The 230,686-nt window shown below is 46.1% G+C and carries 191 protein-coding genes and 2 pseudogenes (2 of these 193 only partly in view); 38 read left to right on the plus strand and 155 right to left on the minus strand.

The window, feature by feature from the left end; translation table 11 throughout:
- The 11 genes from AC1DE7_RS07750 to AC1DE7_RS07800 form a co-directional block, all read right to left on the minus strand.
- Positions 1-1,122, minus strand: partial view of a sensor histidine kinase gene (locus tag AC1DE7_RS07750; protein WP_477534078.1) — the 5' portion only. The gene continues 336 nt to the left of window position 1, outside the view; 1,122 of the gene's 1,458 nt are visible here — the first part of the coding sequence; its start codon is at positions 1,120-1,122; its stop codon lies off the left edge, out of view.
- The gene (locus AC1DE7_RS07755) at positions 1,100-1,807 is read right to left on the minus strand and encodes a response regulator transcription factor (RefSeq protein ID WP_477534079.1); all 708 of its coding nucleotides are present in this window, start codon (positions 1,805-1,807) and stop codon (positions 1,100-1,102) included. Before AC1DE7_RS07755 ends, AC1DE7_RS07750 begins: the two co-directional genes overlap by 23 nt.
- 234 nt (positions 1,808-2,041) lie before the next feature.
- On the minus strand, positions 2,042-3,487 hold the full coding sequence (locus AC1DE7_RS07760; RefSeq protein ID WP_477534080.1) for a 4-hydroxyphenylacetate 3-hydroxylase family protein: 1,446 nt from the start codon (positions 3,485-3,487) through the stop codon (positions 2,042-2,044).
- A 173-nt stretch (positions 3,488-3,660) separates the two neighbouring features.
- Positions 3,661-5,619, minus strand: coding sequence for an ABC transporter permease (locus AC1DE7_RS07765; RefSeq protein ID WP_047842722.1), 1,959 nt, complete (start codon positions 5,617-5,619; stop codon positions 3,661-3,663).
- A complete protein-coding gene (locus AC1DE7_RS07770) occupies positions 5,594-6,364 on the minus strand; it encodes an ABC transporter ATP-binding protein (protein ID WP_076318070.1) in 771 nt (256 codons plus the stop codon). Before AC1DE7_RS07770 ends, AC1DE7_RS07765 begins: the two co-directional genes overlap by 26 nt.
- Before the next feature lie 313 nt (positions 6,365-6,677).
- Positions 6,678-7,661, minus strand: coding sequence for a sensor histidine kinase (locus tag AC1DE7_RS07775; protein ID WP_127546982.1), 984 nt, complete (start codon positions 7,659-7,661; stop codon positions 6,678-6,680).
- Entirely contained in the window at positions 7,658-8,362 is a 705-nt protein-coding gene (locus AC1DE7_RS07780; RefSeq protein WP_047842720.1) for a response regulator transcription factor, read from the minus strand. The genes AC1DE7_RS07775 and AC1DE7_RS07780 overlap by 4 nt, the downstream gene beginning before the upstream one ends.
- A gap of 41 nt (positions 8,363-8,403) precedes the next feature.
- The gene (gene nagZ / locus AC1DE7_RS07785; RefSeq protein ID WP_339187823.1) at positions 8,404-9,744 is read right to left on the minus strand and encodes a beta-N-acetylhexosaminidase; all 1,341 of its coding nucleotides are present in this window, start codon (positions 9,742-9,744) and stop codon (positions 8,404-8,406) included.
- Positions 9,745-10,142: 398 nt separating this feature from the next.
- Positions 10,143-11,246, minus strand: coding sequence for an NADH:flavin oxidoreductase (locus AC1DE7_RS07790; RefSeq protein WP_339187825.1), 1,104 nt, complete (start codon positions 11,244-11,246; stop codon positions 10,143-10,145).
- 330 nt (positions 11,247-11,576) lie between these two features.
- Entirely contained in the window at positions 11,577-12,890 is a 1,314-nt protein-coding gene (locus AC1DE7_RS07795) for a hypothetical protein (protein ID WP_315373369.1), read from the minus strand.
- Between the two features lie 181 nt (positions 12,891-13,071).
- Positions 13,072-14,121 carry a 2,3-butanediol dehydrogenase gene (locus AC1DE7_RS07800; RefSeq protein ID WP_074094829.1) on the minus strand — a complete coding sequence of 350 codons (1,050 nt, stop codon included), beginning with the start codon at positions 14,119-14,121 and terminating at the stop codon, positions 13,072-13,074.
- Between the two features lie 386 nt (positions 14,122-14,507).
- On the opposite strand from AC1DE7_RS07800, the gene AC1DE7_RS07805 reads away from it, so the two are divergent.
- Positions 14,508-15,545, plus strand: a complete 1,038-nt coding sequence (locus AC1DE7_RS07805) for a LacI family DNA-binding transcriptional regulator (RefSeq protein WP_477534081.1) — start codon at positions 14,508-14,510, stop codon at positions 15,543-15,545.
- A gap of 177 nt (positions 15,546-15,722) precedes the next feature.
- Here the strand turns inward: AC1DE7_RS07805 and AC1DE7_RS07810 are convergent, their stop codons facing one another.
- Both AC1DE7_RS07810 and AC1DE7_RS07815 read right to left on the minus strand, forming a co-directional pair.
- Entirely contained in the window at positions 15,723-16,691 is a 969-nt protein-coding gene (locus AC1DE7_RS07810; RefSeq protein ID WP_405159187.1) for a D-2-hydroxyacid dehydrogenase family protein, read from the minus strand.
- Between the two features lie 80 nt (positions 16,692-16,771).
- Positions 16,772-17,353 carry a TetR/AcrR family transcriptional regulator gene (locus AC1DE7_RS07815; protein WP_477534082.1) on the minus strand — a complete coding sequence of 194 codons (582 nt, stop codon included), beginning with the start codon at positions 17,351-17,353 and terminating at the stop codon, positions 16,772-16,774.
- A gap of 239 nt (positions 17,354-17,592) precedes the next feature.
- On the opposite strand from AC1DE7_RS07815, the gene AC1DE7_RS07820 reads away from it, so the two are divergent.
- Positions 17,593-18,813 carry an MFS transporter gene (locus AC1DE7_RS07820; RefSeq protein ID WP_477534083.1) on the plus strand — a complete coding sequence of 407 codons (1,221 nt, stop codon included), beginning with the start codon at positions 17,593-17,595 and terminating at the stop codon, positions 18,811-18,813.
- A gap of 1 nt (position 18,814) precedes the next feature.
- Here the strand turns inward: AC1DE7_RS07820 and AC1DE7_RS07825 are convergent, their stop codons facing one another.
- The 13 genes from AC1DE7_RS07825 to AC1DE7_RS07885 form a co-directional block, all read right to left on the minus strand.
- Positions 18,815-18,976, minus strand: a complete 162-nt coding sequence (locus AC1DE7_RS07825; protein ID WP_157258459.1) for a hypothetical protein — start codon at positions 18,974-18,976, stop codon at positions 18,815-18,817.
- Positions 18,977-19,008: 32 nt separating this feature from the next.
- Positions 19,009-19,464: an SRPBCC family protein gene (locus AC1DE7_RS07830; RefSeq protein WP_477534084.1), complete on the minus strand. Its 456-nt coding sequence runs from the start codon at positions 19,462-19,464 to the stop codon at positions 19,009-19,011.
- A gap of 161 nt (positions 19,465-19,625) precedes the next feature.
- The gene (locus AC1DE7_RS07835) at positions 19,626-20,711 is read right to left on the minus strand and encodes an HD-GYP domain-containing protein (RefSeq protein ID WP_036608620.1); all 1,086 of its coding nucleotides are present in this window, start codon (positions 20,709-20,711) and stop codon (positions 19,626-19,628) included.
- A 283-nt stretch (positions 20,712-20,994) separates the two neighbouring features.
- Complete coding sequence (locus AC1DE7_RS07840; protein ID WP_477534085.1) at positions 20,995-22,830, minus strand: UbiD family decarboxylase; 1,836 nt, start codon at positions 22,828-22,830, stop codon at positions 20,995-20,997.
- Between the two features lie 215 nt (positions 22,831-23,045).
- Positions 23,046-24,383: a sensor histidine kinase gene (locus AC1DE7_RS07845; protein WP_477534086.1), complete on the minus strand. Its 1,338-nt coding sequence runs from the start codon at positions 24,381-24,383 to the stop codon at positions 23,046-23,048.
- Positions 24,380-25,048, minus strand: coding sequence for a response regulator transcription factor (locus AC1DE7_RS07850; protein ID WP_477534087.1), 669 nt, complete (start codon positions 25,046-25,048; stop codon positions 24,380-24,382). Before AC1DE7_RS07850 ends, AC1DE7_RS07845 begins: the two co-directional genes overlap by 4 nt.
- A gap of 29 nt (positions 25,049-25,077) precedes the next feature.
- The gene (locus tag AC1DE7_RS07855) at positions 25,078-27,018 is read right to left on the minus strand and encodes an ABC transporter ATP-binding protein/permease (protein ID WP_477534088.1); all 1,941 of its coding nucleotides are present in this window, start codon (positions 27,016-27,018) and stop codon (positions 25,078-25,080) included.
- Between the two features lie 219 nt (positions 27,019-27,237).
- A complete protein-coding gene (locus AC1DE7_RS07860; RefSeq protein WP_477534089.1) occupies positions 27,238-29,190 on the minus strand; it encodes an S-layer homology domain-containing protein in 1,953 nt (650 codons plus the stop codon).
- A 90-nt stretch (positions 29,191-29,280) separates the two neighbouring features.
- The gene (locus AC1DE7_RS07865; RefSeq protein WP_477534090.1) at positions 29,281-30,339 is read right to left on the minus strand and encodes a dockerin type I domain-containing protein; all 1,059 of its coding nucleotides are present in this window, start codon (positions 30,337-30,339) and stop codon (positions 29,281-29,283) included.
- Positions 30,340-30,531: 192 nt separating this feature from the next.
- Entirely contained in the window at positions 30,532-31,824 is a 1,293-nt protein-coding gene (locus AC1DE7_RS07870; RefSeq protein ID WP_477534091.1) for an amidohydrolase, read from the minus strand.
- A 78-nt stretch (positions 31,825-31,902) separates the two neighbouring features.
- Positions 31,903-32,196: a hypothetical protein gene (locus AC1DE7_RS07875; RefSeq protein WP_036608638.1), complete on the minus strand. Its 294-nt coding sequence runs from the start codon at positions 32,194-32,196 to the stop codon at positions 31,903-31,905.
- A gap of 74 nt (positions 32,197-32,270) precedes the next feature.
- Positions 32,271-33,368, minus strand: a complete 1,098-nt coding sequence (locus AC1DE7_RS07880) for a saccharopine dehydrogenase family protein (RefSeq protein ID WP_477534092.1) — start codon at positions 33,366-33,368, stop codon at positions 32,271-32,273.
- Positions 33,352-34,059 carry a class I SAM-dependent methyltransferase gene (locus AC1DE7_RS07885; RefSeq protein WP_036608640.1) on the minus strand — a complete coding sequence of 236 codons (708 nt, stop codon included), beginning with the start codon at positions 34,057-34,059 and terminating at the stop codon, positions 33,352-33,354. The genes AC1DE7_RS07880 and AC1DE7_RS07885 overlap by 17 nt, the downstream gene beginning before the upstream one ends.
- A 129-nt stretch (positions 34,060-34,188) precedes the next feature.
- Here AC1DE7_RS07885 and AC1DE7_RS07890 point away from each other — a divergent pair, with 129 nt between their 5' ends.
- A complete protein-coding gene (locus AC1DE7_RS07890; RefSeq protein ID WP_477534093.1) occupies positions 34,189-35,295 on the plus strand; it encodes a helix-turn-helix transcriptional regulator in 1,107 nt (368 codons plus the stop codon).
- A 238-nt stretch (positions 35,296-35,533) separates the two neighbouring features.
- Here AC1DE7_RS07890 and AC1DE7_RS07895 read toward each other — a convergent pair whose 3' ends face one another.
- From AC1DE7_RS07895 to AC1DE7_RS07920, 6 genes are all read right to left on the minus strand, one after another.
- The gene (locus AC1DE7_RS07895; protein WP_017688818.1) at positions 35,534-36,547 is read right to left on the minus strand and encodes a FecCD family ABC transporter permease; all 1,014 of its coding nucleotides are present in this window, start codon (positions 36,545-36,547) and stop codon (positions 35,534-35,536) included.
- A complete protein-coding gene (locus AC1DE7_RS07900; protein ID WP_051447083.1) occupies positions 36,544-37,569 on the minus strand; it encodes a FecCD family ABC transporter permease in 1,026 nt (341 codons plus the stop codon). The genes AC1DE7_RS07895 and AC1DE7_RS07900 overlap by 4 nt, the downstream gene beginning before the upstream one ends.
- A 117-nt stretch (positions 37,570-37,686) precedes the next feature.
- Complete coding sequence (locus AC1DE7_RS07905) at positions 37,687-39,654, minus strand: helix-turn-helix domain-containing protein (protein WP_477534094.1); 1,968 nt, start codon at positions 39,652-39,654, stop codon at positions 37,687-37,689.
- A gap of 287 nt (positions 39,655-39,941) precedes the next feature.
- A complete protein-coding gene (gene yidC / locus AC1DE7_RS07910; RefSeq protein WP_477534095.1) occupies positions 39,942-40,829 on the minus strand; it encodes a membrane protein insertase YidC in 888 nt (295 codons plus the stop codon).
- Positions 40,766-41,116: a hypothetical protein gene (locus AC1DE7_RS07915; RefSeq protein WP_477534096.1), complete on the minus strand. Its 351-nt coding sequence runs from the start codon at positions 41,114-41,116 to the stop codon at positions 40,766-40,768. The genes yidC and AC1DE7_RS07915 overlap by 64 nt, the downstream gene beginning before the upstream one ends.
- A gap of 92 nt (positions 41,117-41,208) precedes the next feature.
- Positions 41,209-42,828 carry a DUF4153 domain-containing protein gene (locus tag AC1DE7_RS07920; RefSeq protein WP_477534097.1) on the minus strand — a complete coding sequence of 540 codons (1,620 nt, stop codon included), beginning with the start codon at positions 42,826-42,828 and terminating at the stop codon, positions 41,209-41,211.
- Positions 42,829-42,962: 134 nt separating this feature from the next.
- Between AC1DE7_RS07920 and AC1DE7_RS07925 the strand changes: the two genes are divergently transcribed.
- A complete protein-coding gene (locus AC1DE7_RS07925) occupies positions 42,963-44,753 on the plus strand; it encodes an ABC transporter substrate-binding protein (RefSeq protein WP_477534098.1) in 1,791 nt (596 codons plus the stop codon).
- A 61-nt stretch (positions 44,754-44,814) separates the two neighbouring features.
- Here AC1DE7_RS07925 and AC1DE7_RS07930 read toward each other — a convergent pair whose 3' ends face one another.
- Positions 44,815-46,164, minus strand: a complete 1,350-nt coding sequence (locus AC1DE7_RS07930) for an FtsW/RodA/SpoVE family cell cycle protein (protein WP_477534099.1) — start codon at positions 46,162-46,164, stop codon at positions 44,815-44,817.
- Positions 46,161-46,496 carry a PadR family transcriptional regulator gene (locus AC1DE7_RS07935; RefSeq protein WP_017688825.1) on the minus strand — a complete coding sequence of 112 codons (336 nt, stop codon included), beginning with the start codon at positions 46,494-46,496 and terminating at the stop codon, positions 46,161-46,163. The genes AC1DE7_RS07930 and AC1DE7_RS07935 overlap by 4 nt, the downstream gene beginning before the upstream one ends.
- 278 nt (positions 46,497-46,774) lie before the next feature.
- Between AC1DE7_RS07935 and AC1DE7_RS07940 the strand changes: the two genes are divergently transcribed.
- From AC1DE7_RS07940 to AC1DE7_RS07955, 4 genes are all read left to right on the plus strand, one after another.
- Positions 46,775-47,359: a P-loop nucleotide/nucleoside kinase family protein gene (locus AC1DE7_RS07940; protein WP_477534100.1), complete on the plus strand. Its 585-nt coding sequence runs from the start codon at positions 46,775-46,777 to the stop codon at positions 47,357-47,359.
- A gap of 310 nt (positions 47,360-47,669) precedes the next feature.
- On the plus strand, positions 47,670-49,706 hold the full coding sequence (locus AC1DE7_RS07945; RefSeq protein WP_477534101.1) for a serine hydrolase: 2,037 nt from the start codon (positions 47,670-47,672) through the stop codon (positions 49,704-49,706).
- A 386-nt stretch (positions 49,707-50,092) separates the two neighbouring features.
- Complete coding sequence (locus AC1DE7_RS07950; RefSeq protein ID WP_477534102.1) at positions 50,093-52,174, plus strand: sensor histidine kinase; 2,082 nt, start codon at positions 50,093-50,095, stop codon at positions 52,172-52,174.
- Positions 52,171-52,806 (plus strand): response regulator transcription factor, encoded by a 636-nt coding sequence (locus tag AC1DE7_RS07955; RefSeq protein WP_100528869.1) that lies wholly within the window; start codon positions 52,171-52,173, stop codon positions 52,804-52,806. Before AC1DE7_RS07950 ends, AC1DE7_RS07955 begins: the two co-directional genes overlap by 4 nt.
- 149 nt (positions 52,807-52,955) lie before the next feature.
- Here AC1DE7_RS07955 and AC1DE7_RS07960 read toward each other — a convergent pair whose 3' ends face one another.
- From AC1DE7_RS07960 to AC1DE7_RS08010, 11 genes are all read right to left on the minus strand, one after another.
- Positions 52,956-53,921, minus strand: a complete 966-nt coding sequence (locus tag AC1DE7_RS07960; protein ID WP_477534103.1) for a sugar phosphate isomerase/epimerase family protein — start codon at positions 53,919-53,921, stop codon at positions 52,956-52,958.
- Positions 53,922-54,210: 289 nt separating this feature from the next.
- The gene (locus AC1DE7_RS07965; protein ID WP_477534104.1) at positions 54,211-55,929 is read right to left on the minus strand and encodes a hypothetical protein; all 1,719 of its coding nucleotides are present in this window, start codon (positions 55,927-55,929) and stop codon (positions 54,211-54,213) included.
- Positions 55,930-56,133: 204 nt separating this feature from the next.
- On the minus strand, positions 56,134-57,006 hold the full coding sequence (locus tag AC1DE7_RS07970; protein ID WP_076249554.1) for a carbohydrate ABC transporter permease: 873 nt from the start codon (positions 57,004-57,006) through the stop codon (positions 56,134-56,136).
- A gap of 38 nt (positions 57,007-57,044) precedes the next feature.
- Positions 57,045-57,947, minus strand: a complete 903-nt coding sequence (locus AC1DE7_RS07975) for an ABC transporter permease (RefSeq protein WP_017688833.1) — start codon at positions 57,945-57,947, stop codon at positions 57,045-57,047.
- 111 nt (positions 57,948-58,058) lie between these two features.
- Positions 58,059-59,660: an extracellular solute-binding protein gene (locus AC1DE7_RS07980; RefSeq protein ID WP_315939630.1), complete on the minus strand. Its 1,602-nt coding sequence runs from the start codon at positions 59,658-59,660 to the stop codon at positions 58,059-58,061.
- A 394-nt stretch (positions 59,661-60,054) separates the two neighbouring features.
- Positions 60,055-60,426 carry a hypothetical protein gene (locus AC1DE7_RS07985; RefSeq protein WP_477534105.1) on the minus strand — a complete coding sequence of 124 codons (372 nt, stop codon included), beginning with the start codon at positions 60,424-60,426 and terminating at the stop codon, positions 60,055-60,057.
- 240 nt (positions 60,427-60,666) lie between these two features.
- Positions 60,667-62,910 (minus strand): helix-turn-helix domain-containing protein, encoded by a 2,244-nt coding sequence (locus AC1DE7_RS07990; RefSeq protein ID WP_477534106.1) that lies wholly within the window; start codon positions 62,908-62,910, stop codon positions 60,667-60,669.
- Between the two features lie 21 nt (positions 62,911-62,931).
- Entirely contained in the window at positions 62,932-64,155 is a 1,224-nt protein-coding gene (locus AC1DE7_RS07995) for an MFS transporter (protein ID WP_477534107.1), read from the minus strand.
- 49 nt (positions 64,156-64,204) lie between these two features.
- Positions 64,205-65,257, minus strand: coding sequence for an ROK family protein (locus tag AC1DE7_RS08000; RefSeq protein WP_477534108.1), 1,053 nt, complete (start codon positions 65,255-65,257; stop codon positions 64,205-64,207).
- A 36-nt stretch (positions 65,258-65,293) separates the two neighbouring features.
- Complete coding sequence (locus AC1DE7_RS08005; protein WP_477534109.1) at positions 65,294-66,499, minus strand: ROK family transcriptional regulator; 1,206 nt, start codon at positions 66,497-66,499, stop codon at positions 65,294-65,296.
- Between the two features lie 670 nt (positions 66,500-67,169).
- Positions 67,170-68,009 carry a YitT family protein gene (locus AC1DE7_RS08010; RefSeq protein WP_017688839.1) on the minus strand — a complete coding sequence of 280 codons (840 nt, stop codon included), beginning with the start codon at positions 68,007-68,009 and terminating at the stop codon, positions 67,170-67,172.
- A 374-nt stretch (positions 68,010-68,383) separates the two neighbouring features.
- Between AC1DE7_RS08010 and desA the strand changes: the two genes are divergently transcribed.
- From desA to AC1DE7_RS08025, 3 genes are all read left to right on the plus strand, one after another.
- Positions 68,384-69,442 (plus strand): Delta(5) desaturase DesA, encoded by a 1,059-nt coding sequence (gene desA, locus AC1DE7_RS08015; RefSeq protein ID WP_036608678.1) that lies wholly within the window; start codon positions 68,384-68,386, stop codon positions 69,440-69,442.
- An 87-nt stretch (positions 69,443-69,529) separates the two neighbouring features.
- A complete protein-coding gene (locus tag AC1DE7_RS08020) occupies positions 69,530-70,678 on the plus strand; it encodes a sensor histidine kinase (RefSeq protein ID WP_036608689.1) in 1,149 nt (382 codons plus the stop codon).
- Positions 70,675-71,274, plus strand: coding sequence for a response regulator transcription factor (locus AC1DE7_RS08025; RefSeq protein WP_036608692.1), 600 nt, complete (start codon positions 70,675-70,677; stop codon positions 71,272-71,274). Before AC1DE7_RS08020 ends, AC1DE7_RS08025 begins: the two co-directional genes overlap by 4 nt.
- A gap of 181 nt (positions 71,275-71,455) precedes the next feature.
- On the opposite strand, the gene AC1DE7_RS08030 is transcribed toward AC1DE7_RS08025, so the two are convergent.
- From AC1DE7_RS08030 to AC1DE7_RS08060, 7 genes are all read right to left on the minus strand, one after another.
- Entirely contained in the window at positions 71,456-72,367 is a 912-nt protein-coding gene (locus AC1DE7_RS08030; protein ID WP_076327843.1) for a hypothetical protein, read from the minus strand.
- Between the two features lie 44 nt (positions 72,368-72,411).
- A complete protein-coding gene (locus tag AC1DE7_RS08035; RefSeq protein ID WP_127546921.1) occupies positions 72,412-73,152 on the minus strand; it encodes a polysaccharide deacetylase family protein in 741 nt (246 codons plus the stop codon).
- A 472-nt stretch (positions 73,153-73,624) separates the two neighbouring features.
- Positions 73,625-74,128: a ferritin gene (locus AC1DE7_RS08040; RefSeq protein ID WP_047842684.1), complete on the minus strand. Its 504-nt coding sequence runs from the start codon at positions 74,126-74,128 to the stop codon at positions 73,625-73,627.
- A 156-nt stretch (positions 74,129-74,284) separates the two neighbouring features.
- On the minus strand, positions 74,285-74,404 hold the full coding sequence (locus AC1DE7_RS08045; protein WP_017688846.1) for a hypothetical protein: 120 nt from the start codon (positions 74,402-74,404) through the stop codon (positions 74,285-74,287).
- Positions 74,405-74,503: 99 nt separating this feature from the next.
- On the minus strand, positions 74,504-74,761 hold the full coding sequence (locus AC1DE7_RS08050; protein WP_036608707.1) for a YolD-like family protein: 258 nt from the start codon (positions 74,759-74,761) through the stop codon (positions 74,504-74,506).
- 153 nt (positions 74,762-74,914) lie between these two features.
- Entirely contained in the window at positions 74,915-76,606 is a 1,692-nt protein-coding gene (locus tag AC1DE7_RS08055) for a hypothetical protein (RefSeq protein WP_477534110.1), read from the minus strand.
- Positions 76,603-83,304 (minus strand): DUF7507 domain-containing protein, encoded by a 6,702-nt coding sequence (locus AC1DE7_RS08060; RefSeq protein ID WP_477534176.1) that lies wholly within the window; start codon positions 83,302-83,304, stop codon positions 76,603-76,605. The genes AC1DE7_RS08055 and AC1DE7_RS08060 overlap by 4 nt, the downstream gene beginning before the upstream one ends.
- Before the next feature lie 241 nt (positions 83,305-83,545).
- On the opposite strand from AC1DE7_RS08060, the gene AC1DE7_RS08065 reads away from it, so the two are divergent.
- Complete coding sequence (locus tag AC1DE7_RS08065) at positions 83,546-84,685, plus strand: GGDEF domain-containing protein (protein ID WP_282321673.1); 1,140 nt, start codon at positions 83,546-83,548, stop codon at positions 84,683-84,685.
- Between the two features lie 103 nt (positions 84,686-84,788).
- Here AC1DE7_RS08065 and AC1DE7_RS08070 read toward each other — a convergent pair whose 3' ends face one another.
- Positions 84,789-85,310 carry a hypothetical protein gene (locus AC1DE7_RS08070; protein ID WP_036608711.1) on the minus strand — a complete coding sequence of 174 codons (522 nt, stop codon included), beginning with the start codon at positions 85,308-85,310 and terminating at the stop codon, positions 84,789-84,791.
- A 71-nt stretch (positions 85,311-85,381) separates the two neighbouring features.
- Entirely contained in the window at positions 85,382-87,022 is a 1,641-nt protein-coding gene (locus AC1DE7_RS08075) for a sensor domain-containing diguanylate cyclase (protein WP_477534111.1), read from the minus strand.
- A 461-nt stretch (positions 87,023-87,483) separates the two neighbouring features.
- Here AC1DE7_RS08075 and AC1DE7_RS08080 point away from each other — a divergent pair, with 461 nt between their 5' ends.
- From AC1DE7_RS08080 to mnhG, 6 genes are read left to right on the plus strand one after another with little or no spacing between them, the layout of a single operon-like run.
- Positions 87,484-90,438, plus strand: coding sequence for a Na+/H+ antiporter subunit A (locus AC1DE7_RS08080; RefSeq protein ID WP_477534112.1), 2,955 nt, complete (start codon positions 87,484-87,486; stop codon positions 90,436-90,438).
- 1 nt (position 90,439) lies between these two features.
- Positions 90,440-90,778, plus strand: coding sequence for a Na(+)/H(+) antiporter subunit C (locus AC1DE7_RS08085; RefSeq protein ID WP_036608715.1), 339 nt, complete (start codon positions 90,440-90,442; stop codon positions 90,776-90,778).
- On the plus strand, positions 90,771-92,249 hold the full coding sequence (locus AC1DE7_RS08090; protein WP_047842678.1) for a Na+/H+ antiporter subunit D: 1,479 nt from the start codon (positions 90,771-90,773) through the stop codon (positions 92,247-92,249). Before AC1DE7_RS08085 ends, AC1DE7_RS08090 begins: the two co-directional genes overlap by 8 nt.
- Before the next feature lie 6 nt (positions 92,250-92,255).
- Positions 92,256-92,732: a Na+/H+ antiporter subunit E gene (locus tag AC1DE7_RS08095; RefSeq protein WP_036608718.1), complete on the plus strand. Its 477-nt coding sequence runs from the start codon at positions 92,256-92,258 to the stop codon at positions 92,730-92,732.
- Positions 92,732-93,016: a Na(+)/H(+) antiporter subunit F1 gene (locus AC1DE7_RS08100; RefSeq protein WP_017688855.1), complete on the plus strand. Its 285-nt coding sequence runs from the start codon at positions 92,732-92,734 to the stop codon at positions 93,014-93,016. Before AC1DE7_RS08095 ends, AC1DE7_RS08100 begins: the two co-directional genes overlap by 1 nt.
- Positions 93,000-93,392, plus strand: coding sequence for a monovalent cation/H(+) antiporter subunit G (gene mnhG, locus AC1DE7_RS08105; RefSeq protein WP_017688856.1), 393 nt, complete (start codon positions 93,000-93,002; stop codon positions 93,390-93,392). Before AC1DE7_RS08100 ends, mnhG begins: the two co-directional genes overlap by 17 nt.
- Before the next feature lie 134 nt (positions 93,393-93,526).
- On the opposite strand, the gene AC1DE7_RS08110 is transcribed toward mnhG, so the two are convergent.
- The 6 genes from AC1DE7_RS08110 to AC1DE7_RS08135 all read right to left on the minus strand — a co-directional run bounded on the left by AC1DE7_RS08110 (position 93,527) and on the right by AC1DE7_RS08135 (position 101,499).
- On the minus strand, positions 93,527-94,699 hold the full coding sequence (locus AC1DE7_RS08110; protein ID WP_143781413.1) for a rhamnogalacturonan acetylesterase: 1,173 nt from the start codon (positions 94,697-94,699) through the stop codon (positions 93,527-93,529).
- A 51-nt stretch (positions 94,700-94,750) separates the two neighbouring features.
- Complete coding sequence (locus tag AC1DE7_RS08115) at positions 94,751-95,770, minus strand: dienelactone hydrolase family protein (RefSeq protein WP_076327838.1); 1,020 nt, start codon at positions 95,768-95,770, stop codon at positions 94,751-94,753.
- Between the two features lie 191 nt (positions 95,771-95,961).
- Positions 95,962-98,208 carry an MMPL family transporter gene (locus tag AC1DE7_RS08120; protein WP_477534113.1) on the minus strand — a complete coding sequence of 749 codons (2,247 nt, stop codon included), beginning with the start codon at positions 98,206-98,208 and terminating at the stop codon, positions 95,962-95,964.
- Between the two features lie 114 nt (positions 98,209-98,322).
- Positions 98,323-99,477 (minus strand): type III polyketide synthase, encoded by a 1,155-nt coding sequence (locus AC1DE7_RS08125; protein ID WP_477534114.1) that lies wholly within the window; start codon positions 99,475-99,477, stop codon positions 98,323-98,325.
- 233 nt (positions 99,478-99,710) lie between these two features.
- Positions 99,711-100,331, minus strand: a complete 621-nt coding sequence (locus tag AC1DE7_RS08130; RefSeq protein ID WP_076249572.1) for a flavin reductase family protein — start codon at positions 100,329-100,331, stop codon at positions 99,711-99,713.
- A gap of 235 nt (positions 100,332-100,566) precedes the next feature.
- Positions 100,567-101,499: an ABC transporter substrate-binding protein gene (locus AC1DE7_RS08135; protein ID WP_477534115.1), complete on the minus strand. Its 933-nt coding sequence runs from the start codon at positions 101,497-101,499 to the stop codon at positions 100,567-100,569.
- 422 nt (positions 101,500-101,921) lie between these two features.
- On the opposite strand from AC1DE7_RS08135, the gene AC1DE7_RS08140 reads away from it, so the two are divergent.
- On the plus strand, positions 101,922-102,572 hold the full coding sequence (locus tag AC1DE7_RS08140) for a hypothetical protein (RefSeq protein ID WP_253507890.1): 651 nt from the start codon (positions 101,922-101,924) through the stop codon (positions 102,570-102,572).
- A 137-nt stretch (positions 102,573-102,709) separates the two neighbouring features.
- On the opposite strand, the gene AC1DE7_RS08145 is transcribed toward AC1DE7_RS08140, so the two are convergent.
- Together AC1DE7_RS08145 and AC1DE7_RS08150 are read right to left on the minus strand one after the other, a co-directional pair.
- Positions 102,710-103,945, minus strand: a complete 1,236-nt coding sequence (locus AC1DE7_RS08145) for a multidrug effflux MFS transporter (RefSeq protein ID WP_477534116.1) — start codon at positions 103,943-103,945, stop codon at positions 102,710-102,712.
- Between the two features lie 6 nt (positions 103,946-103,951).
- On the minus strand, positions 103,952-104,695 hold the full coding sequence (locus AC1DE7_RS08150) for a GTP pyrophosphokinase (RefSeq protein WP_036608962.1): 744 nt from the start codon (positions 104,693-104,695) through the stop codon (positions 103,952-103,954).
- A gap of 245 nt (positions 104,696-104,940) precedes the next feature.
- Between AC1DE7_RS08150 and AC1DE7_RS08155 the strand changes: the two genes are divergently transcribed.
- Positions 104,941-105,825, plus strand: coding sequence for an alpha/beta hydrolase family protein (locus tag AC1DE7_RS08155; protein WP_339286551.1), 885 nt, complete (start codon positions 104,941-104,943; stop codon positions 105,823-105,825).
- 86 nt (positions 105,826-105,911) lie between these two features.
- On the plus strand, positions 105,912-106,628 hold the full coding sequence (locus AC1DE7_RS08160) for a YoaK family protein (RefSeq protein ID WP_477534117.1): 717 nt from the start codon (positions 105,912-105,914) through the stop codon (positions 106,626-106,628).
- Positions 106,629-106,755: 127 nt separating this feature from the next.
- Here AC1DE7_RS08160 and AC1DE7_RS08165 read toward each other — a convergent pair whose 3' ends face one another.
- Complete coding sequence (locus AC1DE7_RS08165; protein ID WP_036608744.1) at positions 106,756-107,652, minus strand: LysR family transcriptional regulator; 897 nt, start codon at positions 107,650-107,652, stop codon at positions 106,756-106,758.
- Between the two features lie 139 nt (positions 107,653-107,791).
- Here AC1DE7_RS08165 and AC1DE7_RS08170 point away from each other — a divergent pair, with 139 nt between their 5' ends.
- The 3 genes from AC1DE7_RS08170 to AC1DE7_RS08180 all read left to right on the plus strand — a co-directional run bounded on the left by AC1DE7_RS08170 (position 107,792) and on the right by AC1DE7_RS08180 (position 110,068).
- Positions 107,792-108,496 carry an O-methyltransferase gene (locus tag AC1DE7_RS08170; RefSeq protein WP_477534118.1) on the plus strand — a complete coding sequence of 235 codons (705 nt, stop codon included), beginning with the start codon at positions 107,792-107,794 and terminating at the stop codon, positions 108,494-108,496.
- Between the two features lie 77 nt (positions 108,497-108,573).
- Positions 108,574-109,884 carry an MFS transporter gene (locus AC1DE7_RS08175; RefSeq protein WP_477534119.1) on the plus strand — a complete coding sequence of 437 codons (1,311 nt, stop codon included), beginning with the start codon at positions 108,574-108,576 and terminating at the stop codon, positions 109,882-109,884.
- A 25-nt stretch (positions 109,885-109,909) separates the two neighbouring features.
- Positions 109,910-110,068 (plus strand): hypothetical protein, encoded by a 159-nt coding sequence (locus tag AC1DE7_RS08180; RefSeq protein ID WP_477534120.1) that lies wholly within the window; start codon positions 109,910-109,912, stop codon positions 110,066-110,068.
- Positions 110,069-110,196: 128 nt separating this feature from the next.
- Here the strand turns inward: AC1DE7_RS08180 and AC1DE7_RS08185 are convergent, their stop codons facing one another.
- From AC1DE7_RS08185 to AC1DE7_RS08255, 15 genes are all read right to left on the minus strand, one after another.
- Positions 110,197-110,400, minus strand: coding sequence for a hypothetical protein (locus AC1DE7_RS08185; protein ID WP_017688872.1), 204 nt, complete (start codon positions 110,398-110,400; stop codon positions 110,197-110,199).
- 77 nt (positions 110,401-110,477) lie between these two features.
- Positions 110,478-110,741 (minus strand): YkgJ family cysteine cluster protein, encoded by a 264-nt coding sequence (locus tag AC1DE7_RS08190; protein WP_017688873.1) that lies wholly within the window; start codon positions 110,739-110,741, stop codon positions 110,478-110,480.
- A gap of 162 nt (positions 110,742-110,903) precedes the next feature.
- Positions 110,904-111,752 (minus strand): chemotaxis protein, encoded by an 849-nt coding sequence (locus AC1DE7_RS08195; RefSeq protein ID WP_340982737.1) that lies wholly within the window; start codon positions 111,750-111,752, stop codon positions 110,904-110,906.
- 225 nt (positions 111,753-111,977) lie between these two features.
- Positions 111,978-113,996 carry a PTS system trehalose-specific EIIBC component gene (treP, locus tag AC1DE7_RS08200; RefSeq protein WP_477534121.1) on the minus strand — a complete coding sequence of 673 codons (2,019 nt, stop codon included), beginning with the start codon at positions 113,994-113,996 and terminating at the stop codon, positions 111,978-111,980.
- A 28-nt stretch (positions 113,997-114,024) separates the two neighbouring features.
- The gene (gene treC / locus AC1DE7_RS08205; protein ID WP_477534122.1) at positions 114,025-115,746 is read right to left on the minus strand and encodes an alpha,alpha-phosphotrehalase; all 1,722 of its coding nucleotides are present in this window, start codon (positions 115,744-115,746) and stop codon (positions 114,025-114,027) included.
- 296 nt (positions 115,747-116,042) lie between these two features.
- Positions 116,043-117,398 carry a C4-dicarboxylate transporter DctA gene (gene dctA / locus AC1DE7_RS08210; protein ID WP_477534123.1) on the minus strand — a complete coding sequence of 452 codons (1,356 nt, stop codon included), beginning with the start codon at positions 117,396-117,398 and terminating at the stop codon, positions 116,043-116,045.
- A 239-nt stretch (positions 117,399-117,637) separates the two neighbouring features.
- A complete protein-coding gene (locus AC1DE7_RS08215; RefSeq protein WP_017688878.1) occupies positions 117,638-118,330 on the minus strand; it encodes a metal-dependent hydrolase in 693 nt (230 codons plus the stop codon).
- 98 nt (positions 118,331-118,428) lie between these two features.
- Positions 118,429-120,159 (minus strand): glycoside hydrolase family 13 protein, encoded by a 1,731-nt coding sequence (locus tag AC1DE7_RS08220; protein ID WP_477534124.1) that lies wholly within the window; start codon positions 120,157-120,159, stop codon positions 118,429-118,431.
- Positions 120,160-120,260: 101 nt separating this feature from the next.
- Positions 120,261-120,719 carry a VanZ family protein gene (locus tag AC1DE7_RS08225; protein ID WP_477534125.1) on the minus strand — a complete coding sequence of 153 codons (459 nt, stop codon included), beginning with the start codon at positions 120,717-120,719 and terminating at the stop codon, positions 120,261-120,263.
- Between the two features lie 41 nt (positions 120,720-120,760).
- Positions 120,761-121,630: an AraC family transcriptional regulator gene (locus tag AC1DE7_RS08230; protein ID WP_282321691.1), complete on the minus strand. Its 870-nt coding sequence runs from the start codon at positions 121,628-121,630 to the stop codon at positions 120,761-120,763.
- Between the two features lie 264 nt (positions 121,631-121,894).
- Positions 121,895-124,327 carry a glycogen/starch/alpha-glucan phosphorylase gene (locus AC1DE7_RS08235; protein WP_477534126.1) on the minus strand — a complete coding sequence of 811 codons (2,433 nt, stop codon included), beginning with the start codon at positions 124,325-124,327 and terminating at the stop codon, positions 121,895-121,897.
- 337 nt (positions 124,328-124,664) lie between these two features.
- Positions 124,665-125,768, minus strand: coding sequence for a glucose-1-phosphate adenylyltransferase subunit GlgD (glgD, locus tag AC1DE7_RS08240; RefSeq protein ID WP_036608765.1), 1,104 nt, complete (start codon positions 125,766-125,768; stop codon positions 124,665-124,667).
- Between the two features lie 26 nt (positions 125,769-125,794).
- Positions 125,795-126,964, minus strand: a complete 1,170-nt coding sequence (locus AC1DE7_RS08245) for a glucose-1-phosphate adenylyltransferase (RefSeq protein WP_338708935.1) — start codon at positions 126,962-126,964, stop codon at positions 125,795-125,797.
- 519 nt (positions 126,965-127,483) lie between these two features.
- The gene (locus AC1DE7_RS08250; protein WP_036608771.1) at positions 127,484-128,635 is read right to left on the minus strand and encodes an iron-containing alcohol dehydrogenase; all 1,152 of its coding nucleotides are present in this window, start codon (positions 128,633-128,635) and stop codon (positions 127,484-127,486) included.
- 246 nt (positions 128,636-128,881) lie between these two features.
- Complete coding sequence (locus AC1DE7_RS08255) at positions 128,882-130,576, minus strand: M3 family oligoendopeptidase (protein ID WP_076318693.1); 1,695 nt, start codon at positions 130,574-130,576, stop codon at positions 128,882-128,884.
- Positions 130,577-131,236: 660 nt separating this feature from the next.
- Here AC1DE7_RS08255 and AC1DE7_RS08260 point away from each other — a divergent pair.
- Positions 131,237-131,938: a hypothetical protein gene (locus AC1DE7_RS08260; protein WP_477534127.1), complete on the plus strand. Its 702-nt coding sequence runs from the start codon at positions 131,237-131,239 to the stop codon at positions 131,936-131,938.
- Between the two features lie 117 nt (positions 131,939-132,055).
- Positions 132,056-132,268 (plus strand): cation:proton antiporter regulatory subunit, encoded by a 213-nt coding sequence (locus AC1DE7_RS08265; protein WP_017688899.1) that lies wholly within the window; start codon positions 132,056-132,058, stop codon positions 132,266-132,268.
- A 49-nt stretch (positions 132,269-132,317) separates the two neighbouring features.
- Here the strand turns inward: AC1DE7_RS08265 and AC1DE7_RS08270 are convergent, their stop codons facing one another.
- Positions 132,318-135,065 (minus strand): PAS domain-containing hybrid sensor histidine kinase/response regulator, encoded by a 2,748-nt coding sequence (locus tag AC1DE7_RS08270; protein WP_340982749.1) that lies wholly within the window; start codon positions 135,063-135,065, stop codon positions 132,318-132,320.
- A 210-nt stretch (positions 135,066-135,275) separates the two neighbouring features.
- On the opposite strand from AC1DE7_RS08270, the gene AC1DE7_RS08275 reads away from it, so the two are divergent.
- Positions 135,276-136,100, plus strand: coding sequence for a protein-glutamine gamma-glutamyltransferase (locus AC1DE7_RS08275; RefSeq protein WP_076327827.1), 825 nt, complete (start codon positions 135,276-135,278; stop codon positions 136,098-136,100).
- 188 nt (positions 136,101-136,288) lie between these two features.
- On the opposite strand, the gene infC is transcribed toward AC1DE7_RS08275, so the two are convergent.
- The 18 genes and pseudogenes from infC to AC1DE7_RS08365 all read right to left on the minus strand — a co-directional run bounded on the left by infC (position 136,289) and on the right by AC1DE7_RS08365 (position 156,046).
- Positions 136,289-136,780, minus strand: coding sequence for a translation initiation factor IF-3 (gene infC / locus AC1DE7_RS08280; RefSeq protein WP_076327826.1), 492 nt, complete (start codon positions 136,778-136,780; stop codon positions 136,289-136,291).
- 120 nt (positions 136,781-136,900) lie between these two features.
- On the minus strand, positions 136,901-137,833 hold the full coding sequence (locus tag AC1DE7_RS08285; protein ID WP_017688903.1) for a manganese-dependent inorganic pyrophosphatase: 933 nt from the start codon (positions 137,831-137,833) through the stop codon (positions 136,901-136,903).
- Positions 137,834-138,277: 444 nt separating this feature from the next.
- Positions 138,278-139,030: a metallophosphoesterase family protein gene (locus AC1DE7_RS08290; protein ID WP_340032774.1), complete on the minus strand. Its 753-nt coding sequence runs from the start codon at positions 139,028-139,030 to the stop codon at positions 138,278-138,280.
- A 99-nt stretch (positions 139,031-139,129) separates the two neighbouring features.
- Positions 139,130-140,137, minus strand: coding sequence for an LLM class flavin-dependent oxidoreductase (locus tag AC1DE7_RS08295; protein ID WP_036670607.1), 1,008 nt, complete (start codon positions 140,135-140,137; stop codon positions 139,130-139,132).
- A gap of 234 nt (positions 140,138-140,371) precedes the next feature.
- Positions 140,372-142,309, minus strand: coding sequence for an LTA synthase family protein (locus AC1DE7_RS08300; protein WP_340032773.1), 1,938 nt, complete (start codon positions 142,307-142,309; stop codon positions 140,372-140,374).
- Positions 142,310-142,424: 115 nt separating this feature from the next.
- Positions 142,425-144,800, minus strand: coding sequence for a putative PEP-binding protein (locus AC1DE7_RS08305; RefSeq protein WP_477534128.1), 2,376 nt, complete (start codon positions 144,798-144,800; stop codon positions 142,425-142,427).
- 261 nt (positions 144,801-145,061) lie between these two features.
- Positions 145,062-145,187: pseudogene (locus tag AC1DE7_RS08310) on the minus strand (galactose oxidase); the annotation flags it as partial.
- Positions 145,188-145,204: 17 nt separating this feature from the next.
- Positions 145,205-145,522, minus strand: a complete 318-nt coding sequence (locus AC1DE7_RS08315) for a hypothetical protein (RefSeq protein WP_477534129.1) — start codon at positions 145,520-145,522, stop codon at positions 145,205-145,207.
- Positions 145,523-146,168: 646 nt separating this feature from the next.
- Positions 146,169-147,839 carry a helix-turn-helix domain-containing protein gene (locus tag AC1DE7_RS08320; protein WP_477534130.1) on the minus strand — a complete coding sequence of 557 codons (1,671 nt, stop codon included), beginning with the start codon at positions 147,837-147,839 and terminating at the stop codon, positions 146,169-146,171.
- A gap of 99 nt (positions 147,840-147,938) precedes the next feature.
- Positions 147,939-148,937, minus strand: coding sequence for an ABC transporter substrate-binding protein (locus AC1DE7_RS08325; RefSeq protein WP_315370903.1), 999 nt, complete (start codon positions 148,935-148,937; stop codon positions 147,939-147,941).
- A 178-nt stretch (positions 148,938-149,115) separates the two neighbouring features.
- On the minus strand, positions 149,116-149,490 hold the full coding sequence (locus AC1DE7_RS08330; RefSeq protein WP_315370902.1) for a hypothetical protein: 375 nt from the start codon (positions 149,488-149,490) through the stop codon (positions 149,116-149,118).
- Positions 149,491-149,512: 22 nt separating this feature from the next.
- A complete protein-coding gene (locus AC1DE7_RS08335) occupies positions 149,513-150,175 on the minus strand; it encodes a 3'-5' exonuclease (protein ID WP_282321701.1) in 663 nt (220 codons plus the stop codon).
- A 60-nt stretch (positions 150,176-150,235) separates the two neighbouring features.
- The gene (locus AC1DE7_RS08340; protein WP_047844272.1) at positions 150,236-150,811 is read right to left on the minus strand and encodes a histidine phosphatase family protein; all 576 of its coding nucleotides are present in this window, start codon (positions 150,809-150,811) and stop codon (positions 150,236-150,238) included.
- Positions 150,811-153,033, minus strand: a complete 2,223-nt coding sequence (locus AC1DE7_RS08345; protein ID WP_477534131.1) for a class I SAM-dependent methyltransferase — start codon at positions 153,031-153,033, stop codon at positions 150,811-150,813. Before AC1DE7_RS08345 ends, AC1DE7_RS08340 begins: the two co-directional genes overlap by 1 nt.
- Before the next feature lie 242 nt (positions 153,034-153,275).
- Entirely contained in the window at positions 153,276-154,088 is an 813-nt protein-coding gene (locus tag AC1DE7_RS08350; protein ID WP_315370900.1) for an aminoglycoside phosphotransferase family protein, read from the minus strand.
- Between the two features lie 13 nt (positions 154,089-154,101).
- Positions 154,102-154,692 (minus strand): GNAT family N-acetyltransferase, encoded by a 591-nt coding sequence (locus AC1DE7_RS08355; protein WP_282321705.1) that lies wholly within the window; start codon positions 154,690-154,692, stop codon positions 154,102-154,104.
- A gap of 8 nt (positions 154,693-154,700) precedes the next feature.
- Positions 154,701-155,147 carry a RidA family protein gene (locus AC1DE7_RS08360; protein WP_315370899.1) on the minus strand — a complete coding sequence of 149 codons (447 nt, stop codon included), beginning with the start codon at positions 155,145-155,147 and terminating at the stop codon, positions 154,701-154,703.
- The gene (locus tag AC1DE7_RS08365; RefSeq protein ID WP_477534132.1) at positions 155,144-156,046 is read right to left on the minus strand and encodes an AraC family transcriptional regulator; all 903 of its coding nucleotides are present in this window, start codon (positions 156,044-156,046) and stop codon (positions 155,144-155,146) included. Before AC1DE7_RS08365 ends, AC1DE7_RS08360 begins: the two co-directional genes overlap by 4 nt.
- 127 nt (positions 156,047-156,173) lie before the next feature.
- On the opposite strand from AC1DE7_RS08365, the gene AC1DE7_RS08370 reads away from it, so the two are divergent.
- From AC1DE7_RS08370 to AC1DE7_RS08380, 3 genes and pseudogenes are all read left to right on the plus strand, one after another.
- Complete coding sequence (locus AC1DE7_RS08370) at positions 156,174-157,463, plus strand: Gfo/Idh/MocA family protein (RefSeq protein WP_477534133.1); 1,290 nt, start codon at positions 156,174-156,176, stop codon at positions 157,461-157,463.
- Between the two features lie 103 nt (positions 157,464-157,566).
- Positions 157,567-157,752, plus strand: a pseudogene (locus AC1DE7_RS08375) (ABC transporter substrate-binding protein); the annotation flags it as partial.
- 30 nt (positions 157,753-157,782) lie between these two features.
- Positions 157,783-159,438 (plus strand): MGH1-like glycoside hydrolase domain-containing protein, encoded by a 1,656-nt coding sequence (locus tag AC1DE7_RS08380; protein WP_477534134.1) that lies wholly within the window; start codon positions 157,783-157,785, stop codon positions 159,436-159,438.
- Between the two features lie 72 nt (positions 159,439-159,510).
- Here AC1DE7_RS08380 and AC1DE7_RS08385 read toward each other — a convergent pair whose 3' ends face one another.
- Entirely contained in the window at positions 159,511-159,855 is a 345-nt protein-coding gene (locus tag AC1DE7_RS08385; RefSeq protein ID WP_062833999.1) for a hypothetical protein, read from the minus strand.
- Positions 159,856-159,978: 123 nt separating this feature from the next.
- On the opposite strand from AC1DE7_RS08385, the gene AC1DE7_RS08390 reads away from it, so the two are divergent.
- Positions 159,979-160,401: a hypothetical protein gene (locus AC1DE7_RS08390; RefSeq protein WP_477534135.1), complete on the plus strand. Its 423-nt coding sequence runs from the start codon at positions 159,979-159,981 to the stop codon at positions 160,399-160,401.
- 199 nt (positions 160,402-160,600) lie between these two features.
- Here the strand turns inward: AC1DE7_RS08390 and AC1DE7_RS08395 are convergent, their stop codons facing one another.
- From AC1DE7_RS08395 to hxlA, 12 genes are all read right to left on the minus strand, one after another.
- Positions 160,601-163,774 carry a bifunctional cytochrome P450/NADPH--P450 reductase gene (locus AC1DE7_RS08395; protein WP_477534136.1) on the minus strand — a complete coding sequence of 1,058 codons (3,174 nt, stop codon included), beginning with the start codon at positions 163,772-163,774 and terminating at the stop codon, positions 160,601-160,603.
- 299 nt (positions 163,775-164,073) lie between these two features.
- Positions 164,074-164,628: a glutathione peroxidase gene (locus tag AC1DE7_RS08400; protein WP_101313900.1), complete on the minus strand. Its 555-nt coding sequence runs from the start codon at positions 164,626-164,628 to the stop codon at positions 164,074-164,076.
- Positions 164,629-164,843: 215 nt separating this feature from the next.
- The gene (locus AC1DE7_RS08405) at positions 164,844-165,569 is read right to left on the minus strand and encodes a LutC/YkgG family protein (protein WP_101313899.1); all 726 of its coding nucleotides are present in this window, start codon (positions 165,567-165,569) and stop codon (positions 164,844-164,846) included.
- Positions 165,559-167,076 carry a LutB/LldF family L-lactate oxidation iron-sulfur protein gene (locus tag AC1DE7_RS08410; RefSeq protein ID WP_101313898.1) on the minus strand — a complete coding sequence of 506 codons (1,518 nt, stop codon included), beginning with the start codon at positions 167,074-167,076 and terminating at the stop codon, positions 165,559-165,561. The genes AC1DE7_RS08405 and AC1DE7_RS08410 overlap by 11 nt, the downstream gene beginning before the upstream one ends.
- Positions 167,073-167,801 (minus strand): (Fe-S)-binding protein, encoded by a 729-nt coding sequence (locus tag AC1DE7_RS08415; RefSeq protein WP_017688927.1) that lies wholly within the window; start codon positions 167,799-167,801, stop codon positions 167,073-167,075. The genes AC1DE7_RS08410 and AC1DE7_RS08415 overlap by 4 nt, the downstream gene beginning before the upstream one ends.
- Positions 167,802-167,914: 113 nt before the next feature.
- Positions 167,915-168,676 (minus strand): DeoR/GlpR family DNA-binding transcription regulator, encoded by a 762-nt coding sequence (locus tag AC1DE7_RS08420; protein WP_340032755.1) that lies wholly within the window; start codon positions 168,674-168,676, stop codon positions 167,915-167,917.
- Between the two features lies 1 nt (position 168,677).
- Positions 168,678-170,171: a rhamnulokinase gene (locus tag AC1DE7_RS08425; RefSeq protein ID WP_477534137.1), complete on the minus strand. Its 1,494-nt coding sequence runs from the start codon at positions 170,169-170,171 to the stop codon at positions 168,678-168,680.
- A gap of 235 nt (positions 170,172-170,406) precedes the next feature.
- Positions 170,407-170,922: a DUF2500 domain-containing protein gene (locus tag AC1DE7_RS08430; protein ID WP_245838093.1), complete on the minus strand. Its 516-nt coding sequence runs from the start codon at positions 170,920-170,922 to the stop codon at positions 170,407-170,409.
- Positions 170,923-171,033: 111 nt separating this feature from the next.
- Entirely contained in the window at positions 171,034-172,836 is a 1,803-nt protein-coding gene (gene pepF, locus AC1DE7_RS08435; RefSeq protein ID WP_477534138.1) for an oligoendopeptidase F, read from the minus strand.
- Positions 172,837-173,323: 487 nt separating this feature from the next.
- A complete protein-coding gene (locus tag AC1DE7_RS08440; RefSeq protein ID WP_036608849.1) occupies positions 173,324-173,683 on the minus strand; it encodes a winged helix-turn-helix transcriptional regulator in 360 nt (119 codons plus the stop codon).
- A gap of 267 nt (positions 173,684-173,950) precedes the next feature.
- Positions 173,951-174,514: a 6-phospho-3-hexuloisomerase gene (hxlB, locus tag AC1DE7_RS08445; RefSeq protein WP_405159140.1), complete on the minus strand. Its 564-nt coding sequence runs from the start codon at positions 174,512-174,514 to the stop codon at positions 173,951-173,953.
- Positions 174,515-174,518: 4 nt separating this feature from the next.
- A complete protein-coding gene (gene hxlA, locus AC1DE7_RS08450; RefSeq protein ID WP_036670570.1) occupies positions 174,519-175,151 on the minus strand; it encodes a 3-hexulose-6-phosphate synthase in 633 nt (210 codons plus the stop codon).
- A 376-nt stretch (positions 175,152-175,527) separates the two neighbouring features.
- Between hxlA and AC1DE7_RS08455 the strand changes: the two genes are divergently transcribed.
- Positions 175,528-176,421 carry a hypothetical protein gene (locus AC1DE7_RS08455; protein ID WP_211081431.1) on the plus strand — a complete coding sequence of 298 codons (894 nt, stop codon included), beginning with the start codon at positions 175,528-175,530 and terminating at the stop codon, positions 176,419-176,421.
- A 252-nt stretch (positions 176,422-176,673) separates the two neighbouring features.
- On the opposite strand, the gene AC1DE7_RS08460 is transcribed toward AC1DE7_RS08455, so the two are convergent.
- Entirely contained in the window at positions 176,674-176,868 is a 195-nt protein-coding gene (locus tag AC1DE7_RS08460) for a DUF6199 family natural product biosynthesis protein (protein WP_397330459.1), read from the minus strand.
- 254 nt (positions 176,869-177,122) lie between these two features.
- Entirely contained in the window at positions 177,123-178,205 is a 1,083-nt protein-coding gene (locus AC1DE7_RS08465) for a lactonase family protein (RefSeq protein WP_477534139.1), read from the minus strand.
- A 214-nt stretch (positions 178,206-178,419) separates the two neighbouring features.
- Between AC1DE7_RS08465 and AC1DE7_RS08470 the strand changes: the two genes are divergently transcribed.
- Complete coding sequence (locus AC1DE7_RS08470; protein ID WP_036670567.1) at positions 178,420-179,349, plus strand: AEC family transporter; 930 nt, start codon at positions 178,420-178,422, stop codon at positions 179,347-179,349.
- Here the strand turns inward: AC1DE7_RS08470 and AC1DE7_RS08475 are convergent.
- The 5 genes from AC1DE7_RS08475 to AC1DE7_RS08495 all read right to left on the minus strand — a co-directional run bounded on the left by AC1DE7_RS08475 (position 179,327) and on the right by AC1DE7_RS08495 (position 183,355).
- Positions 179,327-179,917: a DUF2062 domain-containing protein gene (locus AC1DE7_RS08475; RefSeq protein WP_477534140.1), complete on the minus strand. Its 591-nt coding sequence runs from the start codon at positions 179,915-179,917 to the stop codon at positions 179,327-179,329. The genes AC1DE7_RS08470 and AC1DE7_RS08475 overlap by 23 nt on opposite strands.
- Positions 179,918-179,975: 58 nt before the next feature.
- A complete protein-coding gene (locus AC1DE7_RS08480; protein ID WP_036608858.1) occupies positions 179,976-180,434 on the minus strand; it encodes an OsmC family protein in 459 nt (152 codons plus the stop codon).
- 20 nt (positions 180,435-180,454) lie between these two features.
- The gene (locus AC1DE7_RS08485) at positions 180,455-181,222 is read right to left on the minus strand and encodes a DeoR/GlpR family DNA-binding transcription regulator (RefSeq protein WP_282321721.1); all 768 of its coding nucleotides are present in this window, start codon (positions 181,220-181,222) and stop codon (positions 180,455-180,457) included.
- A 137-nt stretch (positions 181,223-181,359) separates the two neighbouring features.
- A complete protein-coding gene (locus tag AC1DE7_RS08490) occupies positions 181,360-182,490 on the minus strand; it encodes an NADH-dependent flavin oxidoreductase (protein ID WP_282321722.1) in 1,131 nt (376 codons plus the stop codon).
- Between the two features lie 187 nt (positions 182,491-182,677).
- Positions 182,678-183,355, minus strand: coding sequence for an SOS response-associated peptidase (locus AC1DE7_RS08495; protein ID WP_036608866.1), 678 nt, complete (start codon positions 183,353-183,355; stop codon positions 182,678-182,680).
- A gap of 229 nt (positions 183,356-183,584) precedes the next feature.
- On the opposite strand from AC1DE7_RS08495, the gene AC1DE7_RS08500 reads away from it, so the two are divergent.
- Complete coding sequence (locus AC1DE7_RS08500; protein ID WP_282321723.1) at positions 183,585-184,106, plus strand: zinc metalloprotease; 522 nt, start codon at positions 183,585-183,587, stop codon at positions 184,104-184,106.
- Positions 184,107-184,150: 44 nt separating this feature from the next.
- On the plus strand, positions 184,151-184,822 hold the full coding sequence (locus tag AC1DE7_RS08505; RefSeq protein WP_127546188.1) for a hypothetical protein: 672 nt from the start codon (positions 184,151-184,153) through the stop codon (positions 184,820-184,822).
- Positions 184,823-184,957: 135 nt separating this feature from the next.
- Here the strand turns inward: AC1DE7_RS08505 and AC1DE7_RS08510 are convergent, their stop codons facing one another.
- The 10 genes from AC1DE7_RS08510 to AC1DE7_RS08555 form a co-directional block, all read right to left on the minus strand.
- Positions 184,958-186,868, minus strand: a complete 1,911-nt coding sequence (locus AC1DE7_RS08510) for an AraC family transcriptional regulator (RefSeq protein ID WP_282321724.1) — start codon at positions 186,866-186,868, stop codon at positions 184,958-184,960.
- A 236-nt stretch (positions 186,869-187,104) separates the two neighbouring features.
- Positions 187,105-188,193: a peptide-methionine (R)-S-oxide reductase MsrB gene (msrB, locus tag AC1DE7_RS08515; protein WP_405159134.1), complete on the minus strand. Its 1,089-nt coding sequence runs from the start codon at positions 188,191-188,193 to the stop codon at positions 187,105-187,107.
- Positions 188,194-188,209: 16 nt separating this feature from the next.
- On the minus strand, positions 188,210-188,791 hold the full coding sequence (locus AC1DE7_RS08520) for a redoxin family protein (RefSeq protein WP_405159133.1): 582 nt from the start codon (positions 188,789-188,791) through the stop codon (positions 188,210-188,212).
- 18 nt (positions 188,792-188,809) lie between these two features.
- Positions 188,810-189,535, minus strand: coding sequence for a cytochrome c biogenesis CcdA family protein (locus tag AC1DE7_RS08525; protein ID WP_405159132.1), 726 nt, complete (start codon positions 189,533-189,535; stop codon positions 188,810-188,812).
- A 34-nt stretch (positions 189,536-189,569) separates the two neighbouring features.
- Positions 189,570-190,610, minus strand: a complete 1,041-nt coding sequence (locus AC1DE7_RS08530; RefSeq protein ID WP_074094716.1) for a sensor histidine kinase — start codon at positions 190,608-190,610, stop codon at positions 189,570-189,572.
- On the minus strand, positions 190,607-191,311 hold the full coding sequence (locus AC1DE7_RS08535; protein ID WP_083677370.1) for a response regulator transcription factor: 705 nt from the start codon (positions 191,309-191,311) through the stop codon (positions 190,607-190,609). The genes AC1DE7_RS08530 and AC1DE7_RS08535 overlap by 4 nt, the downstream gene beginning before the upstream one ends.
- Before the next feature lie 77 nt (positions 191,312-191,388).
- Entirely contained in the window at positions 191,389-191,973 is a 585-nt protein-coding gene (locus AC1DE7_RS08540; protein ID WP_477534141.1) for a hypothetical protein, read from the minus strand.
- Positions 191,974-192,142: 169 nt separating this feature from the next.
- Positions 192,143-194,692, minus strand: a complete 2,550-nt coding sequence (locus AC1DE7_RS08545; protein WP_477534142.1) for a beta-mannosidase — start codon at positions 194,690-194,692, stop codon at positions 192,143-192,145.
- Positions 194,693-194,939: 247 nt separating this feature from the next.
- Positions 194,940-195,971 carry a LacI family DNA-binding transcriptional regulator gene (locus AC1DE7_RS08550; RefSeq protein WP_282321729.1) on the minus strand — a complete coding sequence of 344 codons (1,032 nt, stop codon included), beginning with the start codon at positions 195,969-195,971 and terminating at the stop codon, positions 194,940-194,942.
- Between the two features lie 189 nt (positions 195,972-196,160).
- Positions 196,161-197,108, minus strand: coding sequence for a DMT family transporter (locus tag AC1DE7_RS08555; RefSeq protein ID WP_282321730.1), 948 nt, complete (start codon positions 197,106-197,108; stop codon positions 196,161-196,163).
- Between the two features lie 165 nt (positions 197,109-197,273).
- Between AC1DE7_RS08555 and AC1DE7_RS08560 the strand changes: the two genes are divergently transcribed.
- Positions 197,274-198,149, plus strand: a complete 876-nt coding sequence (locus AC1DE7_RS08560; RefSeq protein ID WP_282321731.1) for a LysR family transcriptional regulator — start codon at positions 197,274-197,276, stop codon at positions 198,147-198,149.
- 40 nt (positions 198,150-198,189) lie between these two features.
- Here the strand turns inward: AC1DE7_RS08560 and AC1DE7_RS08565 are convergent, their stop codons facing one another.
- The 5 genes from AC1DE7_RS08565 to AC1DE7_RS08585 form a co-directional block, all read right to left on the minus strand.
- Positions 198,190-198,396 carry a hypothetical protein gene (locus AC1DE7_RS08565; RefSeq protein ID WP_282321732.1) on the minus strand — a complete coding sequence of 69 codons (207 nt, stop codon included), beginning with the start codon at positions 198,394-198,396 and terminating at the stop codon, positions 198,190-198,192.
- A gap of 32 nt (positions 198,397-198,428) precedes the next feature.
- Positions 198,429-198,911 (minus strand): tetratricopeptide repeat protein, encoded by a 483-nt coding sequence (locus AC1DE7_RS08570; protein ID WP_127546157.1) that lies wholly within the window; start codon positions 198,909-198,911, stop codon positions 198,429-198,431.
- Between the two features lie 387 nt (positions 198,912-199,298).
- On the minus strand, positions 199,299-200,156 hold the full coding sequence (cyoE, locus tag AC1DE7_RS08575) for a heme o synthase (RefSeq protein ID WP_282321733.1): 858 nt from the start codon (positions 200,154-200,156) through the stop codon (positions 199,299-199,301).
- Between the two features lie 156 nt (positions 200,157-200,312).
- Positions 200,313-200,879: a hypothetical protein gene (locus AC1DE7_RS08580; RefSeq protein WP_282321734.1), complete on the minus strand. Its 567-nt coding sequence runs from the start codon at positions 200,877-200,879 to the stop codon at positions 200,313-200,315.
- Between the two features lie 613 nt (positions 200,880-201,492).
- Positions 201,493-201,846 (minus strand): DUF3243 domain-containing protein, encoded by a 354-nt coding sequence (locus AC1DE7_RS08585; RefSeq protein WP_036609024.1) that lies wholly within the window; start codon positions 201,844-201,846, stop codon positions 201,493-201,495.
- A gap of 246 nt (positions 201,847-202,092) precedes the next feature.
- Here AC1DE7_RS08585 and AC1DE7_RS08590 point away from each other — a divergent pair, with 246 nt between their 5' ends.
- The gene (locus AC1DE7_RS08590; protein ID WP_282321735.1) at positions 202,093-202,302 is read left to right on the plus strand and encodes a hypothetical protein; all 210 of its coding nucleotides are present in this window, start codon (positions 202,093-202,095) and stop codon (positions 202,300-202,302) included.
- Positions 202,303-202,424: 122 nt separating this feature from the next.
- Here AC1DE7_RS08590 and AC1DE7_RS08595 read toward each other — a convergent pair whose 3' ends face one another.
- From AC1DE7_RS08595 to AC1DE7_RS08655, 13 genes are all read right to left on the minus strand, one after another.
- A complete protein-coding gene (locus AC1DE7_RS08595; RefSeq protein ID WP_282321736.1) occupies positions 202,425-203,342 on the minus strand; it encodes an NAD(P)/FAD-dependent oxidoreductase in 918 nt (305 codons plus the stop codon).
- A gap of 389 nt (positions 203,343-203,731) precedes the next feature.
- Positions 203,732-205,363 (minus strand): S-layer homology domain-containing protein, encoded by a 1,632-nt coding sequence (locus AC1DE7_RS08600; RefSeq protein WP_477534143.1) that lies wholly within the window; start codon positions 205,361-205,363, stop codon positions 203,732-203,734.
- 94 nt (positions 205,364-205,457) lie between these two features.
- Complete coding sequence (locus tag AC1DE7_RS08605; RefSeq protein ID WP_074094703.1) at positions 205,458-206,057, minus strand: nitroreductase family protein; 600 nt, start codon at positions 206,055-206,057, stop codon at positions 205,458-205,460.
- A gap of 148 nt (positions 206,058-206,205) precedes the next feature.
- The gene (locus AC1DE7_RS08610) at positions 206,206-206,460 is read right to left on the minus strand and encodes a hypothetical protein (RefSeq protein ID WP_036609033.1); all 255 of its coding nucleotides are present in this window, start codon (positions 206,458-206,460) and stop codon (positions 206,206-206,208) included.
- A 136-nt stretch (positions 206,461-206,596) separates the two neighbouring features.
- Positions 206,597-207,445: an AraC family transcriptional regulator gene (locus AC1DE7_RS08615; RefSeq protein ID WP_256719975.1), complete on the minus strand. Its 849-nt coding sequence runs from the start codon at positions 207,443-207,445 to the stop codon at positions 206,597-206,599.
- Positions 207,446-207,525: 80 nt separating this feature from the next.
- Positions 207,526-208,074 (minus strand): glutathione peroxidase, encoded by a 549-nt coding sequence (locus AC1DE7_RS08620; RefSeq protein ID WP_047842608.1) that lies wholly within the window; start codon positions 208,072-208,074, stop codon positions 207,526-207,528.
- A gap of 189 nt (positions 208,075-208,263) precedes the next feature.
- Positions 208,264-209,160 (minus strand): carbohydrate ABC transporter permease, encoded by an 897-nt coding sequence (locus tag AC1DE7_RS08625; RefSeq protein WP_373888064.1) that lies wholly within the window; start codon positions 209,158-209,160, stop codon positions 208,264-208,266.
- Positions 209,161-209,177: 17 nt separating this feature from the next.
- Positions 209,178-210,059 carry a carbohydrate ABC transporter permease gene (locus AC1DE7_RS08630; RefSeq protein WP_036670532.1) on the minus strand — a complete coding sequence of 294 codons (882 nt, stop codon included), beginning with the start codon at positions 210,057-210,059 and terminating at the stop codon, positions 209,178-209,180.
- Between the two features lie 208 nt (positions 210,060-210,267).
- Positions 210,268-211,584 carry an ABC transporter substrate-binding protein gene (locus AC1DE7_RS08635; protein WP_047842606.1) on the minus strand — a complete coding sequence of 439 codons (1,317 nt, stop codon included), beginning with the start codon at positions 211,582-211,584 and terminating at the stop codon, positions 210,268-210,270.
- Between the two features lie 168 nt (positions 211,585-211,752).
- Positions 211,753-212,604 carry a response regulator transcription factor gene (locus tag AC1DE7_RS08640; RefSeq protein WP_127546142.1) on the minus strand — a complete coding sequence of 284 codons (852 nt, stop codon included), beginning with the start codon at positions 212,602-212,604 and terminating at the stop codon, positions 211,753-211,755.
- Between the two features lie 23 nt (positions 212,605-212,627).
- On the minus strand, positions 212,628-214,448 hold the full coding sequence (locus AC1DE7_RS08645; protein ID WP_127546139.1) for a cache domain-containing sensor histidine kinase: 1,821 nt from the start codon (positions 214,446-214,448) through the stop codon (positions 212,628-212,630).
- A gap of 198 nt (positions 214,449-214,646) precedes the next feature.
- On the minus strand, positions 214,647-216,980 hold the full coding sequence (locus AC1DE7_RS08650; protein ID WP_255319737.1) for an endo-1,4-beta-xylanase: 2,334 nt from the start codon (positions 216,978-216,980) through the stop codon (positions 214,647-214,649).
- A 360-nt stretch (positions 216,981-217,340) separates the two neighbouring features.
- The gene (locus AC1DE7_RS08655) at positions 217,341-218,105 is read right to left on the minus strand and encodes a helix-turn-helix domain-containing protein (RefSeq protein ID WP_477534144.1); all 765 of its coding nucleotides are present in this window, start codon (positions 218,103-218,105) and stop codon (positions 217,341-217,343) included.
- Positions 218,106-218,251: 146 nt separating this feature from the next.
- Between AC1DE7_RS08655 and AC1DE7_RS08660 the strand changes: the two genes are divergently transcribed.
- Positions 218,252-220,501 (plus strand): FAD-dependent oxidoreductase, encoded by a 2,250-nt coding sequence (locus tag AC1DE7_RS08660; RefSeq protein WP_477534145.1) that lies wholly within the window; start codon positions 218,252-218,254, stop codon positions 220,499-220,501.
- A gap of 59 nt (positions 220,502-220,560) precedes the next feature.
- Here the strand turns inward: AC1DE7_RS08660 and bglB are convergent, their stop codons facing one another.
- From bglB to AC1DE7_RS08710, 10 genes are all read right to left on the minus strand, one after another.
- Positions 220,561-221,631 (minus strand): beta-galactosidase BglB, encoded by a 1,071-nt coding sequence (gene bglB / locus AC1DE7_RS08665; protein WP_477534146.1) that lies wholly within the window; start codon positions 221,629-221,631, stop codon positions 220,561-220,563.
- Positions 221,632-221,672: 41 nt separating this feature from the next.
- Positions 221,673-224,174, minus strand: coding sequence for a hypothetical protein (locus AC1DE7_RS08670; RefSeq protein WP_405159117.1), 2,502 nt, complete (start codon positions 224,172-224,174; stop codon positions 221,673-221,675).
- 53 nt (positions 224,175-224,227) lie between these two features.
- Positions 224,228-225,052: a carbohydrate ABC transporter permease gene (locus tag AC1DE7_RS08675; RefSeq protein ID WP_036609056.1), complete on the minus strand. Its 825-nt coding sequence runs from the start codon at positions 225,050-225,052 to the stop codon at positions 224,228-224,230.
- Positions 225,052-225,957 (minus strand): carbohydrate ABC transporter permease, encoded by a 906-nt coding sequence (locus AC1DE7_RS08680; protein ID WP_074094691.1) that lies wholly within the window; start codon positions 225,955-225,957, stop codon positions 225,052-225,054. The genes AC1DE7_RS08675 and AC1DE7_RS08680 overlap by 1 nt, the downstream gene beginning before the upstream one ends.
- A 91-nt stretch (positions 225,958-226,048) precedes the next feature.
- Positions 226,049-227,320: an ABC transporter substrate-binding protein gene (locus AC1DE7_RS08685; protein ID WP_076318593.1), complete on the minus strand. Its 1,272-nt coding sequence runs from the start codon at positions 227,318-227,320 to the stop codon at positions 226,049-226,051.
- Positions 227,321-227,342: 22 nt separating this feature from the next.
- Positions 227,343-228,224, minus strand: a complete 882-nt coding sequence (locus tag AC1DE7_RS08690) for an AraC family transcriptional regulator (protein ID WP_036609061.1) — start codon at positions 228,222-228,224, stop codon at positions 227,343-227,345.
- A gap of 237 nt (positions 228,225-228,461) precedes the next feature.
- Positions 228,462-229,262: a phosphotransferase gene (locus AC1DE7_RS08695; RefSeq protein ID WP_076249711.1), complete on the minus strand. Its 801-nt coding sequence runs from the start codon at positions 229,260-229,262 to the stop codon at positions 228,462-228,464.
- Positions 229,263-229,273: 11 nt separating this feature from the next.
- On the minus strand, positions 229,274-229,549 hold the full coding sequence (locus tag AC1DE7_RS08700) for a hypothetical protein (protein WP_076249712.1): 276 nt from the start codon (positions 229,547-229,549) through the stop codon (positions 229,274-229,276).
- 166 nt (positions 229,550-229,715) lie between these two features.
- On the minus strand, positions 229,716-230,255 hold the full coding sequence (locus AC1DE7_RS08705) for a GNAT family N-acetyltransferase (protein ID WP_076249713.1): 540 nt from the start codon (positions 230,253-230,255) through the stop codon (positions 229,716-229,718).
- Positions 230,256-230,459: 204 nt separating this feature from the next.
- Positions 230,460-230,686, minus strand: partial view of a glycoside hydrolase family 5 protein gene (locus tag AC1DE7_RS08710; protein WP_477534147.1) — the final stretch only. The gene runs 961 nt beyond the window's last position; 227 of the gene's 1,188 nt are visible here — the last part of the coding sequence; its start codon lies beyond the right edge, outside the window; it ends in the stop codon at positions 230,460-230,462.

A 230,686-nucleotide genomic window follows, 5' to 3' on the forward strand; every position in this document is an offset into this window, starting at 1 on the left:
CGCGTAGATCACCTCATCAGGAACAAGTACATGAAGGACAAACTGTTTCTGTTCAATCTCCCCATAGGTATCTGCCATAATCTCGCGCAGGAATTCTCCAATCTCTCTTCTCTGAATATGCATGCGAAAATCGGGCGAATCCACCTTGAGCAGCTCCAGCATATTCTGTATCATGCGTGCAACTTGAACAGACTTGTTATAGATGTATCCCAGATATCTTTGCTGTCTATCCTTGTCCTCCCCACGTCCTTCCACCAATGCCTGCGCATATCCCTGTATGGATGTTATCGGTGTCTTCAGATCATGTGATAAGTCTACAATCAGTCGCTGTTTGCTCTCTTCCGCGTAACGTTTCTCCGCAGAGGTGTTCTCAATGACATCCGCCATGTAGTTGAAAGTCTCACCTATCTGGACAAATTCCCTCTCGGCTGAGATCGACATCCGTGTACTATAATTTCCCTGTATCATCTGCGTAAGACCCGAGGAGAGGATACTGAGTGGTTTTTTGATTCTCCGTGCGACCCAATAGCTATAGACAAAGATCAACAATAAAACCAAACCGATGCCAATCATAATGTAAAAGGATAATGGATGTTTCAGATTAGTAATCAACTGATTATCATTAATTCGCACGCTGACCAGATCACGCGGGATTTTGAGCAATACATACGCTGCCGCTCCTTCTGTCGAGAGGGGAGTGATCGAATAATAGTATTCTTGGTCACTCCGATTTTCGAGTCCATCATACAGATCGGCTTCACTGTATTGCGTGAACGCATCTTGCTTGTCTCCCACATGATGAATGACATTGCGATTCGCATCCAGAATTTCAATCCAGCCGCCGCTATCCTTGAGACGTTGAATCTCTGTGTCTTTGCCTTTCGACACCGAACCTCCACCGGAATAAAATTCGTTCTCCAGCTCTGCTACATACACGTGGGCTTCAACATTCAGATCCGGATCAACCACCTGATCCGAAATGCGAAAATCCACGACATCAAGTGAAACCATAAGGTACACAATCAATACCAGTAACAGCAAAAAGAAGTTGAACAGTAAGAAGTCCAAAGTCAGGGATGTCTGCAACAGTCGCTTTTCTCTAGCTTTCCATGGGCGCTTCAATTTTGTATCCCAGTCCCCTTATCGTTTTGAGATATTCCGGTTGTCTGGAGTCACACTCGATCTTCTCCCGAATGTTGCTGATATGTACCATAATCGTGCTGTCCTCGTGCGCATAATAGTCGCCCCAGACCGCTTCGTATATTTTTTTACGGGTGAACACTCGACCAGGTTGATCAAGCAACAATTCCATAATTTTATACTCTGTAGAGGTCAATGTTACAGGACTTCCTGAACGAAAAAGGATACATTGGGATCGATCCAGCGTCAGATCACCTAATACCAGATTCTGTTCTTTCGCTTCGGGGATCTCCGCTGCATCAAATTGATTAACTCTTCTGAGCAACGCCTCTACTCTGGCGACAATCTCAAGCGGGTTGAACGGCTTCGCTATATAATCGTCTGCCCCAAGTCCAAGTCCAAGGATTTTATCGTGATCCTGACTTTTGGCGGATAGGAACAGTACAGGCATGTGATATGTGGCTCTGATCTGTTTGATCAACTGCAATCCATCCATTACAGGCATCATGATGTCCAGTATGACCAGATCGATCTGTGTTGAACGTATGCATTGTAATGCCTCGGCTCCATTCACCGCAGTTTTAATGGTATAGTCCTTCTCCAGATATAGTTGAAGCAGTTCAACAATCTCTGGTTCGTCATCTGCAATTAATACGGTGTATCTCATGTTATTCCTCTCATTTCCTATACTCTATGCCTATCTCTACATTATTACTATATACTACGTCTCTTAATTCAACCTAAATCATTTCTAAAGATAATCTAAATAAATAGAAATAGAGCCCTGGCTCAGGCCAAGGCATTAACTAAAATAGGGCTGTTTTCAGCCTACATTCAAGCTTTTCGTTCTTCATTCAGGCTTTTCAATCTTCATTCGGACCATTTGTATTAGATCATCAGATCAGTCCTTAAGCGAACGAAGCCACGGCTCAACTTTCCCCAATAAACGTTCCTTGTCATACTGCACATATTGGTTCGCCCGATTGCGCACGGGATCACCCGCGTAGAAACGTTCATATAGATCATGCCTTGCTCCGAGTGGACTTCCGGTCAGCTCCCATGCGAGTTGAAAGAGTCGAATCTTCTCCGGGGCTTGCATCGTTACTCCGCCAAGATATTTGCCAATCATGGAACCCATCATTTCATTCATCTCAAACGTACCTGAAGGAATCTGAATCAGACCACCCGCAGCAATCGTCTTCAAAATCTCCACCGCGCGGGGATAATAGTGATTTCCCAGATTACGTGCGGTTTCAATATATTTGAATTCCGGCAGCCAGTTGCCAAATGCGTCCGGCTTGGACTGTGCTTCAGCAGCAATAATCAGTCCCTCGATAGTCTGCATCTGACTGATCAGTTCTCCAACTTGTTCCTGCACATTCAGGAAAGAGTCTACCCCGATCTCCTTGGCAATGGATGAGGTCACGGCTGTAATGAACTCCAGTTTCGAGTGTAATCGAATGACACTCTGATGGTAGGCCAGACTGGCCGAAGCTGTATTGCAGCGAATCTGCCATACGGCTTCAGGGTTATTGTGCAGTAATACACGTTCCCAGGGCACAAATACATCATCAAAAAATAATACAGCATCCATCTCATCATACTGCGCACTGAGTGGATGTGATTTATCTGTATCTTTTGTGGCAAAAGATTCACGACACATCATGTGCAAGCCCGGACTGTCCGCGGGTACAATTACCATATGGGCCAGCTCTGGCAGGTGGCCTGGAATTCGTTGAACGGGATAAGCAATGATATCATCGGCATAAGGCGCTGCTGTTGCCACCATTTTGGCCCCGCGAATGACTACGCCCTCCGTATTACTTTTGATAATCCGTAGCATGGCATCCTCATCTTCACCAACAGGCAAGGAACGATTAATCTGCGGGTCCCGCTGGACAATCGTCAGGAATGCATCTTTTCGTTTGGCTTGTTCAAAATAAGCGGATATTTTGTCTGCAAATGCCGGGTCATGCGCTGTCATCTCTTGTCGTGTTGCATACCAACCTGTCAGCCGGGATCGGGCATAATCAGACAATCGGCTCATCACCCCGTACGTCCGATCGGCCCAGAGCCGAAAAGCATCCGCCCTGCTGTTTACGTCAGGAAGTGAACGAGGCACTAGAAAAGAGCGATGCACGTAACTTCCCGTCTGTTCGTCCCAATAGGCCACGGTTTCCCTTGTCTCCGGGTCATCCACCAGATTGAACAATCCTTCTATGGTTTGAAGTGTTCCCTGAAAGGCCTGATGCCCAGTTACCTGGATACGCTCTCCGTCCAGCCATACATTCCGCTCATCATTCAAACGTTGAATGTAAGCTTGTCCACGAGACATCGTGATACTCATGATATGTCCTCCCTCTCAGGCACCGGCCTGACATTTCTGTAACTCCATCCTTCTAACTGCTTGAGAAACTATGTAATGATACATTTTGTATCTAACAAAATAGTACTGTGCCAGGGATAGAAAAGTCAACAGACACCGAGCGAAGAGTCCGGTGTCTGTTGGGCCATGCTATTTTAGACTAATTTGGAATACATGTGACGCAGATACCGCCAGCGAACGAGTGCAAAATACAAAATCTGCATGGAAGCAAACACCAAGAAGATGCGCAGGCTGTATCCAAAGACCGAGAAATCAACCAGTTGCTGCAACGCCACAAAGGCAACCGAACTGTGGATGACCGCCACCAGAATCGGCAGGAAGAACATAAGCAATAGCTGCCTTGTTACGATCTTACGGAGTTCGGGACGACTCAGTCCCATTTTGCCAATCATGCGATACTGCGCTTCATCCCGTTCTAGATCTGCGTAAAGTCTGAAATACGTGAAACTTGCTGCAAAGGTGAAGAAAACAATGCCGATCAGGCCGCTCAAAATTAGAATGATGCCATTGGTCTGCTTGGAATTAAGCCAATCCACCACAAGCGCGCTGACCTCGTAATAACCTTTTTCGGAATGATCATCTTGAATGGATTTGATCAATTCAGGAGCAAAGCTGCGTGTACCCATCCAATCTTTCACGATAAATTGTATCGTTCGACTCGAATAGAAACCTTCAGGCATGCCAACTTCCTCGTTGTACGCAGGTCTCATCTTATTAAACAATTCGTCGGTTACGACGTAGAGATAAATTTCATATTGAAAAGGAATCACAATATCGGTACCAGGTGTCGATAGCTGGACAGGTATGTGCTGATTATCAACCTCCAGATTGATCTTTCCTCCCGAGGCTCCTTTTTCAACCTGTTCACGGTACTCCTTGCGCATCGCCAAATTGCTTGGTGTCATAAATGACTCATCGATTTGTTTCAACGTACGTTCTTCATACCCCAGTGCCTTCGCAAGACGGTTATAATCACTCAGTTTGATAATATTCCCATTATTATTTTCACCTATAGGAGCATAACTGCCCTTCACGTAGGGAACTTGATTATCAATCAACGTTTCTTCAATCTGCCGAATATGTCGCTCGGAGTTTGGAGTATACCAGTTATTCATATAACTGAATGCGTACGGATTCGACATGGACGACAACCCCGGGTCAGCAATAGCAAGCATGGTGCCAATTCCCGTAAATGAAGAAGCCGAGATGATACTTACCATGAAAAACATGATGGCGTTATCTTTCATTCTATAGGTAAGTTCAGATAGGAAGAGCAGATTGGTTTTACGGAAAAACAACCTTGGATTTCTTTTCAGTGCCCGAATGATGTATACACTGAGCTGCGTGAACAGAAAGTACGTACCTGCAATAACAACCACGACACTTGCGAGTAATAACGGAAAGGAGAAGCTTATCCATACAAAAGTGAATACTCCTGCATAACCCCCACCAATCAACAATACGGATAACAAGGCGAGTAGACGTGAGGCTTTGGGTTCCGGTTTCGGTTTTTCCTCTGATTTCACAAGGTCAATGAGAGTTCCTTTGCGAATGAGCAAGGACGAGGACATCGCGATCACAACAAACAGCAGCAGAAATGCACCTGCCGTCAGGGCAATGCTTTTTAGCGGAAAATAGAATCGAAGGCTGTTCTCAACAGCCAGCATGGAGCCACAGATCAGCAGGATCAATTTGCCGAAAATAATTCCGAGTCCAATCCCGGTAATAATGGAGGCTAATCCGATACACATGTTCTCCATAAACAGGAGCCGGTTCATCTGTTTACGTGTCATGCCTATGATCAAGAAAATACCAAATTCCTTCTTGCGCGTCTTCAGAAATGAACCAACGGAGTAGAGCAGGAACAGGAATGAAAAGATGAATATAATGATCTCTGCAATCACAAACCCCTGATTTGCAAGCAACGTAACCGTCCCACTTGATCCCTTTAAGCCCGCTTTCAAATCAGGATGGAACAGGAGCAATGCGTAAGTAAAAAAGATCATAACGGAAAATGTACTGCTCAGAAAATGAGCCAGATAAATTCGTTTGTTACGAACAACGTTATTAATGGCGAACTGGCGAAAATTCATGTCCTGAACCTCCCATTAGGGATAATACATTAATAATCTTCTGGTAAAAGGCTGCGCGATTATCGCCGTAGTGAATTTCATTATACAGTTTGCCATCCTTGATAAAGACAACCCGACTGCAATAACTTGCAGCTACTGCATCATGAGTGACCAGCAGCATCGTAGCCTGATCCTCCTGATTGCGAGTTTCGAGAATCTCCATGACATCTCTTGCCGCCTTCGAATCCAGGTTGCCTGTTGGCTCATCGGCCAGAATCAGCTTCGGGGAATGGATAAGCGCTCTGGCAATGGCCGTACGCTGTGCCTGTCCTCCTGATATCTCATATGTCCGTTTGTTCAGAATACCCTCGATCCCCAGCTTGCTTGCCAGATGTTCAACACGAGTGTTCATCTCTGCTAGCGAAACACCGTCAAGAGTCAGTGGCAGCACAATGTTTTCCTTGACTGTCAGGGTATTTAACAGATTGAACGATTGAAAAACAAATCCAAGCTCTTTGCGCCGGAACAGCGCGAGTTCGTCCTGATTCAATTCAAACGGATTCTTCCCTGCAATCCGCAGTTCGCCTGATGTTGGGTGATCAATGGTTGAGATCATGTTCAGCAGTGTTGTTTTGCCACTACCGGATGGTCCCATGATGCCAACAAACTCACCTTCCTGAATACTGAGGTCAATACCTGATAACGCTTCATAAGATACGATGCCTTTGTAGATTTTACTGATCTGTTTCACAGAACAAATCTCCATGGTTACAACTCCTTAGTGATATATTAATTCAAAATCAAGTTACTTTTCATGCTGTGTGCATGCGTATTGTGCGTGGCCTTTCCTGTACTCTTATGACTATAGTCTATCGAAGTTTCGGCCATTCTCCTATGGTTTAACCTTTCATCAACATGACAATGTTGTAAGGTTGCATCATAAAAATCAAAAAGACGCCTTCGCCCCGATCAGGCAATAGACGTCTATACTTACACTCACACTGTAATATATACTCCACTCACACTTATTCAACAAAAATACAGACCTCACGTCCCAATCTTATCTTCAACCTGTCACTTCAAGAGTTGAATGTAATTCGGACAGTCGTTCCTTCGCCGTACACAGATTCAAGATCAATCCTATGATTCATCCGTGTTAACACTTCTTTGGCAATATATAGCCCCATGCCTGTGGACTCTTTGAAATGCCGCCCGTTCTCCCCGGTGAAGAAAGGCTGGAATACCCGGTTTAGATCAGACTTCGGAATTCCGATGCCCTGATCCTGCACTTCCAGTATGATGGAGCGTTCGGCTTCATACGCACGTACATAGATCTTTTGCCCGCTGCCCGCGGAGTATTTGATTGCATTGGACAGTAACTGTACCAAGACAAAACGAATCCACTTGGCATCGGATTGCACAACCAGCGCAGAATCGATATGCATCTCTGGATAGACGTGATTGCGAATAAAGAATCGCTTGAGCTCATGGATCGCTTCTTCCCCAGCGGTCTTCAGTATCACAGGTTCGACACTGAAATCCTGTTCGAAGGTATCCAACCGGGCCACATACAGCACAGTCTCCAAGCCTCGCCTCATCTGGTCCGCTTCCTCCCGAATGCTTACGAGCCGAGGATCATCATCTTCCTGACCTTCCACGGTCAACTCAATAACGGATAACGGTGTCTTCATCTGATGGACCCACTGGTTCATGAATGTCAGATATTCTTGCTGCCGTTGTTCCAGCCGATGGAGATGAGCATGGTACTGTCCGTATTGTGAATCCAGCAGCTTTTCCAGCGCCAGTGATAAAGGACTTGTTTCGTTCAATGGTACAAATTCCTTCAGCGAATCCATCGACCGTGACATCCGGGTATAAAAGGAGCGATGTGAATAATAACGATACACCAAATATCCGATGTATAAAAATAATCCCAACGCTACGGCATAAGCAGCCGTGACCCAATCGTTGTAACCGTCATACCAGAACACTGCAACAACGGTGAACAAGATGGCAACAACCCAGCACGTTAAAGCGAGATGTTCTCGTATAAACAATCTCATGATGGTGAAGAGGCCTTCCAGGTATTGTTCAATCGGTAACCCGAACCTCTGACCGTTTCCAGTGCGTCCGTAATACCAAGTTCGGCTAATCGTTTACGCACCCGAGTAACGTTTACGCTGAGTGTATTGTCATCCACAAAAGAGTCATCCCACAGCTTCTCCAAGATTGTCTCTCTGCTCACCAGCTTGGGACTGCGGCGGAGTAACGTTTCCAGCAGAATCGTTTCCTTCTTCGTCAGCTGTACTTTGCGATCACCAAGCTGAATCTCCAGTCTTTCCAAGTACACGACCAAACCGTCCAGTTCCACCTTGCGTTCTTCATCACGAGCAGCATAGTCCCCATATACCCGGCGTAGCTGACTTCGAATTTTTGCTATAACAATCTCATGCTCAAATGGCTTCGTAATATAATCATCCGCCCCGTTCTCCAGTGCCATGACCTGATCCATCTTCCCACTCCGTGCGGAGATAAACAAAATGGGGCATGTAGACAGCGTACGAATCTGGCGGCACCAATAGAAACCATCGTAACTGGGCAAGTTGATATCCAGAAGTACCACATGTGGCTGTACCTGCTCAAACTGTTGCACAATCATCTCAAAATCCTCGACCAGTACGGCCCGGTCCCCGTAGCGTTCAATATGTGATTTTAATAATCCCGCAATCTTGGGATCGTCCTCTATTATCATAATGGTATACATTATTGGATCTCACCTCTGGCAAAATCATAACACAGGATTTATTATCTAGCATCGATTTGCTTACGCCAATCCACAATATCTGCATTCAATTGCTTCAGGTCTCCGGAAGCTTTCTGATCATCGGATAACTTGTATTGTTGCTTCAATGCCAGGATACGATATACACTTTCATCAATTCGGGACTCGGTGATTTTGCCTGACTTTACTGCACTTATTAGCGTATCAAAAATCGTCTTGGCACTCTCATAACTGTGAGCTACCAACAGAATGTCACTTCCTGCTTTAACAGTTGCTAGGGTTGCCTGGTCTAACTTGTAGTTCTTCGCGATTGCACCCATACTCAGGTCATCTGTGATGACGACACCATCATAATTGAACTTCCCGCGCAAATGTTCACCTATAATGACATCCGATAAGGAAGCCGGATGATCCGGGTCCAGCTTCGGGAACAAAATGTGTGCAACCATGACCGCCTCTACCTGCTCCTTCACTGCGGCCTGGAACGGAATCCATTCAAGCTCGGCCAGTTGTTTTTCCGTTTTATTCACGACAGGGAGATCGAGATGGGAGTCCACGGACGTATCACCATGACCCGGAAAATGTTTCACTACCGGAATAATGCCTTCATTACGTAGTCCCTTCATCTCTGCAATCCCCATACGTGACACCAGTTCTGCCGAGCTGCCGAATGAACGATCTCCAATCACCGGGTTCTTCGGGTTACTATTCACATCCAACACAGGAGCAAAGTCCACATTAAAACCCGCAAGCTGAACTTGTCTGGCCAGTAATTCGCCCATCGTTTCAGCAAGCGCGCTATCTTTCGTCTCCCCTACTTTTCTACTGGAAGGAATGGATTCCACCGTCTCCGGCATACGGCTCACTTTGCCGCCCTCCTGATCCACACTCATGAAGATCGGTACCGGGTTGGACTGATTCGCTTCCTTGATGGATTGTACAAAATTGGCTGTTCCCTCGAGTGTCGATACATTGTTGGCATAGAAAATAATGCCCCCTACCTTTTGATCGGTAATCATCTGTTTGGCTTGATCATCCAACGTTGTCCCTTGAACACCGGCCAGTATCATCTGTCCAATCTTCTCTTCTAACGTTAATGAACTAAGTTGCTCCTGCACCGGATCGACTTCTTCTTGCGGTTCCTCTGGTACTTCTTCCTGCGGTGGCGCGGTATTCTGCTCCGGCGATGAGGAAGATTGCCCTGAGTTTGAGCCAGCGTTCGATCCGGTATTCGAGTCCGTCGCGGAGGAAGGTTTCTGTGCTTGGCCGCATGCCGATAAAAGCAGAACGATCCCCAGCAGAAGACACATCATATGCAATGGTTTTCTCCATTTATTGTTCGAGTTGTACCTATAGTTGTGCAAGGATATTCATCCTCCTTATGTAATGTCATCTTGGCAACCCTTGGGTTCAGGCCTAACCTTATCATAAGGTGGTGGATTTTCAAAATGAGCGCTTCTGAGGATTGAATCGTTGTTCAGACACTTAAGCGGTAAAAAAAGTGGTTGCACTGGAACCTGAGATGTGGAACTTAATGGTGTTGTGACTAGGCGCGTGTGCGATGTATGTGGAGAATAAAAAGGAGTAACGGTGCAGAAAACGATTTTCTATTGTGAATTTTTCATATGTTGAAATTATTAGTATAGACAAATCGAAAAGCCGCCCAAAGGCGGCCTATTTGTTCGTTTTTGTTTTACTTTTCGTTGTAAATCGTTGCCGTTCAGTGTTAGTTCACCTTTCACCAAACGTTATTAGGCTTCTATTAATGGAGTGTTTGCAACACTTCCGTTGTAAATGGAATGATTTCGGATATGCGATCTTCACGAACTTTGGCAGGCCATTCGGGATCACTAAGCAGAACACGACCCAAGGCGATCAAGTCAAATTCATTGTTCTCCAACTTCTCATTTAATTGATCCAAATGGGCATCACCTGTTCCCTGGTTCTCGGTTGCTCTGTCTACGAATTCCGCTTCAAGACCTACCGATCCAACTGAAATAGCTGGTTTACCCGTTATTTTTTGCGTCCAACCCGCAAGATTCAGCTCAGATCCTTCGAATTCCGGTAACCAGAACCGGCGTGTAGAGCAATGGAATATATCCACGCCAGCAGCACTAAGCGGGGTCAAGAATTGCTCCAATTGTTCTGGCGTCTCCACCAGACGTGCCTCATAATTCCCCATCTTCCATTGGGAGAACCGGAGCACAATTGGGAAATCAGGACCAACCGCCGCACGACAAGCTTCAATCACTTCAACCGCAAATTGGGTTCGCCGTACCAAATCACCACCATAATTGTCGGTCCGTCGATTCGTCTGCTCCCAGAAGAATTGGTCAATCAGGTATCCATGGGCTCCGTGCAGTTCAATGCCGTCAAACCCGATTCGCTGTGCATCCGCTGCCGCTTGGGCAAATGCCTGTACAAGACCTTGAATCTCCTCTTCCATTAATGGTTCACGTGATGGTTCACCTGCCATGCTAACCCCTGACGGACTTACAGGCTCAGCTTCTGCGTTAGGCAAGTCACCGGAACGACGTGCTGTACCCACATGCCACAATTGTGGCATGATTTTGCCACCCGCTTCATGTACTGCTTTCACTACATTAGCCCATCCTTGCAATGAATCTTCACCATGGAATAATGGAATACTCGCTCCACTAACCGAAGATGGATGATTAATGCCTGTACCTTCCGTTATGATGAGCCCCACTCCACCTGCTGCTCTGCGACGATAGTATTCAGCAACTTCTGGTCCAGGTACGCCCTCTGGTGAGAATCCGCGAGTCATGGGTGCCATAACGATTCGATTAGACAATGTTAGCTTGTCCGAGGTGAAAGGTTTGAATAATGCTGAAGGTACGTTCATAGTACATTGCTCCTTTGCAATTGGAAGTGTGGAACTCCGCATCCACATGAAATGCGACATGCTTTTGTATATTGTAACACGTGTAATCCAGTTGACTGGTTTAGGATTATTTCTCTATCCATTTTATAGTTTCTTAATTTTATTTTCAAATTTTCGAAGTTGGGCGTTCAAACTACTCTTATAGAAAAAAAGAAAGCTACCTTACGGCAGCCTCTGTTTGAACACACTACCACAGCAATCCGTCCTGCGATCTACGATACAACAGGTATTTTCCCGGTCACCAATAATGTGGATGTAGCATAGTATATAATCCATAATCTTCCTTCCAATTTAATTAGCATTCACGGGGATATCACTGCGATTCACTCGAAGCAATTTCCCTGATGAAGTCGATAACACATCCGGATCCGTACCCAGACCAAAGTAGAAGTCACCCTCGTTCTCTTCGAAAGACTTGGCATAAGTGTCCTGATTAAAACGTAAAATCTCATTCCATGTGGTCAGATCCGTTGATTGGTAGACCCGATTGATATACAGATTGGCACTTTGGCGAGTATACGTAAGCACATATACCTTGCCTTCACGCAACAGCACATCGGTTGGGAGCGCCTTGGTATCCGGGAGATTAACTCGCCTTGCCTGATTGATGTCGGTCATGACATTCAAAGATTTGGGCAGCAGCTGCCCATCATTAAACACGCCACCTGCTATATAGAGCAACTTGTTATTGAAGTTAACATTTTTGCCTATTTTATTATAAGGAATCGTGCCCGTTTGATAGGTTATTCCAGGCAGCATTTTGTTACCATAGATGACAACATCCCGTTTCTCAAGATTTTCATTAATCTCCAAAATATTAGTTTTGTCATTCCATATTTTATTGGCAGGATACATCATGCCAGATGCATATAACTTGCCATTAAGATGGAACATGGTATAAGCCCGGAAACCAAACGTATTAATAGTCGCATATTTTTGCCAAGTTTCACCTTCATTATGAGAGATTAGAATGGTTGGTTTGGACTCTGTACCCAGCGCGGCAAACATCTTGCCCTGATAAGATGCCAAATCGTATACGTGTACACCCAGCGGCAGATTGCGATATTTGGTCCACACCTCTCCATCCAGACGATAGAAGTTGCCCAGTTCCCACTGTTCACTATCAGAATCATTGCCAGGAATATATAACTTGTCGTTTAGTACTCTGTAGATATCAATCTGTTCCTCATCCACATACATCTTCGTTGATGGCAAGATGCCCGGGTTGCTGTTCGTCACCGACTGGGTCTTGAATTTTGCATTCGCTGTATCATAATAAATGACTGGAATAGGGCCTGAATTAGGAGCTACGCCCAGATTGCTACTATTTCCGTGGCCCAAATATATCTTGCCGTTGTACAGTTGCATGTCCCAGACGTTATTAGCATATGGTGTTTTGGTAAAAGGTCTGCCTAGCAGTTCGATCTTCGATGTTACATCCGCTGAACTGATCGGTGCATTCGACACCTTGGCAAGCCCACGTTCCGTCGCAGGGGGTTGACTCGTTGAGGTGGTGTTTTTCGGCTTGGAGTTCCCCATAAGCATCCAGCTCATTCCTGCGACAATGGTCAAAATTACGGCTGTCCATTTTGTATGTCTCTGCATGTCCGCTTCCTCCTTCATTTTTTCATCATCATTACCTTCACACCAAGATGATACAATTTGTATCTTTTTATACTATGTAAAACCACCCGCACATGCAACAAATTTCGCCCTATTTATACAAAAAAAGTAGACAATCACATCTGTTGATGTGCTGTCTACTTGTTCTTAATGTCTGTGATTTCTATTCAGCTTTTACCAAAATCTTAACCTGATTTTTCTCTTTCAACAGTGCTTCAAATCCATGCTCTACCACTTCATCCAACGAAATTCGTTTGGTCACCAGCTTGTCAGCCGGGAAGAAACCTTTATCCATCAGACTGATAACAGCCGGGAACACATCGCGATAACCAATAATGCCATTAACTGTACGTTCTTTCATGACAATTGAGTTCGGGTGAATCGGCGCTTCCTGTTCAAAAATACTGACGATCATCAACTCTCCACCAATACGTGTCGAATCGATGGCTTGTTGCAGAACACGTGGAACACCGGTTACTTCATAAGCTACGTTAACGCCACCTTGTGTACGTTGATGGATCTCTTCCACGACATTAAACTGCGTTGGATCAATCACAATGGCACCGAGCTCTTCGGCTTTTGCTTTCCGTTCATCCGATAACTCCACTACATAAATATCCGATGCTCCCGAAGCTTTAAGCGCTTCGATGACCAGTAACCCGATTGGGCCTGCGCCAAACACGGCTGCCGTATCTCCCACTTTCAGCTTGCTTTGGCGCACAGCGTGAAGTGCTACAGCTGAAGGTTCAACCAACGCACCTTGCTCATACGAGATTGAATCCGGAATGGCATGTACCATGTTTTCTGCAGCAGTTACATACTCGGAGAATCCTCCTCCGCCTCCAGCGAGTCCAAGGAAACCCATCTGATCGCACAGATTGTATCTGCCCTGTTTACAAGCTTCGCAGTGTCCACATGCATAGATGGGTTCTACCACAACACGATCGCCCGCCTTGAAACGTGTAACACCTTCCCCTACTTCAACCACCTGTCCTGAGAATTCATGCCCCATAACTATAGGAGCTTGTTCCCCTGTTAACGGATGCGGTGCTTGAGCGGGAATGAAGATTGGACCTGCTGTGTACTCGTGCAAATCACTGCCGCAGATACCGCACCATTCCACTTTTATTTTGACCTTTCCTTCTTCAGGGTGAGGTTCATTAATATTTTCGAGACGTAAATCTTTGACTCCATGCCAACGTAATGCTTTCATTCATTTCATCTCCCAGATCATAATTTGTGATATAATCGGAAACGTTTCCGTAAATTAAATATGTCACATTTTAGATACGCTGTCAAACATATTTCTCCACTAATATGTCTATTTCGTGATCATATCGAGTTCACTTTAGAATGCTTATACTTTAATTCAAGTGATCTTAGCGGTATTACAAACGATGTAATCCTTGTTATTAACATATATTATGGCAAATATTATTGTTGATCCATTGAAATTTAATCAGGCCTGGCCATAAATCTGGCCCTTTCACGGGATAGTTCATTGTTCAAATGTTATAATCAAGTTATATAACTATCGTGAAGTTCATACATATTCCTAATAATTCGGAATCGTTTCCGATAAAGTGAGGTAACCGTACATTGAGGAAAGAACAGAAACTTACGATCAAGGACGTTGCAGAGCGTGCCGGCGTGGGCATCGCTACCGTATCCCGGGCCATTAACAATTCAGAAGGTATCAGCAGTAAAACACGAGATAAAGTGATGCTGGCCATTGAAGAACTGGGGTTTGTACCCAACACCTCGGCACAGAGTCTGAAAATCCGGCAAACGCACCAGATCGCGCTTGTTGTACCCGACATACGTAACGCCATCATTCCGGAAATCTCCTGGTCTGTAGAGCAAACGGCGAAGCAGCATGGGTACCATGTCGTGCAGATCAATACGGCAGGCAATGCCAGAACGGAGCTTGAAACCATTCGTAATGTAAAAAAATTGCATGTGGACGGACTAATCTTCATGCCTCTGGCGTACCCCAAAACGTTACCCGGACTGATTGATAAAGCGCCGCTCCCTATCTCCATGATTAATTACGGCAAAAAACTGGAACCGGGCATGAAAGCGGATATCGTCTCTCTCTCTCAACCTGAAGGAAAATTGGTAATGGAACATCTGTTCAAGATCGGTCGAACTCGAATTGCATATGCGGGAGCACCGAAGGACATTATTGAAGAACGCTTTCGTGCGTATGAGCAAGCCGTAGGCCATGTGGACATTTCTCTCGTCTACTTTGGTGAGGACTTTTCATTGAATACAGGTGCCAATGCTGCAGATTATTTTTACGGACTTACGCATATGCCAGATGCCGTCTATGCCATTAATGATATGGTTGCCATCGGATTGGTTAATCGGTTCAAGGAGTTAGGGGTTCGTGTACCTGAAGATGTGGCTGTTGTGGGTGTGGATAACAATCAATGGACAACCGTCACGTCTCCTCAGATTAGTTCCGTGTCCATTATGGGCGAAGAAGTCGCCAGACTTGCTACTGAGCTGTTGTTAAAACGAATTCGGGAGATGAATACGACCGATTACGAACACATCCAATTTGAACCGCGCTTAATCGTTCGTGAATCAAGCGTCGCCATGATTCATTCCTCCCAGCGAGGACAACACAGTTAAATTTGGTGAGGGGTATGGGCATTAGGATAGAATATATTTTACGGCTATCCCTTTATTTGTCCTGCTACACAGATATACTAAAAAGGTGTTGCTCAGGTCTAACTCTTTCCTGGCAGCACCTTATTTGTCGTTGATTCTATATAACTATAGCAGAGTCATACTCCGCATACGTTCATTCTAAGAAAGCAGTTGTCTGATCGGTGTTCCCTTCAGGAACATCGCTATATTCTCTACGGTATGATTATAATAGATCTCATAATTGCCACGAGTCACATAACCCAGATGCGGTGTGGCCAGAACGTTGGGCAATGTTCGCATCACATGGTTAACGGGTAGCGGTTCCTGCTCATATACATCCAGACCTGCACCAGCAATCACACCACGCTGCAATGCCTCCACCATAGCTTCCTGATCAACAATGCCCGCTCGCGACGTATTGATGAGTAGCGCACTCGATTTCATTAGTTGAAATTCGGCTTGTCCGATCAGATTCCGCGTACGATCACTCAATACCAGATGAATGGATACGATGTCGCTCTGTGCAAGCAATTGCTCCTTGGTCTCGGACCAGATGACACCATGTTTTTCGGCTTTCTCTTGTGTCAGATTCTCGCTCCAGGCCATCACATTCATGCCAAATGCTTGTGCGATCTCAGCCATGCGAGTACCTATCTTGCCCAAACCAAGCAATCCAAGTGTTCTCCCATGCAGATCCAATCCTACTGTGCTCTGCCAGTTTCGATTAGAGCGAAGTGCATTATTTTCTGTAACCAGTTGTCTGGACAGCCCCAGAATCAGTGCCCATGTAAGCTCCGTCGGCGGATTAGAGCTTCCCTCAGTTCCACACACAATGATCCCGTTCTGCTCTGCAGCCTTGAGATCTATCGACGCGTTGCGCATACCACTTGTAATCAGAAGTTTTAGCTTAGGGAGCTGCGAAATGACCTTCTCTGGAAACGGTGTACGTTCCCGCATCAGGACTACAATATCAAAATCCTGCAATTCCTGAATGACTTTTTCTTCCGAGCCCATATAGTTGTTGAATGTCTGAATCTCCACCTGATCCATCAACGGCCCCCAGTCCGCCGACGTCAGCGCAACGTTCTGATAATCATCCAAAACGGCACAACGCAACTTCGTATTCATTTCTGATCTCCTCCTATATCTGCTCAATTCTTGTATATATTGTAGCAACTCCGCATCACTTTAAACAGAATAAATCCCTATTACTGCAGCAAAGACAGCGTAACCTGGATGCTCTGCACTACAAATAAGCGGTCTGGTCCTGATTTCATCAGTACAGTCAGTCCAATCATGGATACTACCAGGGACTGTGCGACCGCACTCGCGTTCATGTCAGTAGACAACTCCCCGCTCTGTTGCCCTCGTTCTATCGTTTCTTTGAAAAGAACACCCAGGTACATCTGATGCTCCCGTGTAAGGATAGCGAATTTGGGATCATGTGGAGCCAGCTCAACCATCGTATTAATGCAAAAACAGCCGTGACTAGGCTCGGTCACAATCCCCTCTGCTCCAATATGTTCAAACAATCCACGAAAGGCTTCCCGCACGGAGGAGCCCTGTTGAAGTCTGGCTCTGACTTGAGCCGCGTGCTGAGTGGTATACCTGCGAAGTGCTGTTTCGAATAATTCCTTTTTATCGCCAAAAGCCGCGTACAGACTGGGACGTTGTATGCCCATTGCGGTCGTCAAGTCATTTAAAGATGCCGCTTCGAACCCTTTGTCCCAAAACGTATGCATCGCTGCATCAAGTGCTTTATCCGTATCGAATTCCCGTTGTCTAACCATACAATTCACCTCTTTATGTATCGATCAGTATGTTTATATATTTTAACCTCATAACAATGGATAAGTCAAAGATCACTCATTTAAAATTATTAAAATTAAGTAAACTCCTCCATAAAGCGTTTTTAACCAAATTGAAAATCTCAGCCATTTCTCTGTTGACAGAATTCACGCAAATAAAGTATGGTTATCCCGAAACATAACATACCAATCAGTACAGAATAGAAAGGTGACATCCATTTATGCAAACTTCTTCTCCAGATGCACAATTATCCAATAAGGATCGTCCTGCCATGTCACGGTTAGTTGCTCTTCTTTTTGCCGTGTGCAGCGGACTTGCGGTCGCCAATATCTATTATGCTCAGCCTTTGCTGGACTCCATTGCTCATGAGTTTGGCCTCTCTCCATCATCCATAGGGATTGTCATCACAGTGACTCAAATATGTTATGCCTTGGGGCTGTTCCTTCTTGTTCCCCTTGGTGACCTCTTAAATCGTCGCAAGCTGATCATCATTCAAATGCTCTTATCCGTGCTTGCACTGGTTCTCGTAGGAACCGCACAATCCAGCTCACTTTTATTCACGGGCATGGCTGTCGTAGGTCTACTCGCGGTCATTACGCAAACGCTCGTTGCCTTTGCTGCACACTTGGCAGCCCCTTCCGAACGTGGTCGCATTGTCGGGTTGGTAACCAGCGGGATCGTCATTGGCATTCTACTTGCACGAACGGTTGCAGGTACGCTGAACGATTGGTTCGGGTGGAGATCGGTATATCTCTTCTCCGCCAGCCTTACATTACTCGGAATTGTCGCCTTATTTTTTGTTCTCCCAAGGCAACAATCCCCACAAGTAAAACAAAGCTACTTCCAATTACTCGGTTCCGTCTTGCAACTGTACCGTGAGTTGCGTGTGTTAAGAGTACGAGGTGTGCTGGCCATGCTGATTTTTACAGCCTTCAGCATCTTATGGACTTCCATGGTTCTGCCACTAAGTAGCCCTCCACTGTCCCTGTCTCATACAGTCATAGGTGCATTCGGTCTCGCAGGAGCGGCGGGAGCATTGGCTGCTGCCCGTGCAGGTAAACTTGCCGACCGGGGCCTTGGGCAGAAAACAACCGGTGTCGCTCTTGTCATTCTGCTCTTGTCCTGGCTACCCATCGGTTATGTCCATCATTCTCTCTGGTTTCTGATCCTGGGTGTTATCCTGCTCGATCTCGCCGTGCAGGCCGTACATGTTACCAACCAGAGCCTGATCTACGAAGTTCGTCCCGAAGCGCAGAGCCGCCTGACGGCAGCTTATATGATCTTTTATTCCATCGGCAGTGCAACCGGCTCCATCGTTTCTACCCAAGTGTATGCATGGGCGGGCTGGACAGCCGTTTGCTGGTTAGGTGCTGGCGTTAGTGCAACAGCCCTTGTATTCTGGATGATCGATCGTTATATGCATCGGAATCTCGATCGTTGAATTAGTCCAGTTTATTCCACACCACAATAAAGAGGGTTGCCAACGGACCAAATAACAGGGAAATCAGAAACCAGTTCCGACCACTTCTGTTTTTTCCCTGAGCCAGTCCGGCATTAATCAAGGCAAGTGTGCCCCAACCTACAAAATATTCATTTTCCATCAAATGTCTTCTCTCCTCTATCCATTCAATTCTGGCTACTGCTCAAGCATATCTTTGAGCTTACGATTACGATCCTCTAGAAATGCCTGCATGTATCTCTTCAGCACAAGTCGCTCCGTTGCCCATCCCAGCAATCCAAGTGGAGCTTCGAATCGAAGTGTGTCTCTCATGCAAGTTATCTGATCCCCAATTACGCTGAAATGATGTTCATGTCGCATGCTCTTGAAAGCCCCTTTCTCCATCTGATCCACAAAGAGGAAAGGTCGTTCAAACTGCACAATTCGGGACTTCAACTTCTGCCTGACTCCAAAATGAGTAGCCCGAAATGTAACGGTATCCCCTGCTCCAATTCTTCCTGTGGTTACTCCTGCAACTGCTCGCTCTCTTGTATGTTGCCAGACGGTCTGAGTATGTACATCAATATCCCCGGCATAGTCAAAGCATCGTTCAATCGAGGCATGTATCGTAATCTCGGTTGTCACTTCAATCATAGCGATCGCTCCTTGGCAGGAAAATAAGGTCTTTGCAAAGTATACGCTTGCTTCCTTGGTCGAACAACACATCTAGGATGATATAACAAAAAAACGGGTCCCCTGTCTTCTTACAGGAGGCCCGTTCTCAATATAAGTAAGGAATACAGATCATATTTAGATTAAATAAGCAATTCATCAATGGCAAGCGTACGCTCTTTGGAGAGATCGCGATATTCTTCAGACTCCACTTTGATGAGTGGTTTGAAAATATCGGACGTATTGTTCATGACAATAACACCTTTTTCTCCATTGCTGAGCAGTACCTGTTTCCCGATGAAATTAGGAAGCAAATGTTGCATCAATGCCTGAACCGGTTTTTCATTCAGTTTACCAAATCCCATTCCATAGATATCTCTAAGGTTGTTGATCAGGTTTGGATTGCTTCCTCCGTGGTTCCCGGATCTCATGCCTATATAGATATCCGCTACAGATACAATCTGTGTATATGGATGAATTTCACTTTTCTCAAGTTGCATCGGATAACCCGACCCATCTTCCCGCTCGTGATGTTGCAGAGCAACCAGTGCTGTCGCTTCATCCGTCATCGAATTTTTGATAATTTCATGGCCATATATGGTGTGACGCCGCATTTCAAGCTGCTCATCCGCCGTCAATGGTTCTGTTTTGTTCCGAATCCGGTGGGAAACTTTGCACTTTCCAATGTCATGCAGATAACCACCGCGACTAATCTGATAACTCTCCTTCTGAGAATATCCAAGCCAATTCGCGAGGTAGAATGACAACAATCCTACCTGGATTGAATGTGTATAGTTATTGACGTCATCCCGCTCCAGCATCATCAGGAGATGAACGACATCTTTCTGCTCATCCAGTCCTTCAACCATCGGTTGCAGTGCATCATCCACCATGGTGGCGTTGAACTTGCCAACGGTCAGAGCTTCGAGAAAAGCATTTTGATAATTATGTACAGTCTGAATAAATTGGGACTTCAGCTCTTCTTCAGGCGGTTCTTCCTTCGTAGTTATCCCCGAAGCATGCTTTGCGGCTGCTGCAAAAAATTCTGCTTCAGTGATTTCCTCTTCGCGTGATTCAATATCTACATAATCTACACGGTGCTGCATAAGCAAGGTGATATCCTCACCTTTGATCACAGTTCCCTTCCCGAGAACGTGTAATCCTGCATCGCTGAATGTATCCGCAGTTAGACGGTCTCCGTCTTGCAGGTTCATAATATGGATTCTCAAATCGGTATTCCCCCTGAACAATTCATTATAGTAACAGCACCCAACGGAACGGGGCCACAAAAATACCTATACTTCTTTATATCGTTATAATTCTTCATTTCATACATAGTTCAAACGACCTTAATCACAATGGTAAATACGAACGCCTAAGACTTTATCCTCACTCCAACATCCAAATTAGTCCCGGTTTTAAACTTTTACACACTTTTGTGCCTCATTGCCGTATCAGAGTAAGCCAAAGAAGTTCAAACGCTCCGTTTGAACTTCTTCAAGACATCTCAAATTAGATTTTGATCGAACCCAGACTAGCACCTTTAACAAAAAATCGTTCAATGCTCTTCTCGACCGAAGCATCGGGAATCAGCGGTGGTGCCTGATGGGGTTTGGTACGCGCATCAATAATAACCTGATCACAGCCCCAATGCTTGTGATCATATCCGTTATTAACCCCATACATATCATGTGAAGGGTTGCTTCGAGTAAAGGTTGCCCATAAGAAGTTGCTGAGGTTAGCACTCAGGAACGAACTGTCGTCACATAGAATGATCATCGGACACGAGTCCAGACCTCCCTGTTCTTTCAATAGAGACGTGAATGCTTGCATCTCCTGTGCTGTATCCGCATAACTCGTAAAGGCCGATGTCTGGATCGAAACGATACCCGGCATGATGAGCTGTGGATTCTCATAACCACGAATGTTTTTCAAAGACTCTGGCACTTCCGAACACAGCTCCCGAATCTTGTCGCCATACGCTGCAAAAACGACCTTGCTTCCGCTGTTCAGTCCTGTACCCGAATAATCGAGTGTATCAATCGTTGTATGGGTATGGAAATGAATATCCCGCTGCATATCCATACGCTCCAAGATATAGGTCAGGAATTCAACTTCCTTGTGGGTATCCAGAGGTTGCTGATCCTCAGCAGTAATAAACAGGTACTTCGCAAGACTGAGCTGACCCGTACCCAAAATACGATTGGCAATCGTAAGCAACTCTGTCGGCTGCTTCACCGCCTGATACGGCGTGTAACGTTCACTGCCGATGGCAAACAGTAATGGATGGACCCCTGCCGCATCGACCGCATGCACTTCTTTGACACCTGGAATCTCCTGTTTGATCGCGTCTCCAGTAATCTCATGAATCAAATCACCAAACGCCGTATCCTCTTGCGGTGGACGACCAACAACCGTAAACGGCCAGATGGCATTAGGTTTGGCATAGACTTTATGCACACGCATTAACGGGAATTCATGTGTCAGACTGTAATAACCCAGATGATCACCAAACGGACCTTCGGGCTTTGTCTCGCCTGGATAGATATCACCTGTGATGACAAAATCGGCATCATTACTGATGCAATATCCGTCCTTGTAACTGTACCGGAAGCGACGTCCAGCGAGCAGGCCAGCAAATGTCATCTCACTAAGTCCTTCAGGCAAAGGCATAACCGCTGAAAGTGTATGTGCAGGTGGACCCCCAATGAAAATACTCACTTTCAGTGGTTCTCCCTTTTTGACAGCTTTGGCTTGATGTATACCAATTCCGCGATGAATCTGATAGTGTAACCCTATTTCCTTGTTCATTTCAAAATCATTGCCATCCAGTTGAACCCGGTACATCCCCAAGTTTGAATTCATGATTCCTGGTTTGTCCGGATCTTCCGAATAAACCTGTGGTAACGTCACAAATGCCCCACCGTCCATAGGCCAGTGTTTGATGAGTGGCAAGTCCGAGATTTGAATCTCTTGCGCGGACACCGGCAGGCTTATAGATTTCTGTTTTGGCAGCGCCTGCCACGCAGCAAGACCTGTACGGACATGCTGAAATGGCGTCTTAAGCGCCTTCATGGGATCGTCACGAACAGCCATGACCCGTTGTACGCCTTCCAGCGTACCGCGGAACATGAACTTGCTTCGTTCCACCGTGCCGAACAGATTGGATACGGCCTGGAACTTTGAGCCTTTTACATTTTCGAATAACAACGCCGGACCTTTAGCCTCGTGCACTTTCATGTGGATCGCTGCCATCTCAAGATGAGGATCAACCTCTTCTTTGACCCGAATCAAATGACCGTGCTGCTCCAGATCGTTAATACAATCTTCCATATTGCGATATTTCATTGGATGGCTCCATTCTCTGTATGATAAATTGATTAAGTTCATAGATTCACATAACGTCTCTTCTATTTTATCAAATGATCCACTGCTAAACAAAACTATATGTGAAATTTTGTCGCAAATACAGATATCAAAAAAAAAGCAATCTGGCAGCAATCTGAATCCTGAACGCACAGGGACCGATTGTTTCCATATTGCTCTCTCTGTTCTGGCTTGCCTTAAGGTGTAATGGTCGATCTGGGGATCGTGACAATAAACTGTGTGCCTTTACCCATTTCGCTCTCTACATCAATTGTACATTGATGCAATTTCAAGATTTTAATGACAATGGACAACCCTAATCCATTCCCTCGAAGCGAGCTGCTTCGCGCTTTGTCCACCATGTAGAATCGATCAAAGATATACGGGAGAGCTTCCTCAGGTATTCCTTGTCCAGAATCTCTAATCAATACCTTCACAAATGAAGATGACGTCTCAATTTCGACATGAATGATACCCTGTGGACCGGTGTATTTGATCGCATTGTTTATTAAATTTTGCCAGACCTGATCAAACAAATCTTTGTCCACTGTGATCTCGCAGGGCAACAAATCCAATTCGATCTGTATGTCCTTCTGAGCCCACTGCGGCTCTGCCAGTAAGATCGCCCTTCTTAATTGTTCATCTACCTGGAATGTGGTGAAATGAACCGGATGATGCTCTGAATCCAGCGAGGCTAGCCGAAGCAGATTATCACTGAGCCTCGATAAGCGCAGCGTTTCTTCATATATAATATCCAAATGCTCTTTCTGCTCTTCTAATGGAATAACACCATCTTGTAGTGCTCTGGTGAATCCTCTAATTGATGTGAGCGGAGATTGCATTTCATGAGAGACGTTGCTGACAAAGTCATCACGAACCGAATCGATTTTTTGCAACTCACTGGCCATATGATTAAAGCTCTCCATCAGTTCGCCAAACTCATCCTGATTATTATGTTTCAAGCGGACCGACAGGTCACCTGATGACATCTCCTTCGCCGCAACCGTTAATCTCTTAATCGGTTTCACAATATACCCGGACATGAACAGGATTAATAAGCTGCCAATGACCAGAACCGTTAACAGTGAGGTTAAGAGTGTGTTTCGCAGTGTATGAAAAAGAGAGGAGAAATCGCTTTGAATCAGAAATGTGCCGATCCCCTCGTTTGTTCCGGGAACACCTATGGTCGCGATTCCATCTTTACTGGACAGAAAAATGGCATCCGTTGTACCCGCCTCGAATAACGAATGCACTTTGTCCTCTGGCAAGGAAGATAACACTTCACTTTGTTCATTCACGGGAGTGATATTTAAGCCGTAGCGAGCAAAAATATCCAAGCTTGATTTCACTTTTTCCGGATCATCAATCAGGTTAATCAGTGTAGCGAGATCTTGAGCAAAAGTAACCATAAAACGATTCGGTGTCTTTTCCTGGGACCCGTTATTTATCATAAAGGAGAGAATTAAACTCACCAGAACAATCCCGATAAACGTAGCTACGATGCGAAGTCGCAGGCTTTTCCTAAACATTTTCATGCCCGCTCCAGCCGATAACCGAGTCCTCTTATCGTTGAGATCACTAACTCAGGAACATGTTCAAGACGTTCTCTTAACCGTTTGATATGTACATCAACTGTACGCTCATCTCCTTCGTAATCGATGCCCCATATGTCATCTATAAGCTGTGTGCGTGTGAATATTTTCCCTGGCGAACTCGCCAGAGAAAATAACAATTCACATTCCTTCTTTTTCAATTCGATAGATTGTCCATCCGCGATGACCATCAGGTTGCCCAAATCAATCGTAACACCGCTGATCTGAATCATGTTTGATGCACTTTTGTTATATCGTTTCAGTAACGATTTTACACGCAAGATTAACTCCACAGGATCAAATGGTTTAACCAGGTAATCGTCTGATCCTGCATTAAATCCTCTGACTTTGTCCTTGGATTCTCCCTTGGCAGTCACCATCAGGATGGGAATATCCAGATAAGACCGAATATCTTCCGTCAGTTCAATGCCGTCTATTCGCGGCATCATCACATCCACAATCGCCAGATCAACTTTTGTATGCGAGAAGATATCTAACGCTTCTTGACCGTCTGGTGCTTCCAGCACGGAAAATTGATTCTTTTCAAGATAGATTCGGATCAATTTGCGGATATGGGAATCATCGTCCACCACCAGAATTGTGTTCATGTAGCCATTATCCTTTCCAAAATTGATATTTATTCGTATCGTAAGGATTCCATCGGGTCCAGCTTCGCTGCTTTTGATGATGGCATCAAACCGGCAACGATACTAATCGTTGTACTTACCACGATCCCAAACAAGATATAATATCCCGAGAGATTAATGAGTTTAGCTCCAAACGCATTGTCCAAAAGAATGTTTAATACATAACTAATGATCACTGCAAAGATTACCGCAATAATACCACTAAATACGCCTAATAAGGCAGATTCGGAGAAGAATATTCGCTTGATATCTTTCTTTCTTGCTCCAATCGCTCGGAGAATTCCGATCTCCTTTGTCCGTTCCACGACACTAATATAGAGTACTACCAGTATCATAATACCGGATACGATCAACGAAATACCTGCAATACCCGCAAGTACAATGGAAGCCATACTTACATATGTGGTGATATTCTCCATGACCTTGGCCATTTGGGAGCCTGCGAAACCAGCGTCTACAGCAGCTTCATTGATATCATTTACATATTTCATATCGGTTGCATAGGCGTTAACTTGAATTGGCCCAATCGTTATTCCTTCGTCCGCATACATTTGCTCCAGCGTCTCTGATGAAATGTACCCCGGGGATTGTTGCATTGGAGATTGCGGATCTGCCGCTTCGTAGATCCCTGAGATTGTTACTTCTTTCTCCAAAGTCACTGGTTTATTATTACTATCCATCTCATTGATATATAAAAACACGGACTTGCCGATCATGGTTTCAGCTTGATCATCTCTGCTTAATTGTTTCGCTGTATCGAGAGGTAACAGCATCTGATTTTCTACCGGCAGAACACCAGTTGTCATCAGTGCTGGATCAAAAGCATCCGTTAACGTTGTTAACTGTGTGAGTCCTACACTTTGTTTTTCATTCACCATAGTCGATTGGCCTGTAATGGTCGTAATTGTCTCTACATGATCCACATTAGGAAAATTGCGAATCGTCTCAACATCAGCTTCGGTGAACGGTTCACCTGTTGCCATCAAGGCCTCGGGACCTTGCATATCCTTGGCTTCTTCACTCGGCTTTGTTATATCCACAAGCAAAGGGTCCATACTTGAATTGATTTCGTCATTCATATACGTCGTTATACCATTCCCCAAGGAGAGCATCAGCAGTACACTTAATATACCTATAGATCCACCCAAAGCGACCAGTACATTACGCTTGCCGTTGAGTTTCATATTTTTAAGTGCCATCTTGAATGAAGCAAGCAAGCTCAGGCTTCGGGAAGAATCCTGACCACTCTCGTAAACAGCCGTAGAAGGATCTTTCAGGTGAATATCGTCACTAATACGCCCCTCTTCAACCTTCACAATCCGTGTACCGGAGTCAGCGACTTTCTGCGAGTGAGTTACGGCAATCACCAGCATTCCCTTTTTGGCTATACTGTCGAGCAAAGCGAGGATTTGATCTCCGTTTTCCCTATCCAGAGCACCCGTCGGTTCATCTGCAAGAATAATATCCGGATTGTTGGATAACGCCCGTGCGATGGAAACGCGTTGCTTCTGACCGCCAGATAACTGGTTGGGACGTTTGTTCAGATGATCCTTCAGTCCCACCTCTGTCAATATATCAACAGCACGTTGGTTGCGATCCTTCTCATTGGTATCCGTCATTTGCATCGCAATCGTTACATTTTCGAGGACAGACAGATGCGGGATCAGATTGAAATTTTGAAAGACAAAGCCGATATTATTCTTCCGATAATCATCCATTTCCTTCTCTGTCATGGCACTTAAGTTCTTGCCACGAACAACGACGTCCCCTTCATAATCGGAGTCCATGCCACCAATGATATTCATCAGTGTCGACTTACCACAGCCAGATTCGCCGAGGATGGAGACAAATTCCCCTGTCTCAAAACTTAAGTTCAAACCGTGGAGTACCGGAACTCTTTCTTTTCCATATAAGGTGTATGATTTCTTCACATTTTTAACTTCTAGTATTTTCATATGGATCTCTTCCTCTCCTGATCATGCACGATATCTATCTATTTGATGTTCATATCGTAACAAATCAGTATGAACTGATAATGAACTGGACCATTGCACCTATAAGAGGTTGTTCGAAAGAACTATATACAAAAAAACACCTACAGCTTGCTTGAAACAAATCATTTCAAGTAGTGTAGGTGTCCAGAAATTTGATTAGATTAATCCCGCTTTTGCCAGCAGCCTTTTCACAATCGCTGCCGACTGCGCACGACTAATGTCTGCATCGGACATCAGTTTGCCATCAGTACCTTGTACCAGCTCTTGTTTAATCGCCGATGCAACTGGCTCTGTTGCCCAAGCCTGTACTTTAGCGCTATCGCTGTATGTGCTAAGCAGACTTGTTGTCTCTGACGCGTCGGCCTGTGCCAGACCGACCAGTTTCATCGCACGTGACACAATAGTCAGCGCTTCAGCACGAGAAATTTCGCTATTCGGACGGAAGCTGTCGTCAGCATAACCTGAGATTAGGCCGTAGGACACAGCCGTCTGAACCTCATCCTCATACCAGCTACCAGTCTTCACATCTGTGAACGACGCCGCTTCTGTACTGCGCGGGGAGTGCAGCCCCAAACCTCTTAACAGAACAGCCGTAAACTCTGCCCGTGTAATACTCCGGTCTGGCGCAAACACGTTCTCACCGGTACCTTGTACGATCAGACGAGATGCCAGATCCTGTACGTCATCCCGACTCCAGTGACTTGATACATCGCTGAAAGTTGCCGGATGATAGATCAGAGCGTAAGTGCTGTTCGTCAAGCTGTTAATAATAGCAGAATCTTGCACGTTACCTTTGATAACCTTTGTCGGTACATGCAGAAGGCTGCCATCTGGCTGAAGCACAACTCCTGTCGTGATCTTTGAACCATCGACACCTTCTGGCAAAGTAATGGAGCGCTCTACATAAGAGTTGAAACGATCTACATTAACTTGCTGTCCATTCCAGATCGCTTTTACTTCAAAATCAATCGGAGCTGCGATCACCGTTGTGTTCTCCAGCTTACCCGCTGCAGCCTGAATTGCTGTTTGTTTAGATGTGGCACTAGGCACAATAGCGATTTGGATTGTGATATCTTCCAATGGAACCGTGCTTCCGAATTGGTTCAGAATCTGATCCACCTGAATCTGGTTAGCTGGAAGTGTGTACGTACCGCTATCAGTCTGAATGACAACTTCGGCATTACTTCCTTCCATTGTTTTGACCAACTTGCCGTTCAGTTCACCAACGACCGCACCCTTGCCAGTACCTGTAATAGGCAGCAGAAGCGTTTTTAGTCCACTTCCAATCTGATTGATGACTTTGTCATTATCCACATGAACCGTGGTGGTAACCTGATTGTTTACCGTTGATGTGCTAGCCGTAGCAGACTGTTCCTGTTTCTGACCGTTCACATAGATGTCTACACCTTTAGTTACCGCCGGAGTCGATGGAACTGGGGTAACGACTGGTGAAGTTGGTGATACACTTCCTCCTCCTCCACCTGAAGAGTTACCAGGATTCGGTGTAGGTGTCGAACCAGAATTGTCGCCACCTGAATTTGCTGCTGTAATTGTGATTGTTCCACCAGACAACTGAGCACCACTATTGTGTTCTACATTTGTAAAATGCCAATGTTCTGAATCAGTTTGATCTACGGATAGCTGTTTCGTTCCAGGCGCCGCATTGCTTTTGGCTTTGATTTCCATATCAAATAATTGGGTTTCATCTACAATTGAGTGGTCACCCCCAGTAAAATCAACCCAGATGATCCGTACCCAGCCTTCCGCATTATTAATTTGGTACTGGAAGTCTGCTACACCATCTTCATTTGGGGATGTGCTGATGACGTTGACAGATTTAGGCGTGATCCGAACAATTTCCAGTGCAGACGTATCATAATCAATCTGCATATTATAAGCTTTCACCCCGAAATAGGACTTCTTCAATGCAACAGGAACATGAACCGTCTGCCCCGCCTGTACACTAACATTTGCAAACTGCACCTGTGATGGTTCTGCCGGTTCTGCTCCAGCTACATTTGGCAATATGAGTGAAGAGAGTAATGTCAGTGCGATCAGACCTGACATTGTTTTTCTGATTCTAGGACGTTTCTTTTTCGGTTGAAACATGTGATAGCCTCCATGTCTGTATCAATTGATAGATCGTATGGTAAAGATAGAAAATGTATTGTTATTCGTTATCTAAAATAAAAAATTGAATTAATCAAGGCGTTGTATTTTTTCTTTTCCAACAATGTATACTTTTCTAGGCTCCGTATTCGAGTCCCAAGTGGACTGAGTAATAACTTCGAGCACAAGATAATAACCTTCGTCCTCATCTTTAACGGTATACTTTGCTCCTGTTTCCCCCTCGATTGGCACCATATCTTCTCTCGAAGCTTCTGTTGCGCGGTACCACTGGTAAGAAGGAGTATTAATGTAATCATTGTAATCAATATCCATTATATAATGACTAAAGCCAATTTCATTTCCAATTAACATGGCATTCTTCAATTCACCATTTAGTACATACGGCGCATCATCTACTTGCTTAAAGGTCAACACATAGTCATTGTTTTTTCCACCAAGTGTTTTGCCTTTGTATCCTATTAACAAAGCATCCATGTCCCCCAGAGTGGGTTCCGTATTACGATCTACATCCATTCGGTTCATCTCTACATAAGAAAAGCTGCGGCGAGTCATCATGTTACGAATATAATTGAAAAGGTCTACGGCATCCAAAGAATTCACTTTTCCGTCTGCATTTACATCCCCTTTTTTACTAATGTAAAGTTCAATGTTATCCGTAACAGTCTCTGGTGCACCAGAGATCATATAATTCGCTTTCAATTCGATGTTGATTTTGCCGCTTTGGCGAGGAATAACCACCAATGTACTGACAGGCGTTATCATATTCTCATCCTGTCTCGTTTCTACATACGCCTCAGCGATGCTGTTATCACTTGAGCTGGCTGTAGGCGGGCTATACTCATCGGATCGAAATTGTGTACTTAGATTGATTCTGATGATATTATTGGTGGTTACCTCAATAGGCACTTCGGGTACAAAAGAAGGATTATCTTGTGCCGATGAATAACTTAACCAGTTAATTCCATCGTTAAGAACAGGTTGTGAAATCTTGATCTCTGGACCAATTGCTCCCGCATTGACCTGTGGAAGCGCTCCACCTATAGGCAACGCAATGCCCAGCCCGAGTGCAGTCAACATGCTTTTTTTCAATATCGGCTTAAGCCGTTTTTTGTTTTGTTTCCCCTTCAATTCATGTTCCTCCTCGTATACATTTCAAATTTGAACAACTACATGCTCAGTATAACGACCCATTCTGAACCGATTCTGAACAGGACCACAGAACTACTTCCAGTTGAAATTCGACAAAAAACGCCATGGAGTAAGCCTCCATAGCGTTTTGAACACAAATCATTTTCCAGTTTGGATCATATTCACCTAAAATTAAATTCCCTCAACAATCCTTTTGGCTCTAACCTTCACCTCACGGTAAAGTTCATCCTCATCAATCGTGAGCAGCTTTCTGCCTCTCATGAGGATCTGACCATTCACGATCGTGGTGTCCACGTCCGCCCCATTTACGCTGTAAGCCAGTAACGATTCTACCTCATGTACCGGTTGAAGATGTGGTTTCGCCAGATCGATCAGGATCAGATCAGCTTTGCACCCCACCTCAAGCATACCCACTTCATCCTGTAGACCAAGCAGACTAGCACTTCCACGTGTAGCCATGCTTAGTACGTCCTTGGCTGGCAAGCGAGTTGGGTCACCATAATCCAGCTTTTGCAGCCAGGTCGCGGCTTTGATCTCCTCGAACATATCCACGGTTGTGGCACTTCCCGCTCCATCCGTTCCGATTCCCACGTTAATTCCCTGGGCCAACATCTCGGTAATTGGAGCAATTCCACACCCCAGCTTCAGATTGCTGACTGGATTGTGTGCTACACCGCCGCGCATGCCCTTCAATCTGCCGATGTCCCTGCGATTGAGGTGCACACCATGTGCAAGCAACACATGTGCCTGTTCGAACATCCCCGCCTCTTCCAAATACTCTGTCGGTGTCATGCCATAGCGCTCACGAATCTTCACAACTTCTTCCTTTGTCTCAGCCAGATGAATATGTAGCGGAATATCCTCCGTGACTGCCAGAGCAATGACTTCACGTAGCGGCTCCATGGGACAAGTGTAGGGTGAGTGGGGCCCATACATGGTTGTAATCCGTCCATCGGCCGCTCCAGACCAGCGCTCTACAAGATCAATCGCCTCCTGCAACCTGCGTCCCCCATCCTCCTCCATGAATACCATCCCACGTGTAAGCGATGCCCGCATACCCGTTTGTTTAACCGCTTCTGCAATTTCGTTCATATGGATATACATATCCGCAAAAGCAGTGGTACCCGAACGGATCATCTCCGCGATGGATAACTTGGCACCCCAATAGATATCTTCCGGGTTCATCCGTGCTTCGGCGGGCAGCATTTTGCGTTCGAGCCAGTCCATCAGCTTCAGATCATCCGAAAATCCCCGGAGCAGACTCATTGGTGTATGTTGGTGGGCATTAATTAGTCCTGGCATGGCAACCTTATTACGTCCATCGATAATCTCATCTTGCGGGTGAGGCAGAATGTGATCAGCAATATGAGTAATGCGATCACCCTCAACACGAATATCCCCCGTAAAGGGGGCATCGGCATCTTTCATCGTTAGGATCGTAGCTTGCTGAATCAGTATACTCATTACATTCACGGCTCCTCTGAATTGGTTATGGTTCTTGCCATATCCGAGGGTAAGCCTTCACGTAACGGCAAGGTCAAGTCATTTTAATTTTTGGATCGTCATCTTTCTGAAATGTTGTATAAACGGTTTCGGGTCGATTTCGACCATATATGGATATACTCCTGTGCTTGTGTGCAAATAGAAAAATCCACCTTCATCACCCATACGGCGAAATGACATATCAAACACTTCCGTGATGTTGAACTCGCGGTATTTGGTCACAATTTTATCGGAATACAGAATCATGGAGCGGGCATTCATCTCAATCTCTTGGGCGAGACCCGTCACTTCTCTCTGTACTTTGTAATAAGGTAATACAGCAACACAGTTCATGATCTCCCTCCATTCATGCCTTGATTATTGTTCCATCATAGCAGATCGGAGGTTCTCAGCAAAAGAACATGAAACTAGGTGATCTTGGTCGTCACCTTTAGTGGCGTATGAAGTGCATCCTGAATGTCCTGCAAAGAGAGACACTGTTCAATATGAAACACACCATGTGGCAACTCTGTTTTATACACACGTTCTGCCACGGCTGCTGCCACGGCCGCTGTTGCATCTGCTTCCTTTGCGCCGACCAGTAGTTGTTCAACACGGATTTGCTCACCATTTTCCCATCCTACGGCATCGACCTTGACTGCATACATCGGCTCTCCTCCGGGAATAAGACCAAATGCCTTGACTGTTCCATTGCGAATAGACGGGATACGCAGCAACGAAAACAACCCTGCACGTTTGGAGATCGCCATGGATTTTGTGATCCACTGGGAGTCCAGACAGAGTCTGGTAGATACGGTTGGAATACGTAACGTTCGAGCAACTACATGCTGATCCGAAAAGTTAAATCGATAGGCCTTCCGGTTCCCTAGTTTTGCTCCAAAATCAATCCTTTTGCCATCTCCGAAACTTTGTACCTCAGCAGGTTTGCCCTTTTGCATCACTTGGTAGGTGGCATTCATCTGATCAACGGTCCACTCCACGGCAGCTTTTCCGTGCTTCTCACCAAGTCCCAGCATTACGGTAATGTCTGCTTCCTCCACCTGATCCATATGCATGGTCGCTTCGCGCACAAGCAAATTAGTCACTCCAGGTGATAATCCAACGCTGAGGATCGCGGTCGATTTGGAACGTTGCATTTTGGTGTGCAGTTGTTCCACCTGGGCGAGAAAATCATATTTTGCAGAAATATCAATATAGTCGGTTCCGGCTTGTGCGCAGGCTTCAACAAAACGGGTATCGCTCTGATCCACACACATGATGACCAGCTTCACAGGCCGTAACATGGATGGCTCCACAGGTTTTGTTACATCCAGTTGAAGCGGTAGCACAGCACCACCTGTAGACCTGCTGAACTCTTCCGCACGGTTCATGCGTGTACCCGCAGCCCATACTTTACCCGGGAACAATTTCCCCAGTTGAGTACATATCATCTGCCCCACTTGACCATAACCACCAACCACCCAGATCTGATCTTTCATAGGCTTCACGCTAGTTTCGAATTGCATAATACCCCTCCACCCAGAACGCCCCGAAGTAACGTGTAATATGTGAGAAACCGCATTCGGTCAGTAGCTGAGTCATCTCTTCAGAGGATATTGGATCGGATTCACGGCCCAGGGAAGCAGCAAAGCGCTCCCACTCTTCAGGAAGGACGCCCACACTCAACATGTGATCCTTCCAAGCTTGCATCATGATTGGATGTGCAGGTGAACGAAGATCGGCATTTACAGCCGCAATGATCAGTGGTGCACCCGGTTTAAGTCTAGCTGCGAGGCTGGTCAGAAACGTTCTCTTGGCCTCCATCCCCTGAAGGAAATGTAACATGAGCATGCTTGTCGCCCCATCATATACAATATCCTCCGGCAATTCTTCAACCGTGACAGGTTGCAGTTTCACTCTGGAACCGATGCCTGCTTCCGTGACTCGTTTCTCAGCAAGTTGCAGCATGGGCTGTGATGGATCTACTCCAGTCAATGTCCAACCGGCATGACGTGATCCGAGCAGAGCAATCTCTTTTCCCCCTCCCGCACCGGCAACAAGGATATGAATATCGTTGTTATTCGCGAAAGATGCTGACAGCAGCCGTTCCATTAGATCATGCATATGAGAATAACCCGGAATTTTCAGGGCTATCGATTGTTCGTAACGATGAACATCTGCTGTTTCCCAGCTCATCGGTGATAGATTGTGATTCATGGACACCGCACTCCTCTTGAATTGAAGTTAGACTTGACTCGTTGTTCGTCTAATTTCATTATAGAAGGATACGACGAGCCTACAATCCCAGAACATTGGGATATGCGCACAGAGAGAGGAGTAATCTTGTTGACATCACGTATTGATCGGAACCACAGACTTATCACTTCTCTTGAGAAAGGAACCTGGACCTCACATACCTATCGGGAAGCTGTTCTCAAGCAGATCCATACGGTTATACCTTACGATGCATACTGTTTCACTACCGTTGATCCTCTGACTCTTCTCTCCACAGGAGCCGTGACAGAAGATGGCATTGAGGCCATTCATGATGGGTTATTCATCAATGAATACATGGAAGAAGATATACATAAATACGCTGAATTAATTCGCAACGGTGAGCATACAGCTACACTTCATACGTCCAACTTACAGCTTGAACAAAGCCCTCGATATATCAACATTCTTCAGCCAGCGGGGTTCGGTGATGAACTACGTGCTGTATTGGTTAGTGGAGACGCTTGCTGGGGATATCTGACCCTATATCGTAAGACAGAAAGTGCTGTCTTTACAGAGGAGGAGCGGTGGATGATTCAGTCCTGGACCGCTTCTATTGCATCGATGCTGCGGTCCACGAGCTTGACACTGATCGATGAGATCACGAGTGAAAGTCCCGAGGAACCCGGAATTTTGATCACCTCAGACACGTTCCAGCTCTTATCCCTGAACGCCTCCGCTCAATATTGGCTGTCCCAATTGCGCATGCTGGAACATGTAGGGCCTGATGTTCTGCCCCGTCCGGTACGTGCAGTGAGTTCCCACCTGCAGCGCAAGAATCGGGCAGAACTGGTCGTGGATACTCAGATCGCTCCCGAATCACCCTCCAAAGTTTGCATCCAACTTCCGGATGGGCGTTACCTCATACTTCATGCTAGTCTCATGCAACAGCTTACAGGGCCGGATCAGATTGCTATCCGTTTGGAGCAGGCGATGCCACAGGATTTACTGCCCTTGCTCGCCGAAAGCCATGGATTATCCAGTCGAGAGCGGGAACTGCTCGGATATGTGCTCCGCAGCTATTCGTCCAAGGAAATTGCTGCTGCGATGCATATTTCCGTCTACACGGTTCAGGATCATTTAAAATCCATTTTCGCCAAGACCAAGGTATCCTCACGTCGCGAGCTCATCTGGTATTTCGTTTCCCGTTTCCAGCTGTCGGATGAACCTGCCATATAAATCTTGAATAATTCTCCAGTATCAAATTAACTATCAAATGAGAAAAAATAAAAAGATGCCAATACGATATCCTCGTAATGGCATCTTTTTCTATATGCTATTGATTAAGAAGCATAGCGGTAACACAGGGTAACTTCGATGTTTGAACTTTTGATATCGTGCATTCTGCTTTAAAATGCAGCGCACAGTCCTGCCAAGCCGTTTTCCACAAAAAATTCCGACTATATTATTGATTGTGTTATTTGGCTTTTGCTAGTAAATAAAGAAAATATGGAACACTAATAACTGTAATAACGATTCCTGTTGGCACATCTCCTACGAGGCTAACCGTGCGCGTAATCGTGTCAGCCAACACCACGACTAGTCCCCCAGCCAAGCTGGCAGCCGGAATGAGCAATTTGTGATCGGGACCGACCAGTTTTCTGGCCATATGCGGAGCGATCAATCCAACGAAAAAGAAGCTGCCTCCCACAGCTACACTGCCAGAGGATAAAGCAACAGCAGCGATTGACAACCCCAAGAACTGTCGCTTCACGGAAACACCAAGCCCCTGTGCTGTCTGATTGCCCAAATGGAGGGCATTCAGTATGCGAGCCTTGTAAAAAATATAGCCGAGTAAGATCAAGACCCATGGTGTCAGTATGGAAATATAACCCCAATCATCGCCCCATAGGCTTCCCGCCAGCCAATACAGCATGAAGTTCATCTGCGAATCATCCAGCTTGAGTGTCAAGAAGGTCGTCAGCGCCCCGTACCCGCTTCCTAACGCGACCCCGGTCAAGATCAAACCGATTGGCGAGATGTCTCGTCCGCGGCGATACGATAATAAGAAGATCAAACCCGCTGCCAATAGTCCGCCAACAAAAGCCAACAGAGGCAGAGCAATAAAGGAACTCTTGCCTGTGGATGCAATGAATACAACGAAGAACAGGACAAACAAACCCGATCCCGAACTAATTCCCAGTGTTCCCGGACTAGCCATGTCATTACGCAGCAAACTCTGCATCACGACCCCCGCCGCTCCCATTCCCAGACCTACCAAAATCGAAAGTACAATTCGTGGCAAACGAAAATCAAACACAATTAGATTTTGCTTATCGGTACCGTTTCCTATGAGAACGTTCAGCACTTCTAGCGGTGAAAGATTCATTTTGCCAGAATTCATGCTAATGATCGCAAACACAAGTATGAGCACCATAAGCACTACATTGATGATAATGCCTCGTTTCATCGTATAACGCCGCTTGATCATTCATATTCCCTCCTTTGTCTTCGAGCCAAGAAGAGAAAATACGGCACACCAATGATAGAAAATATAATGGCAATCGGCGTTTCGAACGGTTTATTGATCAAACGTCCAGCCAAATCAGCCGATACGGTCAGCAACGCACCATATAAAGCCGCTGCCGGAATAATGTATCGATAGTCGACACCTACCATATATCGCACAATATGCGGGGTGATCAGACCCACAAAACCAACAGGGCCAACGACAACAACAGCCAATCCAGTCAGCACAAGTACAATAATTGTCGACAAAATCTTGACCAGTCCGCTACGAATGCCGAGTCCACTTGCCACATCATCTCCCAAACTGAGCAATGTAACGGAAGGGGACAGCGCCAGTGCCAGCAGTATACCACCAACAAAGAGCGGTGAGATAATCAGCAATTCTCCCCATTTGACCCCCGCTGTGCTACCCGCCGTCCAGAATGTCAATGCTCGCCCCAAATCATAATTGATTGCCAAGTACTGACTGAGTGCGCCAAACAACATTGAAATAGACAGACCTGCCAGTACAAGCCGCTGAGGCGTCATTCCGCGATTGCCCAGTGACGCGGTAAAGTAAGTCATGCCGGTGGCGATCGCTGCTCCCAGACAAGCGAACAACATCATCTGCCAATACGAATAACCCGGCAGAAAGGCCAGGCATAGTGCAATTGCAAATGCTGCGCCAGAGCTAATCCCCATCAGCCCGGAGTCGGCCAGCGGATTACGCGTTGTCCCCTGCATGATAGCGCCACATACCGCAAGGCTGCACCCAACGATCAGATCAGCTACGGTACGCGGGAGACGCATGGTTTGAATAATTTGATGTTCAGTGAGCATTGGATCAAATCGGAAAATAGCCTCCCATACCGTTGCTAACCTCATATCAGCAGCACCAAACATAATGGATGCCGCCGACATGAGAACCGTTAATCCAAGCCCTATTACCATGTACATGGTGAAGTTCATCGCCCCACGGCGTTTTTGTTCAGGCTTGCTTTTCATCTCGTTTCCCTTTCATCACCTATTTACAATCCAAACGAATATGGATATTAACGTCCATAAATTCGACTGGTCATGTTTGAAAATTTGGAGTGCTCAATTAAAATTTCGTTCTAACTCTTATTTAGCTAATGCTAGCAATTGACTAACAATATAATCAATCAATGCACTGGAAGTCATTACGTCGGTGGACCAAGATAGCGAAGAATCTACCTTTACGATCCGATCATGTTGCACAGCAGGTATGGCATTCCACACTGCATTATCAGAAGCAACGTTTCCATCTCCTAAGAAGATCATATAATCCCCAGAGTAAGCGGGTAATACTTCCATGGAGACATCGCCCCAATATTTATTTGCATCGATAATATCCGTTTGGACTTTTGAAGGTGCCTGCAATTGAAGTTCATCGTAAACAAGCTCGCCAACGGCATGCTTGGCTCCAGCTATGTAGTTACTTTTATCACTGAATTCTCCAACCGTAATCGTCACATCGGATAGGCCCGCATTCTGAAAGGCTAGCTTTGCTTCTTCGATTTTTCCGGTATAAGCATTCAAAACATCCTTAGCCTCTTCCTGTTTGTTCAAAACATCGCTAATAAATTGTATCCGCTCTTCTGTAGTCATATCACCATAGGGAACATAAATGGTCGGGGCAATTTTGGATAAATCATCATACGACTCATCACTCCATGCCAAAATGATAAGATCCGGCTCAAGCGTCATGATATCTTCCGGCTCCATGGCTACTTTTATGGAGTCTGTAATCTGGTTAGCATAAACAGGCTCTGTCTCTCCCCGTGCAGCTCTAGCCACACCTAAAGGAGTTACACCTAGGGCTACCACATCACCAACCAAATAATCGACTACAACTCGCTGAGGGTTATCAGGTACCTCAACATCACCCTTAACTGTGGATATCGTTCTGGTCTGCGAGACTGCTTCTGAAGCTTTTGTCTCCGACCCTTCCTGTTGTGTCGTTTGCTGTGTCTGCGCAGGTGTTGTATTTGCCGTTCCCCCATTATTCGCTGGCGTCCCTGACGTACATGCCGTTAATAACAGCATCATGCTTATCGCCGCCGCCAAAATCATTTCTTTACTTCTTAATGTTCCAAACATCGTTGATTCCCCATCTCTATAAGACTTGACTAGACTCGCTAGTTCCCTCTCATCGTAAGGGAGATGAGAATCATTATCAATACCATCAACCTGCATGGATAGTGCGTTTATTTTCCGATAATCACTTGGTGTCATCTTGTAATGCTTCTTAAACATGCGGAACAGGTTTTTCTCATCTGTGAAACCAGCTCCTGTTGCGATTTCTTTAACTGTCGCTTCTGTATGTTTCAAGTCATGACAGGCAGCTTCAATCCTTCTCTGAATGAGATACTCCTGTAAGTTCATCCCTTCCCTTTTTTTGAACAAACGCGTCAATTGTCCACCACTGATCCCAAACATATCGGCAATTTGTTGAAACATAATCGGCTCCCTGTAATGTTTATCGAGATATACCTTGGCAGAACAGGCTGGATCTGGCTGGAGATACCGAATCTCACCACCCTCCAAATCCCTGTACACCTCATGAATCAATTGATATAAAAAACTTTTGGCCTGTAGCTGATCCATCGCCTTGCCACGTTTCCAGCCATTCATCATCCGTTGGAACCAATCGCGTAGCAAGATGGGATTACTTGGCGTATAACCAAACTGTTGAACAAATGGATTCACTTGCTCCAGTAATTGTTGCAGATGTTTCTTGAAAAAGAGAGGTGATTCTGCTCTATAAAACACCATAAAGGTCTTCACCATCTCCTCTTTAGGCGTAATACTGAGCAGGCTCCCCTTCCCGCCGTGAACTAAACCGAAGCGTTCCATTGCAAATGTGGTTTCATTCAGTTGGATTTGCGCTTCTCCCCCATATGCATAGATAAACATGCTACTAGGCATTTTATATTGCTCCAACGGGTATTGTGACGCTATATTCTGAAAGCGTACATCTATTAATGTAATGATCGAACGTGTCCAGATACTGGCCATCAGATCAATCATCTCCGGTGTAAATCCCTGTCTTGCTTCTTCCTCTTGCATCTACCCGCACTCCTCGTTTCACTTTTTCCAATGTATACATCACTCAATAATTGATATTGATTATCAATATCACATTTGATCAGGTAAGTATATATCATTAAGTGATATTGGGGAACAGGCAGTGGACGTTATGCTTTCCATCCGCTTTCGTAAAAAACTAAAAAGGAACACCTGATAGTACAAAAAAGAAGCCTGATCCATATGGATCAGGCTTCTTCATCATGTTTATTGTATTTAACAAGATTACGTAGTCACCATGTTTCTCTTGTCACCTGCGACCAAATTTATTAAGACTTTGCAGGTTTCCGAGAAGGTTTGGCGGAGCTGGATTTTTTATTCTTTTTCTTACTTACTTCCACAACCACAGGCTCCTGTGGGTGTTCCACCGGGTACATTTTACGGAACAATAATGTCTGTAGTACCAGGAACGAACCCCCAACCGTCCAGTAGAGCGGCATCGCTGCCGGAGCTGTAAGAGAAAAGAATGCCATCATCAATGGGGAGAGATATCCCATGATGGCGAACTGTTTTCGCTGCTCAGGCGCCATATTGGCTTGTGATACCTTGGCTTGAATCAGATATATGACCGCGACCACCACAGCGAGTACGTAGTCCGGCGCTCCCAGTTTGAACCACAGGAACGAGTGGGAGGACAACTCCGGTGTAAGTCGGATGGCTGTGTAAATACCTGAAAGTATAGGCAACTGAATGAGCATCGGCAAGCAACCAATGTTCAGCGGATTGAACTTATGTTTCTTGTATAGCTCCATCGTTTCCTGAGACAGCTTTTGCTTATCAGCAGGATCATTTTTGCCTTCATATTTTTTCTTGAGCGCATCCATCTCGGGTTTCATGGCGTTCATGATGACTCGTGTTCCCTGCTGGGACTTGGCTTGACGCATCATCAAGGGCAACAGTGCTAAACGAATGACCAGCGTAATCACGATAATCGCGACCCCGTAGCTTCCGTTAAATATGGTAGCAATATGCTGAATCAGATACGACAGTGGAAATACAATGTAGTGATTAAAAAATCCCGGTGTCGACGAAGTAATCTCCGACACGTTGTTGCTGCATCCGGCAAGCAGCATGACTGCAAACAAAATGGCAATCAGGCCATAGATCCGTCCCTTGCCCGATCTAAAAGTGAATCCCTTGTTGGTCTTGTTTTCCATATATATCCTCCTCGTTGAATTGTTGACCAATCGTTCAACGAGGAATGACAATCTGAATCATCTTCATCGGGCGCTTCTCTTCGTCTGATCATGCGGCTCCAGACTTCCTGTCTGTGTTGTCTGTCCAAACTCAAAGCGGGAAGTACTGGTTCAAGTCCACCACCGGCGCTACCTTCCATCCAATACTCGGTCATGCCACAGTGAAGATGGGCGATATAGGCATAACTGACTGTGAAGATGAGTCCAATCGAGAATAAATACGGTAATAGTTCCTGAAGTTCAAACAAGGGATTCACCCCCTTTATAGGTTAGTTTTTATATTATAACACTTACATATTGTTTTTGCATAAATCCGTACGTGAAAACAACTACTATTCAGCTATTCCGTTCTCAATTTGGACAACTCTTGCTCAGCTCGGTGTCTTGCCACGTTATAAGAAGGCCATGAACGATCTGATGCACCCTCATCCAGGTAGGCTTGACGTTCCAGCATTTCCCTCTTAAGATCCGGATACTCCTCCTGAGCAAACTCTCGAAGTAACGGAACTGCATCTGCCGACAGACTTGCCAGATAGGTTGCATCAATATTGCCAGTCTGATGATAACGTTCAATATTCAGCTCGGCAATCCGTTTATCCATGCCCACATAATTGACAGCAACATAAGCTGTGAGCGCCAGCACGATATACCAGCGGATCAGCGGTATTGATGTGTACCGTATACGAAGGCCAGCAATCAGCAACAGGAGTGCGAGGAAGATCATGAATGCGTGTACCAGGAAGCGGATGTACGTATATCCATATGCCTGCTCATACAGATTTAGGCGCATAAACGCGGAATACAACATAATTGCTGAACAACTGACCAGAATCAGGAGAAGTACCTGATGTACGATGGAACCCGTTTTGCCACTCGAACGGGTATACTGCAAAGCAACAATAAGAATAAAGAAGTTAATACCAGTGACGAGAATTAACTCTGCGAATCCACTTCTCGCATAATCTGCGTAAGACAGATCTACCGGAAGATGCCCCTCTCCTGCACCAAACAGATACGAAAACTGTACAAGTACAAACAAAACGTACACACAGTTAATGACAATCAGCATCGTCCCCACAATGATGGGGTCCAATCTGAATGGTTCCCGCTGAACCGGAGTGCGTTCGGGCTCGGGTGTAATCTTATTGGTAACCTTACCTTCAGTGGCCGGGTCCACAGGAGAGAATATATAGGTGTGATCACGCTTATCAACCGTGGATTCTGCTCCATTTTTCCAATGTGCGTTCGCTCTCTTCTCTGCCTCATATTGCATTGGCTGTACAAATCCCCATACATAACCGAACAGCAATACACCTGCGATGACAATCCAGATGATTCTCGGTATCCCTGGAGTAAAAGCCAATTGATTCAGCCACTCCGGAAAACCGGCTAAATACTGATCAAAGACCCCGTCAGCAGAGGACAGTAATGCAACGACTACAATGAGGATAGGCAAGGACGCCACAAGACCAATGAGTACTTTGAAAACAACTGTTTTCTGGGATTTGCCCATGCCACGCCCGCCTGCTCTCACAGCAATAGCAGCAACAGTCCCCCAATGACGTATGGCTTGAGGTAGCAAGTGGTCAATAGCCTTACCAATCAAGCCAATCTCCCACCACTGCTTCTGTTTTCTGCCCATCAGATACGTCATATGTAAGATAACTACGCCAGGTATGACCAGAAAATTAAGAACATACAGCAGTTCATTGTCGTATAACAGAAACGTTAGCGACAACAATAGCACTACAGCCGCTACAAAAGCATCAATGAACTTGAAAGACCTCATGCGATCCCTTGCAAACAGATACATGAACACATAAAAGAGAATTACAAAGATAGGATACGATACGCCAATCTCATTACCATAGAATAAATACTGGTGAATGATCGCCAGCATCCATGCAGACAGTAGCGTGATTAGAGCGCGTTGCGGTGAAGCCATTATTTTATCAATCATGGGAAAAACCTCCATTAACCTTTCTATGCTATATTCTAGATGATAAAATAGGAATATAAATAGAAATTAAAATTGACAAAACTTCTTATTTTAGAGGAATACGTCAGAGTTCACCTCCAGGAGGGAATCAACACTTGAAATTACATCAGCAATATCTGCTGTTGCATCGCCATTACGGTCACCATACAGAACATGAACTTACACTCGCCGATCTCGCTGAGTTGCTAAATTGTACACACCGCAATACGTTAACGATTGTCAAAAAGATGGTTGCCCATGATTGGATTCGTTGGGTTTCCCAGCGTGGCCGGGGTCGGCGTTCTTCACTGACCTTGCTTGTTCCGGCTGATCAAATCGCCGCAGAATATATGATGCAGGCCATGAATCGCCGGGAGTTACAGGAAGCTGCCGAGCAGGTGAGCGCATTCTCCAGTTCAACAATCATGCAGGATCATCTAAACCAGTGGTTGCTTGGATATTCAGGACATCATACGGAAGCCGGCACCAATAATGAGCAGATTGATACCCTTCGGTTGCCCCTGCGCCAACAGCTTCATGCCCTTGATCCGCTGTTCATTAATCTATTAGCTGAATCCTTTGTTACCAGCCATGTCTTTGACGGGTTGGTTCAGCGGGGTGAACAGGGAGAGATCCTCCCATGTCTCGCTCATACCTGGGATGTCAGTGCAGACCGAAAGACCTGGATCTTTTATTTGCGAAAAGGTATTACATTTCACGATGGTCAGTTGTTGACAGCCCATGATATTGTTCATACGTTTGAACGGTTGCAATCTACAGATCGCCGGACACTGTACCGTGATGTAAGTAAACAGATTCTATCTATTAAAGCGGTCGATTCCTTAACCGTGTGTTTCCAGCTTAAAGATCCTCATGAATTGTTTTTGTCCTTCCTGACAACAAGTCGTGCGGCGATTGTACCCTCACCAGGAACAAACGAACATAAGATGAAGCATTCCGGTGATGTGCATGGGATGCAAAAACCTGTTGGGACGGGACCTTTCAAGGTCACCGCCTGGGATGATCACTTGTGCAGACTTGAAGCCTTTTCATCATATTTTCAAGGTAGAGCACATATGGACCGGGTAGATATCCTGCAGATTCCGTGGAGTGCCTCGGCAAAAATGGACGATAGCCAAGATATCGAAACTCCGTTCTTTCATCTTGTTCATAATCCGTCTTCGTCTGAGGGTGCAGACTGGACACAGATTAGTGCAGGTGTGATGGTTCATAAATTACTCACGTGTAATACACAAAAAACCGGACCGTTAAACGATCCGGAAGTAAGAGCACACCTTCAGTCATGCCTTGCTGGAATGTATAGAGATGACGGACATGCAGATGACTCTGAAGTCGTGGAGACTGATTTTAGTGCGGTGAATACCAAGAAAGTCCAGGTCCACTCGGAGGGATTTAGCGATATATCGATAAGTTCCGTATCCTCCAGTCCCATCTCCTTGCACATTGCAACCATTCCACAATATCGCAGAGATGCCCAACATCTGGCGTCCATACTGGAGCAGTGCGGTTTCTCGTGTACCGTCCGTACTGCTACGATGGAGCAGTTCAAAGGAAACCTGCGGCTGGAATCTGATCTGATTCTCTTCTCTCTCATTCGGGACAGGGACGAAGAACTGCGAAGGTATGATCTCTACTCTACGTTATCTGAGCATCTGGAAGATTCTGCTCGTATAACGATCCATGAGATCTTACAAACCATCGTCGCCTCTCCCATCGCTGCGGATCGAACTTGTGAATTAGATCGAATTGAGCAATTTTTGGTTGGTCAGAATTTACTGTTCCATTTATCCGAAAAACCGGTAGAAACCGCTTATCTGCCTTCGGTACGTGGTCTATCTTTCAACAGCCAGGGCTGGGTGAACCTGCGTCATATCTGGTTTCCGTGAATGCTCGTTAAACGAGCAAAATAATACTTTCATTTCAAGATGCGGTAATGATTTTGGATGCCTATGAATTGGTCAGTAGGTCGGCGTCCACCTTCTGCCGTATTTTTTTATTTTTCTTCGAAATAGTATCCTTGCGGCGGTAAATACCGAGCAGTAAACCGAGCATGGCGTAATCAAACATAAGGTGATTTCCATACCCAATAAAAGGAAAAGAAATACTGATAATCGGCGCCTTGCCGGTAGTCATCGCCAATGAATAGATGATTTGCATTGCAAACATAGTTGTGATACTGACAATAATCATACGGCCAAAATCATCCCATATGCGAGGGAGCATCTTCACCATACTGGCAACAAACCAGATGATACCAACCAATAGCAGTATCCCTGCTGACCAGCCAAACACATCAATGAGCAGCACACCTGGGTAATTGAAATAACTCGTTTTAAACCTGTCGAACGTTGTATCAATCCCATTACCCCACCAGCCGGATGATCGAATAACTTCAATAATGGAATAGTTACTATAGGCACTCCCATAAGGATCATCCTGAAGATTCAAAACGACAGAGAGCCTCTTCAGGCGTCCGTATTGATCTGCAAAAAACAATAACAATAGAAAAATACTTCCTGTTATAACAGCACCTACGACTGTATAAAGCCATTTATGAGTAAGCCAGCCAAATAAAACAATGCACATTATGCCAAACAGAAACAAGCGAACCCAGTCCAAGGTTTGAAACAATAGTACCGCTGGCAACATTACCATCGCAATGTAGGTCAATATGGATTGCATATTACAATTGGAACGAAGCTTGTCCAGCATAATGGCACCTATAGCAAGTGGCAATATCCACACTGAAGCTGTGGTAAGGTCTAGTGTTACGCCAAATAAGCCCCAATACCTGCTATTACCATGAATATCTGTAGTTATCATTGGACTGATCCACAACATGACATTAAGCAGAATATAAATCCACCAAGCAGCTTTTTTCAACTTACGATAATCAAAGTAAATAAAGAACAACATCATCATTATACCTATAACGGTGTACAACACATGACCGCGATATAAGAACTGATACTTTTCATCTGCTACATTAATTGTAAAAATCCACATTAACAACAGGCTACTTATAGACAAACCAATTAATCCAACTAACAGACCCCAATGCATACGATGGCGATGCAATCGGTGCATACTCTTGCCTACGACAGTAGGATCGCCCATCTGTTCAATGGCATATGCAACTGCTTCTTCCTCTGTATAACCTTCTTGTTCTTTATCCAAAATCATCTCTTCCATGTGGTTTCCCAACTCATCACGCAGGTCGTTATGTACTTCGCGAGCTTTAACCTGAACACACATGTGATCAAGATAATGCTGAATTCGCTCATGTCGATTCGTCATGTCAGGCCTCCTTCCCCAAGCACCCGATCCACAGCTCTACGGAACAAATTCCACTCTGCTTTTTTACTTTGTAAGGCCTCCATGCCCTTGTCACGAATCGAATAATATTTCCGTTTACGACCTTCAACCTCCATCCAGTACGACTCTACCCAACCTTCAATCTCCATAGCATGCAAAATAGGATATAACGTGCCCTCTTTCAGATTAAACACACCCTCGGATTGACGATGTAATTCCTTAATTAATTCATATCCGTACAACGGTCGTTCCTGAAGCAGGGTCAGAATCAATGTTTCGGTACTGCCTTTAATCATTTGTTTGTTAACCTGCAACGCGCTCACTCCTTCCTTTTCAATTCATTTAGCAAGAGTTTTTAGATTTCGAAAAATACATTTTTAAATCTCTTCTTTTCACATACATCGGAAACCTATGCATAGAACAACTAGGTATGATATTACCTTATCCTTCCTTTTCTGTCTAGCCAACAAGCTTCTTTATTTATGTTAAAATAAACAAGTCCTTTCATTTTCTAATGATGAATCTATATATTTGTGTATTTTTCATTTACATATCCTATTTTTTGAATCTAATTAAAGGAGGCATTACATTCATGAGCAAACTAATTTTCTTTCTCGGCGGGGCCGGGAGTGGCAAGACCACACTAGCCAAAGCCCTTTCCCGTAAACATAAAGCGGCTTTCTTTGATATGGATATTCTGCTTCGTCCCGCGGCTGAGGCGATCATGACCCTTCAGGGACTTGATCCATCCGACCGAGATTCGCCTGAATACAAAAGGTTGTGCCGTGATCTTGGGTACCGCATTACGATGGACGCCGCTCTGGATAACGTTCAGTTGGGTATCGATACGATCGTTGTGGGGCCATTTACCAAGGAAATCGGTTCCCCGGATTGGATTGCTCAGGAACTTGCACGAATTGGACATACCCTGGATGATACGGATGTGCGTGTGGCCTATATTTATCTTGAGAATGAAGCGTTGTATCACAAACGAATCTCAGCAAGACAATCCCCACTAGATGAATGGAAGTTAGCCAACTGGGATGCCTTCACAGCTTCTCTCGTCCGTAAAGAAGTAGCTTGGCCCCTCCCTGCTTCATCCGTCGCTTATATTGATAATTCAAGTGATGATCCTGCGATTGCCTATGCTGAACTTGAACGACGGATGTACGAGTAGTTTTATAAAATCTACTTCCCAATTCCTTTGCACGATGTCGCTTTGCATGGAAAATAAAAAGACGAAACAAAAAGAGGTATTTGTCGAGACCCCCATTGGGTCCATCATGACAAATACCTCTTTTCATATATTTAAGATCATTCAAAACTTACTCTTCATCCTCAACAATTGCGGGATCACGCAAAAAGGTTTGCGGAAGTCCTGCCATAATAAGTGCGTACTACGGAATCGCCATTACATTCAAACTGATAGATTATAGATGTACTTGAATGTAAGAGAACGAACATATCTCAACTCAAAGGAGAATTTCATGAAATCTCACGTAGCAACATGTCCAACTCAACAACAACAGAGCTACAAATCAAATCCTAATTGGAAACGTGCCGTAGCCAACATCCTCCTGGTTGCATCTCTGAGTTTCACCACAATAACCAGTGTATCGGCAGAGAGCAGCCTCCCTCTTCCTCAGGTAAGCCCTCAGGAAACTGAATCGTTCATCAATCAATTCTTCGCCCAACCTGAAGTGAAGTCTGCTCTGAAAGGTGCGGTAGTCACCGTTGTTCACGATCAACAGATCGTTTTGAATAAAGGATATGGTTATGCCAATGTGGAAAAACAAATCCCCGTCGACGCCGACTCCACTCTATTCCGTGTAGCCTCCATCTCCAAAACGCTGACAGCAACCGCTATTATGCAATTGACCGAGCAAGGTAACGTAAAACTTAATCAGGATATCAGCGCATACACAGATGGTCTTAATCTGACCAACCATACCGGAACAGCGTTAACATTGGATCATCTGATGACCCACACCAGCGGGTTTGATTTCACAGATGTAGCAGCTATACCCAGGGAGTTGAATCATTCTTATCCGCTTGAGCAATTCATCCAGGACAACAAACCGTCCGTTGTTCGCAATCCAGGAGAAGTTTTCCGTTACGACAACTACGGTTATGCACTCTTGGGCTACATTGTTCAGAAACAGTCCAAACTTCCGTTTGAGACTTATGTACAACAGCATATATTCAACCCTCTTGATATGTCGGATAGCCATTTTACACTAAGCAAAGACACGCTGAGTAAACTCGCAACTCCTTATAGCGCTGAAGGACAGGAACTTCCGCAATATCCCAATGTACCGGACAGCTCCCCTGAGGGCGGATTAATTACGACTGGACGGGATATGGCTCACTTTATGCTTGCGCAGCTCAATCAAGGTTCGTACCAGGGTGCACGTATACTCGAACCGTCATCCGTCCAAGCAATGCAAACGCTGGATGTGTCCATACACCCGGATATACCTGGCACAGGTTACGGATTCGAATCCACCTATTCGCAGTATAATCATGGACGTAAAGTCGTGAGTAAAGCAGGTGATCTTGACGGATTCCACTCCAATCTGTGGCTGTTGCCTAACGAGAAGACTGGACTATTTATCGTCTCCAACAGTGATGGACCAGATGTGCGAGAAGCGCTTTTTCAAGCATTTATGGATCATTTTTATCCGAGTAATGAGGTCCAAGATGTCAATTATAGCGTACCCAGGTCTTCACTCCGTACCTATGAGGGACTATATCGGGATATCCGTTTGCCTGCATGGTTATATGATATTTCAGCAACAGAGAAAGGTCTTCAGGTTATAGATGCTTATGGCACTCACACTTTAACACCCATTAAGGACATGTTGTTCATGGATGAGGAAGGCAAGCTTGCTGGTTTCAAAAAAAATCAGTCAGGTGAACTCACGTATTTCTATTACAACAAATCAGATAGCTGGTCCGAGAAATTGCCAGAAGCCAGACCTTATGAAGATGTGCCAGAAGACCATCCCTATGCTCCGTACATCTATCGTTTAACACAGATTGGCCTGTATTCACAGGATCAATCCCTATTTGAACCAGAGAAGCCTGTAAGTCGTGGGGAGTTTGTAGCACAGGTTGTGGGTATAAGCGGAATGTCCATTTCAGCTCAATCACCAAAATTTAAAGATACCCAATCAAGTCCCTATGCCCCCTACATTCAAACAGCCCTTGAACTGGGTATTGTGCAAGGTAATACCCGTGGATTGTTCCATCCTGACCAAGCCATAACAAGGCAAGAGGCCGCGGTGATTATTTCGAGAACGGCACAACAACTCCTTGGTGCACCTGCGGTAGCTGCCGATCTCATCGGTTCACAGGATCGTTGGGCTGAAGAAGGTGTCCAGTTTGTGGTTGCTCTAGGTCTCTACGGTCCGGAAGTATCTGTATCCAGCACCGGTGCTGTGGATTATAGATCGAAGCAACCTATGCTCAGGCAGGAATCATCCGTTTTGATGTACAAAATGTTAGGCACTCTGCTACATTAACATAGAGTGATGCTCGGCAAGCCATGTCATTGCTACATGGCTTGTTTTTCCACTTCGTTTTACCAATGATACATTTTATAAGAACGGATGATTTTACCATGCGACTAGGACTCTCATTACATAGATTCATGAAAACTAAATTTAATATCGTGTGGTTTGTAACAATGTTGTGCTTTATAGTGACAGCCACGTATATCCATATCTCTTCATTTATGAATCCTTATATCGGACTTTCGTTAACGCCAAATGCCTCCAATTCTTGGGCAGTACATGATGTAGATCCGCAAGGTTTAGCTTATACATCCGGGATTAGATCAGGTGACACCGTTATCTCCTTGGAACCCGAAGGAGGAGTCCGCTTACTCCATCAAAAAGGTGTATTCTTAGTGACTAAAGCCTACATCATCGACGTTGAGAATTCTCACGGTCAGGCATCCGAACATACCATGAAGCCTGGACCACGTGAATGGTTCAACATCGGCTTCTCATCCATAGTAGAATTATTGCTATTGTTGACCGGAACCTATGCCTTGTTTAGCCAACCCGGTTCACGAGTGATGCGCCTGTTCTACCTGCTTAACCTGTCCATGGCCATATGTATACTGACGATATACACATCCCAGTTGCCTTTATCCAATTATATTCTGGCCTTTTGTGCGGCATGGTTACCTTACTGTCTAACTGCTTTTTATGTGTCTTTTGTGTTCCGTACCCACCTGCATCGTTTCCGGTGGTTACTATTCATCAGCAGAGGTATTGCAGTTGCCTACTCTACTGGCCTTGCCTTTCTGTACATCAAGCAGTGGATGATGACCGATGTTCAGTTCAATCAAGGCATTACTACCGTCAGTACTCCTGTTGCACCGTCTGGTCCAACCAATCTGCTTAACTTTATTCTTTGTGCAACCCTTCTGATCTTAATCTGGATGACATGGGTTTATCGTAAAAGCTACAATCGCAAGGAGCAGAACCAGCTATTGCTCATGTTAACAGGAATACTTGTTAGCCTGATTCCCTTCATCATCTGTTTTGCTATTCCAACCCTGCTTCAAGGTGAACCATTATTGCCTGTAGAGTACACATTAATTGGATTTCTGCCTTTATCATGGATGTTCACTTATGTACTTGTACAACGGAGTATGCTTGACCTCAAACTGGTTATGCCAAGATTGATGATTCATGGACTATATGCTTTAATCGTATTTTTACTGTTTCTGGCTGCTTCTCACCTGCATTCGTTAATTCATATCAGCTTGCTGTTTGTCTCGTTTTTGCTGATCACTTGGGTGTATCAGTACACACTCACACGCTCACGCAAGAAAAACAAACTTAACAAAGACTGGCTGGAACACCAGCAACTGCGGTTGACTGTGCGAATGGCTGAGCAGCAAAACATGCGGGACATGATTCACGTGTTTGCCGAGATGTTCCACAAGATGCTGGATATTGAAGGTGTAATTGTCATATGGATTGATGATAAGCACAGATATTCTCAGGAAGGTACAGGGGTTTTTGCTTCCATTCAGAATATAGATAACCAGGCGTTGGATATTAAAGTTTTACGACAAAAATATGATTTGGCACAGGTTTGGGAGCTGTCGGGTGAGCCCACTACGGAGACGATAGGATTTCTGGGCATTGGTCACAAAGAAAATCGCACCCTTTTTTCAGCAGAGGAACAGGATATCATTGATAAAGGCAGGCTGGAAGCAATTCGAATGCTCGTCAATGGCAGACTCTTATCCGATCTGCAGAAGCGATATGAACACCGTGTAGACCAGACAGTTTTTCATGAACACCAGATACGCCGTCATCAGCAGTTCAATGATATTATGATGGAAGCCCAACAGGCAGAGCGTATGAAAACCTCTTATTTCCTTCATGACCAACTGCTTCAAAACCTGATTTTCCTGTCTCGTGATTTGGAGGAATTACACGATACCGGAGAGACGCATAAGGATCAAACGGCTGTTTGGCTGGAGTGCCTGTATGCTTCCCAGAGAGATATACGTCAATTATGTGATGATCTCTACCCTCATATTATGGATCGAAGTGATCTTGAGGAAGCGTTGCAATGGCTCATCCGTACACTTCAAATACAAAGTGGCATCAGAATGGAACTAAACTACAACGCCCTCTCTGAAGAGTTGAAGCACGAACCTCTGAAGTCCACCGTCTTTCGGACGGTCCGCGAACTCATTATGAATGTGATGAAGCACGCACAGGCGTCGTTCTGCTCCATTCAAGTATATACAAGGGATACTGACTTGATTCTCCAAGTAGAGGATGACGGCTTGGGGTTTAATGTTCATACCACATTTGATACTGCAACAGGGCACTTCGGTTTGATATCCATACAGAGCAGCATTCAGCATCTCGGTGGAGAATTCACCATACATTCCAGCCTTGGCAAAGGAACCTCAATCAACATCCGTTTGCCTTTAACCAAAGGAGCAACTGAACAATGAGCGAACCCATTACAGTCGTACTGCTTGATGATCACCCCCTGGTCATGGAAGGTCTCAACAACCGCTTAAACCGCGAACCCGGCATAGATGTACTGAAAACATTCAGCGATCCATTGCTTTTTTTATCCGAAGTAGAGGCGTTGCGACCAGATGTCGTTGTGATGGATATCCGCATGCCCCAGCTTGACGGGTTCGAGGTTGTGAGAAGATTGAAAGATCAATACGGGTTATCCGTCAAAATTATATTGTTATCCGGATACAACTATCACGAATTCCAGTTAAAAGCTTATGATCTGGGCGTTCATGCCTACTTGTCGAAACAAGCAACGTATGGACAGATTATCAACGCCATTCACCAAAGTATGTTGGGACATGTTCTTATTCCAGAGACCATGTTATCCCCTAATCTGGAGGAATCACTCACAGCAACTGAACGGGAAGTGCTTAACCGCATTGCACTGGAGATGACCAATAAGGAGATCGCACAGGATCTGGCGATCAGTCAACGTACAGTGGAGTATCATATAACCTCTATTACGCAGAAATTTGGTGTGAAGTCCAGAATTGGTGCTGTAGTCAAAGGCTATCAGGCAGGGATTCTCGGTGACGTAACACTCCCTGAGAAACGGTAAAAACATGTACCCGTTTAAAAGAACAACAAAAGAGCAGTAGAACACCCTCTAACGCAACCTGAGGTTTGTTCTGAACCGCTCTATTTGTTGATTTACTTTACTATGAGGTTTTCCTATAAGGAGCATTCATGCTTGATACGTCTGCTCCTTTACCCGCGCTGACGTGCCGCTTGACGTTCAGCAATGCGAGACTTAATCATTCCGTGACTTTCATCAATCTCTTCCGGTGTGCACGCGGCTTTCAGCTCATATACTTTCACCGGAGAACGGTCGATAATATCCAAAAACGAATCAAAAAATGTCATGTCTTTGCTATGAATGTATGGACACCAATGATCTGCCAACCCTACGGTTTCATGAATATGCACGCCAACCACGTGATCAATCAACGTGTTAGCCTCACGTACATTATCGTACAGCCCCATTCGATCCATCATCATGCCGTGACCAATATCGTACCAAAGACCAAGCGGTGCGCCCTTCATTTGTCCAATAATCGTTCCCGCTTCGTTCAAAGTCGGCATCTGATAACAGCGTGAACGGGTCTCAATACCGAAATTCACCCCGTATCCCCGCTGCTCCGACAAGTTACATACCTCTTCCAGACTCTCCTGAATAAGGCTCAGGTAATGTGCGCTGCCATCTTCCCGTTTCTCCAGCATCTCTTGCCATAAAGATTGATATGCCGGTGAATCCGGCCCTTGATCGTGGTATATCTTCTTCAACGCTTCATCTATATTGTATTCAAACGGAACCTCACCGGGATGTACAACAACAGCCTTGGCCCCAAAACGATGTGCGTACTCGGCTGAGCGAAGTAAAAGCTCAATCGCCCGTTTGCGGCGCGGCTCATCATCGAATCCAAGCAGGACGGAATCCGTCCCGTAATCGGGATCAGCCACATGCGGGAATGTATTATGCACACTGGATACACCGATCTCGCCCCGTTCAATCATCGGTTCTATCGTCTGTTGCATCTCTTCCGTAACGTTATAATTTAGTTCAACTTGTTTGAATCCAAGAGACTTGATCTCCTCGATCATGCCTTGTCCGGTCGTATGACGTTTGATATTCCAACATGTTGAGAATGAATATTCCTGTTTGTCCGTATACATCATTGGTTCCTCCTGTCTCTAATTCTATCGCCCATTCATATTCCATTTATCTCTATCTATATAAGTTGAACCAATAAACTTTACACTAGATCACTCCAATTGCAGTACCATCTTCCGATCGCTGTTATCCCCTGATTTTTTGATCCCCTTCTCCAAAGGGAAAAATCCGGTGATAGCTTATGCTTCCGATGCAGCTTTCTTGCAGAAAGCTTTCAGGCGAACGCTCCGCTTCTTCAGATCGGTTCTGCATTCTTCGTTCTCGTGTAAATGTTCAGTTCATCTTATATACCTATTTATTCCTCAAACCGTTGTCTTCTCGGAGAGTCAATTCAAATCTCATCTTGTTTGCCGTCTTTCCAGGCACATAACGATAGATGATCTCCGCATGATTCACGTACATTAACACGGATGGTTCAGGCGCTTCAGCCTTCACGGTACACGTAAGTCCAGGGAACTGCCATAACGCTGGTGTAATATCCTGTTGACGAAGGGATGGCCCCCTGATTTCAAAATAAACATCGATCTCTTCCGCCGTATCCAGCTCCACATCAATGGTTAACGAATCTGGCGTGAGATCCGCATCGAACGTTACTCCGCGCAGATGGCTGTTCCAGCCCTCGCCTACCTCACGACGGATCAAGCGGAGATAATAACGCTCACCCGTCTCTGTCTGCCAGTGGATCGTAGCTGGATGCATCTGTCCATTCGTATTCACACTTCCCGACATGGCCCCGATCATCCGGTCCTCACCAATCCAGGCTTTGGCTGTACACAAATTTCGATTGGACGTTGGATCATTGCGCTCACACAGTTCCATAAATTGTTTCTGCACAAGCCGATCTTCTTGATGAGCCTTGAAATACGGCACGGCTTCAGCGGGCACATCCACCCCAAGGAGCGCAATCAATGGATCATGGCCTGACTCACAGTTGATTCCTGCCAGATATTCATACCCTTCTCCAAGCAAGAGATAGATAAATACACCGATCGAACTATGCTCTCGCATCTCCATGTCGTACGCCCGGGAGAACGGGCCGGAGAGATTCTCCAGGTTGGCATTGTAATATAGCGCAATGTTATTCCACAGCCCATGTTCAATCCGGTGTCCAATTTCGATCAAACGTTCCGTGAGTCCATACTTTCGATACATGCCAAGCACGGACAGATCCACCCCGTAATACGTTGTCGTGTTGAACTCGGCGAATGTGCCGTCGTATTGTTCGAACTCCTTCATCAATCCCTCCGCCTGTTCATCCGAATGCCGAATCCATTCTGTCCGGTTCAAGCGATGGCCGTAGTAGTGGGTGATGAAAATGTGCATCAACTCAATATTCGTGTTCATTGGGATTACGTCGGATAACCTGCGTTCTATTGACCCTTGTACAGCCAACTCCATTGCATGATCCATCCGTTTCATGAGTGTCTCCGGCAGTAGTTCGGCAAATTCGGCAGTTACGACCACACAGACACAAGCGATAAACTCACGCCAGTTGGGATCATAGCTGATCCAGACTGGTGGCAGAACCTGATTCACTGCCGAATAAAAAAGGTGTTTCAGTTGTTTGGGGTCTGCTGCCTCTGTTAGCAGAGAACCCTCTTCCTGTAGTTTATGGATAAACTGCGCAGACACCTTCTCAAAGGTGCGTTCCAGGAAATAGGCCGTGCCTGGCGCAAAAGATTTCCAAGCATAGTGACCCGCTGGTGGATGCACATCAGTTGGTCGGGTCGCGAAGGTTCCGTGATAGATCTCATCCGGAGCGTCATATTGAACATCGAGCACCTTGTGGAACACTCGTATCGCGCGTTCCACATCACCAGGCTCATTTCGAATTAACAATCCGAGCGCATAATGTGCACTGGCTCGTGTACTGTGCTGCGATGAATCCTCTTCTTCGAAACTCCGAATCAGATCCACTTTCTCGTCATAAAAGCTATCCATCATCAACATGGACTGATTTACAAGATACTGTTGCTCTTTCGACATCTTCTCTACCCTTCGTTGTGTCATGTCATGGACCTCCCGAGACTATAGGTGTGTGTTCAAAAAGATCAGTTTTCAGTACCAAGAAGATGGAATTAAGCTAGAAATGGAGTAGCGGAGCGTAGGACAACTACGTGAGCAACGGACATTTCGGCTAAATTTCATATTCGATGCTGATGATGCCACTAGGCATCATTCGTAATCAAAAGTGAACTTTTTGAACAACCTCTATTAACCTTTTACAGCACCTACCATTACGCCACTGATAAAGTACCGCTGCAACCACGGATACACAAGCAGGATCGGTAACGTTGAGAATATAACGCTGGCTGCTTTCAGACTCTCAGGCAGGACTTGAACAGCACCAATACCTTCGTTCTGCATCAGTTCTGTAATCTGGTTTTGCTGAATCATCTGATACAACTTCAATTGCAAAGGATACAGTTCAGGTTTCGTAATATACATCAGTGCATCCTGAAAACCATTCCACCGTCCTACCGCGTAGAATAGGCTCAGTGTTGCCATAACCGGAAGGGATAGTGGCAAGATAATGCGCATAAGTGTTCCAAAGTGGCTGCTTCCATCAATGCCTGCTGCTTCTTCCAGACTTTCGGGAATCCCTCGGAAGAAGGTAATGAGGATAATCATATAAAACGGACTAATCAATCCAGGCAGAATAAGTCCCCATGTGCTATCGAGTAAATGTAGATTTTTGATCAGAATGTACTCGGGGATAATGCCGCCACTGAAGAACATCGTCACCACAATCACAAGCATGAACCACTTACGCCCTTTCAGATTACTCTTCGCCAGTGGATATGCAGCTGCAATGGTCATCACCATGCTTAGCACCGTACTCAGGACGGTCAGCCAAATCGTATAGATGAGGGAACGAATCATTGATCCATCTGCAAATACTTTGGTATACGCCTCAAAGGACAACTCTTTGGGGAAAAAGGAAACTTCTCCTGAACCGATCGCCCGGTTTGAGCTGAGCGAGATCGCAATAATATGAATGAATGGTGCAAGACACAGCACCATCGTAATGATAATAAGAATGACGTTTACCGTGTTGAATATTCGATTCGCCGTGTTTTCAGACATCCCACTCACTCCTTACAGATCATATGTGATTCAATCCACTACATAATGCTCTCATCGGTTAATTTCTTGGACGTATAGTTCGCTCCGAGTATGAAGACAAGTCCAACTAAAGCCTGGAACAAACCTACAGCTGTTGCGAGCGTAACCTGACCAGATTGTAAACCGACACGATAGACAAATGTGCTGAGCACATCCGAGTATTCACGTACAGCCACGTTACCGATTATAAACGGTCGGTCGAAGCCGATAGAGATCATGTTGCCGACATTGATGATCAATAAGGTAACAATCGTTGTTTTGATGCCTGGCAAGGAGATGTGCCAGATTCTGCGCAGCCGACTTGCTCCATCCACTTCTGCGGCTTCGTAGAGTTCCCGGTTAATGCCCGTGAGAGATGCCAGATACAGAATCGTACCCCAGCCTGCACTCTGCCACACGCCTACCGCAAGATACGTAAAGAGCCAATAGTTTTTGTCTGAAAGGAAAGGTAATGGATCAAATCCCATGCTCATCAAGATATTGTTAATAAAACCGGATTGTGTACCGAATACCTGAAGTACGATCCCTCCAATAATGACCCACGAAATAAAGTGAGGAATGTACAGTAAAGTCTGTGCCAACTTTTTGAACCAGGCCTTCTTCAGCTCGAACAATAAGATGGCTAATATAAGTGGTGCCGGGAAGGAGACCAGTAGATCCAGCATGTTAAGCACTAACGTGTTGCGTAATGCCGTGTAGAATCCCTGATTTTGAAACACTTCTCTGAATGCATCCAAGCCAATCCACTCACTACCGGCGATCCCTTGAAAGAAGTTAAAGTCCTTGAACGCAATCTGCACGCCATACATTGGCCCATACTTGAAAATAATGAAGTAGATCATGGGCAGTAGGAGCAACGCATATAGTTGCCAGTTTCTGCGGAAATAGATGCTTGTTTTCATATACCTTCCCCCCATGTCATTCAGGATTCTTCATCAAGGCGATGTTGCCATCGCCCTAATGAAATCCCTGTTCTTTGTTGTCATACACATTAGATGTGATCTCTACTCTACTTATTTCATCGCTTTGTAAGCTTCTGTACGTTCATCCAGGATTGCTTGACCACCGCTCGCCATGTAGTCCTTCATCATGCTGTCATACGTAGCTTCAAAATCAGCGGGTTTGGAAATGGTTGTTTTCACGAAAAACTCCATAAACTTGTCTTTCAAGCCGTTACCGTAACGTGCTTCTGCGTCAATCGGTTTGGAGAAACGTACCGGTTGAATGGTGTCCGTGTTAGAGATCGCTACCGACTTGCGCATATCATCCCGATACTTCGACTCTACCTGTACGACATAAGCCTCTTCATTTTTCTTGTCATCTCCAACGTATTTACCATTGACGATAATGGCAATGTCACCGGAATTATAGATACGACCTGCGATTTCAGGAGAAGCATCATCTTTGATCAGTGGAACTCCATCCACGAGCTCATAGTTCTCATTTTCAACACCGAATTGCAGATCGAACAGGTTGTTGCCCGAAGCCATCCAATCCAGATACTTCATCGCGGCTTCCGCATTTTTGCTCGATTTCGGGATCATGACATACATCGCATTGGGTGCATATGCCGGTTTGGCGAATTTGCCCTCGGAGTTTTTGAATGCATCAATCGGTGTCATCACTGCACCAGGTTGATTGGTTTGCAGGTTTTTGTACGTACCGGAGATATAAATCTCCCCTGCATCCTCGGTGTAGAATCCAACTTTGCCGTTAGATACATCTTCCCACAGCTTTTTCTTGTCTTTGTCGAGTCCAAAATCCTTGCTCATTAATCCTTCATTATATAGTGTGTTCATATATTTCAGAGCGTCCTTGAAACCAGGCAACAACGTTGGATAGTCATTGGAACCCAGTTGTTGCGTTAATGTATATTTCTGTTCTTCCGTCAGCGGTTCAATGAATGACCAGATCAGTGGTTCATATTGAGCCGAGGCAATGGACATCCCCATCGGAATAAGTCCTGTGCCAACCTTACCCGGATCTTTTTCCTTAAAGGCTTTCAGTGTTGTATGCAGCTCCTCAGCTGTCTCAGGGGAAGGCAATCCGAGTGCATCCAGCCAGTCCTGACGAACATAGGATGCGTACTTGCCAAGTACAAGACGTTTACCTGGAACCGCGAACTGTTGTCCATCGTATTGACCGTAGGCCAGCGTTTCATCTCCCAGGAACTTCTTCAGGTTAGGACCACTTTGATTGATCAGATCCGTAAGTTCGGTCAGACCTCCTTGCTCTGCATACCGGTTGAATGTTCCCGAATCGTAGGTAAAGACGATATCAGGTACTTCAGAGCCACTCGCCATCAGAACGTTAAGTTTCTGTACTTCCTCCGAGCGTGGTACTGGAACAAACTGAACATCGATGTTGTTTGGATCACCAAACTTCTCTTGAATGAAGCGAGTCAGATAACTGTCCGAAATGGTGTAGCCCGCCGGAGTGTTTCCCCGATCGAAGATTTCTACTTTCAAAGTTGTTTTTTCCCCCGAACCCGACTCTCCAGATGAAGATGTTGATTCGCTTCCCGACGAACATGCAGATAATAATAGAGTGAATGCTGTTACCACTGCGAGGATTGAACTTGCCTTGCCTGCCTTACGTCTTTGAAATAATCTCATTTGACCTTTCCCCTTTCGCACACTCTCTGAATGGATTCACATGATTGCCACTCCACTTTGTTCATCCCATTTTGTTGCACCTGTGAATGTCACTAATCATTACATGAGATCTGATATTTAGACAATAAACTATTTTCAAAATGTGAAATTCACGTTTTTTAAGTTAAATACCGCGATATATAAACATATTTCCTGACAATATACAATTTTCACACCTTTAATGTTAACTATAATAACATATTGTGTTGCATTCATTTTGATTTCTCATAGACAATCTGGCATCACCCATCTTGCAATAATCTTTTTTCCATTAAATCTCTCTTCAAAAAATGAAAAAGAGACCACATCTTATGTGATCTCCTTGTTTAGCAACACGTGTAGAACGATTCCACGACTAATTCCTCGGCGGAAGATTAAACTTCATTTGACCAAACAACGTATCGAGGGCATTTCCCGCAAATTGATCGATGACATGTTCGTTGGTCGTGTCCGTATGTTCCAAAATCAACACATTATACTTCTCATCATAATGCATTCCGCCCAAAATAAATCGTACTGGAATGTTCTGAGCTGCCCCTGCCTTCGAAATGGCCTGAATAAGTTCGGATTCATGCCTTTGTTGACTTGTCGTGTAGGTACCAACAGGTATAGTTATCGTATATGACGAGTCATCTACATGAAATGCGAATGTGTTGTTGTTTGCTGTAATGGTAACCCTTTTACTGATATCTACTGATCCCCATACTTGCTGTCCATATTTGTACACCATCTTCACTCCTGCCCTATTAATCTATGAATTGTCATACTGCTAGTATAGGACATTCGTAAAATTCCTTAACAACATACCGGCTACACTGGCCTAAGATCGTGGTTGAACAGCCAAAAAATCTCCTGCAAAGAACGATAAGGGACGAAACCTTATTGCCTCATACAGGAGATTTCATTGATATCTCTAAGATTATTGGATTTCACCCGATACTCGGATGTTCTAACAGGTGCAATTCCGTTATTGATCCCCTTGTTTTCCACCCTGCTTGCGGTAGTCTCCTGGTGTCACGCCCATAATCCGTTTAAATACTCTGCCGAAGGAAATTGCATTGGCGTATCCCACTTGAAGAGCAATATCCTGAACAGCCATATCGGATGCAGACAACAGACGACAGGCCTTTTCGACCCTCAGTTTCACCAGAAAATCAACAAACTTCATCTCAAACTCTTCCTTGAACAAATAACTCGCATATTTGCCCGAGATTTGGAACCGATCACTCAGATGTTTCAGCGACAGATCCGGATCATCAAAATGCTCTTCAATATATATCCGCAGCTCGTTGATCATCGCGCGATGACTTTTCGTTTCATTCACAGATACATAATTGCGATAAACCTCTTTAAGCCACTCCTGCAAAATCTCTTGAATCCCCTCCAGTGTCTCCACCTGCTGGATATCACTGCGAAGACGAGTCAGGATTTCCTCGGCAAATTGGCTTTGCAACCGCTCAGACAGCTCCCCGAATTCACGGGACAACATCTGGATTAACGCCTGCAGCAACATGCGAATATCGTTATCTGTAATCTGATCTTCATTAAACGCAACAAACATCTGATCCAGCTGCGTTCGCCAACCATCGCCGGTTAGTCTGAATTCACGGACAAAGTCTGCGAGCATCTGCAAATACTTGTACGATTGCAGCTCAATACGATCCGGCAGTTGCTCACTGAGAACGATCGCATCTTTACCAAGGGTAAGTCTATGCTGCAAACCCCCATCTGCACTCGCATAGGAACGAGTAATCTCCTCCCAGCCCGGTACGGTTCGTCCAATCCCGAACGTAAACCGTAGGCGGAAGTTTTCCGCAATCCACATATGCATCTGCTTAGCCAGATCCATAAGTAATTCACGGTCCAGTCCTTCCTGCTCATCCGATGCAATCACCACAATAAGCCTGCGGTTCCCAAACCATTCAGCCCAACCGCCGAACTGGGTCTCATTCTGCACAAGTTCTTCCACTACGTTCATAAGCGCAATCTTCAGAATATTCTGATTGGTCGAGAGATCGTCACCATTCATCTCCGCAATGAGGACAGCAACACTCTTCGGTTCCATGAATCGTTCCTCTAGCGGTTGCAGATGGCGAAGTCGCTGACGGAACGAATCCATCCGCTCTCCTTCCATCAGATCAACAAGCAACTGTCTGCGATGAATCAACAGGTTTTCATGATGTTGTTTCTCATAGTCAACCGTTTGAGCAATCAGATGTTCCAGCGCACGGTCGATGAGTGCCAGTTCATCTTTGACGGATGGAGTTGCTTCATTCTCCTCGGCACGTGGCTGTAACGCCTGAATTCGATTCATGATCAGCTCGATGGGGCGTGTATTTCTGCGAGTAATGTAGATTAGTCCCGCCACCGCACCAACAATCGTTAATAAACCAATACCGATCCACACATAAGAAACAAGGGATACCCATGAATACAGCTGTCCGGATTGAATACCACTCTCGAAGACCAGACCAAGCTTGTCCGCAGTCACACGATTAAGGATTTCACCTGCTGAAGGGTCCATTTGATGCGCGGTATAGATCAGATTGTCGCTTTTATCCCGAACCTGAAGAACAGATAACTTTTCATTGGTCATGTTATCAATCTGCCGTTCCACTGCATACATGCGGATGGTAATGACGAGCAGTCCTTCCCCGCCCCACGGTAACGGAAGCCACTTATTCATGCTAATCACCTGTGAAGGTACGTCGAAGGAACGTTCCTTATAATCACGTGGCAGATTCCAACCGAGGTTATCCCGATCTTTCAAGGCTTGCTCAATATAGGCACGATCTTCGAAATCTTCCAAACGCATCATGCCTCTGGGCGTAAGAATCTGGGAATCGGACATACGATAGAGATAAATGGATTGAATCATATCCTGCTGATCCAGCATACGTCCCAGCCCACTTGCCGCATCATAGATGAACTGACTCGATAATTGTCCCTGGCCAGCTTCCAGAAAGCGACTATATGTTTTGTTTGCACCAATGTCTTCAAGCAACCGAAGTTCAATGTCACTTAGCGAGCGCTCCAGTGTATCCACGATATAGCGGGTGGAGATCATGTCGGCTTTTTGTGTTTCGTTACGTGAGAGTTCGTTGACAATCAGGAAGGAGAGAAAGATCAGAATGGAAATCGTAAGCAGAAAAATAGGAAAATAGGAATACATCAACTTGGTGTGCCAATTCCGCTTCAGATTTACTTTCATAGGCTCCAACTCCTTCCATTTCTATTCCAATGAGTATACTCTTCTCTGTTCTTTGGCCTGCCTGCTGACGATATACAGAATCACCGATCCTAGTGCCGCACTGATCGTGCAAGCCAGATACATCAGTGATGGACCGCCGGAATCGAGTAAATATCCGTTAAGCATATTACCAACAATTCCGCCCAGGCCAGCAAACACCATGTTAAATAAACTTTGTCCTGTGGCCTGCATTTCCCGTCCCGTAACCGATGCCACATATTCCACTGCTGCGATATAAAAGAATCCGAAGGATAACCCATGCAGCACCTGAACGCCAATCATGACCTCAGGCGTCGGCCATAGCCATTGTATCCCCCAACGTAACATATACGCCCCCGCTGCAAGCAGCATCGTGCGTTCATGCCCCCATTTTCGGAGTATGAATGCCGCTGCCAACATGGATGGAACATTGGTAATCGACGCAAGCAACAACGCCGTACCTGTCATGGTCACAGAACCGCCAGCCATCTGAAATGAAATAACAAAAAAGGAGTTAAACGCAGTGAGCGTTTGGTTAACCAGGAAACAACCTGTTAGAAATAGAAGGAATGTCCGGTTTCGGAGCAATCTTGCCAAACCTACGGAGAAGGTTACCGAGGACGAGGATATACTCGTCTGCCGGGGAAGTGTACTTGCCAGTATAGCGCTCAGAATGTTAAACAGGAGAAATGGTAGCCATAACATGTGAATGGAAAACTGGGAGAGATACATCCCTGCGGCAAATCCCCCAACTCCCGTTCCTATGCTGCCGAAGAGTCGGATCATGCCATATGAGGTGTTCGCGGCTCTCGCAGCTGTAACCGCATAGGAGTCAGCAACGGGTATTTGAGTCACTTGGAATATAGTGCATAAAGTATAAATCAATATTAATATAAAGTACACTTGAATATTGTAGAAATACGCTAACGATGCAGGAACAAGCAGGCTTATCACCAGTACGAACCGTGTCTTTTTAAACTTATCTACCAGAATTCCCCATATAGGTTGAAGAATAATGGATACAAGTGTGCCAAACGCCATAATAAATCCGGTTTCTTTACTGGAAAACCCTTGTGCTACCAATATGGGATTAATGTACGGGTTAAACATCCCACCAGCTAGCCCCATAAACAGATATAGGCCCTGCAATTGGAGTAAAACATGTTTTGCATCCTTGGAATCGGCTTTTATTTTCTCTGTGTAAGCCTTCATATGTCTACTTCTCATCCGGATCTCCATCCTTTATTTCTGTAGTTGCTTCGCCTATTCTCTATTTTTATGTGCGTGTCAGACTCGACTTGATTGCAGCCAATGCACCGATTGCTCCTGCTTTGTTCCCCAGTTCAGCTACAGCTAGAAGTGTAGGCAGAACAGTGTAACGTTGGAGGCGTGTGCGCACTTCATTTAGATAATAAGATGGGTTGGATGCAGCCACGCCACCACCGATCACTATAATGGAAGGATTGAGTAAAGCCGTAATATTCGCCAGACCTCTCGCCATATAACGCATGGGTAGTTCCAGAATCTCCAGGGCAGCAAGATCACCCGACTCCGCTGCTTTGAATACATGCCTGGCTTCAATCTGTTCCGCTTCCCCTCCTGCCAGACTCATGATCAGGGATAAGGAACTCCCCTTTCCAGCAGCAAAATAACGCCTCGCCTGTTCGGTAATTCCCGTACCTGAGGTCACTTGCTCAAATACGCCAAAGGAATCCGCATCCGCAACGTAACCGGTATAAAGCCCTTCGTCTCCTGCAATGAAATGCCCAATCTCACCTGCTGCTCCATTCTGGCCGCTATAGAGCTGTCCATTCAGGATAAGAGCAGATCCAATGCCTGTTCCAACCGTGACCATTACACAGTGTTGATGTCCCTGTGCTGCCCCTTGATCATATTCTCCCATTGCCGCCATATTCACATCATTATCCAACATGATATTCCCGCTGTAGTACTTCGCAATAACAGGGCGAATATCTAGCTCAGGCCACTGAAAAGCAGGAGCATTTCGCAGTATCCCCTCCTCTTGCAGAATCACACCAGGGAATCCCAAGCCTGCACCTTTAAGTTGATCCAGATTGCATCCAACTTCGCGGCAGAATATTTCCAATTCAGTGAATAACCATCGGAAGAACTCATCCGGCTGATCACTGGCAAGCGTAGGCAAGATACGTTCATGAACTTCATTTCCAGCCTGTTGTGATGACAAGAGCATTAATGTTTTGGTGCCTCCAATGTCAATACCTGCAATCCAGCCGGATAGATCACTTTTAGCCGTACCATTCTGATTGGTCTGATAATTATTACTTACGTTTTTCACGGATTCTGTCATGCCTTTTCCCTCCTCACATGTTGTATATCCAATCTCTTATTCCATGGCTTCCTGCTGAAGGTTCAGCATCGTTTGTTGTATGGCCACCTGTACCGCGCCAGTGACAACAGCTTGCTCACCAAGCTTGGAACAGATTAACTGTGGTTGCACAGGGAATTGCTCAGAGATGATCTGCCTCAGTAAAGGCAATAACACATCACCGTTCCCTCCTACACCTCCGCCAAGCACAATGAGATCTGGAGCAAGCACAACGCTAATCTGACGCAGAGCGGAAGCAATCTTCTGGCTGTATTGTTGTAGAATGTCTAACGCCTCTACTTCTCCACTGCGCGCAGCTTCAAATAACTTCTCGGGAGTCAGGTGTCTGTGAAGATCATCTGCACCCGAATCAGCAGCCTCCAATAATAGTTCATCATGCTGATCTAGATAATCTTTCGCCAGTTGCATCAGACCATCAGCGGACAGCACTTCCTCCAGACGTCGGCCATCGTCCACCAGCATCTCCGCGATCTCTCCAGTTAAGCCACCTAAACCTCGAAGCAGTTGGCCATGTACCATGATGCCAGCGCCCGTCCCTGTACCGATGGAGAAAAAAACAAACAAGGGATATCCTGCTGCTACACCACTCCGATACTCCCCAAGCGCTGCAAGATTCACATCATTTTCCAGAATTACTTCACAGGGAAAAGCTCCTGACAACGACTCTAGAGAGAAAGCTTCTTCCAGACCCGCTAACGGGTCCACAATACGATTGATACGCCCTGATTCAGGTAGCACTACGCCTGGTATACCGAACCCGATGCACTGAATCTGATCCCAGTTCAGATGATTCTCATCAAGCAGTTCGTTCATATGGCTTCGAAGAAGCTCCAACATCGTCGCTTCTCCTCGCTCATAAGCTCCTTGAACAACCATGGGATATGTTCGATAGGCAATGATCTCTCCATTCAGATCGGATAATGCAATCCGAATACGAGTTGCGCCGATATCTATCCCACAGACATAATAAGCCGTTTCGTTGAAACGAATGAGGGTTGCTTTTCGACCCTGAGCGTTGTCAGCTGGCCCCATTTCCCTCACCAGATTACGGTCAATCAGATGTTCGACTGCCAAAGATACTGTTGGTTTACTGAGTCCGGTCTGACGGCTGATATCCGCTCTCGACATGGTTCCCTGAGTTATGAGGGCATCCATGATGAGATTTTCATTCAGATTGCGGATATACTGCGGTGTGCCAGCCATGTTATCGCCTCCTCTTATAGTTAGCATTTTTCATAATTCGATTAAAGTCGCTCTCGGGTACAAAATATAGACGAATAACACCGTTTCGATCTATATCTTGCTGATTGTAAAACGCTCCTGGAAATTATGCTAAATGCTTAGTTAGTTAGGTTTATTAACAAATTGATTAAATTCAATATATCATCGTGTTTGGTAGGTGTACAGCTTTTTGTCATTGCACTCTTTTAGTAGAAAGTTTTACTAGAAAGAACTAACCTTCACCTGTAACACAGAAGCCTAATAAAGGAATTATTATACAATAATAGACGTTTATACATTTCCGAAACAGTGACACGCTCATAGAATACCTTATCACGATCAGGGAGGTTTTAATATGTATAGAAAACATCATAAATGTCATCATCCAAGACCAAAGTGTTTTTACAAAAAAATTACGAAAACTTGTGTTACCAAAGTTAAATATGTCCCTACAAAGTGTAAAAAACACTGTCATGTCACTGTTGAATATTGTGGAGTCAAAAAAAGAAGACATTACTAATACTCTTTTGCCCTTCTCTTCGGAGAAGGGTTCTTTCTTATTGAACTAGATTAATACCGGATACCATTAACCTATCAAAAAAGTTGCGGTGATATTTCACCGCAACTCCTTTCTTCCTTATATACATATTCATCAAGTTTTGGAGAGTTCAATAAATCCTTCACCGAAAACATCACGCACGTCATGAATGGTGATAAAAGCAATCTCATCTTCTGCTCGTACAATCTTCTTCAACATAGAAACTTCCTGCTTGCTAATCACAATGTATAGAATTTCTTTCTTATTTTTTGTGTAATAGCCATGACCGGACAGGACGGTTACTCCGCGATCCATCTTCTCAATGACTTGCTTCGCGATTTCATCCTGTTTGGAAGAGATAATCATGACTGCTTTTTTCGGATTGAGCCCTTCAATAATGAACTCCATTGTTTTGGTTCCAACAAACAGCAAGACAATTGTACACATTAATCCTTGCGGTCCAATGATGAAGTATGAGGAGAAAGCCACAATCAGATCGAAGAACAGAAGTCCGTAACTGATATTCCAATCCAGATATTTGTTGGCAAGTCGGGCCAGGATCACTGTTCCCGCCGTTGTGCCTCCTACTCTAACAATCAAGCCAATACCAAGACCGGCAAATAATCCAGCAAAAATGGTATTGATCCAGAGTTCATCCGATGCAATCGTCCAACTCTCCGTCAGATGCAGGAACAACGAATTGAATACCACTGCAATAATCGTATATACCGTAGTCGTTTTATCAAGAAACCGATATCCCACAATTAACAAAATACCGTTCAGGATCAAGTTCATAAGTCCAGGGGACCATTCAAACAGGTAATACAAAATAATCGTGATACCCGTGACGCCGCCTTCAGCCAAATCGTTCGGGATGACAAACAGGTTCACCGCCAGTGCAAACAGAAATGCACCTGCCATAATAAATAGGATATCCGTAATTCGTTTCTTCATTATGCATTCCATCCAATCCATCAGAAATCAACCTAATCGACCCGTCTCATAAGTTGTCATATTCACTCAAGGATAGATTTTACCATGCTCACAACAAAATTTGTATACATAATACAAATTGTTGCGTAATTTGTGCAAAGGAATTAGTAAAACCTGCTCTTCTGTCTTCTGCAGAGCTATTGAGTATCATACACCCATGACAAATGTCATGGTCCATCATTGATATTCATCATTACAGAAGGCTGACGTTTATGACTTACTGTCATGTTCGGATTGTTTTACAATGATAAAAACGCTTCCTACAGGAAAGTCTAGCGGGAAACGCCAAGTTGTAGCTGATTACAGTTATAACGATTGAAGGAGGACACAATTTTATGAACAGATCAAAAGAAATGGCCTTAAAAAAAGAAGTTACCCCTTACGAAAAAAATGATCTCAGACTAAGTATCCGCCAGTTAATCAATACATTGCTCCCGCTCTTCTTGTTATGGGCTGCAGCTTACTTTAGCTTATCGGTTTCCTACTGGCTGACCTTCCCGATTGCCTTGGTGGCATCCGGATTTGTACTTCGGACCTTTATTATTTTCCATGACTGCTGTCATGGTTCATTCTTCAAGAGCAAACGCGCCAATGATATTCTCGGTACCATTACTGGTGTATTAACAGTGACACCCTATCAGCAGTGGAAAAACGAGCATTCTATCCATCACGCAACAAGCAGTAATCTTGACAAACGTGGTGTAGGTGATATCTGGGTTATGACGGTTGACGAATACAAAGAAGCTTCTCCTTGGGGTCGTCTCTTCTATCGGATTTATCGTAACCCGTTTGTATTGTTTTGTATCGGACCCATTTACGTGTTTCTGTTGGCTTACCGTTTTAACCGCAAAGGTGCAAGACGCAAAGAACGTATCAATACACACCTGACTACCGTATTGATCGTAGTGCTTTATGCATTCATGTCCTGGTTAGTCGGATGGCAGGCTTTTGTAATGGTGCAGGCACCTATCTTCTTCTTCTCCGGTTTCTTTGGTATCTGGTTGTTCTACGTCCAACATCAGTTCGAAGAGACGTATTTTGAACATGAAGATGAGTGGAGTTATGTAAAAGCAGCTGTTGAAGGCAGTTCTTATTACAAATTGCCAAAATTATTGCAATGGATCAGTGGTAATATCGGGTTTCACCATGTGCATCACTTGAGCCCACGTGTACCTAACTATTTCTTGGAAGAAGCACATAACGCAACACCACCTTTGCAAAAAGCAACGACTATTACATTACGTTCCAGTCTGGTTGCCCTGCGCTTCCGTCTGTGGGATGAAGATTCTAAACAGTTTATTAGCTTCAGACAGCTCAAAAAGCTATCCCGCAAGCCGTATGTTCAACCGCCTATCCGAGTAACCAATCCAGCGGGTCTGACAGAGAAGCCTTAACTCTGTCGGATTCGTTTTCTTGTGTTCAAGCCATAGTCATGCTACAGTCATGCTAAAGTTGAGTACAAGTTTGAGGAGGAGAATTCCATTCAAAAGTGGATGCAAAATTTTTATAAAAAAACAGGGTTGAACCTTTATGTATGGCTCGCCTTTTTCATCCTGCCATTCTATTTTATATCGCAATATTCTAAATTATGGACGATGGTAACCGGCATCATCATTATCCTCGTCTTCTTCGTCTGTTACCTGCTCGCCTTCATCACCAAGGGCTGGCAGGTGTACATGTGGATTGGAATGCTTATTGCCATATCCATTACGATGACGATCGCCTATGATTATGCCTACTTCTCATTGTTTCTTGCTTTCTTTATTGGGAATATTAAAAATAAAGCTGGTTTCTTCACCCTCTACTCGGTGAACCTGGGAGCCAGTTTCGTAACCATTAATTACGGTTTCATTAATCAGAGTTCTCTGTTGGTGAGCCAACTCCCGTTTGTATTCATCAGCTTAATGGCCTCCATCCTGCTCCCAATCAGTACGTATAACAAAAACAAAACTGAACATTTGGAAGGCCAATTGGAGAATGCGAACAAGCGACTTGATGATCTCGTAAAAATGGAAGAACGCCAGCGTATTGCTCGTGACCTGCACGATACACTTGGACAGAAGCTCTCTCTGATCGGTCTGAAAACCGATCTGGCGAGACGGCTGCTCCGCAATAATCCCGATCAGGCCGAGATTGAATTGAACGACCTCAGACAAACGGCAAGTACAGCTCTGAAGGAAGTCCGGGAAATGGTCACCACTATGCGTGGTACACAATTGGTTGATGAACTGTTCCGGGCGGAGCAGATTCTGAAGGCCGCTTCGATTGAATTTGTGCTGGAAGGTAATCCGAAGTTACAGGATACGTCACAATTGAATGAAAATGTGCTCGGTATGTGCTTGAAAGAAGCTGTCACGAATGTCGTCAAACATAGTCAGGCAACAACCTGTACTATCATCATTAAGGAAACACTAGCGGATAATGTAGTAACCGTTCAAGATAACGGTGTTGGAATAGAACGAACTCGCAAACAGGATCGGCGTGGAACAGGAATTTTGGGCATGAAGGAACGACTTGAATTTGTGAACGGATGTCTGGATATTCGCTCTGCGACAGACATCCCGGGTACAGCGATCATTATTCATGTTCCGAAACTCGTTCGCAAACCGATAAAGGAGGCAGAATCATGATTAGAATTGTAATCGCGGAAGATCAGCGCATGATGCTCGGCGCCTTGTCCTCCCTCCTCAATCTGGAGGAAGATATGGAAGTCGTCGGACGTGCCAGCAACGGCCAGGAAGCCCTTGCCCTTGTCCAAGAGCTTGCACCAGACATCTGTCTGATGGATATAGAAATGCCCGTGAAAAGCGGCCTTGAAGCTGCAGAAGAACTCAAAGGAATGAGCTGTAAGGTCATTATCCTGACCACTTTTGCCCGGACCGGATATTTCGAACGTGCCCTAAAGGGCGGTGTCCGTGGTTACTTGCTCAAAGATAGTCCAATTGAAGAACTGGCCGAATCGATCCGCCAAGTTATGAATGGCAGACGCATCTTCGCTCCCGACTTGGTAGATGAAGCTTATGTAGAAGAAAACCCCCTGACAGAACGGGAAAATGCCGTACTAGGCCTCATGGCAGATGGGAAAAACACCAAGGAAATCGCTGGGCATCTGTTCATCACAACGGGCACGGTGCGTAACTACATCTCCATTATTCTCAACAAGTTAAATGCCAGTAACCGCATTGAGGCCATCACTCGCTCCAAGGAAAAAGGGTGGTTCAAATGAAAGCACCGCTTTAACCTATTGAAACAAAAATAAGCATGTACCCCGGGCTACATAAGCTGCGATAACATGCTCAAAATAAAAAGCTTGGCCCAGCAATTTCTTCCTGGGCCAAGCTTTTTTTAGGTGTATCGTAACAATCCCACACTCATTTCTTCTACATTGCAGGATAACCGTAGAATACTTAAGATTTCACAGATACAACCATGCCAAGAGCTTCTAATGGCACTTGATCGGTCTTAAGCTGATGAATTTGGTTACCGTCCTGCCATGAGACCGTTACATGAACAGACTGTCCACCACTTGGATATTCAACCTTGATATACCCTTTATCTTTAGGTACAGGCAAGGTATGTAACTCCAGGTACTCCACCATTTTTTTCGCTATGCCCGGATTATTCATTTCATCTTCGGATACCGAACGAATTTCCAGCGTCCATCTACCTTCTTGCCAAGTCAGATATTGACTGCCTGCGGCACCTTCACTCATACCTTTGATGCCATGTCCCAGATCCACAGCCATATCTGCTGGAATATCTTTCAGGTCCGTCTCAGGGAATATTTCTGGCTGATCCGGGTCCTTATAGGTCTTCACTTCATAGGAAGCCAGTACAGGTATCTTACTGTCGGATGCAGTTAAAGATTGATCATTAATGGCAACAGACTGAGTGGTAGCGTAGAAGTTTACCTTAAATGCATCAGCAGTATTGGACAGTATTGCCGCCCCCAAAGATGTACCCTTGTCCAATGAAAATGAAGTGGGTAACGCTGCATCCTTCATCTTCAACTGGTTGCGAACTTGTTTGATCACATCATTCACACCTGAATGACCAGTGGCAACTTGGTTGTCATTTGCCTTCGATCCTGATGTGTCTTCATTATCTGTTGTGCCCGTATTCTCTTTGGTTCCTGTTTCATTTTCATTAGAGAAATCAGCACCACCGCTGCCGGTCTCGGTCTGCTCCCCCACTGTTGTCGTTGGTGAAGAACTATTCTCTGATGATGCTGTATTTGAATCCGGTCCGCCACATCCTGCCAAAGCAAGCAAAACCGCTGTCGTTACTGGAATCGTGATCCATAATGGCTGTTTCTTCATGATGTGTACCTCCTTGGTTGTAGCCAATCTAAAAATTCAAAAGATTAACGCTTGTCGTTCCAGAAGTTAACCGGCTGCACTTTTTTGCTTAATACTTCAAAACGATACCCCTCTGACTTCAATGTTTTTAATACTTGCGGTAATACTTTCAGTGTTGCTTCCTGGTCGTGCATAAGCACAACAGGCGTTGTTCCGCTCTTTTGCACATTGTGGATCTGCTTCATTACACTGTTATAGACTTTCTGGTGATCTTTCTTGTATTTCCAGTCTTCCGAGTCGACATTCCAATCCCATAGATGGAATCCACCCTGGCCCAGCAGTACATTACGGAATGCCGGTTTGAGATAAGGTTTACTACCATATGGCGTCCGAACGAGACTTGTTTTAACTCCGGCAACCTTGTTCAGACTTGCATTGGCCTGTTGCATCTCTTTCAATCCGCTATATGCAGATTTATAGAATTTGCCTGGAACGTGAGTCACACCATGCAGACCCAATCCATGTCCGTCAGCTACGATACGTTTGGTAGCCTTCTGAAATTGCTCCATCTGAGGTCCCAGCATGAAAAACGTTGCCTTCGCATGATATTGATCCAGAATATCCAGTAACTGACCCGTATGAGCGGTTGGCCCATCATCAAACGTCAGGTATATGATTTTGGAATTTGCTTTGCTTGCACCATCCTTGGATGCAGCTGATTTGGCAGATACCGACTGCGGCAATAATAGTGGAATGATTAATAAAATAGCAAGTGTGACCATGATAGATTTACGAATATGTAGCATAATTAAAAGTCTCCCTTATGTGTTATATTTCCCCGGGTGTCCATGTTTTTCTACCTTCATCCCTTGGCGATTAATCCTAATACTATCAAAGATAGTGGCTCCTGTTCTCGCTCCAAAGGCTACGGTAGAGTTACACTTTTGTCAGATAAACCTAAAATTTAATACGAATTTGATAGATTTGCGCAAAATAAGATCCCGGCAGGATAGATCAATTGTGACATATCCTCTATTACCCACATTCAGAATTTTGATAGACCTTTACTCCAATTCAAGTAAATCAATACAATCTATAAATATCGTTGCATGCAAAAAAACCTGCACAAGTGCAGGCTTCTTTGTCTTCAATCAGCATATGGCATCAAACCATCATCCCTTGCAAGGGGATTGCCCCCATTGCTTTCAGGATCATTACCTCATGCTGTATGTAAATGGTGTTTTGACGCTGGAATCTTCTCGACTCCCTACGTGCAATTTATTCAGTTGGAGCAGTGAACGAACGTTTGCCAAACTCGGCATCCAGCATGTAGAAGGCATTGCTGTCTTTTTCAATGCGGCGCAGCTTCTGAATAATATTGTCAAACAAAGCTTCCTCTTCAACCTGCTCATCAATGAACCATTTCAGGAAATACATCGTTGCATGTTCACGTTCATTCAGAGCGATGTCAGCCAGATTGTAGAATTTTTTCGTGTTTTGCTGTTCATGAGCATAACCATGCTCAAACACATCCAGCATCGAAGCATATTCATTCTTCGGTTCTGGCAAAGCCTCAAGTGTCGCACGTTGCCCACGATCATTCAGGAATTTGTATATTTTCATGCCATGGAATCGCTCTTCTTCCGCTTGCACGATGAAGAAGTTCGCAAATCCATCCAGACTTTTGCTGGAACAATAGGCTGCCATAGCCAGATATACATGAGCGGAATAAAACTCAAAGTTCATCTGTTCATTTAAAGATTCTGTTAACGTTTGGCTCATAATCAAAACACCTCTTTCTTTCTCTAGGGATGGTTATATTCTAACATAACGTAAGCAGGACTTACACCGATTTTCTACAAAATTCGCCAAGGACTGAACGAACAAAAAAGCTCTGCCGCGATGGCAGAGCTTCTTTCATTCTTTAGAGATATGCAATTATACCAAGAACGCTTTGGAGATGATAACCAACAGGATGAACAGAACCAGAATGGCACCTACAGAAGTGAAACCTCCGTATCCGTAGCCTCTTGTTTCTCCACCTAATACTTCGCTCATTGACCGTACCTCCTCTGCAACAGGTATGGGTTATCTTATGCAGGAAGAACGACTTTGACAGGGCGGATGCCCTAATTATTCAGATTGCTGTATTTTTGTTCAGTACCGGGGAGATTGCACACGCATGATATCCAGAAAAGGTACCTTCGCTGTGAACTCTTCTTCGGTATACTCTACATGCACGAGTCGTGTACGGGAGTCCATTTTGACGATGACTCCTTGCACCTGATCTTCTTTGCCCCATACCGTCAACAGTACTTCCGAACGTTCCCGAAAAGCTTCAACCAGCTGGTTTCCCAACTCTTCGAGTTCAAACTCATCCCGTGTAGGTCTTTTTGCTACTTTTGCTTTTGCCAATGTGGCTGCCTCCTCTACTCCGACGTCCCGATTCCACGGGTTGATTGCCGAGTTCATATTCAATTAGTATACCATTCATTTACGTTCGTGTAATCTCATGGCAACCAGAATGAGCAAATTCCTCAGGCAAGTTACCGTTAACCCTGATACCTCCTATTCTTCTCTATACTCCACAATGATGCTGTACTCATTCGATCGGGTTTCGCCAGCCCGTTTTTGTCCATTCCATTCATACGTGTACCTGGCAATCAAGTCTCCTTGCAGCGTCCCCGCCTTCTCAGAAGCTAACTTCGCTACATACGAGATGTTTTTTTCCGTTCCAGGCTCAATCACGCCCACATGCAGAACCCGTGGTGTGGAATACTCTGATATGCTCAATTGGAGCTCACCCGTAGCTTGCCCAAGCCATCTGGCACCCTCAGGTAAAATGCTCCCAAGTTGTACACGTGCCGGCAAATTACCCGTATTCCCCACACGTACCTGAAAAGTGACGGTACCTCCCTGCTCGACTAATGTGGGTGTCACTTGAACGTAAGCCTGAATTATCGGCGCTTTCAATTCGACCACAGCCTCATTAGATGTAATCATCCGCTGCACTGACCGTGAATCCGGCAATCGAAATGTATACATCAGGCTAGCATGATTCACATACCTGTAGTCATCAGGCATCGATTCATCTCGATCTGGAAGTTTCGCTTCGAACTGAATATTCAGAACCGACCGGGCTGTCAACGTCCCCAGATTAAGACCTTTAGCCAGGTTGGTTCCGGGACGTTTAACCCCATTCCAGCGCAGACTGCCTTCGACAAATGTCATACCTGTTGGCAGTACATCCAGGAGAGTTCCATCCACCGCATAACTGCTTGCATTGGAGACGGTAATATTATATTGGACGGCATCACCCAATGTGGCCGTTACCGGGAGCACACTTTTCACCACAGAGACCTGGGGCTTTATCACTTCCAGAGTAACCTGATTGGAGTAGACCATCTCCTGCTGTCCTGCCGAGATATACGCCAGTACAGCTACACTTGATATTCCCTTTGCATCGCTTCCCCCCATAACCTGAACCCGATATTGTATTCTAATTGAGCTTCCGGGTAAAATCTCTCCAAGTTGTATGCCCGTATCAGGCGTTACTTGTGGCGCAAACATTTCATCTACGATGACACTCGCAGGTATAAAAACAATACCTTGTGGCAAAGAAATCGTTACTTGGGCATTGGTGGCTGCAATAAAACCCGGATTGCTCACGATGACGGTGTACATGACAATATCCCCTGAGAAGGTATAGATGTGATCCGCCTGAAAGGAGATCTCCAGCCGGGATGAGACCAGATTGACCTCCACGATATTGGATTGTTCCATACCTGTAACCGTTCTGCCTTCCGGTGTCAAAAACTCATAGTTAACCTGTGCCTGATTCAATAGCTTCAGTGTCTCAGGTAAACGCAAGATTACAACTTGGAAGTGGTATCGCAACGTGGCTCCGGGCGCGATTTCAGCTGGAGGCAATCCTCTCTCCGGTGATGCTCCCGGTAACGGAATACCATCACGCAGTACACTGTTGGGAAGCAGTGCCGTCTCTGCAGATAGCTGATCCAATAGGTACACTAGGGCCGTAAGATTTCCGGTGTTAACAATTTCAACACGGTAGATAAGAGACTGCCCCAAGGCAGCCTCCGTGACATTGCAGACTTTTCTGACTTCAAGCCTGGGGCCGATCCACGGTGTTACAACCGTATTCGAATAGGATACCTGTTCCAGTTCAGTCGCACCCGAGCTGAATCGAACCAGGGACTGATTCTTTAGCCAGTGGGACAACGGACCGGAAGATTGGCTCATATCACCACAACCTCTACTCTGAATGTAACCGTAACGGAAGCACCCGCAGCAATCGAACCAAGCGTGATGCCTGTATTCGGATTCCCTGTTGGTCTTGGCACACCATCCACCGTAACACTTCCTGGCACAAATACTGTACCGACAGGTACCGGGTCAACCATGACCACATTATTAACCACTTCAATGCCGCTATTGGTTACTACAACCGTATAGGTGATTACATCACCAACAACAGCATCAATGGCACTTGTACTTTTGGCAACAACAACATTTGGTGCAGATACCGGGATAACCAGAACATTCGAAGATACGGTCCCCGTCAACAGACGGCCATCGGGTGGACTAAATGTATAGTTGGCCACCGCCTGGTTAACCAGTTGCTGATCCTGTGGCAACGTATCTACAGTCACTTCGAGGGTAACCGTTACAATAACCGTACCTCCGGACGGTATGGTACCCACAACGATACCCGTCTCTGGATTGGCACCTGGCTGTGGAACACCATCAATCAGAACACTGTTGGGAAGCAGTACGGCTCCATTCGGTATATTGTCCGTTAATGTCAAACTTGCATCAAGATTCCCGCTATTGTTAATTGCAAAAGAATAGGTGATGGTGTCACCAATCGTTGCATTGGAGGTGCTCCCTGTTTTGGTTACGGCAATAATCGGCTGATAGATTGGTGTTACAACCGTATTGGAATACGCTGCTCCCGAGAAAACACCCGATGTGAAACTTACGGAAGACTGACTGCTCACTTGTGGTGGTGTTGGAAGCGTATTGACCCGTACTGCATACGATACCGCTATCGATGCTCCAGGCGCTAAACTACCAAGGGCTATGCCCAGCGCCGGGTTTGCCGAGGCCCGTGGAACGCCATCTACCAGGACGCTGCCAGCAACAAATGTTACGGCCGGACTGATGGGATCGGTTAACACAATATTGTTTACAGGGTCAATTCCTTCATTGGTCACAACCATTTCATACACAATCGTGTCGCCTACCACGGCATCAACTACCGAAGCCGTCTTAACTACACTGACGTTCGGAGCAGATACTTGAATGTTGAGTGCGTTGGACGTAATCGTGCCTCCAAGTGTTCTTCCATCAGGTAATGTATACGAAAATGTCGCAGAAGCCTGATTGGTAATGGACTGGCTCAAAGGTAACGTCACAATCACAACGGAGAAGGTAACTAGAGTTGTTGTGGAAACGACACCAAGCGGAATACCCGAAGCTGGATCTGCACCTGGTGCAGAAGCCCCGTTAATAATAACGCTATTTGGAACAAACTCTGTTCCTGCCGGAATGGTATCCGTTAACGTGACAGATGCCCCATAGTTCCCGGTATTGGAAATGGCGATGCTGTACACAACGGTATCCCCTACCGTTGCTATCGTCTGATCTCCCGTTTTCACTGCAGCCAGAATAGGTTGAAAGACCGGAGTTGTAACCGTATTGGAGAATGTGGTCGCTGAGAAAGCCCCTGATGTAAAGCTGACCGTGGACTGATTGTTTAACACTGCACTTGCCGGGAGCGCCGTAACCTGCACACTAAATACAACGGTTACCGTAACGCCAGGTGCGATGGAACCAAGCGTTATTCCCGTAGAAGGATTGGCACCAGGGCGCAGAACACCATCGACAAACACGCCGGTTGGCGCAAGAACGGTACTTGTCGGCACTGCATCCGTGAAAACCACATTGTTGACCGTTGCAATTCCGTTATTGGTTACAGCGATGCTATACGTTACGATATCACCAACTGATACCGCCGTTGAAGTTGTGGATTTGACCACATCGACATCTGGTGCCGATACGGTAATGGTCAACACATTGGATAGAACAGACTCCGTGATGTTCCGCCCATCCGGCAATGTATATGATAGAGCTACCGAAGCCTGATTCACCAGTTGTTGCGGACTTGGCAGCGTATCAACAACTACTGAAAAGGTAATGGTGGTCGTAGCTCCGGGAGCCACATTACCTGCGGGGATGCCCGTTGCTGGATTTCCTGCTGGCAGCGGTTGACCGTTCACAATAACGCTATTTGGAACAAGGATGGTTCCGGCTGGAAGGTTATCTGTCAGGTTAATCTGGGCTCCATAGTTTCCCTGATTGCTCACGGTTATCGTGTAGCTGACCGTATCCCCAACGGTAGCATTTTGTGTACTGGCTGTTTTTTGTGCTGAAAGAATAGGCTGGTACACCGGAGTGACCACGGTATTTGAAAAGGTTGTGCTTGAGAATGTACCTGAGGTAAAACTGACCGTAGAGCGATTGCTCAACTGATCACTTGGCGGGATCGCGTCGATACGGATACTGAATGTGACCGTCGCGGACGTTCCGGGCCCCAATGTACCAAGGGGTACCCCACCTGCCGGATTGGCTCCGGGTTGCGCAACCCCATTCACTGTGACACTCCCTGTAACAAAAGAGGCTCCAGCTGGAATCGGGTCTGAAAACTGAATATTGTTCACCGGTGCAATTCCGCTGTTGGTCACCAGAATGGAATAGGTCACCGTATCGCCTACCGTAGCCGCAGTGGAAGCTGTGCTTTTGACAACAGCGACGTTTGGTGACGAGACCGGGAACGTGAGTGTATTCGAAGTGGCTGAGCCAGTCAACGTCCGCCCATCTGGAGGTGTAAATGTAAAGGATGATGTAGCAAAATTGCTAAGCTGCTGTGGGGATGGAAGTGAATCCACAACAACGGCAAACGTGACAACAGCCGTCGCCCCTGCTGCTACAATGCCTACCGGAATACCTGTTCCTGGTGTTACTCCCGGCTCTGGCACACCGGATACAACCACACTGTTGGGTACAAAAGTAGTCGCAGAAGGAATGTTGTCTGTGAGAGTAACATTTGCTTCCAGATTGCCAGCATTGCTGACCGTCACCGTGTATACAACCGTATCACCTACAGTTGCATTTACGGTATTTGCTGTTTTGACAAGTGAAATCTGCGGTTGTATGACCGGAGTCTGAGTGGTATTGGACGATGATGACCCTGAAAATGAACCGGATGTGAAGCTGACCGTCGACTGATTGTTAATCTGCGAAGGAATCGGCATGGTAATCGTCACCTCAAAAGTTACGGTAACCTCGGCTCCTGGAGCCAACGTACCGATTGGAATGCCGGCGGTCGGATTGGAGAGCGGGAACGAAGTCCCGTTCACAATGACACTTCCGGGTACAAATGGGGTATTCGAAGGAAGAGGATTGACATATACCACATTATTAACGGCTACTGTGCCGTTATTACGAATAACAGATGTGTATCGAATGACATCTCCGACTACGCCGTACTCTACATTGTCACTGTTGACAATCGTAACATTGGGCAGAGACACTGGAATAGTGATGGTGTTTGATGACGAGAGACCGGCAATCGTTCTCCCACTTGGGAGTGTGTAGGCAAATGAAGCAACCGCCTGATTAATTAACTGCCTTGCATCTGGCAAACTGGTAACCGTCGCAACAAAGGTGACCGTTGCACCTGAGCCCGCAGCAATCTCTCCTAGACTGATACCCGACTCCGGGCTGACTCCAGGTGTAGGTACACCATTAATAATGACACTATTTGTGCTGAATACTGCTCCTGCTGGAATGGGATCTGTCAAGGTAACCGTTGCAGCTATGTTACCTGTATTGTTAATTTGGATGGTGTAATTAAACGTATCGCCTACAGTCAAACTTGTTGTACTTGCTGACTTCACCACTTGGATCACTGGCAGAAATATGGGGGTATTTACTGATATAGAAGAAGAAACACCGTTAAAACTGCCTGATGTAAATGCTGCATTGGCCTGGTTACTAACCAAACCCGTAGATGGAACGGAATTCACTCGGGTCTGATAGGTCACAGTTACACTGCTTGAGCTATTCAATGAACCCACTGCGATTCCCGCAACGGGGCTTGCACTGGGAACAGCAGATCCATTAATCGCGACACTACCCGGGACAAATTCAGAGCCGGATGGTGCATCCGAAATCACCAGATTTTGTACTGCACTAATTCCTGCGTTTGTTGCAACAACGGTATACGTAAGCACATCTCCAACTGTAGCATCTGGTGTGTTTACTGTTTTACTAAGAGAAATATTGGGAGCCGATGCAGATATACGAACGATATTGGATAAGCTACTGCCTGAGAGATTCCTTCCACTTGGAAGCTGGTACGTATAACTTGCTGTCCCTTGATTCTCCAGTGTCGGGGGATTCGGAAGTGTGGTGAGTGTAGCGCGAAACACCACCGTAGCCGCAACTCCCGGCAGGAGGCTGCCCAGTGTTATTCCGGTTAATGGGCTTGTTCCAGGACGTGCAGTACCATTCACAGTTACCGAATTCGGGACAAACGTCAGCCCCGCTGGAATCGTATCCGTCACATTCACTTGAGTCGCTATATTCCCACTGTTCGTGACCACAAGTGTGTATGCAATCTGATCCCCCAGTGTCGCATTGGTTTGGCTTGCTGACTTGTTGATACCAACAACAGCTTGGTATACAGGGGTTGTAATGGAATTGGAGTTGGAAATGCCCGTGAACGAACCAGAGCTATAGGACACTACCGCTCGATTGACTAACGAACCTGAAGCAGGCAGAGACTGCACATTCAACTGAAACGTCACCGTCGCAGAACTTCCGGCCGCCAATGTCCCAATAGAGATACCACTGCTCGGATTCGCAGACGGTACGACAGTTCCCCTTACGATTGCACTGCCGGGAACAAAAGTTATTCCAGCAGGGAGCGCATCTGTAAGTACCACATTGTTAATCACCTGAATACCGCTGTTGGTAGTAACTACGGTGTACGTGAAGGTCTCCCCGACAGCAACATCGGTAACGGATGCTGATTTTACCGTGGTCACATTGGGCAATGTTACCGGGATCGTTAAGGTATTCGAGGCGATGTTTCCCGTGATCGTCCGACCATCAGGTGAATTGAAGGAATAAGAAGCTGTCGCCTGATCCACAAGAGTCGGCGGTGTCGGCAAGCTTGTTACAAGTACCTGAAAAGTCACGGTATTGGCACTTCCTGCCGCGAGGCTCCCCAGATTAACGCCGGTAACCGGATTGGCGCCAGCAATCACATTTCCATTCAGACGAAAGCTGCCTGCTACATATGAGCTACCACTTGGAATGTTATCCCTCAATGTAACGTTGGCAGCAACATTCCCTCCGTTGTTCACTTGCAGTGTATAGGTTACCAGGTCACCCACCGTGGCATTGGTGGTACTCGCCGATTTCACAATGGACAGGTTTGGCGAATAAACCGTAAGGGTGGAGTTATTGGACGGAATAACTCCGGTAATGACCGGCCCCCCTGCTACACTTTGAAATGTAAAGGCTGCATTGGCCGAATTCACCAGTTGCAGGATGCTTGCATCCTGACCGATGAGTGCTCGATAGGTTACAACAACACTGCTGGATAAAGTTAACGAACCCAGCGGAATGCCTGCCGTCACATCAAGTGTTGGACGGGATACACCTGCAACCGTGACACTGCCTGGAATAAAGGTAAGACCTGCAGGAAGTGAATCTGATAAAACAACACTGGCCGCACTCGCAGTGCCTGCATTGGTAACGGTGACCGAATATAGAATACTATCCCCGGCAACTGCACCGGCGGCGACCGTTGCCTTAGCCAATGTGATTTTGGGTGCATTAATATCAACTTGAATTGCATTGGCGTTGACAATGTAGGCATCCCCCGAGGTCGTTAATGTCAACACCGCAGATGACTGGTTATTGATCAGTCTTGCTGAAACATCCACATTGGTAATATCCCAGCCTTGACGTCCACCGATAATATTTGTACCTGGAGCTCCGTTGATCTGATTTCGTGTCCCAAACGTTCCTGTTGTATTAAGCGCTCCGGTATCTCCGTTAATCTGAGAAGCAAAAAAGTTCGCAGCTAGATTATTGGGCCCGGACAAAGCAACCGATGTAGCTGAGGTTGGCCCGAATAATGCCTGGTCACCGGTCCGGTTTGCGTCGCCCTCCTGCGCACTGAACAGTATTCTTCCTCCCAATACACCGGAAAGGGGCGTTGCAAATCCAGTCAGTGTGGTAACAACAGGTGGTGAAGTGGATTGAACGAGTACGCCGCCTGCACGCAAAGACATGTTGCGAAAAGGCAGATTGGGATTCTGATAAATGACTCCAAGTGTCCACCCCGCATGATTGGCCGTGGAATCATTTGTAATAACTATAGTCCCTACCACTGCACCGGTGATATATGTACCTGCTCCCCCATTTTGTACAAGTGTGGTTACGTTGGCGGAACGTACATAGCCAGCAGCACCGCCCCCCAGATCGAATTGATTGTAGGTAAGTGGATCAGGGGTAACACTGGAAGTCCCTGCGGGTGTAATAAACGTAACCGGATTGTTAATGGCAGCACTCAGATTGACTGTACCATTGATGTAACTGCCGCCCCAGATCAATTCTGCATACAGAACGGTACTTCCAGCAGGTAGTGTAAGAATGGCTGCTGAACTGTTGCTCTGATACAGGCTTGTCGTTCCCAGTGGATAGGTGCCGTACTGGAGGCTGGTGTTGGTTGTGATAAAACCTCCAATACTGTCCTGTGTTCCGGGTACTCCCGCTGTTTCCGAACGACTCAGTCCAAGCGTATTTCCTGTAAATGTAATTGCTCCCGTAGCATTAACGGTTGAACGAACGACAAGAGGAATGAAGATCACCTCCCCTTCATCAATGATTTCCTACATATGGAACGGAGCCATGTATATAGTCTATGAGTGTATTGTTGAGTTTTGTTTGTCCTCCATAAAAAGTTTGTGACAACTCGAAACTTATGTGAGTCTTGTTCTCACATAACAGTTAAATACATTTGCGTTTTGTTCATTGTGATTTATAATTATCATATACGAGAGTAATTCTGTCGTACCATTATGATGCAGTCAGCGGTGATATATGAAAGGTTTCCATACGCACAATAGTCACATTCCAACAGAGTACGAGTTCAAACATTCCAAATGGATTAAAAAAATGCTTCATGCCTACTGGGTTGTTACGATTGCACATTTCGCCATTCAGATTGGCTGTTTCCTGTTTCTGGAGTACGATCGCACACCTACAGATTTCTTGATGAATGTCCTCTTCTGGCCTACGGCCGTCAGCAGTTCATGCATTTTGTTCGCAAGTTGGGTTGATCGGCGCTTCAGTTCATATTCCTTTTACACCATGTCTATAGCCAGCACGGTTATCGCCTGGACGATTATTCATGTCAATTATGACATTCGGATTATATTAGCAATCTGTCTGTTGCCCATCTTTGCTTCGGTGCTGTTCTTCAGTAAAAAAAGAGTCTGGATTGTCTTTCTGATGCAGATGACTGGTTACTTTCTGGTTTTGTTCGATCCAGCCTACCGGTTGTACTTGTCTTCATTTGACATGGTATCCATTCCTGCTTTTCTAATCCTAGGTACATATGTAGCACAGGTTATCGTAACCAGCGGCGTTGAGGTGCTCGATGATCTTCAGGCCAGCATGCTTGCCAAGCAGGACCTTATTGTGCGAAATGCCATTATGACCAAACAGTCCAAAACAGACGGTTTAACCAACCTTTATAATCAAAGCTCATTCAAGGATTATTATGAAAAAGCATTTGAATATGCCAACAGTGGCATGAGTCTGCATCTAGCCCTGATCGATATTGATGACTTCAAATCCATTAATGATACGTATGGTCATCGGGTTGGAGACATTATTCTAGAGAAAGTGTCCCTGATCATTCAGGAAACCATTACCTCAAGTGATATTGCAGCACGGTACGGGGGCGAAGAATTCGCCTTATTGATGTTTGAGCAATCTTTCAAGCAGGCTTATGCCTTGGTGGAACAGATTCGCCAAAAGATTGCCCTGATGGGCCATCTGGAACTTGAAGGAGCTTCCATCACGGTGAGTATCGGTCTCAAAAGCTACAGCCCTAATCTAACCAAAGACAAATTGTTCGAGGAAGTGGATGCCTGTCTGTATGCCGCCAAACGAACAGGTAAAAATAAAACCGTAACATCACTTGATCTGACTTCGTCCTTGGCAGAGAAAATATAACTAAAAAAGTTGTGCTGTACACCCGAATTCCGGTTTGTACAACACAACTTTTTTTGGGTCTGAATACGATCAGCACGCCAATCTTCTTCATACATCTATGTTTTCATTCCGCCCATTCCCAGCGATGGCGATTTTGCTCCAGCATCGGATGCAGGTATTCGGACGATCCATCAATGATGAGACGCAGCTCTTTGATCCAATCCTTGAAGGAATCAAATGAAGCAAACATATTTGCCATCTCTATCGTCAAATACAGAAAGTGAGGGGCTGGATATTCCGCAGTGATATGGCGCAGCGCGCTATCCACAGGTGTATATTTCTTTCTCTTGCCCTCAAGCCCCTCCACACGTATCCGTGAAGTTGGATGTTCTCTCCGCCAATCATGCAGGCGGTCTTCTCTTTTGTAATATGCCTGTATCGAATCCTTGCTCATTCGTTTAAACGTGCTCTCGTGTAAAGGATACAACACAAGCTGTATGAATGAACGGGTATCTACCGTTGCAGCGGCGCGCTCGAGTTGCTCATCAGTCACATGTTCAAACGAGTCATAAAAAGTCAATGTGCCTTTGCGGCTGGCCGCAGGTGGCTCATAACCATAAGGTACAGATGTATATTTTCCAGACATTTCACCCCTCCTTGTTTATACGCACATTCGCACAAAGGTGATTGGGATAACCCAGCTCATGTTATTATACGCTAACGATCCTGCTTCAACTCGGAATAAAATGTCATTCTGTTCTTGCCTGCACGTTTGGACTCATACAAAGCTTCGTCCGCCATCCGAATAATCTCACTTGGGTTGTCGCTGTTGGTAGGATATTCGGCTCCTCCAATGCTACATCCAATTCGAATTCGCTCGTAATCGATAATAAACGGCTTGTTCAAGCTTTGAATGATGGCTTCTGCATAAGCCATGGCTTCTTCCCTCGGATGACTTCCAACAGACTGAAGTACAATCAGGAATTCATCTCCGCCCAATCGGACTGTTATCCCCTTCACCTGACCAAGAGCAGACAGTCGCTGGGCCACTTTCTGTAACAGCACATCTCCAGTCTGATGTCCAAGTGTATCGTTGACCCGTTTGAATCCATCGAGATCCAGATAGAGAAAAGTCAGCGTGTGATTTTCACTTTCGGTCTCCAGAGACTCCTCCAGATACACTTCAAGGGCAGTGCGATTTGGCAGTCTAGTCAACTGATCAAAATGCGCCAGATTCTGCATCACGACCAGCTCTGAGTTTTTATTCATAAGAGAGGTCAGCATATCCCGAAGCGAACGGGACAACACTTCAATCTCCTTAATCCCCTTAATCGCAGGAATCTCAAGCTCTTCCCCTGCACGCAGTCGATTGGCTACTCTGGTAAGACGCACAAGTGGGGCAGAGATCAGACGTGAGACAACCCAGCCAATCAGTGCAAACAGTACGGTAACGGCGAGTCCAGACCACACATTAAACCACATCAGGTCAAACACAGACGCAAAAGCAGATGACTTGACTTGACGAATGACTACGGTCCAGCCTAATCCGGGATAATCCAGATGACCCTGGCTGTAGGCAAACCCTGTCACATATTCATTACCATCAGGCCACTTTTCAATGGACCAACTGCTTTTGTTGAGCTGGGCCTCTTCGATGCCAGGCAATACCAACGGTTTACCGACCCATTCCTTCGGCCCCAGCAACACTGTATGTTCCTTTTTGCTTACGATAAAAAACTCAATGTCTTTTTCTTCCCTTTTCAATGGGGCAAGTACGGATTCCTCAACTTCCTTCGCCCATTCCCAGCTTAAATGTGCAGCGAGCACACCTTGAATCATTCCTTTGCTATCCTTCAGCGGGAAACTGATATCGACAAATTGCAACGGCTCTCCCGTTGGATTCGGAAGCAGCTTGGCAAGAAGTACTGCATTATGCACATCTCCAATGAATTTACCCTTGACTCCCTCCTGATACACAGGTCGCTCTGATAAATTTTCCCCAAGCAAGATACCATCCGTAGCAGCTAACACTTTTCCCTTCGGGTCCATGAATCCAACCCATGAGAATGAGGGAAAGCTATCTTGTAACTGATCCAGCAGCATCTGAATCTCATCAGGTTGGAATTCATCTTCCAACGAAGCCATTCGGCCCAGCAGGTCCAGTTCACCTGCGCGAGCCGACATGAATCGATCCAGCTTGTCCGAAGCCTGTGAGGCCGTGCCTGTAAGAGAGTGACCAATCTCAGTCTCTACAGCAACAAATGACTTTTGGCTAAAAATAGACCCAATCGTCAGGGTAACCAGCAAGGATAACACAGCAAAGATGACTGTAAGCACAGTTCTAATTTTGAATGACATTACTTCCTCCATTACACGGTGAAACCATCTTGCTTCTCAACATAACTATGCTGTAAAGAGTACACGGAATGTCACCTCGGACGTGTCTCAAAACTCGCTGAAGTGCATCTTTTACCGCCTTTTCGCCCCCTGCTGCGTCACTTTCCCTTGACGTGCCCCGGCACGCCTGCGGAAAACTTCCTGGCTTGGAACGAAAATTCGGCAAAATCTGCTTCTTCGGAGTTTCAGACACGCCCTAATCGTTTTCATATTTATCGGAACTTGTGTGTTTTTTTATTATACATGCCCATACAATATTATACTGAAATCTTCACCGTGTTTCTTCCATTCAAAGAATAGACACGATTCTGTATATACATACTTGGGTTATGAATATAGAGAGCAAGCATATCCTTCAAAGGATCATGCGCCTGTATGTCACAGAGAGAGTAATCGAAATACTAAACATTGGGGGTGTTATGTTGAGCCTGCTTCATGTTGCTGTTATTCTGCCTTTTGCCGCTGGCATTCTTCTTGCCATGCTGCATCGTTTCTTCCGTAAATTACATTTGGGATGGCCGGTTCTCCTTGTCCCGGCACTATTATTTGTATACTTTGCGAGTCTCATACCCGCTGTGTCACAGCGCAATACCGTATCCGGAAATATCCCATGGATTCCTTCACTGGACATTGGATTTAATCTGTATCTGGACGGTCTGAGCCTCATGTTGACACTGCTAATCACCGGAATCGGTGTCCTCGTTGTTCTCTACTCCATCTTCTACATGGATATGAAAGAAGCGCTGAACCGTTTCTACCTGTATCTGTTGATGTTCATGGGAGCCATGTTGGGCGTGGTGCTGTCTGATAATATGATCGTGCTCTACGGATTCTGGGAATTGACCAGTATTACGTCATTCCTGTTGATTGCATTCCATTACAAACGTAAAGCCTCGACTTCAGGAGCACAAAAATCATTCCTGATTACGGTATTTGGCGGTTTCGCCATGCTTACCGGATTCATGATGATGTATCTCATTACCGGAACATTCAGTATTCGTGCAACCATTACAGGATTGGGTCAGTTTCAGGAAAGTGCACTATTTCTACCCGCACTTATCTTGATCCTGATTGGAGCTTTCACCAAGTCAGCTCAGTTCCCGTTCCATATCTGGTTGCCGGATGCCATGGAAGCTCCGACACCTGTGAGTGCCTATCTTCACTCAGCCACCATGGTCAAGGCCGGACTGTACGTTGTAGCACGGTTTACACCAATCTTCGGTGGACAGGGACTCTGGTTCTGGCTCGTTACCGGCGTTGGTCTTCTGACTTTGTGTTATGGATCATTCCTGGCGGTGAAAAAAAACGATCTCAAAGCGATTCTTGCCTATTCGACCATCTCTCAACTTGGTCTGATCATGTCCCTCTTAGGGGTTGGATCTGCTGCTCTCTACTTCGGATATGGCGAATCCTCTGCGATGTATACTGTTGCAATAACCGCTGCGCTGCTTCACCTGTTTAATCATGCAACCTTCAAGGCCGCTCTGTTCATGGTCGTAGGGATTGTTGATCATGAAACGGGTACACGTGACATACGGAAGCTCGGTGGACTTGCTTCATTCATGCCAATCACATTCACCGTGGCATTGATCGGCTCACTTGCCATGGCGGGTATCCCGCCCTTCAACGGATTCCTGAGCAAGGAGTTATTCTTCCAAGCGATGGTGGAAGTCACGCATCTACGAATCTTTGGACTTGGGTCCTGGAGTGTTCTATTGCCGGTATTCGCTTGGCTTGCAAGTGTGTTTACCCTGATCTATGCGCTTATTATCGTGTTCAAAACATTCCTCGGTCGTAGCCAAAGCGAGATCCCTGCCGAGAAGCTGCACGAAGCGCCCGCTGGCATGCTCATTCCGCCTGTTGTTCTAGGTGTTCTTGTCGTTGTATTCGGACTCTTCCCGAATCTGCTGGCCGGATCACTGATTGAACCGGCAATGGCCGCTGTGCTTCCATCCCTCTTGAATGGGAATGAGCGCTTCGATGTACATTTCTCCCTGTGGCATGGATGGACTCCGGAACTAATCATGACAATCGGAGTTGTAATTCTCGGAATCACTCTCTACAAGCTATTGCCACGATGGAGGAATATTTATGAGCATTATCCACAAGGATTAACAATTAACAATATGTACCATGTTGTGCTGGATAATCTTCAGCATTATGCACGCAAATGGACGGAAGCCTATATGAATGGCTCGGTTCGTAATTATCTCGTTTACATTTTCTCATTCACGGTCGCGTTGCTGGTCTATGCCTTCTTCCGTTCAGGAGAAAATATTAGCTGGAATCTGCAGGGCAATGCACCTTTCTCATTTTATGAGGTGGTACTGCTAGTCACGCTCATCGGTGCTGCAGTTTCGATTCCTTTTGCCAAGAACAGACTGTCAGCAGTCATTATGACCGGAGCGGTTGGTTACCTCGTAACCCTACTGTTTGTACTCTTCCGGGCGCCAGATCTGGCGTTGACACAGATGATTGTTGAGACGGTATCTGTTGCACTGTTCCTGCTCTGCTTCTACCATCTGCCTGAGCTTCAACGTGGCAAATCAAGCCGCAGTTATCTCACGGTAAATATGATCGTAGCGATTGCAGTCGGGATCGTGATGACTTTTGTTGCATTGGCCGCAAGCGGAACAGCCTCACTGGACAGCATTTCTACTTTCTTCCTTCAGGAAGCCTATGACTCAGCTGGTGGTAAAAATGTCGTGAACGTGTTGCTGGTAGATTTCCGTGGCTTCGATACATTATTGGAGATTATGGTGCTTGGCGTTGCTTCGTTATCTATCTACTCCATGATTAATCTGAACCTCGAAGCAAAAGATCTTGGAGCCCGCTTGAAGTTCCGTAAGAAGGACGAGAGTCAGGATTCCGAACCTACTCTAGATGATGAAGCGGACAATACGAAAAAGTATGGTAACCGGGAACGCAGCTCATCCTCGTGGGATACTGTCCCTTTGCAGAGTAATGATGTATTGCTGCAAACGACCACCAAGGTTGTTGTGTTCATCATACTGACGTTTGCCATGCACCTCTTCTTTGCAGGTCACCACAATCCGGGCGGAGGTTTCATCGGCGGCTTGGTCACAGCGGCAGCGCTCGTATTGATTGCCCTGGCATTCAGTACAGATACGATACGCAAAGCGTTACCGGTTGACTTCCGTATGCTAACAGGAATCGGATTGGGTATAGCTTTACTCACGGGTGCGGGTTCATTTATATTCGGAGTCCCGTTCCTAAGTCAAACCTTCGGCTATTTCGAACTTCCTTTGCTGGGAGAGACAGAACTCGCTACAGCCATGCTGTTTGATCTTGGCGTGTATCTCGCTGTCCTGGGTGTCACCATGACCATCATTCTACAGATCGGGGAGGATCGCTGATATGGAAATATTGATGTGTGTAGCCGTTGGCATTCTGTTTGCGGTTGCCGTCTTTTTAATCTTGTCGCGGAGCCTGCTCCGCATCGTACTTGGCATGTCCATACTAACCCATGGTGTGCATCTGCTCTTGATCACCATGTCACGTCTCAAAACTGGGGCACCACCGCTGCTTGGGGAGATGGCTGAACGTTATGTCGATCCTCTTCCTCAGGCTTTGATACTAACTTCGATTGTTATTAATTTCGGACTCACTGCGTTCTTCTTTGTTCTCTCCTATCGTTCTTATCTGAAGCTGAGAACAGACGATATGGAAGAAGTAAGGGGGCGCCCATATGAATAATCTCGTCGTTCTGCCCATTCTCTTGCCTTTGATTACAGGTGTTCTGGCTCTGCTATTTTTCCGAAAAATAAATATCCAGCGGATCATTAGTGTCATTGGACTTTTGTTTACAGCAGCGGTCTCAACGATACTCATTACGCGGGTAGCTCAGACTGGAGTTCTAACGCTTAATATGGGTGGATGGGCACCTCCCTATGGTATTGTGCTTGTTGCGGACATGGTATCGGCGCTACTTGTCGTTGCCGCTTCTATCATTGCACTGGCGTGTCTGCTGTATGCGTTCCGCAGTGTGAACAAGGAGCGAGAAGAGCACCACTTCTATCCGTTCTTTCATTTTCTGATCGCGGGCGTTAACGGTTCATTCCTAACCGGAGATTTGTTCAATTTGTTTGTCAGCTTTGAACTGATGCTCATCTCTTCCTATGCACTGATCGTATTGGGAGGTACGGAAAGACAACTTCGGGAAACGATCAAATATGTCTTGATTAACATTGTTTCTTCAGCTCTTTTTGTCGCTTCCATCGGCTTCCTCTACTCCATAACTGGCACACTGAACATGGCAGATTTGTCCGTCAAAATTGCTGAAGTGGGACAGAGCGGAGTCATTACCTTAATTGCTGTTCTCTTTCTGATCGTATTTAGCATCAAGGCCGGGCTGTTCCTGTTCTTCTGGCTGTCGGGCTCTTATGCGGCACCACCTGCTGTTGTCACTGCATTGTTCGCAGGATTGCTTACCAAGGTTGGCTTGTACGCGATTGTGCGAACATTCACACTGATCTTCTATCATGATCCTGATTTCTTCCATGCACTAATCGGATGGATGGCTGGAGCAACGATGGTCCTGGGTGTCATCGGTGCGATCTCATACCGCGATGTAAACAAGATTCTCATCTACAACGTGGTCGCAGGTGTAGGGTTTGTCGCTTTTGGTATGGCCGCGGCCAGTCGCCCTGCACTGGAAGGTCTGCTCTTCTATATGCTGCATGATATGTTGATCAAAACATTGCTCTTCCTGCTCGGCGGTGCCTTGATCGCTGTTGCCGGAACATCCAAACTTGATAACATGGGCGGGTTAATCCATCGCTATCCGCTGCTCGGCTGGATGTTCTTCATTAGTGCACTTGCCTTGGCAGGTTTGCCGCCATTTAGTGGATTTCCGGGGAAGTTGCTTCTCTTTGAAGGAGGCTTGCAGGCAGGCTTGTATGGTCTTACCGGCATTGCGGTGCTTTCGAGTTTGTTGATGTTATATTCGGTACTTCGTATCTTCATACAAGCGTTCTGGGGCGAACCGCCTGCCGGGGTTACAAGACGCCCTTACGCGGTGAACGGCCTTCTGATTCCTGCCGGAATTCTGTTTGTATTCATCATCGTAATGGGTGTGGGGGCTGAAGGCATGTTCCAATTGACCTCCCGCGCAGGCGATATTCTACTGCATCCCAATATTTATATTGATGCCGTATTGAAGGAGTAGATGTCTATGGCCTTTCAGATTGTACTGAATCTTATCATTGCTTTTGTATGGATGTTTCTGAACAACGCCTGGAATGGTGTTGGTTTTCTCATAGGTTACCTGCTCGGACTGCTTCTCATCGGGGGGATGCGCAGATTCTTCCCCCAGCGCTTCTATATTGTGCGAGTCTGGGCCATCTTCAAACTGATTACTCTGCTATTCAAGGAACTGGTGCGAGCCAGCATTGAGGTTATACGCCAGATTATCAAGCCCAAGTTAGATATAAGGCCCGGTATTTTTACGTATAAAACTCAATTGTCCTCGGATTGGGAAGTTACTCTGCTCTGCTTACTCATCTCATTGACACCAGGTTCTCTGCCGCTTGAGATCTCAGGTAATCAACGCAAACTGTTTATTCACGCACTGGATATCAAAGATGAACAGAAAATGAGAGATGATATCCAAAATACATTCGAAAAAGCAATTATGGAGGTGACGCGTTAATGTTATCCTCACTGTTGTTCATCTCATTGCTCATTCTCTCCTTAGCCATTCTGGGTTGCTTGTACAGGGTGCTTCGGGGACCATCCATGGCTGACCGGATCACGGCACTGGATACCATCGGTATCAATGTGATTGCCATCGTTGCCGTTCTGTCGATGATGCTGCAAACCCAAGCCTATCTGGATATTATTTTGCTGATTGGCATTTTGGCTTTTCTAAGTACAGTGGCATTTGCACGTTATATTGAACGGGGGGCGGTATTCAAAAATGATGGAGATCGTTAAAGTAGCCGCTGAAACCGCTATAGGTCTACTCGTACTGCTCGGTGCACTACTAAGTGCACTCAGTGCATTCGGACTTATTCGTCTGCCTGATGTATATCTACGTGCCCATGCCGCAACCAAAAGTATGACACTTGGAGTGTTCTGTGTATTAAGCGCTACATTTTTCTACTTCTGGTATTTCGATAACTATATCAGTGCCCGCTTGTTGTTAGGTATCCTGTTTGTATTCATCACGGCTCCGGTCGCCGGACATCTGAACGGACGGGCCGCCTATCGCACAGATGTACCACTGTGGGAGCAGAGCGTGCAAGATGAACTGGAACCCTTGTTAAAAGGAAAAAAAGTGAACCATGAAGCCAAGGATATGATGGAGTAATCCCCAGTCTAGGCATAACAAATACCCCCGAGGATCAGCCGCCCGTTTCGCGGCATGTTCCCGGGGGTATTTGTTTATTTTGCATACACGGATCATATCAAGCACTGATTATGCAGACTGATTAAGTAGTAAAGTCAGAATCCATTCAGTCCCTGTCTTCTCAGGTCCGCAGCCACAATACGTGCAAGCTCCGCAGCCCCTTGACGATTCGGATGCAGACTATCCCCTGTCATATACAGAGCAAGTGTTGCTGCTGGACCAATGGACGTGAAATAAGCAGAACTTAACTTATTCAGTTCAACCAGGGTGACTCCCTCTTCCTGAGCGAGTGCACGGGTTGATTGATTGTACCAGCGGTTCTCCGCTTGATGCACATTGGCTGTATTAAAATCTGTTGCCCGGCCCTGAGGCGTGGAGAGGATAACCGTTGCTCCTTTGTTCTTCGCCTTACGTACCATATCCCGCATAATCTCCTTGAACTGTGCCTCCGTTGTATTATTCTTGGCATTGGTATCGTTAATTCCGAATTGCAAAATAAAATAATCTCCCGGCTTGATATACTTCAGAATCGCTTCCATCTGACCATCATCGCGGAAACCTCTCGCAAATTGACCACTTGCCGCCATATTTCGAACCTGGAAGGTGGCATTGTTCACATAGGACGGAAACAACTGTCCCCAACCTCCTTGTACACTGCTACCTAGCGGATAGTAATTGCAAACTGTTGAGTCACCACCAATGTAGATCGTGCGGTTGGTAACGGTTTGATTGGATAACTTCCGGATTTCAAGTGCACTAAGTGTGAAGGCGGTGCCTGTCTTTCCTTCTGTAACCAGCAGGTTTAATTGCCCGTCAGTCACCGGAATTTGAAACTGGTCCGTTGCCCCGTTGCCTGTCATATTAATGATCTGGTAGACACCTTCTGCAGCCACACTCGCTCTGGCAGTATTGCCCAGGACCACTTTAACTTCATATAGGCCATTGGACAGATTCACATTGAAGGTATTGGTGCTCTTGGTGCCGTAAGTCAGAAACTGCACAGCGTCACTCTTAACCCCGCTTCCTGAGGCAGACACATTCCTCATCTGTGCAGGTGTGTTGAAGCCATAACCTTTCGTAGGCGTATAAGCATCTCCTGCGGACACGCCTGTGTAACCGCTCTCAACACCACCCGAACCAAAATCAAATCTGTAATTGTCCGTTGCCGCTTCGGCGACTTGCCCTCCACTGCTTCCCAAACCGATGCCCGTTGTACTTGCAAACAGAACAAAACAGAGCAGAAGCTTTACCGATATTGACCATTTCATCACTGAATTCTCCTCTCGAATCAGAATTATATTAGTTGAAGATCCACAGCTTCACAGAACTTGATCAAGCCAGTCATAAGCCTTCGCTCCGCTAATCTCATGTCCACCGGTAAAGAAATCCGCATCCAGTGATTCTGCTGCTCCCGCCTGCTCATATATGTGTGTCAAACGGGCATACGCCTCTCTCGCTGCATGGATTGGGAACACCTGATCATCACTTCCAGCTTCAATAAAAAGTGGCCTAGGCACAATCAGGCCGATGAGATCCGGCAACTCCGCTTCACGCAGGATACCTGGCACATAGTTGTCGAGACAATGGTTCCGATCCAATATGCTACCCTGGAATGTATTTGCATAACCGCTTACCACAGTTGCACTGAACCGTTCATCCAACGCGGCTGTAAATGCGGTCACCAGCCCACCGCCCGAGATACCCATGCTTCCAATTCGCTCCAAATCCACTTCTGGCCGAGTCGATACATAATCCAATACACGTGTTGTTTCATACACCCTATGACCGGCGAGGGTCTTCCCCACCATGAGCAGATGCGCAGCAATCTTCGTACAGGAGCTTACCCCTGGTGGCGCATCGCGGTCCTCTTCCAGTCTTCGATCACCAAATCCGAGCAACTCTGGAGCCGCAACCACATAACCACGCTTCACAAGAGCTACTGCAAAGTCCTTGTGTAATCCGGGCTCGCCTGTCCGTAGTGACCCATCCGGTTCCATACCCGATATCTCTCGGCTACCGTAGCCATGCCCATGACAAGCAACGATAGCAGGTCTCTTGTTTTCGGTAATGCTTCCATCACCCGGAATTAATAAATACACTGGCATGCGAAGTCCTGCATAGGTCGTGATTTCAATCCGATCCCGAATATATCCGTCACATGTAATGCGCTCCAGTAAGACAGGATTCAGTGCGGCCGCCATCGTGGGAAAACCTCCCAGCCGTTCTTTCACACGTGTACGTAACTGACTGCGCCATAACTCCAGGGGTTGATCTGCATGATACGCGGAACGACCACGAAGATTCGTTTGTTGTTGTAGATAGGCTTCAATATCAGACATGGGCCTGTGTCCCTCCTGTTTTTAGTAGGATAACGTAGATAAAAGACTGTTATATGGAATTAATCCCATCCATTATAGAACATCCATGTCACCCATGAATTGAACATGTTTGCCTGTTTTGAATAGAATCACACGCTTTCTAGCCAAAAAAAGGATATCTCCAACCTGAAGACAGGTTACGGAAATACCCTTCATTTCATCTGACCTGGCAGCCACCAGTTCCACCTGCCCATTAATTTCATCAATGCAGGTACCAGTATTAGACGGATTAATGTAACGTCAATCAACACCGCTGCCGTGATTCCGATCCCTAACTGCCTCACACCTGCGACTTCAGCAAAAGCAAACGGCACAGTCACCGCAAGCAGAATGGCCGCTGCGGAGGTGACCAGACGACCTGTAGAAGCCAATCCCTGTTGGACAGCCACATCACTGTCTCCGGTTCGTCTATACACTTCCTGAATACGGCTCAGCATAAACACACCATAATCCATGGATATGCCAAACACCAATCCTGCAATGAATACAGGAATCATAATGGCAATGGCTGACGGCTCCATACCTAGATGTCCTTCATTGAACACCCACACCAATATGCCAAATGAAGCGGCTAAGCTGAGCAGATTCATCAGAATTGCCTTAATTGGAATGAGCATCGATCGGAATGCCGCCAGTAACACAAGATAATTGGTGACCACTACAAATACCAGCACTTTGGGCAGTTGACTTGTGACTTCCTGCATTATTTCATACTGCTTGGCAGCTTCCCCACCATAACGTAGTTTTACGTTGTTGGAACCTGGTGTATGATCGCTATTCCTCATTCGTTCCAGCCAGTCTGCGACCTGCTCCGACCCGGGCTCCCCGTACACGTTGGCTATTAAGCGTATGGAATGATCAGAGACCGTTGAACGTAGCCTTGCCGTCCTTATTGACTCCTTGCCTTCTATGGAAGGAGTCAATAAGGACGGTGGAATTTGAAAAAGGCTCTGCGAGCCATTTTGATTCGGCTGTAATAGGCCCCATGGTGAAACAATGCTCAATACGCCCGAGTCCTGCAGTAATTGACGGGCTTTGTTGTGGGCCAAATGCCAGTGAGAGGCAGTCAACAGTTCCTGCTGTCCGCCAATCACGATCTCGATGGCGGAGGTATTCTTTCGCCCCAAATCATGTTGCAACTGCTCTGCTGCCTGGCGGGACTCCATTCTCTCTGGCAGTGAAGAGGCATCCGGGACGGACAGTTCCAGCCGTGTCACTGGATAAACACACAGGAGCAGCACAACCGTACCTCCAATGGCCATACTGACTGGGCGTTTCATGACCATTGCAGACCATCTATGCCAGACCGAGCTTCTGGGTAACGAATGGACTAACTTTCGCCTGAAGACCCGACCCGCAGACAGTGACAGCAGAGCTGGCAGCAGCGTAACATTTAACAGTAGCGATAGGAGCAGAACAATAATGGCCCCCAAGGAGACACTCAGAAACATCGGCAGTCTGATCCAGAGCAGACCCAGTAGCCCAAGGAGCACGCAAGCTGCCGAGAACAACACCGCTCTGCCTGCTGTACGTAATGTTCGCTGAAGAATCTCGCTCCGAAGAACCTCGCTCTGCATATCCAGACTGCTTCCTGTAAAGTTAACTTCGCCTTCATCTTCATAGGCCCGCTGAACTTCTTCCCTGTACCTGCTCAGGATGATCAGGGCAAAGTCTATACTCAGTGCCATGCCCACCATGGGAATCACATTAATGATAAAGTTGGACAATTCCAGATTATAACCAAGGAGTGACGTGACTCCCATCGCAGTAATCACAGCACTGATCCCCATCATGACAGCAATCAACGCGGCATATAGCCCCCTGAATGCAAAACACAAAACGATCAGGGCAATCGGTAGGCCCACCATCTCTGCCCGTTCCAGATCACGAAAGCTCAGATGATTGACATCCTGCTGCACGACTGCCTTCCCCGTCAATTGCACCGTACCTGGACCGTCTGTTGCCAGCACGGCGCGCAACTGCTCCAGTAGGGGACCCATCTGATGCGCGGGCACATCCATTTTCACAAGGGCATATGCCCTTTGGTCTTGCAGCGTCACTCTTTCGCTAACATCCAGAGGGGATGTGATAGAGGTTACCGCAGGCAACACTTGAACCTGTGTCAAACGATCCTTGATCCACTGCCGGAACTGTAACGGCGAGGTATTTTCCTTTTTCTCAAACACCAGAATAACCGGATCAGCAGGAGATCCAAATTCGTCCTCCAGAACAGCTTCAACTGCTTGCGCATCCCCGTGAACCCGTTTTAATCCGTGATCCTGAACAATGTTAGGTAACTTCCATGCCCAGACCGCTGACATCCCGATGATAAATACCCAGCAGAGAATAATGAACCGCGGATATCGGCTGATGAAGGCAGCAAGTCTGCGATAACCCATACCTAAGCTCCTCTGCGATCAGATTAGTCATTCGATTACATTCATCGGTAAGGGTAAGATCATAAGCACATTCATACACTTGCGGTGTATATCTCCTTCACTCGGGTTCGTGAACTATTGAATGCCATGATTCACAGGTGTTCTGTTCGCTATGGGGGCAGGGATGTATGTAAAAGGAAGTAACTCTGCTGTCAGTCCCGGGCCAAAGGCCAGCGCTATCCCACTGGAATGCTCTTCCTTCTGTCTGTAATCCTCGCGGATGGCTTGAAGAACAAAAAGAATCGTCACGGACGACAGGTTACCATAATCCCGCAGGATGTTTCGGCTGTAGGAGACCTGCTCATCTGTCAACTGATACAGCTTCTGAACGGCATCCACGATGCCTCTGCCTCCCGGATGGATCGCCCATATTTCCGGTAAACCGCTCCCCTCCAGCAACCGTTCTACCTCTGGGCCGAGATGCAAACCAAGCAGCTTCGGAATCTGTGGTGACAGGTAGAGATCAAAGCCTGTATTGCCCACTTCCCAGATCATTTCTTCTGCACAATCCGGGAGCAGCGTTGAGTGCCCTCGGCCTAGTCGAAAACATTCATTGCGGTCTGTACCGGACGCACCAATAATACAGGCAGAGGCACCGTCTCCGAAGAAAGATGCAGCATACAGGTCGTCCCGTTTGGCAGATGGCTGAAAGTGAAGTGTACATAGTTCCACACACACGATGAGAACCGTAGCCTTCTGATCTGTCGTTACAATGGAATTCGCCAGTTGGATCGCCTTCAGACCGGCTGCACATCCTTGAAACACCAGTGGAATCCGGTTGATCTGCGGTGACAGTTCAAGCTGTTGGATCAGCCGAACATCAAGTCCGGGCAGGAATTGCCCCGTGCAACTCACCGTAATGAGATGTGTAATTTCCGAGGAGGTTACGTCTGCATCCTGAATGGCCTGTCCGGCCGCCTCGAGACCAAGTGGAACAGCAGCAGCTTTGTATTTGCCCATACGCTCGGATGTAGTCGGAACCTCGTCCGCATTGGTAAAGGGTAAATATCGGCAAGAATCAACAGGCTCAAGCAGATTTGGTTCACACGTATACCGAGTCTCCACACCGCACTGATTAAAGATTCGTTTGGCCCACCTTCTCGCATCCGGCTCATGTTCCAGCGCTTGCGCGAGACGGGCAGACACATCCTTTTGCTCAATACGGTGGGCAGGCCACGCCGTTCCTATTCCCATAATACTTGCCCCAGTATTTGCCTCAAGCTGGTTCATCGGCTTAACCCCCTTATAGTACGTGTTCAAAAGTAGGCTTTTTAAACAACCTATATATAAAATAGGTTCATATGACATGTGTGCAGGATATAGTACAAGTCTATTCACTACCTGTCCTGTTTATGTTCATATTAACAAGCAAAGGCGGACAACTTATGCGAGTTTCGCACGTGCTGTCCGCCTTTGATACCGGATTAAACCCGTTCCTATATTACATATTCGATCTGTCAGAACTATTCAGGCCGAATTATCGTGAATCTCTCCCCAAGCTTGGCATAATCATTACCCGCCAGTCGGCTGACTGGTTTCAAATGATCCATCAGGATATAGCCCTTGTCCGGATTGTAGACTTGTTCGCTGAAATGATACTGTACAATGCGTACCAGCAGCAGGTCACTCACTGGTTTGCCCTCATCATTCGTGATCGGAATGTGTTGATACAGCTCACACTCCATCCGAATGAGTGCTTCCTGAATTCCTGGCACAGCAACCTTGGTACTTTGCACTGTAGTCAGTTTTGTCCGCTCAAGCTCACTTTCGTGGGGTTCCAGTATGGCTGCTGTCTCATTCACTTCTGTTATGATTGCTTCATCACAGATATGCACGACCAGTTCTTGATGAGCAATCACATTACGTGCAGTATCTTTCATGATACCGTCTTTACGTGCAATAGATATGGATAACAGCGGCGGGTCCGAACTAACCACATTAAAGAAACTAAAAGGCGCTGCATTAATTACACCATTCTTATCTGAAAGTGTCGTCACAAAAGCAATTGGACGTGGCACCACCGAACCACTCATCAGTTTATAGTTGTCTCTCCCCGTTATTTCACGTGGATCCAATGTGTACATATGTAAATATCCCCTTCCATGCTCGTGAAGCAAATGACAACTCTACTTCATGATACGACAATGTTTCTACTTCTTTATTATATATCGTAAAATGCTAAATTAACAAAAAAACTCCCTGGTGCCCACTGCACCAAGGAGTTTGAACATGCCATTTCGTATTGGCTATTTCTTATTTAACGATGCTGTTCTGAATGTCTTCCATAATTTGAAGGTTCGCTTGAACTCCACTATACAGCTAGCTGCTAGAACGGGTAAATTCAAAGACATTACCTGTCTTTACAGCAGGAATGCTCTGCCATACGGCATCTTTCAGCGCTTCTGAGCCTGCTCCCTTGTCACTGTTCACCAGGAATAGATAGTCTGTGTCCATTTCCGCGATCTTCTCCAATGAAATCTCAGACCAGTTACCCGTTGCTTTCGCGGATGCTTCCTTCACAACATTAGGCTCTGCAAGTCCAAGTTCGTTGTACATCACTTCACCACTGGAAACATTGTTGCTTACAACATAAAACTTGTTATTGAATAACCACAACGCTGCAGCGGATTTTGTTCCTCCAGTAACAGCAGTTACTTTTTCTTTGATTTCCTTTGCCTTGGCATCATAATCATCAAGCGCCTTCTGCGCTACATCCGATTTGTTCAAAAGCTCGCCGATCTTGAGCAGAGCCTGACGCGAGTCCTTGTTGACCTCATCTCCGAGTACATAAGTAGGGGCAATTTTGTTGTACTGTTCGTATTTCTCCCCTTCCACTGTACTTTCAGAACCCATAATAATCAGGTCTGGTGAGAAACTGGCCATGGCTTCAAAAGGTAGATCACTTGCAATACCAGGTATGCCATTCAGATCATTTTGCAGATAATCCTGCAAACCATTGCCGTTGTTGATGGACCACTGTGCCGCTGGCTTAACACCGAGTGTAACGAGATGGTCTTCCAGATAAGACGCGATGACACGTTCAGGGTTAGCCGGGATGGTTACTTCGTGTCCCATTGCATCTGTTAATGTGCGCTCTGTAGCGGCTTCTGTTTGTGTCTCAGTCTCCGTTTTTGTATCGTTCTCTCCTGCTGCTCCATTCTCTGCAGGCTTCGCTCCACACGCGGCCAACCAGATGGACATAACCATCACCGTCATTAGAAGCATGATCATCTTTTTATTTCTCTTAAACACTTGATATATCCCCTTTCAATTCATTATAGAAACCTTATTCGGCGCTATTGTGACAGATTTCAATGTTCAAAAATATTGAAACTATTATTGATACATATAATATCCGCATGTACGTTTGTCCGATTCCATTGACAATGATAATTGTTATCAGTTCAGTTGTCAATTCGATTATATTCTGCGCTATACAGTTGAACTAAAATTTATTTACACTGACACTACGATGATAGAACAACCTTCCAATCGCTGTTATCCCCAGATTTTTTCAATTCCTCTTTCTCTAAGGGAAAATCCGGTGATAAATGCGAGCGCTTCGCTTTTTCAGGTTTTTTCTATCTTCTCCGTTTGGTGTAAATGATTAGTTCAACTATATAGATCATTTAAAATCTTCTTGACGGCATTCACCTATAGGCGGATGCCGCCATATGCTGAATGCAGAATACGACGACAGGAAGGATGTTCTGTACATGTATTACGAATATAACCCTTATCTAAGTTATGGAGAAGACCGTTCCTTTCAATTGCCTCCCCTGTTCCCAGGAGGTGGCGGTGGCGGCACACCGGGTGGTCCAACGTTTCCTGGTATCCCTGGCGGTCAAGGCGCCTATCCTCCATACATTCCAGGCGGAGGACCCGGTCCATATATCCCCGGAGGCATTCCAGGTACAATCCCGGGTACAGCACCAGGCGTACCTGCGCAACTGACTCAAGGCAACCTGCCCACCCTACTTAGTGCCTATCCTCGTCCGGTAGGTCAGCCTCCGGCAGAAATGCTTTTTCTGTATAACCTGATCAAAAGCAGCCCGGGTCTGCTCCCGCTCTTCCTCCAGCAACAGCCGCAAAGTCTCACTCAAGCTGTGCAATTTGCACAGACTGGTGCAGCGGCACCACGAGATAACGAAGAACGTGCGCTGCCCAACTTTTGCTATAACCGGTGGTCCCTTGTCTTCACATACAATGATGTCTACCTGATGTGGCCTGCAATTAATCTGTTTGGTTTTGTGGTGGGGTACTTCTATCCATTCCTCACGCCAGGTATACTGTCCAATACACAGATTTTGTTTGCGCTCTGCTAAACCTCTCCTTACCTACAGCAAGAGCCCCACTTGGAAGCATAATTCCTTCCAAGTGAGGCTCTTTTTCGTCCTTTTATCCAGATGTACCTTTACATTACTAAGACTCCATAAACGCAAGGTGTACAGAATCAGTACCTTTAACTCAACACTTGATCGTTCTGGCGCTTCCCGCCTCTACTGACCATTAGGAAGTAAATCACCAAGGCACCGAGATCAGCACACGCGATAACGATTCCCATTGGCACGGCTGTTCCTTCTCCCCCGAGACCTACGAGGGGAGCGACAATACCACCGAACAGGAACGTCATCACACCAATTAGCGCAGACGCACTGCCTGCCGATTTCTCCTGATTGGCCATCGCCAAAGCGAAGGACGCGGTATTGACCAACCCAACACTGGATACCACCAAAAATAGCGGAATCAGTACAGAGATTAGATTACCTCCAGCCAGAATGGCGATGAGCAATGAAGTTCCTCCGAGCGCCGCGGTTAGCAGCCCCGCGATTAACAGGCGATTCTCTGATACCTTTCCTGCAAGTCTACCGGCAATCTGACTGGCCAGAATAATGCCTAACCCGTTAATGGCGAAGCATACACTGAACATTTGCGGGGATACCCCGTATATTTTCTGAAGCACAAACGGTGAACCTGATATGTACGCAAACATGCCAGCAGCTACAAATCCTTGGGTTAACGCATAACCCATAAACTGACGATCCCCCGCGATTTGGCGAAACGTAAGCAATGTCTGCTTCAATCCTCCGCTTGATCTGCGATTGGAAGGTAATGTCTCTCCAAGACCGAAAATGACAGCCAACAGCGTCAGTATACCGATAAGGCTGAGCAAAATAAATACGCCGGGCCACGATGTATACGTCAACAATTGTCCACCAATGATTGGTGCAGCAATCGGGGCTACGCCGTTTATCAGCATTAACAGAGAGAAGAACCGTGTCAGTTCCGGGCCCGAATATACGTCTCTTACGATTGCGCGCGAGATGACAATCCCTGCCGCTCCAGCTACACCTTGAATGAACCGTAGCACAACAAAAGAGCCCATCGTCGGGCTGACCAGGCAAAGTATGGAGGCAATCGTATAGAGCACAAGCCCTGCAATGAGCGGTGTTCGCCGACCACGTACATCACTTAGAGGTCCGGCAAGCAACTGTCCAACCGCAAGTCCAATCATACACGCCGTCAGACTGAGTTGAGCATACGAAGTAGATGAACCAAACTCATCAGCCAGCGTGGGCAATGCGGGTAAATACATATCCAGGGACAACGGCCCGAAGGCCGACAGTGTCCCCAGAATTAAAGCCATCCGTACACGAGATGTGGAGTTTGTGTTCAATGAAACTGTTGTACTTTTCATCAAATACTACTCCCCGCTACCCAGCAGCTTGAGCAAGTTGGATGGCAATGTGAACTGTTGATTGTTAATAATAATACGGCGCAATTCTTCTTCATCCCGCTCATTGTCGGCGTCCTTAATCTCCTGAATTTCCCGGTGAAGTCGCTCCATCTGTTGATCCAGCGCATTTGCCGAATCTGCCGCACTCTTTAACTCTCTCGTCAAATGCTCGGGAACATCCTTATTGTATTTATAAAAAATCTTATGCTCCAGACTCGCCCAGAAATCCATCGCGATTGTACGGATCTGGATCTCCACACATGCTCGTTCCTCACCATTGGACATGTACACAGGCACTTCCACCAGAAGGTGAAGGCTTTGGTAGCCGTTTGGCTTTGGATTCTCGATGTAGTCTTTGACCTCCAGTACACGCAGATCACTCTGGTTGCACAGCATATCCTTAATGCGATAGATATCCGAGATAAAGGAACATGTAATCCGTACCCCGGCGATATCCTTGATATTTTGCTTAATGCTCTCAAACGTTAACTCATGATTTTTGCGGAACATCTTGTTCATAATGCTCTCAGGAGATTTCAGTCTGGACTTTGTATGCTCAATTGGACTGTAATCATGCAAAGACTGGAATTCTTCCTTCAGGACTTCAATCTTGGTCTCCATTTGATCCAGAGCAAATTTATAGATCATCATAAATCTGGTAATTTCATATTTGAATTTCTTGAATTGATCAATTGGATGTGGAGCGTTCATCATGGCTTTCTCCCTTTCTTTCTGCACACTAAAATTAGTTTTATGAATATGAGAACAAGCGGTCAATCCACATGTCTCCTGAACCATTATAAATCATATGGAGCCAATAAACGAATTTCTCACATTTGGGCTGGCGATTCAGCCTGGAAGGTATGGGAACTTATTTTACGCGCATCCTATAGAAGCATCCCTTTCATTTGGCCCGCAATTATTAATAAAAGAGGTGGATTTTCCTGCTCTATCAAGTGACGTATTCATCCGATACACTTCGGGTTAAAGCTTATTTATACCTGCCACAAGGTTGTTCATTACCTGATATCACGACATATGAAACTTCTCATCCCGGCTCTGTCTCCTCTGCCTTTCCGGAATTCGCTTCCATACATAAGCCTCTACATCTTCATCTGCAACCGCTCGCCAGCCATTACCCTGCTGCAACAATACATGATACGGATAACTTACCGGAACAGTGGCCGGTTCTGATCTATTGCCGCGGCGGACTTGGCAGCTATGGCGGGGTAAATACCGTTTGGCTTGAGCAATTTGTACATAAAGGTTATATCGTGTTCGCCCCATCCTATCGTGGCAACGAAGGAGGTGAGGGCCGTGACGAGTATGGCGGGAAAGATGCCGAAGATGTGCATGCCGCTTACCGGTTGATACAGCGTTTACCCTTTGTCGATCCGACTCGGATATCGTTAATGGGGTTCTCCCGTGGGGCCATTAATGCTGTACATACCGCAACGACCTATAATGAAGGACCGGACAGAGTACATAAGTTAGTTCTTTGGAGCGGTGTCGCCGATGTGGAACGCACTTACCATGAGCGAACCGACCTGAGGCGCACATTGAAACGGGTCCTGGGTGGTTCCCCACGCACGGTTCCAGAAGCTTATCTCGCCCGTTCTCCCTTGTCGAAAGCGAACAAACTATCTTGTCCCGTGCTGATCATGCATGGTACATCAGATACACAAGTGAATTATAGTCACGGAACCCGAATGTATCACTGGCTTAAGCGGCAAGGTGCAGAGGTCACATTTCACGCTTATGGCGGGCAGGATCATCATTTTCACGAGAAAATACATCAGTCAGCAGTGAACAATATGTTTGATTGGCTCGCTGCACCTTAAATCTTGCGCGATGAATTTCATTTTGAAGATGCATGGGTTATGGCTGTATACTGGAGGAGCTACGTTTTTTTGAAAGGACGGATAGGATGAATCAAAGCACCCTCCAAAAATACGCCATGTTGCTACTCTGCATGTCTGCCGGAATGGTGGACCTGATCGGATATCTGGGACTGGGGCATGTGCTCACAGCCAATATGACGGGAAATATTGTTTTGTTGGGTATTGCCATTGCCCGTGCTCAGGAATTTGTCGTGCTGCGGTCATTGCTTGCTCTCATCGGTTTTATTGCCGGCAATGCCATTGCAGCACATATGGTTGGACCTGTGCAGACCAAAAATGGCTGGTCTTCTAAGGTCACAGCTGTATTTACTGTTGAAAGCATATTGCTCCTGCTGTTCGCGATCGCCATGATTAGTCCATTTTCAGAACAACTGTCCTATCTGTTAATTGTCATCCTAGCCGTTGCAATGGGGATGCAAACAACTGCGGCACGCCGCATTGGCATTGCTGGCATCTCAACAACCGTGCTCACCAATAATTTGGCCGCTGTGGTCGAGGATACCGTAAACATCCTCAAAAAGCTGCGACATGCCAATATCCGATCGTTAACCAAAGCCTTGTCCACAGACTCCTACCTTCGTGCAGGTGCTGTTGTCATCTATTTGATCGGCGTCATTGCAGCCGCATTGTTATTCCACCGTGTGCCCATGATTGCAGTCTGGATTCCTATCCTGATCATTGGCGGCGTAACCCTATACGCCCGATTACATGCATGGGGAACTTCACAACAAAGCGAAAGTTAATAAAAGTTAATAATAGAAGAAGTACCCTGTCCATGTTCAAGTGGCTGTTCAAAAGTCCGCTTTAGGATACTGAAAACCGGTCTTTTTGAACACGTACTTTAAATTGTTTTAAGTACAATCACGCTATTTATTTCATCAAAGCAGCTTCTTGGCGGATAAGCTTGACCAGATGCTGTGCAGCAGGTGATAATACCTCCCCGGCTCGTGTACATACGGCAACCGTATTTCTCAGCTGTACACCTCGAACAAATACACGTGCCAGCCTGCCTTGCTGCACATCTTCGTTCACAACCAAAGAAGATATAAAGTTGGCCCCATAACCTGCCTTCACCGCACTAATCGTTTCGTTCAGCCCGTTGAACTGAAGCGCAATGCGGGGAGCGGCCAGGTTATTTGTTGTGCAAAGGGAAACGAGTCGCTCACGCGTGGCACTGCCTTCTTCGCGCATAATGAACGGTTCTGCCATCATCTCATGCAGCTCGATTTCTTTGCCCGCATACGGATGGTCAGGGTGCACAACAAACCACATCTCATCGTCAAACAATTCATCCCATTGGACACCTGCATGTGTAATGCCACTTCCACCATACACTGCAATCTCTGCCTCATAACGAAGTAATTGGTCAAAAGCCATCCGGGTGTTGGTTGTGCTAACAACAATCTCCACATCCTCGTGCATTTGCTTAAACCGCGCAATCCAGCCCGGCAACAGAAAATTTGAAGGCAAGTAGGTTGCCGTAAGACGGATCAGTCCTTTCTTGCCCTCCCGAAAATCCTGCACAAAATTCTCGACATCCTGCTCCAGCATGAACAGACGTTCCGCATAACCTGTCAACTGTATCCCCGCATCCGTAAGCACCAGTCTTCTTCCCTCCGAAACAAAAAGCTGGATTCCCAATTCACGTTCAAACTTCTTCACCTGAGAAGATACCGCAGGTTGACTAATATTTAGTTCCTCTGCGGCACGAGTGACCCCGCCATATCTCACGATGGCATGAAATAATCGTAATCCATGCAGATTCATGTTTACACCTCTTCCACGTCAAATTACATAATCTAAAGTTATATTATCATACATAATATATATTTTATTTATATATCTGCTCCATTTATAGTTGAAATATGAAATCCAATACAAGGAACAAGGAAAGGAACATGTGAACATGAAAAATATAAATACGACGAACCTACAGCATACCTGGACTCAAGTCGACGACTACATGAATGATCTGCTGATTCCATCAGATTCCCTGCTGGAACATACACTGCAAAGCAATGCCGAAGCTGGACTCCCTGCTCATGACGTAACACCAAATCAAGGAAAGTTACTTCAGCTCCTGCTGCAAATCCAAGGCGCATCCCGTGTACTTGAAATAGGCACATTGGGTGGATACAGTACCATCTGGATGGCAAGAGCGCTGCCTGAACACGGACGCATCGTCTCACTGGAATCGGAATCACATCATGCAGACTTGGCCCGAGCCAATCTCACACGAGCAGGACTGATGCACAAGGTTGACCTGAGAGTTGGTCCTGCCCTAACCACCCTTCCCGATGTTCAGGAAGAATACAGGGAACCGTTTGATATGATCTTCATCGATGCTGACAAACCAAGTAATCCCGATTATCTGAGATGGGCCCTGCGACTGACTCGGACGGGGAGTCTTATTATTGGTGATAATATCGTCAGGGACGGTGAAGTGATCCGCACAGACAGAACAGACCCCAGAGTTCAGGGCGTTCGATCATTCCTGCAGTTGATCGCGGATCACCCTCGACTTGAAGCTACAGCACTGCAAACGGTCGGTAGCAAAGGTTACGATGGATTCGTCATTGCTCGTGTGATTGATGCCCCTGAACCAAAATAAACAGTGGTCAATTCTTCCGCAAATTCCCCTTTCCTGTTAAACTGGAATCACTGCACAGGCAGACTGGGGGGAACCACTTGAGAGTTTTACAACATATTAATGATGAAATTCGCGGCTGGTCCCGCAATATTCAACTGTTTTTCCTGGCTAGCATTCTGTATCAGATCGGAAATGGCATGTTCTCTGTCTTGTACAATCTGTACATTCAGGGTCTGGGCTATAATGATACAATGAACGGCCAGATTGTAAGTATTCAATCACTCGCAACAGCCATTATGTTTGTTCCTATCGGTCTATGCGGTGATCTGTTCAGCCGCAAGCGATTACTCATTACCGGGGCGTTATTCAGCGGAATCTTTCTGATCGGACGCTCCTTCGATTATTCGGCTACAGGACTGATCTGGTTCGCGGTATTCTCTGGCCTTTTCGCTGGAGTATTCCAAGTACTGGCCATTCCTTATCTGGCGGAAAACGTCAAGAAAAGCCAGCGGCTGAAGATGTTCAGTTATTATTCATCTCTTGTGCTCGCTTCCCAGGTGCTTGGTAGCCTGGGTGGCGGTGTATTCGCAGATTTGTTACATACGGTAGGACTCGCCAAGGTGACCGGATTGCAGACGGTTTTATTTGTCGGTGGTGCAGCAACACTGGCTGCGTTTATTCCACTGTTATTTGTAACCGAAGGCAAGGCTGCTCCGCAGACCACGATTCCGGCGCAACCCGTTCTTCAACCCAATGCGGAGCTAAAAGAAAGTTCAACAAATACCCCAAGCACGGACGATTCGATCACGAAGAAAAAAGATTCCCGACTGATTGGTCAGTTTATAGTGACTCAGTTGTTAATTGGATTAGGTTCCGGACTGGTTGTACCGTATCTGAATCTGTATTTCACCAATCGATTCTCGGTTTCTCTGAGCGGCATGAGCTTACTAATTGCACTTGGTCAGATTATGACGATTGTATCCATGCTGATTGGTCCTACCTTGGCGGCAAAGGTCGGAAGCGTAAGAGCCGTTGTCATTTTCCAGGTCATGTCGCTGCCCTTCCTTCTATTAACAGGCTTCACCAATCTGTTGTTCATCGCTTCGCTCAGTTTCTTATTCAGACAAGCATTGATGAACGCAGCCAATCCCATTCATTCAGCGATACTGGTGGATCGGATCTCGGACAAACGCCGCGGCATTGCCAATTCACTGATGCAGACCTCGTTCATGATTGGATGGGCGACCATGGGACCCGTTCAATCCTATCTGGTCACCACGTACGGAACGTATTGGGGTTACGCGATCACTTTCAGCATCACAGGCTGTCTATATGTTATTTCATCACTGATGTACTTTGTAATGTTCAGAGAACCCAAACCTTCCGCTACGGCTCTCGCAGGATCTTAACCGGTAGGCTACACGGATGGATCAGATGAGTATCATGGCACATGAAGTGAATGCCGATCTTTCGGTTGTATCCGGGTATCAATTGTTCCGCATCCTGTTTATCTTTTTCATCGTCTCTTCCGTACTGAAGATGATTCTTGTACATATGTTAAAAGAAAAGAAAGCAGAGCCCTCACTTCAATGATCATATTTTGTCTGATCCCATGCCAAAGAGAGTATCCATTTGTTGCCACATCCTGCGGATACTCTCTTTTATTTGTACAGACTTAACTTCAGCATTTGGCTTCATTCAATTTTAAGCATAATGACTACTTATGAATAAATTCGGTTGTACATCCAGCCTACAATGCCCACCGTAACCACTGTTGCCCCAATAATAAATGCATAATAGCCAATCTTACTTTTGGACTCCGAAGTCTGATGGTCATAATAATCCGAGTTACGTCGGTAAAACCCCATCCATAACTCTCCGATCATATTCACTACAACCAATACAAAACGTTTAACAAGCCCCATTGTATTCGCGTCTCCTCTCTCTGATCAACCTTCTTCCCTATTAAGTATAATTATCCCAATTCATTAAAACAACCTACTTATATTACTTTCGGTGCAGTTTCTTGCTCCAACCAGGTTAGAATATCAAATGCTTCCTGATCGGTGCTACCACACATCTCTTCCTCAGCTTGCAATCCACTGCATACCGCAGGACGATCTTTTTGGCCAAAAATTCCGCAGCGATTATCATCGGTAAGCTGCACACAACGTACACCTGCCGGCTTGCCATGAGCCATGCCCGGTATCGGTGATGATATGGAAATCGCGATACAACATGCGGCACAGCCTGTCCTGCATTCCATACGTATTCCCTCCTCATTTCAATAACTATAGTACATACAATACATGTTCAAAAAGACCGGTTTTCAATACCAAGAAGATGGGCTGAATTCCATATTCGATGCTGATGATGCCATTAGGCATCCTTCGTAATCAAAAGCGGACTTTTTGAACTACCTCTTATATTATGAGCGATTTACCCAGGTCCAGGTTCGAGCCAGCCCCTGAGCAATTCTCCGATTCATACTTCGATTGGAAAAATACCCCCCATGACTTAGCGGATTCCAACTCATAGCCACGCCGCCAGAGTTCACTTCAATGTCTTCTTTGACCGCTTTCTCATAAGCGGGATCAATGGGGCGTAATGGATAACCCAGAATATCATCCCGATCGTAGAAGTTCACCCACTCCCCTTCCAGCCCTGCATAATACTGATTCACATGGGAAGAAGGCACCTGAATTGGGCAACTAAAGTCATGGTAACGCAAGCTCCATAAGGGCAAGGTTGTACCAAACGAGTAAAAATGGGTCAGCGTATCCCCTCGCTCCAGAGCCGAGTTCACATCCACAACCTCAGGCACACGACTGGAGGGATATTGCAGATCGTAGAAGAAGTTACTGGCGATTACGGCACCCAAACTATGGGCAACCACACAGAGCGGAGCTTCCGGTCCATTGCGCTGTGCAAGGGTATGCATCGCCTGATTCAACGTTCGATGTACGGCATCGTAGTTATGGCCTTGATTTTCCACCGGTTGATAAGCAACCGCATCAGCCAGGTAGTGGATGACAAATCGGCGCAACGCCTGAAAGTTCAATCCCGGAGAGCTGACGAGCTGTTGAAAGAGCGCCTCTTCCCGCTCCTCAAATACATCCGCCCAATATACAGGTTCGATATCGAGCATCTGTTTGGAGGCTCCAGGCAAGACCATCACCTTGTCCAATTCCTTATGCAAACAAGCAATCAGCTTGTCCGCGTACCCATCCTTCCGCATACCCAGCCCATGAATGACCATCACCGCAATACGTGTCATGGCTCTCCTCCTCATCGATCTAGGAACTCTTTCTCCACCATATGAACGCCACGACTCGAACATGCCTGAAGCTTGCTTTGTCAGAAGAACCTTTCCAACCACCATTATTTTAAAAATGTGATTCTTCCATTTTATATACAGTTTACCATGATCGTCATGAAAATAACGACCATACAGCAAAAAGGAGCTGCGCATCATGCAGCCCCTTCTTGTTGTTGTATTCAATTAACCTTTCAGATGAACCTTCAACACACCATTTTGATTAGATGTAACAACACCTGTCGTGACTTCCACCCGTTCAACCATATCTTGACCATCTGGAATGATAATCGGTGTAATCAGTGGGTATCCCGCATCTTCAATCACCTTACGATCAAACTCCAACAGCTTTTGTCCAGCTTTTACATGTTCGCCAGCTTCGACATGCATGTTGAAGCCTTCACCCTTGAGGGATACTGTATTAATCCCGACATGGATCAGAACTTGTAATCCACTCGCGTGTTCAAGAATCACCGCATGTTTACTTTTGATCACATGAGCTACCTGAGCATCAAACGGGGCAACAACAACGTTGCCGGAAGGTTCAATTGCTACACCCTCACCCATCTGTTTCTCAGCAAAAGCCGGATCTGGTACTTGCTCCAGTGACACGGCCTGGCCTGTTAAAGGCGCCATGATTTCCAGTGTATTCACGGCTTCGTCTCCTACTTGAGCTGCACTGCGTGTGCGCTGGTTTGGATCTGTTTTTGCAGTTGAAGAGGTAACACCCGAAGCAGACTGCGATGTAGCCGCTTTAGGCTCAGCAACGGTTTCATTGCTTGCACTACGATCTTCTTTTCTCAGTTTGGCTCTGCCAAAAAGGACGGTCAGTACAAACGGTACAACCAAGACAATCGCCATGCCGATGAAGAAAACGCCCCATTTGTCAGGGAAAATCGACAGGAATCCAGGTACACCACCTACACCAATGGAGGTTGCCTGAACATTATTCATCGTCAGCAGCACACCACCAATCGCGGAACCGATCATACCAAAGATAAACGGATAACGGTAACGGATATTCACTCCGAAGATCGCCGGCTCAGTTACCCCGAGGAAGGCCGATACCGAAGACGTTGCCGCAAGTCCTCTCATTTTCTTTTCACGCAGGACAAGCATCATCGCAAGTGCCGCCGAGCCTTGTGCGATATTGGACAATGCCAGCATTGGCCACAGGAACGTACCGCCTTGACTACCAATGAGCTGAACATCCACCGCGAGGAACGTGTGATGCATACCGGTGATAACAAGCAAAGCGTACAGACCACCGTAGATCAGACCACCCAGCGCCGCGTATGAATCGTATACATAGATCAAGCCGGAAGTAATTGCATTCGCAATGGCAAATGTAACTGGTCCAATGATCGTGAAGGCCAGGAATCCGGTAATCAGCAACGTAACTGGTGCAACGACCAGCAGTTTGATCGAATCATGTACCCTTTTATTCAGGAAAATCTCCATCTTCGCAAGTAGATACGCCGATACCAGTACCGGTAGAACCTGCCCTTGATAACCGATCTTCTCAATCTCCCAACCGAACAGATTCCATGTTGGCACCGTGCCATTATTCACGGCATCAGCGTAACCATATGCACTCAGCAGATCGGGATGTACCAGAATGAGACCAAGCACGATCCCGAGCAGCGGACTGCCGCCGAACCTTTTTACAGCTGCCCAACCAATTAGAGCCGGCAGGAACGTGAAGGCTGTACTTGCAATCGTATTAATAATGGACGCAAGATCCTTCCAGGCTGGATAAACATCCACCAGTGATTTTCCATCAAAGAAAATGCCTGGACCTGTCAGAATATTGTTAATCCCGAGCAAAAGACCTGCCGTAATGATTGCAGGCAAGATTGGAATGAAAATATCCGAGAGTGTTTTGATCGCTCGCTGGATTGGATTTTGCTTTTTACCAGCAACCGCCTTCACATCATCCTTGGAAGAACGATCTCCCCCGGTAATCTGAATCATCTCATCATAGACTTTATCCACCAGACCAGGCCCAATAACGACCTGGAATTGTCCTTGGGAAGAGAACTGTCCTTTAACCAGATCATTCTGATCCAGACTTTCAGTATCCACTTTACTCTCATCGTACAAGGCAAACCGGAGTCGTGTAACACAGTGTGTAGCAGCTTCAATATTCTCTTTGCCACCGACAGCCCGGACGATCTCCTCAACCTGTTTTTTATCGATTGCCATAGTGTCACTTCCTATTTATAAAATGTGATTAGTCCTGTTGTGGCACAAGCCACATATAGGATGCATACGGACTGAGAGAGATTTCCTGCGTCAGCACAGGGGCTGCCTCCGTATTTCCTATGAGTAACTCTGCTGATTTGCTTGCAATGTGATCATTCCAGACCGCTTCCGGAAGCGAGAACGTGACGTCTCGTTTACTGAAGTTGGATACAACAATCAGAGTTTCACTTCCATTGGTCCGTGCGTACGCGAATACATTCGGGTGTGCATCGTCCAATCGTTCATACAGACCGTCAATCAGCACGTTAACCTGTTTACGCAGGGCAATCAATTTGCGGTAGTGATAGTAGATCGAATCTGGATCAGCCAGCTGCTGTTCCACGTGAATGGAAGGATACCGCTCATCCACCTTAAGCCAAGGTGTTCCGCTAGTAAATCCGGCGTTCTTACTTCCATTCCATTGCATCGGTGTCCGAGAGTTGTCCCGGGAACGCTCTTTTACAATGTTGAATGCTTCGTCAGCGGATTTGCCTCGTTCTTCCTGAAGCAAACGGTACATATTCGTTGATTCGATATCGCGGAACTCGCTAACGTCATTCCAGACCGGATTCGGCATGCCGATCTCTTCTCCCTGGTAGACATAAGGCGTACCTTGCATGCCGTGTATCGTTGTTGCAAGCATCTTCGCACTCTCGGCACGATAGTCACCATCATTGGCGAATCTGGACAGTGCCCGAGGCTGATCATGGTTATTAAGGAACAGCGCGTTCCAACCTCCACCGGCCTGCATGCCAGTTTGCCACTCACTGAAGAGCTGCTTCATCGCTTCGAAATCATACGGCATCAGTTCCCACTTCTGACCATTCGGATAATCCACTTTCAGGTGATGGAAGTTAAACGTCATCGAAAACTCCCGGGAAGCCGGGTTCGAATATTGGATACAATGTTCCAGTGTTGTGGAGGACATTTCCCCTACGGTCACCATGTTGTAAGGCCCGAATACTTCATCGTACATCTCGGTGATGTACTCATGCACACGCGGTCCATCCGTGTAGTATTTGCGTCCATCACCCGGTGACACGCTACCATCATCATCAGGGAACCGCTGGTCTTTGGAGATCAGGTTGATCACGTCCATACGGAAACCATCCACACCTTTTTCGGCCCAGAACTTGATCATATCCCGTACAGCTTTGCGTACTTCTTCATTCTCCCAATTGAGATCTGCCTGCGTTTTATCAAATAAAGTCAGGAAATATTGTCCCGTCTGTTCATCGAACTGCCAAGCAGGCCCACCGAACTTGGATTGCCAGTTGTTTGGCACACCGCCATCCGGAGCAGGATCTTTCCAAATATAATAATCCCGATACGGATTATCCTTGGAAGAACGGGATTGCTGGAACCACTCATGATCGGTCGAGGAGTGATTCACCACGATATCAATCATCAGTTTCATATCACGAGCCTTCAGACCTTTCAGCAGTTCGTCAAAATCCTCCATCGTTCCATAATCCGGATTAATCCGATAATAGTCCGCTACGTCATACCCATTATCATGCTGCGGAGATACATATACCGGCTGCAACCACACAATATCGATACCCAGATGCTGCAAATAATCAAGCTTCTCGGTTAATCCACGAATATCTCCAGTACCCGATCCGGTTGTATCATTAAAACTCTTCGGATATACCTGATACACCGTTGATGTCTTCCACCAAGATGACGGAGTTGTGTTATTAGAACTCATGTTAACGCCTCCAATAAATTGTAATGCTCTTATGTGATGTTCTCGGCTAACTTCATATCTATATTACATAAGTAAACATGTATATACAAGTTGAAACTATAATATGTATATTCTCCGCCTCTTCTACACATTCCCCATAAATCTTTCCTCTGTAACATTTATTTTGGAACCTGCGTTCGTGAACCCAATGATATCTGTATTGGGACAACAAGAAACCGTCTGTTCTTCCCACCATTGGTGCGGGCAACAGACGGTCTAATTGGGTTGAACTTGGTTGAATTTTTCAAAAACGCTTCTTACGACATCTCCGGTGAAACAACGGCTTTCCCTTGTTTTTCCTGCATATTCAACTTCAATAAAGATAGTGCAGCTTGCTCTTCTCTTTCCAGTTCAGCAGCACTGATCTCACCAGAGAGTACGGCACGCATTCGCTTTTGATCCAGCAGACCTTCCCATTTTGCCACCACAAATGCTGCAACACAGTTGCCCATCAGGTTGGTGAAGACACGCATCGTATCCATGAATCGATCTGCACCAAGCAGCAGAGCAACCGCTGCTACCGGAAAAGCATTGACAGCCACTGCCGTTGCGGACAGGGCCAAGAATGCGGAGCCAGGTACTCCTACCATGCCTTCGGAACTTAACATCAACACCAGTAAAATCGTAATTTGCTGCATCAATGTCAGTTCAATCCCTACGGCCTGAGCAACAAAAACCGTGGCCAAGGATAAATAGATCGAAGCGCCATCCAGATTAAACGAGTACCCCGTCGGCACCACAAGACCCACAACCGCACGATCACAACCCGCCTTGGTTAGTTTGTCCATCATACGTGGCATCACCACTTCTGATGATCCGGTTCCAATCGCCAGCATCACTTCAGAACGGGTATACTTCACAAATTGCAGGAAATTTAGCCCGGTAATCCACCAGGCAGCCAATGCCAACATGACCAAAAACAGCAGTGCTGCGCCGTAACAGGCCAGAATCAGTAGACCAAAGGACGACAATGTGGAAGCCCCATAAGCACCTACCGTGTAGGCCATGGCTCCAAATGCACCAATCGGCGCGAGTTTCATGATATAACCGATGATACGAAACACAATGCCGAGCAAGTTCTCAATCAGCGTCAGTACATTCTCTTTTGCCTTACTCTCTGTTGCTGCCAGGGCAACCCCGAACAGGCAGGCCACGAGCAATACTTGCAGAAGTGCATTTTGTGCAAAGGCATCTACAACACTTGTCGGAATAATATTCATGATAAAGTCTACCGTATGCGGTAACTCGGAACCATTCGTTTTTGCTTCAATGCCGCTTGCATCTATGGTTGAAGGGTCCACGTTCATTCCGGCACCGGGGCGAAGCAGATTGGCTGTTCCCAATCCAAGTACCAGCGCCACTGTAGTTGCAATCTCGAACCACACGATGGCTTTCAGTCCGATGCGACCTACCGACTTCAGATCACCGATCTTGGCAATACCTGTCACAATCACCATGAAAATCAGTGGTGCGATGATCATCTTGATCAATTTGATGAAACCTGTTCCGAGCGGTTGCAGCAGGCTACCCAGATCCGGCCACAGAATGCCTACGCCAATCCCGATGATTACCGCTACAATAATCTGAAAGAATAATGATTTCACAAATGACATAAACGCTCCCCCTGTTTTGCGGTCAATTCGGATTTCCGGTTGGTTTCCGTGTAACTTTTTATATCATTCCGAAACGGAGTTCAACAATGGAATTTCAATCTTTTTGTCATTTGTACCAACTCTATTGGTGAAAATTGAACCTGAAACCGAAAAAAGACGAATATCGCATCAGTTATCTTGACGCGATATTCGTCTTTATCCATAAATCCATTTATTATTGAACAGAGGTTAAATGTGTATCACAGGGTAATAGATTCTCCCGGGGCCAGCACACGGCCTTCCAACCCTTTTGCAGCCAGCTGCTGCACGAAGTGTTCCGCATCCTGACGAATTACCGGGAACGTATCATAATGAACTGGAATCGTCAGTTTGGCATTAAACCATTCGGCCGCTTGCAGCGCATCCTCAGGTCCCATGGTGAAATGTCCACCAATCGGCAAGAAAGCTACATCGATATCATGACGATCACCGATCATTTTCATATCCCCGAAGAGACTTGTGTCTCCGGCATGCAAAATCGTTTTACCACCAATATTAATGATATATCCAGCAGGCAAACCTGCATACATGATCCGTTGTTCTTCTTCGAGCACAATCCCGGAAGTATGGAACGCCTGAATCATTTTGGCTTGAGCAAAATCAAGATCTACCGTTCCGCCCATGTTCATGCCGAGTGTATCCAGACCCTTCCAAGACATATATGTAGCCAATTCCACAATAGCCACAACTTTGGCGTTATTTGCTTTGGCAATAGGCTCAGCATCGAGGATATGATCCATATGTGCATGTGTCAGCAACACAACATCTGTCTTAATATCTTCAGGCTTCGTGACGGCAAGCTCGTTGCCACGCAGGAAGGGATCAATGATCAGAGACTTTTCTTCTGTGCCCAGCTGTACACTGGAGTGACCGTGGAACGTAATATTCAACAACTTGGATTCCTCCCGACATATGTTTTGATTATTTTGAAAACCACTATATATTATAAATCATACCTCTTCACCAACGCAAAATCACGCTAGCCTCCGTGTCACCGCTGCTTACGATATACTCTTGCTTCATACGGCTGAAGCTGAATCGCACCTTCATCGGTAGAATAACGTCTGCTCACATTGCTGATGATCAGCTTGGCATGCTCGGAAGTCCAACCTTCCGGCCAGTGCATCTCAGGTTCATGCCCACGGAAATTCAGAATGACCAGCATCTGCTCATCTTCCAGCGTTCGGGTATAGGCATAGATATCCGGATCATCCGGTAGCAGCAGTTCATACGCACCATAGATAAGTACTTTATGTTGTTTGCGAAGGGCAATTAACTTACGGTAATAATGCAAAATGGATTGCGGATCACTTTCGGCATCAGCCACATTAATCTCAGGATAATTATCATTCACCTGAATCCACGGCTGACCCTGGGTAAAACCTGCATGTTCCGTCTCATCCCATTGCATCGGCGTGCGGGCATTATCGCGACTCTTCAGCCAGATCGCCTGCATAACTTCATGCTTTGATTTACCTTGACCAATGTAATGATTGAAATAATTTTTGGTCTCGATGTCCCGGTATTGTTCGATATTCGGGAAAGCGACATTGGTCATGCCGATCTCTTCTCCTTGATAGATGTAGGGGGTCCCTTCGAGTGTAAGCATCCATGTCGCCAGCATCTGAGCAGAACGCACCCGATATTTACCGTCACCACCAAAACGGGAAACCGGACGTGGCTGATCATGGTTGCCCATATAATTGGCGTTCCAGCCTCTACCATGCAAAACCGTTTGCCACCGGCTCATGATTTCTTTGAGATCGGTCAATTTCCATTCCTTATAGTTCCATTTACCAATTCCGGAGGATTTAGCATCGATAAACATATGCTCAAACTGGAATACCATATTAAGCTCGTCACGATCCGTGCCCACATAAGCCAAGGCCTGCTCAGGTCCAAGTCCTGAAGTCTCGCCAACTGTCATGGGTCCGTAGGGTTTCAGGATCATGTTATTCAGTTTCTTCAGGATGGAGTGTACCTGTTCCAGGTTGGAAAAGAGCTGATACGCTGGAACCACCGGCAGATTATGAGGGTTGTGGGCACTTGGCAGACCCTCTGCCTTGGCGATATGCGCCACTGCATCGAAACGGAATCCGTCGACCCCTTTTTCCAGCCACCAATGCACCATCTCATACATCTCTTCTGCCATCTGTGCATTGTTCCAGTTGAGATCCGGTTGCTGTTCGGAATACAGATGCAGATAATATTCATTTGTCTCGGGATCATGCTTCCACACCGAACCCCCAAAATAGGACTCCCAATTATTCGGCACCTGCCCATTTTTTCCTGAACGCCAAATATAATAGTCCCGCTTCGGATTCATCTTTGATGAACGCGATTCAGCAAACCAAGCATGTTCATCTGACGTATGATTCAGCACCAGGTCCATCATGATCTTGAGACCACGCTTGTGGGCCTCTGCCAATAATCGATCAAAATCCTCCATCGTGCCATACTTGCGTAAAATGCCGTAGTAATCTCGGATATCATATCCGTTATCATGTCCTGGTGAATCGTAAATGGGACAAAGCCAGATCACATCTACGCCCAAATTCTCCAAATAATCGAGCTTCTCATAAATCCCCTGCAAGTCGCCATATCCATCTCCGTCCGAATCTTTAAAGCTGCTCGGGTAAATCTGGTATACCACACTCTCTTTCCACCAAACGATATCGCCCACCTCGCTCTCATCATTATCCACTATATAATCTCTGCTCACTGTATTAAGCCGTTAATATGTTTTATCCGAAATGATTCCCTTGTAAACATTTGAAAGGTATCTTATGCAAAAAGACCCGGTCATGGACCGCGATCTGCGGTTCAATTCCGAGTCCTTTTTTGTGAACATAAGACTAACTTAAATCCGGTGTAACCTATCCAGGCACCGATCGTGTTCAGAATGATATCATCCACATCAAACGAACCTACACGTGTAATCAATTGTGTGACCTCAACACCCAGCAGAAGCAAAACAACTGTAGATGTAAAGGTCAGGAACGTACGGCACCTTCGAAACAACCATGGGATCCAGATGCCTAGTAGAATGAACAATACGATATTGCCAAACAGGTTTTTGACCCAGGTATCTGTATTGTACCTCTCCCTCTCCATAAGAAGTGGACGAATCGTCTCGAAGGGTACGAGATTATATTGATAATACATGCTAGGTGTTCGTCCACTGACAAACAGTAAAATGCCCATAATCAGTATATAGAGCGCTGCCATGCAAGCAACAATGGTCAGCATCCACTTGGAGTGGAGCCACGACTTTTCGCTCATCCATCCGTCCTCCGACCTTGAATTCCGCGAAGCGGTAAGGTCTATTTTAACGGGATATAGATCTTCATGTCCAGTTGTTCAGGGGTCGATTTCCAGACATCCGTCACTTCAAAGTCAGGCCCTTCCCTCCGCTCATAGTTCGACTGCGGCAGCCAGCTGCCATAGATCATTTTCCGAATATCCTGCCCTGAGCCTTCCACGGTGAATTCTGCATACAAGCCACCTGGAATTTCAATCGAAGCAAAACCGGGTTCAAGTACCTGTGATGCTCCACTGCTTTCTTCACCCACAATAAAAGAAAATGCTCCATCCTCTTCAAAATGACAGGCCACACCATAAGCCATATCAGGGCGTGTCCTCTCCGGGATCGCCATGAATTTCTGTTCCATGCCAAAATCGTGATAAAATCCGGGTATTTCAGCATAATGCTGATTGTCATTCAGGTTGGTCTTATATTCATAGCCGACAATCCAGTTCGGTTCCCGTGTGACCAGACGGGGTGTGTTCATGTGGAAAGTTCCATCAAGCCGAGTTCGATAATCGTTAAAATCAATGCTCTGTTGCATCTTCAGAAGAGACAACTGATCCACTTCCAGCTTACGCAGCTTCGCCGGTGTCATTCCAAAGTAGGCTGAAAATGCACGGGTAAATGCCTCTTGAGATTGATAGCCAAAGCTCATCGCAATGTCCAGTATGCCTTCCGATGTGCCCCGCAGCATCCCTACAGCTTCCGTTAATCTGCGTCTGCGCACGTACTCCAGTACCGTGAATCCCGTGATCGCCTGAAATAAACGCTGAAAATGAAACGCCGAAAAGCTCGCAGCAGCGGACGTCTCTCTGATATTAAAATCATCTTGCAAATGCTGCTCCAAATACTCAATAGCAAGCTGAATTCGTGTGTAATGATCCATAGTGACGGCTCCCCTATCTAATTCAAAATATCAAACGATTTCTTATGTAGTATGACTGAGATCCAGATCTTTTTTTTGATTTTGTGTGCGAACTTGTATGACGAAAGATACGCGAGTTCCGATTCTCTTCAAGTTGAATGACACTATGATACACTGTATGCCAAAAACCCCTTGTTCTACAAGGAGATGCTCTCTACGCTGGTTGATTTACCAACAGAGATAGCTCTTGTGAACAAGGGGACTTGTTTGTTTAACAATCTGTTCTTAACCTTTCCAGTTCCCGGACACGGGATGAATACCCCAGATATCTGTCGCATACTCACTAATGGTACGATCACTGGAGAATATGCCGGAATGTGCCGTGTTTAATATCGCTTTCCGAGTCCAGCCCGGAATATCCCGATACGCCTGGTCAATCGCTGCATGCGCGTCTGCATAAGCAGCAAAATCACGCAATACAAAGTATTCGTCACCATGGGCCAGCAAGGAGTCATAAATATCCCAGAACTCCCCGTCACGATAACAGAATGCACCTGGATGCACCAGTTGCTCCACGACCTCGCGAATGCGTTCATCGTGCTGCACAATCTCATTCGGACGATAGCTGCCGGAACGATAATACTCAAGTACTTCGTCAGCACGCAGACCATAGATAAACATATTTTCTTCCCCAACCTGCTCCGCCATCTCCACGTTGGCTCCATCCATCGTGCCAATCGTTAAAGCCCCGTTCATCATAAATTTCATGTTGCCCGTACCGGAAGCTTCCTTACCTGCGGTTGAGATCTGTTCACTAACATCCGCAGCGGGAATGATCTTCTCTGCAAGAGAGACGGAATAATTTTCGAGGAAAAATACCTTCAAGCGGTCATTCACGGCCGCATCCCGATTCACCGTGTCAGCCACGTTGTTGATCAGCTTGATAATTTTCTTGGCAAAATAATAACTCGGCGCTGCCTTGGCACCAAAGATGAACGTACGTGGTACCATATCAAACGAAGCATCATTCTTAAGCCGGTTATACAGATGCATAACATGCAGAATGTTCAACAGTTGACGTTTGTACCCGTGTAGTCTCTTCACCTGTACATCAAAGATGGAATCCGGATTCACTGCTGTCCCGGTATGATCCAGAATATACGTAGCAAGCCGCTCTTTGTTATCCCGCTTAATTGAACGGAACTGCTCCTGGAATGATGTATTATCCGCAAAACCAGCCAACTGGTCCAGCTTGCCCGGCTCTGTTATCCATTCGTTACCGATTGTATCCGTGATGAGATCCGACAGTTTCGGATTGGCATGCATCAACCAGCGGCGATGGGTGATACCATTGGTTTTGTTATTGAAACGCTCTGGATACAGTTCATAGAACGGAGCCATCTCGCGCTCTTTCAAAATCTCGGTGTGCAGAGCAGCAACACCATTCACGCTATGACTACCTACAATCGCCAGATGTGCCATCCGTACCTGATCGTTTGCAACAATCGCCAAATGCCCTATGCGATCCTGATCTCCCGGATACCGGTCCAGCAGCATGCCACAGAAGCGTTTGTTGATCTCTTCAATGATCATGTAGATTCGTGGCAGCAGCCTGCTGATCATGGATACAGGCCATTTCTCAAGAGCCTCACTAAGCGTTGTATGATTGGTATACGATACAGTACGGGTTGTGATATCCCATGCTTCATCCCAGCCGTAACCCTTCACATCAATCAGGATGCGCATCAGTTCTGGAATAACCAAGGTTGGATGCGTGTCATTAATGTGGAAGGCCACTTTATCAGGCAAACGATCATACGGTAGCTCCAGCTTGTTGAACGTACGCAAGGCGCTCTGTACACCTGCTGAGCACATGAAGTATTGTTGCTTCAATCGCAGCAACTTTCCTTCGTACTGGGAATCATCGGGATACAGGAATTCCGAGATTGATTCAACCGATCGGCTATAATCCAGATAACCGTAGTAGTTCGAAGGGGTGTCGAGTGAAGTCTCGCGCTTTGGCTCGGCACTCCATAGACGCAATGTATTCACATGGGTTTGACCATAACCGATGACAGGCACGTCATAGGGTATGGCGACAACCGATTCGGCATCTTTTGTAACAAACTGATATTCTCCATCCTGCTCATGAGCTTCTACTCGGCCCCAGAACTGTACTTCCACCTTTTTGTCTGGACGGCGGACTTCCCATTCATTGCCCTTATCCAGCCAATTGTCGGGTAACTCTACCTGATTACCATTGATGATTTTTTGCTCAAACAACCCGTATTTATATCGAATCCCGCAACCATGTCCTGCATATCGTAGTGATGCAAGTGAATCCAGGAAACAGGCAGCGAGTCGTCCCAGACCTCCGTTACCGAGTCCTGCATCCGCCTCCTGTTCTTCTATCTCTTCCAAGGAGAAGCCCAGCTCAGCTAAACTGTCACGCACCAATTCCAATTCATTCACATTCAACAGATTGTTGCCGAGCAGACGTCCAATCAGGAATTCCAGCGAGAAGTAATAGACCTGTTTATCCTGGCGCTGCTTGAACCCCTGATTCGACGCTGCCCAATCCTGGCCTGCATATTCACGAATCATGCTTCCCAGTACATGGTACACGTCTTCCTGTGTTGCTTCTTCAATCGGTTTGCCCAATTTGCTGACCAGATTCCGTGTAAATATACTCTTGAACGTTTCCTTGTTGTCAAACAAAAGTAGGTTCCTCCCGGGGAAATCCTGCAGGATGGTGGCGGTTCATATACTCAATTGCTCAACATTGTGCAAAGTGGCCGTTACGGTTACGAATCGTTCTTATGATCGCTGTTACCCCTGTATTTTCTTGAATTTATTACTTTAGATGTGAAAATACAGTGATAAAGGCGAGCGCTTCGCTTCTTCAGAATCGATTTCGTCCCCTCCACTACGTTTGCACGTATGAAGGAGCTCTAACAGTGGCACCCGATGCTTAGTAAGTGTATGAACCTTAAATCCATCCTACAGGATTTTTATTTTATATATATTTATAGAAGATATCGGTTACGTGGGGGCATTAGATAATAGTACTTTTCGCTAAAATGTATGGATTCGACGGGTCGCCGATCAGCGTCTGTCCTCCGGTCAGCTTCACGTCTTTATCGAGAATGACGTTCTCAAGTACCGTCCCCTCACCAATGTAACATTTCTGCATGATGATGGAACCTTTTATTTTGGCACCCTTGGCCACCTGTACCCCACGGAACAGAATGCTGTCCTCCACCTCTCCACCTACTATGCAGCCATTCGCGAGAAGTGAATGTTTAACATCGGCGGTATCCAGATATTTGGCAGGCGCTTCGTATTTAATTTTGGTCTGGATCGGATCTTCCTTGAACAGTTGTTCATATTGCCCTGTGTTCAGCAGATCCATACTGTTGCGATAATAACTGTCAATGGAATTGATGACTGCGTGATAGCCATCATATGCATACGCAGCGATATTCAATCCATCCGGATTTTTTTGAATCACATCCCGGAAGAAATGGCTCTCGCCATGATCAATGCAACGTTGCACCTGGCGCAGGAACAATTCTTTTTCCATGATGAAAATTTCTGTATATATATTCGGGTGATTAGCGCTTTGGTGAATGTCCACTACGTTACCGTCCCCGTCATGTTCAACTTTGACACAGGCATCATGCTCCGGCAGCAGCTGATCTACTTTTTTGCAGACCAGTGTAACGTCCGCTCCTTTACTGATGTGATACCTGTAGACATCCTGGAGGTCTGCTTTGGTCACATGGCGACTGCCCGCATGCACAACATATTGTCCTGCTCCTCTGTGGAAAAAGTCCAGATTGTTGTGGAAATGCTGCAAGTCCCCTTGTGATGTATCTGTTGGATCGTTCCAGTCTGGTGGCAAAATAAACATACCCCCATGCTTGCGATCCAAATCCCAAGGTTTACCGTCACCAAGATGGTCCATCAACGAGCGATATTTTCGCCGTACAAATACACCAATACTCTCAATGCCTGCATTCATCATATTGGATAGAACAAAATCGATCAGACGGTAACGCCCGGCATAAGGCACCGCGGCTCCGCAGCGAAAATACGTCAATTCCTTCAATTCTTCAAGTTCATGGTCAAGGTTAATAACTCCGATCAATTGTTTCATCGCATGCACCGTCCTTTTGACTTCAATTAGGCCTTGCTAGTTATTCCTTGGCGAAGCTGACGTTCCAGTTCTTCCTGATCCACGAGCAATATATCACTCTCATCTTCCGGTGCAGGCGAAATCTGTGTTCCATCCGGAATAACCAATCCTTCTGCGATAATAGCTCGGTAAATGCGCACATTTTGCCCGATTTTCACTCTTGGCATGATCACCGAATCAATGACCGCACTGTTCTCACCAACTTCAATTCCATAGAACAGAACAGAATGATTTACCTCACCATGCACTACAGTACCTTCACTAATAATACAATTCCGCACCTTGCCCGAAGGTGAGATGTATTGTGCAGGTTGGTTTGGATTACGTGTGAAAATACGCCAGTCCGGATCATTCAGATTAAACGGTGTGTCTTCGTCCAAAAGGTCCATATTGGATTCCCACAGACTGCGAATGGTACCAACGTCTTTCCAATAACCTTCAAATGGATACGCATATAAGGATTTTTCATTTTGAAGCAATAAAGGAATAATATCTTTACCAAAATCATAGGAGGTGGATGCCTGTTGTTCATCCTGGATCAGGAAACGTTTCAGTACATCCCACTTGAAGAGATAGATACCCATGGAAGCCAGTGTGCTCTTGGGCTCAGGAGGTTTTTCTTCAAATTCATAGATGCTATAGTCATCGTTGGTGTTCAGCACTCCGAACCGGCTGGCTTCTTCCAATGAGACATCAATGACCGATATGGTGCAATCCGCATCTTTTTCTTTGTGATACTGGAGCATTTTTTCGTAGTCCATCTTATAGATATGATCCCCTGACAGAATGAGCACATGCTCAGGATCGAATTGTTCAATAAAGTTCAGGTTCCGGAAGATCGCATCCGCTGTACCCCGGTACCAGTTGCTACCGTCTTCACGTTCATGTGGAGGAAGTACATATACCCCGCCGTTTTTCCGATCCAGATCCCAGTCACTGCCAATGCCAATATAGGAATGTAAGACAAGTGGTTCATATTGGGTCAATACACCCACTGTATCAATACCAGAATTAGAGCAGTTACTCAGCGGAAAATCAATGATTCGGTACGTGCCGCCAAAATATACAGCCGGCTTAGCCAGTGATTTGGTCAATCCTTTTAACCTCTTACCTTGCCCTCCGGCAAGTAGCATCGCTACAACTTCTTTTTTCGCCATCATTACAGCCTCCTCCACGTGCATTCGTTCTGATTCATTTCAGAGCCCATAATCGATATTCTGTTGTGTGGACACTGTTGTCTTGATTAGGAGCTTGCTGTACAGATGTGTAACCGGTGAATCTTTGTTGCAGTTGAACTTCTTGGATTGTAAAGCCTGAAATAGAGATGATGCTGGTGTAGAATTGCTTGACTGTCTTACAGAGGTGAATGTTAGATGCAGAACTTAAGGTGTAGCTCGTGAACAATGAAATAGTCTACTCCTATTTAACATTAAACACGAAACGGACTGGGGAATCTTACTGGAAAACATCGACATCAAGTTGCGGGTAAGATTACCCTTTCTCTTGCCGCTGTTATTCATATTGTATTCGATAATAGAGAAGCAAAATCCTTTAGTTTTTGTGCAAACATTAAGTGGAAAAATAAGTAAAAAGAATGAGTTCACATGACAAAAAAGCCGACTTTCGATCCCGGCTCATTTTGTCTGTTATTTTGGTGTATCCGTTCCTGAAACAGTCTATATAATTTTGCGAAACAGCTCCATCACCTCATCCTTGGACGGTTGATAGGGATTGCCTGGTGCACAGGCATCTTTCATCGCGTTATCGGCAAGCAGTTCCACATCGGGATCTTTTACACCCAGTTCAGACAGTTTCTCAGGAATGCCGACTTCCTTCGATAGCTGACGTATGGCCTCAATGACGTAATCGGAACACTCCTCATCACTTCTACCCTTCACATCCATACCAATTGCCTTAGCAATATGACGGAATTTGCCGGGTACATGCTTGGCGTTCAACTCTTCCACATAGGGGAGTAACATTGCGTTACATACACCATGCGGCAGATCATATACGCCACCCAGTTGATGCGCCATCGCATGGACATAACCCAGGCCCGCATTATTAAAAGCAATCCCGCCAAGGAAACACGCATACGTCATATGTTCCCGCGCTTCCAGATCACTGCCGTCTCTCACAGCTCTTGGCAAGTATTCAAAGATCAGTTCAACAGCTGCTGCAGCTGTCGCACTTGTCACTGTAAATCCACCCGGTGTAACCATCGCTTCTACGGCATGTGTCAACGCATCCATTCCTGTGGCCGCTGTGAGACTTGCAGGTTTGCTGAGCATCAGCTCCGGATCATTAACCGACAGGGAGACCAGACTGTTGCGGTCCACCATCACCATCTTTACTTTACGTTCCTCATCTGTAATCACGTAGTTAATTGTCACCTCGCTCGATGTGCCAGCCGTTGTGTTAACAGCCACAAGTGGCACGGACTTGTGTTTCGATTGATGAAATCCTTCATATTCGCGGATATGCCCACCGTTCGTAGCTACAATACCAATGCCTTTGGCAGCATCCTGCGGTGAACCTCCGCCTATCGATATAATGGCGTCACAGCCATGATCCTGGAATACTTGAAGTCCATCATGTACATTCTGACATGTTGGATTAGGCTGAACCTCATCATATACTACATAATCTAACCCTGATTTTCTTAATATAGACAGTACCTGCTCTGCAACGCCTGAAGTAATCAATTGACGATCACTTACAACCAGCGCTTTGCGGATACCCATCTGTTCAATCATCTGACCTGCTTCCTGTAAACAGCCTCTACCCATCAAGTTCACGGGCGGAACATAATATGCATGTGTTGCCATTTGAACCAGCCTCCTGTAACCCCTGATTTACTATCTTCATTGTAACTGAATCCGTTTTCAGATATAGTGAAATAAATCACAATGAATCCGATAAATGTTACACTTGCGGTTGATTTTTCTCCGTAATGAAAAAGACGACCCAGACACCCGAAGGTCTCCAAGCCGTCTTACTTATCTATCTTAAAGCTTTATCCACTACTTATACCTTACCGAAGGTACTTACACTAAAAGCATCCTGACGAAGGCTTACAGCGCCTTATCGTTCACGCCGTCAAGCCATGCCTCAATCTCACCAATTACGGAGGATACACAGCCATCCTCGAATGGAGAGTTCAATCCAGCCAGTTCAACCAATCCAGTGAAGGACAGGCTTCCTCCCGCTTTGCACAATGTCAGATAGTCGGCCCATGCGGACTTCATGTCCTCATTGCTGCGTTTCCAGAACTGGAATGCACAGATTTGTGCTAACGTATAGTCAATGTAATAGAATGGCGATGAGAAAATGTGACCCTGTTTATGCCAGAAACCACCTTGCTCCAAATACGCATTATCTTTGTAATTGATGTGTGGCAGATAGGTCTTCTCAATGTTGCGCCAAGCCTGCTTGCGCTCCGTTGGAGTTGCATCCGGGTTCGCATACACAAAATGCTGGAATTCATCCACAGCTACACCATACGGAATGAACAACAGACCGGAAGACAGGTGATCAAACTTGTACTTGTCCGTATCTTCCTTGAAGAACAACTGCATCCACGGCCATGTGAAGAACTCCATACTCATGGAATGGATCTCAGCCGATTCATATGTTGGCCAGTTGTATTCAGGCACTGCAAAATCACGGCTCTCATACACCTGGAAAGCATGACCTGCTTCATGTGTCAATACATCAATATCACCAGAGGTACCGTTGAAGTTGGAGAAGATAAACGGCACTTTGTAATCGTTCAGGAACGTACAATATCCGCCGCCCTGTTTACCTTTTTTGCTTACCAGATCCATAAGCTCGTTTTCGGTCATCATCTGGAAAAATGCATCCGTCTCTGGTGATAATTCAGCGTACATTTTTTTACCATTATCGATAATCCAGTCCGCGTCACCCTTAGGTGTCGGGTTACCCGTCTTGAAGCTGAAGCCCTGATCGTAATAATAAAGCGTATCCACATCAATCCGATTCCGCTGGCGCTCTCTGAGCTTGGTCGCCACAGGTACAATGTAATCACGAACTTGCGCCCGGAAGTTGGCAACCATCTCGGCGTTGTAATCCGTGCGGTTCATGCGATCATAGCCGAGTTCGACATAGCTTGGATAACCCAGTTTCTTCGCGATCTGTGTACGTACTTTAACCAGTTCATCGTAAATGCGATCGAATTCAGCTTCATGTTCAGCCATGAACGTGTATCTGGCTTCCGAAGCACGCTCCCGCATGGAGCGATCCGTGGACAGTTCAAATGGATGAAGCTGTGGCAACGTGCGCTCTTCACCTTCGAACGGAATTTTGGCCGATGCGATCAACTGATTGTATTCTGTGGAAAGTTTGTTCTCCTTCTGGAGCTCTTCAATAATTTCCGGGCTGAATGTTTTCAGTGAAAGATCCGCCAGTTGGAACAGCTGTGAACCCCATTTTTGTTCCAACTCGTTGCGGAATTTGGAGTTAACCAATGCACGGTAAAAATCCGTAATATATTCCTGCACAATTGGTGCATTCTCATCCAGAAATTCGTTCTCCGCCTTATAAAACTCATCATTGGTATCAATGGAATGACGGATGTAGACCAATTGGGCTTGTGTCTCAAAATCACTGCGCAGCGCGTTAATCTGATCCATGAACCCACTCTGTTCTTCAACCGTTGCCGCAGCTTCAAAACCGCTCAACAGCTCACGGAAAGATGTCTTGATGTGTTCCAGATTCGGACGTGTATACGTATACTCACTAAATTTCATTTATGTACACCCTTTCCTGTTTGGCAGAATTTCGGGAGTATCCCGAGTTAAACTACCCCCTATTATACAAAAGAGCAGCTAAAAAATCCCATAATTACGAAAAATATTTGTCCATCGGTCAAATTGTGCAACATGAATGGTTACAAATATTACGTACTTATGTAAGGTCAGTGCCTCAAAATTTTTCCCCACACAAATAAGCCCGCCTCGCGTTAGCGAAGCCAGCTTATAGGTTGTCTCTCTTCTTTTCACATTTAAACAATACTAGCTTTGGTCTTTATCCATAATCTGATAGAACCAGCCCATTCCGACCATGCCCACGACCATAATAACGGCCATAATAATGATATATGTCATGAATGTAACCTCCCTGCTTCCGTATATTCATCACACTACTACTAGTGTACACGGTGAAGCGCCGTTTGAATTGACCGAACATTGACAAAAATACGAAATCTTTAATTTTAATAAATGGATTATTTCCCCGATCACACTAAATCATACGTACCTCGCTACGCGGTGCAAAGTTTCATCCGCCATGCTTACGGTGTATACTATACTTCTATGAAATGGAATTTGGATTTTTACGCAGAAAGGTTGAAAGACATGTCAACTCGCATTCCCTTACGTCAGCTATTTCTTACTGTTTTATTAGCCCTTATGTTATCTGTTTTGACCTCCTGTGCTGATGGAGAAGCCCATCTAACGGTAAATATGGATGGATCAACGGATCTGGATCTCAATCTCAACGTAAAGAACTCCGCTCTTGGAAAAATTGGACAAGACAATCTCATGCCTCTGATCGCAGATGCATTGAATCGAAATAACTTCCAGGCAGAGGTTTCGGAACAGGGGGATCAGAAGCAGCTCACAGCGACCACCCATTATGAAAAAAGCAATAAAACCAGCTTTGATACGTCCAAGTTACCACAAGGGATCAAGGTTGAACAATCAACTTCACCCGGCTTCTTCACTTCCAAGATGCACATTACAGCAGAAGCCGACCTCATGGAGTCCATGCCCGATGGTGAGATCAAAAATCAAATTAACAAGGTGCCTAGCTTTCTTAAAAACCTCTTGTTAAAAGATGTTAACTTTGACTTCAAGTTGTCTTTGCCCATCAAGGCAGCCGATTCCAATGCCGATCAGGTGGAGGATGGCGGAAAAACGCTCATTTGGCACGTTTCACCCCTCCAGATGAATAAACTGGATCTGACTGTACAGGTCCCAAATATCCGGAATATCATCATAATTGCAGTCATTGGCCTATTATGTATCGCTGCTCTGCTCATTTGGTTTTTTGTTCGTCGCAGACGGGCCAGACAGCGCCATAGTGCAAGATCACATCGGGGAAAAAATTAATTCTTCACACCAATTTTATTTGTGACTTGCCAAACGGTGTTATGGATAGTAGAATACATCCGTACTGTGTGAACGGTTAATTTTTTATTAAGCAAAGCTAAAGAGGTGACAGGTTTCATGAATATCCGCGAATGCCCACTACCTGGTATCGGAGTTAAGTACCAGTTTGATACAAAGGGCGGCCATCAGTTAGTCATTATTGTGCATGAGGACGGACGCCGTGAATTATTCTCCGTTGATCCACAAGACAACGAAGAACTCACTCTGATTGCAGATTTGGAAGATGACGAATGCGTAACCCTCTCCGGTTTAATCGGAGGCTGGTCGTAAATGACAGAATAACCTGTACCTTGAATTCAAGGTACAGGTTATTTTTCTGTTACGTCACCCTTTGAGAGCGAATATATGGAACCCATGTATTCAGTACGCGGCTAATCTCCGTGGAATGAAACGGTTTGCTGATAAAGTCCTGCATCCCGCATTTCAGACACTCCTCACGGTCACCGGCGCCTGCAAAAGCTGTAATCGCTGCAATAACCGGTATTTCTGGGTGGCTCTGTCTGATGTGGCAGGTCGCTTCAATCCCATCCATAACTGGCATTTGAATATCCATAAACACCAGGTCATATTGAACCTTGTTCAATATGTCGACGGCCTGTGCACCATTCTCAACGATATCACAGACTCCGCCAAACTTGCGCAGCATCTCCTCCAACAGATGACTGTTGACCGCTTGATCCTCAGCAATCAAAATTTTGATGTCATGGGCAAGACTCGCTCGATCCAATTGCAGTTCATCATTCGTGGTGACTTCAATCGGGTCATTACTTTCCTCCAACCACCGCTCCACTACGAGGGTGAACTGGAATTCTGCCCCCTCACCGATCTCACTCTGTACGCCAATCGCTCCGCCCATTAACTCCACCAGTTTTTTGCTGATCGCAAGCCCCAGACCTGTCCCGCCAAACTTACGATTGATGGCCGGATCAAGCTGTGAGAAGGATTGGAACAACTGATGCTGCTTTTCTATTGGAATGCCAATGCCCGTATCTCTTACCTTAAAGGTCAACATCAGGTTATCCTGACCATGCTCATCTGAGAAATCAGCACCTACGCTCACCATAATACGGCCCTGCTCTGTGAATTTAACGGCATTACCCACCAGATTAATCAAAATCTGCCGGATTCGTGTCTCATCCCCTCGAATGCGTTCAGGAATATGGTCCGACACTTCACAATAGAGTTCAATATTTTTTTCTGATGCCTTCAGTGCAAACAGCTCGATCACCCCACCCAGCATCGCCTTAATATCAACAGGTGCGCGCTCAAGATCCATTTTGCCTGCTTCGATTTTGCTGAAATCCAAAATTTCGTTCAAAATGTACAAAAGGGATTCGCCGCTATCAATCATGATTTCCGCAAAACCTTTCTGTTCATCATCCAGCTCGGTTTCCATTAACAGATGGGCCATGCCCATGATGCCGTTTAATGGCGTACGAAGCTCATGACTCATGATGGCGAGAAACTCGGACTTGGCCCGGTCTGCATGCTCTGCTGCTTCCTTGGCACGTATGATGTCCTTAACAGATGTCATATCACGGAAAACCAACACTGCTCCGCGGGTTCTACCCTGATCCATAATCGGCTTCAATTGGAACTCCGCCAGGAAACTGGACCCATCCTGTCTCCAGAATACGGATTCGGTACGTGGCAGACCTCGTCCCTCACGAACAGCCTGTAGAATTGGTGTATCCTTGGATGGGTAGGGGATGCCTTCGCTCTGCATTTGGATCATCATCTGCTCTAATGGTCTGCCATTCAATTCACTTGGACAGAAGTTCATGATCTCCGCAGCGGCCGGATTGGCAAAATTCAGATTCCCTTCCAGGTCCAGTCCAATAACACCTTCAGACATGCCATTCAAAATCAATGCCCGTTCATAACTAAGATTCTCGATTTCCTCGACGTAACGTTTGGACTCAGTAATGTCACTCGTAATCCCGTAGATCCCAACAACTTTGTCCTCAAGTATAATAGGAACATTAATCACATTTGTTTCAATCCGCTGCCCATTTTTGTGAATTAAACCTATCTCGTAGCTCTGTGCATTGCCTTTCACCGTTTCCTCAAAATGATATCGAGTCTTCTCCAGATCCACAGGATCAATGAGGTGATCAAAAGGCCGACTCAGCAGCTCCTCCTTGGTGTGTCCTGTCAACTGTTCCTGACCCATATTGGCTTTCAGCAGATTGCCTTCCAGATCAAGAGAAGCCACACCTAGGGGATTACAGTCAAATAACGATCTGTACTCCTGCATGCTTAACTGTTGTTGCTGGCTGGCTGTGATATCGCGGGTTACGGCGACCATCTCCATTAATTCACCTGAATCGTCATATACATAGTGCGTAATCGTATCTGCCCATACCGTAGATCCATCCTTATGTAACAGGCGATAATTGAGCCGTTTGGGAGCCAGACCCTTTCTCTGCTCTTCTACGTACGCTTCAACCAAAGGCACATCCTCCGGATAGATCACAAATGTTCCCGGCTTACCTATAACTTCTTCCAACTCATAGCCCAACATGGTTTTACATGCATTCGATACATATTTAAATGTACGACTTGAATCGGCATCATGTATTGCAATCAGGTCTAGTGAAGACTCCGCCAGCAGGCGAGAGATGCGACTGCTCTCTTCCAATTGCTTACGTTGCACAATGAGGATTTCCTCTGCATCTTTTTGTTTCGTAATGTCAGCAGCCTGTACCAACAGATACAATGGCTCACCATTTGTTTCATCCCTAACAATGCAAGCTCTAATGGTTGCCCATAATAACGAACCGTCCTTTCGTTTCAGACGAACCTCCGTCTCGTACATCGGACTTGTTTCATGAGTCATTTCCCAGAACTTGCTGCGGAATTCCTCCATATGCAGATCTTCTTCGTAGATCATATGTATGACCGAAGTATCGATCAGTTCATCTTCACTGTATGCAAGCATCTCGCAAAATGCAGGATTAAGCTGCAACCACCGTCCATTTACATGCGATGCGACAGCAATGCCGATTGGTGCGTGCGTATACAATTGTTCGAACAGAGATCGGCTCTCTGTAATGGATTTCGACATTACATGTCCTCCTTTATGAGAATCTGAATGTATTCCGTATGAATAGATAGACCTGAACATAACTTCATCTATAGAGTACTACCCCAAATGCCATGATTGATAAACGAGATCGGGCAAAATCCCTGCATGAATCGACATATACTACACAATACCCGTGCTCTCCCGATTATACAATGTTGAATATTCGAATAGGAACGGAGGTTATGGATCATGATCATTGTTGCTAATCAACCCGTCCAGCTGAACCGCTCGGAATGGTCTGATTTTGAATGGTATTGGTTACAGCAACTCCAGAATCGTCCAACGAGGTATGTGTACCAATCCATGGATCATCTTCGATTTGAATGGGACTTGAGGGGCTCTCTCGTGGAGGCCGCGGAAGGACTGGATCGAAGCGGTGTGAGTTTTGCATCCTTTGAAAAATCCAGATGTAATCCTGCCTACTGGAATCGTAATGCGGAAGGTGGGTTTGAGCTAAGATCAAACGTGACCCCCGCCGACGGCATCCGGGATATCTGGAGGAATGGACACTTATATGCTTTTGAATGTGCAACAGCTACCGTTATTGTGCTGTATGGTGGAGTGCTGGGAAGCATTCGCGAAGACGCCTTTAATTCCCTGTTTCGCAATCTGTTACTCTTTGACTGGCATTATGACAGTGACCTGCGATTAACCGAAAAAAACGGTAGCGAAACCGCCCTGCCAGGAGATGTGCTGTATTTCAAAAATCCGGATGTTTCTCCGGAAACCCCCGAGTGGCAGGGAGAGAATACGTTCATGCTGCGCGAGAACTTGTATTATGGTCATGGCATTGGTATTGCAAGTGGCGAAGAGATTATACGTACCCTGAATCAGTTCCGCGTTCCAGGTAGCCGAGTCTCCGCCTACTTAATGGATATGGTGATCTATCCGGACTTCTTTTATTTATCCCGATTCGCCAAAAACAGCCAGAATAATATTGCCGCTGGTTCTACGCCCGTATTACCCGGACAGTTATATGTACGACTTGGTGGCAGCCGTTATTTACGCAGCTGAACTACTGAAACGGAAACGGATTTTGCATTAAATTGCGAACAATACCTCAATCCAAGTGATGACAAACAAGCCCAATACAGTAGCAGTTAACCTGCCACCTCATTGGGCTTTTTTACATCCAAAAAAAAATCATTACTATATCGACATTCGCTTTACCTTTGTGCTACATCGAGGATCGCTCTGGCAGTTTACGCATTCGGGTCCAGTTGCACAACAACCTGTTTACCACTTACCTGAACACCTGTCGTTTTGCTACCGAATTCAGCCAGCGATTTGCTCAGTTGCTCAGCCCACTCCTTGCCTGCAACTCCTTCTTTGGCTCCATGCACCTGGATGACGAGTTTTACCGAATCACCCTTCTTCAGAATGCGCTCCGCCTGAGACTGCTTCGTCTCCCGGTCATGATCTTCCATCGCAAGGTTCAAGCGAATTTCCTTGACTTTACGTTTATCGGGAGATTTACTCGCTTTTTTCTTCGCCTGTTGCGCTTCTGCTTTGGCTGCTCCAGCTCCAATCAGCTTGCATGGTGGTGGACTCGTCATCAAGGACAAGCACACCAGATCCACTTTATGCTGCTTTGCAAGTAGAAGTGCTTCCTGCGTGGACATCACACCCAGATCTTCACCATTCAGGCCGGTCAGTTGCACTTCGGTTGCTTTGATCTTTTCATTTTTGATCATGATTCTACCTCCTCTACATCAAAAGCCTGTCCTGACCATTTACGGATCAGAGCAGGCTAGGATGGTGTTGCTACTTATTTGTAATACATATCAGCGTATGAATATGCCAATCGGTTTGATTTACAGCGTGTTGAATGCTTCCGTCAGAACCGGTACAATTTGTGATTTGCGTGATACTACGCCTTTCAAGATAGCTCTGCTATCAGACAGCGTCACATTGTAGGCTTTCTCCACTGCTTTAGTGGATGTACCGTATGCCAAAGCTACGGAATCGTTGTTCAGAATGTCTGTTACGACAAATACAAACAGGTCGAGACCTTTGCTGGAAATGATCGCATCAATAGCTGCTTCAAGCTCAGGTTGCTTCACGAGAACATCATTCACGTCAACAGCATTAACCTGTGCAATTTCCACTTTGGATTGACCCATTACGAATTCTTTGGCATCCAGGGAAATCAGTTCAGCAATTGTTTTTTGGCTCAGATCCGCACCGGCTTTCAGCATGTCCAGACCATAGCTGTCTGCATCTACACCAGCAATGGCAGCCAGTTCACGCGCAGCGGCTACGTCCTGCTCTGTGCAAGTCGGGGATTTGAACAACAGGGAATCGGAGATAATGGCAGACAACATCAGGCCAGCAATCGGTGCACTCACTTCGATGCCATTTTCTTTGTACATTTTATTCAAAATGGTTGCTGTACAACCTACAGGCTCTGCACGGAAATACAGAGGTCCGCTTGTCTCAAAGTTAGCAATACGGTGATGGTCGATAACTTCAACAACAGTCACTTCCTCAATATCGCTTACACTTTGCTGACGCTCGTTGTGGTCAACCAGAATAACTTTGTTTACTTCATTTGCAGCGGTTTTAATCAGACGCGGTGCTGCAATTTTGAATTGATCCAGTGCAAACTGGGTTTCACCATTGACTTCGCCGAGACGAACTGCTTCAACGTCCTGACCCAATTTTGTTTTGAGATCCGCATAGGCGATTGCCGAACAGATCGTATCCGTGTCGGGATTTTTGTGACCGAAGATTAACGCTTTTTCCATATTCATAGCCCTCCGTCAATTCTGATTTATATAAGTTCAACCAAAGAATGTTTACACTTGCCACTCCGATGACAGAATAACCTTCCGATCGCTGTTATCCCCAGATTTTTTGATTCCCTTTTAAAGGGAAAATCCGGTGATAAAGGCGAACGCTCCGCTTCTCCAGCTTTTTTCTGTCCTCTCCGTTCTCGTGTAAAAAGTTTAGTTGAACTTATATAGAAAATATATGTCATATTTCAATCATACCCTACTGATTATAGCGCTAATAAGGCTAAATTCCAATCCCTTTACAGCGAATTAATTGCAAATCATTCTCAGGCAAGTCATTTTGGAAAATAGCCAAACTTGGTTCATTCCCCTCAAGTCGATATGGTATGTATCCTATTTATTCCATCGTACAACCTTATAAATTAGCATACGAAACTCTGATACGCAACGAAAACATTAAATCTCAGGCTCTTCCGCGCTCTGCCCTTGCCGTACAAAAAAGGTCTGTAGACTGCCGTCCTCGCTAATCTCCAGCAGGTTCAGTTGTGCTCCGTAGGCACAACCACCATCAATGCCAATTTTGTCTCCGCTCGGGTCAAACCAAATGCCTGTCTCATCATGCAAATGCTTCACGGGGGTGTGTCCAAATACGACCGTCTCTCTAATCGTTGTTGGTCTGGAATAGAATGATTCACGAATCCAAATGAAGTCCCGCTCGGACTGGCTTCTCCAATCCTCGATATCCGGGTTGATCCCGGCATGCACAAAAATATAACCCGGAATCTCGTACACCAGCGGAAGCTGTTCCAGAAAACGAAGATGGTGTTCATAGTGCGTACGTATCCACTTTTTGGCTTCAGCATAAGCTTCCCAATCTATCTGTTGCTCATCATAAGTAAGTTCCAGATCCAGATAACTTGCCATCGTCTGTAATCCGCCATTACGAATCCAGTGTTGATCATATTGCTCAACATCCTGGGTTAACGCCTTGACCATCATGGCATCGTGATTGCCTTTAATCACCATAATATCGTGCTGTTGCTGAAGCTGCATAATCTGTTCGATGACCTGTTTGCTGCTTGGACCGCGATCCACATAATCACCGAGTAAAATCAATTCATCCTGCTGCGGATTATAATCTGCAAGCTTAAGCAGTGCATTAAATTCATCGTAACAGCCATGAATATCACTAATGACACATCTGCGCATGTGAATCTCTCCTCTCCCTGATCACGCAAGAGTATAACCGGAACCTTGCATGAGCAAGATTCCAGTCTGTTCAGAGTAGTTATTCCCGCTTGCTTACCATTAGTCCTGCTTGAGTCCAAAGGCTTCTGCAATCAAGCCGAATGAGCGCAGACGTGCTTCAAACGAATGGACCGCTGATGCAATAATGACTTCATCTGCTTCATGGCGTTCAGCCATTGCGGTAATTTTATCTTTCACCTGATCCGGTGTTCCCACGATGGAAAAAGAACGACGTTGACGAATCTGTTCCATCTCCATCGCTGTGTATGGATAGTTGTTCACCGTCTCCAGAGATGGGAATGAACTTTGTTCAAGACCTCGTCCAAGGCGTAAGAAGAAAAGCTCATTGCTGCGTGCAAGTTCAGCAGCTTCTTCCTCTGTCTCCGCGCAGAATGCCGAGACAGCAATCATTGAATGTGGTTTGTCATTCAGGATGGACGGCTTGAAATGTCTGCGGTAATGTTTCATCGCTTCTTCGCCGCCTGGTGTTCCGAAGAATTGGGCAAACGCATACGATGTCCCTTGTGCCGCAGCAATTCTTGCACCTTCGGAGCTGGAACCCAGCAACCACACTTCTGGTACCGTGGGAACCGATGGTCCGGCTACCAGGGATGCAAACCGATGATCCTCGGGCAACTGCTCGTGGAAGTATCCGCCCAGATCCGCGATCTGTTGCGGGAAGAATTGTACATTCGATGATTTCCCCTCATTCAGAGCTCTGCTGGCAATCGGCATGCCACCTGGTGCTCTGCCAATCCCCAGGTCAATCCGCCCCGGATGCAAAGCTTCCAGCAGACGGAAATTCTCTGCAACCTTATAGGCACTATAATGAGGTAACATAACGCCACCGGAACCTACACGAATACGATCAGTATGTGCAGCCACATGTGCAATCATAACTTCAGGACTGGAGAATGACAGCGCACCACTACCGTGATGCTCCGACATCCAGAACCGGGAGTACCCCAATTGATCCGCATGTTGTGCGAGTTTCACCGTTTCCTGCAACGTATCCTGTACACTTCGTCCTTCATTGATATGTCCATGTTCGAGTACACTCAGTTTCATATATATTCAATCCTCTCGTCTGTTAGGTTCATAAGTACTGTGAATATGAGATCAGCGAATATTATGCGCTTTTGCTCACTTCATTCTTGCTCATTCCATTGTAATATTAATTATTACAGTTTCAAACTTTAGTTATTCTCTTTATTACCACACTTGTGCAAGAAACATGCAAAAAAACGCCACCAGCTTTTGAACTGGTGACGTTTTTGATCTGACCTATTGCAGAAAATTGATTTATGGTGCACGTTTCGGTAGCAACTTCACATACTCGTCAGACAGTTTCATCAGGCTGAGCACATGTTCATAATCGGCACGATACGGTTCCAAATCCGTTACCGGTTCGTATGTCTTCAGCGAATAGGCTGTTCCATCGTCAAAGCCTGCACCCGGAATAAACATGATGTCATTGTTGACAAATGAACCCGTCGGCAGGTAATACCGGATACCAAAGGCATTGTGGTCCATGTTGAGCAGATCATGTCCGAAGGCAGTGAATTTCTCATCCTGGAGCGAAACTCCCATCAGATTCATGATCGTTGGCAGCATATCCAGCTGACCGCCAGGCTGCTCGATCAATTGTCCTTTGGTCTGTTTCGGCGTGTGGATCATGAACGGGATGTTGAATCGACTTACTTTACCGTCATAAGGGACGCCCAGATTGGCCTGAATCTGCTGTGTAATCTCTTCGTCAGCAGGCAGACCAAAGTGGTCTCCGTAGAGCACTAACGTTGTGTTATCCCATAATCCGTTCGCCTTCAACTCATTAATGAGTTGACCGATGGCATAGTCCGTATAATTGATCGCTTGCAGATAATCGTGAAGCAGTTTGTTCGTAATAGTCGCAGGAATCGTGATGCGTGCACGATCAGCGGGAACCGTAAACGGCGAGTGGCTCGATGCCGTAATGAACTGAGCATAGAACGGCTGAGTCGCAGCCTGATGCGCAGTCATTTTTTCCACACCTACACGGTACAACTCTTCATCCGATGGTCCAAAGTCATTGAATCTGTCATTCTCGAAGCTGGGCTTGTCGAAGTAACGAGTGAATCCGAGTGCCGGATACATCTTGTTCCGGTTCCAGAAGGTGACGTCATTGACGTGGTACGTCTCGGACTCATATCCCTCTTTTCCTAATAACTTAGGAAGACTTGGAAGTTCGCGGTCACTATAACCTGCTGACATGGGCACAACTCCGGTTGGATAGATAGACGTGTTCGACATGAACTCCGCATCTGATGTGTTTCCCTGTCCGATCTGTTGGAAAAAATGAGAGAAATAATAGCTTTCTTTGGCCAGATCATTCAGTACCGGTGTTAACTCCTGACCGTCTAATGAAGCATTAATCGGAAAATTCTGAAAGGACTCCAGTTGCAGTACGATCAGATTGCTGCCTTTGGCCTGACCAAAATATTTGGCTTTCACGGCTGTACCGTCACTTGGTTTATCCTGATACGGATACTGGCTAACCAGCTCATTGATCTTGGCAATCGTTTCGTTAATGTTGCCATTCGCAATGGCCTCATTTTCTTTGCTCGTCAGAATGGCAGACGATACCTGGTAGTTCAGGAAACCGAGATTCTCGGCTCGCACCAACTCGTTATCAATCGTTTCACCTTTGACAATAAAACTGCCAGACAGCACGATGCAGAATGCAGCCGTAAGCGCAACGCCGAGCTTGCCCCAGTAACGTCTACGAATTCTGCCAAAAGTCAAACCGCTATCGCGGTAACTGCTGCGGTTACGCCCGCCAGCACGTTTGCGCATAATCAACCATATTGGCAATGCCAGTACGATGTCTGCAAAAAACAGAAAGTGCTCCGGTCGTACCAGTGGTCCGATACTTCCCCGTACTTGGGCAACTTGCCCCAACTCACTTAGCGCGGTATATGTGGGTACCGAACTGAAATGAACGTTATACAGCGTAGCCGCGAACAACACCAGAGAAAACAGAATATTGAATCCTCCGTATACTGCTCGCTTCCAGCCTTTGGGCACGATCAGATCCAGCAGGCATACCACGGTTAGTGCGCCTAATGCGTCAGTTAACAGACCGATGCCGGACAGACCCTGGAAAAAGAAATACCGCAACAGTGACAGCTTCAGCAGCATAAGAATGAATAACACGGCAAATAAGGTCCGTGATGAAGTTCGTTCATTTTTGGAATTATACATGGTCGCTTTCAACCCTTACCCTGAAATTTTACGTTCATTTTACAAAACGCATATTTCAGTATAACAGTTTTCTGGTTGCTATTCCATGGAAGTTCCGTGTAGGGCAGGGTGATCGTTACGCAATTGTAGAGATATCCGTGTTCTGCGTGTCCGCTCCCTCTCTCTGTCCCTTAATGGCTGCTTGTGCAGAAGCAATTCGTGCATAAGGGATCTGTTCAGGCAAACAGCTTACGTAATCCAGACCAATGCGGTGGCAGAACGTAACTGACTCCAGATCCACAACATTTTCTCCGCAGATCCCTGTCTTCAGATGAGGTTTTCGAATTCGACCTTGGACTACCGCCATCTCAATCAGTTGTCCGACTCCCTCAATGTCCAGCACATGAAATGGATTATTCGTTACCGCACGAGAGTCCGTATCACGTTGAAGGAGAAGGAGCCGCTTCTCAGCTTCATGACGGCTATATCCAAATGTCATCTCTGTCAGCTCATCCGTGCCAAACGAGAAAAAGTCAGCCTGGCGTGCAATATGAGTCGCCGTCAGCGCCGCTCTCGGAGCTTCGATCATCGCCCCTACTCTATAGAGACAATGCCGCTTCTCCTCACCAAGCACTTGGTCAGCCACATGATCCACCAGATCTCTCATCACCTGAAGTTCATGCACATGACCGATCTGCGGGATCATAATCTCGGGACGTACCCACCAGCCTTGCCGGATGCCTTTCACCGCTGCGCGGAATATCGCTTCCAGCTGCATATCAACGATCTCCGGGAACACCGTACTCAGCCGACAAGCCTGTTGCCCCAATGTCGGATTATGTTCATGCAATTCACAGACTCTGCGAATGACACGCTCCAGTTCCTCCAGTTCATTCTGATGGTCTTTTTGCTCCTGCCACTCCTCTGCTTGTAACCACTCACGTCGTTTCTCCAACACTCCCAGATCCGGTAACAGTTCATGCAACGGCGAATCGAGCAAACGTATCGTTACCGGGTATCCATCCATCGCTTCGAATATCTGTTCAAAATCAGACTGCTGCATCGGCAACAGACGCTCCAAACCACGCCTGCGTTCGGATTCACTGTCTGCCAGGATCATTTTTTGTACAAATGGTAACCGCGCAGGTGATAACAGCATGTTCTCCGTCCGGCATAGACCTATTCCCTCGGCCCCTTGTAGCCGTGCTGTCATGGCATCCTGTGGATGATCTACATTGGCCAGTACCTTCAGCTCTTTCACTTCATCAGCCCACTTAAACAGTAGTTGCAGATCTGCTGATAAAAGTGAATCTGAGTTGTTATAAGCTGGACATTCATCATTAGTTACTGGCTGGATCTGTATGGGCAGATGTCCATTGCTCGCTTCGCTGATAGAAGTAGGATTGGTGTAAAGCTTCTGCACTTCCGTGATATGCGCAGGTTGGATGCGAAGAAGTGCATCCTCCTTGGTGAGGAGTCCTTCATGGACAAAATCCACAGTACTCCTCAGTGTGGCTGTTGAAGATAATCGTGCGGGCTGGGTCTGCACAACATACAACGCGCCGGATTCAATCACAAAGGTGATTTCCTGCACTTCTCCCTTATGCGTCTCCAGCTGGCTACCTATCTCCAGCAAACTTGTGTACAGCTCAGGTTCGTCATTCGGTAAACGCTCCAGGCTGTGATCAGTGTGGCTCGCGTTCCCGGTTGGGACATATTGTCCTGTAATTCCCTTTTCTCCTGTAAGTGGGTTACACGTATATATTGTTCCGATCCCGCTTGATTCTCCACATTTTCCATGCATCATCGTCTGTATAAGAACAGGAGCGCTTTGCTCCGAAGAGATGTAATATGATTTACGCATGATCTCGTCCTGAGATCTGGATGCTTTTATACGCTGTGAATGATATACCGCACGTACTGCTTCTTTGAATTGAATTTGAACATCTTGAGGAAAAGGGTTACGCCCCTCCCCTTCGATTAAATATTTAAACTCGGTAATGGTTAATTCAAGTTCCGTTTCATCCCGACCCTTGACGTGACTCGATATTTCTGTGAAAGATTCAGACGGAATTGCATATACCAGCTGTCCATATTCCTCTAAGTAATCTAGATAACATTGGAGTGCATACAACCGATCACCAGTTTGACGTGCGAGTCCTTCCACAGTAACATCATTCAGACCAACATTGAGCAGTGATTGTGTCGCAGTTGCTGAGGTTCGATCCTGGTCCGTACGTACCGCGAGTAGTAGCGGGTTCACCGAATGTCCGAAGAACTTCCCGGTTTGCTGTTCCAGATGCCGGATCGCGTTAATAATCTCTTCCTCTCCTTCACCGGAAAGATGTCCAAGACGGGTACAGAACTCGCGACAGCATTCCGTTGTGACCACAAATCCGGCTGGGACAGACCACCCTGCATGGATAAGTTCTGCAAGATCAGCCCCTTTACTGCCCATTAGCCCTTTCATCTCTGCCGTACCTTCTTCCAACAGAATTACCCGTTTTGTCATTACAGCTCTCCCATCCGCCATTCATGGCTATGCTTGAAGGCTTCAATCCCTGCGTTACAGATCAGCCTTCACTCTAATGGTATGTCACAATCGTTCAGTCAAGGACATCCGCTTTTGCATTTTGTGCTCGTTATCCTGTTTTTTTGTAAACGTTACACTAAAATAAGATGAAACAAGCCTTTCGAGCAGTTGCATTGGCTCATTCATCACAGTGAAGCAAAAAGAAGCCCCTTCAACTAAGCTGAAGGAACTTCACATTTTTTAGTATTCACTTACCTCAAATGTCAGCACCCGATCAAACAGGATATAATCCTTTCGACTCTTAAATGGCCCTTTGTTGTTGTCGTGTTTATTGATCGCATACGATGCTTTTCCGCTTCCAGATTGTAAATCTAATGAATTAGCTATTCCCATTCACCTTTTTTGATGTAAGTTGCATCATAAGCAACAATTACATTCGTTTTATCTGTTACCTTTTGTATATCATCGAACACAACTTCTTCTTCGCCGTAATCTACTAAACTCGAATCCACTTTCTCGAAGACCCCACAATCCTTCACATAAATTATATCTGGATGGTTAGAATCATATCGTAAGCTTTCAGGAAGATCTTCACTCAAAATTTCATGCGATTCGGCAACCGTAGTCGTCGATATTGCTGTAACAGGAATCATTCCAATAACAGCTATTACTAAAAGCGAGGCCCAGATTTTTTTATTCATAGGATGTCTATTCTCCAATTCATTTTTCCTATATTATACATTAAAATGGATTGTTGTAATATTTTCCTTTTCTCCGATGTTGAATCCAGCGTGTTTGTTATTTTGTAGTTTGTCGCTCATTGTAATTCCTCCACTGTTTTAATTTTTAAAAACGAAAAAGACCGCCAGATATATGACGGTCAGGCTTCTGATTATTGATATAGATATTTAAAAAATAAAACTGTACCAAGAACACCTATTACCAAAAACATAATTGCTGAGTTCCGATATTTCTTCCACATCCGAATGGCATTAGCAATATTTAGTATGCCTAGTGCAAGCATGTTAATACGAGAATCTACTTGAAACAAGTTATATACTAACATAATGGCAACTACTATCGAGATACACCAGAACCATAATGGAATTTTATCCTTTATCATTGATCTGCTCCTTTAGTTTATATCCTATCTGTTATAATATATTCCTCAATCTAATTAAAATTCCTTTATTTAGTCTATTAAACAAACAGATTATAGATTAACGAAAAGGATAATACCAGTAGATTCATAGAGTGCCCGTGAGTTACATCACAAAATTTTGATAGTTTTGAAAGTTATATGGTTTTCTTGATTTTTTCGAAAAACATCTCACAGACCATTCATTATCAAGCCATAAACCGCAATACATCCTCAATCTTCTTCCCATGAGAGATCACACCGTAGTTCATCCAAGACATAAAATCCACTTCATACACATTACCGCTCTTCACCGCAGGCAGACGTTTCCATTCATCCCTATCGAGCAGTTCGCGCTCCTCTCCAGGTTTAGCAGAATTTCCAGTGTCAAATGTAATCAACAAGTGATCCGCATGAAGCTGACTTAACTGGTCCAATCCAATGAAAATCCTCCGCTCGTGTCTTGTCCATTGCTGCACACGGGAGTGGGGAGTCAGTCCAAGATCCTGATAAATTACAGGTCCGACATAGCCCTGCTGAACCCCATAGAGAGTAATATCCGAAGCAGATATACGCAAAAAAGCTACTGTTTGACCACGCATATAACGTGCTAACCGACTCTTAGCTTCCATTGCCTTGTCCTCATACGCACCAATTACATCTTGAACCCGATTCACCTTCCCTAACACATCGGCTGTCGATCTTAAAATGGAGCGCCAGTCCTCTCCCAAATGATCTACGTAAAATGTAGGTGCTACCTGCTTGAAGCGGTCCAGATTCCATCGATCATATCCCTTATCCAGCATGATAAAGTCCGGTACATTACCCAGATTAAACTGCGCATCCATCTGGCTCACATCAAATTCAGGTACGTCATCCAACCCCAAATATTGCTGCCTGCCCCAAGAATGATGCGAACATTGCAGTACAGGTTTTACGCCAAGAGCCAACACAAAGTCCTCCAGATAAGGAGCAAAGACACGAACCTCTTGACGGTGATGACGGCGGTATAACCCAGGTGAAATACCAGCATATTGCTTAAATCGGCGGCCAAAATAATACTCGCTGCTAAATCCCACATTCTGTGCAATTTCATGGATGCGATCATCCGTGAGCTGCAATAGTTGCTTCGAGCGCTCCAGCCGAACCGCATTTACATATTCAAGCGGGAGCTTGCCCGTAATTTTTTTGAATTGCCGAGTGTAGCTGGCTCTTGTTAGACCAATATCTGCTGCGAGCTCATCCACGGTTATGGTCTGATCATAGTGGTCGCCAATATAACGAATTGAACTTTGAAGACGGGCACGGTCATCGGGTACTTCTGTTTCGAGGGCACTATGGCGAAGCAAGGCACGAAACCACTCCTGGAAACGAAGCTGTACCTCCCATTGCTCCAGCCAATCGCCAGTGACCTGTTGACGCAGTATTTGTTCCAAGGCTTCCAGACAGGAACTCCACGGACTGTAACTGAGTTGCATAAGCGGTAATAATGTCGGAGAATCTGGACTTTGGGAAAGTTCCTGCTGCTTCTCCGTGTTTCTTCTAGACAAAGCGTTCGAAGTCTCTTCGCTTAACTCAGCCACCATCAGATCAAGCTTATAGTATTGCAATTCACTTCCTGTCCCAAGAGAACCTTCTATTTTAACGGATGTTCCAGCCGGAACAAACATAATCATTCCTTTTTCCAAATGAGATTCCCGATCTGAGCAAACTATTGAACCCTTCCCAGACGTTACAACAAAAATAGCGTGTGAAGACGACGTTCTGTATAACAAACGTTTATCGATATGAGATTGATGGTGATCTACGTATTCCATATGCTGAAGTGAGCATAGCCAGGGCTTGGGGATCAGTTGTATTATCGTAGGGCACATGTTCATCGTCCTTAACTGAGAATTATTATCATTTAAAATAGTGTATACGAAAAAAGAAAGCTCTTCAACCCTGGCTGAAGAACTTTCTTTAAGTAATCGATTCAATTATGGAGTCAATTTTTCCAAGAGATCATCAATTTTCATGGAATTTGCTGTAATCGCACCTGATTGCCAATGTGATCTTTCCATAATATATACCTGATTGTTCTTAACGGCCGGAAGAGATTTCCACAATTTGCTGTCAAGTACCTTCAAGGCTTCCTTGTTCTCAGGAGAAGACCATTCACCATTGGAAGGGAACACAATAAGATGATCTGCATCAAGTTGCGGCACGGCCTCTTCAGACAGAATTTCCTGGTATTCTTCCATCTTGTTAACCAGAGGATGAGGTGTTAGGCCAAGCTCCGAATAAATAAATCCGGTGAACCGATTTTTCACACCGAACAGTGCCAGTGTATCATCGTTAACATTCAGTCGGACAACTGCGACAGTCTCGTCTCCAACCGCTTCCTGCAACTTCGCCTTAGCATCTGCAATCTTGGCCTTAAATGCCGCAGCAACTTCTTCACCCTTGTCCGGTTTCCCTACAACATCGGCAATGGTTTTCAAAATTTGATTCGAATCCTGCAGTACGCTCTCAGGCAGACGATATGTCGGTGCCACCTTGGAGTACATCTCATATTTCTCCATATCTACCCCACCATCTACAATGATGAGATCCGGATCATATTCCAACAAAGCTTCAATACTCCCCGTAGTATCAAATTGAGGAACATCCAGTCCTAAATAATCCTGTACACCCCACATCGGGTTATACCACTGCACTACAGGTGTAATATCAAGCGCCTTCAAATAATCTTCCACATATATTCCAGCAATCCGCTGTGGTTGAACCGGAATTGTCACATCTCCAAATTCATCCTGTACAACTCGTGTCGCAGGCTCTGTCTCGGTTCCAGAAGTATTTTCTCCAGAAGCCGCACTTTCAGTTGCAGGAGTCTGTTCCGCATTCGTAGCGGTATTTGTACTACATCCTGAAATAACCAGACCCATGAGCAGTAATGTAATCGTCCACCCTTTGAAACCTTTAACTAAACCTACCATGTTACCCTTCACCCCTATGTGATCTGTTGATGTAACCGTGAGAATATCTCACATATAATGATTATCATTCTCATCGATTGCTTAGGTGAATTGTACCTTATGCCTCAGCCGACCCACAATGTACATTTGATGCTGTTTTTTTATACAAACGAAAACAACCCTGTTGGTCCTCCCCCGCTTATCGCAGGGGCAACCTGCCTTGACGATAACTTTCCAACAACTGATCCACAAAGAAATCGTTCGCCGTACCCTGTAACAATGCAGCACCAATTAAACCCATATCATCACTCACATACCCCGCTAACTCAGGTTCGCCGGTGAGAGCCAAGGTTTGTTTAAACGCCTGTTCCCTGCATGCGCGCAGCACCTCTTCTTCAGCTACCGCGGTATCTTGAGCCCATCGTACAAAAGCTTGCATCCACTCGTCAGCAAATGCAGAAGCATCCCTTTCATCCAAGTAAATTTCCACATCCAATCCTTCGAATGTCTGCTGGGTCAGAATCTGTCCCTCGTTAAGATCCAACAGTAGCTTCTCCACATCCGTTTTGCTCATTGATCTCTCCTCCAGTTCCTCGTCAAGTCAGATACATCTCTGGTATAACGAAACGTTTCATCATCTGCTTTGGATCGGCTGTAAAATGATCCAATTGAAGTTCCTCATATTCGCTAAGGATACTTTCAAAGATACCAGCGATCACACCACAATCTGCCAAAGCATTGTGCCTGTGAATTCCATCTGTATTCAGATCGTAATACCGAATCAGAAAATCTGTAGAAACGACCTCGTTAATCTCAGGATGAATGTAGGTGAACATCGCTTTTGTATCGAGCACCGGGTTGGTCAACATCGGAAGCCCATACTCATCACAATGCCGCTTCAAGATGGGTAGGTCATACTCATATCCAGCTTGTGTCACAAGAACGTTATCACCAATAAATTTCTGAAATTCCTGAAATGCTTCTACGAACGACGGAGCCTCCAACATTTCCTCATTCGAAATTCCTGTTAATTTCGCCACAGGTTCTGGTATTGGTTTGTTCGCGCGTGTAAGTGAAGAAAATGTTGTCTTGCATTGTTGACCTCTTTGGTAATGCATCGCACCAAATTGAGTCACACTCTCCACCACAGGATTAATGCCTGTACCTTCGAGATCAAATATGCAGTACATTCTATCCTGTAATGGAGATACGCTTAGATTTTCAATAAAGTATGTATCAGGCAAAAGCGTAATTTTCATCCGCCAACTCACTCCTCCCCACTATCATTCTGGCAAATGCATTTCTCATATATAACTCTGTCACTCCCACAATCGGGTGACCTGGACCAACTTGCGCGTTCCATCAAACTGCAATTTAAAAATATCCGGCATCGTAGTACTCTCCCAAAAGTCATACCCGTAGGAAGAATCATAGTGTTGTAAAATAAGTGTCATTACATCTCCATGGGTTCCGATGACTACCTTGTGACCCACATGTTTATCCAAAATTTTCTCAATTACCGCTACTGCCCTTGAGCGAGCCTGTTCACCAGACTCCCCACCTGAATACGCATACGTAGGATCACGGTACAACTGCTGCTTGGCTTCACGAAAATTAGCATGCTTCACATCTGAACTCGACAACTGGCGTTCACGCAAATCTTCCTCTGTCACCACAATTCCATCTGACCAATCTGCCAGAATCTGAATCGTATCTACCGCTCGCCTGTAGGGGCTAGAATAAAACAGTTGAATCTGCTCCCCATGGAGCAGACTGGCAACCGTTCCCGCATCTTGATGACCTTGCTCTGTCAGTCCACGCTCGCGTTCCTGTCCTTCAACATATCGAGACTCCGCATGTCTGACAAAATATAAAAACGTACTGGCCTCACTCATCATCCATCCGCCACCCCTTTTTTCTTCTCAATGACAATCAGGCAGGTACTGTCTGGCAAAGGCGCAGGCTCACCATTTTCCTTCATGAAGATCATTCGTTCTCCAAGTGCTTCCGTGTACCCCTCCTGGAGAAAATGTCGGAACGTAATCATCTCGGCTTGTTCACCCAGCGCTTCTCGAATACAGTTCTCATAGGCTGTCGGCGTGAATATACCGAACTGTTCCTGAATTTCATGCACGTATGCCTCTTCGCCCCACGTATAGGTGTAGAGAAACTCCATTGCATCGTTGATCGGCAATACGACCTCATTGTCTGAGACCCGCTCATATTGAATTGCACGTCCCTGAAAATCCTCTGCATACCGCTCCAGCCAGCGCATCCCATCCGGTTCCAGGAAACGAATCCGGCGCTTCTGCGCCTCCGGCTCACTCATGATCCCATCCCGAATCAGAATTCTTCCTCCAGGTGACAGCACACGGAATGAACTTCTCAGCGCTGCTACAACCGTATCGGAATTAAATCTTCGACCGTCCAGTTCAATATATGAATATAATTCATGCAGAATGGATGAAAAAATAACCGTATCCACTGTGCCCGGCTGCACATATTGCTCCAGTTGTAGGGCATCGCCCTTCATCACTTGCCAGCGATGTCCCTCACGTTGTTTTTTGCGTTCCAGCGCTTCAATGACATTGGCTGAGATATCGATACCAATCGGCTCCACTTCCGGTTTTTCCTGCTCAATCAGATCCAGCAGAATTCCTCCACCTGGACCAATATCCAGTACTCGTTTACCAACGATATAGTCGAGCAGTACTTTTTTGTAATCACCGGAGCTGTTCATATCGGACAAATACGTCTCTTCGTTGTGGAAACGATCATACGCATCCCGGCGTAATCCGAACAGGTCAAATAACAGCAGTACAGCCTTCTCGTATAACGGCGACTTCTCCGCTTCAATACAGAATGCAATCAGCTTCTCGGCAGCCGGAGAAAATTCGAAGGTCACGAATAATGTATCCGGCAGATCCGTATGACGTTCAATGCGATGGGTTAGATGGGGATAGACGATCTGCTCCCCTGCCACAATCTGTTCCCACGAATACTGTTCCAAATATTTTTCAATCATTCGTTTCTTGTAAATATTGAGCTTCTTGACGCCCTTATAGTCGTAATACATCGTATTCATCAATGGTTCAAAGCTGATATGGCGAACGATTTCAGATCGACTCTCCATGGATGTTGGATGCATTCTCTCGCTGCGAAGTGTCAACAGGAACACTTTCACCATCTCCTGCAACGAAAAATCCTGCATGGCCGACTCCACATACCATAATGTGCGATGAGCCAGCGGAGCCAGCGCCTGTTCTACATCCAGTTCCGTTTGGAGCCTGGCATAAGCCGTATCCATAGCTTCTCCTTGCCGAATGGATGAACTTCTTAAGCGGGATAACCGTTCCTTCACGCTCCAGTCCTCATGATTCGGTCCGGTGATAATCCAGCCTACAATTCGCTGTACCTCAGCCTGAACCTGATTCCATAACGCTCGATCAACGCCTGCAATAATGCACTCATTTAATGCCATCAGTATGGTGTGCAATTCATCTGTAGTAAGCCATCCTTTGACGATCAAGCCGTGAAGCGGAGCATTTTCGGCAAATGGAATCTCACCCCGTATGTATTGACCAATAAGTCCATGTGTAGCAATTAGAGTACGTATAATCTCATGCCTTGGAGTGTGTGTATTCAGCGCATCATGCTCGCTTATATCCGCATTGTTACTTAGAGCACCACTCGGAGAACCAAGTTGATATATACTCGTCTCCTTGGTCTTATCGATGTCATTATCCAGGTGCTCTGCCACTGCGTATAAGTCATATAACTGAGCGGACCCCACATTGTGTACAAACAAGTTAACGCCCTGCTTTTGCCATACCCGCCGTTGCTCCCGTGATCCGGCCTTCGCCGTCTCTGACCAGATTAATACGTCTTCCAGAATTTCTCGCACCCAAAAAGAAACCTGAAGCTCCTCCAACACATGCAGTGTACGCTCAGTGTAGTCCAGTACCGGATTTGTTCCCTCAAGTTCGGCAATGGAATGAATGCGTTCGAGGTTAATATGGGGTTTCTCCGCTGCTGCCAGCAGTTGCAGCCATAGCTGCTGGGCTTCCGGCGTATTACCTGACTTGTATGATTGTATGGCCTTTAATGAATGCAGCATAAATATGTCCCCTCTCTTTCTCTACCCTTATATATAAAAATCATTAGATTCGTCTATAGAAGTTGAACTAATTATTAACACTATAACGAAGAGGTCAGAAAAAACCTGAAAAAGTGAAGCGCTCGCCTTTATCCCCGGATTTTCCCCTTCGGAAAAGGGAATCAAAAAAATCTGGGGATAACAGCGATTGAAAGGTTATTCTGTCATCGTAGTGTCAGTGTAAATAATATGTAATTCAACTTTTATAACAGACGAATTCGTTCCTGAACAAACTTGAGCAGCTGTTCCACCTCTTGAGCGGGCAGATCCTCGTCAAGACGCGCGGCAGCAACTGGCAGCATCCAGGACTCTATTGCTTCACGTGTAATCCCGGAAAGTTGCATATAATGATGGATGTAATATTCGACCAGTGATTCACGAGCCGTTTCAAACCCCATTCGTATAGCAGGATCTGTATCTTCCGGCAATGTGGCACTCATTAATATTACCCAGCTTCGAGCCACATCACCCGCAGGATCACCCGACATACCAGTCATCCAATCAATGACCCAGTATTGATCGCCAGCCTCACTGAGCATAACATTATCAGGGTGAAAATCGCCATGACAGATCTGTTGTTGATCAGGCAATGTTGTTAAGTAAGAAAGGACTCGCGCTTGATCGTCCTCCGACAATAATCGAACATTGCGAATCGCTCCCGATAAAATCTGCTTCTGTAAGGGGAGTGTTCCTTCATCATCTCGCTCGCAATGAAGTCTGTAATGGCAGTCAGCCATTTTAAACGCCAGCTGCTCTAGTAACTCCGGTTGCTGAATGATAAGTGATAACAGGGTAATCCCCTGGATTCGCTCAAAAACAATGCCAGCACGCGACGTAGTATGTTCTATCAAGGATACTGCCTGTGGTACGGGGAGTCCTTTTTTGTATGCCAACTCACTTATTCTAAATTCATTCTGGACGGCTTCGTGAGGAAAATCCATTCGATATAACTTCATAATGTGCTCGTTCGAATACGCATAGATTTCCGCAGTTCTTCCTTGACCGATTCGCTCCATATCTACCCTCCCTTTACTCGAACTCACTGCCTCTGATTTTGGAGAAAACCATACAATCAACCAGCGTACCTGTGCTGTCACGTCTCATCTTGCGCAGTACACCTTCCAGTGTATAACCCGCTCGTTCGGCTACTTTGGCACTTCGCACATTGCGGGCATCACAGCGGATCTCCAGCCGGTTCGCCTCCAGATGAGTAATGGCAAATTGCTCAATGCCTTTCACCGCTTCTGTCATCAAACCCTCACCAGCTCGCGATGTTCGAATCCAGTAACCAATCTCAAAACAGCGTGCATTCCAGTCAATACGATGTAACCCGCTGCTGCCTACGAATTCATCCGTATGTCTATCACGCAAATGTAACATCATGTCGGTACGTTCCAGATATTGCAGCCTTGCTTTGCGAACAGTCACTTCAGACTCTTCCAACGAAGGGATTTTCTCGGCAAAAGGTAACCACAACCGCAGCTGCTCCGCACTCTCACGGACCGCTTCATTAACGGCTACGCCATCCCCCCACTGCGGTGCTCGAATTGTGAGGCGTTCCGTGTGGAAGCTCTCGGGAATCGTTAGCATAATTGGATTAAATGAAGACGATTCTGTCATCGTTATACCTACTCCTCCACTTGAAAAATAGAATCAATGATCAGCGGCAAATTATCCCTTACGGACACTGCACCGAATACTGAACGAGCGTGTACTCCCTGATCCCCAAATACCTCCATCATCAGATCCGAGAATCCATTTAGCACTTTATGATGCTCCTGATACGAAGCGGACGCATTAATGAATCCCTGCACTTTAACCACTCTCTTCACCCGATCCACTGAACCCAACACATCTCGAACGACAGCAAGCACCTCCAGTCCAGCATTCCGGGCAAAATCATACCCCTGCTCTGTTGTGAAGTCTGATCCCAGTTTGCCGCGTTCGGAGGTATCCGGTCCTTTCCCGGATACATACATAATTCCATTCACAATAACGGCATTGGCGTATTTCGCTGCGGGGGCACTGGCCTGTGGCAAAATGATCCCCAGTTCATTTAATCTCGCTTCAATCATCGTATATTCTCTCCCTCTTTTAGGGTCCTCACGGAACCCGATTCCTTGTATTCCTGTCTATAAACTCTTGGTGATACCTGAACGGTACGTTTGAACATCTTGCCAAAATGAGAGAAGTTACTGAATCCCGCAAGCCAGGCGATGTCCGTAATGGATTCTTCACTTTCTCGCAGTAAACGCTGTGCTTCCTTCACCCGTAACAGATTCAGATAATCACTGAAGGTAAATCCCGTCGTTTGTTTGAACAATCGACTCAGATAATGCGGACTAATGCGAAACATGCCCGCCACCTCCGGTAATGTCAGTGGTTTCTGATAGTTCTCATTCAGGTGACGTACAACTGCCTGTGTCTTGGGATGAAGAACCGGCTCACGATCATCGGAGCTTAACCTGCCCAAATGTTGATTACGATAGGCATGGAGCAACAATTCAACAGCCCGGTGACGGAGCATCAGGTTGCTTCCAGGTTGAGGACGAAGCATTTCATCCACCATTTCGCTAACCATCCGTTCTAGAACCTCAGTGACTTGAGATGGAAACCTTACAATAGGAATCTCCCAACAGAAGGGTTCCTTCAAACCTTCAACTAACTCCGTGGAAATAGCTATGGTTGCAAAAAGCTCAGGCTTCAAATACAGCACCATCCGTTCATGGTCAGGCATACCGCTCTCCAATGTTTTATGAACCGTATTTCGGTCAACAAACACCAGATCACCAGCCTTTACCCGGTAAGTCCGGTCCTTGATGAAATAGATACGCTCACCAGACAACAAGTAATATAACTCATAATGATCATGCAGATGGTCATCCGTCATCGAGAAATATCCAATGCGACGATCATATTCGATGTGCAGTAAATCCGAGGGATCATGAAAATCTGCACTGAAAGGTTCTGTCATGTCGCCCTCTCTCCTTTCCATAAATTATAGCAAAATATGCGGCATTTGAAAGCGGTTACGCATAAAATGCGGCGAAAGAAGTACTCCCTTGTTATAGTCTAGAGCTATATTCAAGGAGGCGATAGACATGAGTAACAAGAAACGTTATGTATTAGTCGGAACTGGCGGCCGCGCCGAATTTTTTTATGGTGCTTTGACCCGGGATTATAGGGATACATCCGAGCTTGTCGGCTTTTGTGATATAAATCAAGTCCGCATGAACTACGCGAATCAACTATTGAAGGAAAAGTACGAGTATCCTGAGGTACCCACTTATCCTGCAGATCAGTTTGATCAGATGATTGAGAACGAGAAGCCTGACTATGTCATCGTAACGAGTGTTGACCGCACCCATCACAAGTACATCATTCGTGCGATGGAACTGGGTTGTGACGTTGTCACCGAAAAACCGATGACCATCGATGAGGAGAAATGTCAGGAGATTCTGGATGCTGTCAAGCGGACTGGCCAGAACGTAAGAGTCACCTTTAACTACCGTTATGCACCGCACCATACTAAGATTCGAGAACTTATTCTGAATGATACCATCGGGAAAGTCACTTCCGTTCACTTTGAATGGCTGCTGAATACCCGCCACGGGGCAGATTATTTCCGCCGTTGGCATCGGGACAAGCGTAATAGCGGCGGATTACTCGTGCACAAATCCACCCATCACTTCGATTTGGTGAATTTCTGGATTGGCTCGCAACCGGATACCGTGTTTGCATTTGGTGATCTGATGTATTACGGCAGAGAAAACGCAGAAGAACGCGGTGTAACGCAATTCTACAACCGGGCAACCGGCAACCCGATCGCAAAGGATGACCCTTTTGCACTGCATTTGGATTCAGACGCACATATGAAGTCCATGTATCTGGATGCCGAATCGGAAGATGGTTACCATCGCGATCAGAGTGTATTTGGGGATGGCATCAACATTGAGGATACGATGGGTGTTCTTGTGAAGTATCGGAACAAAGCGATTCTGACGTATTCCCTCGTCGCCTACCAGCCATGGGAAGGTTACCGCATTGCCATTAATGGCACCAAAGGCCGGATTGAAATGAACATTGTGGAGCAATCCTATGTCAATTCATTGGGTGACAAAAGTAAAGAAGGTGCTTTAATCGGTAAAACGTTGCGGGTTCTTCCAATGTTTGATGCGCCATATGAGGTTGAAGTGGAAGAGAAAGCAGGTGGACATGGCGGAGGTGACCCGGTTCTGCTGAATGATCTGTTTGGAGAGCCTGTTGAAGATCCGTTCCATCGCGCTGCTAACCACGTGGACGGTGCCAGATCCATTCTGACGGGTATTGCTGCCAATCGCGCCATCGCGACGGGTTTGCCTGTCAACGTCAATAATCTGGTTCGTTTCTAAGTCCCCCAGGTCTGCACTACATTATTAATTTCATTTAAAGGCTGCGCATATCACGCAGTCTTTTTTATATTATTGTGCCTAATCTGCAAGTCGACTCGGTAAAAACCTTGTCTCTGAAGCTACGAAAACTGAACCTTTTGACGTGAGTTACAATCCACCTGGATTTGCAGAGTTCTCCAAGTTAGCTCAGACGACGAATCAGGAGATTGGATTTGGACGAAAAAGTGTGGAGCAAGCTGTCTCCGACTTCTATAACGGGACCGTTCGTATTTTTGAATCGAATCAATAACCAGAAACCAGATACTGTGAGGAGGAACATATGACAGAAGAGATACTGAATCGGCTGCGCAACATTTCGATTATGGATCAAGTTCAGCCAGTTAAACCGGAAGATCAGCAGTTATTACAAGAATGGCATGCGTCGGGTATCCGGTTTGCGGCATCAGGCGGACAACTGGAAGCTACGTATTATGCAGCAGTGGGGAATTTGCTTGCTTGTATCCTGCCCATGGGAGACAACGACCCTATTTTACAAGAAGGTGGCATCTATCTGGGATGTTGGTTAGAGAGCACAGGTACCATCAATGCGCAGCTGCTGTCTCGCCTGCTGCCTTCCGTGTCCGAAACAACGTACCTCGCATTTGCCAAGCAGCAAAGAGCAGATGGATTGCTCCCGTATAAACTCACGGCAAACGGACCCTCTTTCCGGCAAATCCAGTTGGTCACTCCGCTGGCACGCAGTGTATGGAACCACTATCAGCTTCATGGCAATCATGGGAAGCAGTCGCCTTTCCTGAACACGATGTATAAGGCTATGGTTCGTTACGATGAGTGGATTGCACGCAACCGTAATACCCGAGGAACTGGCTGTGTAGAGGCCTTCAGTACGTTTGACACCGGACATGACTTATCCCCGCGATTCTGGCATGTTCCGGATACACCTTATATGAATGATGCTTCTGCCTATCATCCGGATTCTCCGATTCTGCCTTTTCTGGCACCGGATCTGACCGCCAATATCTATTGTCAGCGCATGTATCTGTCCCGTATGGCTGAAGAACTGGGAGAATCGGGAACGGATTGGAAAGCAAAAGCCGAGTCTAGCCTGGAAAGTCTCTTCCGTTATTGTTACGACGAACAGGATATGTTCTTCTATGATCGGGATCGCAATGACGAATTGGTCAGAGTCCAATCTGATGTGTTGCTCCGCGTAATGGCCTGCGAGGTGGGCGACCGTGAATTATTCGATAACCTACTGCGTCGGTACCTGTTGAATACAAGCAAGTTTTTCGCTAAATACCCGTTTACATCGATTTCAATGGATGATCCCAGATTTGATCCCTTTTCCTCCTATAACAGCTGGGGAGGGGCATCCAATTTCCTGAGTCTGATTCGGGCGCCACACGCATTCGAGTATCATCATCGATATGTGGAGCTAACCTGGGTAATGCAGCCTATCTTGTCCGCTCTATCCAAAGATAAGCGATTTGGTCAGGTACTAAGCCCCTGGACCGGAGAACAAGGTTTTACCGAGACGTACTCACCCTCCATCCTCTGTCTCCTCGATTATGTGGAGCGACTATGCGGAATTATCCCTGTTGGATCGAATCAGCTCTGGTTTACCGGACTGCTCCCCATCGACATGGATCATGGCGAGATCGTATCTGGCAACACAGCTTATAGCCGAAAAGTCAACGGAGTAGGATATGAATTGGTCAACACGCCTGATCGCATGACGGTATATCTGGAAGGCAAGGTTCATCTGGATGGCCCGTCAGGGATTCGACTGGTGACGGATCATAGTGGGCATCTGGAGGCAGTCATCGGAATGAGCGTTCGCACCGTCGAGGGGGAGCTTTACTATCAAGGAGAGCGCATTCCGATTCGGGTCAAAGGAAATGAAATGCAGCGTTACGCTGATGGAAGTTTGAGCACCGAGCGCGATATTGGCATCATCCATCCTACGTATCGTTAATTGTTTGTATGCAAAAAGCGCAAGTTGCCGAGGTATACTTCCCTGCACTTGCGCTTTTACATTTCTTTATTTCTACACCTTCCGTTGCCACGCCGGATGACGATAAAATTCAATCGTATCAATATAATTTACCGTGAACTGCTGTTCCACATCCGACAAGTTCAACAGTTTTCGGTCGATTTGCTTCATCCCCATGACCACATCGTGCCTTAGCAGGTCCATCGCAATTTTGCCTACAAACCCGCCTTCCATCTCTTTATGCTTGGTACGAAACTCTTCATTGTAGATCAGTTCAGGTGTGAATGCCGCTTCGACGAAAGCATTAACGAGCGTAAGCTCATTGCCCTCGATCTGCACTGCTAGATAATAATTGCCACGCTCATCCTTAATGAGGTCTTTATACATCTCTACGATCATGTGAATCACTCCTCTATTATAAAAGAAACCCCATTAGCCGTAACGAACATGGGCTATCAAACGTACACCTTCCTACCCCGTTCCTTCATATACTAGGTACAAATGGCGAACGGAGGAATACTTATGAGCTGGCAGCATCTCCATACTGGAAAAACACTTCAGCAGCGTCTGGCAGAACTCCAGGGGCACCTTGCAGAACTGAATACTCCACTCTCCGGGTTGGAACCGGGACGTATTCGTCGTGTCTATCCAAGGCAGTTTATCAAAGTAAACCGGCAGTTATTCATTCCACTTAGTCTGAATTCCATTCGGGTATTCGATATTCCTCGAACACGGCGAGGCGTCAGAGTGGGAATCCGTACGACTTTCCCTTCCAGGAATGCATTTAACAATATCAGACTTGTGGACGTGGGACTGGATTATCTTGAACTCCAGGGAAAAGGCAGAGTCCCTTCCCGTATATTATTTCCTCTTTCCAGCGTCGAGTCGATCTATCGGCCAACCGCCGGAAGAAAAAAACTGAAACGGCCGTGTACCCGGAAGTAAAGCTGGTTCTTTTCGCAAGCCATACAATGGTTCCCAAATGTCTGCATACGGGTGCTCCCTTCCAATATATAATTATAACCCATGCAACCACTTATCTGCTGAAGAATCATTTTATGTCAAAAAGCGGTGAGAACAGAACTGCTTCTGTATCTCACCGCTCAGCCAGTTACGGATCAAGCTTACCCTTCACATGTGTACATCAGATGCCTGTCCATACATCCTTGGCATAACGACCTTCCTGCTGAAGCTGATTAAGCCAATCTTCTGCTTGCTTCGCGGATTTGCCATGTATATCAGCGTATGCCTGCTGGAGTGTGGCTTCCACATCAGGTGCCATCTTGCTGCCATCACCGCAGATATACAGATGCGCTCCCTCTTCAAACAAAGGAATCAGATGACGGGCATCGTCTCTCATCAGATGCTGTACATAACATTTCTCCTCCCCGTCTACACGGGAGAAGGCCGTATGAAGCTTCACAAGCCCTTCTTGCTGGGCTGCTTCCAATTCATTTTTGTACAGATAATCATGCTCGGGATTCCGGCATCCAAAGTACAGGTGGGCTTCGCCAACCTCACGACCTTGTTCCTTCAATACGTGCCTTGCCTGCAAGAAACCTCGGAATGGAGCAACACCTGTACCCGGACCTACCATGATAACGGGAACCTGTGCATCCTCCGGCAGTTGGAAGCCGGATTCCGGTGTCCGCGTAAACATGACGATCTCGTCACCCGGTTTCAGGTTTGCCAGATAGTTGGACGCAATGCCTTTGTATTCTCCCTGTCCACTCCATGCTGGGGCGCGCACAACACTGACCGTAATACTCGCTTGATCGGGCTGAACACGCGGTGAACTGGAGATCGAATAATATCTGGCTTTTAGTGAAGGCAATAATTCAAGGAAACGCTCAAACGGCAGTTCACATGCCTCATATTTCACCAGATAATCCAGCATGGAGATCCGTTTATTCCGCACTTCATCCATATACACAGATTCATCAAGCAGCGCTTCAAGTTCTTTCTTATGCGGTGGACATACGGTGTATGCTGCCATTTCTCTCAACTGCGCACGAGTTGCCGCCTCCTGAAGCTCAACGCTATGACTGAGCAGATCATAGAGGTTCACTGGTTGTTGCAGCGGCAGATGCGCGGCACTCCGACCGGATGCATCCAGAACAAGATGCTCCGTTCCGGTGAATCCATAACGACGCAATACACGTTCCACAAGTTCCGGTGGATTCTGTGGCAGAATGCCCAGATGATCCCCTTCCTTGTAGGTTATGCCTTCAGGCAATTTAATCTCCAGGTGACGTGTGCTTCGTTCACTGCCCGCGTCGTGAAGCTCTCTGTTCTCAAGTACTTCTGCCACATGGGCATCATACGTATCCGCAAGCGGTGTTACGGCGAGCCCACTGACAAACTGTACAGATAGGGAACTGCGTTCGCTATTGGAGCTTGTGTTCAGTTTCAGTCCCATCGTTCGTGCGAGATCTGGCCATAATTGCTCTGTCCAATCCCCCACCTGTTTCTCGAAATCTCCACTGGCATCGGACTCACCCAGCGGTGATAACCGCTCTGCTCCTCTGGAAGATAACTGTTCATCTATTAAACGCGGAATACGCTGATAGGTGCTGGCCCAGTTGTGGTCACCGCATCCAAGAACGGCGAAACGCACACCCTTGAATTCATTCGCAGCTGCATGTTCGATCCACTCGACAAACATCTTGGCATTACTTGGCGGCTGACCATTATAGGATGCACTGACAATAATGACGGCACCCTCCTTTGGCAGTTTGCCAACACGATCATCCAGCGTAGCAACCTCACTCCGGAAACCCTGATATCTGGCGGTATCTGCAATTTCACGTGCAATGCCTTCAGCGGTACCCAGATTGGAACCGTACAGAACAAGCATCGGTGTGTGGTGGGCATTGGCTGCATCCGGCTCCGTTCTTTTGGCAACTGGCTTTGGTTCTTCAACCGCTACACCCGGAACGGCCATGACTGGCTGCCCGCCACGCGCACGTACACGAATTGTGAAGTTATCCGGTTTGAGCGTCAGCGTTTCTTTCACTTTTAACTGATAATCAGAATGATCTATGAAGTCAAAATGCTTCAACACCATGCCCAGTACCAGCGTTGCTTCCTGAAGTGCAAACTGCTGACCAATACAGGCCCGTTGACCGTTACCAAAAGGTTTATAGGCATCATGCGGCACTTTGCTCGGATCTTCGAACCGTTCCGGGCGGAATTCCTCTACGTCGTCTCCCCAGGCTTCGCGGTCACGATGCAGCTTGGGAATAAGTACACTGACACTGTCTCCTTTTTGCAAAGGATATTGACCCGCAAGTACCGTGTCCTCTTTTGCATACAGGGAAAATGCCGGGGCCGTAGGCCATAACCGCAGTGCTTCATTCAAAACCATGCGAACATACTTCAGATTGCGAACCTGGTTGTACGTGGGAACCGGATCTTTCAGAATCTGATCCACCTCAGCTTGTGCTTTAGCCAGCGTATCCGGATTCTTCATCAGATAATAAACGGCGAAGGATAACAGTCCACTTGTGGTCTCATGTCCAGCAATCAGGAATGTAATAATCTGATAACGGATGTTCTCATCATCCAGCGTTTCTCCTGTTTCCGGGTCCTTGCCGCTGAGCATGTGGGACAACAGATCATCTGCGCCTTCCTGCGGTTTCTCTTTGCGCTCGGCAATAATGTGATCCACCAAAGAGAACATGGAACGGATATCCTGTTCAAACTGTTTCTTTTTGGTGATCATCAGCTTGTCTTGCAGACGCAGTCGTTGCAATGAACTCATGGATTCATCCAACGCACGAACCATACTCGTAATGAATGGATGTGGTTCTTCCCGATAGAAGCTGTTAAACCGATAGTTGAACCCACACAGGCCAATCGTGTCGAGCGTAAGACGTGTCATATCATCCGGAACGTTAACCGTCTCATCCGGGTTCAATCGTGACCATTTCTGAACCAGCTGCACAGCCAGATCAATCATTTTGTTGTGATATCCCTGCATCGCACGTTGACTGAAACTTGGCAGCAGTACGTTATGGGCTTTTTTCCAATTCGGCTCCTCGGTCCAACTCGTAAATAGCCCATCTCCTGCAAAAGCACGAACCTTCGCAAGGGGTGCCCACACCCGTTTGTCGAATTTGGATTCATCTGTTACCTCGGCGACCAGTTCGTGACCGGAAATATACAATTCACTTCGTCCGGGGTACTCCATACGAAAGATCGGTCCGTATTCTTCAGCCAGTTTCACCAGGGATTGCACCGGTTCTTCAAAGTTCAATTGCGGCAAATTGCCCAGTGGGCCAAATGTTTTTGGTTGAGGCACTGAAATTGGTGGCATGACACTCACTCCTTCTTTCCAAGTTAAGAGTTCTACAACTAAAAAATAATGACTTGATTTACAGACTCGATTACACTTACTCTTCAGATCGACAGATTCAAGTTATTTTTTGCACATTTTCATATTTCATCCAGATAACGATAAAACCACAATAGAACTAACTGACCAAAATGGTATATTGGTCATTTTTGATTAAAAAAAATGGAGCCCTTCGTTATCTTCTTTTACCCTAACATTTCCAGTTCTAATCTTCAACAGTCCCAAAGTCATAGGACCTCAGGACAGGGATTAAGGTATAATTATGAATTCTTTAACAGAACCTGAATAACAGACTCCATCTCTAATGGAGCAACTGTCGTTTCATAACGGCCATGGATGTCCCCATTACGGTCAATCAGGAATTTGGTGAAATTCCATTTGATGCCGTCACCTTGATACAATTCTGGATGCTTCTCTTTCACAAAGGTGTCCATCCACTCTCCTTCCTTCGTGTCCAGATCATAACCTTGAAATGGCGCTTCTGTAGTCAGATAACGAAACACAGGATGCATCGATTGCCCAACGACCTCAACCTTCTCCAAAATCGGAAAGGATATCTGAAACTGACTTCTGCAATACTCAGCTACCTCAGCGCTACTACCAGGTTCTTTGTCGTTAAACTGGTTGCACGGGAACGCCAGAATCTCCAGCCCCTGATCACCATATTTCTCATACATCTGCTGAAGTTCACTGAATTGCCGGGAGTAGCTGCACCGACTTGCTGTATTCACAATAAGTAGCACCTTCCCTTTAAAAGCAGAAAAATCACCCTTGTGTCTATCCATAAACGGAACTTGGTAAGAAAATATACTCATCTGTATTCATCCTCCTCTTTCTCTTTTGTATCTCATATGAACTCTCTCTTGAGATGGATTATACACCTCCATTATTAATAGGTGAAATATATAATAAATATAATTTTAATAGCTTTTAACTATAGTAGACGAAATAAAAAACTGCCCTTAGCAGTCACACACTGCATCTCGGACAGTTATCAAAATCATGATGTTAAATCACGCTAAACACATCGTTAACCCATAATTAAACCATATACAATGCCTGGTCCGTGTACCCCAATGGTTAAATCATTTTCAATATCGGAAGAGCGGCTTGGCCCGGAAATAAAGTGGATGCCTGCTGGAAGATTCTCTCTCCCCGCTTCGTCAAATCGATCCAGCGTCTCACCCAGTCTGGTGTGCAGTCGATCTACTGGAATAATGATGATGAGTACCGTAGGCAAGAGACTGACTGAACGACCTTTTTCCGGTGAAGAAAGTACAGTAACCGAGCCTGTGTATGCTGTTGCATAATCCGCCATAACCACACCGATATCAGCCTCAGCTGCCCGAGCCTTCCAGTTCTCATCAGCCTGACTATTCCAGACTGAGATCTGTACATCCGGAAGCTGCTCTTCCAATCCGAGATCCTGTAACGCCTGTTCATTCTGACGAATGATATACCTGGCACTCAGTTCATGAGACTTGTTGGCAATAAATTGAGATACTTCTTCCATGTTCTGAACCCGGGCAATGTGTGCGCCTACACTCACAAAGTTATCTGTAAATGCTTGAATACGCTTCTCTTCATCCCATTCCAGTTCAGTCCAAAAGTCGGGTGCTCCCCGAAAGGGTTGGGTCGGCGCATGGCGTTGCCTTGGTCTCCTCAATTTCGAAGCAATATCATTCATGAACTGCTCCTGTTTCTCCATGGACTTCTTCTCCAATTGTGCGAGCCATTGCTGATGTTCAGTGACCATGCTTATCCTCCCCTTCTTCTCGTTCACGAATAATCTGCTCCATACGACTGCGAACGGAAGAATCCATGGCCGGTTGCTCTTGGTTCAGTTCCTGATCCAGCTTGTTCCATTGTTGCCGGAAGGATTTCTTGGCGAGACTTGGGGCAACCCGATACTTGTTCCAGCCTTTGAGAGGACCCAACTTGAGAGAAATGCCGTTGTTGCGTACAACTGCCTTCTGCCCGATCTGTCCCAGGCGTATGGCCGCACTGAAACGTTTGGAATTGGATACAACAGCGGCAAATCCCTTCATGCCCATGCTTTCCATTTTGTTTCCATGGCCGTCTTCCACTTTACGCCTGCGTAAATAAACGAGCATATCATGCAATGGAATTTTAACTGGACATGCTTCATAACAGGCTCCGCACAGACTCGAAGCACCCGCAATATCGTTCCATTCATCAATGTTGCCATTAAGTGCAGGTGTCAGTACTGCGCCAATTGGACCACTGTACGTCCCACCGTAGGCATGACCTCCAATATGACGATATACTGGGCAAGCATTCAGACAAGCACCACAGCGAATACAATTCAGCAACTCCTGGAATTCAGGATCACCGAGCTGTAAAGATCGACCGTTGTCCACGATAATAATATGCATTTCATCCGGCCCATCAGCATCCGCTGTGCGGCGAGGACCTGTGATGCCTGACATGTACATCGTTAGTTTCTGACCTGTTGCGGAGCGTGGCAACAAGGTTGCCATGACTTCCAGATCCGTCCACGAAGGGATGATCCGCTCCATGCCCATCAGTGTAATCTGCGTTTTCGGAACAGTGGATACCATACGGGCATTGCCTTCATTTTCGAACAAAACCATGGAACCCGTCTCTGCAATTGCAAAATTGCAGCCGGTCATGCCGATATCTGCTTCGAGGAATTTCTCGCGCAGCTTTTTGCGAACAAATCCGGCAAGTACCGTTGTGTCCGGCTCCAGAATTTCACCCGCTTCCTTGGATAACAACTCTGCGATCTGATAGCGGTTCTTATGGATGGCTGGAATGACAATATGAGATGGCGCCTCGCCTGCCAGCTGAATGATGTATTCACCCAGGTCGGTCTCGATAGCTTCAATGCCCGCCGACTCCAACACATGATTGAGATGTACTTCTTCCGACACCATCGATTTGGATTTCACCACCGTAGAAGCTTGCTTATGCGCCGCAATATCCAGCGCAATTGCCGCTGCTTCCACCGATGTATCTGCAAAATGAATATGAACCCCGTTCGCACGGGCGTTGTTCACAAATTCATTCAGATAATAATCCAGATACGCAATTGTATGCAAACGAATCTGACGGCCACGCTCCCGCCATTCATCCCAATTTCCATGTTCTTCTGAGGCAGATTTCTTCCCGTTACGCAAACGTTCTGTCGTGAATTTGACTGCTTTTCGCAGAAAATCATCATTCAAGGCCAGTCCGGCACGTTCTTTGACCGTAGTATCCATGACTCCCGGTTGGCTCATCCTGTTCGCACCCCCTCATACAGTAGTTCCGCCAGATGCATTACACGCACCGGTTCATTCCGATAACGCAGATTACCTGCGATATTCATCAGACAGGCCATGTCCAGCCCCACCAATACTTCGGCTTGTGTCTCTTTGACATGATCGACCTTCTCCGTCACCATCGCTCCTGAAATATCGGACATTTTGATGGCAAACGTGCCCCCGAACCCGCAGCAATCCTCAGCAAATGGGAGCGGAACCAATTCCAGACCTTTTACTTGAGAGAGTAGCGCCATCGGCTCATCCTTCACACCAAGCAGACGGCTGCCATGACAGGATGGATGATAGGTTACTTTGTGCGGAAAATGTGCGCCCAGATCGGTTATCCCGAGCACCTGAACGAGGAATTGAGTAAACTCATAAGCTTTGGCTTCCAATCGTTTTGCCTTCTCCAACCATACTGGTTCATCCGCGAACAGCTCGGGATAATGATGAATCATATACGTACACGATCCCGAAGGACATACCACAAAATCACTGTCGTCAAACGCTTCAAGAATCGTTTTGGCCGCTACCCGAGTCTCATCCCAGTACCCGCTATTGTAGGAAGGCTGACCGCAGCAGGTCTGCACCGGCGGAAAATCCAGCCGAACGCCATGAGCGGCGAGCAATCTGACCATGGCCTCCCCCACTCGGGGATAGATGGCATCGCTGAGGCAGGTAATGAATAAGGAGACCTTCATAATTACACGCTCCTATTAACTGATTAGTAGATAAATTTACTATGAATATTTACACTGGACACTCCGTTTCGTGTAAATGTTTAGTTCATTTTATATAGATAAAATCTGAAAGATTAAACCGTGATGATACCAATATCGTATCCGCTCAAATGTTCTGTCTGTTCAGCCTCCAATGGCTGATCGGTAACGATCATATGGACTGCATTTAACCCGGATACTCGGGCAAAAGCACGTACACCAAATTTACTGGCATCTGCAAGTAAGATGACTTGATCTGATATGCCAACCATCTTCTGCTTCAGCCTTGCCTGGAGTTCATTGGATTCACTGATTCCGCCACCTTCGAGATGTACACCTTTGCACGACATAAACATTTTATCCACGTGATACGTTTCCAAAGAACGCTCCGCCAGCGGCCCAACAAAAGATAACGAGCGCGATGCCAGCTGGCCCCCTGTTGAGATGACCTCAACCTTGTCACGGTTGCTGAGTTCAGTTGCGATTTGGATCGAGTTGGTTAAGACCGTCAGCGGAAAATCCGGCATGTTCGCTGCCATATAACCTGCCGTTGTGCTCGCATCCAACAGAATGCGATCACCCGGATTAATCATCGTCAGAGCCGCTTGTGCAATCCGCTTTTTCTCTTCCGCATGGGTTGTCTCCCTGATCCGGTAAGGGATCTCCGGTTGATCTTCCTTCACACTCACTGCACCACCGTGAGATCGGCGTAGTCGTCCTGCGTGTTCCAGCCGATCCAGGTCACGCCGGATGGTTTCCTCCGTCACCCGGCAGCGCTCACTAAGCTCGGATACACGCATACTGCCCTTTACATTCACCATCTCCACAATCCGGTCATACCGCTCGGCTGCCAGCATGTTACACCTCACTCCCCGCTTGTGAATTAGATGAAGCCGTCACACGCAGAAATCTGCCGTAAGCATCTTCCCAGATTGATCCGTCCTGCGGCTCATACACAGTTACCGGAAATGAATCACGAATGGCCTTACGAGCTTCCCAGATATCTCTAAAAGCTCCGCTCGCCATCCATTGCACAGCCATATTCCCGATGGCACTTCCCTCTGCTGGACCTGCCCATACCGGCTTACCAATGGAATTTGCAGTCCACTGACATAACAGGCGGTTCTGGATGCCTCCACCGACCATATGCAATCCGTTGAACGCCTGACCCGACAATTGCTCCGTCCATTCCAGAACTCTTCTATACTTCAATGCAAGACTCTCCAGAATTGCCCGGGCAATAGCCCCCTGATCCTCTGGTACCACTTGCCCTGTATCACGGCAATACTGACGTATACGTGTCGTCATATCTCCTGCGGGCATGAACAGTTCATCATCCGGATCAAACAAACTGGCAAATGGAGGTGCTTGTTCCGCCTGCGCCAATAACGCATCATAGCTAATTCCCTGCCCCTGGCGCTCCCACTCCCGCATGCTTTCCTGCAAAATCCATAGTCCCATAATGTTCTTCAGCAGACGGAATGTTCCGCCCGCCCCGCCTTCATTCGTGAAGTTCAAGGCCAGACTCTCGGTACTAATTGCAGGATGATCTATCTCCGTACCCATCAGGGACCAGGTTCCACAGCTCAGATAAGCAAATGAACGTTCCGTTGCAGGAACAGCCACAACGGCTGAACCCGTATCATGCTCCGCAACAGCGATCACGGGAATCGGGGACAATCCCAGATCGTTACAGATACTGCTTCGCAATTGTCCAACACGGGTACCTGGCAGCACGGCTTTACCAAACAGTTTCTCCGAAATACGAATATGCGCCAGCAACTCACTATCCCACTGCCCCGCTGATGGATTGTATAATTGTGTTGTGGTTGCATTGGTGAACTCATTCACCGCTTCCCCTGTCAGGAAATAACGTAGCAAATCCGGAATCATGAGAAAACGCTCTGCTTCATGAAGCAACGGGGAACCGCTGCGTTGAAGCGTTGCCAATTGATACAGGGTATTAAAGCTAAGAAACTGTATCCCTGTACGTTCGAAGATTCGCTGAGAGCTCAGCTCTTGGCGTACCTGATCCATCATGCCGTTAAACTGTGTATCACGGTAATGATACGGGTTACCAAGCAACTCACCATTACTGCCAAGCAAACCAAAATCAACGCCCCAGGAATCGATCCCCAGGCTCTCCGGCTGTTCTCCCTGCTGTTTCACAAGGGTAAGCCCCTGCAACAATTCATGATGCAATCGCAGAATATCCCAGTGCATCCGCTCGCCAATCTTCACTGGTTCATTCTTGAACCGATGAATTTCGCTTGTTTCGATCCCTCGATCATTCAGATGTCCCAGTAGCGCTCTCCCGCTCCCAGCGCCCAAATCATAAGCCAGCACACTCACCGCGCTTCACCAACCTTTCGAACCCATCCTATTTTCCAAACGGTATCCCTTAATTCAGACCGTAACTCTGTACTTTATTCTGTATTTATTGTTTGTTTGTTTTTGTTTAATACTGTTTTACTTTATTTTACGAGTATATCACCAATGTAAGCGTTTGAATACCCTTCGGTTTTTCTTTCTTTTGGGTATACCAAAAACGACTCTCTCCCACCTGGGAGGAGCCGCATTTCTTTTTTCACGTATAAAATTGACCTTTGCTTACCCCCGACTGGGGTTGTACATCTCTCTCAAAATGCTTGAAACGTGTCCCCTGATACGTCAGCATCCCTCGATCATTTTCCACCATCATGCCATAATGGTTTCCGCCAACAATCAGTTCAGTGCGCTCCCCATTGTCGAATTCAAATGTAACATAATACCGGGTAGTCGCACTGCTATCGCCGCTTCCACCTGAGACTTCCGTTCGTTTAGCCACCACCGTTGAGTGCAGGGTTAACAAGGCTGCCGCGTTATTTGACATCCCTGAGCGTATGCCTGAAATAATAACAAAAACAATGACTCCCGCAATGATGAGAAATATGGCGCCAATGAAAATCGAAGCAAATGCATTCATTGTAGCAAACTCATTAAATCCCGAAAAAAAACCACCCTGATTGCCTTCAAAACCTGGTACTCCATTCATGTCGTCAAACACACCAAAGCCGTCTACGCTTAATCGGCCCATCGATGAGGACACGCTCGTTAACGCCATTCATCATCGTTCCTTTCCCCTTGCAAAAATAAGATGCACCGCCCCCCACGCAAGGAAGGCGGTGCATGCAGACAACCCGTTCTGCCTTGTCCATATACTATATGAACCAGATCAGGAATACAGACGTTCAAGTTCGTCGACCAGACTGCCGACATAAGCAACCGCAGAGCGAATCGGCTCAGGTCCGGACATATCCACACCCGCAAGCTTCATTAACTCCTGTGGCGTGAGACTTCCACCAGCTTTGAGTGCATCAAGCCAGCGATCTACCGCAGGCTGTCCTTCTTCCCGAATCTGCTGTGCAGCCGCTGTGGAAGCCGTCAAGCCTGCCGCATAGGTATACGGATATAGTCCCATATAATAATGAGGCTGTCTCATCCACGTGAGCTTGGCCCCTTCATCAATTACCAGATCAGGTCCCCAGAATTCGGAAAGGATGTCTCCCTTGAGTTGACTTAACGTCTTCGCCGTAATGGGCTCATCATTGGTTGCGCGTGCGTACACCCTGCGCTGTAATTCACCTTCCAGCAGATGTGTAACGAAGTTATGGTAATACGTGTTCAACAATTGCAAAATGACCCAGCGACGCATTCTCGGATTATCGGAACGCTTCAATAGATGATCGGCCAGAAGCATTTCATTCATGGTCGACGGCGTCTCAATGAAATAAAGAGATGGCCGTGTATTCGTGAGCCGTTGGTAACGTCCCGCAAGCATGAAGTGGCCTGCGTGCCCCACTTCATGGGCAAGTGTAAATGCTCCGCGCATATTGTTCGCCCATGAAATTAAGATATAAGAGTGTGAACCATATATAGAGGAGCAAAATGCCCCTGTGGATTTGCCTGCGTTATCTGCGTAATCCACCCAGCGATCACGGAATGCGCGCTCTACGATCTCGCCGTACTCCGGCCCAAGCACATCAAGTGCTTCTCGAATGAGTATGCACGCCTCATCATATGTAATGGCAGGGCTAAATTCAGGATCAAGCGGCGCCTTCAGATCACAAAACATCAGTTTGTCCAGACCCAGCTCACGTTTCTTGAGAGCCGCCAGTCTGCGCATATGAGGTGCGAGTTCCTGCTGGATAATATCCAGAATATTATTGTACATCTCTTTGCTCACTTGCTGTGGGCTGAGAAGCATATCTGTAACATCGTCGTAACCACGCAGCCTGGATAATACAACCTGTTTCTTCACTTCGGTTGCATAACCTTCTGCGAACGTATTTTTGTAATCATTTAATGTCGAGCTGAATGCAACATAAGCAGAACGGCGCAGCTTTGTATCAGACGACATCTCATAATTATTTTCATAGAATGACCAGGACAGTGGACGATTATTGTCCTCTCCATCAAGAGCATCGTCAAACGTCATGTCTGCCAGTTTACCGCGCAGATAGATACGGTATGGCGAATCCAGTACCTCTCCTAATGAAGCGAGTACCTTCTCGGTCTCAGGCGTAAGCCGATGTGCTTTTTCTCGAATCAAACGCTCCAAACTGCGCGCATACGGCTCCAATTCCGGAAGCTCTTCAAGATAACGCTCAACTGTTCCCTCCGGCAGATCAACGATCTCCGAATTGACAAAAGACAAGGACGACGACAGATTTGATAGGATATCTCCTGACTTGGCTGAATTCTCAATATTCACCGGATTCGTGCTGTCCTCTGACTGCTTCAAGCGGGCATAAGAAGCCGTCTTGCTGATCCGCTCCTGCAAAGCTTCACGCGCATCCAGACAAGCCAGTAATTGTTCAGCCCCTTCGCCCAGACGTCCTTTGAACGTTTCGATCTGGGCAGCAGCCAGAGGAAGTGATCGAAGCTCCTGCTCCCACTCTACATCGGTTACAAACAAGTCTTTCAGATCCCAAGTCGTTTCTGGGTTTACTTCAGCACGTGTACGTATTTTTTCCATCTTTAGTTGTCATCCTCCTTGCATTTCCAATATCTCTCATCGTATCATATTCCAGTTCAAGGGAGTATAGATTGGACTAAAGATTATTCACACTTACCACTTCGATGACAGAACAACCTTCCGATCGCTGTTATCCCCAGATTTTTTGATTCCCCTTTTTCAAAGGTGAAAATCCGGGGATAAAGGCGAACGCTCCGCTTCTTCAGGTTCTTTCTGTCCTCTACGTTCTCGTGTGAATGTTTAGTTCCATCTATATAAAAGGGGTATTTAGGATAAAGGCCAGTATATGCTTGCGATGTAGCTTTCTTTCAGAAAGCTTTTAGCTACGCTTCTTCAAACTATTTCTGTCCTCTACGTTTCGTATAAACTTTTGCTCATGTGACCATGGTCTGAAAGTAACTAAAAAAACCGCCGGGTAATGGAAGAATCCATTTACCCGGCGGTTCATTATAGAACTTACTTATTTAGCTTCTTAGAACTTACTTATTTAGCTTTCTTTCCAAATTACATTTTCACCATAGTTTTTACCCCAATTATACATCGCGTGCAGGACGGGCATCAGGCTTTGACCGTGATCGGTCAACGTATACTCCACCCGAGGAGGTACTTCTGCATACACTTTACGCTCAATCAACTTGTCTTCCTCCAGCTCACGTAACTGGTTGGTCAGCATCTTCTGGGTAATATGAGGGATTAGGCGTTTCAGCTCACTGAAACGTTTGGTGCCTTCCAGGCCCAAGTGCCACAAAATAATCAGTTTCCACTTGCCACCGATCACCGCAAGGGTCAATTCCTTCTCACAGTTGATTTCTTTCAGATTAATCCGTTCCTTCACTTCGGACGCCATGGCTCCGAGCCCCCTCATCTTCAATCTTATATCGCGTATATTACACATATCACGGGGACACTTCACACGAGGTAAGTTTTCCGCTCCATGCATGATGTAATAAGTACATTCATTCGATACAGCTATCTATTAATTCTACTACAGCCTGGTCGGGATGCAAAGTTTAACTGAAAATCACGGATAAAACCTATACAGATGAATGACTATGTATCGCAGAAAAGACCAGAACCCTTCATGATCAAAGGATTCCGGTCTTTCATCTATTCACTATTCCAGGTTCGCGTGGCGGCCAAACATATCCGCTCCGGTCATACCCTTCATTTCCATCATCGTAAGAATGAGAGCATCCATGCCGATTAACAGTCCTTGTTCGAACAACGAACCCATCGGCTGAATGGTTAGTGCCGCTCCGGAAGTTGCTGTGTCCTCTTTGGCTGAAGCCGGAAGGCGCACTACCGTAGTTGCCAATTTCCCAATCGTGGACTCTGGCTTAATCGTAATGAGACCTACAGGCGCACCAGCTTGACTAGCCTTTTCAGCCATGGCTACCAGACTGCCTGTCTCTCCTGAGCCAGAGCACAGCAAGAGGAAATCCTTAGAGCTGATCCCAGGTGTTACGGTCTCGCCCACCACATATACACGAAGCCCCATCTGCATCAGTCTCATGGCAAAAGCCTTTCCCATAAGTCCTGACCGGCCTGCTCCTGCTACAAAAATCTGTTCCGCAGCTAGAATGTGTTCAGCCATCGCTTGCATCTCAGCATCGTCGATCTGGCTTAGCGTACGTTCCAGCTCCTTCAAGATGTCAGCTGCGTACTGTGTTTTGCTCATCTGCTTACCCTTGTTTAACGAGACGTTGCATTTCAGCTGCAACTGCCGCTTTGTCTGCTTGTCCTGTGATACCGCCGCCTACAATAACCAGATCCGGTTGTGCTTTGATTACTTCTGGCAATGTTTCCAGCTTGATTCCACCAGCAACAGCCGTTTTAGCATTTTTCACAGCAGCTTTGATCGTTTGCAGATCTTCGAACGGGCTTTGTCCTTCAGCTTGTAGGTCATAACCTGTGTGTACACAGATGTAATCTACGCCAAGCGCATCAATTTCACGAGCACGTTGTTCCAGGTTAGGCACGTTGATCATGTCTACAAGAACTTGTTTGTTTTGTTTCTTCGCTTCTGCTACTGCACCTTTGATCGTACTGTCATTGGTTGCCCCAAGCACAGTGATCAGATCCGCACCAGCTTCAGCTGCTTTCATGATTTCATAACCACCAGCGTCCATGATTTTAAGGTCTGCAAGAACTTGCAGATTAGGGAATGCTTCTTTCATCGCTTTTACCGCGTGCAAACCTTCATTAATAACGATTGGAGTACCAATCTCAACGATATCAATATATTGTTCAACCTCTTTAACCAATGCGATACCTTCAGGGATATTTACCAAGTCAAGCGCCAATTGCAATTTCATCATTTATTTCTCCTTTGTTGTTCAAGTATGATTCGTTCCTGTAAAAATAATAATCAGATATTTAGCCTGCACCAATTGGTCTGTTCAGATGCATGCAGTGTTTGTTTTGGCTACTCACTCATTGTAGACCCTGACTATCCATTCAGGAAGTACGCACTTTGAAGTGGGGTAGTTACTTGGGGGATACTATTGATAATTATTCGTTGTTAGGTGAATATGCAATCTAGATCTATCCCCTCTTGAATTTACTCATTTTATAATTAAGCCAATAAAAACGGTTGTAATTATTTGACAAAAAATATCATATGTGTTTCACTATATATGAATATGGAAAATTATTCTAAATAAAACAACCAAATTTGAAGGAGGAATCATTATGAAATTCAAGTCCTTAGTTTCCGGTTTTTTGGTGGCGGCTCTATTATCTATTGGGCCAAATGTTTTTGCAGATGCATCTAAACCACAAGCTTTTGAGGGGATTGCTTATAACAAGGCCGATTTGAATGAGTTTGCAAGCTTAGAGAACATTAAGTTCTCCCAAGATGAAGGAAATCTAGAAGTCAGTTTTGAACTTAATGGGAAGATTATTGAAATTGAGGCCGTTAACTTCGGCAAAGATGAAAACGGAAATAAATATGCGACAAAGGAACGTGAAGACGGTATTTCGTTCAATCTACTTGAATCCAATGGTAATATTACGGGTGTAGCAGTAAACACCAAGGTTTCTCCTATAAATCAAACCATTGAGGATGCCTTTGGATTTGTTATCTCTAAAAGTGCGGATCAAACTGCACTGAAGCAAACACTAAATCAAGTACAATCTGAACATAGCATAACTCTAAAAAAATCTATACAAAATATCAATTCCCTGCCTCACCAAGAATTGTCTCTAACTGATGTTCGCCCCATGGCTGCTGATTTGCATGTACTGGCAAGTGGACTAAGTGTTCCATTTTTAATCAGCGGTGGTTTCTCAGAAGGCTGGGTATATTCTAGTTATCAAACTCAACAATTTTTCAAACTTACTAATTTAAGATACAGTATCGCTTATAACTGGCCTTCTGATGGCGTATCATTATGGTATGATTACTTAAACAGTAATCAGGCATATCACTCACCGGCTTGGCCGTCTGCTGGACAACAGAATGTAGGAGGAGAATGGATTATTGATGCTACTAAAGGTAAATTCGCAGCAGAAACTACAGTTAGTGCTATTGTAAAACTCGTTCCTCTGATGTGGACAATCTATGATACAGCTAATATTCGATAAAGTATAAGACTATTAAACGGCTACAAAATGTTCAGTGATACCCAAGTCATATTACTGCCTTGGGTTTTTTTATGTGTTCAAGTATATGTACATCGGGGAAACGATCGGTTACCTATCCTCTGTATTCATATTAAGCCTTGAATTGCAATCCATGCTCTGTTACGTAAATATTCACGCAATTTTCAGACAACAGAGACATTAAAAAGCTGTCAAGGACTTTCTCGACAGCCTGAATCGTTCCAGAAAGTTATTTCATATCTCTCTAAAAAGTAATGAGATACCCACGATCAAGAAAACAACTCCACCGATCCGGTAAAATAGGAGAGAAACGCTACTCGGTTCTGCGTCACCCTCAAAACGCCACCAGTTGGATAAAAACCAAGAAGTTCGGGGACTAAAAACAGAAATGAGTCCCATTAAGTTAAAAACAATAATAAAAATCCACATTGAATGTTACCCCCCAAGAGATATATTCACGAAACGTTCTTATCACACATTATATAGTAAGCGTATACATTTTAGAATAATAAAGTAAATAATTGTATACAATTAATATTCAAACATGATCTTCCTTTAACTAACTCATGATTAAAAAGAGACCACTTATCCTCTTGAAAGAGAAAGAAAGTGGTCTCTTTTATAAAGACTCTGCCATTCAGGAGGGTCTTACAAAATTCGTGCTTTACCGTGTGATGTAAGTCTTACAGATATACAGGTTTCACGCATACCGGCTTGGATACACCTGTGCTGTGACCAGTGTATTTCAGACGTCCGCTTTCCTGATCTACCGCGAATGTCACGAGGTTGTTGGTATCGCGGTTAGCTGCGATCAGCAATTTGCCGTTAGGTGTCAGCGCAAAGTGACGCGGGTGCTCACCTTCTGCAGATACATGCTCAACCAGTGTCAGGTGACCTTTGTCTGCATCTACTGCAAATACAACGATGCTGTCATGTCCACGGTTAGAACCATATACATAACGTCCATCATTGGAAACCGTGATTTCGGCTGTTGTATTCTCTTTGCCATCATATCCATCAGGCAGTGTGGATACAGTAGACAATTCAGTCAACGTGCCCGCTGCTGCATCATATTTGAACGAAGTAATGGAAGAATCCACTTCATTGATGACATATGCGAACTGACCATTCGGGTGGAACGCCAAGTGACGTGGGCCTGCTCCCGGATGTGTTTTGGTTTCACTGTGCAGCACAAGTTCATTTTTGTCTGCATCAATAGAATAGATCGCGATGTTATCTGCGCCCAGATCCTGTACCATCATGTATTTACCATCTGGGCTGAAAAATGCGGAGTGAACATGTGGCTTGTCCTGACGTTCAGGATGCGCACCTTGTCCTTCATGTTTCTTCTCGTCCAGAAGCGCTCCAACTTCACCGTTATCCGTCAAGGCTTGCAGACCTACCAGACCACCGTGGTAGCTGGAGAGGATCAAGTATTTGCCGGAAGGATCACGCTGGATATGACATGGTGGAGCTGAAATGGAGTCATTCCGGTTCAGCAACGTTAATTTTCCTGTAGAAGGATCAATGCTCAGAGCTACAGCTTCAGACATTTTGTTGCCTTCAGCTGACGCTGTTTCACCAATCGCATACAGTTTGTTTCCTTCAGCATCCACGTTGACAAACGTTGGGTTTTTCACGCCCGCGATGCCGTCAAGCTTGGACAAGCTGCCTGTATCCTCATTCAATTCATATGCATAAATGCCCTCATTTTCCGCTTCGGCGTAAGAGCCAGCAAGTACGAGCAAGCGTTTTGATTCACTCATTACAGTTTCCTCCTCTATGTGTATGTAATCTTGTTGCACCTCTTCTATAATAAATCTGCCATATCAAAATAGCAATCCGCTGTCGCTGCCCATCAGGGAAATCCTTAGTTAAGCAAGGCGATTACTACACATCATCATACTGAAATCCATTCATATGAGATGCATCTTCTGCTATGATAAGATAGGTTTTTCATCCAGAAGGGACTGAATTGCATTGCTTCACTCATTTTTACTCACCTTATACCATGTGTTCTTGCCGATATCACTTCCCGTGATCGGAGGTATTCTGTTAAAACGCTTTAAAAATTGGGATACCCGGTCGCTCTCGACCTTTTCCCTTTATATTTTGAGCCCTGCGCTCATCTTCAATACATTGCTGCATGCAGAGATTACCTGGACGGACGTCACCAGCACGTTCTGGTTCTCTATTATTAATCTGATTGCTCTGTGGGCCCTCGCCGAGCTGTTGAGCCGGGTGTTCCGTCTGGGTGCAAGCGAAAAAGCGGGTCTCACCCTCGTCTCCACGTTTACGAACTGCGTGAATTACGGGCTCCCGCTTGTACTGCTTGCCTTTGGTCAGCTTGGACTGGACAAGGCTTCGGTCTACGTCATTGGACAGATGATCATTGTTAATACGGTAGGTATCTTTTTTGCCGCGAGATCCGAATTCACGGTGAAAGATGCGATCCTTTCCGTTTTCCGCATGCCATCTATCTATGCTGCTGGCATCGCCATTGCGCTGCGTGCATCCAATCTGAGCCTGCCTGAAGCGCTGGATGGAGGGATCTCCATGCTGGCTGCGGGTTACTCTCCTGTCGTTCTCGCTATTCTGGGAGCACAGATGCTCAGACCAAAAGGTGCAACGGTGCCTTGGTTGCCCAATGTACGCCGAGCTTTCTGGACCGGGCTTGTGGTCCGTCTCGCAGCTGCGCCAATTCTGTCCTGGCTGATACTGACCGCTCTTCAGGTCGAAGGTACGTTGTTCAGTGTGCTACTGATCCTCGCATCGATGCCGACCGCAGTGAACGCCGTTATTTTGGCTGAACAGTTCAATGCTTCTCCGCAGTTTGTATCCCGCTGCATTCTGTGGACCACCGCTGCATCCATGTTGATGCTACCCATTATGATTGTGATGGCTTCCTGATTAATACCGGAGGTGATACCGAAGCGATATCCGCTTGGCGGCGTTTCTCCAGCCGGCGTTCATAACGCCGGTTGAGCGCTCTGACGTAGAAGAATTTTACGACAAAGTACGAAATCACACCCAGAATGACACCAAACACGGACATGCCTGCCAGAATATCCAGTCCACCAAGCAACAATTCACTCACGGCCGACCAGTTCCCGCGAAACAGCTCCATGAATGCACTCTCATGTACCGGTCCCTGTCCCATGCTGTGCGCAGGCAATATCCATGAGCCAATTTGTTTCGCGAGCGGCATCAGGATAATAGGTAAAAACGTAAGTTTCCCGATCACATTACCAACAATGGCTGCTGGCACCGAACCCCCAGACAGTCGCACAATCGGATAAAATACGAGATATATCAGAGAAGCCGTCGAGATCACGATCAGTTCCAGTCCGAACCCTATGGCAAATCCGGTAGATACTTTATGAGCACCTCCGGGAGCACGTAACAATTTGAGGAAATTCAGCTTCATAGCACGTGTTAAACGTACCCAGAGGTTAGTCTTGCGCTTCTGTGTGTTCATACCGAATTACTCCTTATTTTACACAAATGACAACTTGAATCGTCTATTCTTCAGTATATCACACCGCGTTAGCTCCAGTGATAACAATGACTGGCTGTGTCTCCATCTGGACATTACCTGCCACCGCTCGGGAGATCATACAGGAGGATTCAGCCTTATGCGCCAAGCGCTCAGCCTTTGTCAGATCCGCCTCAGAGGCATCTGCGCTGAGCACAATCCGAGGTCTATGTACGATCCGTTCGTACGTAAATACGTTATTCGTAACATCTACCGTTGCTTCCGATTCAAGCGTTAATTCATCCGGCGTAATATCCGAACGCTCCAGCATCGCTGCCAGCGTGATCAGGTAACAGGTGGAGGCTGCACCCAGCAGCATCTCGTCCGGGTTAGTTCCCGTACCGGGTCCGCCCATCTCCTGCGGAATCGATATGACCGTTTTTAATCCACCTGCATCGATTGTTCCCTCACTGTTACGCCCACCATTCCATACCGCTTTCAGATGAAAAGGATGTTTCATGACATTCATTCCTTTCTTGTTTACACACGTATACACGTAATATTCTGCTCAATCAATGCGCTAACGTGCTCTTCATCTACACCCTGATCTGTAATCACTTTGCCCACACTGTTCATCTCAGCAACTCTGGTAAACGCCTGTATGTTAAATTTGCTGGAATCTGCAAGTAGAATGACCTCATCCGCAATATGGATCATTTTCTGCTTCACCAAGGCCTGTAATTCATTGGATTCACTGATGCCTTTGGTCAGATGCACTCCTTTGCAAGACAGGAATACTTTATCCACATGATAGGCATCAAGCGAACGTTCCGCCAGCGGTCCTACAAAAGACAGTGACTTCGAAGCCAATTGCCCACCTGTGGCAATCACACGAATCTGCTCCTTGTTACTCAGCTCTGCGGCGACCTTAATCGAGTTGGTTAATACCGTCAGTGGAATGTTCGGCAATCCTGCCGCCATATACCACGCCGTTGTACTTGCATCCAGGGCGATCCGGTCGCCGGATTCCACCATTTTCACCGCTTCGCTTGCAATTCTGCGTTTCTCTTCTGCATAGGCTACAGCCCGTTCCGGATATGGAATCTCCGACTGTAACTCATCCTTGTATTTTACGCTGACCGCCCCGCCATGGGACCGTCTGAGCCTGCCCGCCTGTTCGAGCTTGTCCAGATCACGACGAATCGTCTCTTCCGTCACCCCGCAGCGCTCACTAAGTTCGGTCACACGCATGCTACCTTGCGTATCCACCCATTCCACTATTTTCTCATACCGTTCAGCTACGAGCATATTCCTTCACTCCAAACCGTTGATTATCCAGTTGATCCTGTTTATCCATCATACCACAGAGCGATGACAAGGAGAATTTGGACCATGTGCAAAAAGAGGGAGCTTTCGCCCCCTCCATTCCAGTTCTGAAGTGTATCTTATTTATCTTCTGCCATAGGGAACCAGCCCGGTGTGTGGATGATTGCATTCCACAATCCGTCAGGGATAACCAGACGTTCCTGATCGGATTTGGTCAGAATCGTCTCGATATCTTCTTCACGTCCGCTCTCGATTTTCTCGACCCAATCCGGTTCGATAATCAGTTCACGTCCAATGGCTAGCAGAGGTACTCCCGTTTGGAGCGCCTCAGCGGCCTGATCAGCAGTATGAATTGAACCTACGCCGATTACAGGCAATTTGCCATTCACACGATCCAGGATGAATTCCATTCTCGAACGCGTGTCTGCTTCGCCACGTCTTGGCTTGGACCAGAATTCGTTCACAGAGACATGAAGGTAATCCAGATTTTTATCTTTCAGCGCATCCACCAGTGCATACGTATCTTCCATTGTGAGTCCCGGTGTTTCCGGTTCTTCCGGGGAGAAACGGTAACCAATGATGAACGGCAGTTTGGTATGTTCGGCAACCACTTTCTGAATCTCATCCACTACAGCAAGTGGGAATGTCAGACGTTTCTCGACACTACCACCCCAACGGTCTTCACGTCGGTTGGAATGCGGGGAGAAGAATTGTTGGATCAAGTAACCATTAGCACCGTGAATCTCAACACCATCAAAGCCGGCTTTGATGGCACGACGTGTCGCTTCACCAAAGTCTTTGATAATCGAAGTAATCTCGGCATCCGTCAATTCTCTTGGTTCAGGAGATCCTGGACGCTCACTTGCAACCGCACTAGGAGCAACCACTTGACCCGCAGGTACAGCTTGTTCAGGCGTCAGACGGCCCGCATGGAAAATTTGCAATACGGCTACGGAGCCCTGTTGTTTCATGGTATCAGCCAGTTTTTTCAGACCAGGAATGAAGCGGTCGTCATATACGCCAAATTGAGCCGGGAAACCAATGCCTGTCTCTGTTACATGCCCTACAGCCGTAATTGACATGCCCGCACCACCGGTGCGACGTGCATAATAAGCAAGTTCAGCGTCGGATATTGTACCATCTGCATTCGAGGACATATGAGTCATGGGAGCGAGCACGATACGGTTTTTCAGTGTAATGCCAGTCGGTAGTGAAACTTGTTCAAACATCTGGTTAAACTTTGGATTCATTCGTGGTTCCCTCCTGATTATAAATATCTCTTTTAATAGATATATGAATATATGCGTTCACTTACTGTAATGATTATAGTTACGTTTCACTGCAATTGCAACTTTTCATTTTCAGAAAGGAAAAAAAGAGCAGAGTGTCTCCAGACTCTCAGCCCTCTTCATTTTCTTCACATCATCCAAAAGATACTCAGAAACTCCGAACGTAAGCCAGCTTCTGATCCATCTCTTCTACGCATTCGTAACAATCGTGTTCATCGTTGGCGACCATTGGGGTTACTGGATACAGATTCATCTCTGTACTGTTATACGATTTCAATAGCGGTAATAACTGAGTCACCCTTGTATTTGCCGGGTCAAGCCAGGTGTTGATCTCTTCTTCGGAAAGGATCGCTGGCATTTTACTGCCAAACTCGCGTGTAACCATATTTGCGCCTGTCATAAGCATCGTGCAGGTCCGAAGCGGCTCTTTCCGTGTATCTCTCCACACCTCATATAACCCAGCAATACCGAACAAGCCACGATCCGGCATAACAACACGAACCGCATAACTTTTTTTGCCCTCTTGCCGCCAGTAATATAATCCGTTGCAAGGAATGACGCAGCGTTTGGTCTCTACCAGTTTGTAATAGGAAGGATTCTCATGTACTGTCATAAGATTTGCGTTAACGGCATCACGCCCCCAGAATGGAATGAACCCCCACCGGAACTCATCGAGTACACGCTCACCATCCTGATGCAAAATAATCGGCGTATGCTGGGTTGGGCTGATATTGTATCGGTTTTTGTAATAATACATCACTCGCTGAATCTTGAAATGATCTCTAACATCGTCCAAATCGGCTGCCAATGAAAAACGGTTGCACATGTTCAAGCACTACCTTTCCCTATGAGAAGTTGAACGTATTGTTTGTAATTTTAGGGAAATTATTCATGAACATTGAACAGGAAATGACTTATTTTGACACCATTAGGGTCGGATCAAGATATACTTCATGTTTTTCACGACAAAAACAACGACCTCGGACTCATTTCAACTCCAATATTACTTGTTACTATATATAGAGAATAAAATACATTTATTGGAGGTTTTAAGTATGAAAAGGAAGTTTTTGATGAGCATCATGTTGTTCTCAGCGATTGCGATGTTTGGCAGTACCATCTATGCGGCAACCTTTCTGACCTACGGTTATCCCAGCACCACCATCCCCATTCGTACGTATAATTACGCCGCCGCATGGCAGACTCCCATGGACACTTCCCTTACCAACTGGAACAATGCAGGTGCCAAAGTTAAATTCACCAAAACAAGTAACTCCCCAAACATCATCACCGCAGGAAACTTCAATAATACAGCATATGGTGTCAACTACGCCTCCGTATCCGGCAGTCAAGTCGTAAGCTTCCGCATCGAACTCAATGCATCCACAATCACCCCTGACGCGACCAACTTATCCAACTTCATTCAAAGCGTATTTGTCCACGAACTCGGACACTCCATCTGGCTCGGTGACAACCCGACAACAAGTAGTCCTTCCATTATGTCTTACTCCCGTAACCGCAATTCCATGACCCAACCCCAAACTTTTGATATCAATAACGTAAAATCCAAGTACTAATCCGCTACGAACTTATCCCAATAATCCAAGGAGGATTCCTGTCCATGAACAAAAATCGAGTATTAACGCTGCTTCTCTCTTCCATTTTCATTTTATCTGCTGTTGGATGTTCTTCTGTTACACCTACCGCGTCCCCATCCGATGCACCCATGACCATTATTGCTTCTGAAGATCACCCGAGTTATGGCAGCATTGGCGACCTGTCCGAGAGAGCAAATACCATTGTGAAAGGCAGTGTTGTTGAGACTCGTGTGGAAGCTTTAAACGATATCGTACAAGTTACTGATGCTGCCAATGAAAACGAGTTAAACCCTGCGTCCGATCCGGGCGGAGAGCCAGCTTCTTTTGACAAAATCTATACGATCCACACGATTCAGGTCGCTGAATCCTATAAAGGCGGTTACACTGCCGGGGAAAAACTTGAAGTGAAGCAACTTGGGGGACAACTTGGTAACACCGAGATTATTAATGATGACAACCTCAAGCTGATTCCTACCAAAGACTATGTACTCTTCCTGGAAACGTATGAAGACACCCCTGCCAGCCTGCTCAACTCCGTTCAAAGTCTCTACGTGATTAAACCTGCCGCCAAGTCGAATCAGCCTGGTCAGCAACAATCACAGTCAGAAGTCATTGTGAGCGCAAACCCCGAGAATGACCTCACACTGCAACTGGAGGATCTGCAAGAAATTCAGAACGAACAAAAGAGCGAATAAACTCTTATACGGTAATCACACCACACTATTATTTCATCTCCGTACAGGCCCTAATCCCCTCTACTGTTCAGTCCTACATAAGAAATGAAAACCGTGCTGCTCAGCAAACTGGGCGGCACGGTTTTTTGAAGTTCCTTATTTAGACGGTGTATTAAGTCCAATAATCCATTCAGCCAGATCCTGTGTCTGTTTCAACAAGGCAATAGGGTCACGGAACCAGGATTGTTCTTCCGTCCATATGTACACTTTTCCATTTTTGATAGCAGGCAATGAACCCCAGATCGGATCTGCCTGAAGGTCTTTCAACTGAGACTTGCTGGTCAGCACAATGTAATCTCCAGCGTATTTGGAGAGCAGTTCTATGGAGAATTCATGATAGGCGCCCTGCATCAACTCGGATGGAATGTTCTTTGGTGCTTGCAAACCAAGCAATTCGTAGATGTTACGCCCTCCCCGGCCCGACTGATTGCCAAAAATGAAGACTTGGCGATCATATTCCTGCATAACGGAGAATGTAGCATCAGCTGGAACAACACTCTGCACCTCCTGCTTGATTTTGGCAATCTCCTCATCAAAATCAGCCAGCCACTTCTCTGCTTCCGCTTCTTTGCCAAGGACTTTACCGAAATAGTTCACTTCGTCCTTCAGTGTCGGAAAAGTGATGGATGCGATCGAAACGGTCGGAGCAATCTTGCTATATTTCTCATAAGCCGCCTTGTCCGGATTCAATGTAATAATGAGATCAGGTTCCAGCTCCATCAATTGTTCAACGGAATCCCCTATCGTTTCAAGACCATCCATGTGACCTTCCAGATAAGGACTGTTCATTAGAAATTGGCCTCCACCAATCGGTTTGACACCAAGAGCAAGTACCGTTCCCAGATAATCTATGGCAGCAACTCGCTCCGGATGTGCAGGAATCTCTACCTCACCAAAGGTCGTATTTACCATTTGGGTCTCCACGACTGCCGGTTGTTCGGGTTCAGCCGCAACTTCGGATGTTTCTGCCCCCTGCTGAGTTGTTCCACAAGCACTCAATGTGAGTACAAGCGCAAGCGACATAATCGCTGATTTAAAATGGTTAAACATGTTGATTTCCTCATCTCCCTTATATTGATAATGATTATCATCATCAATTAAAGGATAACGTTCATCCCCTCCTGTTACAATGGATTCATTTGTTGCATTTAATGTACTTTTTGAAACTGATTTCGAGTTTTCCTGCTGCTTCAACCGATATTGCCCCGGTGTGATACCGATCTCTTTTTTGAATATACGATTGAAATAAAACGGGTCCATATAACCCACATACGCAGCAATCTCCTGTAATGAAGCTTCTGTGGACGCAAGCAGACTCCTTGCCTCACCCATTCGTAACCGAATTACATATTCTGTCGGTGTACATCCCGTCTGTTCCTTGAATTTGCGTGATAAATATTGCGGACTGTAACTCAAGGACTGGGCAAGCAAATCAAGTGAGATGGATTCCCGGTAATGAGCTTTGATATATCGCAAAACCTGATCGGTAAGCGAAGGCTGTTGAAATTCGTTAGACATGCGACTCCGCTGTAACAAGACAAGCTGTACCAGTTGAAAAAAATACACTTTGACCTGAATTTTGCTCACTCGCACCTGCCCTGACCAGCATTCATGTATATTCCGCACAAGCTCACGCAGCTCAAGTGTATGATCCGGCACTGTCGCCCAGGACTCTTCAAACGGATTACGCTGGTTCAACATCATTCGGTACTCCACAAGCACGTTGGAGGGCAAGGTTGATTTGTACAAAATCAGATGTACCTCCATTACCCCTGTCGCTTCAAGTGTTAGACGTCTTCCTTTTCCCCCATGCAGCAACAAGAACTGGTTTGTAGTCCATACCTCTTCATCAAGCCAGACCTGCCCCCTGCCTTGAACATACACAAATGCACTCGTCGGTAACACATAATTGCGTATGAACTCGTGTGTTGCGAGTGATATAAGACGCACATCAAGCACGCGAACCTGGACCTGATCCCACAGCTTGATGTCATTCTGAATTCCCATATAAACTCCCTCTCCTAAACGATCAAACACACACAATACCTTAGCATTGTGACTAAAAATCCACCTATAATTGATAATGATTATCAATTATAACAATGATGCAACCATCTTTGAAGCCTACCTTCGTTTTTGTTAGATGCTGCAAAATAAAAAACGGTCGAAATCCCTCATAGAGAGATCTCAACCGTTCTAAGATTATGGCCTTATTATGTTTTGATAAAGTCAGCTGCCCTTCTCTACTCGACAATAGACAATAAATATCCGTATCGTTCTTCCTCCATCTTGTCTAGCGGAATAAAGCGGATCGATGCACTGTTAATGCAGTAACGTTTGCCACCACGATCTTCGGGACCATCATCGAACACATGCCCGAGGTGGATGTCACCTGCCCGGCTTCGTACCTCCGTGCGGTCCATACCAAAGCTCGTATCCGTTGTATAGGTAACAACCTCAGGTACAATCGGTTTTGTAAAACTCGGCCACCCGCAACCGGAATCATACTTATCTCGACTGGTGAATAACGGCTCTCCCGTTGCAATATCCACATACAGACCGGGCTCCTCATTATCCCAGTATTCGTTACTGAACGCATGCTCCGTATCATTGTTTACCGTGACCGCATACTGTTCGTCTGTTAAACGTTCCTTTAATTGTTCATCTGTTGGACGTGGATATTGAGCGGGATCAATTCCAATCTCCAGGTCATCCAAAACAGTCATATCAATGTGACAATATCCGTTCGGATTTTTTTCCAAATAATCCTGATGGTACTCCTCCGCCAAATAATAATTCTGCAGAGGCATTACTTCCGTTACAATGGGTTGGTCATATTTTTCTTGCTCTGCCTCTACAGCCTGCTCGATAATTTTGGCATCTTCAGGCAACGTATAATATATGCCAGTCCGATACTGAACTCCACGATCATTGCCCTGCTTATTCAAGCTGGTAGGATCAATAACTCGAAAATAAGATTCAAGCAATTTCTGTAAAGATACTTGCTGCGGATCATATTTTACATGAACAGTCTCCGCAAACCCCTGGTCCCCGCGAATAACATCCTCATAGGTTGGATTCTTTCCTTCACCGTTGGCATAACCGGAAGTCACATCCTGAACCCCCGGAATACGAGCCATATATGCCTCCACACCCCAGAAACAGCCTCCTGCCAAGTACAGGTTACTCAGGTTTTCCTCGGAGACACTCGATGCCTTGACAGGTTGAGTGGATATCGAAGATGGAGCTGAATGGCTCTCAGCCCTGTTTCCACAAGCAGACACAACTATCGCTATAACAAGGAGGCACAGGCCCAGCAACGTCCTTTTCATGACACTTCCTCCTTTCTCACAAAATCTCTTGTAATGACTCCATGATCTGTTCATTGGATGCATGCCCTGGCTGCGATTTCGTTAAAATACCATCAGAGCCAATATAAAAGGAACTAGGATATGCTCTTACGCCAAATTTCTTGGCCCATACACCTTTCTCATCCAAAAGAACAGTTATGTTATCATATGGCTGTTGGTCAAACCATTCGGTAAACTCTTGGGAGGATTTCTCTCCTTTGTAGTCCGGCGTCACAATCGTAATGACTTGAAAATCATTGTTTTGACCAGCCAGATTGTTCAGGTCTTCCAAACCCGCAAGGCAGATGGAACACCAGGAAGCCCAGTATTTCACATACACTTTCTTGCCTTGAACATCAGAAAGTCCAACCGTGTTTCCTTTCAAATCACGCAATGAAAATTCAGGAGCCGTCTCGCCCTTGTTCATCATGGTTGACGAACTCATATCGGATGTTGATGCTGGGGCTGATGATGACCCCGTTTGTTTTGATTCAGTTTGCTGTGATCCACATGCGCTCAAGATCAACAGGGTTCCAGCAAATACGATTACAGATACCATCCATTTCCGTGCCGTCTTCATACCAAATTCCTCCAATGATTATTGAAACCAGGTCACTAAGCTGTTTAGTCGGTCTGTCATTAACAATAGTCCCATGACAATAAGAATACAGCCGGAAGTTATTTTGATGACGCCCATGTACTTGTATAAACGACGTATCCGCTTCATAACATATTCCGAAAAAACGGACAGAATCAGGAAAGGAATCGCCAATCCAAGGGTATACAGGAACATGAGAAACCCGCCATACAGTGGAGAGCCTTCTCCTGCAGCGATACCAAGAATGGCCGCCAGCACAGGCCCGATACAAGGCGTCCAGCCAAAACTAAACGTTAGACCCAACAGAAACGCTCCGACATACCCTCCCCGTTTGGCTTGATCGTTTGACAGCTTTCTCTCCCGTTCCAGCCAGGATAGCCGAATCAACCCGGTTTGATAAATCCCAAAAAGCACCACGATGCCTCCGCAAATCGCAATAAACACAGGACTTGAGATCAAATTACCAACCATGCCGGAACCAAAACCGAGTAAAACAAATACCAGGGACAGCCCAAGAACAAATAAAAATGTCCGCAAAACAAGTGTGGACCGCAACCGAACCGAATTGGTGTCAGGCTGCTGCTGATTCGTACCGTTGACCATGCTTCCGGATAGATAAGACACGTATACCGGGATCAGCGGCAGAATACATGGCGCAAAAAACGATAACAATCCTGCACCAAAAACCCCGAAAAGAAAAACCAAATCACTGGTCAAGTCATTCACCACCTGAATAAATACTACGTTTGATTAACCAAGGTTAACGACTGACGTAGATCGGAAGCGTGAACCAGAAGCAGCTTCCTTCTCCTTTTGTACTCTGAACCCCGATCTCGCCACCATGGAGTTCCACAATTGATTGAGCGATGGCAAGCCCAAGCCCGGCCCCCCCATTACTCTTGCTGCGTGATTTGTCAATTCGATAAAAACGTTCAAATATACGCGAAGTCTCCTCCGCTTCAATGCCTTCCCCTTCATCCGTAACTGAAATTCGTATAAACGGCCCCTTTTCGTCGGCAGCCAGAATGATTTTTCCTTCAACAGGAGAGTATTGAATGGCATTTTGCAGCAAATTGGAAAGGACCCGCTTCATTTGTGCAGGCATCATGACCGCGGCTGGTAATTTATCGGGCAAATCGATTTCAACGTTCAGCGTTTTCTCGGCGAGGTGAAACGAAAAACTCTCCAATGTACTGAGCAGCAACTCATCGACGTGACAAGGCTGAGGGTCAAATACCTCCCCTTGCGCTTCCAGGCTGGATAATTCAAACAAGTCTTGAATAAGCCCTCCCAAACGCTTCGTCTCAAGTCGTATCGTGTTCAGGTAACGTTGAAAGGTTTCTTTATCCTTAATGACATCATCCTCCAACGCTTCGACGAATGACTGAATGGATGCCAAGGGAGTTCGTAAATCATGGGATACATTGGCGATCAACTCTCGTCTCGCGGTTTCTGAGTGATGCAGATGATCAAAGCTTTCCTTCAGCTTGGAACTCATTTCATTAAATTGCTGTGCCAGGAGCTTAAATTCCTGCGTACCGATGAGAGGGACTTCCGTATGGAAATCCCCTTCGGCAATTCGTATTGTCTGCTGTGTAATTCGCGCAATTGATTTCTCCAATGGCTTAGTCAGCAAATATTGAAGAATAAACGAAAGTAAGCCTACCCCTGCCGTTATAGCCGATAACCAATACAATTGTTCGATCGTAAGCAGCATTTTGGAATAACTGATGAACAAACAAATTAATAATACGCCAATTCCCGTGAGACTGGACAACACCAAGTATGTGCGAAGTTTCATGAACTACCACCCGCAAACTTGTATCCTATGCCCCAAACTGTTTTAATATATTTTGGATCAGAAGGATTCTGTTCGATCTTCTCTCGTAATCTCCGAACATGTACAGTCACCGTTGTTGTATCTCCCTCATAGCTAAAATCCCAAATCTTGCTTAACATCTGGTTACGGGAGAACACCTGACCCGGGTGACTTGCCAGCAAATACAACATCTCAAACTCTGTAACGGTCAATTCAATTACCTGCCCGCTGATATGCACTTCACGCTTGGTAAAATCAATGGTAAGCCCTTCATAATTGATCGTATATTCAGATGTTGTAACAGGTGATGCCTGCGCAATTCGCATTCTCCGCAGGATTGCCTTCACACGCAAAACAAGTTCTCTCGGACTGAATGGTTTGGTCAGATAATCATCCGCCCCCATCGTCAGTCCCATCAGACGGTCCTGCTCCTCCCCCCGGGCCGTCAGCATTACAATGGGCACATCCTCAGTTTGCCGAATCTCGTTGCAAACTTCCCAACCATTCTTATGTGGCATCATCAGGTCGAGCACAATCAAGCTTGGCGTTTGGCTGTGCCACAGCTCAATAGCCTCCAAACCGTCCTTGGCCGTCACGACAAGATAACCTTCCCGTTCCAAATACCTGCGACAAACGTCCGTAATATTTGTATCATCATCAGCAACCAGTACACATTCATTCAAACGAACCCACCCCATATTCCAGAAAATACATTTGAGCCAATCATATCATATGGTGATGGCGATGCTTAGCCCTTAAATTACTTCATTCCCATGGCTGGCATCATGTATTGTTTAATTACAGACTCAGCCGCATACGAATTCCCTTCATGGATGACAGGCATCGATTTCAAGTTAACTTGCATACCGTCTACCATAATTTTTTTCGATCCAATCCACAATTTAATCGTTTTTCCGGCAGGCATCATCGTTTCTTCCATCATCATGTCGTCTTTCATCATCTTATCGTCTTTCATCATCATGTCATCTTCCATCATTTTGTCGTCTTTCATCATCTTGTCGTCTTTCATCTTCATGTCGTCTTCCATCATGTTGTCGTCTTCCATCATGTTGTCGTCTTTCATCTTCATGTCGTCTTCCATCATGTTGTCGTCTTTCATCTTCATGTCGTCCATTTTGCCCATATACATCAAAGTTACAGATCTGTCCTTGCTGTCCCACATAATGCTGTAATCATACATTTTCGCCGCCTGTCTCAATTGAACAAGCTCCATGCCATCCTTTTTAATCGTTTTCATATCTGCAGCACTTGCCAATCCAGAAAAGGCCATAGACATCACCAATACCGCTGCTACCATCACTTTTTTGCTCTTATTTGTTTTCATAATTCTTATCACTCTCCATTCGTTTATTACTTACATGGATTACAATAAGCAAGACAGCTTACGATTCTCTAAGCGAAGTATTACGAAACCATTACGATATATAAATGAGGTCAGTTTTCAATAAAAAAACGGTTGAAATCTCTCTTATGAGAGACTCCAACCGTGTCTTCTAGGTCAAACGACTAAAATCAATCATGGATCGAACCTCGATCGGTCCCGGATTTGATATCACATCATTAGACTGCAATCCCTCTCTGGAAGTGAACTGCACCTTCACCGGAATGCCAGGAATCAAGTCGAAGAAGTTATCTGAGAAGACACCCTCCACATCCGAAGATAGCCATACCTGTTTAGCAAGCACGTCACTTTCCAGTACCAGATGAACGCCGTTTTCATCCGCTCCTCCGCTTACATTGATGTTTGCAGGCTGCAAAGCAAGGTCTTTGGACGGTACAAAATAGTGTTCCTGTACGATATTCGCAGCACCTTCCTGTTTCAGATCCAGGCGTAGCAGCGTGTTAGCTGTATCATGACCTTCAAGCCATTCCACGTTACGTAATGACAGCACTCGATCACCTGTATTAGGTGCCAAGGTCACGTCATGTGTTTCATCACGATGCACCGTTCCATCGAACCCGAGCAAACGAATCTGTAACTGCCCTTTAACAGGTTGTAATTGATCCGAGATGATATATATATCTGTTGTATCTTCTTTTGTTCCATCTACCGATACCAACACATCGCTGAAGCTGCGTTTCGCATAATATTGCAATGCTTTCCAACGACCAAGGTAGTCCATACCTGCCCATGAAGCCACTGGCCAGCAGTCATTCATTTGCCAGTAAAGTGTGCCCATGCAGAATGGTTTGCGGCGACGGTGCGCTTCAATGGCTGTCTTCATCGCTTCCGCTTGAAGCACCTGACTCATATACAGGAACGATGGGAAGTCCTTCGATTCATGCATGTACATATCCATGTACTGTTTGATCAGACGATTACCTGCCCCATTCTTTTGATGAGCCAGCATGACTTCCGACTCCAGAGCCAGATCCTCTTCTTCTGCGTAAGTGCGTACTGACTTGTACTCCGGGAAAGACTGGAATCCGTATTCACTCATGAAACGACCCACATGCACGTTGTAGTTCTCGAACGGTTCTACATTGTGCCACACGCCCCAGTAGTGGATATCCCCTTCAGCTGTGGATGGGTGCGCATGCTGCGTCTCATCCCCTGTCAGTGATACCAGTGGTGAGGAAGGCCAGTAATCCACACCTGGCGCATACGCTTCAACGACTTCTGGCAGCAAATCATGGAAGATGGCTTCGTAATCGGCCCAGATGCTTTCACGCTGCTCGGCAGTAAATTCCTTTTTCCAACCCCAGCCACCATTCTCAACATAGTGAGCCCAAGCCGAATCAATCTCGTTATTCCCACACCAGAGTGCAATACTTGGATGGTTGCGCAGACGTTTCACATTATCAATCGCCTCATGTCTCACACTGTTCAGGAACGCTTCATCTCCTGGATACATGCTGCATGCAAACATGAAGTCTTGCCATACCAGGATTCCGTATTCATCACACAGTTCGTAGAACACATCCTGCTCATAGATTCCGCCACCCCACACGCGTAGCATATTCATATTAGACTCGGCTGCGGATACGATCTCATGACGATAACGTTCATGAGTAATTTCAGTGATAAAGCTATCATTTGGAATGTGATTGGCCCCTTTGGCAAAGACCGCAACACCATTTAGTTCAAAGTAAAAGGATGCTCCTGCTTCATCTTTGTCACGTACCAGCCGAATGGAACGAAGCCCAGTCTTCACTGTAGATTCAGCCACAGCTCGCTCACCTTGAAGCACTTCGGTAAGGAAGGTGTACATATGCGGATCACCAAGCCCACGGCTCCACCACAGTTTCGGTTCATCAATAGAGATTGGAATCTCCACCGTCTGAGTTCCGGGTTGTAGCGATACGGATCTTTCCCATCTCTGTCCATCTGCGCCGATACGAATAGTCGTATCTACCGCTTGTGATGTCTCGACTTCCACAACAGCAGTTAATGAAGCTGAGGTAGCGCTTACTTCATTTTGCTGGATATACACATCATTGATTCGTACCTGTGTCCAACCTTCAAGACGTGCTTCACGCCAGATCCCACTGGTTACAAAACGCGGACCCCAGTCCCAACCATAGTGATACGGGGCTTTACGTGCAAAAATACTTACTCTCTTGTCGCCAAGTCCACCAACATCGGACTGATCATTCGATGCAGGTAATGCATATCCGAGCTTCTCCAGCTTAGGCAGATCTTCCTGAATTGGTGACCGAAAACGTATTCGAAGAATGTTGCCGTTCCCCTTCAATACAGACTTTACATCTGCCTTCCATACCCGGAACATATTATCTGCTGATAACACATGCACATTATTCACATACACATCCGCATATGTATCCAGACCATCAAACACAAGTTCCAGATTTTCCTGGGAGAACAACCCTTCGGCAACGTCAAATTCCGTCTGATATTCCCAATCTATCTTATCAATCCATTGTACTTCCTTCTCGTTTGTTCCATAAAAAGGATCTGGAATCTTGCCCAGCTTCAGCAAATCTGTATGCACACAGCCGGGCACCTGAGCCGGCATCCACTCTTGATCTTCGCAAGCCTTGAACGTCCAATTCTGAAAAACATGTGATTGTATTGTGCTCATGACAGCCTCCATTGTTGTTAGAGTTGGTAAATATTATTTTGTTAGGTTTTGTTATTATAAAAACAAATAACTTACAAAACAAAATTAACACGATATGCTTCTTATAGTCAATCTGTTTTGTGATTTAATTTGTTAAACAATCTCTGCATAACAAAAAGACATGAAGCTCTAACCTCTCCATGTCTTTCACCTGATTTCATTTACCCGTATGATCATTGTTAAAATGAGCCCGTAAATTCATATCCCATTACAGTATACTGGCGTTATATTCATCACGAATAATTAATTCCGAATAGATCAGCTTGCGTTCATAAGGTTCATCCAGGTGTTTGATCCGCCACAATAGCTGGTCTACTGATCTCGTTCCCAGATTCTCTTTGTTAATATGTACCGAAGCAAGAATGGGTTCATCCGTCTGCGTATTGTCAAATCCGGTTACGGCACAACGTTCGGGCACCTGAATGCCTCGACTTTGGAGTGCCTGAATGACAATAACAGCTGTATGGTCATTTGCACACACGATAACTTCAGGGATATCCTCCAGCTCCATTTCAGCAATGGATCTCCGGATCTGATCATACTCTGGTCCCAGCAAGCCGTCTTGCTGTTCCCCCTCCAACTGTTTCTCTTCCAGCACCATACGATATCCAAGCCAGCGTTCTCTAAAACTTGCTGCATCGGGCAGTTGCCCGGCAAACTGGAACCTTCTATACCCTTTACCAACGAGCATGAGAACCAGTTCTTTCATACATTTCATATTGTCCGTAAAAACCGAGTCTGCGTATATGGCAGGGTCTTCATGATCCACCATGACAAGCGGAATACGCAGTCTGTAAATCTCCAGCAATACCGATGTCGAGATGGTGCCCACGGTAATGACTCCGCTGATTGCTTCGGGATTAAGGACCGAGAACATCCGATCTGAAGAGGGTTCTGTCAGCGTTAAAATATCCATCCCCTTCTCATTCAACCTCTCAGAAATGCCATCAAACACAGGCCCCCAGTATAAGGAAGCTCGATTCTGAGAACGAATGTTGGGGAACAAAATCAATATGGTGCCTTGTCGCTCCGCTTCTGGCTTCATCTCCGTTGATATCTGTGTCTCCCCCGGATAACGCTTAGGCTCAGTTCTGAAATACCCGAGCTGCCCCGCTGTTCTGACAATCATCTCGCGTGTATGCTCACTCACACCAGGCTTGCCCGTCAGCGCACGGGAGACTGCGAATTTGGATACCCCCGCAGCATCCGCAATTTGCTGCATCGTTACTCTTTTGGCCATCCTACTCACCCGTTTTTCCTAATTTTCCATTCAGTGTAGCATAAAAAACAAAAATCAACAAAACAAGGTTATGTTATTCTGTTTTTGTTAGGTAGTAGTTTATCTGTTTCACAAGGTGTGCGACATAACCAAAAAAGGCCCTCTCCCCACCTTCCATAGAAGATGACGAAAGGACCCTTTGTCCGCCAATTATACGCCTGGTGCTCCCTGATCGCCGAGTTCCGACTGTAAAACCGGGCGTTTTCTGCGCCAGAAGATAGGCTGTGGAAGTTTGATCTCTGTGATCAGAACACCAACCAACATCAAAGCTGCTCCCGCATACCCTTGCAACGTTAGCGATTCCCCTTGAAAGGTAAATGCAAAGGCTGCTGCAAACAGTGGTTCGAGTGAAAAAATCAGACTTGTTCTTGTGGGAGAGGCATGGCGCTGCGCGAGTGTCTGCAGAATGTACCCCAAGCCGCTACACAAAACACCTAAGCCAAGAATGGCTGCCCAGGATTCAGCCGTATCGGGCATACGTGGCGTTTCCAGCATAAATGTAGCTGCAATTCCCCACATCGCTGCAACACCCAATTGAACTGTCCCCAATGTTAACGGATCGTGCTTCGGTGTGAACTTGCCAGCAATCATTATATAGATGGCATACACAAGTGCTGCTAGTATGCAGAGAATATCTCCCGTGTGCAGACTAAGCTGATGCTGAAGCGTCAGCAAGCCAAGCCCGGTAACGGCAACCAGGATACTGAGTGTCAATCGTTTATCCGGCATACGACGATGCTGGATCGTCGTCAGGATCGGTACAAAAATAACGGCCAAACTTATTAGGAATCCCGCTTGGGATGTCGTGGTTCGTTGCACACCATAGGTGATGAATACAAATGCAGCGAATAAAGCTGTCCCCATAATAGCGCCTGCCACAAGTGTTCTGCGATCCATGTTAAACAACCGCCGATGAAAAAGAATCCCTGCCGCAATAAAGGCAATTCCAAAACGAAATGCGACCAGATTCAATTCTTGCATGGACTCCAGACCCGATTTCATAAACAGATAGGAAGATCCCCATATAACCGTTGCGAGCAGCATCTGTATGTCCGCTCTTCTTGTTGTCTGACCTTGACTAACCTGTACACCATTCATCTTGCTTCAACCTTCATTCTATGTATTCTGATCTGTGTGATCGTGCGTCAAACTAACTCGCCTTGGCAAGTATAAACCATCTCTTTGCATTATTAAAATGAATATTTATAATGGATTATATGAAATAAACTCATGCATTAAAAATGGGAAGGAACGGAACCATTCATGTCACTGATCAAATACGAAATTTTGAATACCGTTGTGGAATATGGCAGTCTCACCAAAGCGGCAGAAGCGTTAAACATCACCCAATCCGCAGTCAGCCATGCCATCGCCAGTCTGGAGACAGAATGTGGTTTTTCCCTGCTCCATCGCAGCCGCTCAGGTGTACGGGTTACCGCTGAAGGGGAACGCATTCTGGGATACACACGTGAGATTCTGCGCTGGACGGAACTCATGAACCAGGAAATCTCCCTCATTCGCGGCGCTGAGATTGGTACGGTGCGTATTGGTACCTTCGCAAGTGTCTCCACACAATGGTTGCCGGGCATCCTGAAACAATTTCGCCTGCGTCATCCCGGAATTGAGATTAAGCTGTGGGAAGGCGATTATGCTGAGATTGAGGGCTGGCTAGCTGGAGGTGCCATCGATCTCGGATTTCTATCCCTCGGCGATTCATCACCTTTTGAGACGATCCCATTACAAAAAGACAGGATGATGTGCATCCTGCCTCTGGATCATCCTCTCGCCTCAGAGGAGTCTGTTTCGTTTGATGTTTTACTGGAACAACCCTTTATTCTGCCCAAGTGGGGCGGAGATAACGAGATTGAACGACTGATCCGGCAGCATGCGGCCAAGCTCAATGTCGTCTATGAAGTAGCCGAGGATCAAGCCATTATGGCGATGGTCCGTAATGGCCTCGGTATCAGCCTGCTTCCGGAAATGGTTCTTCAAAATCATACCGATTCACTCGCGCTCGTGCCACTCTCTGGAGATCCTTATCGTACAATTGGCATGGCCTGCCCATCTTTGGGCAATCTATCGCCAGCTACGCGGCGTTTCATTGAAGAGGTACAACAGTGGCTCGGCCAGGTAATGTAAATTTGGAGAACTCACTACCTGTCGTCATGATCGACTTTTTCTATCCATTACTCACATTACTCACAAATTGGATAACACCAAGAGTCAGCAACAGTACAGATATAATCGCAATCGTGATGCCAAAACCAATCAGGAAGCGCACGCCAGGTGAGCGTTTGCCCTGTTGGCTCTCTCCCAATCTATCCAGCTTCTGCTCAATTTGATCCAACCTTTCATTTACCTGTTTCAGATCTTGATTGGAGTTCATTCATCCATCTCTCCCTTTTCTGTGTATTCGATCTATTCCCACACCCGATCGAGCTGATCTGCGTAGTAACGGATTGCTCTGTTATAGTCATTGATTCTCTTGTCACTTGATGTGTCCGCAAGTTGCACGAGCAGTCTTTGCATCGCTTCTGCATGTTCACCCAGATTATAGAGCACCATGGCATAGAAAACTTCAAATTCCCGGTACGCCGGGAATTCTTTCATCCCTTTTTCAAACCAAACCTTTGCCTGCTCATACTGTCCAAGCGTTCGATATGTGCTGCCCAGCCCGAGTATTGCCCCTGCTCTGTCCTCACCAGAAAGACCAAGACTTAGTGCCTTCTCATAATGCGGGACAGCTTCCCGCTCCAATCCAAGCGAATCATGTGCCCAAGCCAGCTGATACCAGACATTTGCATTTTCGGGTTCCTGGACTGTAATCTCTTGCAGTAGTTCAATCGCTTCCTGCACCTTGCCTTCTTGTCTCCATTGCACGGCCTGTTCCAAATTGCTCATGCTGTCACTTCCCATCTTGCATTATAAATTCCACTTATATGATTCAATTGTTTTATTATACCAAAAAAGCACCCCAGAGAATATGTTGTAACAACTCAAGGTTGTCCAAACGCTATTCCATCGTGTGCTTTTTCATTCTTTGCAGCTTGTTATAAAAAATGGACTAAAGCATATTTCCACTGGACACTTCGATGACAGAACAACCTTCCGATCGCTGTTATCCCCGGATTTTTCGAATCATTTTAACAAAGGTGAAAACCCGGGGATAAAGGCGAACGCTTTCGCTTCTTCAGCTTCTTTCTGTCCTCTCCGTTTTGTGTAAATGTTTAGTTCAATTTATATAGCTTAAGCTAAAATCTCTCTGAAAATGATCTGTTCATCGTCTAATTAAGACCATACCGTATTCGCTACCATAACAATAAATACGAGCATGAGATAATTAACCGAGATCAGAAAGTTCACTTTTGCCCATTTCTCATCATCCTGTGTCTTCAGTCCGCTAAGTGTATGCACAAACCAGATCAGTCCACCGACCAAAGATACAATCAGAAATACCAGACCTACGTAGTCGTAATAATACAACAGAAATACAGCAGGAAGCAGCAGAAAAACATAAGGAATCATCTGAAACTTGGTGCGTTTCACCCCTTTAACCACTGGCAACAACGGGAAGCCCGCAGCGCGATACTCCTCTACCCGGCGAATACCCAATGACCAGAAGTGTGGTGGTTGCCACAAGAATAATAGTGCAAACAGCAACCAGGCACCTGCATCAATCTCATTGGTTACAGCCGTATAACCGATGACAGGCGGCATCGCTCCGGCAATTCCACCGAGCGACGTGCTCCACGTTGAACTGCGTTTCAACCACATCGTGTAAATCACGATGTAAGCGAACCATCCAAGCAGTGCCATCCACCCTGATAACGGATTCACCAGGAGATACAGTACTGCTACTCCCACAACACCTAGGATAATGCCATAGCCAAGCACAAACCCTGGCTTCAGATGGTTAATGTAATCCATCCTTTTTTTGGTGCGCTCCATCTTTTGGTCCAATTCACGATCCCAATAATTGTTGATTACACAAGCTGAAGCAATAACCAAAGTTGATCCAATCACGACCATGAGCAGAGATAACCAGTTGATATCCCATTTTGAAGCTACCCAGAATCCTACCGCCACCGCAAACACATTTAACCTTAGAAGTCCGGGCTTAGTTAATGCAATCATGTCTTTAAGCATGAGGCTCCTCCTGAACTATGTAAAAACGCCATTCCAATAATGATACATGTACCTACCATTAATTACAATCGCTTTCATGAATTTGTCATAACCAAAAAGCATCCCTCACCGTTCCAATGAACAGGAGGAATGCTTGATGATGAATTTCATCTTATTTTATGGGATGTATTGTTGCACAATTTTAGTAACTTTTCCGTTCTGCACCGTCAGATGATACGGGAATACGGATAGATCAAGAATACGGGTATTCTCATACAACGATTCGAACTTGGATAATGCCACAGGTTCATTCCACTGAATGTCTGCGCCCTGCATCGTACCATCCCGATCATACAACTGCATCAATACTTCAGCATTGGCACTAACCTCAACTTGTTCCTGCTCTTTGCTATCGTTGACAATATAGTAACCATCTGGAGCACCGTCTATACCTGCTTCCGGATTGCGCTGTGCAAAAATCGCATCGGCCTCTTCACCCTGATACCAGCCAATCTTGTCCACTGTCATAAACAATTTGCCGTCTTCTATATGCATACCTTCAACATAGGCTGTAAACATCTCGGAGTTTGCAACTTGAGCTTCTTTCGCAGAAGTTTGTTGAGCGTCCGTACTACCTTGAGCATTCGCAGGGGTAAGTAAATATGTAGTCAGCACAATCATACCAAGTAAAGCAACAACTGCACCGATCATTCCTAGTTTCCATTGTTTTGTCGCGTTCTTCATAGGTAACATCTCTCCTTAATATGAACGTTACTATTCCTTAACCGGAAGTCTTGCTTCTCAAACGCTCATGTGAACTATCGATTCCAACGTTCTTTCTTTTCCTATCATACTTCGAACAGGGATTATAAAAGTATCAGCCAGATTAAAAATAGTTACAATGTGCGTCATCACTCCTGTCTGTATTCTCCGTAAACGGCAATAACCCCTGAAGGCATCGCCATTCAGAGGTTATTTACTAGGGTGTGTTTTTTAAACTCAGGCAAGTGATACGTTGAAGGATGTCTGTGTCCAGATAACTAAGGAATCGAGGACATCTTATTTGGTCTTCTGGCGGTCCTTTTATTTTGTAAGGAACATGAGACACGTTATTTGCCAAAATTCCCTGAAAACACGCTATTAACGGCTGTTTATACCAATATAACGTGTGTCAGATTCCTTAGATTGCTACGGGACTTTCAAACCCTTGAATAAGACGTCACAGGTTCGTTAGCGCTCCCCGCTCTATGCCCTGCTCCAGATACGTTCAAGAGTTACGCTCCGGTTTTTGGCAGGTTTTTGGCAGGTTTGAAGACCTGGTCAAAGTATTTCTTATGCTTACGCATAGACGCTAATCTTAATGATTGGGTGTGGAGCTTTGCGCCAAACGAACGAGCATATGAGCCAACATGTGGCGTTCGTCTTCCTTGCCAACATTCCACAACTCCTGAAGCAGTTTTTCTTCACGATTACGGGGTTCCTCCCGAGCTGCCAGATAATCCGCTACTTTCTCGGCAATTTTGGCCATCTGCTCCTCACTTAGTCCAATCGATTCTCCCATGGCAATTCGCTTACCCAGGTATTCTTTGAATGCATCAAAGTTCTGTAAAATCTGTTCTCTTTCTTCCGGCGCAATCTTCTCAATTGCATTGTCCACCTTGTCAGTTGATACTTGGCCATCTTTATGGATTACATGATTTTCTTCATTCATTTGAATAACCTCCTGCATAATAGTTATTTATTGGTTTCAAGCTTTAAACTTAATACTCATTGGTTATCTATAATATAAACGTATTGCAGAAGTTTAATCAGTACGTTCAATTCTGTATATATCTTCTATATATGAGCAAGTACACGTTTCAAAAGAACTACAGTGGTTAATCGTTTACATATACGTAACGGTGTTTGGATATGTTAATGAACACCTTATACAATATCGAATCAGGAGGGATTCCCCATGCGTGATAAAACCAAACATGAGAAGACAAATGATGAACTTGAACCAGGAGTGAATACCGTTATCCATCCAGACAAAAATAATCCCGGACCAACCGATATGATCGAAGGCGTGGTTGGTGATATCGTGGACAACATTCGCAAAGACTTCTCCCATGACTCGAAGGACAAGACGTCTTCTTCCAAGTCAAAGGATTCATCAGACAAATAAGCGTAATCCTTTTCTCCCTAGCAAAAGATAGCTCAAAAAGTCCTCCTGCCACATGCATGGCTTGGGAGGACTTTTTTGGTAATGAGCAATGGAATAATCAACCTCATAGTTGGAGGTGAAATTCATCGTGAATCCTTGGTCATCTGCTGTAACGCCTTATGAATCCAGATCGCGGCAATGGAACCTTCACCCATCGCAACGGTTGCTTGTTCTGCGTGCAGGCCCAGATCCCCGGCAATCCACACATTAGTCGCTGCCTGCAAGCTGCGCGGATCGGCTTCCACATGTTTATTATCTGCGATTACAGCTCCCAGCTGCTCCGCCAGTTCATAGTGTACCCGGTTGCCTCCAAATGCGATAAATCCACGCTCCGACTCAAAAATCTGCCCATCTTCGGTCAGAACACCGGTGATATGGCCATCCTCAATCTGTTGTACTTCCTGAACAGCCGCTTCCAGATAACGAACTCCCGCCTCTTTCATGCTCCGATGCAGCTCTGCAGATATGGGAGCCTGCTCATGATTGATATATAACAGATCATTCGTACGCTGAATTAAAATCATCGCCATATTGGCACCTGGTTCGCCAGATCCCAATAGTACCGTACGTTGATCCTGAATCTCATAACCATCGCAATCAGGGCAGACATACACCGTTCGGCCCAGCGTAGGGGTTAGTCCCGGAATGTCCGGAACTCTATCCGTGAGCCCCGTTGCCAATAACACGGTTTTGCTCCTATATTCAGTTCCTGAAGTACCGAACAATTGGATCATCTCTCCATGACGTCCTGCTTTAACAATACGGTCTTTCTCAAAAGATACACCGGTCCGCTCTGCCTGCATCCTGCCTCGTTCTCTAAGCTCTTCACCGGATACCCCATCGGGGAAACCGAGGATATTATGATAAGTCCGGCATAACGTCGATCTGCCTTCTCCCGCGTCGATTACCAACACCTGATGAGCTGAATAACGTCCAAGCTGAATGGCTGCCTGAAGCCCTGCGAGCCCTCCACCTACAATTATGCAATCAACCTCTCGCATGCTCCTTCTCCTCCTGAACTATATACATTGAACTAAAGAATATTTACACTGGGTCACTCCGATGACAGAACAACCTTCCGATCGCTGTTATCCCCAGATTTTTTTAATACCTTTTACAAAGGGTAAATCCGGGGATAAGCGTATGCTTTCGATGCAGCTTTCTTTCAGAAAGCTTTTAGGCGCACGCTTCGCTTCTTCAGGCTCTTTCTGTCCTCTCCGTTATTGTGTAAATGTTTAGCTCAATATATATATATTTTGTCCTTATATACATTAAACCGTTCAGCCAAGCTTAAACGATTCCTCATATTCCTTATCTTATACCAAAATAAACAGGCCCAAACCATCCGTAGGAATCACGGTGAGTTTGGGCCTATAAGATTTATGATTACTTAGAAGTTATAAGATTCAAATCGCGATGCATTCGAGATGGCGTTCCATACATCCGCTGTTTCGCCGCCCATATACCAGTAAGCCAGTCCAGCAATTTGCCGTTGCTCACTCATTAACACTTTGGCTGATAACGAACGACTGTCCTCTGCCCATATATATCTTGGCTTACCATTACTGTTGTACCCGATAATATATTGAACCAGACTTGCATCCCATCGTCTTACAGATCCCGTAGCATGCGCACGCATTCCCTGGTCTGCCAGTGTAATGTCCCAAGAACTGGTTGCCGGATTCACGGAAGACCAGTCTCGTGTATATAACGGAAGGGCCAAAATTGTTTTGGCACGTACCACCTCGGAGAGCATGGTATCCAAAGCCTTTTCTACCCATGGAAGAGACGCCACTGATCCTGCTTTCGGATCACCGTTCCAGTGTTCCTCGTATCCCATCAGCACCATATAATCTGATACAGCGCCCAGTTTGGCATAATCAAATGCATCCGTCCAATCAGTACCCAGGTCGGGTGAAACGTCCACGGACACCACAGCACCGAGGGCGTGCAACGTAGCCGTCAAAGAGGTCACAAATGCCGTCAGCCCTTCACGATCCGCAGGATCAACATTCTCGAAGTCCACATTAATGCCGTCCAATTTATAGGTTTTGACATAAGCGGCTACCTGTGAAATCACTGCCGCTCGGTTGGCTGAGCTGGATAACATCTGATGGGTAAGTGCCGAATCGGAACGATTCCCAAGTAATGGCCATAGCTGCCTGTCGGTGGCTGATGCCCAGGAGATCAATGCAGGGTCCGCGTGATCTGTTACTTTCATACTGCTGTTCAGGAAAAACCAGCGTGGGACAAGTGTGTTGACCTCAGACTTTTCCACTTGTTTCTTGAATTCAGTTGTAGTGGAGTTATATTGCCAGCCCAGCTGAACGCCAAGTTCATCCCCACGTTGTAACTGCTCAGACCATGTTTTCTTTTGTAAAATGGCATCGAGCATTACGGCTGCTTCTTCTCGCGTTACCTGGTCATGTGGTCGAAACACGCCTCCGCTTCCCCGCATTAGTCCAAGTTGATATACCGTCTGAACATAAGGACGTGCCCAGTCCGAGATATCCGCTGCGTCAAAATACGTTGAAGATAAGAGTGATGTCTCTACGGGTTGTTGTTTTAACATTCGAACAAGAAGGGCAGCCGCTTCTTCGCGCGTAATAGAAGCATTAGGCTGGAACGTTCCCTGACCCTTACCCTCCAGAATAAAAAGATTCGTCATGGCGGCAACATTGCCGTAATACCAAGCATTCATGCTTATATCCTGATAGGGATTAATATTATTTTTAACGGGCTTCAAACCTAGTAATCTCACAGCAAACGTCGCAAATTCTGCACGAGTAACGGCTTTCTTCGGTTCAAACGTAGTCTCTGACGTACCGGCAGCAATGCCTTTTGCCACCAGATGTGTAATGGCATCCTTGGCGTAACTGGTGTGCGTATCCTGAAACTGTTGCTGCACGGTTGCAGCCTGAACAGTAGAGCTGTATCCAGCCACCGATCCAAGTGTTAATAACCCGCATAAAACCATTTTCCATATCCGTTGGTTCGTTATGTCTTTTAATCTATTATTCACATCAAAAAGCCTCGCTTCATTGGATTACGATCAACTATCATCGTATCAAATTGAAGCGAGGCCGTATGTGGTTAAATGTTGGGAAATGCGAAGCTTACTTGTGTACTTTTACGCGCTCTTCAATTGGTTGGAATTCTTTCTCACCCGGTGCTGCCGTTGGTTTACCAAATGGCATTTGAGCGATCAATCTCCAGTTCTCAGGAATGCTCCATTCTTGCTTCACTTTCTCGTCAATCAACGGGTTGTAGTGCTGCAAAGATGCACCCAGACCTTCTTGTTCCAGAGCAGTCCAGATTACCAGTTGCAACATACCGTTGGATTGGTTAGCCCAGATTGGGAAGTTATCTGCATAAGCTGCAAAATTTTGTTGAAGCTGTGCGATCGCATTGTTATCTTCGAAGAAGAGAACCGTACCATATCCGCTGCGGAATCCAGTCATTTTTTCTGCTGTGGATTTGAAGGCTTCTTCATTACCTACCACTTCACGCAAAATTTCTTCTGTGTGATTCCACAATTTATCATGTTGTTCACCGAGCAATACAACGGCACGGGATGTTTGTGAGTTAAAGGAAGTTGGTGTATATTTCACCGCTTCTTCTACGATTTCCTGGATTTTAGCATCCGAAATTGTAGATTCCTTGCTGATTCCATAATAAGATCTTCTGTTTTTCAACGCATCAAAAAAAGTTGTCATTCTTATTCGCCTCCCAAAATTTTTTTTCAATTGCCAACATAGTAACTATAATATAGTAACATACATTAGTCAACAAACTAATTTATTTTCACTAAATATACATTCACCGAAAACATTTCCACAAGTTTGCCCAACACAGCAATTGAAATTATCCTTCGCCCGTCTTTTTACGATAATCCGCCCGGTATTTCTCTTCCGTAGACGAGTTACTTTTTGTCTGATCTTTATTCTTCTCTTCCTGAGCTTCCATATTCAGATCTTCCATCGGAATTGGATCTACAGTCTGTTCTTCTTCATGTCGGTCAAGCAGACTTTCGTGCTCTGTCTTATATTGTTCAGGATTGTCACGGGATTGTTCCTGTTGGGTATCGTTGTTATTCTGATCCGGTGTGCGCTGTTTCATTCATATTCGCCTCCTCTGGGTTCATTACCTTTCTTTACCTGTTCTGCGTGTCCTCTAAACACAGTGGGATGCATTCCTCAAACAAAAACCAACAAAAAAAGCCAACCAGACAAGTTGGTCAGCTCAAAGACGACTTCTATGATTGGCGATGCAATTGGGTACGGTACAGATCAGGCGAACATCCCACACTTTGTTTGAACATCCGACTAAAATGAGAAAGGCGTTTGAAACCGGACAATCGACTTGCTTCTGTCACGGTGATCTCAGGCTGAAACTGAAACAAAAGCTTCGCCTGATTGATGCGACGGTCATACAGGTATTTAAATATCGTCAAACCTGTCATTTCCTTAAACATGCCTGCCAGATATGGCTTGGACAGATGTAATTCCAGTGCCAGATCATCCAGACCAATGTCCTTCATATAATGGGTATCCACATAACGAATAATGTGTTGGACATGCCGCTCCCTCTCCGATGAGGGAAGTTGTTCCTGGACATCACCCTGGCAGATCTCTGCTACAAAATACAACAGATCACACAGTCTGACATTCATTCGCTCTTGCCTGAAATTGCTCTGACTTTGAGACAGACGATGAAGATCATGCAATAGAGCTTCGAATTCAGAGCGGTTATCTCCCTTCAGATTGACCCGGCAATTTCTGAGTTCTTCAAATGGTCTCAGGACCTCAGCCATACGGTCCGGATGCAGGCTGCTGCGAATGGCAGACGGATCAAAATGCAGTGTGCTTCGCTCATAAGCACTGCCTGGCTTCGGATGTGGTCGATGAAGAGTCAAGCCATGCATTAACACCAGATCACCCGGCTCCAGGTTATATACCCGGTCTCCTATGATGTAGGTACATTCTCCATCATGAAAATAATAAATCTCATAATGTGGATGTGAGTGGAATCCATCTGACTTGCCTGGGTTAAATATGCTGGTGGATCGGTAACTATACTCCAGTGAAGCACTAAATTGCATCATGCTCGGCACATTCATGCACCTCCTGTTCGGAAGAGGGAAACGATTTGTGTCATGCCCCTGTAGGATATATGAAAGTGAAATTATAGAATCTGTTTAATACTTTCTTGAATCTCGTCGATGGAGTCGATAGGTTCGAAGCGTTTGACCACACGACCCTCTGCATCAATCAGGAATTTCGTGAAATTCCATTTGATTGCATCGCCGTGTAACCATTCCGGTGCCTTCTCAGCCACCATTAATTTCAATAATTTGGCCTGTATATCTGTTTCATCAAAGCCAGCAAAAGGCCCTGATCTTTTCAAAAAGTCGTAGAGCGGGTGCGCCGCTTCTCCATTCACATCCAGTTTGGAGAACATCGGAAATTTCACACCATAGTTAATCTGGCAAAAGGACTCCGCTTCCGAACTGCTTCCAGGCTCTTGCTCTGCAAACTGGTTACACGGGAAACCAATAATCTGAAGTCCTTGATCCTTGTACTGGTCATACAGCTTCTGCATGTCATCAAACTGGTGCGTATATTTACATTTACTTGCCGTGTTTACGATGAGCACAGGTTTTCCTTCATATTGATAGAGTGGGAAACGCTCTCCACTGGTTCTGGTTACGGTAAAGTCGTAGATGGTTGGCATAAGTCTAGTGCACCTCGCGATAGTTATGTAGTCATACAGCATCATATGTCATTGTTAATTATATACGAAGTTTGAACTATTGTATCGCGCAAGATAAGTTACTCTCCCTTTCAACAGAAAACCCTTCTGCCGCGAAAATCTCTTCGTTCAGCAAAAGGGTTATTATATGGGATCACAGTGACAGCAGCTTCAGCCCTTCACGGCACTTCCGGCCACGCCCTGAATGATATAATGCTGACCCACGAGGAAAACGATGATCATCGGAATAATGCCTGCCGTGGCAGCGGCCATCATGCCGTTGTAATCCACATTATTCTCCAGAATAAAGTTCTGCAGTCCGAGCGGAACGGTGTACAAGTCTTTGTCGATCAGGAACACAAGCGCATTCTCATAGTCATTCCAGTGCCAGGAGAAATCAATAATGGCCAGTGTAGCCAGCGCTGGCTTCGCCAAGGGCAGAATCAGCCTGAAGAATATGCGCAGGTGACCGGCACCGTCGATGAACGCCGCTTCCGAGATCTCTGAAGGCACGGACAGGAAGAATTGCCGCAGCATAAACACCCCAAAGATCGTGAACATTCCGGGCAGGATCAATGCCCAATGCGTATTATATATGCCGACCCATTCAAACATCAGGAACTTCGGTACAAAGAGTACCTGCGGAGGCACCATCATCATCGAGAGATAGATCAGAAACAGTGTCTCCCGGCCTTTGAATTGAATACGTGCGAAGCCATAGGCTGCAAAAGCCGAGAGAAATACAGCTCCGACCGTACTAATTAGCGATATTTTCAACGAGTTCAGATAATACGTCGCAAAGGTATCCGCTCCGCTCCAGACCTTAATGTGATGCTCCCAGTTCAGGCTGGAGGGTATCCACTGGATGGGATAGGTGAATACGTCCGCAGGAGATTTGAACGACGTGCTGATCATCCAGATGAACGGCATAACCATCAGCAGGGCAAACCCGGACATCAGAAGTGTCAGTATGATTTTTCGAATCTGGCTCAAGGACTCCATGCGGACTTTAACTTTAGGTGAATGTGGAGCTGTGGGCTTCGCATTCGCGGCAATTTGTTTCTCCATAACGATCCCTCCCCTCCTTAATAGTGAACCCAACGTTTCTGACCGAGCCACTGCAAAACAGTGAATATCATGATGATGGCAAAGAGTGCCCAGCTTATGGCGGCAGCGTATCCCATCTCGTAATATCGGAAGGCATTCTGGTAGATAAAAAGTGACAGGACGGTTGTGCTGTTCCCCGGCCCACCCTGGGTAATCGCTTGAATGATACCAAAGTTTTTGATCGTCATAATCAGCCCCGTAATCAGCAGCAAAAAGGTCGTTGGACTCACAAGCGGCCAGATCACTTGGCGTATCGTCTGCCAAGGACGGGCTCCATCTATCCGTGCAGCCTCAACCAATTCCTCCGGAATTTCCTGCAAAGCGGCCAGATAAATAATCATGTTGTAACCCAGCATGAACCAAATCCAGATGATATCAATCGCATACATGGACCATTCGGTTGTTGATAACCAGCCGGGAGGGTTCGTAATACCGATTCCGCGCAAGAAACCATTAATCGGTCCCGACGTTGGCTGGAACAGAAGCATCCAGACAAAGGCGATGGCAACGCCGCTGGTGATATAGGGCATGAAATAGAGGGCACGAAGCGTTTTTTGCCAATACACCGACTTGTTCAGCGCCACCGCCACGATAAATGCCAACCCCATCGATACCGGAACCGCTAACAGAAATACAAATGTATTTCGCAGCGCCACGCCAAACAGATCATCATTCAACATCCGGCGGATATTGTCCAGCCCGACGAAATTCGTCTCCGGGCTCATGAATTTGTAATCAGTGAACATGAGATAGAACGAATAGACAGCCGGTATAATAAAAAACAACAGCACGCCAATCATATTGGGCCCAATAAACAGATACCCGAGCCTGCTCTGCCGTTTCATCCAGGATTTATGCATATGCTCCCCCACTCCTTAACATCTGTTCTGGAATTAAGCATAACAAGATGTCCTCTAACATTTAAGGAACATAACCCTGTACCTGATATCACAGATATATGTATTTCGGCAGTGACTTTCGGGAGAGAAATAACATGGAATTGTTCTATTGCTTATATAGAAAAAACCGCCCCATTGGGACGGCCTTTGGACTCATTGCTTTTGCAATCTATTGATTCTGCTTCAGCCAGTCATTATGGCGTTTGACCATGTTCTGTACCGTTACTTCGGCAGTCTGGTTACCGAGGAAGAACTTTTCATACTCCTGTGCACGAAGATCGACCACTTCCTGCGCAATGCTACGGACAAACGTAGGTGTCTCGTCACCGTACAACACAAATTCCAGAGACTCTTTATCATAAGAATCGGCATAATCGCCCAGCAGATGATCGATCGCAGTCTGTTGATCAACCGCATTGGAGGAAGGCAAACGTCCACCCGCAGCCATCGGCATCATTCCCCCATCGGCGTACCATTTCAGGAACTCCCATGCGGCTTCTTTATTTTTCGACTTGGAATTAATCGCAATAAAGTCACCAAGTCCTCCACTCTTCACCATATCTGCTTCTTGTGCAGCCAGTCTCGGTACAGGGGCAAAGGCAATTTTCCAATCCCGCGGGAATTCGGTCATGTTGTTCGATGTGCGGATCAGCCATTCGCCGATGTTGATCATGGCAGACTCACCGCCAAGGAACATGTTCTCCACCGGCATTTTGGAAGTCAGCTGCTCTCCGAGCGGAGGGGTGGTTGCATCCTCCTTCATCATTCCGTTCAAAGTCTCCAGCCATTTAGTGACGAGCGGATCATCTAGGTTGGAAGTGCCGTCTGCCTTAACATAACCGTTCTTCACCAGAACGGAATCGAGCGGGTCTACATAGGAAGCGGTATGTTGCACCAATCCGTACTTGAAGCCAGCTGTCTTCAGTTTGAGTGCATATTCACGGGCTTCATCCCAAGTCCAGGCTGTTGGTACGCTCAGTCCCGCTTGATCAAGCGCTTTCATATTTAAAGCGAAAAAGGCAGCGTTTTTCTTGGTTGGCATCCCGTAATATTTGCCGTCCACTTTCCAGGAAGCCGCATCTTCACCCATTTTCTCATCAATGTTGTAATCGGTGAACTCGCCCAGATCCAGTGCTGTCCCACCCTTGATGCGTTTATCCAGATTTGTGAGGGTATAGTTGACATACAGATCAACGTTCTGCCCGGTGGACAGCGCTGTATCCAGCTTCAGATTGCCATCATCATCATTCACAAACCGAACATATTCCACCTGAATATCAGGATGCTCCGCATTCCAGGTATCCACCACTTCCTGTGGACCATTCTCGGGCGGCACCGCGCCCCACATGGTGAGCTTCACTTTTCCCCCTGCCGCTCCACCTCCGTTATCTCCACCGTTCGTCTCATTTTTACCTACACAGCCGGCAAGCAAGCCCAGCATCAGCGCACCTACGATTAATCCCGTTAATCCTTTTTTGATTCTCATCTGGTCACATGACCTCCCTGAATTGAAGTGTACCTTCCGTTATATCGTAGCAGGGACCTTGCTGGGTTCATAAGATACATATCCATGATTCGGATTGAACAAAAATACGGATTTACTTGTGCTTGCTTGAGCACTCGGTACACATATTCCTTCTACTCATCCTGTGAGTCACGAACGATGGCGATACTGGCTGGGCGTGCAACCGGTCCAACGCTTGAATATTTTAATGAAATAATTATCACTTCCGAACCCTACCCGGTAACCAATCTCCTGTACAGGAAGGTCCGTCTCGCGCAAGTATTCAGCCGCTTTCTCCATCCGTACCCCATGCAAGTAATGAATCAGGGTATGGCCGGTTTTCTTTTTGAACAAAGCACTCACATAATTCTCGCCCATCATCACATATCGTGACATGGATTTGACGGTAATGTCCTGGTCGTAATGCTGTCCGATATACTGAATTATTTTGCTAATCTCCGGATGTTTCACAATCGGCTCACGAACAGGTGTAAATGGAAGATCCGTATCAGACGGGGGCGCAGAAGAGACCGTAAGAGAATCAGGCGAAACAGGCGTTGATGTGAGAACCGGTGTGGAAGGTGGCACTTGATGATGATCTGTCTCTGACCGGGCTTCAGTCGAAGCTCCCAGTTCTGCACTTACTTTACGGAGTGTATCACGCAGTGAATTCACACTCATGGACAGTTTCAAAATATAATTGGAAGCCCCGTATTCCATTGCACGGCGTACATATTCGAACTCCCCCATACAGGTGAGCATGACAAATTTGGTTTTTAACCCGGCCTGACGGGTCTGTTTGAGTAATTCCAGACCATCCATACCTGGCATGACAATATCGGTCAGTACCAGATCCGGTGTATCCTGTATAATCATCGCCAGCGCTTCGGTCCCATTACCGGATTCCCCGATGACCGTGAAGCCCAGCTCTTCCCAGGAAATAATCTCTCTCACCGACTCTCGTACGAATACCTCATCCTCTACAAGTAATACCTTCCACATTCCAGATTCCCCTCTCCAGTCTCCTAGTCTGACCGCTTCTGTAAGTAAGGCGTCGACAATAAAAAAGGAATACTGAACCTTACTAATGTCCCCGGCTTGGTATCAATCACTTCAAGTTCACTTTGGCCTTTGAACAATAATCGCAATCGTTCCTTAAGGTTAGACAGACCAATTCCCGGACGTGTGCGGGTCATCTGCTGACGCCGGGATTCCTCCATTCCAATTCCGTTGTCTGCCACCTCCAGCATCAACTTTCCTGTGTCTTGCCTGTAAATTCCGATGCGGATCTGACCAAGTTGCTCCAGTGGCCCGACACCGTGGTGAATGGCATTCTCCACCAGTGGTTGCAAGCTCAGCTTGGGCACGAGCGCATACTCAAGTTTTTCGTCAAATTCACAAGTCACCTCAAAGCTATCACGGTAACGAATCCGCTGGATATGAAGGTAGGCTTGAACCAACTCAATCTCGTCCTTCAGGTATACCAATTCGACCTGTGAATTCAGGCTGACCTCCAGTAATTTGCCCAAGGAAACACACATCTCGGAGATCTCTTCATTCCCGCTGCGGATCGCACTCCATTTCATTGTATTCAATGTATTCAGGAGAAAGTGCGGATTCATCTGGGCCAGGAGCATATGAAAATGTACCGCTTCCTTCTGGCGTTCCTCCGCCTTGAGTCTGTTGATCATCTGATTGGCATCATCCAGCATCGTATTGAACGTACGGGTCAGTTCCAGCACTTCTCCGCGGCTGCGGCCTTCAGGGATACGGACCTTGAGGTTTTTGCGTACAACCTCCTTCATCTGGTTCTGCAGATGTGATAAAGGCCGAGTGAACGTCGCCGAGATCATAAAGGCCATGAGCACAAATGCTGCTGTGAAGCCAAAAAACGTTAAAAAATAGCGCTGCTTAAGCCCCGATATCTCCGTAAACAACACAGCTAGTGGAATACGATTTACCATGTACCAGTCCAGTGACTCGATGTATACGTAGTTAATCAGCGTATCTGAATCATTATCCGTCAGATAGGCCTCTGCCGGATGAAGTGCAATTTCCCGGGTCACGTCTGGGGAAAGTACCGCTTTTTCGGACGAGCGGGCAATTGTTTCCCCATTGCCAGTAATCAGGAAATACTCCTGATTGCTCTGCGAATCCTTCAGCATAGACTGAAACCAGTACGAATAATCGATGCTGATCCGTGCCATTCCGTACCTTTTGCCGCCACTGTCCTTCATATACGCATAGAGGGACAACAGATACGGGCTGGAGGATAACTCCCGCAGGACATGGTTGGTATCCCGGGCATCCCAGCGGTAGAGTAACTCTTCTGATGGAAACGAGTTTGAATCAGTGTTGCCCTTGATAAAGGTCATTTCTCCAAGATGCTTGCGAAATTGTTCCCGATAAGGGCCATAGGCCAGAGCTTTTTTGGGCAAATACGAAGTGTAAACGTTATCATGAAAATCTAACAGCGTGAAGTACACGGAAGGATTATATAGAAAAAAACTGTTGTTGATCATCTTGAACTTCTCTTCCACCAACGACTTATTCTCAAGCGGAGAACGATTGTCTGGAGAAGTCAGGGCGTTTCTTACGGCTGAATCCTGTTCCAGAAAAATCAGGGTTTTGAATGCAATACTCATCTGGTCCTCCAGAGAACCATACATCTGCACCAGTTGCTCGTGGCTCTGTTCGCTGATTTTTTGCTCAACCAGAGATTCGATCTGTCCATAGTTGTAGACATTAAGTACGCTGAATGGCAGCAGAATCAACACCACAAACGCACCAAACAGCCGATACCTGAGCTTATGCGGCAAAAAGGTCTTCCAGTCGGGCTTTGTCATCCTCTCAGCGCTCCCCCTGCAATTATTGAGATCATTATACCATCAGTTCCCCCGCTTCGGCCGGGGCTGGGCTCATTCGCATGGATATGTGATACCAGTCGCCAAGGACGGGATAGGGATACACAGATTTGTTCTATTGCATTAAAAAAACCGGAGATCTGGGATCTCCGGCTAGGCTGGATATAACGACTTAGCAAATTAGGATATAGGCTCCACTCCCCAGACAAGCTCGCCGTTCCGGTAAAGAGTTACCTTGGTCCAATCGGCAAAAGAGGTCTGCAGCGGGTTAAAGGAATAATCATCCCCTTCGCTGTAATTGGACCAGTCTGCTTTGTGCAACCGGGTATGTATCTCCCCAGAGGTTCCTCCGACCGGGATCACGCCTGCTCCGGTACCGAACTTCAGTTCCAGATAATGGTCCGCTCCAGGAACAGGTGCAGGCAGTTTCACTATGCTGCCGCTGATCTGACTGCCTCCAAGCTGTGCATAATCACAGAAAAAGGATTGTTGTTTCTCCCCGTCCACTGTATACCAGTAACGAATTGTCAGTTCATTCAGGCTAACTGTGGAGGTACCGTTGTTGTGAATGACAAACTGCGGTTTCATTTGGTTATCGAGCAGATTTGTATCCCCTGCACGATAGGCTAGAGTCAGATTGCCAGCAGGCTCTGGCGGCCCTCCACCCTGGACCTTTGCGGAAGCTTGAACGGAGTTCACACTCTTCCCAACGCTGTTAACCGCATTCACCACATAGTAGTAGGTGGTTCCAGCAGATACCGCCATATCCTTATAGCTTGTTCCCGATACAGCGGCCACAGATGTATACGGTCCGGCTGCTGTCAGCGACCTGTTTACCGTATAGGAGGTCGCACTTGCAGATGCACTCCAGCTTAGATTGATGCTGTTGTCGCTAACCGCAGTGGCGGTCAGATTCTGCGGAGCGGCAGGTACTGCCTCGACCTGGACCGTCTCTAATACGGACCAATAGGCTGGCTTGGACTGGAGTCGCTCGTCGAAAAGCAGCGGCCAGTTGTTGCGGGCGACCGGGAAGGTTCGTAGCCAGGTATTGGCATCATCCTTGCCCCACAAGGTAACATTTTTGACTGTATCCGTATGCCTCAGGAAGATCTGGAACAGGGACTTGTACAGCGCCGCCTGCTGTGTCTTCAGTTCTTCCGGGAAGATATCATAAGATTGCGAATCATTGGAATACACACTTACATCAAGCTCAGTAATATGTGTTTCGAGGCCCAGCGCCTTAAATTTGACAATGGAACTTTCAATTTCCGAAAGGGTTGGATAAAAGAGGCTGATGTGTGTTTGATGGCCGACTCCGTCAACAGGCACACCCTTGGCTTGAAGGCGAGTGATCAGATTGTAGAGGGCCTGGCTTTTGGCCGGCTCATGGGTATTGTAGTCATTAATAAACAACTTGGCATCCGGGTCGGCTGCATGGGCGAATTCAAATGCTTTCTCAATATATTCTTCCCCGGCAATCTGGTACCACAGACTGCGCCGCAGGCCATCCGGCTCGGAGGCATCAATGACTTCATTCACAACGTCCCAAGCGTAGATCTGGCCTTGATAACGCTCCATTACCGTCTCAATATGCTGCTGCATCCGTTCATACAGCACCGTTTTGCTCACCAGATTGCCGTTGGCATCGTGGAATACCCAATCCGGAGTTTGTGTATGCCAAACGAGGGTATGCCCGCGTATCTCTTGTCCGTTCGTTGCTGCAAAAGCGACTGCGGCATCCGACCCGCTGAAATTATACATACCCTCTTGCGGCTCGGTACTGTCCCATTTCAGAACATTGCCTGGTGTCAGACTATCAAAATGCTTCGTAAGCAGCTGCTTGTCCGGTTCGGTCAGCAGTTCATTGTTCGTGAAGGCCGTCCCAATTCGAAACTTGCCCGCAAAAGCATCCTGTAGGGAAGGAATGTCTTCTTCGATCACAATGGGTCCGAGATCTGGCAGCTTCTCCAATCGGAAATCATCCACATAAAAAGAAGCTGTGGCACGGTCTGGCACTTCAAAATAAACCGATAACTGATTCGCTGGTTCCAGCATTTTAAACTGTGCAGTAAGCTTGGTCCATCCGCCTGCGGATGCGGTACCGAATGTTAAATTTTCATAATGTGTTGTATCTGGCAGGGTACGCTGTAAAGACATATTGAGGTTTGTGCTGGACGCTCCCGCCGGAAGCTTCACCCAGCCAGTGAACACATACGTCTGTCCCACCTCCAAAAGTTCTGTCACATCCAGCGCTGGCCCATGCCATGTCATAGCACGCCCGCTCACCTCCAGTCCATAATCTCCAGTACGCGCTGCAACGGCGCTTGCATGAAGCGTTTCTACTTCACCGCGTCCGCTCCAGTTCTGGACCGTGCCATCTTCAAAATCATGACTCAGAATCAAGGTATTCTCCTCTTCTGCCGCATGAACAGATGGAGCTACCCAATACAAAGGAACTAACAAAGTTATCATCAAAACAAATTTAAGCGCTTTCAAAAATATCATTTTTCTCATCGCTTCCATTCTCCTTTATCGAATATTAGGATGAATTCCTTATTCCAAAGGCTAAGGCCATATCCACCTCCTTGGTTTTAATTATAAAATCAGAGTCCTCATTCAAACGGATACGGGGGGCATACGTTCGGATAAGGACTCCATATGGTAAATTATAGTATAAATCGTCCATGATCTACAACTGAAATGTACTTCCCCTCTAATTTCGGTTAGAAATGCAGTATCCGTTGCTTCTGCACTCATTCGCACCAGCTCCTCCATAATCTGGGCAACCCGTAACGAAGTGTATACCTGGTGCTCCGCTGGCTTCAAAAGTTGTCTTTAAAGTTGTCTTCAAGCTTTCTGCTCACTTCTTTCAGCTTACACCCTGTGTCTCCTGCGATACTCAGATGGACTTATGCCCAACGTTTTGGAGAACACTCTACTCAGATAAAAACCGTTCTCATATCCGCATCGCTCGGCAATTTGGTTAAGGGTCAGGCTACTGTCAGCCAAGAGGTTCTGCGCTTTTTTCAGACGGACCCGTTTGAGATAGCCTGATGGCGTCTCCTGAAAAGCTTCCCGGAAACGCCTTGTCAACTGCACCGGACTCAAGGCCAGTCGCTGTGCCAATTCCTGAAGGCTGATCTCCTCTTCCGCCCGCTCCTCCAGCAGCGCTGCCGCTTCAGCCATTCGTGCGTCTTCGGTAAATCTCCGCTCCTTTAAGCGATTCTGTCTGCGTTCCACCTGATACAACTGCCACAAATCCATCATAAAATGTGTCTTCCAACGGGCAACTTCCCCCTTATTCTCCTCACTGTCCTGGCGTAAATAAGCGTACGTCGAGGCTAACCGCTTCGTGTCATTAATCAGCGATTTTCCGGCTGGTGGCAGAAACTCCTCCTCCTCCAGGCTACTGCTAAACTGTAAATAGTGAAATGTCAGCGGGGTAATGACTGTCCGCCGAAAAGGAACCGCCGGGGGGCACAGCACCAGATCGCCAAAACTCGCTTCTCCGATCTGACCCGCAATCTCATAATGGAATATTCCCTCTTCGACGGCAAAAGCCACCCAAGTCGTATAGATATCTTCCGTAAGAGCAAATTCTCCTTTTTGCTTCCAGTAGATGTGGTTAAGCAGCTCCATGACTTGACCACCCTTTCTGTGAAATAAAGTATATGTTTGATGATAGTATAGTGCATTTAAAAAGTGAATATATAAATCTAAGATGAAATTATAGATATGTAGTTGGAGTCAAGGTGGATCTAACTTCAGTTAAGGAGGTCACAGATATGAAACAAGAGCATGTACAATACGACATCACCGTCATCGGCGGAGGACTTGCTGGTGTATGCGCTGCGATAGCCGCTGCCCGCATGGGGCAACAGGTGGCGCTGGTGCAGAACCGCCCCGTGCTTGGCGGCAATTCCAGCAGCGAGGTTCGGGTCTGGGTGTGCGGTGCCACCGCCCACGGGATTAACCGTTATGCCCGGGAAACGGGTATTATGGGGGAATTGTTTGTAGAGAATCAGTATCGTAATCCGGAGGGCAATCCCTATCTCTGGGACTTAATCATTCTGGAAGCCGTTCGAGCTGAATCCAACATCAGCCTGTTCCTGAACACGGATGTACATGAAGTCGAGGCTACTGGCGATGGGGATGAACGAAAGATCACCTCTGTCACTGGCTGGATGATGGGTTCTGAGCGCAAAATCCGATTCGAAAGTCAGATCTATCTGGACTGTACGGGTGATGGATTGGTCGGCTTTCTGGCTGGAGCCAAGTTTGCACTCGGCCGGGAAGCCCGCAGCGAATATGGCGAAGAGTGGGCACCTGAGGTGGCTGATCAGATCACGCTGGGCAGTACACTTCTCTTTTATACCAAAGATGCTGGTGCGCCTGTCCGCTATATCCCGCCCTCTTTTGCCAAGGATATTACACAGACCAGCATTCCGATTCGCCGGGTCATTCGCAGCGGGGATTCCGGTTGTCATTATTGGTGGATTGAATGGGGCGGTGAACATGACACCGTTCATGACAATGAGCTGATCCGTGATGAACTGTGGTCCGTGATCTACGGGATCTGGGACTATATCAAGAACTCCGGCAAGTTTGATGCAGATCATATGACGCTGGAGTGGATTGGTTCTCTACCTGGCAAAAGGGAGTACCGCCGCTTCACGGGTGACTATGTGCTCACCCAGAACGATATTATCAGCCAGCGGGAGTTCCCGGATGCCGTTGCCTTTGGCGGCTGGTCCATTGACCTGCATCCCCCGCAGGGCATGTACGCCGAAGCGAGTGGCTCGAAGCATATGCATGCCGATGGCGTATATCACGTGCCGTTCCGCTCGTTGTATTCCGCAAATGTGCGGAATATGCTCATGGCCGGGCGAGACATCAGTGCATCACATGTCGCCTTCGGCACAACGCGCGTCATGGCAACATGCGCGGTCATCGGCGAAGCCGCGGGTACGGGCGCGGCGCTCTGCGCGTCCATGGGGGTGTCGCCGCGCGAGCTGCACGCGAGGCATCTTACGGTGCTGCAACAGACGTTGCTGCGGCAGGACGCTTCCATCATCGGGGTGCGCAGCCACGATGAGCTGGATCTGGCCCGGCGTGCCCAGGTTACAGCCTCCAGCACGCTGACGGGCATCGCCCTTGAGCAGCCTGGCGAGACGTACCCGCTGGGTACAGATGTCGCCCTGTTGCTGCCTGTGCATCCAGTGCTCAGCGGCCTGGAGCTACTGCTGGATGCATCCAGCGATACCGCACTGACGGTAGAGCTGTGGGATACGGGGCGTAAGGAGAACTACGTCCCGCATTCGTTACAAGTTACGGCGACTGTTAACGTTACAACAGGAAATGCGCAGTGGGTGAAGCTGCCGCTCGAATGGCGACCGGAAGAACCGCAGAATGCTTTTATAATCATCCGCTCCAATAAAGCCGTCTCACTCTACCATTCGACAGAAGCACACAGCGGAGTGCTGATCTTCTTCAAAACAGAAGAAAACCACGTGTCCAAAAATCTGGAGGATCATGCCACGAATCAGCCTGTCGTATTATGGTCCATGCAGGGGTTGGCGCGTCAGCCATTCTGCTGTCGTACCCTCTCTGAGACTTCGGCATATTCAGCGGACAACACGATTAACGGTTATCATCGCCCTTACGGTGGGCCGCAACAGTGGATGTCGCAGCCGATGCAGTCTGGCAATCCTGAATGGGTGCAACTGACATGGGAAGAGCCACAAACCTTGGCTGAGTTGCACTTGACGTTTAATGATGATGTGAACGAGGATCTGGTTAATTTACATCACCATCACACAACATTCCGTGTGATGCCTGAGCTGGTGCGTGATTATCACGTGGAGGTACTGACTCCTGCTGGCGAATGGACACAAGTCGCAAGTGTTCAAGAAAATCACAAAAGAAAAGTTATTCATTCCCTGGATGTCCCTGTGTCAGCTCAGGCTCTGAGAATCATAATTGATGCCACAAATGGCAGCAGATATGCCCAATTAATCGAGATTCGAGCTTACTAAAACAAAAAGGAGGATACAGGAAACTGTATCCCCTATCCTCCGTACAAGTCCGCCTGATTCTATTCGGCGGTTGGAGCCCGCAAGCCCTCAATCAGGATAAACAACGTAAGTGCTTGTCCATATCCCATCGGACTGATCGCTATATCTTTATAAAACTGAGCATCCTGCCCCACAGGTGTACCATAGGACACCTGCTGTACAACGCCGTTATCATCAATCTGTTTCAACACCGCTTCAAGCGCACTCAAGCCATTCTGGCGATAGGATTCATCCAGGTATCCATACCGAATTCCCTTAAGAATGCCGTATCCAATCGCTGCCGTTGCCGAGGTTTCTTTGTAAGAGGTTGGATCATCCAGCACAGTGTGCCACATGCCATCCTCACCTTGAAGCTTGCTCAGTGCTCTGACTTGAGTGGTTGCTGTATCCAACAGATAGGCCTTTAACCCGTCTTCGATCGGAATGATATTCAGGAAATCCATAACTCCCGCCGTATACCATGCATTGCCTCTTCCCCAATGAACAGCACCATAGTTATGATTTTCATTGAAATCCCAGCCATGATAGAACAATCCGGTTTTCTTGTTATATAGATATTTGATATGCACAAGGAACTGTCGTTTGGCTTCTTCCACCATGTCGGGTTTCTTGAAGTATACCCCTGCCTTGGCCAAAAATAGCACCGTCATAAACAGGGTATCAATCAGAATTTGACCATCATTGGCATCTCCCGTAATCATATGTTGAAACGCACCATCTCCGGTTCGCAACAGTCCATCCATGATCCAACTGCTCCACTCCTCACAGACCTGTTCGTACTCCCTGTTTTCGGTCAGCTCGCATAGTGAGATCAAAGTAAGGAGCGGAGCGCAGGTGTTCACATTTTTTTCCGGTAACCCTTCCATCAGCCTTGCATTGTACCATGATTCGAGAAATTCCAGCACTTTAGGATCTTTCGTTGCCTCATGGAGTTGAAGCAAGCCATACAGACCGACACCTTGCGGCCATTCCCATAGATGTATGTCGATTAGTCCGATGGGAAACTGTTCATTGATACTTGTGTTTTTCATAGACTCCATCGCTTGGGATACCTTGCTTATTCTCTCCTGCAGCACCATTTGATTCGGCATGTTGGTTATCACTCCCTTGGTTTCTTGCAAATGATTCAGCGCTACATGTCCAGTAACTTCAGTTGTCCCTTCACTCCATAACCTTCATGTATAATTTCCTCTTCTTTAATAAGAAAAGGCTTGTTCATTCCCCATTGAATTGGACCATATACCGGGTCTGTTAGAGTGAGAGTTAAAGCTTGATTATCGAATTGCGGGCTTGCAGAACGAACTTGGTTGATAAAAGCGTCAAATGACCCGAATTGCTGTTCGCTTCCTGCTCTTATAATCCAGGCGTTACGCAAGCCAGGTGAAATAAGCTCACGTTTTCTTGTCACCCCGCTGCTCTCCATACTCGTCCCGTTGGCCGCATATATAGCTGCATAACCCTTATCCAAACGGGCAAAGTGCCAGTTCTCATGCCTTACCCATTCCGTGAAGGAGTGAGTAGGAAAATAAGCATGTGTCCAGTCAGAGTTGTTATCCGCAGGAATATCAAACATCATCAAAGCGATCCCCTCATGCTGAACAACATCGGGCAATATCCCATTCCCAGCCCAGAAGCAAGGTCGACCATCCCCATGCTTGTATATTTCTGCCGGATGATTCACCCAGATCAGCGCCTCAGGTGACAGAGATAAATGCTGGACATGCTCCTGATAACCTGGCTTGCCTGGACGAAAGCGAATGATTGAGGATAAGGAGTATTCCCTGGTCCGACAATGATAGAGCTTGGCGTAACCTCCCTTGCCCTGCTGATTAGCGAACACCAACTGCTGATTGTCCCCAAGCAACAGATGCTCCTGATATGCTGCTGGAGGGCTGTAATCCGATAAACTCAAGGCAACATTGCTTATTGAATAATTGTTTACATTGCCAACGCCATAAGCGATCCAGCACATTGAAGTGGTTCCCGCTGCATAACCACCCAGCAGTTCCTTCTCATAGCTGCGCCCAAACGTTGTGGACAAGACTCCTTGATGCATCTGAACGGTAATATAATAGAATAATAGGTCCATTGCCTTTTTGGCTTGCTGTCTGAGCTGTTCATTATGGGCAAATTCATAGATATGCAACAACCCAACCGCATCAATCGGAATGTATGCACTCGAATTCCATTCTGCCAATCCTTCATCCAAAAAGCGCTCAAACCATAATGCAAGCCTCTGCTCTGCTTTTTGACGGTGTACTTCACCGGATTCACCACTGTTGCTGAACGTTTCATCTCCAAACAGCTGTCCGGCTAACAGTTCATTGGTATGGAACAACAAGGCATGGTTCTCACTGAAGAACCACATCACATCATCGCCAGGTTCATCAATCCAATACCGATAGCCCAGAATACTTGCTTTCACCCGATCCCAGAACGATTCACTAAACAGACCGCTATTTCGCTCATCTCTCCAAAGACGGAACAGTCCCACCAGATAGAAGTCACTGCAATCCTTCCGTTGCTCAATCCCTTCCACACCCTCAAGCAAAATGTTCTCCGCTTCTTGCAGATTACCTCCTGTTTTGAGCATGGCAATGGCCTTATGAATATTGGGACTGCCCTTCTCGGCAATACATCGCAGAGCCAAGGATTTGCGGGCTTCAATATCCGCAGCTTGCTGAGCTGCCTCATCATAGCTCGTATCATAGGATTGGCAGCCAAACTTCTTGGTTAGTACAACATTTGAAACTGAAATAGCCAGCGTGAAATATACGTAATGATGACCGAGTTGATTCGTATGTGCCAGGACCAAGTCCGTTTCCTTTTCGGCGATGTGTATCGTCTTGTTTTCGGTACCGTCAAAAAAATTGCCATACTGAATATCAACCTCTCTAACGATATCCGGCAAGGGAAGCGGCAGCTTGAGCTTAATCTGCTCACCTCTGAAGAGATCCGAAGGAAAATAAGCCTGTTCGAGGGCTTGCTCTGCGGATTTTACAGACTCAGCCAAATGAGGAGCAATAGGCAGGGAAATCACCAATTCCTCGTCTCCCAGATATTCCAACGCAAAGGCATACATGGTATCCCGCTCAGCCAGATCCTCCCAGCAGGCATAGATCTCATTAATTCCAGCTAAAAGTTCAGCTTTAATTACGATTTCCTGCTCCTTGTTACGCATGAGTGGCGCAAAATCCGTTACCATTTCCCCATTCACCCACAACGTCAGACTGCCATAGGTCTTAATCCGCAAAGAGGCGGTATGAGCAGTCGGAGAAATGAGTCTTGTCGCCGCGTAACTGCGCAGATGTGTCGGTACAAACCAAAATCCTGATTGCTCCACACGTGGATTATTCCAAGGAGAATACAGTGCCCAAGGCATTCCGTTCTCTTCTCCAACGAAGTCGTCTCCCGGGCTAGGAAACTCGCTCCATTGATCAAAAAATCGCTTCACAGGCTGCGTTCTCCTATGTTCTACAAATTCCTTTCTGCATGGATTCTCATGAATGGCAAAACCATCGATAAGCCAATCATTAATATCTCCCTCCATCGTTGTTGGAACAAAGGCAACAGGCTTTGTATATATGCCGCTGATCATCCAATGATTAATGACCTGATTGTGACCTAATTTCATAGGTTTATAATTCAAGGTATCCATCCCACTCCGGGTGGTATCTGACATTCAACTCATCCTTTCATTCCTGAAGTAATCATACCGCTGACAAAATACCGCTGGAAAACCATAAAAACAATCAGTACCGGAAGCATCGTGATGACGGACATCGCAAGCAAACTTCCCCAATCCACGTTGTATTCACCAATAAAATTAGAGAGCGCAAGCTGAATCGTATATTTCGATGGATCACTAATCGCAATTAATGGCCATACAAAATCATCCCATCTCCACATGAAGGAGAAGATTGCGAGCACCGCAAGAATCGGCTTCGCTATCGGAAGAATAATGCTCCAGTAAATTTTCCATTCGCCCGCTCCATCCATCCGGGCAGCTTCCAACAGCTCGTCCGGTACGGACAACAAATACTGCCGCATAAGGAACACACCTGTTGGGGTTGCTGCTGGCGGGATAATAATCGCGAGTAGGCTATTATACAACCCCAGTGCACTCAGCACTTTGAATATAGGGATCATAATTACCTCAATCGGAATCATGAGTGTTGAGACAAAAGCAATTAATATGATCGCGCTTCCGCGGAAGCGATATTTCGCCAATGCAAAACCTGCCATGGAGTTAATCAATAACAGTAGCAGCGTTGAGCTTACAGTTACGATCGTACTATTCATAAAATACAAGCCAAAATCGCCTTTACTGAATGCCTCCTTGAAATGCTCGAAGGTGATTGGCTGCGGCCATAACTTGGGAGGGAAGCTGTACAGATCGCTATTCGTTTTTAGAGAAGAAATCACGACCCACAGGACAGGCAGGAGCCACACCACTGCGGCAACACTTAACAGACTGTAGATGAAGATTTTGACCATAGGCTTCATTACCATTACGTAGCCCCTCCTTTCGATAGACGGAATTGCAGAGCCGAGAATCCACCAATAAGGATAAACAGTATCACCGACATGGCACTGGCCAGACCGAGTTCCTGTCTGTTAAAGCCAATCTCATAAATATATTGAACAATATAGGTGGTATCTTTGCCCGGCCCACCACCTGTAAGCGCAAACATAAGTGGGAATGCTTTGAACGCGTCAATCAGAGTCAGCATAACAACAAGCAAACTTGTGGGCTTCAACAACGGGAGCGTAATATATCGAAACACCTTTATTCCCGTTGCCCCGTCCAAGCGGGCAGCCTCATAATAATCCGTAGGTATAGCCTGCAAACCCGCGATAAAAATGACCATGAAAAAGCCTGCACGTGACCATACCGTCGCGATGATTACAGCCGTATTTGCCCAAAAGGAAGAAGTTAAAAAACCAACAGGTTCCACACCAACCACGGTTAACAAATGATTCAAGATGCCAAATGAATCTCCGAAAATCCACTTCCAGGTCAATCCTACAATAATGTAAGAAATCATGGTCGGCCAGTAAAATACGGCCCTGAAGAACCCGCGCATTCTAATCTCGCGCGCAAGCAACAAAGCAATGCCTAACGCTGCTGCATATATTAGCGGAACAACAATCGCTGCATAAATCCCCGTTCGTCCGATGGTCGACCAAAATTCCCGATCCCCTATAATTTTGATATAATTATCCAGCCCGTTAAACTTCATTGGGTTCAATCCATCATAGACATGGAAGGAATAATAGAGGCCCAATAAAGAAGGAAATACGATAAAAGTTCCAAAGATCAGGAGGTTGGGTAGTATAAACAGATAAGGAGCAATAACGAGCTTCCTGTTCTGTTTTGCCAGCGTATTTTTGTTTAATCGTTGTCCTTCACTCATCTGCTTGCCCCTTCCTTATGCGTTATTCGAAAGGGAGGCTTTACAGGAATCGCTAAGCCCCCGTATACGAATTAACCACATGGCTTTACGTTTATTGACTGCCAATAGCCTCGTTAATCAGCTTGGCTGTTCGATCCAATGCCTCCTGCGGAGTTGCCTTATCGGATAAAACCTCAACAATATTATTTTTCAGGTCCGTTGAAATTTTGGATATAATGGTCTGTCTGGACCAGTCATTAGCTGCAAGAGGCGAACTGTTCTTCAGTTCATCCGCGAAAATTTCAAACATTTCCTTGCCGAATTCATAATTCAATACAGAGCTGTCCTTCCGTGGACTCATAAACAATGATTCTTGGTTATATTTTGAATTTACTTCTTTGGACGTTAAGTATTCAATAAATTCTGCCGCCTCCTGCTCATATCCGCTGCCTTTGAAAGCCATCAGAAACTTCCCGCCTGGTACTGAAGAACGTTGTGTTCCTTTTGGCATATAGGTGACTCCCCATTCAAAATCGGTGATATCCTTGTAATTGCTGATCATCCAGTTGCCAGCCCAGTGGGTAGCCACCGTCCCGGAACGGAACAGGTTGTTCGGATTTTCCCCTCCGAGCCATACGGATTCGGGCATGATCCCTTCTTGATGAAGCTGCTTGAACTGCTCCATGCTACGGATTCCGGCTTCACTGTTAATCGCTGCTGCAGTGCCATCCTCTGTTAAGATGCTTCCGCCATTCTGATACAAAAGAGTGGACCATCTATGCGGTGTGACATCCCATACCATGCCATAACGTGCTCCGCCTTTGTCCATAACCTCTTTTAACGCAGCTGTGTATTCATCCCACGTCCATACCTGGTCAGGAGAGGTCGGTACTTTGACGCCCGCTTTATCAAATAAGGTTTTGTTATAAATAAGCCCATTCGCTGTAACATCCATAGGCGCCGCTACCAGCTTGTCATTAATAACATAATAAGGTTTAAGTGAGTCAATAAATTGATCCTCGAATTGGTCCGCATTGTCCACGTAAGGTGTCAGATCAACCGCCTGATTAGCAAATGATCCGGTATCCGTGACCCGGCTCAGGGCAGGTGGCTTTCCACCGGATAACATTGTTTTTAATTTGGTTTGGATATCCTTGAAGCCAACTTCAATCAGGTTGATTTTAACCTTGGTATTGGTCTGCTCATAATCTTTAATGATTTCCTTGATGACTTCTCCTTCTTTTCCGTCAGAGAACCACAGGAAATCCAGGGTTGTTTGTTTTGAATTAGCATTGGTACCTGAATTTCCGCAAGCAGTCAATACGATGAGTAACATGACCAATACCATGCTAGTGATGAGCTTAAACGTTGTTCTTCTTGTCATATCAACATCTCCTTGGAAGGTTCTAATGAATTTTGGCTTCGTTGAGCAATTCACTTTTACGGAATAACTGTGGTGATACACCCACATATTGTTTAAAGGCCCTGCTAAAATATACAGGTGTGTTAAAACCTAGCGTCTCAGATATGGACAAAATCGGTGCATCCGTAGACAGCAACAATTTTTTGGCCTCTGCAACTCTTTTCCGTATAACATAGTTGCTTATGGTATATCCCGTCGTCTCTTTGAAAGAATGACAAATGTAGTATTTATTCAAATGGAGTGTTTTGGACAGTTCATCCAATGAAACATTCTCCGTGTAGTTCTGGTTTAAATAATGAAGAACCCGGCTTACGCTTGTTTGCTTCTGGGAAGAACATAAGATAGGATTGGCGGATTGCTCACTGGTTGTTTTCCGGTAAATCCGCAGTAGCAATTGGGTAAGACTTAATTTGACCATTGTTTTGTACCCTGTATTTCCTGCCCCCATCTCCTCCTTGATTCCCTTAAATATAGCTGTGATATACTCACGCTCCTCCGGAGGCCAATGCACCAATAACCCATTGGGATGACGGAATATGGACATCAGATTCTCCAACTGACTGACAGCAAGCATGTCCAAAAGCAATAATTCCGTGAAATTGACAAAACTTCGCTTGTACACCATTTCTCTTGAAGGATTGATTCGGTGGGGCACACCGCCTCTGAATATAAACATATCTCCAGGCAGCGGCTTATATATTCGGTCACCGATTAAAAAGGTTGCATCTCCTTGAATAAAATAATGTATCTCATACCCATTATGCGTATGAACAGGCCATTCATCCTGAAAATTATCTGCTTCTGATCGCACATAAACTTCATTTTCCTGCAAAGCAATATTCGTCGGGGTGTGTATGGTTAGCATCAGTAAGATCTCCCTTCCCAGAATATAAAAAGCAATATAGTTTAATAATTTACAATGATAGCGCTTTACAATGAATTGTATCACAGTTATTTCGATCTAATCTGAACTATATTGCTGTATTGTTGATCACAATTGTTGAAAATGATTAGAAAGGAATTTATAGGGATTTGAAAGATGAAAACAAAAAAAACCGCGGTCCAGCCCGTAGGCTATCACGCGGTCCATTAGCATTACCTTTCAAACCCATTCATCCCAATGGTTTTCAAGAAAAATGACTTCTTTCTCATAGTGGGCCAGATGCCCCTCTTCGACCATCTTCATAAAAGCGACATCTCCATCAGCCGCACGATCAGTCAGTGTTTTACACATGAAACGGATACGTGATATGACCCAATCCTTCAAATCTGCTGGAACACTCAGCCCGTACGTAGCCATGAATAAGGCAATCCGTTCTTTTCGAACAGTTCCGTGTGCCTGGCTGACGTATGGCATTACACCCTTTCCGTCCATCTCTGGTGAGAAATTTGCGAGTGGAACGGACGTATACAAGACATAGGCGATATCCCACATTCGCGGACCCGGACCCGCCATATCAAAATCAATAATGCCTTGAGGACGGCCATCCTTGTACACCACATTATACGGCGCAAAATCGTTATGACATACAACTTCATCTTCTGTTATGCCTGGATATCTGTTCGTTGATACTGATGTTGTTGTAAATCCAATGGTCGCATCATGGTAACTTCTCAACAGTTTTGCTACTTCAATCAAAGATTCGTCTGACCACATATACTCTTCTAGATCAGGGTAGTCATTGCCTGGAACGATGCCTTCGAGGTAAGAGAGCGTTTCTCTCCCCTGTTCATCTATTCCCAGAAATCGAGGGGCATGATCATAACCAACTTTTTCGAGATGTAAAAGCAGTTCAACCACATATGGATTTGGCTTCACATGCCGGCGAACCGTCTCACCTATTCTGACGACCTGATTCACATTACCTCCTGATAACACTTCCTCCTGTTGGGCCACTTTCATCCCTCCTCAAGCTAAACTTCCTTGTTATACCCATGATTACGATTTTTCTTATAACTCCCCGGGAATCCCGCCACCAATAGTATGAATCCAACAAAAAACATGAAGTATACGAGTAAACCTGTTGGATGCTCGTTCATCTGAGCAAACTGGGGTACGTTCGTCCCTCCTGACGCATATCCTGCTTCTACTATAGCGACAGAGACTCGTATTGAAATTCTGTCCATCGTTGAAATAAACACACTGCCAAGCATGAGGACTACACCCAAAATCTTGTTAATATTATTCATTTCATGCCTCCTTGATTAACCGTCCACTTTTTATGAGGTTATCTACTTAATGTCTTTCGATTCTCTAGTCCATATTCCTGCATGTTATATTAACGGTCCGTTCCTATATCATCATATCAAATAGCGGCGTCATCACTGACGCCGCTGTTGACGCTCTCTGAATAAGTTACGTAGCTACCACTTGGTGCAGATCCATACTATTTTCGAAAAAGGCTGACCGTTCAACATAATACAGATCATACATCTGTTCATTCAAATTAATCCGTTGATATACATCTGGATACACATCATTGGCTAACTTCACATAAGGCAGTTTTTGTACCGCTTTTCTGGATCTTATATTCTGCTTGCGTATCTTCATAAATACCGTTTCAATCCCATGTTCCAGAAACAATTCAACAAAAAAGGCTGATTTGGCTCTTTGGCTATACCCGTTTCCAAAAAACGGTGAACCAATCCAAGTGGCTAAAAAACCGCTTTGATGCTCAATATGATATAGATCAATGGTTCCAATAGGCTGCCCTGTTTCATTCAAAATCGTTCGGGAAATCACTGTCTTTTGCTCTTCTTCGACCATCAATTGTTTGGTCAGGAATAGATATTCTTCATACGATTGGCATTGATAACGAACGTAAGGAGAGACTGCGGGGTCCATCATTAAGCTGTACAGTGAAAGGCATTCCTGCAAATCACGTTTTTTTAACATTCTGTCTACCACCTAGTCCTTTTAGTTCGCTATATCAAGCAAATTAAGTATATAAAAGCTAGTGTGGGATTTAATGAATTCTGTATGTGGCTTATGTAAAATGCATTGGTAAATGTTGTTCATCTTCATCTCCAGTAGCACAAAAAAACGGCATGTCCCTTTTACAGGAACACGCCGTTTACACGGATACAGCCAGACAGTAATTTATTGCATACCTTGCATGATGGCATTAATGATATTTTGCTGCGTCACGGTTTTGTTTGAACGGTTAAACAAGGCGAATCCATGTTGACCGTTATGCCCGTTATCCCAATAAACAGGAACCATTTTGTATTTCTTGGCTTTTGCTGTAACTGCTTTGGCGTAAGCAGCACGATAGACATTGTTGCTGGAATCATAGGACGTTTTATCAATGGAACCGAACTCACCAA

This window comes from Paenibacillus sp. 10L310, from assembly GCF_056395745.1.

Coding starts and splice junctions, on each gene's coding strand:
- AC1DE7_RS08350 (WP_315370900.1), bottom strand. CDS start 154,088: ATGGAGCGAATCGGTCAAGGAAGAACTGCGGAAATCTATGCGTATTCG.
- AC1DE7_RS08650 (WP_255319737.1), bottom strand. CDS start 216,980: ATGAGAAAAATGATATTTTTGAAAGCGCTTAAATTTGTTTTGATGATA.
- AC1DE7_RS08160 (WP_477534117.1), top strand. CDS start 105,912: ATGAATCAAAGCACCCTCCAAAAATACGCCATGTTGCTACTCTGCATG.
- AC1DE7_RS08685 (WP_076318593.1), bottom strand. CDS start 227,320: ATGACAAGAAGAACAACGTTTAAGCTCATCACTAGCATGGTATTGGTC.
- AC1DE7_RS08625 (WP_373888064.1), bottom strand. CDS start 209,160: ATGGAGAAACAAATTGCCGCGAATGCGAAGCCCACAGCTCCACATTCA.
- AC1DE7_RS08265 (WP_017688899.1), top strand. CDS start 132,056: ATGAATATCCGCGAATGCCCACTACCTGGTATCGGAGTTAAGTACCAG.
- AC1DE7_RS08355 (WP_282321705.1), bottom strand. CDS start 154,692: ATGACAGAATCGTCTTCATTTAATCCAATTATGCTAACGATTCCCGAG.
- AC1DE7_RS08190 (WP_017688873.1), bottom strand. CDS start 110,741: ATGGAATGCAGGACAGGCTGTGCCGCATGTTGTATCGCGATTTCCATA.
- AC1DE7_RS08635 (WP_047842606.1), bottom strand. CDS start 211,584: ATGAGAATCAAAAAAGGATTAACGGGATTAATCGTAGGTGCGCTGATG.
- AC1DE7_RS08400 (WP_101313900.1), bottom strand. CDS start 164,628: ATGAGTATATTTTCTTACCAAGTTCCGTTTATGGATAGACACAAGGGT.
- desA (WP_036608678.1), top strand. CDS start 68,384: ATGAACAGATCAAAAGAAATGGCCTTAAAAAAAGAAGTTACCCCTTAC.
- AC1DE7_RS08655 (WP_477534144.1), bottom strand. CDS start 218,105: ATGGAGCTGCTTAACCACATCTACTGGAAGCAAAAAGGAGAATTTGCT.
- AC1DE7_RS08325 (WP_315370903.1), bottom strand. CDS start 148,937: ATGGTAGGTTTAGTTAAAGGTTTCAAAGGGTGGACGATTACATTACTG.
- AC1DE7_RS08415 (WP_017688927.1), bottom strand. CDS start 167,801: ATGAAGGTCTCCTTATTCATTACCTGCCTCAGCGATGCCATCTATCCC.
- AC1DE7_RS07920 (WP_477534097.1), bottom strand. CDS start 42,828: ATGATTGATAAAATAATGGCTTCACCGCAACGCGCTCTAATCACGCTA.
- AC1DE7_RS08390 (WP_477534135.1), top strand. CDS start 159,979: ATGAGCTGGCAGCATCTCCATACTGGAAAAACACTTCAGCAGCGTCTG.
- AC1DE7_RS08275 (WP_076327827.1), top strand. CDS start 135,276: ATGATCATTGTTGCTAATCAACCCGTCCAGCTGAACCGCTCGGAATGG.
- AC1DE7_RS08410 (WP_101313898.1), bottom strand. CDS start 167,076: ATGAGCCAACCGGGAGTCATGGATACTACGGTCAAAGAACGTGCCGGA.
- AC1DE7_RS08475 (WP_477534140.1), bottom strand. CDS start 179,917: ATGAACACACAGAAGCGCAAGACTAACCTCTGGGTACGTTTAACACGT.
- AC1DE7_RS08145 (WP_477534116.1), bottom strand. CDS start 103,945: ATGAAAAGTACAACAGTTTCATTGAACACAAACTCCACATCTCGTGTA.
- AC1DE7_RS08670 (WP_405159117.1), bottom strand. CDS start 224,174: ATGAAATTAGGTCACAATCAGGTCATTAATCATTGGATGATCAGCGGC.
- AC1DE7_RS08580 (WP_282321734.1), bottom strand. CDS start 200,879: ATGAAGAACGCGACAAAACAATGGAAACTAGGAATGATCGGTGCAGTT.
- AC1DE7_RS08100 (WP_017688855.1), top strand. CDS start 92,732: ATGTTATCCTCACTGTTGTTCATCTCATTGCTCATTCTCTCCTTAGCC.
- AC1DE7_RS08025 (WP_036608692.1), top strand. CDS start 70,675: ATGATTAGAATTGTAATCGCGGAAGATCAGCGCATGATGCTCGGCGCC.
- AC1DE7_RS07970 (WP_076249554.1), bottom strand. CDS start 57,006: ATGTCTGAAAACACGGCGAATCGAATATTCAACACGGTAAACGTCATT.
- AC1DE7_RS07885 (WP_036608640.1), bottom strand. CDS start 34,059: ATGAATCACAATCTATCACCGATGAGCTGGGAAACAGCAGATGTTCAT.
- AC1DE7_RS08465 (WP_477534139.1), bottom strand. CDS start 178,205: ATGAGTGAATCAAAACGCTTGCTCGTACTTGCTGGCTCTTACGCCGAA.
- AC1DE7_RS07770 (WP_076318070.1), bottom strand. CDS start 6,364: ATGGAGATTTGTTCTGTGAAACAGATCAGTAAAATCTACAAAGGCATC.
- AC1DE7_RS08455 (WP_211081431.1), top strand. CDS start 175,528: ATGAAATTCAAGTCCTTAGTTTCCGGTTTTTTGGTGGCGGCTCTATTA.
- AC1DE7_RS08530 (WP_074094716.1), bottom strand. CDS start 190,610: ATGAAACTTCGCACATACTTGGTGTTGTCCAGTCTCACGGGAATTGGC.
- infC (WP_076327826.1), bottom strand. CDS start 136,780: ATGATCAAAAATGAAAAGATCAAAGCAACCGAAGTGCAACTGACCGGC.
- glgD (WP_036608765.1), bottom strand. CDS start 125,768: ATGAAACAATTGATCGGAGTTATTAACCTTGACCATGAACTTGAAGAA.
- AC1DE7_RS08340 (WP_047844272.1), bottom strand. CDS start 150,811: ATGAGTGAGGCCAGTACGTTTTTATATTTTGTCAGACATGCGGAGTCT.
- AC1DE7_RS08610 (WP_036609033.1), bottom strand. CDS start 206,460: ATGAAACAGCGCACACCGGATCAGAATAACAACGATACCCAACAGGAA.
- AC1DE7_RS08485 (WP_282321721.1), bottom strand. CDS start 181,222: ATGCTCGTAGCTGAACGGTATGAGAAAATAGTGGAATGGGTGGATACG.
- AC1DE7_RS07850 (WP_477534087.1), bottom strand. CDS start 25,048: ATGAACACAATTCTGGTGGTGGACGATGATTCCCATATCCGCAAATTG.
- AC1DE7_RS07980 (WP_315939630.1), bottom strand. CDS start 59,660: ATGAGATTATTTCAAAGACGTAAGGCAGGCAAGGCAAGTTCAATCCTC.
- AC1DE7_RS08370 (WP_477534133.1), top strand. CDS start 156,174: ATGAGTAACAAGAAACGTTATGTATTAGTCGGAACTGGCGGCCGCGCC.
- AC1DE7_RS07995 (WP_477534107.1), bottom strand. CDS start 64,155: ATGAGAAGTAGACATATGAAGGCTTACACAGAGAAAATAAAAGCCGAT.
- AC1DE7_RS08540 (WP_477534141.1), bottom strand. CDS start 191,973: ATGAAAACAAATAAGAGCAAAAAAGTGATGGTAGCAGCGGTATTGGTG.
- AC1DE7_RS07940 (WP_477534100.1), top strand. CDS start 46,775: ATGAGCAAACTAATTTTCTTTCTCGGCGGGGCCGGGAGTGGCAAGACC.
- AC1DE7_RS08345 (WP_477534131.1), bottom strand. CDS start 153,033: ATGCTGCATTCATTAAAGGCCATACAATCATACAAGTCAGGTAATACG.
- AC1DE7_RS08230 (WP_282321691.1), bottom strand. CDS start 121,630: ATGGATCATTACACACGAATTCAGCTTGCTATTGAGTATTTGGAGCAG.
- AC1DE7_RS07965 (WP_477534104.1), bottom strand. CDS start 55,929: ATGACACAACGAAGGGTAGAGAAGATGTCGAAAGAGCAACAGTATCTT.
- AC1DE7_RS08395 (WP_477534136.1), bottom strand. CDS start 163,774: ATGCCACCAATTTCAGTGCCTCAACCAAAAACATTTGGCCCACTGGGC.
- treC (WP_477534122.1), bottom strand. CDS start 115,746: ATGAGTTCTAATAACACAACTCCGTCATCTTGGTGGAAGACATCAACG.
- AC1DE7_RS08510 (WP_282321724.1), bottom strand. CDS start 186,868: ATGGGAATTCAGAATGACATCAAGCTGTGGGATCAGGTCCAGGTTCGC.
- AC1DE7_RS07775 (WP_127546982.1), bottom strand. CDS start 7,661: ATGAGATTGTTTATACGAGAACATCTCGCTTTAACGTGCTGGGTTGTT.
- AC1DE7_RS08385 (WP_062833999.1), bottom strand. CDS start 159,855: ATGATCGTAGAGATGTATAAAGACCTCATTAAGGATGAGCGTGGCAAT.
- AC1DE7_RS07815 (WP_477534082.1), bottom strand. CDS start 17,353: ATGGTTAGACAACGGGAATTCGATACGGATAAAGCACTTGATGCAGCG.
- AC1DE7_RS08620 (WP_047842608.1), bottom strand. CDS start 208,074: ATGCCAACCATCTACGACTTTACCGTAACCAGAACCAGTGGAGAGCGT.
- AC1DE7_RS07765 (WP_047842722.1), bottom strand. CDS start 5,619: ATGAATTTTCGCCAGTTCGCCATTAATAACGTTGTTCGTAACAAACGA.
- AC1DE7_RS08035 (WP_127546921.1), bottom strand. CDS start 73,152: ATGCTACATATTCGTAAATCTATCATGGTCACACTTGCTATTTTATTA.
- AC1DE7_RS08550 (WP_282321729.1), bottom strand. CDS start 195,971: ATGGCCAAAAGAGTAACGATGCAGCAAATTGCGGATGCTGCGGGGGTA.
- AC1DE7_RS07905 (WP_477534094.1), bottom strand. CDS start 39,654: ATGCAAGAGGAAGAAGCAAGACAGGGATTTACACCGGAGATGATTGAT.
- AC1DE7_RS08675 (WP_036609056.1), bottom strand. CDS start 225,052: ATGGTAATGAAGCCTATGGTCAAAATCTTCATCTACAGTCTGTTAAGT.
- AC1DE7_RS08480 (WP_036608858.1), bottom strand. CDS start 180,434: ATGAAACATCCTTTTCATCTGAAAGCGGTATGGAATGGTGGGCGTAAC.
- AC1DE7_RS08660 (WP_477534145.1), top strand. CDS start 218,252: ATGAAACAAGAGCATGTACAATACGACATCACCGTCATCGGCGGAGGA.
- AC1DE7_RS07895 (WP_017688818.1), bottom strand. CDS start 36,547: ATGATCAAGCGGCGTTATACGATGAAACGAGGCATTATCATCAATGTA.
- AC1DE7_RS07900 (WP_051447083.1), bottom strand. CDS start 37,569: ATGAAAAGCAAGCCTGAACAAAAACGCCGTGGGGCGATGAACTTCACC.
- AC1DE7_RS08695 (WP_076249711.1), bottom strand. CDS start 229,262: ATGAAAGTGGCCCAACAGGAGGAAGTGTTATCAGGAGGTAATGTGAAT.
- AC1DE7_RS08005 (WP_477534109.1), bottom strand. CDS start 66,499: ATGGCTGGCACACCGCAGTATATCCGCAATCTGAATGAAAATCTCATC.
- AC1DE7_RS08585 (WP_036609024.1), bottom strand. CDS start 201,846: ATGAATGAAGAAAATCATGTAATCCATAAAGATGGCCAAGTATCAACT.
- treP (WP_477534121.1), bottom strand. CDS start 113,996: ATGGCAATCGATAAAAAACAGGTTGAGGAGATCGTCCGGGCTGTCGGT.
- yidC (WP_477534095.1), bottom strand. CDS start 40,829: ATGGAAAACAAGACCAACAAGGGATTCACTTTTAGATCGGGCAAGGGA.
- AC1DE7_RS07800 (WP_074094829.1), bottom strand. CDS start 14,121: ATGAAAGCATTACGTTGGCATGGAGTCAAAGATTTACGTCTCGAAAAT.
- AC1DE7_RS07930 (WP_477534099.1), bottom strand. CDS start 46,164: ATGACGAATCGACATGAGCGAATTCAGCATTATCTTGATCACATGTGT.
- AC1DE7_RS07870 (WP_477534091.1), bottom strand. CDS start 31,824: ATGAGTATACTGATTCAGCAAGCTACGATCCTAACGATGAAAGATGCC.
- AC1DE7_RS08590 (WP_282321735.1), top strand. CDS start 202,093: ATGCGTGATAAAACCAAACATGAGAAGACAAATGATGAACTTGAACCA.
- bglB (WP_477534146.1), bottom strand. CDS start 221,631: ATGCCGAATCAAATGGTGCTGCAGGAGAGAATAAGCAAGGTATCCCAA.
- AC1DE7_RS07880 (WP_477534092.1), bottom strand. CDS start 33,368: ATGCAATTCGAAACTAGCGTGAAGCCTATGAAAGATCAGATCTGGGTG.
- AC1DE7_RS08030 (WP_076327843.1), bottom strand. CDS start 72,367: ATGAAGAAACAGCCATTATGGATCACGATTCCAGTAACGACAGCGGTT.
- AC1DE7_RS08065 (WP_282321673.1), top strand. CDS start 83,546: ATGAAAGGTTTCCATACGCACAATAGTCACATTCCAACAGAGTACGAG.
- AC1DE7_RS08520 (WP_405159133.1), bottom strand. CDS start 188,791: ATGAAGACGGCACGGAAATGGATGGTATCTGTAATCGTATTTGCTGGA.
- AC1DE7_RS07845 (WP_477534086.1), bottom strand. CDS start 24,383: ATGAAAATGTTTAGGAAAAGCCTGCGACTTCGCATCGTAGCTACGTTT.
- AC1DE7_RS08640 (WP_127546142.1), bottom strand. CDS start 212,604: ATGTGGAAGGTATTACTTGTAGAGGATGAGGTATTCGTACGAGAGTCG.
- AC1DE7_RS08555 (WP_282321730.1), bottom strand. CDS start 197,108: ATGAATGGTGTACAGGTTAGTCAAGGTCAGACAACAAGAAGAGCGGAC.
- AC1DE7_RS08630 (WP_036670532.1), bottom strand. CDS start 210,059: ATGCATAAATCCTGGATGAAACGGCAGAGCAGGCTCGGGTATCTGTTT.
- AC1DE7_RS08420 (WP_340032755.1), bottom strand. CDS start 168,676: ATGCTGGCAGCCGAGCGGTATGACCGGATTGTGGAGATGGTGAATGTA.
- AC1DE7_RS08000 (WP_477534108.1), bottom strand. CDS start 65,257: ATGACAGAATCCGTGAAAAACGTAAGTAATAATTATCAGACCAATCAG.
- AC1DE7_RS08245 (WP_338708935.1), bottom strand. CDS start 126,964: ATGGCGAAAAAAGAAGTTGTAGCGATGCTACTTGCCGGAGGGCAAGGT.
- AC1DE7_RS08595 (WP_282321736.1), bottom strand. CDS start 203,342: ATGCGAGAGGTTGATTGCATAATTGTAGGTGGAGGGCTCGCAGGGCTT.
- pepF (WP_477534138.1), bottom strand. CDS start 172,836: ATGGAAAAAATACGTACACGTGCTGAAGTAAACCCAGAAACGACTTGG.
- AC1DE7_RS08285 (WP_017688903.1), bottom strand. CDS start 137,833: ATGGAAAAAGCGTTAATCTTCGGTCACAAAAATCCCGACACGGATACG.
- AC1DE7_RS08545 (WP_477534142.1), bottom strand. CDS start 194,692: ATGAGCACAATACAATCACATGTTTTTCAGAATTGGACGTTCAAGGCT.
- AC1DE7_RS08250 (WP_036608771.1), bottom strand. CDS start 128,635: ATGGCAACACATGCATATTATGTTCCGCCCGTGAACTTGATGGGTAGA.
- AC1DE7_RS07960 (WP_477534103.1), bottom strand. CDS start 53,921: ATGTATACGGACAAACAGGAATATTCATTCTCAACATGTTGGAATATC.
- AC1DE7_RS07860 (WP_477534089.1), bottom strand. CDS start 29,190: ATGTTTCAACCGAAAAAGAAACGTCCTAGAATCAGAAAAACAATGTCA.
- AC1DE7_RS08085 (WP_036608715.1), top strand. CDS start 90,440: ATGGAAATATTGATGTGTGTAGCCGTTGGCATTCTGTTTGCGGTTGCC.
- AC1DE7_RS07795 (WP_315373369.1), bottom strand. CDS start 12,890: ATGCAGAGACATACAAAATGGACAGCCGTAATTTTGACCATTGTCGCA.
- AC1DE7_RS08505 (WP_127546188.1), top strand. CDS start 184,151: ATGAACAAAAATCGAGTATTAACGCTGCTTCTCTCTTCCATTTTCATT.
- AC1DE7_RS08320 (WP_477534130.1), bottom strand. CDS start 147,839: ATGAACATGTGCCCTACGATAATACAACTGATCCCCAAGCCCTGGCTA.
- AC1DE7_RS08165 (WP_036608744.1), bottom strand. CDS start 107,652: ATGAATCTGCATGGATTACGATTATTTCATGCCATCGTGAGATATGGC.
- AC1DE7_RS08300 (WP_340032773.1), bottom strand. CDS start 142,309: ATGTATAATTCCAAAAATGAACGAACTTCATCACGGACCTTATTTGCC.
- AC1DE7_RS08690 (WP_036609061.1), bottom strand. CDS start 228,224: ATGCTAACCATACACACCCCGACGAATATTGCTTTGCAGGAAAATGAA.
- AC1DE7_RS07790 (WP_339187825.1), bottom strand. CDS start 11,246: ATGAACGTACCTTCAGCATTATTCAAACCTTTCACCTCGGACAAGCTA.
- AC1DE7_RS08270 (WP_340982749.1), bottom strand. CDS start 135,065: ATGTCGAAATCCATTACAGAGAGCCGATCTCTGTTCGAACAATTGTAT.
- AC1DE7_RS08170 (WP_477534118.1), top strand. CDS start 107,792: ATGAAAAATATAAATACGACGAACCTACAGCATACCTGGACTCAAGTC.
- AC1DE7_RS07945 (WP_477534101.1), top strand. CDS start 47,670: ATGAAATCTCACGTAGCAACATGTCCAACTCAACAACAACAGAGCTAC.
- AC1DE7_RS08075 (WP_477534111.1), bottom strand. CDS start 87,022: ATGTCATTCAAAATTAGAACTGTGCTTACAGTCATCTTTGCTGTGTTA.
- AC1DE7_RS08615 (WP_256719975.1), bottom strand. CDS start 207,445: ATGATGCAATTTAGTGCTTCACTGGAGTATAGTTACCGATCCACCAGC.
- AC1DE7_RS07810 (WP_405159187.1), bottom strand. CDS start 16,691: ATGAATACGAAGTTGCGTTGTGCCGTTTTGGATGATTATCAGAACGTT.
- AC1DE7_RS08260 (WP_477534127.1), top strand. CDS start 131,237: ATGTTATCTGTTTTGACCTCCTGTGCTGATGGAGAAGCCCATCTAACG.
- AC1DE7_RS07830 (WP_477534084.1), bottom strand. CDS start 19,464: ATGATTGAAGTGACAACCGAGATTACGATACATGCCTCGATTGAACGA.
- AC1DE7_RS08180 (WP_477534120.1), top strand. CDS start 109,910: ATGAGTATCATGGCACATGAAGTGAATGCCGATCTTTCGGTTGTATCC.
- AC1DE7_RS07840 (WP_477534085.1), bottom strand. CDS start 22,830: ATGAAATATCGCAATATGGAAGATTGTATTAACGATCTGGAGCAGCAC.
- AC1DE7_RS08360 (WP_315370899.1), bottom strand. CDS start 155,147: ATGATTGAAGCGAGATTAAATGAACTGGGGATCATTTTGCCACAGGCC.
- AC1DE7_RS08705 (WP_076249713.1), bottom strand. CDS start 230,255: ATGTTAAAAAAACGTGATTTGCAGGAATGCCTTTCACTGTACAGCTTA.
- AC1DE7_RS07820 (WP_477534083.1), top strand. CDS start 17,593: ATGCAAACTTCTTCTCCAGATGCACAATTATCCAATAAGGATCGTCCT.
- AC1DE7_RS08150 (WP_036608962.1), bottom strand. CDS start 104,695: ATGAACGCTCCACATCCAATTGATCAATTCAAGAAATTCAAATATGAA.
- AC1DE7_RS08070 (WP_036608711.1), bottom strand. CDS start 85,310: ATGTCTGGAAAATATACATCTGTACCTTATGGTTATGAGCCACCTGCG.
- AC1DE7_RS08560 (WP_282321731.1), top strand. CDS start 197,274: ATGTCACTGATCAAATACGAAATTTTGAATACCGTTGTGGAATATGGC.
- dctA (WP_477534123.1), bottom strand. CDS start 117,398: ATGTCATTTGTGAAATCATTATTCTTTCAGATTATTGTAGCGGTAATC.
- AC1DE7_RS08010 (WP_017688839.1), bottom strand. CDS start 68,009: ATGAAGAAACGAATTACGGATATCCTATTTATTATGGCAGGTGCATTT.
- AC1DE7_RS08110 (WP_143781413.1), bottom strand. CDS start 94,699: ATGAAATGGTCAATATCGGTAAAGCTTCTGCTCTGTTTTGTTCTGTTT.
- AC1DE7_RS07955 (WP_100528869.1), top strand. CDS start 52,171: ATGAGCGAACCCATTACAGTCGTACTGCTTGATGATCACCCCCTGGTC.
- AC1DE7_RS08290 (WP_340032774.1), bottom strand. CDS start 139,030: ATGCGCAGATGTGTCATTAGTGATATTCATGGCTGTTACGATGAATTT.
- AC1DE7_RS08130 (WP_076249572.1), bottom strand. CDS start 100,331: ATGTACACATTGGATCCACGTGAAATAACGGGGAGAGACAACTATAAA.
- msrB (WP_405159134.1), bottom strand. CDS start 188,193: ATGAAAAGGACGTTGCTGGGCCTGTGCCTCCTTGTTATAGCGATAGTT.
- AC1DE7_RS08335 (WP_282321701.1), bottom strand. CDS start 150,175: ATGAAAATTACGCTTTTGCCTGATACATACTTTATTGAAAATCTAAGC.
- AC1DE7_RS08040 (WP_047842684.1), bottom strand. CDS start 74,128: ATGAGCCAAACGTTAACAGAATCTTTAAATGAACAGATGAACTTTGAG.
- AC1DE7_RS08055 (WP_477534110.1), bottom strand. CDS start 76,606: ATGAGCCAATCTTCCGGTCCGTTGTCCCACTGGCTAAAGAATCAGTCC.
- AC1DE7_RS07755 (WP_477534079.1), bottom strand. CDS start 1,807: ATGAGATACACCGTATTAATTGCAGATGACGAACCAGAGATTGTTGAA.
- AC1DE7_RS08140 (WP_253507890.1), top strand. CDS start 101,922: ATGCTGAATGCAGAATACGACGACAGGAAGGATGTTCTGTACATGTAT.
- AC1DE7_RS08460 (WP_397330459.1), bottom strand. CDS start 176,868: ATGTGGATTTTTATTATTGTTTTTAACTTAATGGGACTCATTTCTGTT.
- AC1DE7_RS08305 (WP_477534128.1), bottom strand. CDS start 144,800: ATGACAAAACGGGTAATTCTGTTGGAAGAAGGTACGGCAGAGATGAAA.
- AC1DE7_RS08115 (WP_076327838.1), bottom strand. CDS start 95,770: ATGTCTGATATTGAAGCCTATCTACAACAACAAACGAATCTTCGTGGT.
- AC1DE7_RS07975 (WP_017688833.1), bottom strand. CDS start 57,947: ATGAAAACAAGCATCTATTTCCGCAGAAACTGGCAACTATATGCGTTG.
- AC1DE7_RS08440 (WP_036608849.1), bottom strand. CDS start 173,683: ATGGCGTCCGAAGTGAAGGAACGGATTAATCTGAAAGAAATCAACTGT.
- AC1DE7_RS07760 (WP_477534080.1), bottom strand. CDS start 3,487: ATGAGTATCACGATGTCTCGTGGACAAGCTTACATTCAACGTTTGAAT.
- AC1DE7_RS08185 (WP_017688872.1), bottom strand. CDS start 110,400: ATGGGGCTTGTTAAACGTTTTGTATTGGTTGTAGTGAATATGATCGGA.
- AC1DE7_RS08565 (WP_282321732.1), bottom strand. CDS start 198,396: ATGAACTCCAATCAAGATCTGAAACAGGTAAATGAAAGGTTGGATCAA.
- AC1DE7_RS08645 (WP_127546139.1), bottom strand. CDS start 214,448: ATGACAAAGCCCGACTGGAAGACCTTTTTGCCGCATAAGCTCAGGTAT.
- AC1DE7_RS08315 (WP_477534129.1), bottom strand. CDS start 145,522: ATGAATAAAAAAATCTGGGCCTCGCTTTTAGTAATAGCTGTTATTGGA.
- AC1DE7_RS08195 (WP_340982737.1), bottom strand. CDS start 111,752: ATGACACGTATTGCGGTGATGGTCATTCATGGGCTGGGTATGCGGAAG.
- AC1DE7_RS08120 (WP_477534113.1), bottom strand. CDS start 98,208: ATGGGTTATCGCAGACTTGCTGCCTTCATCAGCCGATATCCGCGGTTC.
- AC1DE7_RS08680 (WP_074094691.1), bottom strand. CDS start 225,957: ATGAGTGAAGGACAACGATTAAACAAAAATACGCTGGCAAAACAGAAC.
- AC1DE7_RS08365 (WP_477534132.1), bottom strand. CDS start 156,046: ATGACAGAACCTTTCAGTGCAGATTTTCATGATCCCTCGGATTTACTG.
- AC1DE7_RS08125 (WP_477534114.1), bottom strand. CDS start 99,477: ATGAACCAGCTTGAGGCAAATACTGGGGCAAGTATTATGGGAATAGGA.
- AC1DE7_RS07875 (WP_036608638.1), bottom strand. CDS start 32,196: ATGAACTGTGTTGCTGTATTACCTTATTACAAAGTACAGAGAGAAGTG.
- AC1DE7_RS08405 (WP_101313899.1), bottom strand. CDS start 165,569: ATGGTCACTGAACATCAGCAATGGCTCGCACAATTGGAGAAGAAGTCC.
- AC1DE7_RS08490 (WP_282321722.1), bottom strand. CDS start 182,490: ATGAATCCAAAGTTTAACCAGATGTTTGAACAAGTTTCACTACCGACT.
- AC1DE7_RS07990 (WP_477534106.1), bottom strand. CDS start 62,910: ATGAAAGTAAATCTGAAGCGGAATTGGCACACCAAGTTGATGTATTCC.
- AC1DE7_RS08045 (WP_017688846.1), bottom strand. CDS start 74,404: ATGAGCGAAGTATTAGGTGGAGAAACAAGAGGCTACGGATACGGAGGT.
- AC1DE7_RS08330 (WP_315370902.1), bottom strand. CDS start 149,490: ATGAGCAAAACGGATGTGGAGAAGCTACTGTTGGATCTTAACGAGGGA.
- AC1DE7_RS08225 (WP_477534125.1), bottom strand. CDS start 120,719: ATGAGCGAAAAGTCGTGGCTCCACTCCAAGTGGATGCTGACCATTGTT.
- AC1DE7_RS08700 (WP_076249712.1), bottom strand. CDS start 229,549: ATGAATAATATTAACAAGATTTTGGGTGTAGTCCTCATGCTTGGCAGT.
- AC1DE7_RS07780 (WP_047842720.1), bottom strand. CDS start 8,362: ATGTATACCATTATGATAATAGAGGACGATCCCAAGATTGCGGGATTA.
- AC1DE7_RS08095 (WP_036608718.1), top strand. CDS start 92,256: ATGGCCTTTCAGATTGTACTGAATCTTATCATTGCTTTTGTATGGATG.
- hxlA (WP_036670570.1), bottom strand. CDS start 175,151: ATGAAATTGCAATTGGCGCTTGACTTGGTAAATATCCCTGAAGGTATC.
- AC1DE7_RS08380 (WP_477534134.1), top strand. CDS start 157,783: ATGACAGAAGAGATACTGAATCGGCTGCGCAACATTTCGATTATGGAT.
- mnhG (WP_017688856.1), top strand. CDS start 93,000: ATGATGGAGATCGTTAAAGTAGCCGCTGAAACCGCTATAGGTCTACTC.
- hxlB (WP_405159140.1), bottom strand. CDS start 174,514: ATGAGCAAAACACAGTACGCAGCTGACATCTTGAAGGAGCTGGAACGT.
- AC1DE7_RS08500 (WP_282321723.1), top strand. CDS start 183,585: ATGAAAAGGAAGTTTTTGATGAGCATCATGTTGTTCTCAGCGATTGCG.
- AC1DE7_RS08430 (WP_245838093.1), bottom strand. CDS start 170,922: ATGGCGTTAACGAGCGTGTCCTCATCGATGGGCCGATTAAGCGTAGAC.
- AC1DE7_RS08495 (WP_036608866.1), bottom strand. CDS start 183,355: ATGTGCAACCGTTTTTCATTGGCAGCCGATTTGGACGATGTTAGAGAT.
- AC1DE7_RS08570 (WP_127546157.1), bottom strand. CDS start 198,911: ATGAGCAATTTGGAACAGGCCGTGCAATGGAGACAAGAAGGCAAGGTG.
- AC1DE7_RS08090 (WP_047842678.1), top strand. CDS start 90,771: ATGAATAATCTCGTCGTTCTGCCCATTCTCTTGCCTTTGATTACAGGT.
- AC1DE7_RS08255 (WP_076318693.1), bottom strand. CDS start 130,576: ATGAAATTTAGTGAGTATACGTATACACGTCCGAATCTGGAACACATC.
- AC1DE7_RS08295 (WP_036670607.1), bottom strand. CDS start 140,137: ATGAAACTGAGTGTACTCGAACATGGACATATCAATGAAGGACGAAGT.
- AC1DE7_RS08605 (WP_074094703.1), bottom strand. CDS start 206,057: ATGACAACTTTTTTTGATGCGTTGAAAAACAGAAGATCTTATTATGGA.
- cyoE (WP_282321733.1), bottom strand. CDS start 200,156: ATGCTTAAAGACATGATTGCATTAACTAAGCCCGGACTTCTAAGGTTA.